General features: G+C 55.1%; 201 protein-coding genes, 2 tRNA genes and 1 other RNA gene (2 of these 204 only partly in view). 124 read left to right on the top strand and 80 right to left on the bottom strand.

The annotated features are described in order from the left end of the window. The 5 genes in view from nudF to parE are tightly spaced (at most 27 nt apart) and all read left to right on the top strand, a layout consistent with a single transcriptional unit that may run on beyond the window. On the top strand, positions 1 to 154 hold the end of the coding sequence (nudF, locus tag F153LOC_RS08435; RefSeq protein ID WP_102104787.1) for an ADP-ribose diphosphatase. Its footprint begins 479 nt before the window's first position; the window shows 154 of its 633 coding nt (coding positions 480–633); the start codon falls outside the window, past its left edge; it ends in the stop codon at positions 152 to 154. Continuing rightward, a complete protein-coding gene (locus F153LOC_RS08430; RefSeq protein ID WP_102104786.1) occupies positions 151 to 573 on the top strand; it encodes a DUF1249 family protein in 423 nt (140 codons plus the stop codon). The genes nudF and F153LOC_RS08430 overlap by 4 nt, the downstream gene beginning before the upstream one ends. A gap of 27 nt (positions 574 to 600) precedes the next feature. Then, entirely contained in the window at positions 601 to 1,428 is an 828-nt protein-coding gene (gene cpdA, locus F153LOC_RS08425; RefSeq protein ID WP_100778895.1) for a 3',5'-cyclic-AMP phosphodiesterase, read from the top strand. Beyond that, entirely contained in the window at positions 1,428 to 2,009 is a 582-nt protein-coding gene (gene yqiA / locus F153LOC_RS08420; RefSeq protein WP_102104785.1) for an esterase YqiA, read from the top strand. Before cpdA ends, yqiA begins: the two co-directional genes overlap by 1 nt. A gap of 27 nt (positions 2,010 to 2,036) precedes the next feature. Further along, complete coding sequence (gene parE, locus F153LOC_RS08415) at positions 2,037 to 3,929, top strand: DNA topoisomerase IV subunit B (RefSeq protein ID WP_102104784.1); 1,893 nt, start codon at positions 2,037 to 2,039, stop codon at positions 3,927 to 3,929. Positions 3,930 to 4,012: 83 nt separating this feature from the next. Here the strand turns inward: parE and F153LOC_RS08410 are convergent, their stop codons facing one another. Continuing rightward, positions 4,013 to 6,154, bottom strand: a complete 2,142-nt coding sequence (locus F153LOC_RS08410) for a TonB-dependent siderophore receptor (protein WP_102104783.1) — start codon at positions 6,152 to 6,154, stop codon at positions 4,013 to 4,015. Positions 6,155 to 6,534: 380 nt separating this feature from the next. Here F153LOC_RS08410 and F153LOC_RS08405 point away from each other — a divergent pair, with 380 nt between their 5' ends. The 5 genes from F153LOC_RS08405 to F153LOC_RS08385 are packed head-to-tail and all read left to right on the top strand — an operon-like array spanning position 6,535 to position 11,220. Further along, positions 6,535 to 7,347, top strand: a complete 813-nt coding sequence (locus F153LOC_RS08405) for an ABC transporter ATP-binding protein (protein ID WP_102104782.1) — start codon at positions 6,535 to 6,537, stop codon at positions 7,345 to 7,347. Beyond that, positions 7,344 to 8,327, top strand: a complete 984-nt coding sequence (locus tag F153LOC_RS08400) for an iron ABC transporter permease (protein ID WP_102104781.1) — start codon at positions 7,344 to 7,346, stop codon at positions 8,325 to 8,327. Before F153LOC_RS08405 ends, F153LOC_RS08400 begins: the two co-directional genes overlap by 4 nt. After that, positions 8,324 to 9,376, top strand: coding sequence for an iron ABC transporter permease (locus F153LOC_RS08395; RefSeq protein ID WP_102104780.1), 1,053 nt, complete (start codon positions 8,324 to 8,326; stop codon positions 9,374 to 9,376). Before F153LOC_RS08400 ends, F153LOC_RS08395 begins: the two co-directional genes overlap by 4 nt. Before the next feature lie 12 nt (positions 9,377 to 9,388). Then, the gene (locus tag F153LOC_RS08390) at positions 9,389 to 10,336 is read left to right on the top strand and encodes an iron-siderophore ABC transporter substrate-binding protein (protein ID WP_102104779.1); all 948 of its coding nucleotides are present in this window, start codon (positions 9,389 to 9,391) and stop codon (positions 10,334 to 10,336) included. Next, positions 10,333 to 11,220, top strand: coding sequence for a MurR/RpiR family transcriptional regulator (locus tag F153LOC_RS08385; RefSeq protein WP_100778903.1), 888 nt, complete (start codon positions 10,333 to 10,335; stop codon positions 11,218 to 11,220). Before F153LOC_RS08390 ends, F153LOC_RS08385 begins: the two co-directional genes overlap by 4 nt. A 21-nt stretch (positions 11,221 to 11,241) precedes the next feature. On the opposite strand, the gene F153LOC_RS08380 is transcribed toward F153LOC_RS08385, so the two are convergent. Further along, entirely contained in the window at positions 11,242 to 12,081 is an 840-nt protein-coding gene (locus F153LOC_RS08380; RefSeq protein WP_102104778.1) for an AraC family transcriptional regulator, read from the bottom strand. Between the two features lie 166 nt (positions 12,082 to 12,247). Here F153LOC_RS08380 and F153LOC_RS08375 point away from each other — a divergent pair, with 166 nt between their 5' ends. Genes F153LOC_RS08375 through F153LOC_RS08365 form a run of 3 tightly spaced genes read left to right on the top strand, consistent with a single transcriptional unit; the run spans position 12,248 to position 16,580 of the window. After that, the gene (locus F153LOC_RS08375) at positions 12,248 to 14,065 is read left to right on the top strand and encodes a DUF2264 domain-containing protein (protein WP_102104777.1); all 1,818 of its coding nucleotides are present in this window, start codon (positions 12,248 to 12,250) and stop codon (positions 14,063 to 14,065) included. A gap of 33 nt (positions 14,066 to 14,098) precedes the next feature. Beyond that, positions 14,099 to 15,364: an oligosaccharide MFS transporter gene (locus tag F153LOC_RS08370; RefSeq protein WP_100778906.1), complete on the top strand. Its 1,266-nt coding sequence runs from the start codon at positions 14,099 to 14,101 to the stop codon at positions 15,362 to 15,364. 28 nt (positions 15,365 to 15,392) lie between these two features. Further along, positions 15,393 to 16,580, top strand: a complete 1,188-nt coding sequence (locus F153LOC_RS08365; RefSeq protein WP_102104776.1) for a glycoside hydrolase family 88 protein — start codon at positions 15,393 to 15,395, stop codon at positions 16,578 to 16,580. 92 nt (positions 16,581 to 16,672) lie between these two features. Here the strand turns inward: F153LOC_RS08365 and F153LOC_RS08360 are convergent, their stop codons facing one another. The 4 genes from F153LOC_RS08360 to qseB form a co-directional block, all read right to left on the bottom strand. Beyond that, complete coding sequence (locus F153LOC_RS08360; protein WP_100778908.1) at positions 16,673 to 16,987, bottom strand: putative quinol monooxygenase; 315 nt, start codon at positions 16,985 to 16,987, stop codon at positions 16,673 to 16,675. A gap of 87 nt (positions 16,988 to 17,074) precedes the next feature. Next, a complete protein-coding gene (locus tag F153LOC_RS08355; protein ID WP_100778909.1) occupies positions 17,075 to 17,656 on the bottom strand; it encodes an NAD(P)H-dependent oxidoreductase in 582 nt (193 codons plus the stop codon). Positions 17,657 to 17,762: 106 nt separating this feature from the next. Continuing rightward, positions 17,763 to 19,112: a quorum sensing histidine kinase QseC gene (qseC, locus tag F153LOC_RS08350; RefSeq protein WP_102104775.1), complete on the bottom strand. Its 1,350-nt coding sequence runs from the start codon at positions 19,110 to 19,112 to the stop codon at positions 17,763 to 17,765. Then, positions 19,109 to 19,768 (bottom strand): quorum sensing response regulator transcription factor QseB, encoded by a 660-nt coding sequence (gene qseB / locus F153LOC_RS08345; protein WP_102104774.1) that lies wholly within the window; start codon positions 19,766 to 19,768, stop codon positions 19,109 to 19,111. The genes qseC and qseB overlap by 4 nt, the downstream gene beginning before the upstream one ends. Positions 19,769 to 19,918: 150 nt before the next feature. Here qseB and F153LOC_RS08340 point away from each other — a divergent pair, with 150 nt between their 5' ends. The 5 genes from F153LOC_RS08340 to F153LOC_RS08320 all read left to right on the top strand — a co-directional run bounded on the left by F153LOC_RS08340 (position 19,919) and on the right by F153LOC_RS08320 (position 27,382). Continuing rightward, positions 19,919 to 20,320 carry a YgiW/YdeI family stress tolerance OB fold protein gene (locus F153LOC_RS08340; RefSeq protein WP_100778912.1) on the top strand — a complete coding sequence of 134 codons (402 nt, stop codon included), beginning with the start codon at positions 19,919 to 19,921 and terminating at the stop codon, positions 20,318 to 20,320. Between the two features lie 119 nt (positions 20,321 to 20,439). Beyond that, the gene (parC, locus tag F153LOC_RS08335) at positions 20,440 to 22,698 is read left to right on the top strand and encodes a DNA topoisomerase IV subunit A (RefSeq protein WP_100778913.1); all 2,259 of its coding nucleotides are present in this window, start codon (positions 20,440 to 20,442) and stop codon (positions 22,696 to 22,698) included. 122 nt (positions 22,699 to 22,820) lie between these two features. Next, on the top strand, positions 22,821 to 23,558 hold the full coding sequence (gene plsC, locus F153LOC_RS08330; protein WP_100778914.1) for a 1-acylglycerol-3-phosphate O-acyltransferase: 738 nt from the start codon (positions 22,821 to 22,823) through the stop codon (positions 23,556 to 23,558). 57 nt (positions 23,559 to 23,615) lie between these two features. Beyond that, entirely contained in the window at positions 23,616 to 25,028 is a 1,413-nt protein-coding gene (gene ftsP, locus F153LOC_RS08325) for a cell division protein FtsP (RefSeq protein ID WP_100778915.1), read from the top strand. Positions 25,029 to 25,210: 182 nt separating this feature from the next. Beyond that, the gene (locus F153LOC_RS08320) at positions 25,211 to 27,382 is read left to right on the top strand and encodes a YgiQ family radical SAM protein (protein ID WP_102104773.1); all 2,172 of its coding nucleotides are present in this window, start codon (positions 25,211 to 25,213) and stop codon (positions 27,380 to 27,382) included. Between the two features lie 56 nt (positions 27,383 to 27,438). On the opposite strand, the gene dkgA is transcribed toward F153LOC_RS08320, so the two are convergent. Then, positions 27,439 to 28,266: a 2,5-didehydrogluconate reductase DkgA gene (dkgA, locus tag F153LOC_RS08315; RefSeq protein WP_100778917.1), complete on the bottom strand. Its 828-nt coding sequence runs from the start codon at positions 28,264 to 28,266 to the stop codon at positions 27,439 to 27,441. Between the two features lie 104 nt (positions 28,267 to 28,370). After that, positions 28,371 to 29,534 carry an alcohol dehydrogenase gene (yqhD, locus tag F153LOC_RS08310; protein WP_100778918.1) on the bottom strand — a complete coding sequence of 388 codons (1,164 nt, stop codon included), beginning with the start codon at positions 29,532 to 29,534 and terminating at the stop codon, positions 28,371 to 28,373. Between yqhD and F153LOC_RS08305 the strand changes: the two genes are divergently transcribed. Both F153LOC_RS08305 and F153LOC_RS08300 read left to right on the top strand, forming a co-directional pair. Continuing rightward, complete coding sequence (locus tag F153LOC_RS08305) at positions 29,514 to 29,732, top strand: hypothetical protein (protein ID WP_102104772.1); 219 nt, start codon at positions 29,514 to 29,516, stop codon at positions 29,730 to 29,732. The two genes, yqhD and F153LOC_RS08305, sit on opposite strands and share 21 nt — an antisense overlap. Continuing rightward, positions 29,729 to 30,628, top strand: coding sequence for an AraC family transcriptional regulator (locus F153LOC_RS08300; protein ID WP_100778920.1), 900 nt, complete (start codon positions 29,729 to 29,731; stop codon positions 30,626 to 30,628). The genes F153LOC_RS08305 and F153LOC_RS08300 overlap by 4 nt, the downstream gene beginning before the upstream one ends. A 36-nt stretch (positions 30,629 to 30,664) precedes the next feature. On the opposite strand, the gene yghB is transcribed toward F153LOC_RS08300, so the two are convergent. Continuing rightward, a complete protein-coding gene (yghB, locus tag F153LOC_RS08295; RefSeq protein WP_100778921.1) occupies positions 30,665 to 31,324 on the bottom strand; it encodes a DedA family general envelope maintenance protein YghB in 660 nt (219 codons plus the stop codon). 142 nt (positions 31,325 to 31,466) lie between these two features. After that, entirely contained in the window at positions 31,467 to 32,654 is a 1,188-nt protein-coding gene (gene metC, locus F153LOC_RS08290; protein WP_102104771.1) for a cystathionine beta-lyase, read from the bottom strand. 251 nt (positions 32,655 to 32,905) lie between these two features. Between metC and exbB the strand changes: the two genes are divergently transcribed. Continuing rightward, positions 32,906 to 33,637 carry a tol-pal system-associated acyl-CoA thioesterase gene (gene exbB, locus F153LOC_RS08280; protein WP_100778923.1) on the top strand — a complete coding sequence of 244 codons (732 nt, stop codon included), beginning with the start codon at positions 32,906 to 32,908 and terminating at the stop codon, positions 33,635 to 33,637. A gap of 6 nt (positions 33,638 to 33,643) precedes the next feature. Continuing rightward, positions 33,644 to 34,069, top strand: a complete 426-nt coding sequence (gene exbD / locus F153LOC_RS08275) for a TonB system transport protein ExbD (protein WP_100778924.1) — start codon at positions 33,644 to 33,646, stop codon at positions 34,067 to 34,069. A gap of 128 nt (positions 34,070 to 34,197) precedes the next feature. On the opposite strand, the gene F153LOC_RS08270 is transcribed toward exbD, so the two are convergent. From F153LOC_RS08270 to F153LOC_RS08260, 3 genes are all read right to left on the bottom strand, one after another. Beyond that, a complete protein-coding gene (locus F153LOC_RS08270; protein WP_100778925.1) occupies positions 34,198 to 35,094 on the bottom strand; it encodes an SDR family oxidoreductase in 897 nt (298 codons plus the stop codon). A 90-nt stretch (positions 35,095 to 35,184) separates the two neighbouring features. Next, positions 35,185 to 35,649: a cytoplasmic protein gene (locus F153LOC_RS08265; RefSeq protein ID WP_100778926.1), complete on the bottom strand. Its 465-nt coding sequence runs from the start codon at positions 35,647 to 35,649 to the stop codon at positions 35,185 to 35,187. Next, entirely contained in the window at positions 35,642 to 36,046 is a 405-nt protein-coding gene (locus F153LOC_RS08260) for a hypothetical protein (RefSeq protein WP_095283367.1), read from the bottom strand. Before F153LOC_RS08260 ends, F153LOC_RS08265 begins: the two co-directional genes overlap by 8 nt. Before the next feature lie 102 nt (positions 36,047 to 36,148). On the opposite strand from F153LOC_RS08260, the gene F153LOC_RS08255 reads away from it, so the two are divergent. Beyond that, positions 36,149 to 36,652 carry an ESA_00282 family adhesion-associated protein gene (locus F153LOC_RS08255; protein ID WP_100778927.1) on the top strand — a complete coding sequence of 168 codons (504 nt, stop codon included), beginning with the start codon at positions 36,149 to 36,151 and terminating at the stop codon, positions 36,650 to 36,652. 69 nt (positions 36,653 to 36,721) lie between these two features. Here the strand turns inward: F153LOC_RS08255 and F153LOC_RS08250 are convergent, their stop codons facing one another. After that, positions 36,722 to 37,762: an aldo/keto reductase gene (locus F153LOC_RS08250; protein WP_102104854.1), complete on the bottom strand. Its 1,041-nt coding sequence runs from the start codon at positions 37,760 to 37,762 to the stop codon at positions 36,722 to 36,724. 82 nt (positions 37,763 to 37,844) lie between these two features. Between F153LOC_RS08250 and yghX the strand changes: the two genes are divergently transcribed. The 3 genes from yghX (at position 37,845) to F153LOC_RS08235 (ending at position 40,967) form a co-directional block, all read left to right on the top strand. After that, positions 37,845 to 38,732 carry a YghX family hydrolase gene (gene yghX / locus F153LOC_RS08245; RefSeq protein WP_102104770.1) on the top strand — a complete coding sequence of 296 codons (888 nt, stop codon included), beginning with the start codon at positions 37,845 to 37,847 and terminating at the stop codon, positions 38,730 to 38,732. A 211-nt stretch (positions 38,733 to 38,943) separates the two neighbouring features. After that, positions 38,944 to 40,581: a methyl-accepting chemotaxis protein gene (locus tag F153LOC_RS08240; RefSeq protein ID WP_102104769.1), complete on the top strand. Its 1,638-nt coding sequence runs from the start codon at positions 38,944 to 38,946 to the stop codon at positions 40,579 to 40,581. Between the two features lie 98 nt (positions 40,582 to 40,679). Further along, positions 40,680 to 40,967 carry a DUF2623 family protein gene (locus F153LOC_RS08235; RefSeq protein ID WP_095283363.1) on the top strand — a complete coding sequence of 96 codons (288 nt, stop codon included), beginning with the start codon at positions 40,680 to 40,682 and terminating at the stop codon, positions 40,965 to 40,967. Here F153LOC_RS08235 and fucR read toward each other — a convergent pair. After that, complete coding sequence (gene fucR, locus F153LOC_RS08230; RefSeq protein ID WP_100778930.1) at positions 40,949 to 41,665, bottom strand: L-fucose operon activator; 717 nt, start codon at positions 41,663 to 41,665, stop codon at positions 40,949 to 40,951. The two genes, F153LOC_RS08235 and fucR, sit on opposite strands and share 19 nt — an antisense overlap. Continuing rightward, a complete protein-coding gene (locus F153LOC_RS08225) occupies positions 41,662 to 42,645 on the bottom strand; it encodes a sensor domain-containing diguanylate cyclase (protein WP_100778931.1) in 984 nt (327 codons plus the stop codon). Before F153LOC_RS08225 ends, fucR begins: the two co-directional genes overlap by 4 nt. A 322-nt stretch (positions 42,646 to 42,967) precedes the next feature. Here F153LOC_RS08225 and F153LOC_RS08220 point away from each other — a divergent pair, with 322 nt between their 5' ends. Together F153LOC_RS08220 and F153LOC_RS08215 are read left to right on the top strand one after the other, a co-directional pair. Further along, entirely contained in the window at positions 42,968 to 44,020 is a 1,053-nt protein-coding gene (locus F153LOC_RS08220) for an ABC transporter substrate-binding protein (RefSeq protein ID WP_102104768.1), read from the top strand. Beyond that, positions 44,020 to 44,703 carry a molybdate ABC transporter substrate-binding protein gene (locus F153LOC_RS08215; protein WP_102104767.1) on the top strand — a complete coding sequence of 228 codons (684 nt, stop codon included), beginning with the start codon at positions 44,020 to 44,022 and terminating at the stop codon, positions 44,701 to 44,703. Before F153LOC_RS08220 ends, F153LOC_RS08215 begins: the two co-directional genes overlap by 1 nt. Positions 44,704 to 44,747: 44 nt before the next feature. On the opposite strand, the gene yghU is transcribed toward F153LOC_RS08215, so the two are convergent. Continuing rightward, positions 44,748 to 45,617: a glutathione-dependent disulfide-bond oxidoreductase gene (gene yghU / locus F153LOC_RS08210; RefSeq protein WP_102104766.1), complete on the bottom strand. Its 870-nt coding sequence runs from the start codon at positions 45,615 to 45,617 to the stop codon at positions 44,748 to 44,750. A 247-nt stretch (positions 45,618 to 45,864) separates the two neighbouring features. Here yghU and F153LOC_RS08205 point away from each other — a divergent pair, with 247 nt between their 5' ends. The 10 genes from F153LOC_RS08205 (at position 45,865) to F153LOC_RS08160 (ending at position 73,421) form a co-directional block, all read left to right on the top strand. Then, positions 45,865 to 47,454, top strand: a complete 1,590-nt coding sequence (locus F153LOC_RS08205) for an ABC transporter substrate-binding protein (protein ID WP_100778935.1) — start codon at positions 45,865 to 45,867, stop codon at positions 47,452 to 47,454. A gap of 47 nt (positions 47,455 to 47,501) precedes the next feature. Beyond that, positions 47,502 to 48,455 carry an ABC transporter permease gene (locus F153LOC_RS08200; protein WP_102104765.1) on the top strand — a complete coding sequence of 318 codons (954 nt, stop codon included), beginning with the start codon at positions 47,502 to 47,504 and terminating at the stop codon, positions 48,453 to 48,455. Positions 48,456 to 48,461: 6 nt separating this feature from the next. Then, a complete protein-coding gene (locus F153LOC_RS08195; RefSeq protein WP_100778937.1) occupies positions 48,462 to 49,307 on the top strand; it encodes an ABC transporter permease in 846 nt (281 codons plus the stop codon). Then, positions 49,300 to 50,277, top strand: a complete 978-nt coding sequence (locus F153LOC_RS08190) for an ABC transporter ATP-binding protein (RefSeq protein ID WP_102104764.1) — start codon at positions 49,300 to 49,302, stop codon at positions 50,275 to 50,277. The genes F153LOC_RS08195 and F153LOC_RS08190 overlap by 8 nt, the downstream gene beginning before the upstream one ends. Then, on the top strand, positions 50,274 to 51,251 hold the full coding sequence (locus F153LOC_RS08185) for an ABC transporter ATP-binding protein (RefSeq protein ID WP_102104763.1): 978 nt from the start codon (positions 50,274 to 50,276) through the stop codon (positions 51,249 to 51,251). Before F153LOC_RS08190 ends, F153LOC_RS08185 begins: the two co-directional genes overlap by 4 nt. 159 nt (positions 51,252 to 51,410) lie before the next feature. Continuing rightward, entirely contained in the window at positions 51,411 to 53,282 is a 1,872-nt protein-coding gene (gene gss, locus F153LOC_RS08180; RefSeq protein ID WP_102104762.1) for a bifunctional glutathionylspermidine amidase/synthase, read from the top strand. A 799-nt stretch (positions 53,283 to 54,081) separates the two neighbouring features. After that, a complete protein-coding gene (locus F153LOC_RS08175) occupies positions 54,082 to 55,341 on the top strand; it encodes a TolC family outer membrane protein (RefSeq protein ID WP_228483243.1) in 1,260 nt (419 codons plus the stop codon). 123 nt (positions 55,342 to 55,464) lie between these two features. Further along, on the top strand, positions 55,465 to 69,879 hold the full coding sequence (locus tag F153LOC_RS08170; protein WP_102104760.1) for an Ig-like domain-containing protein: 14,415 nt from the start codon (positions 55,465 to 55,467) through the stop codon (positions 69,877 to 69,879). Between the two features lie 177 nt (positions 69,880 to 70,056). Beyond that, the gene (locus F153LOC_RS08165; protein ID WP_102104759.1) at positions 70,057 to 72,249 is read left to right on the top strand and encodes a type I secretion system permease/ATPase; all 2,193 of its coding nucleotides are present in this window, start codon (positions 70,057 to 70,059) and stop codon (positions 72,247 to 72,249) included. Beyond that, positions 72,246 to 73,421, top strand: coding sequence for an HlyD family type I secretion periplasmic adaptor subunit (locus tag F153LOC_RS08160; protein ID WP_100778944.1), 1,176 nt, complete (start codon positions 72,246 to 72,248; stop codon positions 73,419 to 73,421). The genes F153LOC_RS08165 and F153LOC_RS08160 overlap by 4 nt, the downstream gene beginning before the upstream one ends. Before the next feature lie 55 nt (positions 73,422 to 73,476). Here F153LOC_RS08160 and F153LOC_RS08155 read toward each other — a convergent pair whose 3' ends face one another. Then, positions 73,477 to 74,343, bottom strand: coding sequence for a MarR family transcriptional regulator (locus tag F153LOC_RS08155; protein WP_102104758.1), 867 nt, complete (start codon positions 74,341 to 74,343; stop codon positions 73,477 to 73,479). Positions 74,344 to 74,839: 496 nt separating this feature from the next. Here F153LOC_RS08155 and F153LOC_RS08150 point away from each other — a divergent pair, with 496 nt between their 5' ends. From F153LOC_RS08150 to F153LOC_RS08130, 5 genes are all read left to right on the top strand, one after another. After that, positions 74,840 to 76,291, top strand: a complete 1,452-nt coding sequence (locus tag F153LOC_RS08150) for an EAL domain-containing protein (RefSeq protein WP_102104853.1) — start codon at positions 74,840 to 74,842, stop codon at positions 76,289 to 76,291. A 93-nt stretch (positions 76,292 to 76,384) separates the two neighbouring features. Continuing rightward, the gene (locus tag F153LOC_RS08145; protein ID WP_100778946.1) at positions 76,385 to 76,936 is read left to right on the top strand and encodes a peroxiredoxin; all 552 of its coding nucleotides are present in this window, start codon (positions 76,385 to 76,387) and stop codon (positions 76,934 to 76,936) included. A gap of 31 nt (positions 76,937 to 76,967) precedes the next feature. Next, positions 76,968 to 78,200 carry a protein-disulfide reductase DsbD gene (locus F153LOC_RS08140; protein WP_102104757.1) on the top strand — a complete coding sequence of 411 codons (1,233 nt, stop codon included), beginning with the start codon at positions 76,968 to 76,970 and terminating at the stop codon, positions 78,198 to 78,200. Positions 78,201 to 78,219: 19 nt separating this feature from the next. Beyond that, positions 78,220 to 78,780 carry an RNA polymerase sigma factor gene (locus F153LOC_RS08135; RefSeq protein ID WP_102104756.1) on the top strand — a complete coding sequence of 187 codons (561 nt, stop codon included), beginning with the start codon at positions 78,220 to 78,222 and terminating at the stop codon, positions 78,778 to 78,780. Continuing rightward, a complete protein-coding gene (locus tag F153LOC_RS08130; protein WP_102104755.1) occupies positions 78,767 to 79,414 on the top strand; it encodes a DUF1109 domain-containing protein in 648 nt (215 codons plus the stop codon). The genes F153LOC_RS08135 and F153LOC_RS08130 overlap by 14 nt, the downstream gene beginning before the upstream one ends. Here F153LOC_RS08130 and F153LOC_RS08125 read toward each other — a convergent pair. Together F153LOC_RS08125 and F153LOC_RS08120 are read right to left on the bottom strand one after the other, a co-directional pair. Continuing rightward, positions 79,390 to 80,004: a DUF2238 domain-containing protein gene (locus F153LOC_RS08125; protein ID WP_102104754.1), complete on the bottom strand. Its 615-nt coding sequence runs from the start codon at positions 80,002 to 80,004 to the stop codon at positions 79,390 to 79,392. The two genes, F153LOC_RS08130 and F153LOC_RS08125, sit on opposite strands and share 25 nt — an antisense overlap. A gap of 115 nt (positions 80,005 to 80,119) precedes the next feature. Then, positions 80,120 to 83,092, bottom strand: a complete 2,973-nt coding sequence (locus tag F153LOC_RS08120) for an autotransporter outer membrane beta-barrel domain-containing protein (RefSeq protein ID WP_102104753.1) — start codon at positions 83,090 to 83,092, stop codon at positions 80,120 to 80,122. 375 nt (positions 83,093 to 83,467) lie between these two features. Here F153LOC_RS08120 and F153LOC_RS08115 point away from each other — a divergent pair, with 375 nt between their 5' ends. Then, positions 83,468 to 84,121, top strand: coding sequence for an alpha/beta hydrolase family protein (locus F153LOC_RS08115; RefSeq protein ID WP_369804798.1), 654 nt, complete (start codon positions 83,468 to 83,470; stop codon positions 84,119 to 84,121). Positions 84,122 to 84,148: 27 nt separating this feature from the next. Here F153LOC_RS08115 and F153LOC_RS21825 read toward each other — a convergent pair whose 3' ends face one another. The 11 genes from F153LOC_RS21825 to F153LOC_RS08055 all read right to left on the bottom strand — a co-directional run bounded on the left by F153LOC_RS21825 (position 84,149) and on the right by F153LOC_RS08055 (position 97,726). Then, complete coding sequence (locus tag F153LOC_RS21825) at positions 84,149 to 84,355, bottom strand: SDR family oxidoreductase (RefSeq protein WP_255409581.1); 207 nt, start codon at positions 84,353 to 84,355, stop codon at positions 84,149 to 84,151. Further along, positions 84,351 to 84,548 carry a hypothetical protein gene (locus F153LOC_RS21515; RefSeq protein ID WP_146003460.1) on the bottom strand — a complete coding sequence of 66 codons (198 nt, stop codon included), beginning with the start codon at positions 84,546 to 84,548 and terminating at the stop codon, positions 84,351 to 84,353. Before F153LOC_RS21515 ends, F153LOC_RS21825 begins: the two co-directional genes overlap by 5 nt. A gap of 901 nt (positions 84,549 to 85,449) precedes the next feature. After that, on the bottom strand, positions 85,450 to 85,839 hold the full coding sequence (locus F153LOC_RS08105) for an Imm50 family immunity protein (RefSeq protein ID WP_102104751.1): 390 nt from the start codon (positions 85,837 to 85,839) through the stop codon (positions 85,450 to 85,452). A 72-nt stretch (positions 85,840 to 85,911) separates the two neighbouring features. Continuing rightward, positions 85,912 to 86,349, bottom strand: coding sequence for an RHS repeat-associated core domain-containing protein (locus tag F153LOC_RS08100; protein WP_102104750.1), 438 nt, complete (start codon positions 86,347 to 86,349; stop codon positions 85,912 to 85,914). Between the two features lie 203 nt (positions 86,350 to 86,552). Further along, positions 86,553 to 87,083, bottom strand: coding sequence for an Imm15 family immunity protein (locus F153LOC_RS08095; protein ID WP_102104749.1), 531 nt, complete (start codon positions 87,081 to 87,083; stop codon positions 86,553 to 86,555). After that, positions 87,080 to 91,387 (bottom strand): PAAR-like domain-containing protein, encoded by a 4,308-nt coding sequence (locus F153LOC_RS08090; protein ID WP_102104748.1) that lies wholly within the window; start codon positions 91,385 to 91,387, stop codon positions 87,080 to 87,082. Before F153LOC_RS08090 ends, F153LOC_RS08095 begins: the two co-directional genes overlap by 4 nt. Before the next feature lie 2 nt (positions 91,388 to 91,389). After that, on the bottom strand, positions 91,390 to 92,568 hold the full coding sequence (locus tag F153LOC_RS08085; protein ID WP_102104747.1) for a DUF2169 domain-containing protein: 1,179 nt from the start codon (positions 92,566 to 92,568) through the stop codon (positions 91,390 to 91,392). A 9-nt stretch (positions 92,569 to 92,577) separates the two neighbouring features. Next, the gene (gene tssI, locus F153LOC_RS08080; protein ID WP_102104746.1) at positions 92,578 to 94,569 is read right to left on the bottom strand and encodes a type VI secretion system tip protein VgrG; all 1,992 of its coding nucleotides are present in this window, start codon (positions 94,567 to 94,569) and stop codon (positions 92,578 to 92,580) included. Positions 94,570 to 95,059: 490 nt separating this feature from the next. Continuing rightward, on the bottom strand, positions 95,060 to 95,821 hold the full coding sequence (locus tag F153LOC_RS08070) for a DUF4225 domain-containing protein (protein WP_102104744.1): 762 nt from the start codon (positions 95,819 to 95,821) through the stop codon (positions 95,060 to 95,062). A 523-nt stretch (positions 95,822 to 96,344) separates the two neighbouring features. Continuing rightward, the gene (locus tag F153LOC_RS08060) at positions 96,345 to 96,809 is read right to left on the bottom strand and encodes an adhesin (RefSeq protein WP_102104742.1); all 465 of its coding nucleotides are present in this window, start codon (positions 96,807 to 96,809) and stop codon (positions 96,345 to 96,347) included. A gap of 398 nt (positions 96,810 to 97,207) precedes the next feature. Beyond that, positions 97,208 to 97,726, bottom strand: a complete 519-nt coding sequence (locus tag F153LOC_RS08055; protein ID WP_100778963.1) for an Hcp family type VI secretion system effector — start codon at positions 97,724 to 97,726, stop codon at positions 97,208 to 97,210. Positions 97,727 to 98,385: 659 nt separating this feature from the next. On the opposite strand from F153LOC_RS08055, the gene tssB reads away from it, so the two are divergent. From tssB to F153LOC_RS07980, 15 genes are all read left to right on the top strand, one after another. After that, positions 98,386 to 98,886 carry a type VI secretion system contractile sheath small subunit gene (gene tssB, locus F153LOC_RS08050; RefSeq protein ID WP_100778964.1) on the top strand — a complete coding sequence of 167 codons (501 nt, stop codon included), beginning with the start codon at positions 98,386 to 98,388 and terminating at the stop codon, positions 98,884 to 98,886. Positions 98,887 to 98,906: 20 nt separating this feature from the next. Beyond that, positions 98,907 to 100,391: a type VI secretion system contractile sheath large subunit gene (gene tssC, locus F153LOC_RS08045; protein ID WP_146003461.1), complete on the top strand. Its 1,485-nt coding sequence runs from the start codon at positions 98,907 to 98,909 to the stop codon at positions 100,389 to 100,391. Between the two features lie 8 nt (positions 100,392 to 100,399). Continuing rightward, positions 100,400 to 100,819 (top strand): type VI secretion system baseplate subunit TssE, encoded by a 420-nt coding sequence (gene tssE / locus F153LOC_RS08040; RefSeq protein WP_194512312.1) that lies wholly within the window; start codon positions 100,400 to 100,402, stop codon positions 100,817 to 100,819. 4 nt (positions 100,820 to 100,823) lie between these two features. Further along, positions 100,824 to 102,644 carry a type VI secretion system baseplate subunit TssF gene (tssF, locus tag F153LOC_RS08035; RefSeq protein WP_102104740.1) on the top strand — a complete coding sequence of 607 codons (1,821 nt, stop codon included), beginning with the start codon at positions 100,824 to 100,826 and terminating at the stop codon, positions 102,642 to 102,644. Then, on the top strand, positions 102,611 to 103,654 hold the full coding sequence (gene tssG / locus F153LOC_RS08030) for a type VI secretion system baseplate subunit TssG (RefSeq protein WP_100780821.1): 1,044 nt from the start codon (positions 102,611 to 102,613) through the stop codon (positions 103,652 to 103,654). The genes tssF and tssG overlap by 34 nt, the downstream gene beginning before the upstream one ends. A 16-nt stretch (positions 103,655 to 103,670) precedes the next feature. After that, on the top strand, positions 103,671 to 104,969 hold the full coding sequence (gene tagH, locus F153LOC_RS08025; protein ID WP_102104851.1) for a type VI secretion system-associated FHA domain protein TagH: 1,299 nt from the start codon (positions 103,671 to 103,673) through the stop codon (positions 104,967 to 104,969). After that, positions 104,966 to 105,490, top strand: coding sequence for a type VI secretion system lipoprotein TssJ (gene tssJ / locus F153LOC_RS08020; protein WP_102104739.1), 525 nt, complete (start codon positions 104,966 to 104,968; stop codon positions 105,488 to 105,490). Before tagH ends, tssJ begins: the two co-directional genes overlap by 4 nt. 2 nt (positions 105,491 to 105,492) lie before the next feature. Beyond that, entirely contained in the window at positions 105,493 to 106,836 is a 1,344-nt protein-coding gene (tssK, locus tag F153LOC_RS08015; protein ID WP_102104738.1) for a type VI secretion system baseplate subunit TssK, read from the top strand. A 61-nt stretch (positions 106,837 to 106,897) separates the two neighbouring features. After that, positions 106,898 to 107,647: a type IVB secretion system protein IcmH/DotU gene (icmH, locus tag F153LOC_RS08010; protein ID WP_102104850.1), complete on the top strand. Its 750-nt coding sequence runs from the start codon at positions 106,898 to 106,900 to the stop codon at positions 107,645 to 107,647. Between the two features lie 8 nt (positions 107,648 to 107,655). Next, positions 107,656 to 110,313, top strand: coding sequence for a type VI secretion system ATPase TssH (gene tssH, locus F153LOC_RS08005; RefSeq protein WP_102104737.1), 2,658 nt, complete (start codon positions 107,656 to 107,658; stop codon positions 110,311 to 110,313). Next, positions 110,310 to 111,008, top strand: a complete 699-nt coding sequence (gene vasI, locus F153LOC_RS08000; RefSeq protein ID WP_102104736.1) for a type VI secretion system-associated protein VasI — start codon at positions 110,310 to 110,312, stop codon at positions 111,006 to 111,008. Before tssH ends, vasI begins: the two co-directional genes overlap by 4 nt. Beyond that, entirely contained in the window at positions 111,008 to 112,405 is a 1,398-nt protein-coding gene (gene tssA, locus F153LOC_RS07995) for a type VI secretion system protein TssA (RefSeq protein ID WP_102104735.1), read from the top strand. Before vasI ends, tssA begins: the two co-directional genes overlap by 1 nt. Positions 112,406 to 112,480: 75 nt before the next feature. Then, positions 112,481 to 115,945 carry a type VI secretion system membrane subunit TssM gene (gene tssM / locus F153LOC_RS07990; protein ID WP_102104734.1) on the top strand — a complete coding sequence of 1,155 codons (3,465 nt, stop codon included), beginning with the start codon at positions 112,481 to 112,483 and terminating at the stop codon, positions 115,943 to 115,945. A gap of 10 nt (positions 115,946 to 115,955) precedes the next feature. Then, positions 115,956 to 117,284, top strand: a complete 1,329-nt coding sequence (locus tag F153LOC_RS07985; protein ID WP_102104733.1) for a type VI secretion system ImpA family N-terminal domain-containing protein — start codon at positions 115,956 to 115,958, stop codon at positions 117,282 to 117,284. A gap of 21 nt (positions 117,285 to 117,305) precedes the next feature. After that, a complete protein-coding gene (locus F153LOC_RS07980; RefSeq protein WP_102104732.1) occupies positions 117,306 to 117,785 on the top strand; it encodes an Hcp family type VI secretion system effector in 480 nt (159 codons plus the stop codon). Between the two features lie 189 nt (positions 117,786 to 117,974). Here the strand turns inward: F153LOC_RS07980 and F153LOC_RS07975 are convergent, their stop codons facing one another. From F153LOC_RS07975 to F153LOC_RS07965, 3 genes are all read right to left on the bottom strand, one after another. Beyond that, positions 117,975 to 118,748 carry a hypothetical protein gene (locus tag F153LOC_RS07975; RefSeq protein ID WP_102104731.1) on the bottom strand — a complete coding sequence of 258 codons (774 nt, stop codon included), beginning with the start codon at positions 118,746 to 118,748 and terminating at the stop codon, positions 117,975 to 117,977. A 400-nt stretch (positions 118,749 to 119,148) separates the two neighbouring features. Further along, positions 119,149 to 119,224: transfer RNA gene (locus F153LOC_RS07970), tRNA-Phe, on the bottom strand. Between the two features lie 95 nt (positions 119,225 to 119,319). Then, positions 119,320 to 120,033: a DUF554 domain-containing protein gene (locus F153LOC_RS07965; protein ID WP_102104730.1), complete on the bottom strand. Its 714-nt coding sequence runs from the start codon at positions 120,031 to 120,033 to the stop codon at positions 119,320 to 119,322. Positions 120,034 to 120,223: 190 nt separating this feature from the next. Here F153LOC_RS07965 and F153LOC_RS07960 point away from each other — a divergent pair, with 190 nt between their 5' ends. Next, positions 120,224 to 122,359, top strand: coding sequence for an ornithine decarboxylase (locus F153LOC_RS07960; RefSeq protein ID WP_102104729.1), 2,136 nt, complete (start codon positions 120,224 to 120,226; stop codon positions 122,357 to 122,359). 72 nt (positions 122,360 to 122,431) lie between these two features. Here F153LOC_RS07960 and F153LOC_RS07955 read toward each other — a convergent pair whose 3' ends face one another. Continuing rightward, positions 122,432 to 123,124: a response regulator gene (locus F153LOC_RS07955; protein ID WP_102104728.1), complete on the bottom strand. Its 693-nt coding sequence runs from the start codon at positions 123,122 to 123,124 to the stop codon at positions 122,432 to 122,434. Then, positions 123,114 to 124,751: a sensor histidine kinase gene (locus F153LOC_RS07950; RefSeq protein ID WP_102104727.1), complete on the bottom strand. Its 1,638-nt coding sequence runs from the start codon at positions 124,749 to 124,751 to the stop codon at positions 123,114 to 123,116. The genes F153LOC_RS07955 and F153LOC_RS07950 overlap by 11 nt, the downstream gene beginning before the upstream one ends. 345 nt (positions 124,752 to 125,096) lie before the next feature. Here F153LOC_RS07950 and F153LOC_RS07945 point away from each other — a divergent pair, with 345 nt between their 5' ends. Genes F153LOC_RS07945 through citG form a run of 8 tightly spaced genes read left to right on the top strand, consistent with a single transcriptional unit; the run spans position 125,097 to position 132,423 of the window. Next, a complete protein-coding gene (locus F153LOC_RS07945; RefSeq protein WP_100778981.1) occupies positions 125,097 to 126,458 on the top strand; it encodes a 2-hydroxycarboxylate transporter family protein in 1,362 nt (453 codons plus the stop codon). 17 nt (positions 126,459 to 126,475) lie between these two features. Then, positions 126,476 to 127,339, top strand: a complete 864-nt coding sequence (locus F153LOC_RS07940) for a fumarylacetoacetate hydrolase family protein (RefSeq protein WP_102104726.1) — start codon at positions 126,476 to 126,478, stop codon at positions 127,337 to 127,339. Positions 127,340 to 127,352: 13 nt separating this feature from the next. Continuing rightward, positions 127,353 to 128,387 (top strand): [citrate (pro-3S)-lyase] ligase, encoded by a 1,035-nt coding sequence (gene citC, locus F153LOC_RS07935; protein ID WP_102104725.1) that lies wholly within the window; start codon positions 127,353 to 127,355, stop codon positions 128,385 to 128,387. A gap of 16 nt (positions 128,388 to 128,403) precedes the next feature. Further along, on the top strand, positions 128,404 to 128,697 hold the full coding sequence (gene citD, locus F153LOC_RS07930; RefSeq protein ID WP_102104724.1) for a citrate lyase acyl carrier protein: 294 nt from the start codon (positions 128,404 to 128,406) through the stop codon (positions 128,695 to 128,697). Then, entirely contained in the window at positions 128,694 to 129,569 is an 876-nt protein-coding gene (gene citE / locus F153LOC_RS07925) for a citrate (pro-3S)-lyase subunit beta (RefSeq protein WP_102104723.1), read from the top strand. The genes citD and citE overlap by 4 nt, the downstream gene beginning before the upstream one ends. Before the next feature lie 10 nt (positions 129,570 to 129,579). Then, the gene (gene citF, locus F153LOC_RS07920; protein ID WP_102104722.1) at positions 129,580 to 131,100 is read left to right on the top strand and encodes a citrate lyase subunit alpha; all 1,521 of its coding nucleotides are present in this window, start codon (positions 129,580 to 129,582) and stop codon (positions 131,098 to 131,100) included. A gap of 2 nt (positions 131,101 to 131,102) precedes the next feature. Then, positions 131,103 to 131,642, top strand: coding sequence for a citrate lyase holo-[acyl-carrier protein] synthase (citX, locus tag F153LOC_RS07915; protein WP_102104721.1), 540 nt, complete (start codon positions 131,103 to 131,105; stop codon positions 131,640 to 131,642). Beyond that, positions 131,620 to 132,423, top strand: a complete 804-nt coding sequence (gene citG, locus F153LOC_RS07910) for a triphosphoribosyl-dephospho-CoA synthase CitG (RefSeq protein WP_102104720.1) — start codon at positions 131,620 to 131,622, stop codon at positions 132,421 to 132,423. Before citX ends, citG begins: the two co-directional genes overlap by 23 nt. Before the next feature lie 36 nt (positions 132,424 to 132,459). Here the strand turns inward: citG and F153LOC_RS07905 are convergent, their stop codons facing one another. The 5 genes from F153LOC_RS07905 to mutY form a co-directional block, all read right to left on the bottom strand. Continuing rightward, positions 132,460 to 133,134 (bottom strand): class I SAM-dependent methyltransferase, encoded by a 675-nt coding sequence (locus F153LOC_RS07905; RefSeq protein WP_102104719.1) that lies wholly within the window; start codon positions 133,132 to 133,134, stop codon positions 132,460 to 132,462. A 161-nt stretch (positions 133,135 to 133,295) separates the two neighbouring features. Further along, positions 133,296 to 134,552 (bottom strand): nucleoside permease, encoded by a 1,257-nt coding sequence (locus F153LOC_RS07900; RefSeq protein WP_100778989.1) that lies wholly within the window; start codon positions 134,550 to 134,552, stop codon positions 133,296 to 133,298. Between the two features lie 225 nt (positions 134,553 to 134,777). Further along, positions 134,778 to 135,854 (bottom strand): membrane-bound lytic murein transglycosylase MltC, encoded by a 1,077-nt coding sequence (mltC, locus tag F153LOC_RS07895; protein WP_100778990.1) that lies wholly within the window; start codon positions 135,852 to 135,854, stop codon positions 134,778 to 134,780. Between the two features lie 55 nt (positions 135,855 to 135,909). Further along, the gene (locus F153LOC_RS07890; RefSeq protein ID WP_100778991.1) at positions 135,910 to 136,182 is read right to left on the bottom strand and encodes an oxidative damage protection protein; all 273 of its coding nucleotides are present in this window, start codon (positions 136,180 to 136,182) and stop codon (positions 135,910 to 135,912) included. Positions 136,183 to 136,208: 26 nt separating this feature from the next. Continuing rightward, positions 136,209 to 137,267 (bottom strand): A/G-specific adenine glycosylase, encoded by a 1,059-nt coding sequence (gene mutY / locus F153LOC_RS07885; protein ID WP_102104718.1) that lies wholly within the window; start codon positions 137,265 to 137,267, stop codon positions 136,209 to 136,211. Positions 137,268 to 137,405: 138 nt separating this feature from the next. On the opposite strand from mutY, the gene trmB reads away from it, so the two are divergent. The 3 genes from trmB to F153LOC_RS07870 are packed head-to-tail and all read left to right on the top strand — an operon-like array spanning position 137,406 to position 139,217. After that, positions 137,406 to 138,125, top strand: a complete 720-nt coding sequence (trmB, locus tag F153LOC_RS07880) for a tRNA (guanosine(46)-N7)-methyltransferase TrmB (RefSeq protein ID WP_100778993.1) — start codon at positions 137,406 to 137,408, stop codon at positions 138,123 to 138,125. Beyond that, complete coding sequence (locus F153LOC_RS07875; RefSeq protein ID WP_102104717.1) at positions 138,122 to 138,448, top strand: YggL family protein; 327 nt, start codon at positions 138,122 to 138,124, stop codon at positions 138,446 to 138,448. The genes trmB and F153LOC_RS07875 overlap by 4 nt, the downstream gene beginning before the upstream one ends. 49 nt (positions 138,449 to 138,497) lie before the next feature. Next, positions 138,498 to 139,217 carry a DUF2884 domain-containing protein gene (locus F153LOC_RS07870; RefSeq protein WP_100778994.1) on the top strand — a complete coding sequence of 240 codons (720 nt, stop codon included), beginning with the start codon at positions 138,498 to 138,500 and terminating at the stop codon, positions 139,215 to 139,217. Between the two features lie 58 nt (positions 139,218 to 139,275). On the opposite strand, the gene hemW is transcribed toward F153LOC_RS07870, so the two are convergent. The 5 genes from hemW to F153LOC_RS07845 are packed head-to-tail and all read right to left on the bottom strand — an operon-like array spanning position 139,276 to position 142,590. Continuing rightward, positions 139,276 to 140,418 carry a radical SAM family heme chaperone HemW gene (gene hemW, locus F153LOC_RS07865; protein ID WP_102104716.1) on the bottom strand — a complete coding sequence of 381 codons (1,143 nt, stop codon included), beginning with the start codon at positions 140,416 to 140,418 and terminating at the stop codon, positions 139,276 to 139,278. Next, complete coding sequence (locus tag F153LOC_RS07860) at positions 140,411 to 141,004, bottom strand: XTP/dITP diphosphatase (RefSeq protein WP_100778996.1); 594 nt, start codon at positions 141,002 to 141,004, stop codon at positions 140,411 to 140,413. Before F153LOC_RS07860 ends, hemW begins: the two co-directional genes overlap by 8 nt. Before the next feature lie 3 nt (positions 141,005 to 141,007). Further along, positions 141,008 to 141,304 carry a DUF167 family protein YggU gene (gene yggU / locus F153LOC_RS07855; protein ID WP_102104715.1) on the bottom strand — a complete coding sequence of 99 codons (297 nt, stop codon included), beginning with the start codon at positions 141,302 to 141,304 and terminating at the stop codon, positions 141,008 to 141,010. After that, positions 141,301 to 141,867: a YggT family protein gene (locus tag F153LOC_RS07850; RefSeq protein WP_100778998.1), complete on the bottom strand. Its 567-nt coding sequence runs from the start codon at positions 141,865 to 141,867 to the stop codon at positions 141,301 to 141,303. Before F153LOC_RS07850 ends, yggU begins: the two co-directional genes overlap by 4 nt. Positions 141,868 to 141,885: 18 nt before the next feature. Continuing rightward, complete coding sequence (locus F153LOC_RS07845; RefSeq protein ID WP_102104714.1) at positions 141,886 to 142,590, bottom strand: YggS family pyridoxal phosphate-dependent enzyme; 705 nt, start codon at positions 142,588 to 142,590, stop codon at positions 141,886 to 141,888. Between the two features lie 18 nt (positions 142,591 to 142,608). Here F153LOC_RS07845 and F153LOC_RS07840 point away from each other — a divergent pair, with 18 nt between their 5' ends. Continuing rightward, a complete protein-coding gene (locus F153LOC_RS07840; RefSeq protein ID WP_102104713.1) occupies positions 142,609 to 143,589 on the top strand; it encodes a type IV pilus twitching motility protein PilT in 981 nt (326 codons plus the stop codon). Between the two features lie 5 nt (positions 143,590 to 143,594). On the opposite strand, the gene ruvX is transcribed toward F153LOC_RS07840, so the two are convergent. The 7 genes from ruvX to F153LOC_RS07805 form a co-directional block, all read right to left on the bottom strand. Next, complete coding sequence (ruvX, locus tag F153LOC_RS07835; protein WP_100779001.1) at positions 143,595 to 144,011, bottom strand: Holliday junction resolvase RuvX; 417 nt, start codon at positions 144,009 to 144,011, stop codon at positions 143,595 to 143,597. After that, positions 144,011 to 144,571 (bottom strand): YqgE/AlgH family protein, encoded by a 561-nt coding sequence (locus F153LOC_RS07830; RefSeq protein ID WP_100779002.1) that lies wholly within the window; start codon positions 144,569 to 144,571, stop codon positions 144,011 to 144,013. The genes ruvX and F153LOC_RS07830 overlap by 1 nt, the downstream gene beginning before the upstream one ends. Positions 144,572 to 144,688: 117 nt before the next feature. Further along, positions 144,689 to 145,636, bottom strand: coding sequence for a glutathione synthase (gshB, locus tag F153LOC_RS07825; protein ID WP_102104712.1), 948 nt, complete (start codon positions 145,634 to 145,636; stop codon positions 144,689 to 144,691). 20 nt (positions 145,637 to 145,656) lie between these two features. Then, the gene (rsmE, locus tag F153LOC_RS07820) at positions 145,657 to 146,388 is read right to left on the bottom strand and encodes a 16S rRNA (uracil(1498)-N(3))-methyltransferase (RefSeq protein ID WP_100779004.1); all 732 of its coding nucleotides are present in this window, start codon (positions 146,386 to 146,388) and stop codon (positions 145,657 to 145,659) included. Positions 146,389 to 146,471: 83 nt separating this feature from the next. Next, positions 146,472 to 147,179: a deoxyribonuclease I gene (endA, locus tag F153LOC_RS07815; protein ID WP_102104711.1), complete on the bottom strand. Its 708-nt coding sequence runs from the start codon at positions 147,177 to 147,179 to the stop codon at positions 146,472 to 146,474. A 94-nt stretch (positions 147,180 to 147,273) separates the two neighbouring features. After that, on the bottom strand, positions 147,274 to 147,771 hold the full coding sequence (locus F153LOC_RS07810; RefSeq protein ID WP_100779006.1) for a SprT family zinc-dependent metalloprotease: 498 nt from the start codon (positions 147,769 to 147,771) through the stop codon (positions 147,274 to 147,276). A 115-nt stretch (positions 147,772 to 147,886) separates the two neighbouring features. Then, complete coding sequence (locus F153LOC_RS07805; protein WP_100779007.1) at positions 147,887 to 149,284, bottom strand: sugar porter family MFS transporter; 1,398 nt, start codon at positions 149,282 to 149,284, stop codon at positions 147,887 to 147,889. A 235-nt stretch (positions 149,285 to 149,519) separates the two neighbouring features. Here F153LOC_RS07805 and F153LOC_RS21615 point away from each other — a divergent pair, with 235 nt between their 5' ends. Then, the gene (locus F153LOC_RS21615) at positions 149,520 to 149,678 is read left to right on the top strand and encodes a hypothetical protein (protein ID WP_158238463.1); all 159 of its coding nucleotides are present in this window, start codon (positions 149,520 to 149,522) and stop codon (positions 149,676 to 149,678) included. Positions 149,679 to 149,722: 44 nt separating this feature from the next. Here the strand turns inward: F153LOC_RS21615 and metK are convergent, their stop codons facing one another. Further along, positions 149,723 to 150,874 carry a methionine adenosyltransferase gene (metK, locus tag F153LOC_RS07800; protein ID WP_102104710.1) on the bottom strand — a complete coding sequence of 384 codons (1,152 nt, stop codon included), beginning with the start codon at positions 150,872 to 150,874 and terminating at the stop codon, positions 149,723 to 149,725. A 663-nt stretch (positions 150,875 to 151,537) separates the two neighbouring features. Here metK and yqgB point away from each other — a divergent pair. The 3 genes from yqgB to speB all read left to right on the top strand — a co-directional run bounded on the left by yqgB (position 151,538) and on the right by speB (position 154,760). Continuing rightward, positions 151,538 to 151,669 (top strand): acid stress response protein YqgB, encoded by a 132-nt coding sequence (yqgB, locus tag F153LOC_RS07790; protein WP_129035190.1) that lies wholly within the window; start codon positions 151,538 to 151,540, stop codon positions 151,667 to 151,669. 8 nt (positions 151,670 to 151,677) lie between these two features. Next, complete coding sequence (speA, locus tag F153LOC_RS07785; RefSeq protein ID WP_100779009.1) at positions 151,678 to 153,654, top strand: biosynthetic arginine decarboxylase; 1,977 nt, start codon at positions 151,678 to 151,680, stop codon at positions 153,652 to 153,654. 185 nt (positions 153,655 to 153,839) lie between these two features. Beyond that, a complete protein-coding gene (gene speB / locus F153LOC_RS07780) occupies positions 153,840 to 154,760 on the top strand; it encodes an agmatinase (protein ID WP_002434404.1) in 921 nt (306 codons plus the stop codon). 107 nt (positions 154,761 to 154,867) lie between these two features. Here speB and F153LOC_RS07775 read toward each other — a convergent pair whose 3' ends face one another. Beyond that, positions 154,868 to 155,626: a M48 family metallopeptidase gene (locus F153LOC_RS07775; protein WP_100779010.1), complete on the bottom strand. Its 759-nt coding sequence runs from the start codon at positions 155,624 to 155,626 to the stop codon at positions 154,868 to 154,870. 271 nt (positions 155,627 to 155,897) lie between these two features. Between F153LOC_RS07775 and tkt the strand changes: the two genes are divergently transcribed. The 5 genes from tkt to mscS all read left to right on the top strand — a co-directional run bounded on the left by tkt (position 155,898) and on the right by mscS (position 162,806). Next, complete coding sequence (tkt, locus tag F153LOC_RS07770; RefSeq protein ID WP_102104709.1) at positions 155,898 to 157,889, top strand: transketolase; 1,992 nt, start codon at positions 155,898 to 155,900, stop codon at positions 157,887 to 157,889. Between the two features lie 464 nt (positions 157,890 to 158,353). Continuing rightward, on the top strand, positions 158,354 to 159,373 hold the full coding sequence (epd, locus tag F153LOC_RS07765) for an erythrose-4-phosphate dehydrogenase (RefSeq protein ID WP_102104708.1): 1,020 nt from the start codon (positions 158,354 to 158,356) through the stop codon (positions 159,371 to 159,373). Positions 159,374 to 159,422: 49 nt separating this feature from the next. Beyond that, the gene (gene pgk, locus F153LOC_RS07760; protein WP_100779013.1) at positions 159,423 to 160,586 is read left to right on the top strand and encodes a phosphoglycerate kinase; all 1,164 of its coding nucleotides are present in this window, start codon (positions 159,423 to 159,425) and stop codon (positions 160,584 to 160,586) included. A gap of 92 nt (positions 160,587 to 160,678) precedes the next feature. Next, positions 160,679 to 161,758 carry a class II fructose-bisphosphate aldolase gene (fbaA, locus tag F153LOC_RS07755; RefSeq protein ID WP_100779014.1) on the top strand — a complete coding sequence of 360 codons (1,080 nt, stop codon included), beginning with the start codon at positions 160,679 to 160,681 and terminating at the stop codon, positions 161,756 to 161,758. A 187-nt stretch (positions 161,759 to 161,945) separates the two neighbouring features. Continuing rightward, on the top strand, positions 161,946 to 162,806 hold the full coding sequence (mscS, locus tag F153LOC_RS07750) for a small-conductance mechanosensitive channel MscS (protein WP_100779015.1): 861 nt from the start codon (positions 161,946 to 161,948) through the stop codon (positions 162,804 to 162,806). 50 nt (positions 162,807 to 162,856) lie between these two features. On the opposite strand, the gene dctP is transcribed toward mscS, so the two are convergent. Then, a complete protein-coding gene (dctP, locus tag F153LOC_RS07745; protein ID WP_102104707.1) occupies positions 162,857 to 163,906 on the bottom strand; it encodes a TRAP transporter substrate-binding protein DctP in 1,050 nt (349 codons plus the stop codon). Positions 163,907 to 164,091: 185 nt separating this feature from the next. Here dctP and argO point away from each other — a divergent pair, with 185 nt between their 5' ends. Continuing rightward, positions 164,092 to 164,727: an arginine exporter ArgO gene (argO, locus tag F153LOC_RS07740; protein WP_100779017.1), complete on the top strand. Its 636-nt coding sequence runs from the start codon at positions 164,092 to 164,094 to the stop codon at positions 164,725 to 164,727. 88 nt (positions 164,728 to 164,815) lie between these two features. Further along, positions 164,816 to 165,556: an oxidative stress defense protein gene (locus F153LOC_RS07735; protein ID WP_100779018.1), complete on the top strand. Its 741-nt coding sequence runs from the start codon at positions 164,816 to 164,818 to the stop codon at positions 165,554 to 165,556. Between the two features lie 36 nt (positions 165,557 to 165,592). On the opposite strand, the gene argP is transcribed toward F153LOC_RS07735, so the two are convergent. Then, positions 165,593 to 166,486, bottom strand: coding sequence for a DNA-binding transcriptional regulator ArgP (gene argP / locus F153LOC_RS07730; RefSeq protein ID WP_100779019.1), 894 nt, complete (start codon positions 166,484 to 166,486; stop codon positions 165,593 to 165,595). Between the two features lie 189 nt (positions 166,487 to 166,675). Here argP and rpiA point away from each other — a divergent pair, with 189 nt between their 5' ends. Both rpiA and serA read left to right on the top strand, forming a co-directional pair. Continuing rightward, on the top strand, positions 166,676 to 167,335 hold the full coding sequence (gene rpiA / locus F153LOC_RS07725) for a ribose-5-phosphate isomerase RpiA (RefSeq protein WP_100779020.1): 660 nt from the start codon (positions 166,676 to 166,678) through the stop codon (positions 167,333 to 167,335). 264 nt (positions 167,336 to 167,599) lie between these two features. Beyond that, positions 167,600 to 168,832 (top strand): phosphoglycerate dehydrogenase, encoded by a 1,233-nt coding sequence (serA, locus tag F153LOC_RS07720; RefSeq protein ID WP_100779021.1) that lies wholly within the window; start codon positions 167,600 to 167,602, stop codon positions 168,830 to 168,832. 106 nt (positions 168,833 to 168,938) lie between these two features. Here the strand turns inward: serA and F153LOC_RS07715 are convergent, their stop codons facing one another. From F153LOC_RS07715 to zapA, 3 genes are all read right to left on the bottom strand, one after another. Beyond that, a complete protein-coding gene (locus tag F153LOC_RS07715; protein ID WP_102104706.1) occupies positions 168,939 to 169,535 on the bottom strand; it encodes a 5-formyltetrahydrofolate cyclo-ligase in 597 nt (198 codons plus the stop codon). 24 nt (positions 169,536 to 169,559) lie between these two features. Then, positions 169,560 to 169,743, bottom strand: a non-coding RNA gene (ssrS, locus tag F153LOC_RS07710) — 6S RNA. A gap of 41 nt (positions 169,744 to 169,784) precedes the next feature. After that, the gene (gene zapA / locus F153LOC_RS07705) at positions 169,785 to 170,114 is read right to left on the bottom strand and encodes a cell division protein ZapA (protein WP_100779023.1); all 330 of its coding nucleotides are present in this window, start codon (positions 170,112 to 170,114) and stop codon (positions 169,785 to 169,787) included. Between the two features lie 166 nt (positions 170,115 to 170,280). Between zapA and F153LOC_RS07695 the strand changes: the two genes are divergently transcribed. From F153LOC_RS07695 to F153LOC_RS07660, 8 genes are all read left to right on the top strand, one after another. Continuing rightward, positions 170,281 to 170,859 carry a YecA family protein gene (locus F153LOC_RS07695; RefSeq protein WP_123428885.1) on the top strand — a complete coding sequence of 193 codons (579 nt, stop codon included), beginning with the start codon at positions 170,281 to 170,283 and terminating at the stop codon, positions 170,857 to 170,859. A gap of 24 nt (positions 170,860 to 170,883) precedes the next feature. Then, on the top strand, positions 170,884 to 172,197 hold the full coding sequence (gene pepP, locus F153LOC_RS07690; RefSeq protein ID WP_102104705.1) for a Xaa-Pro aminopeptidase: 1,314 nt from the start codon (positions 170,884 to 170,886) through the stop codon (positions 172,195 to 172,197). Further along, the gene (gene ubiH / locus F153LOC_RS07685) at positions 172,194 to 173,372 is read left to right on the top strand and encodes a 2-octaprenyl-6-methoxyphenyl hydroxylase (protein ID WP_102104704.1); all 1,179 of its coding nucleotides are present in this window, start codon (positions 172,194 to 172,196) and stop codon (positions 173,370 to 173,372) included. Before pepP ends, ubiH begins: the two co-directional genes overlap by 4 nt. A gap of 11 nt (positions 173,373 to 173,383) precedes the next feature. After that, entirely contained in the window at positions 173,384 to 174,586 is a 1,203-nt protein-coding gene (gene ubiI, locus F153LOC_RS07680) for an FAD-dependent 2-octaprenylphenol hydroxylase (protein WP_102104703.1), read from the top strand. A 445-nt stretch (positions 174,587 to 175,031) separates the two neighbouring features. Continuing rightward, positions 175,032 to 176,126: a glycine cleavage system aminomethyltransferase GcvT gene (gcvT, locus tag F153LOC_RS07675; protein ID WP_102104702.1), complete on the top strand. Its 1,095-nt coding sequence runs from the start codon at positions 175,032 to 175,034 to the stop codon at positions 176,124 to 176,126. A 24-nt stretch (positions 176,127 to 176,150) separates the two neighbouring features. Continuing rightward, positions 176,151 to 176,540 carry a glycine cleavage system protein GcvH gene (gene gcvH / locus F153LOC_RS07670; protein ID WP_100779029.1) on the top strand — a complete coding sequence of 130 codons (390 nt, stop codon included), beginning with the start codon at positions 176,151 to 176,153 and terminating at the stop codon, positions 176,538 to 176,540. 69 nt (positions 176,541 to 176,609) lie between these two features. After that, entirely contained in the window at positions 176,610 to 179,483 is a 2,874-nt protein-coding gene (gcvP, locus tag F153LOC_RS07665; protein WP_100779030.1) for an aminomethyl-transferring glycine dehydrogenase, read from the top strand. A 68-nt stretch (positions 179,484 to 179,551) separates the two neighbouring features. Continuing rightward, positions 179,552 to 180,295, top strand: coding sequence for an SDR family oxidoreductase (locus F153LOC_RS07660; protein ID WP_102104701.1), 744 nt, complete (start codon positions 179,552 to 179,554; stop codon positions 180,293 to 180,295). Positions 180,296 to 180,370: 75 nt separating this feature from the next. Here the strand turns inward: F153LOC_RS07660 and bglA are convergent, their stop codons facing one another. Both bglA and F153LOC_RS07650 read right to left on the bottom strand, forming a co-directional pair. Further along, positions 180,371 to 181,804 (bottom strand): 6-phospho-beta-glucosidase BglA, encoded by a 1,434-nt coding sequence (gene bglA, locus F153LOC_RS07655; protein WP_102104700.1) that lies wholly within the window; start codon positions 181,802 to 181,804, stop codon positions 180,371 to 180,373. A gap of 116 nt (positions 181,805 to 181,920) precedes the next feature. Next, on the bottom strand, positions 181,921 to 182,652 hold the full coding sequence (locus F153LOC_RS07650) for a MurR/RpiR family transcriptional regulator (protein ID WP_102104699.1): 732 nt from the start codon (positions 182,650 to 182,652) through the stop codon (positions 181,921 to 181,923). Between the two features lie 52 nt (positions 182,653 to 182,704). Here F153LOC_RS07650 and yqfB point away from each other — a divergent pair, with 52 nt between their 5' ends. Continuing rightward, entirely contained in the window at positions 182,705 to 183,016 is a 312-nt protein-coding gene (gene yqfB, locus F153LOC_RS07645; RefSeq protein ID WP_102104698.1) for a N(4)-acetylcytidine aminohydrolase, read from the top strand. Positions 183,017 to 183,179: 163 nt separating this feature from the next. Further along, positions 183,180 to 183,839: a hemolysin III family protein gene (locus F153LOC_RS07640; protein ID WP_100779034.1), complete on the top strand. Its 660-nt coding sequence runs from the start codon at positions 183,180 to 183,182 to the stop codon at positions 183,837 to 183,839. Between the two features lie 46 nt (positions 183,840 to 183,885). Here F153LOC_RS07640 and ygfZ read toward each other — a convergent pair whose 3' ends face one another. Continuing rightward, positions 183,886 to 184,866, bottom strand: coding sequence for a tRNA-modifying protein YgfZ (ygfZ, locus tag F153LOC_RS07635; RefSeq protein WP_102104697.1), 981 nt, complete (start codon positions 184,864 to 184,866; stop codon positions 183,886 to 183,888). A 267-nt stretch (positions 184,867 to 185,133) separates the two neighbouring features. Here ygfZ and sdhE point away from each other — a divergent pair, with 267 nt between their 5' ends. Together sdhE and F153LOC_RS07625 are read left to right on the top strand one after the other, a co-directional pair. Next, positions 185,134 to 185,400, top strand: a complete 267-nt coding sequence (gene sdhE, locus F153LOC_RS07630) for an FAD assembly factor SdhE (RefSeq protein ID WP_095283258.1) — start codon at positions 185,134 to 185,136, stop codon at positions 185,398 to 185,400. Next, positions 185,381 to 185,794, top strand: coding sequence for a protein YgfX (locus F153LOC_RS07625; RefSeq protein WP_100779036.1), 414 nt, complete (start codon positions 185,381 to 185,383; stop codon positions 185,792 to 185,794). Before sdhE ends, F153LOC_RS07625 begins: the two co-directional genes overlap by 20 nt. Before the next feature lie 4 nt (positions 185,795 to 185,798). Here the strand turns inward: F153LOC_RS07625 and fldB are convergent, their stop codons facing one another. Further along, positions 185,799 to 186,320: a flavodoxin FldB gene (gene fldB, locus F153LOC_RS07620; protein WP_102104696.1), complete on the bottom strand. Its 522-nt coding sequence runs from the start codon at positions 186,318 to 186,320 to the stop codon at positions 185,799 to 185,801. 100 nt (positions 186,321 to 186,420) lie between these two features. On the opposite strand from fldB, the gene xerD reads away from it, so the two are divergent. The 5 genes from xerD (at position 186,421) to lysS (ending at position 192,514) form a co-directional block, all read left to right on the top strand. Further along, a complete protein-coding gene (gene xerD, locus F153LOC_RS07615) occupies positions 186,421 to 187,317 on the top strand; it encodes a site-specific tyrosine recombinase XerD (protein WP_100779038.1) in 897 nt (298 codons plus the stop codon). Positions 187,318 to 187,345: 28 nt separating this feature from the next. Further along, positions 187,346 to 188,059, top strand: coding sequence for a bifunctional protein-disulfide isomerase/oxidoreductase DsbC (gene dsbC, locus F153LOC_RS07610; protein ID WP_102104695.1), 714 nt, complete (start codon positions 187,346 to 187,348; stop codon positions 188,057 to 188,059). 5 nt (positions 188,060 to 188,064) lie between these two features. After that, the gene (gene recJ, locus F153LOC_RS07605) at positions 188,065 to 189,798 is read left to right on the top strand and encodes a single-stranded-DNA-specific exonuclease RecJ (RefSeq protein ID WP_102104694.1); all 1,734 of its coding nucleotides are present in this window, start codon (positions 188,065 to 188,067) and stop codon (positions 189,796 to 189,798) included. A 90-nt stretch (positions 189,799 to 189,888) separates the two neighbouring features. Beyond that, positions 189,889 to 190,987, top strand: a protein-coding gene (gene prfB / locus F153LOC_RS07600; RefSeq protein WP_100779041.1) for a peptide chain release factor 2 whose coding sequence is annotated in 2 segments (ribosomal slippage) — positions 189,889 to 189,963 and positions 189,965 to 190,987 — 1,098 coding nt in all. Because the reading frame shifts where the segments join, the coding sequence is not laid out codon by codon here. 9 nt (positions 190,988 to 190,996) lie between these two features. Beyond that, complete coding sequence (gene lysS, locus F153LOC_RS07595; protein ID WP_100779042.1) at positions 190,997 to 192,514, top strand: lysine--tRNA ligase; 1,518 nt, start codon at positions 190,997 to 190,999, stop codon at positions 192,512 to 192,514. Between the two features lie 48 nt (positions 192,515 to 192,562). On the opposite strand, the gene idi is transcribed toward lysS, so the two are convergent. Next, on the bottom strand, positions 192,563 to 193,114 hold the full coding sequence (idi, locus tag F153LOC_RS07590; RefSeq protein WP_102104693.1) for an isopentenyl-diphosphate Delta-isomerase: 552 nt from the start codon (positions 193,112 to 193,114) through the stop codon (positions 192,563 to 192,565). A 159-nt stretch (positions 193,115 to 193,273) separates the two neighbouring features. Here idi and actS point away from each other — a divergent pair, with 159 nt between their 5' ends. Both actS and F153LOC_RS07580 read left to right on the top strand, forming a co-directional pair. Then, positions 193,274 to 194,020: an amidase activator ActS gene (gene actS, locus F153LOC_RS07585; protein WP_255409576.1), complete on the top strand. Its 747-nt coding sequence runs from the start codon at positions 193,274 to 193,276 to the stop codon at positions 194,018 to 194,020. Between the two features lie 80 nt (positions 194,021 to 194,100). Next, a tRNA-Gly gene (locus F153LOC_RS07580) sits at positions 194,101 to 194,174 on the top strand. A gap of 37 nt (positions 194,175 to 194,211) precedes the next feature. Here F153LOC_RS07580 and F153LOC_RS07575 read toward each other — a convergent pair. Continuing rightward, entirely contained in the window at positions 194,212 to 194,997 is a 786-nt protein-coding gene (locus tag F153LOC_RS07575; protein WP_102104692.1) for an NAD(P)H-dependent oxidoreductase, read from the bottom strand. An 86-nt stretch (positions 194,998 to 195,083) separates the two neighbouring features. On the opposite strand from F153LOC_RS07575, the gene F153LOC_RS07570 reads away from it, so the two are divergent. The 3 genes from F153LOC_RS07570 to F153LOC_RS07560 all read left to right on the top strand — a co-directional run bounded on the left by F153LOC_RS07570 (position 195,084) and on the right by F153LOC_RS07560 (position 196,562). Then, positions 195,084 to 195,980 carry a LysR family transcriptional regulator gene (locus tag F153LOC_RS07570; protein ID WP_102104691.1) on the top strand — a complete coding sequence of 299 codons (897 nt, stop codon included), beginning with the start codon at positions 195,084 to 195,086 and terminating at the stop codon, positions 195,978 to 195,980. Positions 195,981 to 196,048: 68 nt separating this feature from the next. Further along, positions 196,049 to 196,279, top strand: coding sequence for a 4Fe-4S mono-cluster protein YjdI (gene yjdI / locus F153LOC_RS07565; RefSeq protein ID WP_100779047.1), 231 nt, complete (start codon positions 196,049 to 196,051; stop codon positions 196,277 to 196,279). Between the two features lie 10 nt (positions 196,280 to 196,289). After that, positions 196,290 to 196,562, top strand: a complete 273-nt coding sequence (locus F153LOC_RS07560) for a GNAT family N-acetyltransferase (protein ID WP_100779048.1) — start codon at positions 196,290 to 196,292, stop codon at positions 196,560 to 196,562. 29 nt (positions 196,563 to 196,591) lie between these two features. Here the strand turns inward: F153LOC_RS07560 and F153LOC_RS07555 are convergent, their stop codons facing one another. Then, positions 196,592 to 197,203, bottom strand: coding sequence for a LysE family translocator (locus tag F153LOC_RS07555; RefSeq protein ID WP_100779049.1), 612 nt, complete (start codon positions 197,201 to 197,203; stop codon positions 196,592 to 196,594). A 114-nt stretch (positions 197,204 to 197,317) separates the two neighbouring features. Here F153LOC_RS07555 and F153LOC_RS07550 point away from each other — a divergent pair, with 114 nt between their 5' ends. Together F153LOC_RS07550 and F153LOC_RS07545 are read left to right on the top strand one after the other, a co-directional pair. Further along, positions 197,318 to 197,788: an Lrp/AsnC family transcriptional regulator gene (locus F153LOC_RS07550; protein WP_100779050.1), complete on the top strand. Its 471-nt coding sequence runs from the start codon at positions 197,318 to 197,320 to the stop codon at positions 197,786 to 197,788. Positions 197,789 to 197,792: 4 nt separating this feature from the next. After that, on the top strand, positions 197,793 to 198,320 hold the full coding sequence (locus tag F153LOC_RS07545) for a GNAT family N-acetyltransferase (protein ID WP_102104690.1): 528 nt from the start codon (positions 197,793 to 197,795) through the stop codon (positions 198,318 to 198,320). A gap of 37 nt (positions 198,321 to 198,357) precedes the next feature. Here the strand turns inward: F153LOC_RS07545 and F153LOC_RS07540 are convergent, their stop codons facing one another. Both F153LOC_RS07540 and F153LOC_RS07535 read right to left on the bottom strand, forming a co-directional pair. Then, complete coding sequence (locus F153LOC_RS07540) at positions 198,358 to 199,587, bottom strand: amino acid permease (protein ID WP_102104689.1); 1,230 nt, start codon at positions 199,585 to 199,587, stop codon at positions 198,358 to 198,360. Positions 199,588 to 199,705: 118 nt separating this feature from the next. Continuing rightward, entirely contained in the window at positions 199,706 to 200,164 is a 459-nt protein-coding gene (locus tag F153LOC_RS07535) for a multidrug/biocide efflux PACE transporter (protein WP_102104688.1), read from the bottom strand. A 103-nt stretch (positions 200,165 to 200,267) separates the two neighbouring features. Between F153LOC_RS07535 and F153LOC_RS07530 the strand changes: the two genes are divergently transcribed. The 3 genes from F153LOC_RS07530 to F153LOC_RS07520 all read left to right on the top strand — a co-directional run bounded on the left by F153LOC_RS07530 (position 200,268) and on the right by F153LOC_RS07520 (position 203,416). Continuing rightward, the gene (locus tag F153LOC_RS07530) at positions 200,268 to 201,134 is read left to right on the top strand and encodes a LysR family transcriptional regulator (RefSeq protein ID WP_100779054.1); all 867 of its coding nucleotides are present in this window, start codon (positions 200,268 to 200,270) and stop codon (positions 201,132 to 201,134) included. A 94-nt stretch (positions 201,135 to 201,228) separates the two neighbouring features. Continuing rightward, positions 201,229 to 202,407, top strand: coding sequence for an acetyl-CoA C-acetyltransferase (locus F153LOC_RS07525; RefSeq protein WP_100779055.1), 1,179 nt, complete (start codon positions 201,229 to 201,231; stop codon positions 202,405 to 202,407). A gap of 325 nt (positions 202,408 to 202,732) precedes the next feature. Continuing rightward, complete coding sequence (locus F153LOC_RS07520) at positions 202,733 to 203,416, top strand: oligogalacturonate-specific porin KdgM family protein (RefSeq protein ID WP_100779056.1); 684 nt, start codon at positions 202,733 to 202,735, stop codon at positions 203,414 to 203,416. Between the two features lie 178 nt (positions 203,417 to 203,594). On the opposite strand, the gene F153LOC_RS07515 is transcribed toward F153LOC_RS07520, so the two are convergent. After that, a complete protein-coding gene (locus F153LOC_RS07515; RefSeq protein ID WP_100779057.1) occupies positions 203,595 to 204,770 on the bottom strand; it encodes an oligogalacturonate lyase family protein in 1,176 nt (391 codons plus the stop codon). Between the two features lie 457 nt (positions 204,771 to 205,227). Here F153LOC_RS07515 and kduI point away from each other — a divergent pair, with 457 nt between their 5' ends. The 3 genes from kduI to F153LOC_RS07500 all read left to right on the top strand — a co-directional run bounded on the left by kduI (position 205,228) and on the right by F153LOC_RS07500 (position 208,618). Continuing rightward, positions 205,228 to 206,064, top strand: coding sequence for a 5-dehydro-4-deoxy-D-glucuronate isomerase (gene kduI, locus F153LOC_RS07510; RefSeq protein ID WP_102104687.1), 837 nt, complete (start codon positions 205,228 to 205,230; stop codon positions 206,062 to 206,064). 63 nt (positions 206,065 to 206,127) lie between these two features. Beyond that, the gene (kduD, locus tag F153LOC_RS07505; RefSeq protein ID WP_100779059.1) at positions 206,128 to 206,889 is read left to right on the top strand and encodes a 2-dehydro-3-deoxy-D-gluconate 5-dehydrogenase KduD; all 762 of its coding nucleotides are present in this window, start codon (positions 206,128 to 206,130) and stop codon (positions 206,887 to 206,889) included. A gap of 310 nt (positions 206,890 to 207,199) precedes the next feature. After that, positions 207,200 to 208,618, top strand: coding sequence for a sugar porter family MFS transporter (locus F153LOC_RS07500; RefSeq protein ID WP_255409579.1), 1,419 nt, complete (start codon positions 207,200 to 207,202; stop codon positions 208,616 to 208,618). Positions 208,619 to 208,657: 39 nt separating this feature from the next. Here the strand turns inward: F153LOC_RS07500 and F153LOC_RS07495 are convergent, their stop codons facing one another. The 5 genes from F153LOC_RS07495 to F153LOC_RS07475 all read right to left on the bottom strand — a co-directional run bounded on the left by F153LOC_RS07495 (position 208,658) and on the right by F153LOC_RS07475 (position 214,078). After that, complete coding sequence (locus tag F153LOC_RS07495) at positions 208,658 to 209,785, bottom strand: oligogalacturonate lyase family protein (protein ID WP_102104686.1); 1,128 nt, start codon at positions 209,783 to 209,785, stop codon at positions 208,658 to 208,660. Between the two features lie 66 nt (positions 209,786 to 209,851). After that, on the bottom strand, positions 209,852 to 211,138 hold the full coding sequence (locus tag F153LOC_RS07490) for an ABC transporter substrate-binding protein (RefSeq protein ID WP_102104685.1): 1,287 nt from the start codon (positions 211,136 to 211,138) through the stop codon (positions 209,852 to 209,854). 14 nt (positions 211,139 to 211,152) lie between these two features. Further along, a complete protein-coding gene (locus tag F153LOC_RS07485; RefSeq protein ID WP_102104684.1) occupies positions 211,153 to 212,280 on the bottom strand; it encodes an ABC transporter ATP-binding protein in 1,128 nt (375 codons plus the stop codon). Positions 212,281 to 212,292: 12 nt separating this feature from the next. Continuing rightward, on the bottom strand, positions 212,293 to 213,195 hold the full coding sequence (locus F153LOC_RS07480; protein WP_100779064.1) for a carbohydrate ABC transporter permease: 903 nt from the start codon (positions 213,193 to 213,195) through the stop codon (positions 212,293 to 212,295). Then, positions 213,188 to 214,078: a carbohydrate ABC transporter permease gene (locus F153LOC_RS07475; RefSeq protein ID WP_100779065.1), complete on the bottom strand. Its 891-nt coding sequence runs from the start codon at positions 214,076 to 214,078 to the stop codon at positions 213,188 to 213,190. The genes F153LOC_RS07480 and F153LOC_RS07475 overlap by 8 nt, the downstream gene beginning before the upstream one ends. A gap of 546 nt (positions 214,079 to 214,624) precedes the next feature. On the opposite strand from F153LOC_RS07475, the gene wzz(fepE) reads away from it, so the two are divergent. Next, the gene (gene wzz(fepE) / locus F153LOC_RS07465; RefSeq protein ID WP_102104683.1) at positions 214,625 to 215,755 is read left to right on the top strand and encodes an LPS O-antigen length regulator Wzz(fepE); all 1,131 of its coding nucleotides are present in this window, start codon (positions 214,625 to 214,627) and stop codon (positions 215,753 to 215,755) included. 47 nt (positions 215,756 to 215,802) lie between these two features. On the opposite strand, the gene F153LOC_RS07460 is transcribed toward wzz(fepE), so the two are convergent. Further along, positions 215,803 to 216,126, bottom strand: a complete 324-nt coding sequence (locus tag F153LOC_RS07460; protein WP_102104682.1) for a cupin domain-containing protein — start codon at positions 216,124 to 216,126, stop codon at positions 215,803 to 215,805. A 136-nt stretch (positions 216,127 to 216,262) separates the two neighbouring features. Between F153LOC_RS07460 and F153LOC_RS07455 the strand changes: the two genes are divergently transcribed. Next, positions 216,263 to 216,955, top strand: coding sequence for an aspartate/glutamate racemase (locus tag F153LOC_RS07455; RefSeq protein WP_102104681.1), 693 nt, complete (start codon positions 216,263 to 216,265; stop codon positions 216,953 to 216,955). 4 nt (positions 216,956 to 216,959) lie between these two features. On the opposite strand, the gene F153LOC_RS07450 is transcribed toward F153LOC_RS07455, so the two are convergent. Beyond that, positions 216,960 to 217,880 carry a LysR family transcriptional regulator gene (locus F153LOC_RS07450; RefSeq protein WP_102104680.1) on the bottom strand — a complete coding sequence of 307 codons (921 nt, stop codon included), beginning with the start codon at positions 217,878 to 217,880 and terminating at the stop codon, positions 216,960 to 216,962. Between the two features lie 121 nt (positions 217,881 to 218,001). Between F153LOC_RS07450 and lysA the strand changes: the two genes are divergently transcribed. Continuing rightward, a complete protein-coding gene (gene lysA / locus F153LOC_RS07445) occupies positions 218,002 to 219,264 on the top strand; it encodes a diaminopimelate decarboxylase (protein WP_102104679.1) in 1,263 nt (420 codons plus the stop codon). Here the strand turns inward: lysA and F153LOC_RS07440 are convergent. Next, positions 219,256 to 220,272, bottom strand: coding sequence for a LacI family DNA-binding transcriptional regulator (locus tag F153LOC_RS07440; protein ID WP_100779072.1), 1,017 nt, complete (start codon positions 220,270 to 220,272; stop codon positions 219,256 to 219,258). The two genes, lysA and F153LOC_RS07440, sit on opposite strands and share 9 nt — an antisense overlap. Before the next feature lie 400 nt (positions 220,273 to 220,672). On the opposite strand from F153LOC_RS07440, the gene F153LOC_RS07435 reads away from it, so the two are divergent. From F153LOC_RS07435 to F153LOC_RS07420, 4 genes are all read left to right on the top strand, one after another. After that, positions 220,673 to 222,010, top strand: a complete 1,338-nt coding sequence (locus F153LOC_RS07435; RefSeq protein WP_100779073.1) for a PTS sugar transporter subunit IIC — start codon at positions 220,673 to 220,675, stop codon at positions 222,008 to 222,010. Between the two features lie 7 nt (positions 222,011 to 222,017). Next, positions 222,018 to 223,445, top strand: coding sequence for a glycoside hydrolase family 1 protein (locus F153LOC_RS07430; protein WP_102104678.1), 1,428 nt, complete (start codon positions 222,018 to 222,020; stop codon positions 223,443 to 223,445). A gap of 95 nt (positions 223,446 to 223,540) precedes the next feature. Next, positions 223,541 to 224,314 carry a GntR family transcriptional regulator gene (locus tag F153LOC_RS07425; RefSeq protein WP_100779075.1) on the top strand — a complete coding sequence of 258 codons (774 nt, stop codon included), beginning with the start codon at positions 223,541 to 223,543 and terminating at the stop codon, positions 224,312 to 224,314. Then, entirely contained in the window at positions 224,311 to 224,787 is a 477-nt protein-coding gene (locus F153LOC_RS07420) for a GNAT family N-acetyltransferase (protein ID WP_102104677.1), read from the top strand. The genes F153LOC_RS07425 and F153LOC_RS07420 overlap by 4 nt, the downstream gene beginning before the upstream one ends. On the opposite strand, the gene galR is transcribed toward F153LOC_RS07420, so the two are convergent. Further along, positions 224,748 to 225,764, bottom strand: a complete 1,017-nt coding sequence (gene galR / locus F153LOC_RS07415; RefSeq protein WP_100779077.1) for an HTH-type transcriptional regulator GalR — start codon at positions 225,762 to 225,764, stop codon at positions 224,748 to 224,750. The two genes, F153LOC_RS07420 and galR, sit on opposite strands and share 40 nt — an antisense overlap. A gap of 625 nt (positions 225,765 to 226,389) precedes the next feature. Here galR and aas point away from each other — a divergent pair. Both aas and lplT read left to right on the top strand, forming a co-directional pair. Next, positions 226,390 to 228,549, top strand: coding sequence for a bifunctional acyl-ACP--phospholipid O-acyltransferase/long-chain-fatty-acid--ACP ligase (aas, locus tag F153LOC_RS07410; protein ID WP_102104676.1), 2,160 nt, complete (start codon positions 226,390 to 226,392; stop codon positions 228,547 to 228,549). Further along, positions 228,542 to 229,735: a lysophospholipid transporter LplT gene (lplT, locus tag F153LOC_RS07405; protein ID WP_102104675.1), complete on the top strand. Its 1,194-nt coding sequence runs from the start codon at positions 228,542 to 228,544 to the stop codon at positions 229,733 to 229,735. The genes aas and lplT overlap by 8 nt, the downstream gene beginning before the upstream one ends. 52 nt (positions 229,736 to 229,787) lie before the next feature. On the opposite strand, the gene F153LOC_RS07400 is transcribed toward lplT, so the two are convergent. Next, positions 229,788 to 230,686, bottom strand: the 3' portion of a protein-coding gene (locus tag F153LOC_RS07400) for an NADP(H)-dependent aldo-keto reductase (RefSeq protein WP_102104674.1). The gene runs 142 nt beyond the window's last position; 899 of the gene's 1,041 nt are visible here — the last part of the coding sequence; its start codon lies beyond the right edge, outside the window; the stop codon is at positions 229,788 to 229,790.

Below are 230,686 nucleotides of genomic sequence, written 5' to 3'. Positions count from 1 at the left end.
AGATGAAAACGAAGATATTCGTGTTCATGTGGTGAGTCGGGAGCAGGCTTATCAATGGGTCGATGAGGGGAAAATCGACAACGCAGCGTCTGTCATCGCTTTGCAATGGCTACAGCTGCATTATCAAGACTTACGAAAAGAGTGGAAAAAATGAAGCGTTATACACCTGACTTCCCAGAAATGATGCGTCTGTGCGAGACCAACTTCGCACAATTACGTCGCCTGTTGCCGCGCACCGATGCGGCCGGCGAAACGGTGAGCTATCAGGTGAGCAATGCGCAATATCGATTAACGATTGTGGAATCCACTCGCTACACTACGCTGGTCGAGATTAAACAAACGGCGCCGTCCGTCAGCTACTGGAGCCTGCCGTCGATGACCGTCAGGCTTTATCACGACGCGATGGTGGCTGAAGTGTGTTCGAGTCAGCAGATCTTTCGCTTCAAAGCGCGATATGATTATCCTAATAAAAAGTTGCATCAACGCGACGAAAAGCATCAAATTAACCAGTTTTTAGCTGACTGGCTAAGATATTGTTTAGCACATGGAGCAATGGCGATTCCGGTTTGTTAGCGTCATAAACCTACCTAAGGACACCATTTGGAAAGCCTGTTGAACCTGACTGTTGCTGGTGGGGCGCCAGTCAGGATATTACAAATTACTGATACTCACCTGTTCGCCGAAAAGCATGAAACGCTGCTGGGTGTGAATACCTGGGAGAGTTATCAGGCTGTACTTGATGCCATTCACCTCGAAAATCGCGACTGTGATTTGATCGTTGCGACGGGGGATTTGGCACAGGATCAAAGCGCCGCGGCCTATCAGCATTTTGCTACAGGGATCGCGAGCTTCAGCGTGCCTTGCGTCTGGTTACCGGGTAATCATGACTTTCAGCCCGCTATGTACAGCGCGCTTCAGGACGCGGGTATTTCACCGGCCAAGCGTGTGTTCGTGGGCGATCACTGGCAAATTCTGCTGCTGGATACCCAGGTCTTCGGCGTGCCGCACGGCGAGCTGAGCGATTTCCAGCTGGAGTGGCTCGAAAGCAAACTCATTGACGCACCTGAACGCCATACCCTGCTGTTGCTGCATCACCATCCGCTCCCGGCGGGATGCAGCTGGCTCGATCAGCACAGCTTGCGCAACTCTGCCGCGCTCGACCGCGTGCTGTCGAAATATCCCCATGTGAACAATCTGCTGTGCGGACACATTCATCAGGAACAGGATCTCGACTGGAATGGCCGCCGTCTGCTGGCGACGCCGTCGACCTGCGTGCAGTTTAAACCGCACTGCGCCAACTTCACCTTAGATACCATCGCGCCGGGATGGCGCTGGCTGGAACTCCATGCGGATGGCCGGCTGACCACGGAAGTGTGTCGTCTGGAAGGGGCACAGTTCCGTCCTGACACTGCTTCAGAAGGATACTGATGTCTACGCTCCTTTATCTGCATGGGTTTAACAGCTCGCCGCGTTCCGCGAAGGCGACCCAGTTTCGCCAGTGGCTCAGCGAACATCATCCGCATATCGAGATGATTGTCCCGCAGCTGCCGCCGTATCCAGCGGATGCGGCAGAGATGCTGGAGTCCATCGTGATGGAACACGGCGGCGAATCCTTCGGCGTTGTCGGCTCGTCGCTCGGCGGCTATTACGCCACCTGGTTGTCCCAATGCTTTATGCTGCCAGCGGTCGTCGTCAACCCGGCGGTACGCCCGTTTGAGCTGTTGACGGACTTTCTCGGCCAGAACGAGAACCCCTACACCGGGCAGCAATATGTGCTAGAGTCTCGCCATATTTACGACCTCAAAGTGATGCAAATAGACCCGCTTGACGCGCCGGATCTCCTCTGGCTGCTGCAACAGACGGGTGATGAAGTGCTGGATTACCGCCAGGCGGTGGCGTATTACGCCTCTTGCCGCCAGACTGTAGAAGAAGGCGGAAACCATGCTTTCACGGACTTTGAGAATCATTTCACCCAGATTGTCGATTTTCTTGGGCTGCACAGCCTCTGACAACCAATGCGAATTGCTAGCTAAATCATGACGCAAACCTATAACGCTGATGCCATTGAGGTACTCACCGGGCTTGAGCCGGTTCGCCGCCGCCCTGGGATGTACACCGATACCACTCGCCCAAACCACCTGGGCCAGGAAGTTATTGATAACAGTGTGGACGAAGCGCTGGCAGGCCATGCCAAACGCATCGATGTGATCCTGCATGCCGATCAGTCCCTCGAGGTGATCGACGACGGGCGCGGTATGCCGGTCGATATTCACCCGGAAGAGGGTGTCCCTGCTGTTGAACTGATCCTTTGCCGTCTGCACGCGGGCGGTAAGTTCTCCAATAAAAACTACCAGTTCTCCGGCGGCCTGCACGGCGTGGGGATCTCCGTGGTCAACGCCCTCTCTAAGCGCGTGGAAGTGACCGTGCGCCGCGACGGCCAGGTCTACAACATCGCCTTTGAAAACGGCGACAAAGTTCAGGACCTGCAGGTCATCGGCACCTGCGGCAAACGCAATACCGGGACCAGCGTCCATTTCTGGCCCGACGAAAGCTTCTTCGACAGCCCACGTTTCTCCGTTTCGCGCTTAACGCACATTCTGAAAGCGAAAGCGGTGCTGTGCCCTGGCGTTGAAATTACCTTCAAAGACGAAGTGAACGGCAGCGAGCAGCGCTGGTGCTATCAGGATGGTCTGAACGACTATCTGGGCGAAGCGATTAACGGCCTGCCAACCCTGCCAGAAAAACCGTTCCTCGGTAACTTCTCCGGTGATACGGAAGCGGTCGACTGGGCGCTCTTGTGGCTGCCCGAAGGCGGCGAGCTGCTGACAGAAAGCTACGTCAACCTGATCCCGACAATGCAGGGCGGTACGCACGTCAACGGTCTGCGTCAGGGGCTGCTGGATGCGATGCGTGAGTTCTGCGAATACCGCAATATCCTGCCGCGCGGCGTGAAGCTGTCGGCGGAAGATATCTGGGATCGCTGTGCGTATGTCCTGTCGGTCAAAATGCAGGACCCACAGTTTGCCGGTCAGACCAAAGAGCGTCTCTCTTCGCGCCAATGCGCGGCCTTTGTCTCCGGCGTGGTCAAAGACGCCTTCAGCCTGTGGCTTAACCAGAACATTCAGACGGCAGAAATGCTGGCTGAAATGGCGATTTCCAGCGCCCAGCGCCGTATGCGTGCGGCGAAGAAAGTGGTGCGTAAAAAGCTGACCAGCGGTCCGGCGCTGCCGGGTAAACTGGCCGACTGCACGGCGCAGGATTTGAATCGCACCGAACTGTTCCTCGTCGAAGGTGACTCGGCGGGCGGCTCAGCCAAGCAGGCGCGCGACCGTGAATATCAGGCGATCATGCCGCTGAAGGGTAAGATCCTCAACACCTGGGAAGTCTCCTCCGATGAGGTACTGGCGTCTCAGGAGGTGCATGACATCTCGGTTGCGATTGGCATCGATCCGGACAGCGACGACTTAAGCCAGCTGCGTTACGGCAAGATCTGTATCCTCGCGGATGCGGACTCCGATGGTCTGCACATCGCCACGCTGCTGTGCGCCCTGTTTGTGAAACACTTCCGCGCGCTGGTGAAGAACGGTCACGTTCACGTTGCGCTGCCGCCGCTGTACCGTATCGACCTCGGCAAAGAGGTCTATTACGCCCTGACGGAAGAAGAGAAAGCGGGTGTGCTAGAGCAGCTGAAGCGCAAGAAAGGCAAACCTAACGTGCAGCGCTTCAAAGGGCTGGGCGAAATGAACCCGATGCAGCTGCGTGAAACCACGCTGGACCCCAATACTCGTCGTCTGGTGCAGCTGATTATCAGCGACGAAGACGAGCAGCAGACCAACGCAATGATGGATATGCTGTTAGCCAAGAAGCGTTCCGAAGACCGACGTAACTGGTTGCAGGAAAAAGGCGATATGGCGGATATTGAGGCCTGATGTCCTCATGCTGACTCACCCCCGAAAGGGAGTGGGAATAAATTCTAAGCCCGGTAAGCGTAGCGCTACCGGGCTTTTTTACATCAAAAATCCATCTTCACCGTAAACTGCACTTCACGCGGATCGCCAATTTGGTTCCCCAGGTTATTGGTACCAATCGACGACGTGTAATAAGTCTTATCAAACAGGTTTTTCACGTTCAGCTGGAGCGTCACCGGATACTGCAGCTTCAGTTTGTACGCTGCAAAAGCGTCGGCCACCACGTAGCCCGGCAGATAATAATCTGCGCCGTTGGTGGCGGAGCGACGACTCACGCCATGCCCGCCGCCGCCGAGCGTCAGGGTATTCCCGCCGATCACATTGTTAATGTCGTAAGTCAGGAACAGAGAACCTGTGTGACGCGGCACGTTTGGCAGCGGTTTACCGGCGTAATCCGGATCTTCCAGCACCTTCGCGTCCGTGTAGCCATAGCTGGCGATCACATTCGTGTTCTCGGTTAACCGGCCTGCCAGATCCACTTCCACGCCCTGCGAACGCACGCGCCCGGCGGTTTTCGCCACCGTCTCATCACCGACGCTCTCGGTGTAAAGCACGTTGCGTTTATGGATATCAAACAGCGCGATATTGGCAGTAATCCCGTCGAACAGGTCAAACTTCGCGCCCACTTCGTAGGCATTGGATGTTTCCGGCGGCAGGTTACCAATGTAGCTGGCGATAGACGACTGCGGCATAAACGTCTGCGAGTAGTTGGCGAACAGCGACACCGACGGCGTGAGCTTGTAAACCAGCCCCGCTTTCGGCGTCCACTGGTCATCGCGGCTGTCGGTATTGACGTTAAACGGACGGCCTTTCCCCGCATACTGCGTGTAGGACTGATAGCGCAGGCCGGTGACGGCGATCCATTTATCCGTCAGATAGAGGGCATCCTGCACGTAGGCGGAATAGCTCTCCTGCTTGATGGTCTGATCGCTGTCCGACGCCGACACGGTCGTACATTTGCTCAGATTGCCGTAGGACGGGTTGTAGATATTGAAATCTTTAACGTTCTTACAGCGGATCATATCCGTGCGCAGCAGATCGTAATTCTCATAAGAGACGCCGGTCAGGATCTCATTGTAAAACCCGGCAATATCCACGTTCCCCTGCAGATCCGCACGCGTGGAGTGCATGCGCTGAGTCGAGCCTTGCGTGGCGTCCACGCGGCGGGTCAGATTGCCGGTGGCGGAATCGTAGGCCATCACGCGCGCCTGGTTATCCGTGTATTTATCCTGGCTAAAGCTGTAGTCGAATTTGGCGGTCCACTGACTGTTGAGGCGGTACTCCGCGTTCAGCTGGGCTAGATCGGATTCACCGTCGGTAATGTTGAACGGTTCGTCAAAGCGCGTCTTGCGATCCACATCGACCGGCTGTTTGGTCGTTAAATCGAAGATCGTTCCGCGATCGAATGGCGTCTGATAATCGCGATGCGAATAGAGCACCGTGACGGTAGCATCATCGCCAAACCAGGTCAGAGACGGTGCGATAAAGGTGCTGCGCTCTTTGCCGAAATTACGCCAGTAATCCTCTTTCTGATACTCACCCGTCAGGCGATACGCCAGACGTGTGCCTTCAATTGGGCCGGTCACATCGAGCTGTCCGGTGCCGCCGCCAAAGCTGGTGGAGGTCGCCGAGATCGAACCGCCGAACTCTCTTTCCGGGCGCTTCGTCACCACGTTAATCAGCCCGCCTGGATCGAGGATCCCGTACAGCGTCGACGCCGGGCCTTTCAGCACTTCGACGCGCTCCGTCGAGGCATTAAAGCTGCGCGGCAGCACGGTGCGCAGGCCGTTGGTCATGATCGACCCGTCACGGTTTGCGCCAAAACCACGGCGCACAAACGCATCCTGCGTCCCGCCAAGGGTGTTGGTTTGCACCACGTTGCTGACGTTATACAGCGCTTCGTCGAGCGTAGTGGCGTGCTGATCTTCCAGCACCTGATCGCTCACGGTATTGACCACCTGCGGGATGTCCAGCATCGGCATAGTCGTGAGCGTGGCGGTGGAGGTGTTCAGCGGCTGATAGCCGTTAGTGGCATCGGTTTTCGCGGAAGGATCGGCGGTGACGGTCAGCGTTTCGCCGTCTTTCGCGGTGGTGCTGTCAGCCGCCTGCGCCAGTGGCGCGAGGAACAGCAGTGAAAAGAGCGCGCGCCCTTTAATCCCAGAGAATGAAGGTGTGAACATAGCCATTGGATCTGTTTTCCCGAAATACCCGCGCATGGTCGCGGGTGAAGATGGTGTGTCATTGCCCGTAAAGCGCTACCCGTTTGCCTGTGCGGAGTCGGGTATGTAATTGAGAATCATTCAATCATGCAGGAATGTAGTAGTAAATGGAAAAAAGCAAAATTCGGCTACAGCAAAAAATCGCCTGATCTGAGATGCCTGTAAAAAATGTAATTCACTGAAAATAATCAATTAATGACTTTAGTATCACATGCGTATCGGTCGACTAATCCCTGGTTTTTTCAGGGTGTTTATCCCCTTGACTACTACATGGCGCAGCGGCAAACTCACAAAAGAGAATGAGATTTATTTTTATTTATTTGTTATTTGATTAAGTTGGCGCACACGTGGCTCATAACGCGACAAAGCAGGGGTTGGTTGTCGAAAACCTCTCTGCTGGCTATCAGAAAAAAATCATCGTCGATGATATTTCCCTCACTATCCCTTCTGAAAAAATGACCGTGCTGGTCGGGGCGAACGGCTGCGGGAAATCGACGCTTCTCAGTACGATGGCGCGCCTGTTACAGCCGATGGGCGGCGCGGTGCTGCTCGACGGCAAAGTCCTGCACGATCAGCCAACCAAAGCGGTTTCACGCGAACTGGGTATTCTGCCGCAGTCGCCTTTGCTGCCGGAAGGGCTGACGGTGTTTGAGCTGGTCTCGCGCGGGCGCTTTCCCTGGCAGAATTTTATGCGCCAGTGGAGCGATGCCGACGAACAGGCCGTGGAAGAGGCGCTGCGTCTGACCGGCACGCAAGCCTTCGCTCATCTGCCCGTCGAGAGTCTCTCAGGCGGTCAGCGCCAGCGCTGCTGGATCGCAATGGCGCTGGCTCAGCAAACACCAGTGATTCTACTGGACGAGCCGACGACTTTTCTCGATCTGCGCTATCAGGTGGAGATCCTCGAACTCCTGCACGATCTCACCCGTCACCACGGCCGTACGGTGGTGGTGGTGCTCCACGATCTTAATTTTGCGGTGAACTACGGCGATACGCTGGTCTTCTTACGCGAAGGCAAAGTGCAGGGCGTGCTTCATGAGGGCGACGTCTGCACGCCGGAACTCATCAAAACGGTGTTTGACGTCGATGTGCAAATGTCGATCAACCCGATGACCGGCAAACCGTTCTTTATCCCGTTTCGTCGCGGTAGCGAAAAAGCATGATGCGCACAGGACTGACTTCTGCCCTGTTTTTGGCGCTGCTGCTTATGGGCGCGATTGTCCATCTGGGCCTCGGCGCGCGGTTTATCGCCCCGCAGACCGTGGTGCAGGCGTTTCTGGCGTTTGACCCGCGCAACTTCGATCACAATGTGATCATCAACCTGCGCCTGCTGCGTCTGGCGGCAGCGCTTACTACCGGCGCTGCGCTCGGTGTGGCGGGTGTACTGCTGCAGGCGGTAATCCGCAATCCACTGGGTGAACCGCATATTCTGGGGCTAAACGCCGGAGCCGCACTGGCAGTGGTTTTAACCAGCGCCCTCGGGCTGGCGCTGCCGTTTGGGCGGCCGCTGATTGCGGCGGCGGGCGCGGCACTCCTGTTCCTGCTGGTGCTCGCGCTGTCGTCTGCCGGTCGCACTGGCCTGACGCCGATGAAAGTGACGCTCTGCGGCGTAGCGCTGTCGGCGTTCGCCTCATCCATCACCGCAGCGGTGCTGATCCTTGATGAACAAACCCTGCTGGCGATGCGCACCTGGCTGGCGGGCGATCTGGCAGGCTTAAGCTGGGCGGCCACGCAAAACGCCGCCTGGGTCGCGGCGGGCGGATTGGCCCTTTCCATAGCCATTTCACCTTCCCTGAACATGCTGGCGCTGGGCGATCGCATGGCGCAGGGGCTAGGCGTGTCCCTTATCCGCACGCGGATACTCGCGCTGATCGCCATCGCGTTATTGTGCGGTGCCGCCGTGTCGATCGCCGGGCCAATTGGGTTTATCGGCCTCGTCGTTCCGCAGCTGATTCGCCGTCTGGTGTCAGTGGATTTGCGCGTCATGGTGCCGCTCTCGGCCTGCTGCGGCGCGCTGGTGTTACTGCTGGCAGATATTGCCGCGCGCACCCTGCTTATGCCCCACGAACTGGCGACCGGCGTGATGACCGCGCTGGTGGGCGCGCCCGTGTTTATTCTGATTGCCGCGAGGATGTTCCGATGAGCCGGGCCGTTCTGCGCGCCGAGTTACGCCCGCTGCGTTGGGGCCGATTTTCAACCCTAATCCGCCCCAAAGCGCTGGCGTGGTTAGCCGTTTTAACCGCGTTGATCTCCGCGCTGCTGGTCATGGGCCTGACCCACGGCACGCTTCCGGTTCCCACCTCAGACGTGGCCCGCGCGCTGTTTTCTCCTGACGCTCTTAGCCCCGACGCGCGCTACATCGTGCAGGATATCCGTCTGCCGCGCCTGCTGATGGCTGTGCTTTGCGGGGCGATGCTGGGCATGGCGGGCGCAGCGATGCAGTCCATCACTCGCAACGGTCTGGCCGATCCGGGGCTGATCGGCGTGAAAGAGGGGTGTAGCGTGGCGGTACTGCTGCTGATTTTCCAGTTCCCGGCGATGTCTGTGTTCTGGCGTCCGGTCGTGGGGATGGCGGGCGGGTTGCTGACGGCGCTGCTGGTGGTACTGCTCGCCCGCGATATTTCTCGTCCGCGTTTTATCCTGATTGGCATCGGCGTCTCCTGGACCTTTGCCGCTGGAATGGGCGTCTTTATGACGACGGCAGACGTGCGCGACGTACAGACCGCGCTGCTGTGGCTGGCTGGCAGCCTGCATGCCGCCAGCTGGCCGCTGGTGAGTGTGGCGGCAGGCTGGGCGCTGCCCGGGTTTGCGCTGCTGCTGTTGACGGCCCGCGCGGCAGATGTCGCGCTGCTCGGTAACCAGACGGCCACCGGGCTGGGTGTGCGCACCGCACGTCTGGCCCTGATTCGCGTGCTGGCCCCGGTGCTGCTGACGGCCGCCTGTGTGTCATGCGTCGGAAGCATTGGATTTGTCGGTTTGATTGCGCCGCACATGGCGCGTTTTCTGCTGCGCGGCGGCCAGACCACGTTGCTTGTGGGCAGTGCGGCGCTGGGCGCTCTGCTGGTTCTGCTGGCAGATAATGTCGGGCGGCTGGCGTTTCTGCCGCTGCAACTGCCTGCGGGCATTGTTATCTCGCTGATTGGCGGGCCGTTTTTCCTGGTGCTGCTCTGGGCGCGCCGGGACCGGTTTTAAAAGGGGAGTGTTATGCGCGTAGTGTTAATGTTGCTGCTGCTGGCGGGGTTTTCCGCAAGCGCCGCTGAACCTGTTCAGACCTTTACCGACGATCTGGGGCGCACGGTCACGGTGCCGCTGCACCCGAAACGCATCGTATCGCTGCACGATCTCGACATCACCATTCCGCTGATTGAACTCGGCGTGCCGCCGGTGGCGAGCCACGGACGTACGCGCCCGGACGGCAGCCATTTTATTCGCTCCGGCGGGCTGCTGACGGGTGTGGATTTTGATAACTCTGCGATTCAGTTTATCGGCACTGCGGATATCGATATTGAAGCCATCGCCGCCGCGAGGCCGGATCTGATCATCACCGAGCCAACCCGCAATACGCCTGTCGCGATGCTGGAGAAAATCGCGCCGACGGTGAGCATCGATCACCTCGACGGCGGGGCGCCGGAAATCTACCGCAAGCTGGCGCAGTTAACCGGCACGCAGGCGCGGCTGAAAATTCTTGAACGTCGCTACCAGGAGCAGATCAAGGCGCTTAAAGCGACGATTGATACGCACAAAATCAGCGTCGCGGTGATTCAGGCTAATCAGGGCAAAATCACCGTGATGCACAGCTATCACTCTTTGGGACGCGTACTGCGCGATGCCGGATTCACCTTCCCGAAACTCATCGACGCGATTCCTGAAGGCGGGCGTATCGATGTCAGCGCCGAGCGTCTGCCGGAGCTGGATGCGGATTTCGTCTTCGCCACCTGGCGCGGCGATACGGGCGGTAAACCGCAGGATGAGCTGGCAGCGATGGAGGCGGTGATGCCCGGCTGGTGTCAGTTCCTTAATGCCTGTCGCACCGGGCATTACGTGCTGATCTCACGTGAGGAGGCGATCTCCAACTCCTTTGCCTCGCTGGGATTAATGGCAGCGCAGGTGCAGTCACAAATCGCCGGGCGTCCGCTGCCGGAGGCGAAATGATCAGAAAAGACAAATCGCGGGTCGATCTCTACGGCGAGCGTTTTCGTGCTCGCGGGCATCAGCTGACGCCGCGTCTGCTGCTGGTGGCCAGCTACATCAACGACAATCGCGAAGCGGTGATGGAGCAGACGGCGATGGAGATTGCCGCGCTGCTGAAAACCTCTGACGCCACCGTGGTGCGGGCGATTCAGGCGCTGGGCTTTGCCGGTTTACGCGACCTCAAACAGACGCTTGAGCACTGGTTTGGCCCCACGCTCAGCTCCAGCGAAAAGATCACCACCACGGTGAAAGCGCTGACCAGCGACGTCAATTCGAGCATCGATTTCGTCCTCGAAGGGCATCAGCACACCTGCGAAGTGCTGTCTGAACCGGCCAACCGCTACGCCCTGGCGCAGGCGGTGGCGTTGCTGGGCGAAGCGCGGCAGGTGGCGATTTTTGGCATCGGCGCGTCGGGAATTCTGGCGGAATACACCGCGCGACTGTTCAGCCGCATTGGCCTGCCGGCGACTGCACTGAACCGCACCGGAATTAACCTTGCCGAGCAGCTGATCGAACTCCAGCGCGGGGATGTGCTGGTGATGATGGCGCAAAAATCCGCGCACCGGGAAGGGCAGACGACCCTTCGCGAAGCCCGGCGTCTGGGGATCCCAACCATCCTGCTCACCAACGCCGTCGATTCACGTTTCAGCAAAGAGGCGAGCGTGGTGATCCACGTTCCGCGCGGCAATGAAAAAGGCAAAATCCCGCTGCATGGTACGGTGATGCTGTGTCTGGAGATGATTGTGCTGTCGGTGGCCTCCACCGCGCCGCAGCGCACGATTAAGTCCATGAAGCGTATCAATGAATTTCACCGTGGATTAAAGCCGGGTAAGAAAAGCGCGTGAAGCTGCCGGGCAAAATACCGCTTAACGGCCCGAATGATTTTTCCGGTACTGAAGGGGTGTCTCGCCGATGCCCTTCCTGAAGGCGCTGATAAAGTAGGTCACGTCAGAAAACCCGACCCGCGCACCGATATCCCGCACGCTCTCTTCGCTGTGTAACAGGCATTCACAGGCTTTTCGCAGCCGCAGCGTATTCAGGTAATCATGAATTTTCTCGCCCGTTTCCAGATGGAATTTGCGGGAAACGTAGCTGCGGGATTTACCCAGTTCCGTCGCCAGCGCATCGAGGCTAAATTTAACCTGGTAGTTTTCATCCAGCCAGAACATCACCTGGCTGGCGATCCCGTGGCTGCTGCCGGGCGCGCCGTCGCTGTCGTCCGGCAGCATGGCAAACAGCGCAATCAGCAGGCTGGCGATACTTTCACTGTTCATCGGCGGCTGGTAGCAGCTCAGCAGGTGATGAATGTGGACCTGACTGTGAGCAACATCTGCGACCCAAGCCGGCCCGCCGCGTCGTGACAGTTTTTGCAGCCGCTGCTGCGCCTGCGGAAAATCGCGCAGCACTTTCAGCACCGCGTGATGATCGAGATGGATAATGGTGCGGCGATAAATCGCTTCGGCCTGTTCATCCACCATCACCTTATGCAGGGTGAACGGCGGGAAGAAAAACAGCCGTCCAGGGCGCATGGTGTAGTGGCGGTTATCGACAATCGCCACGCCAAATCCCTCTTCGACATAGAGAATTTCCAGACACTGATGCCAGTGGTGGTAGCGCACCGTATTGGCGAACAGGCGGCTGAACGACACGATGGTGTCATTCAGGGCGATCAGCTCCAGATGGTCGGATTTTGGCGTGTCGCGCATAGTGCAATAAAACTCAACTTTTCCCCGTCTCTTTCTCGTTATAAACCACCTTTTTAAATTTTCTCAACTTCAGGTTTATTCATCTCTCTTCCCTGTGACACGGCTAACATTTCTGAGGGTTATGCATTCACTATTCTTTGCCGCAGATGATTACGAGGACGAGCGTATGTGGGCGGCAAAGAAAGAAACATCAAATCCGTTGTCTTCCCGTCAGGATGTGGTGGCGGAGCTAAATACCCTGTTAGGCGCGCTGGACAAGCAGTTTGCGCCGGGCAGTTCACGCATTTCTCTGGGTGATACCTGCGCGCATTACGCGACGGATATTGCCGAAATGGAAGGGCTGTCGCGTGCCCTGTGGGGGCTGTTTCCACTGCTGGCTTCCGGCGAGCGCACGCCTTACAGCGAGAAATACATCGCTGCGATTAAACAGGGCACGGACCCGCAAAGCGCCGGTTACTGGGGCGACACCGCGCCTTACGATCAGCGTCTGGTGGAGATGGCGGCCTATGGCCTTGGGCTTGCGCTGTTGCAAAACCGGCTCACGGATCTCTTCAGCGAGCGGGAGGTGCAAAACCTGCACGCCTGGCTGAATCAGATCACAGATGCCCAGATGCCGGACAGCAACTGGAACTATTTTGCCATTATGGTCCAGCTTGGTTTTAAACGCGCCGGACTGCCGTTCGACCAGTCTGCCATCGATCGTCGCTTTGCGCTGATGGACGCTTACTACCTCGGCGACGGCTGGTATTCCGATGGTGTGGGCCGCCCGAAAGACTATTACATCTCGATGGCGTTCCACTTCTATGGGCTGATCTACGCCACCCTGAGCGGCGACGAGGCGCGGGCCGCAGTGCTGCGCGAACGCGCCCGCCAGTTTGCCGAGGATTTTATCTTTATGTCTGCCGCCGACGGGGCATCGATCCCTTTTGGCCGCAGCCTGACCTACCGTTTTGCGATGGTCGCGTTCTGGAGCGCAGTGGCATTTTCTGAGCTGGATGTGTTCACGCCGGGCATTGTGAAAGGGATCATTCTGCGTCATCTGCGCTGGTGGCAGCAGCAGCCGATCCTCGATCGCGACGGCATTCTGACGCTCGGTTTTGCCTATTCCAATCTGGCGATGTGCGAGGATTACAATTCGCCGGGATCGCCGTACTGGGCGCTGAAAACCTACCTGATCCTGGCGCTGGGTGAAGATCATCCGTTCTGGCAGGCGCAGGAACAGCCGTTGCCGGAACGCGCTGAAAAACACGTTATCCCCAACGCGCAGCAGATCCTGATCCACGCCGACAATTCACAGCACGCGACCCTGCTCACCGCCGGGCAGCTGGAGCTGAACAATTACGTCAACACCGAGGCGAAGTACACCAAATTTGCCTACTCCAGCCGCTTTGGTTTCACCATTGAGCGCGGACGCTACGGCATCAAACACGCAGCCTGCGACTCGATGCTGCTGCTCAGCGATGGCGATAACTTTTTCCGTGGTCGCCGCGACTGCGACGCGGTGCGCGTTGATGAGAACTTCATTTTCTCGCGCTGGTCGCCGTGGCACGACGTGCAGATCGACACCTGGCTGGTGCCGTTCGGCGAGTGGCATCTGCGTCTGCATCGCATCAATAGCGCGCGCACCTTGCAGACGGTGGAAGGGGGCTTTGCGGTGATCAAAACGGCGCATCGCCTGCAGGCGCGCGGCTGTGTTCTGAATGCGGAAAATGGCAGCAGCGTGATTGTCGATCTGTCGCCCGACCTTTCGCGCCAGCCCGACAGCATAGTTACGCCGCCGAACAGCAGCGTGATGTTTGCGCAATGCGCATCGATTCCTGTGCTTGCCACACAACTCCCGGCCGGGGAAAGCTGGCTCTGCTGCGCTGTTACCGCGTCCGGGGAGCAGAAAAACTACGCGGTCACGCCGCAGTTGAAAATAAACAATAACCAGGTCGTGATTCACGAACCGGGCAGCGAACGTCAGTTGTCGTTCTTTATATAAACACTCTGGACCCTACCTGTTGGCGAGGATTCTATGAAAATCAGCTCAACGAATAAAACCGAATATTACAAAATCAGTACCTTTATTTTTCTCTATTTCTTTACCTGGTCGGCCAGTATTGGCCTGCTGGCCATCTGGCTCGGCCAAAAAGCGAACCTGAGCGGTTCGGTGATTGGTACGGTATTTGCGGTTAATGGTGTCTTCTCTGTTATTCTGAAACCTATTTACGGCTATATTCTCGATAAAATCGGGATGAGCAAATATCTGCTCTATTTTGTAGTGGCCATGTCGGCCCTGATGGCACCGTTCTTTATTTACGTCTATCAGCCGCTGTTGATGTCCAACACACTGCTCGGGATTATTATCGGTGCGCTCTATTTAAGCTTTGCCTGGTATGCGGGCGTGGCGGCGTGCGAATCCTATTCCGATCGCTTTAGCCGGTTGAACGGCATGGAGTTTGGTCAGATTCGTATGTGGGGTTCCCTCGGCTGGGCGGTGGCGTCATCCTTCTCCGGCCTGCTGTTTAACCTCTCTCCGGCGTATAACTTTATTATGGGCAGCGTCGCGTCGGTCATCATGCTGATTGTCCTGCTGAACCTGAAAGTGAACACTAACTCCGTTCATGCCGGGGAAGTGCTGACCAAAGAGAAAATCGCGCCGTCGGACGTCTACGCGCTGCTGCGTAACCGCAAGTTTTGGGCCTTCTGCCTGTATGTGGCGGGCGTGGCGTGGATGATGTTTATTGCTGAGCAGCAGTTCTCACGCTACTTCGTCACCTTCTTCGACGATGTACATCAGGGCAACGCGGTCTTTGGCTATCTGGGCACGGTACAGTCGGGGATGGAATTCCTGATGTATATGGTGATCCCGCTGTTCGTTAACTTTATAGGTGCCAAACGCGGATTATTAATTGTGGGATTAGTGGTGGGCGCACGCCTGATTATTTCCGGCATGTGCGATTCCCACCTGTTAATTTCGATTCTGAAACCGTTATACGGTCTGGAAATCTGTCTGCTGCTGGTGTCGGTATTTAAATATATCGCCGAGCATTTCGACAAACGCGTCAACGCCACCATGTATTTATTAGGCTATCAGGCGATGCTGTATGTCGGAAACGTGGTGGTGTCATCGCCTGCCGGATATATGTATGACCGTATCGGCTTTGAGCAGACTTATATCATCATGGGTGCCACGGCGCTGACATTTACCCTTATTTCTGCCTTTACCTTATCTGCCTGCCAGAGCAAATGGCGCGGCGCGCAGGCCATCAACATCGCAGAACAAAATCCATCACGCTAATTTTTGCTGTCAAAGAAGGAACCGAAATATGTTAAATCGTATCGCAGAGGAACGCCTGTCCGATATTCCTGCACCCGTTGATGCGCGCGTGTTCAGTGATGAATTAAGCTCGGCGCGGGATCATGTCCTCGAACTGATTAGCCGTCATTTAACGGAGTTCGGTGAAAAATTCCCGGCTGAAACCTGTGTAGAGGGCTTTTATCCCCTGACGGAAAACGTGGAGTGGACCACCAGTTTCTGGACCGGGCAGCTTTGGCTGGCGTGGGAGATGAGCGGTGACGAGAAATTCCGTGCGCTGGCCGAGAAAAACGTCCGCTCGTTTGGCCTGCGCATCGCCGGGCGAAATGATACCAATACCCACGATTTAGGCTTCCTCTATACCCTGTCGTGCGTGGCGGCCTGGCGTCTGACGGGCAATCGCGAGGCGCGTGGTTTCTCACTGCTGGCTGCTGAAGCGCTGCTTGAGCGCTTCCACGAGAAGGCGAAGATCATCCAGGCGTGGGGCGATCTGTCTGACCCGGAGCAAGCCGGACGAATGATCATCGACTGCAACATGAACCTGCCGTTGCTCTACTGGGCGACGGAGCAGACCGGCGATCCGCGCTTTGCCGACGCGGCGAAAGCGCACGTCATGCAGGCGGCGACCTACCTGATCCGCGAGGACGCGTCAACGTTCCACACCTACTACATGGACGTCAAATCCGGTGCGCCGCGCTACGGCAATACGCAGCAGGGCTACGCGGATGATTCCTGCTGGTCGCGCGGCCAGGCATGGGGAATTTACGGTTTCCTGCTGAGCTACATCTATACCGGCGACGAGACGATGATTGCCCTGTCGAAACGGCTGGCGAACTATTTCCTGAATCGCCTGCCGGAGGATTACGTTTGTCACTGGGATCTGGCGCTGGTGGGCACCGATGCCCTGCGCGATTCATCGTCGGCGGCGATTGCGGTGTGCGGCCTGCTGGAATTGGTTAAGCACCTGCCGGTGACGGACCCGGATCGCGAGCGCTATCTGGAGTGGGCGAAAGGGATAATGTCATCGTTGACCCGTCACTATCTGATGGGCAAAGACGAGAAGGGTAACGGGCTGCTGAAGCACTCGGTTTACCATCTGGCGAGCAATAAAGGCGTGGATGAGTGCGCGAGCTGGGGGGATTACTTCTACGTGGAGGCGCTGGTGCGTTTTACTCAGAGCTGGAAGTTGTACTGGTAATAAAAAAGCCCGGTGGCACTAAGCTTACCGGGCCTCAGGCTCAGGTTTTGAATGCCGGGTAAACGCGGTGTCGCCCGGCAAAATACAAAAACTTAAACCCCTTGCTCCAGAATACGGATATGCGTTTCCAGAACGTTCCCTTTCACCGCTTCGCTCCACGCTTTCATGTGCGCGGTTTGCAGATGCGCTTCCAGGTGTGCCACGGTTTCCCACAGTTCAACCATGATGATCGAATCGGGCGCGGTGGTCTGGAAGCTTACGCCTGCGGCAGCGTCAACCATCGGCGCGTAGCCGTGGCAGCCTTCTTCTTTCAGAACGGTCGGGATAATTTTCACGAATTCATCCAGCACCGCCTGACGGTGATGTTGACCTGGACGAGTGCGAATTTCAGCAATAACGGTAAGCATGGTTAACTCCTTCTCTACCCGGCATACTTCGAGTTGCAGCTGCGTTGGCTGCAACTCGAATTAATTGGGTCTTAATTGAATAACCAGTTAAGCAAAAATCTCAGCCAGATGCTTGCGATATTCTGCGATATAGCGCGGCACGTCCGGCATTTTAATCACGTCGTTGACGATAAAGGTCGGCAGTGGCTCCAGCGCCAGGAACTGGTTGGCTTTATGGAACGGCAGGTAGGCCCCGTCCACGCCAACGCCGTGGAAGAACTGATCTTCATCGGTGAAGGCATCCAGCGGCGCGTTCCAGGTCAGGGACAGCATGTATTTTTTACCGTGCAGCAGACCGCCGGAACCGTATTTTTTAGAGGCGTCGGAACGGGTGCGGCCATCGCTGGCGTACAGGGAACCGTGACCTTCGGTGAAGACATCGTCCATGTACTTTTTGACGGTCCACGGCGCGCCCATCCACCAGCCTGGCATCTGCCAGACAATCACGTCGGCCCACAGGAAATTCTGCACTTCGGTTTTGACGTCGTAATCGCTGTCGGCGCGAACCACTTTAACATCATGCCCGGCGTCGCGCAGGAAACCATCCGCGACCTCGGTCAGGGTGTCATTCAGTTGGCCGTTAGAGTGGGCGAATTTTTTCGCACCGTTGATAATCAGAATGTTGCTCATAATTTGTCCTCAGACTGGCAAGTTTGGCAGTCATGTTACCCGTAATAACGGTGCGGAAAAATAAGCAGAATGTGCAAAGTCTTTTGCTTATAGCGCAATAATCCAACTACCAGCTTACTGTCACTTCAAACCCGCCTTGGCGCGCGTTGGCGAGCGTTACCCGCATGCCGTGCAGCGTCGCGATGCGTTTGACGATGGATAATCCCAGCCCGCTGCCGGTCTGCTCCTGGCCCGGAGGACGATAAAAACGCTCGCCGATGCGCGCCAGAGCGTCCGGCGAAATCCCCGGCCCGTTGTCGCGTACGGTAAAACTCTGTGCATCCAGCGTGACATCCACCACGCTTCCACGCGGGCTATAGCGCACGGCGTTATCCAGCAGGTTGCGCACCAGCAGGCTCAGCAGCAGCGGCTGGCCAGCGCGCGCCACCTGAGGCGCGTGAATGTTGAGGCGCAATTCGATGCCCGCCTGCTGCGCCGAATGGTAACTGTCCATCACCGCCGATTGCAGCAGATCGGCCATCGCAACCGTCTGAACATCATCGAGGTTTTCCAGTGAGTCGAGGCGCGACAGCGTGAGGAGCTGATCCACCAGCCGCGAGGCACGGTCGATGCCTGCGTGAAGCTGGTTGAGCGCTTTCCCCTGCGCCTCGGGATCGTCCAGCGACAGTTGCGCCACTTCGGTTTGCACTTTCAGAGCGGTGAGCGGGCTGCGCAGTTCGTGGGCGGCATCTGAGGTAAAGCGCCGCTCGCGGGTCATCATCTCCTGCGTGCGGGCAAAAAGATGGTTCAGGGCGTCGAGCAGCGGGCGCACCTCCGTCGGCAGCCCATCGGTTGCCAGCCGGTCGGTGGCATCGGGTGAACGACGGCGCAAGGTCAGGGCGAGGTTTTTCAGAGGGCGCAGTTCGCGAGCGAGTAGAACAATCAGCAAAAGCAGCATCAGCGGCAGCGCCACCAGCCAGGGGGTCAGCTGCGAAGTGACAATATCCAGCGCCATCTCCTGGCGATACTCCCACTCTTGCCCGACGACAATCCGGTATTTCCCGTTCGGCGCGGTCAGCCACAGGAAACGCCACGCGTCGTTATCATCCTTCAGCCGCCCGTCGGTAAAACCGTCGCGACGGTAGTGATAAGGAATATCCCGGCCATTTTCGCCGTCGTTCAGCAGCATTTTCCCGTCGCTGGCGTAGATGGCAAACGCCAGCGCGTCGTCATCAAGATGGCCGTGTTTGGCTTTTTTGGGCACGTCGCTCATCCGCACCGGCGCGTTAAGCTCGTCGAGATCCATGGTCATCAGCCGTTTGGCAAACAGCATCTGCTGGGTATCGAACAGTTTATCGAGCTTGTGAGTGGTCTGCTGCCAGGCCACCACGCTTGCCGCCAGCCATGCGCCTAGAGACAGCACGAGAAAAAGTAGCGTCAGGCGCAGTTTCAGGCTTAAGCGTTGTGTCAGTTTCATGCGTCACCCAGGGTATAGCCGATGCCGTGAACGGTGCGGATAAAATGGCTGCCGAGCTTGCGGCGTAAATGGTGAACGTGGACTTCGACGGCGTTGCTGGAGACGTCGTCGTCCCAGGTATAGAGCTTTTCTTCGATAAGCTTGCGCGGCAGCACGCGCCCGGCGTTACGCATCAGCAGCTCAAGTAGGGCGAACTCTTTCGGTTTGAGGGCCAGCGTTTCGCCGTTAAGCGTAGCAACCAGGCTTGTGGGGTCCAGCGTCACGTTGCCGTGGCGCAGTTCGCTGCGGGATTTGCCGTGGCTGCGGCGCAGCAGTGCTTCGAGCCGCGCCGCCACCTCGACCAGGGCAAAGGGTTTGCACAGATAGTCGTCCGCGCCGAGACGCAGACCTTCGACGCGCTGATCGAGGGCATCGCGCGCGGTGAGGATCAGCACCGGCTCGCTGCGCCCGTTTTCGCGCCAGTCGCGCAGGATGTCGAGGCCGTCCATGCCCGGTAGCGTCAGGTCGAGTACCACCGCATCGAAAGGGGCGGTATAGAGCGCGGCCTTGCCTGTGCTGCCGTCGGTAAACCAGTCAACGCTAAAGCCCATTTTGCTTAAGCCCGCTTTGATGCCGTCGCCAATCAGCCTGTCGTCTTCTACCAGTAAGATGCGCATGTTCCCCTCCTTGATGCTGCGGTTTATGTGCAGTAAACCCCCTGTGACATCATGCTGTACAGCAAAAAAATTTAAATTTCCCCCTTAAGAAGTTGTTAAGGTTTACCCTGTTTAATGGCGTTCTAAACAACATTAAAGGGAGAGATAACGATGAAAAAATTCGCAGCTATTACGGCAATCATGATGATGACCACGGCTCCGGTATTTGCTGCAGAAGGCGGCTTTAACGGTCCATCTGCAACGCCTGCACAAACCCAAACCCAGCAGGGCGGATTTGTGGATAACAACGCTAACCTGACCACCGCGGCCAAAGTCAAAGATCAGAAGGACGACAGCTGGGTCAAACTGCGCGGTAACATTACCGAGCGCCTGTCCGACGACCGCTACCTGTTCCGCGACACCACCGGTACGGTAAATGTGGAAATTGACCACAAACGCTGGAACGGGCAGACCATCACCCCACAGGATCAGGTCGAGATTCAGGGTAAGGTCGATAAAGAGTGGAATGAGTTTGAAATCGACGTCAAACAAGTTATCAAACTGAACAAATAATGACGAAAAGGGCCGATTCTGCGGCCCTTTTTCTTTGTGACTCAACTCGTCAGATAGGGTAGTATCTGCGGCAATATTGCCTGAAACCCACAGGTTTCTGAGTTGAGGAATGACATTTAATGAGCGATATGGCAGAGCGCCTCGCGCTACATGAATTCACTGAAAACGCCTATCTGAACTATTCCATGTACGTCATCATGGACAGGGCACTGCCGTTTATCGGCGATGGCCTGAAACCCGTTCAGCGTCGCATCGTTTACGCGATGTCTGAGCTGGGCCTGAACGCCAGCGCCAAATTCAAAAAATCCGCCCGTACCGTGGGTGACGTGCTGGGTAAATACCATCCGCACGGCGACAGCGCCTGTTACGAAGCGATGGTGTTGATGGCGCAGCCGTTCTCCTACCGTTATCCGCTGGTCGATGGCCAGGGAAACTGGGGGGCACCGGACGATCCGAAATCCTTCGCCGCGATGCGTTACACCGAATCGCGCTTATCAAAATATGCAGAACTGCTGCTCGGTGAACTCGGCCAGGGCACGGTGGACTGGGTGCCAAACTTCGACGGTACGATGCAGGAGCCGAAAATGCTGCCTGCCCGTCTGCCGAATATCCTGCTGAACGGCACCACCGGCATCGCGGTTGGCATGGCGACGGATATTCCGCCGCACAACCTGCGCGAAGTGGCGAAAGCCGCCATTACCCTGATTGAACAGCCGAAAACCACGCTGGATGAACTGCTGGATATCGTGCAAGGGCCGGACTATCCGACCGAAGCGGAGATCATCACCTCCCGCGCTGAAATCCGCAAAATCTACCAGAACGGTCGCGGATCTGTGCGCATGCGCGCGGTGTGGAATAAAGAAGACGGCGCCGTGGTCATTACCGCGCTGCCGCACCAGGTGTCCGGCGCGAAAGTGCTGGAGCAGATCGCCGCCCAGATGCGCAATAAAAAGCTGCCGATGGTCGATGACCTGCGCGACGAATCGGACCACGAAAATCCGACGCGTCTGGTGATTGTCCCACGCTCTAACCGCGTCGATATGGACCAGGTGATGAACCACCTGTTCGCCACTACCGATCTGGAAAAAAGCTACCGCATCAACCTGAACATGATCGGTCTGGATGGTCGTCCGTCGGTGAAAAACCTGCTGGAGATCCTGACTGAGTGGCTGGCGTTCCGTCGCGATACGGTACGCCGTCGTCTGAACTATCGTCTGGAAAAAGTCCTTAAGCGCCTGCATATCCTTGAAGGTTTGCTGGTGGCGTTCCTCAATATCGACGAAGTGATTGAGATCATTCGCACCGAGGACGAGCCGAAGCCCGCGCTGATGTCGCGTTTTGGCATTAGCGAAACCCAGGCTGAAGCGATCCTCGAACTGAAATTGCGCCACCTCGCCAAACTGGAAGAGGTGAAAATTCGCGGCGAACAGAGCGAGCTGGCGAAAGAGCGCGATCAGCTGCAGGCGATTCTGGCGTCCGAACGCAAGATGAGCAATTTGCTGAAGAAAGAGCTGCAGGCGGATGCGGAAGCCTTTGGCGACGACCGTCGTTCACCGCTGCAGGAGCGCGAAGAAGCGAAAGCGATGAACGAGCACGACATGCAGCCGTCTGAGCCGGTGACTATCGTGCTGTCCCAGAGCGGCTGGGTGCGCAGCGCGAAAGGCCACGATATCGACGCGCCGGGCCTGAGCTACAAATCCGGCGATAGCTTCAAATCGGCGGTGAAAGGCAAGAGTAACCAGCCGGTGGTGTTCCTTGATTCCACCGGGCGCAGCTACGCCATCGACCCGATCACGTTGCCGTCGGCGCGCGGGCAGGGCGAGCCGATCACCGGCAAGCTGACGCTGCCACCGGGTGCGACCGTTGATCATATGCTGATGGAAGGCGAAGAGCAGAAACTGCTGATGGCCTCCGATGCCGGTTACGGTTTCATCTGTACCTTCAACGATCTGATTGCCCGTAACCGCGCGGGTAAAGCGATGATCAGCCTGCCGGATAACGCCCACGTTATGCCGCCGCTGGTGATTGAGAACGACAGCGATATGCTGCTGGCGATCACCCAGGCTGGACGGATGCTGATGTTCCCGGTCAGCGACCTGCCGCAGCTGTCGAAAGGCAAGGGCAACAAGATCATCAATATCCCGGCGGCGGAAGCCGCAAAAGGCGAAGACGGTCTGGCGCATCTCTTCATTCTGCCGCCGCAAAGCACGCTGACCATTCATGTCGGCAAGCGTAAGATCAAACTGCGTCCGGAAGAGTTGCAGAAAGTGGTGGGCGAGCGCGGGCGTCGCGGCTCGCTGATGCGCGGGCTGCAGCGTATCGACCGCGTGGAGATTGACTCTCCACTGCGTGCGAAATCGGGCGATAGCGAAGAGTAATGTGCCTCTCCCCCTCCGTTCGGGAGGGGGTTCTCGCTAAAATTATCTGTCTTTACACAAAGTCCTTACCTGGCTGGCATTGGAGTATATAATTGTCAGCTGTTAGGGCTTCTGAGGTCGCTATGCTATTCATTGTTCGTGCAATTCTCACCGTTATCTATTGCATTCTGGTCTGCGTGTTCGGCTGCATTTACTGCCTGTTCAGCCCGCGCAACCCGAAGCATGTCTCCACCTTTGGCCGCATGTTTGGTCGACTGGCGCCGCTGTATGGCCTGAAGGTCGAAACCCGCTTGCCGGAAGGCGCAGAAAATTTCGGCAACGCCATCTATATCGGTAATCATCAGAATAACTACGATATGGTCACCGCCGCGAACATCGTGCTGCCGCCAACGGTCACGGTGGGTAAAAAGAGCCTGCTATGGGTGCCGTTCTTCGGCCTGCTCTACTGGCTAACAGGTAACTTGCTGATCGATCGTAATAACCGCGCCAAAGCGCACAGCACCATTGCCGAAGTGGTCAATCACTTTAAGAAACGCAAAATCTCTATCTGGATGTTCCCGGAAGGGACGCGCAGCCGCGGTCGCGGCCTGCTGCCGTTTAAAACTGGCGCGTTTCACGCCGCAATTGCTGCAGGTGTGCCAATTATTCCTGTGTGTGTTTCCAATACTTCGAATAAAATTAACCTTAACCGCCTGAAAAACGGGCTGGTAATTGTTGAGATGCTGCCACCCGTGGACACCAGCAAATACGGTAAAGACCAGGTGCGTGAACTGGCTGCCCATTGCCGTGAGCTGATGGCGCGTCAAATCGAAGTGCTCGACAAAGAAGTCGCAGAGAGAGAAGCCTCCGGCAAGATTTAACCGGAGTTTCAGGGAAATGAATTCCCGCGTTTTATCGTCGTTTCACATGGAGCAAATATGTCACTCAGTCGGCGTCAGTTTATTCAGGCTTCGGGAATCGCCCTTTGTGCTGGCGCGGTTCCGCTGACAGCCAACGCCGCCGGGCAGCAACAGCCGCTGCCCATTCCGCCGTTACTGGAATCTCGTCGTGGGCAACCGCTTTTCCTTACCATGCAGCGCACACACTGGTCCTTTACCCAGGGCACGCGCGCATCGGTCTGGGGGGTGAATGGCCGTTATCTCGGGCCGACGATCCGCGTCTGGAGCGGGGATGACGTAAAGCTTATTTACAGCAACCGCCTGGCGGAAAACGTCGCCATGACCATCAGCGGATTGCAGGTCCCCGGTCCACTGATGGGCGGCGCGGCGCGCATGATGACGCCGAGCGCTGACTGGGCACCCGTACTGCCGATTCGCCAGAGTGCCGCGACCCTGTGGTATCACGCGAACACGCCAAACCGCACGGCGCAGCAGGTCTACAACGGTCTGGCCGGAATGTGGCTGGTGGAAGACGACGTGAGTAAATCGCTGCCGATCCCGAACCACTACGGTGTCGATGATTTCCCGGTCATCATTCAGGACAAACGCCTCGATAACTTTGGCTCGCCGGAGTACAGCGAGCCGGGCAGCGGCGGTTTTGTCGGCGATACGCTGATGGTGAACGGCGCGCAAAGCCCGTACGTCGAAGTCTCTCGCGGCTGGGTCCGTCTGCGTCTGCTGAATGCGTCCAACTCCAGGCGCTATCAGCTGCAGATGAGCGATGGCCGCGCGCTGCATGTGATCTCCGGCGATCAGGGCTTTTTACCCGCGCCGGTTTCCGTTAAACAGCTGGCGCTGGCGCCGGGTGAGCGGCGTGAAATCCTCGTCGATATGACCAACGGGGATGAAGTGTCGATTACCTGCGGCGAGGCGGCGAGCATCGTGGATCGTATTCGCGGCTTCTTCGAGCCGTCGAGCATTCTGGTGTCTACGCTGGTGTTGACCCTGCGTCCGACGGGCCTTTTACCGCTGGTGACGGACAGCCTGCCGATGCGTTTGCTACCAGAAGAGATCCTGAGCGGGACGCCGGTGCGCAGTCGTGATATCAGCCTCGGCGACGATCCGGGGATCAACGGTGCGCTGTGGGACGTCAATCGTATCGATATTACAGCGCAGCAGGGGACCTGGGAGCGCTGGACGGTGCGTGCAGAGATGCCGCAGGCGTTCCATATCGAAGGGGTGAGTTTCCTGATCCGTAACGTCAACGGCGCGATGCCGTTCCCGGAAGATCGCGGCTGGAAAGACACGGTCTGGGTCGATGGGCAGGTAGAGCTGCTGGTCTACTACGGACAGCCTTCATGGCCGCACTTCCCGTTCCTGTTCCACAGCCAGACGCTGGAGATGTCGGATCGCGGTTCCGTAGGGCAGCTGTTGGTGAATCCGCTGGTCTAGCACGCTTTCACAGGCCGGGCGGTGGCTTCGCCTTACCCGGCTTACAGAATCCGCGAACCCAGGCACGCTAAGCGCAGCGCTACCGGGCGAACGGCGAAAATGCCCGCATAATACCCCTTCATTTCATGTATAAATCCAGCGTATAATCGCCGCCCTTTGTCTATTTTTTCTTCGGAAGCATTATGAGCGCAATATCCCTGATCCAGCCGGATCGAGACCTCTTCTCCTGGCCCCAGTACTGGGCAGCCTGCTTCGGACCGGCGCCATTCCTGCCGATGTCCCGCGAAGAGATGGACCAACTGGGCTGGGACAGCTGCGATATTATTCTGGTGACGGGCGATGCATACGTCGATCACCCGAGCTTCGGCATGGCCATTTGTGGCCGTATGCTGGAGGCGCAAGGCTTCCGCGTAGGGATCATCTCCCAGCCAGACTGGAACAGCAAAGACGCGTTCATGAGCCTCGGCAAACCCAACCTGTTCTTCGGCGTTACCGCCGGGAACATGGACTCGATGATCAACCGCTACACCGCCGATCGCAAACTGCGCCACGACGATGCCTATACCGCCGATAACGTCGCCGGTAAGCGTCCGGATCGCGCCACGCTGGTGTATACCCAGCGCTGCAAAGAAGCATGGAAAGACGTGCCGGTCATCCTGGGGGGGATCGAAGCGAGCCTGCGCCGTACCGCGCACTACGATTACTGGTCTGATACCGTGCGCCGTTCGGTGCTGGTGGATTCCAAAGCCGATATGCTGATCTTCGGCAACGGCGAGCGTCCGCTGGTGGAAGTGGCGCACCGTCTGGCGCAGGGCGAACCTGTCGGTAACATCCGCGACGTGCGTAACACGGCGATCATGGTGAAAGAAGCGCTGCCGGGCTGGAGCGGGGTGGATTCCCGTATCATCGACATGCCGGGCAAAATCGACCCGATCCCACACCCGTACGGTGAAGATCTGCCGTGTGCGGACAACAAACCGGTTGAACCGAAGAAAGCCGAAGCCAAAGCCGTAGTCGTGCAGCCGCCGCGCCCAAAACCGTGGGAAAAAACCTACGTTCTGTTGCCGTCCTTTGAAAAAGTGAAAGGCGACAAGGTGCTGTATGCCCACGCGTCACGCATTTTGCATCATGAAACTAACCCAGGCTGCGCACGTGCGCTGATGCAAAAGCACGGCGAGCGCTATATCTGGGTTAACCCGCCAGCCATTCCGCTCTCAACCGAAGAGATGGACAGCGTGTTTGCACTGCCGTACAAACGCGTGCCGCATCCTTCCTATGGCAATAGCCGAATTCCTGCCTACGAGATGATCCGCTTCTCGATCAACATCATGCGCGGCTGCTTCGGCGGCTGCTCGTTCTGTTCGATCACCGAGCACGAAGGGCGCATTATTCAGAGCCGCTCTGAGGATTCGATCGTTAACGAGATCGAAGCCATTCGCGACACGGTTCCGGGCTTTACCGGCGTGATCTCCGATCTGGGCGGCCCGACCGCCAACATGTATATGCTGCGCTGCAAATCACCGCGCGCGGAGCAGACCTGCCGCCGTCTGTCGTGCGTCTATCCGGATATTTGTCAGCACATGGACACCAACCACCAGCCGACGATCAACCTGTATCGTCGCGCCCGCGATCTGAAAGGCGTCAAGAAGATCCTTATCGCCTCCGGCGTGCGTTACGACATCGCCGTGGAAGATCCGCGCTACATCAAAGAGCTGGCGACCCATCACGTTGGCGGCTATCTGAAGATCGCCCCTGAGCATACGGAAGAAGGCCCGCTGTCGAAAATGATGAAGCCGGGCATGGGCAGCTACGATCGCTTTAAAGAGCTGTTTGACACCTATTCGAAACAGGCGGGTAAAGAGCAGTACCTGATTCCCTATTTCATCTCTGCGCACCCTGGTACGCGCGATGAGGATATGGTGAATCTGGCTCTGTGGCTGAAGCAGCGTCGTTTCCGTCTCGATCAGGTGCAGAACTTCTATCCGTCGCCGCTCGCTAACTCGACGACCATGTATTACACCGGCAAGAACCCGCTGAGTAAAATTGGTTACAAGAGTGAAGATGTGGTGGTGCCGAAAGGTGACAAACAGCGTCGACTGCATAAAGCACTGCTGCGCTATCACGATCCGGCCAACTGGCCGCTGATCCGTCAGGCGCTGGAGGATATGGGTAAAAAGCATCTGATTGGCTCGCGCCGCGAATGCCTGGTGCCCGCGCCGACGCTCGATGAGATGCGCGAAGCGCGTCGCCAGAACCGCAATACCCGTCCGGCACTGACCAAACACACGCCTGTTGCGCATCAGCGCCAGACGCCGGCGGCGAACAAAAAACGCGGTAAAGTGGCAGGGCGCTAAGCCTGTCGCCCGGCAATAAAAAAGCCCGACGTTCTGTCGGGCTTTTAACGAGGGTGTTACCCTCCAAACTGATCCGGATCTGGCCCCAACCGCTTGCCCTGATCCAGCTTCGCTATCTCGCTTAACTCCTCTTTATCCAGGCGGAAATCCCAGACGTCAAAGTTCTCGGCGATACGCGCCGGGGTGACCGATTTCGGGATCACCACCAGACCGCTGTCCAGATGCCAGCGAATGACGATCTGCGCGGCGGTTTTGCCGTACTTCTCGGCCAGGTCGCGAATAATTTTCTGATCGAACACGCCTTCGCCACCCTGAGCCAGCGGGCTCCAGGATTCGGTCTGGATTTTGTGCGTGGCGTTCCAGGAGTGCAGTTGACGCTGCTGCATGAGCGGATGCAGCTCAATCTGGTTGATCACCGGGGCGACGCCCGTTTCATCAATCAGCCGCTGCAGATGATGGATCTGGAAATTACAGACGCCAATGCTCTTCACCAGCCCCTCTTTTTGCAGATCGATCAGACCTTTCCAGGCCTCAACGTAGTGATCGATTGCCGGAACCGGCCAGTGCATCAGATAGAGATCGACGAAATCGAGCTGGAGTTTTTCAAGGCTTTCCAGCAGGGCTTCGCGTGGGCGTTTCTGGTCGTCGTTCCACAGTTTAGTGGTGATGAATAACTCATCGCGCGGGATGCTGGCGCTGGCCAACGCTTTGCCGACGCCGTCTTCATTTTTGTACGCGGCGGCGGTATCGATAGACCGATAGCCGACTTCCAGTGCTTTGTGAATGGCGGACACGACCTCGTCATTACCGGCTTTCCATACGCCCAGTCCCAGCTGGGGCATGACGTTGCCGTCCTGAAGCTTAATTACGGTTTGGTTTGCCATTTTTCCTCCTCCATTTGCTCATCACCGGGGGTGTCCCCGGTGATGTGGTGTGCATTAAGTCTGGACGAAATGTCAAAAAACGAAAGGCGGGATGACAAAAACGCTTAGCGGGCCGCTTCGTAAATGCGACGGCTGACGTCCAGCGTAATGTCGTGATTCTCGCCCAGTTGCGTCATGCCATGCTCTTCGAGTTTGGCCAGCAGGGCAGGGATAGAGCTGCCATCCAGGCCGTAACCGGAGAGGCGAGTCGGCACGCCCAGTTGCTCGAAGAAGTTACGCGTCGCCGCGATTGCCGCGTCGATACGCTCGTCTTCAGAACCGGAAGTGATGTTCCATACGCGCTCTGCATACTGCAGCAGTTTGGCACGTTTGGTGTCGCGTTTTTCATTCCACAGGGCAGGCAGAACCACCGCCAGCGTCTGGGCGTGATCGAGGCCGTGCATCGCGGTCAGTTCGTGGCCCAGCATGTGGGTCGCCCAGTCCTGTGGCACGCCTGCGCCAATCAGGCCGTTCAACGCCTGAGTCGCCGCCCACATCACGTTTGCACGCACATCGTAGTTCTCTGGCTCTTGCAGCGCTTTCGGGCCGTCTTCTACCAGCGTCAGCAGAATGCCTTCCGCGAAGCGATCCTGAATTTTGCCGTTGACCGGATAAGTGACGTACTGCTCAACCGTGTGAACGAAGGCATCCACGACGCCGTTAGCCACCTGGCGCGGCGGCAGGGTGTAGGTGTAAACCGGGTCCAGTACCGCAAACACAGGCTGAACGTGTTCGTTCATGAAGGCCTGTTTGTCACCGGTGGTTTTACGGGAGATGACTGCGCCTTTGTTGGATTCAGAACCGGTCGCAGGCAGAGTCAGTACAGAGCCCATCGGGATGGCGCTGGTGATTTTGCTGCCGCCGGTCTGCAGGATTTCCCACGGGTCCACGCCGTCGGCGTAATGGGCCGCAGCCGCGATAAACTTGGTGCCGTCGAGAACCGACCCGCCGCCGACTGCCAGCAGGAAGGTGATGTTCTCTTCACGGGCGATGTTAACTGCGTTCATCAGCGTTTCGTAGGACGGGTTTGGCTCGATGCCGCCGAATTCACGTACGTCCACGCCTTCCAGTGCGCTGTACACCTGGTCCAGCACGCCGGTTTTTTTGACGCTGCCACCACCGTAAGTGATCAGGACGCGCGCCCCGGCTGGGATCTGGTCGCGCAGATCGGCGATGGCGTCTTTACCAAACAGAATGCGGGTTGGGGTATGCAGATTAAAATTATTCATTGCTCGTTCCCTTATGTGGGTGAAAAACGTGGCGGCGTCGATGGCTGCCTGATGGTGCCCATTGTGGCCATCGAAGGCACGCCTCTCAATGCACATTCCTGCCGTTGTCTTGCCCATTTCTACAGAGGGCTGGAGAAAATGCGAAAAGGTGCGCAAACTGGCAACAATGGAAACCGTATCGGGAGTAAACCTGAATGAACCGCGATGAGATTTGCCTGCAATTGACGGGGCAAATTAACAGACTGAAAGATAAAGAAAATACGCTCACTGAGCTGTTGCCGGATATCCGTCTTTTATACGGCACACAGCCCGGTACGCGCACGCCAGTGATGTACCAGCCCGGCATCGTATTTCTCTTTTCAGGCCATAAAATTGGCTATATCAATGAGCGCGTGTTCCGTTACGACACCAACGAATATTTACTCCTCACAGTACCTTTACCCTTTGAATGTGAAACCTATGCGACTGAGGCTGTTCCGCTGGCGGGCATTCGCGTCAACGTCGATATTCTCCAGCTTCAGGAACTGCTGATGGATATCGGCGAAGACGAACTGTTCCAGCCCGCGATGGCGGCGAGCGGCATTAACTCCGCGACGCTCTCCGATGAGATTCTGTGCGCCATTGAGCGCCTGCTGGACGTTATGGAACGCCCGCTCGACGCGCGTATTCTTGGCAAGCAGATAATCCGCGAGATCCTCTATCACGTTCTGATGGGACCGGGCGGCGGAGCGCTGCTGGCGCTGGTGAGCCGTCAGACCCATTTCAGCCTCATCAGCCGCGTCTTAAAACGTATTGAGAGCCAGTACACGGAAAACCTGAGCGTGGATGAGCTGGCGTCAGAGGCCAATATGAGCGTCTCGGCGTTCCACCATAACTTTAAATCCGTCACCAGCACGTCGCCGTTGCAGTACCTGAAAAGCTATCGCCTGCACAAAGCGCGGATGCTGATGATTCACGACGGGATGAAAGCCAGCGCTGCGGCGATGCGCGTTGGCTATGAAAGTGCGTCGCAGTTCAGCCGTGAGTTTAAACGCTATTTTGGCGTGACGCCGGGGGAAGATGCGGCGCGTATCAGAACGATGCAGGGAATGTAAAGCGTCCTCTCTCGGGGAGGGAGAGGACGGACAAGATTAGACGTTACAGCATTTCTTCTTGATCACCACAAACAGCGTCCCGACGAGGCCTGCAACCAGCAGGAAAATCGGCAGGATCATCAGGAAAGTCATCACCTGATCTTCGTGGTGCTTCACAAACGGGATCATGCTCAGGGCATAACCCAAAGAGGTCACAACGCCGACCCACAGCAGGGCGCTCAGCCAGTTGAAGAACTGGAAGCGGCGGTTCGACAGGCCAGAAATCCCGGCCATCGTTGGCAGCAGGGTGCGAATAAACGCCAGAAAACGTCCGGCGAGCAGAGCCAGCAGGCCGTGGCGGTCAAACATGCAGGTGGCGCGCTCGTGGTATTTCACGGGCAGTTGCGCCAGCCAGCCTTTCACCACGCGCGTATTGCCGAGCCAGCGGCCCTGCACATAGCTCAACCAGCAGCCGAGGCTGGCGGCCGACGTTAAAATCACGATCGTGGGGGCGAAGTCCATAACGCCTTTACCAATTAACGCCCCGGCTAATAACAGCAGGCTGTCGCCTGGAAGAAACGAGGCCGGCAGCAGACCGTTTTCCAGAAAAAGCGTGGCGAACATAACGAAATAAACAACACCTACAACGTGCGGGTCCGCCAGCGCTGCAAAGTCGTGTTGCCAGAGCGCAGCGATAATATCTTGAATGACAGCCATGGACTTTCCTGTGGAACAACTGATATGTGGCTATTGTACTCCTGATTTCGCCCAGTGGGGTTGATCGGGGACCCAACAAATGCAGTCTTTTCTGCTGCACGTGTCTGTAAAACGGTCCGGGAGTACATTTACAGCCCGCACTCTACACGATGCGTTCGAAACCTGCCGATAAATCCGCGATCAGATCATCAACATTTTCTAAACCGATGTGCAGTCGGATCAGCGTGCCGGTAAAGTCGATTTCTCCGCCCGGGCGCAAACCGGCAAGTTGTTCAGGCTGATTCGGCAGAATGAGCGATTCAAAGCCGCCCCAGGAGTAAGCCATGCTAAAGAGCGAGAAGTTATCCAGGTAGGCGGCCAGCTCGTCGTTACTCAGTCGCTTATTGAGAACAAATGAGAACAGACCGCTGCTGCCCGTAAAGTCACGTTTCCAGAATTCGTGACCTTTGCTGCCCGGTAGTGCAGGGTGATTCACGCGAGCGACTTGCGGATGTTGCGCCAGCCATTCGGCCACTTTCAGACTGCTTTCGTGATGCTGACGTAGACGCACGCCCAGCGTACGAAGCCCGCGACTGGTCATATAAGCGGTATCGGCATCCACCATCTGCCCCATCAGGTAGGCGTTTTCGCGCAGCTGATCCCAGCAGCGGGCGTTAGACACCGCCGTGCCAATCATGCCGTCTGAGTGGCCAATCAGGTATTTCGTTGCCGCCTGAATCGAGATATCGATGTCAAACTCAAGGGCTTTAAACAGCACGCCCGCCGCCCAGGTGTTATCGATCATGATGATAGCGTCTGGCGCCACGCGACGCACCGCGCGCACAATCGTCGGAACGTCATGCACTTCCATGGTGATAGAGCCGGGAGATTCCAGAAACACAATGCGCGTATTCGGCTGGATAAGCTCCGCAATGCCTTCGCCGATCAGCGGATCGAACCAGCCGGTGGTGACACCCAGACGGGTCAGAATTTTGGTGCAGAAATCCTGGCTTGGCTCGTAGGCGGTGTTGGTCATCAGGATATGATCGCCCTGTTCAACGAACGCCAGAATCGTATTCGCTACCGCAGCAGCACCGCACGGGAACAGGGCACAGCCGACGCCACCTTCCAGCTCGCACATCGCTTCCTGCAATGAGAAATGGGTCAAGGTGCCGCGACGCCCGTAAAACAGCTCGCCTTTCGCGCGGTTGCGGGTGGCGTGTTTCTTGGCCTCAACAGTATCGAAGACCAGCGAGGAGGCGCGTTGAATCACGCTATTTACCGAACCCTGAGTGTACTTTTTACTGCGTCCTGCCTGCACAAGCGTGGTATCAAGATGCTTCTCTGTCATGTTCGCTAAACCTGTTTTTATCCGTCTGGACGTCCAGACTACCACGATTGCGAAAATCTGCACCCGGATGCTTAGCGAATAAGCACAATATTTTATGAAAAATACGCATAAGAAATTTTTACTGCGTAAGCGCAAGGAAAATGAGCGAAATTTACGGCACTATGCAAATACTAATGAGAACTACTATCAATTCGACGTGGTTTTGATATTATTATGCTCAGAATTTGTGATTTGCGTCCTGGAGATACAGAGTGGGTAATAATTTGATGCAGACGGATCTCTCCGTTTGGGGCATGTATCAACATGCTGACATCGTGGTTAAGATTGTGATGATCGGCCTGATTCTGGCGTCCGTGATCACCTGGGCAATTTTCTTCAGCAAAAGCGTTGAGCTGATTTCTCAAAAGCGCCGCCTCAAGCGCGAGCAACAGCAGCTGGCTGAAGCCCGCTCGCTGAATCAGGCATTTGACATCACCTCCGCGTTCCATGCAAAAAGCCTGACCACCCAATTGGTCAACGAAGCTCAAAACGAACTGGAACTCTCCGCAGGCAGTGAAGATAACGAAGGCATTAAAGAGCGTACGGGCTTCCGCCTGGAACGTCGCGTTGCCGCCGTGGGCCGTCACATGGGCCGCGGAAATGGTTATCTGGCAACTATCGGTGCGATCTCCCCGTTCGTGGGTCTGTTTGGTACCGTGTGGGGCATCATGAACAGCTTCATCGGTATTGCTCAGACGCAAACCACCAACCTCGCCGTAGTGGCACCGGGCATCGCGGAAGCGCTGCTGGCAACGGCGATCGGCCTTATCGCCGCTATTCCGGCGGTGGTTATCTATAACATCTTCGCGCGTATGATTGGCAGCTACAAAGCCACGCTCGGTGATGTTGCCGCACAGGTTCTGCTGCTGCAAAGCCGCGATCTCGACCTCAGCGCCAGCTCCGTTAAGCCGGTACATTCTGCTTCGAAACTGCGTGTAGGTTGATACGTTATGGCAATGCGTCTTAATGAAAATCTGGACGATAACGGCGAAATGCACGAAATCAACGTAACGCCGTTTATCGACGTTATGCTGGTTCTGCTGATTATCTTCATGGTGGCCGCGCCTCTGGCGACGGTAGACGTGAAGGTGAATCTGCCGGCCTCTTCCAGCCAGCCGCAGCCGCGTCCGGAAAAACCGATTTACCTGTCGGTGAAAGCTGATAAATCGATGTTCCTGGGCAACGACCCGGTCACCGATCAATCCGTTATTCCGGCACTGGATGCGCTGACCCAGGGCAAAAAAGAGACCACCGTCTTCTTCCGCGCGGATAAAACCGTCGACTACGAGACCATGATGAGAGTGATGGATACGCTGCACCAGGCGGGCTATCTCAAAATCGGACTGGTCGGCGAAGAGAAAACGGCGGCGAAATAAACGTAAAAACGGCAACGCAAGTTGCCGTTTTGTTTTCTCTCTTTCGTGAGTAACGCGTAAGCGAAAGTCTCAGGCGGGACAAACCCGCAGGCGCCATTTACGTAGCACCTCCGGGCAGACCGACAGCACTATCCTAAATGCTCCCCACCGCACACCCCGTGCACTTCCGCCGTAACGTAGCTCGACTCCTGACTCGCCAGATAGACATACACTCCAGCCAGTTCAGCAGGCTGCCCCGCACGTTTCATCGGCGTCTTCTGACCAAACTGCGGAATTTTCTCCTGCGTCTGGCCGCCAGAAATTTGCAGTGCCGTCCAGATCGGGCCAGGGGCAACCACGTTTACGCGAATGCCTTTCTCTGCCACCTGTTTTGCCAGCCCACGGCTGTAGTTCAGTATCGCCGCTTTCGTCGAGGCGTAATCGAGCAGATGCGGGCTTGGCTGATAGGCCTGAATGGACGAGGTGGTCACGATGCTGGAACCGGCTGGCAGGACGGGAATTGCCTCCTGTGTGATCCAGAAAAGTGCCAGCACGTTCACCGCGTAGGTTTGCGTAAACTGTTCGGTGGTCAAATCGGCAATCTTCTCGACAGCGACCTGTTTACCGGCAACCAGCGCCAGCGTATCCAGCCCGCCCAGCGCTTCGCGGGCTTTATGCACCAGCGAGCGGGCAAAGGACTCATCGCTCAGATCGCCTGGAATCAGCACCGCTTTTCGGCCCGCCTCTTCGATCAGCTGTTTGACCTCCTGGGCGTCCTCTTCTTCCGCAGGCAGATAGTTAATCGCCACGTCAGCGCCTTCACGCGCGTAAGCAATGGCGGCGGCGCGCCCGATACCGGAATCACCCCCAGTCACCAGTGCCTTACGATCCTGGAGCCTGCCGCTACCTTTGTAGCTCTTCTCGCCGCAGTCTGGCACGGGCGTCATCTTCGCTTGCACGCCAGGCGCTGGCTGCTTTTGCTTAGGGTAGTCGCCGGTGTAGTACTGGGTGGTTGGGTCCTGGATATGTGTCTGATGTTTTGACATAAGGCCTCTCCTGTTGGGTGAGTTAGGCCATTAAGTGTAGAAGAGCGAGAGGAGGAGGTTGTCGTATTCGGGGGAATCTGACTGGTGAGGCTATTTCGGCTCAGCAGGCGCGTGGGAAGGGGCGTCCACTTTTGCCGCCAGCGCATCTTCGTCCAGAGCGACGGTCGTGACGTTCGAGGTGTGATAGCCACCGTCAGCCAGTTTGCGCGTCAAACGCAGCGTGGAGGCCTCTCTGGAGAGCAGATGCTGGTAGTTGCTCTCAATGCGGCCCATGATTTTATCTTTCAGTTCGGGCTTGAGGGATATCACTGCGTTAATCATCGCGCCATAAATCTCTTCTTTCACCTGCAACGAGTAGATCTCGCGGCGATTTTCCCACTTCAGGCGAACCAGCGCAGCCGGGATCGATACCATGTCTTGCGCAATGCGGGTCATCTCGTCATTTTTATGTTTTATTAATGCGTCGAGATTTTGCTTTAAGATAAACTCATCGCTTTTATGGTTATCTAAAGTCAAATAAACGTTATTATCTTCAACTTCTTTCACGTTAATCATCCTCTAGTTTATAAAAAATAGGGTTGTTTTTTTCTCGGGTAATTAGATTAAGCCAAATTTCGTTGCCAGCTTCGTTTATTTCTTCGGTTTTTTCAGCCATTATTTGACTTAATGTTTGAGCGTCTATTTCTCCCTCAGCCTGCAGGTCGTTAAGCAGGTGGGCAAAGGCTTCAATCTTCACCACGCGAAATAGCCGATCTTTTATATGGCGGTCATGCTCTTCTAACAGCATATTACGTGATTTACCGGTACGGGTAACACCAATTAATATGTCAGCCTCAAAATCGGATAGTTTTCTTTTTCCCTGAGTGAAATTAGCATTGCTTTCTGCTTCCGCCGATTTAGGGACCACAGAGGCGATGTGGTACCGGACCGGCACAAGATTGTCGGGCAGCATTTTAATATCCTTTAATTTCAACAGGGTAGGTTCAAATAGGGCGTGAGATTCGTTGACAATAACATGAGGCAAATTTAAAATCAAAAAAAATGGAGCCATCCCATGAACAGCATTTTTTATTCTGTCATTACATTGCTATTGCTTACCGCTGGTGTTCTTTTATTGATGCGTGAGTTCAATAAAACGAAAGACTTACAGCAAACTGGCGAGTCATCCCAGCCGATTCCGATGACCAAAGAAGAGGGTGAGGACCATTTCTCACTGCTGATGAATGCGATAACGCCGGTATGGTACTGGCGCGTCAATCATGAATATATCGACTTTCTTCATGCCACAATTAAGCGGATGAAGATGACGGAAATAAACGACAGACCCGGTCTTTTTGAAGCCCAGCGTCGCTGCAGCGATCTGAACTCGGCGGTCTATAAATATTATGACAATATCAAAAAGCGCTGCCTGAATGGTGAGAAGGTCTCGCATTCCGATCTGGACGTGCTGAATTTACGTCAGTGTTTCCGCGAATTCAGTCTGGAAGCCTATCCGGAGCTGGTGGTGCTGGTCTGGCCGGAGTACGAGCGTCCGGTGGTGGATCCTGCTACGGTGTAGGCTAGCAGGCCCGGTGGCGCGACGCTTACCGGGCCATGAGAGGCGACGGAGGGCATCAGGCCGCGTTCTCTATTTATCTGACGATGCCTGCCACAAATTCAACTCTCCATCCGCAACGTGCTGATCAATCCTCTTCAACTCATCGTCGCTAAAGTGCAGATTTTGCAGCGCCTGAATGTTCTCTTCGATCTGCTCAGGGCGGCTGGCACCGATGAGCACAGACGTCACGCGCTCATCTTTTAGCAGCCAGCTCAGGGCCATCTGCGCCATTGACTGCCCGCGCGCCTGCGCCATTTCATTGAGCAGTCGCAGGCTGTTCAGGTTCGCGTCGGTCAGCATCTTCTCCGTCAACCCGCGCACCTTTTTGCCTTCACGCTGCATACGCGAACCATCCGGAATACCGTTCAGGTATTTGCCCGTCAGCAGCCCCTGCGCCAGCGGTGTAAAAGCAATACAGCCGGTGCCGTTTGCCACGAGGGTATCCAGCAGGCCGCTTTTATCCACCCAACGGTTTAACAGGTTGTAGGACGGCTGATGGATCAGTAGTGGAATTTTCCACTCGCGCAGCAGTTCAGTCATTTTCTGCGTGCGTTCCGGCGAGTAAGAGGAAATCCCCACGTAGAGCGCTTTCCCGCTCTGAACAGCCTGTGCCAGCGCGGCGGCGGTCTCTTCCATCGGCGTGTTTTCGTCAACGCGGTGGGAATAGAAAATATCGACATACTCTACGCCCATGCGTTTCAGGCTCTGGTCGAGACTGGCGAGCAGATACTTCCGCGAACCGCCAGACCCGTACGGGCCAGGCCACATGTCGTACCCGGCTTTGGTGGAGATAATCAGTTCATCGCGATACGCGGCAAAATCCTCGCGCAGCAGACGACCAAAATTCTCTTCCGCGCTGCCCGGAGGCGGGCCGTAGTTATTCGCGAGATCAAAATGGGTAATACCTGAATCAAAGGCTTTGCGCAGCAGTGCGCGCTGGCTGTCCAGCGCCTGAACGTGACCAAAGCTGTGCCACAATCCAAGTGATAGCGCTGGCAAACGCAGGCCGCTCTTCCCGCAGTAACGGTACTGCATGGTGTCGTAGCGGCTTGAAGTAGGGGTCCAGGACATGATATCTCCTTTTTTAGTGATGAATTTTCGAAACAGTGTTTTCATTCTATCCTTATAAAATCACAATTCCTGGAGATATGCGATGACCCGGCTGACCGCGAAAGATTTTCCGCAAGAATTGCTCGATTACTATGACTATTACGCCCACGGCAAAATAACCAAACGCGAGTTTCTCAATCTTGCGGCGCGCTACGCGGCAGGCGGTGTCACGGCGCTGGCGTTATTCAATATGCTCAAACCGAATTACGCCCTTGCTGAACAGGTGAAATTTACCGATCCCGATATTTTGCCGGAATACATCCACTACCCTTCACCCAACGGACACGGTGAAGTGCGGGGTTATCTGGTGAAGCCTGCGAAGACGACGGGAAAAGTGCCGGCGGTGGTCGTGGTCCATGAAAACCGCGGTTTAAATCCGTATATCGAAGACGTGGCTCGCCGTGTGGCGAAAGCGGGATATATTGCGCTGGCACCGGATGGATTAAGTTCCGTCGGCGGATATCCAGGGAATGATGAAGAGGGGAAGGTGCTGCAGCAGAAAGTGGACCCCACCAAATTAATGAACGATTTCTTTGCCGCCGTGGAGTTTATGAAAAAACATCCCGATGCGACGGGCAACGTGGGGATTACCGGATTTTGCTACGGCGGCGGCGTCTCGAATGCCGCCGCGGTGGCCTATCCGGAGCTGGAGTGCGCGGTGCCGTTTTATGGCCGCCAGCCCGCCGCGGCGGATGTCCCGAAGATTAAAGCGCCGCTGCTGCTGCACTATGCCGAGCTGGATAAGAACATCAACGAAGGCTGGCCAGCGTACGAAGCCGCCCTGAAAGCGAATAATAAAGTCTATGAAGCCTATATTTACCCCGGCGTAAATCATGGCTTTCATAATGACTCGACCCCACGTTATGACGAGCCCGCAGCGGAACTGGCATGGAAACGGACTCTGGGATGGTTTGAGAAATATTTGAAGTAATATGAATTTAATGTTTCAAAAAAGGGCCGGAAAATTCCGGTCTTTTTCTATTATATTTGCGCGCTAATTATAAGGGTATTAGGCAATACTATTTTTTTAAAAGTTTAGATGTGCAAGTTTTTATAAAAATACTCCTTAAAGTGTAGGCATTGCCGATAACGAAGATAAGACTCGTCTCAAGCGAGTTTTCCCTAACGGCAAGGATACTCTTATGCAAATGCTTCGTAATTTTACTATCCGGTTCGTCATGCTGACGATTCTGGGTATTTTTTGTTTGATGTGGGCAGGGGTTGGGCTTTACAGCACCTGGTCACTTTCCAGGGTCTCAGACGGTAATGACATCGATCGCCAGATCGTGAAACAAATGACTATTTTGAGTCAGGGTAACGATCAATATTTCCGCTTTGTCACGCGCCTCAGCCGCGCAATGGAAGCCAAAGTTGCGGGTGGAAATCCCGATTTAGCCCCCGCGCAGCAGGCGCTGGAGAATATGAGCAAGAAGCTGAACGAGATGAAGGCCATCTCGCCAGGCCCGATGGACGAAAGCGTCTCTGCTGAAGTGATTAGCAGCTGGCAGGCGTTACTGGATCAGGGGATTGCCCTGCAAATGCAGCAGGCGCAACAGGGGACGATCGAGGGATATCGTCAGCAGGCCAACAACGTCACGCCACCGCTGAGCCGCGCTTTCGGTGCCGCGGCGGATAAATTCAACACTTCCGCCGCCAGCACGCTCGACAGTACGCGTGACGTGGTGGACAGCCTGACGAGCATGACGCGCGTTGTGATCATCGTCGCGACGATTATCGGTCTGCTGATCCTCCTCTTTACCGACCGCTACCTGGTGGCGATGCTGGTGAAACCGCTGGATCGCATTCGCGAGCATTTTCGCCAGATTGCGCAGGGCGATCTCAGCCAGCCCATTACGCCATTTGGGCGTAACTGCGTGGGCCGACTGGTGCCTCTGTTAACCGCGATGCAGGACAGCCTGCGCGAAGCGGTCAGCTCGATCCGCTCCGGCAGCGAGAATATCTGGCGCGGAGCCACTGAAATTTCCAGCGGAAACAACGATCTCTCTTCACGCACCGAAGAGCAGGCCGCCGCACTGGAAGAGACCGCCGCGAGCATGGAACAGCTCACCGCCACGGTGAAACTCAACGCCGAAAATGCGCGTCAGGCGAGCCAACTGGCCGATGTTGCCTCCACTACCGCAAGCCGTGGCGGTTCGCTGGTGGATGACGTGGTGACCACCATGAGCGGAATTTCCGCCAGCTCGAAAAAGATTGCCGAGATCACTACCGTCATCAACAGCATCGCGTTCCAGACCAATATTCTGGCACTCAACGCGGCGGTTGAAGCGGCGCGTGCCGGTGAACAGGGCCGGGGATTTGCCGTGGTGGCAGGCGAAGTGCGTAACCTGGCCAGCCGAAGCGCAAATGCGGCGAAGGAGATCGAAGGCCTGATCGCCGATTCCGTTTCACGCGTCGAGCAGGGGTCGAAAATCGTCAGCGATACCGGGACCACCATGGAAGCGATCCTGCGTGCCGTGACCGAAGTGACCACCATCATGAAGCAGATCGCGTCAGCGTCGGAAGAGCAGAGCAAAGGCATTTCCCAGGTCGGTGTGGCGATCACCCAGATGGACGGCGTAACGCAGCAGAACGCCTCGCTGGTGGAGCAGGTTTCCGCCGCCGCCTCGGCGCTGGAACGTCAGACGGAAGAGCTACAACGCTCAGTGCAGAAATTCCGCCTGTCTGCGCAGGAACCGCAAAACGGTGCGCCTGCCGCGTCGCCGAAAGCGCCCGCGCGGGCTAACGCATCGGGTACGCCCGATGAGTGGGTTTCGTTCTGATTCATTCCTAAAGGCCGCCCCGTGCGGCCTTAATTTCCACTAGCCATCGCTCAAAATATCGCTATATAATTTAATATATAGCGATTGAGGGTAAATCAATGGAAAACCATTTTGGCAAAGGGTTGATGGCGGGGATGCGCGCGGCGCAGGCGGATACCGCAAAGAACGTCGCGCATTTCTGCTCTGACTATAAACGGGGATTTGTGCTCGGTTTTTCGCACCGGATGTTTGAGAAAACCGGCGATCGCCAGCTCAGTGCGTGGGAGGCCGGTATCCTGACACGCCGCTACGGGCTGGACCGCGATATGGTGATGGATTTTTTCAAAGAAAATCAGTCGAGTACCACGCTGCGCTACTTTATGGCGGGCTACCGTCTGGAAGGGTGAGCATCGGTAATCATCTGCGTCACCTGCGACAGCGAGCCGATTTTGACTTCGCTCGCACGCTGAAATTTACTCTTATCAATCAATAGCAGCGACTGGCTGGCGCGGCGTAACAGCTGCGTTTTAAAGAGCGCACTGTGCTCGGCCGGGTCCCACATATCACCCTGTTCGTCCACCCCCTCACAGGAAAAGATAAACAGGTCTATCTCCACGCCTTTCAGCAGGGAGATCAGCGCCGGATTGACGTAACAACGATACTTACGGTCCAGCGTGCCGCCGGTGCAGATCAGGGTGATGCGCTCGCGTTTCGCCATTTCGTGGCAGATGGGCAGGCTGTTAGTGAACACCGTCAGGTCGATGTCCGGAAGCTGGCGGGCCAGATGGAAACAGGTCGAGCTGGCGTCGAGGGCAAGAGTCATTCCGCTGCTGACCCAGTCCAGCGCGCGGTGGGCGATATCCACTTTATCGGCGTAATGGCTCTTTAGGCGTGCGCCAAACGGCTCACCGCCGTCGCGGCTGTCCGGGTGAATGGCCCGCGCGCGGCCATGGTGACGCACAATTTTTCCCTGCTGCTGCAGCCCTTTCAAATCGCGGCGAATAGTCTCTTTGCTGACCGCCAGCTGTTCTGCCAGCGCGTCGGTGGTCAGCCCGTCGCAGTCGCTCAGTAGCTGGATAATGCTCTGCTGGCGGCTGGCCTTCACGCGTCTGTTCCGGTACGGGAAATCGAGATAAGCGTGGAGCCGATCGCCACGCCGTTCTTTCCGGTGTGTTTGATCTGGTACATCGACTGATCGGCGCGGCGCAGGGCGTTTACGAAATCATCCTGCGGCTGAACCTCATCTATCCCAATCGACGCCCCCACCTGCGCCTGGCCATTATCCAGCTCGAAAGGGGTCAGCGCCGCGCGCAAACAGCTGTGCGCGGTGCTGTTCACCCACAGACTCGAAAGCGGGAAGGGCAACAGCAGAACAAACTCATCGCCGCCCAGACGCCCGACGACAGAACCCTGCGGGCAGGTTTCGCGCAGGCGCTGGCTCAGTTGAATCAGCAGTTCATCGCCGCTGCGATGGCCAAAGGTGTCGTTAACGGTTTTGAAATCATCCAGATCGATAAAAGCCACGCAGAGCGGACCCTGCTCTTTCAGGGCGCGGAACTGTTTGATCAGCGCATGACGATTGGCAAGGCCGGTCAGCGGATCGTGGTTCGCCAGCAGCGCGAGCTGCTCCTCGTACTGCTTTTCCTTCGTCATATCAATGTGGGTGCCGGTAACCTTGAGCGGATTCCCGTGCTCATCCCATTCGCTGACACGCCCGCGATCGAGCACCCAACTGACGGTGCCATTTTTATGCTGCATGCGGTGCAGCGCTTCGTAGAACGGGGTTTTGCCGTGGAGATGGTCATAAAACGCATCCAGCACCATCTGTTTATCATCGGCATGAAGGTGCTCGCGCCAGACGTCGAACTGCGCATTCAGCTCTTTCGGCTGGTACCCAAGCATCGAGCCCCAGCGGCGATTGTAGATAATTAACTTCCCACTGGGCACGTCGAGCTGCCACAGACACAGGCCCGTGCCATCCAGCGCAGCGCTGAGCTTACTGCGGGCGTCACGCGCCAGCCTGGCAAGCCGGGCGTTATGCTTTTTCAGATTCTGAATCTGCTGTCGTAGCGCCTGTTCTGACATGGGACGTTTCTTAGGGGAAATAAAAATTATTCTTGCCAGTTTAGCGTCGGTTGTAAATATGCTGTTGAAAAAAGAGCGTGATTTGCAATAAGTACATCTGTTTTCTTTTAAGAAAATAGGGGTGAAATAATTTTTCGCAGCGGATTATTTTTTCACTCGCGCCCTTTGCATTTTATTTGCAAAAGACAAAACCGGTCCGGGAATTATTTAATGCCGGGGGTGTTCATTTTTTCATGGCAATAATGCCTACCCACAAAGCAGGCGAAGATCTGCGTCACAAATCGTTATATAATCCTGTGCATAACGAAAGTGCGAGGGCATTATGAACAATCGATTTTGGCAGGCAGTTACCTTTAGTTTACTGATTTTACTCCCGTTATCTTCTGAGGCATCCCGCCAGATAACCGATCAAATTGGCCGCACCGTCACCGTTCCCGATAAGGTCGACCGCGTGGTAGTGCTTCAGCATCAGACGCTGAATTTACTGGTGCAAATGAACGCGACCGACAAAATTGTCGGCGTGATGGCGAACTGGAAACAGCAGCTTGGCGAGGGCTACGCCCGCCTGGCACCTGAGCTGAACCAGAAAGCGACGCTCGGCGATCTCACCCATGTGGACCCGGAAAAACTGATCGCTCTGCATCCGCAGGTGGTGTTTGTCACCAACTACGCGCCGCAGGAGATGATCGACAAAATCAGCAGCCTGGGTATCCCGGTGATCGCCATCTCCCTGCGCCACGACGCGTCTGGCGAAAAAGCGAAGCTGAACCCAACTATCGCCGACGAAGAAAAAGCCTACGATCAGGGGCTGCGGGAGGGGATCACCCTGATCGGTGAGATCGTCAACAAACCGCAGGAAGCCAAAGATCTGATCGCCGCCACCGATAAAGGGCGCAAGATGGTCAGCGACCGTCTGAAGGATATCCCTGCAGAGAAACGTATTCGCGCCTATATGGCCAATCCGGAACTGACCACCTACGGTTCGGGGAAATACACCGGTCTGATGATGGCCCATGCGGGCGCAGTCAACGTGGCGGCGGCGACCATTCAGGGTTTTAAAACCGTGGCGATGGAGCAGGTTATCGCCTGGGATCCGCAGGTCATCTTTGTGCAGGATCGCTATCCATCGGTGGTCGATGAAATCAAGGGTTCGGCCCAGTGGCAGGTGATCGACGCCGTGAAAAAACATCGCGTCTACCTGATGCCGGACTACGCCAAAGCCTGGGGCTACCCGATGCCGGAAGCGATGGGCATTGGCGAACTGTGGATGGCGAAAAAACTCTATCCTGAGAAGTTTAAAGACGTTGATATGCGCAAAATCGCCGACGAATGGTATCAGCGTTTCTACCGCACCCATTACCAGGGTATCGACTGATGCGCGTGCTGGCAGCGGGCAGCCTGCGCGGTATATGGCCGCAACTACTGGCCCATTTCCCGCATCCGGTTGAGACGCAGTTTGGTCCGGCCGGATTGCTGCGGGAACGGATTGAAACTGGAGAGCCGTGTGATCTGTTTGCGTCAGCAAATGTCGCCCATCCTCAGGCGTTGCTCATAAAGGGGCTGGCATCTTCCGTGGCGGTATTTGCCCGCAATCAGCTCTGCCTGACAGCGCGCAGCGAGGTGCTTAGCGACGACGATGACTGGTTCTCGTTGCTTACGCGGCCCGATTTGCGCCTCGGCACCTCAACGGCGGGGTGCGATCCCTCCGGCGACTACACCCAGGAGCTGTTCACACGTATGGGCGAGGCGGGCATCCCTGTGCGGGAGCGGGCGATGGCGCTGGTCGGTGGGCACGCGTCTGCTCCGGTTCCGCAGGGAAAACTGGCAGCAGAGTGGATCATTGAAAGTGATCAGGCGGATCTGTTTATCGGCTACGCCAGCTACGCGCCCGCGCTTCGTCAGATTGTCGGCCTGAGCGTGCTGAACATTCCTGCGCCTTTTAACCCGCAAGCGGAATATGCAAGCGCGGTGATGACGCCCCAGGGGCAGGTGCTGGCGGATTATTTACAGTCGGATCAGGCAAAAGCGATATTGCAGCAGGGCGGTTTCGGCGTGTAATTTTGCCCGGTGAGCGCAGCGCCACCGGGCAATCTGTCAGCGCATTACGCCTGACGTTTGTCTTCGGTCTGGGTGTCGAAGTCGCTGGCAGCATGGCGCTCATGCAGCTGTTCGCTCGGCTCGCCAAAGGTACGGTTGACGATGCGGCCGCGTTTCACCGCTGGGCGCTCGGCAACTTCTTTCGCCCAGCGCTGAACGTTCTTGTAACTGCCTGCATCCAGGAACTCGGCGGCGTTGTACACGTTGCCAAGCACCACGTTGCCGAACCATGGCCAGATGGCGATATCGGCGATGCTGTACTCATCTCCCGCGACAAAACGACCGCGCCCCAGCTGCTTATCCAGAACGTCGAGCAGGCGTTTTGATTCCATGGTGAAACGGTCAATCGCGTACTCAATTTTCACTGGTGCATAGTTAAAGAAATGGCCGAAACCGCCGCCAAGGAACGGAGCAGAGCCTTGCAGCCAGAACAGCCAGTTCAGGGTTTCGGTGCGTCCCGCCGGATCTTTTGGCAGGAAGTGACCGAATTTTTCTGCCAGATAAAGCAGGATATTCCCGGATTCAAATACGCGCAGTGGCGGGTTCACAGAGTGGTCACACAGTGCCGGAATTTTCGAGTTTGGGTTCACGTCCACAAACCCGCTGGAGAACTGATCGCCTTCTCCGATGCGGATCAGCCACGCGTCATACTCCGCGCCTGTCACACCAAGCGCCAGCAACTCTTCCAGCATGATCGTCACTTTCTGGCCGTTTGGCGTGCCGAGGGAGTAGAGCTGCAGCGGATGTGCGCCCACTGGCAGCGTTTTCTCGTGCGTTGCGCCAGAAACCGGGCGGTTGATATTGGCGAACGCGCCGCCGTTACTGTTCTGTTTCCATTCCCACACTTTCGGTGGCTGATAGGTGTTGTCTGACATGTTGATCTGCCTTTTTAGTGATGTGTTGAGGCAGTGTAGCAGGAGATTCGTGAACCCTTTAACGTTGCGAGCGCAATTGATTAGGCCCTATTCCTTCTGGCGCTTATATATATCAAATTGGTTATAAGCTTAATCGAAAATCGCATTTTCATTGTTAATGCGCAATATGACAAAGCTGAATATGATGCTCCTGAATAAAAAGAACTTTTCAGTATTTAATATTATTGAGGCAAGGAGTGAGTGAGATATGCGCAAGCTACTGTTATCTGCTGTTCTGGTGTCCATGGCATTGGCCGCAGCGGGCTGTGACGATGCTAAAAAGAATGAAACGGCGAACGCGCCAGCAGCAAAAAGTGATGCGCCAAAAGAGGGTGGCTCGCTCATTATCGGTATCACGTCCGGCGATCCGCTGGCCGTAAACCCACTCTACGCCAGCGACCGTACCACGCTGACCATCATGCAGGCGCTGTACGCGCCGCTCTACAGTTTTAACGACGGCAAAATCGAATGGGGCCTGGCCGAAAGCCTGACGCCGTCCGCCGATAATCTTAGCTATACCCTGACCTTAAAACCGAATCTGAAATGGCAGGACGGCCAGCCGCTGACCGCCTCCGACGTGGTCTTCACCTTTAATAAGCTCCTCGAAGCCAAACAGCACAGCTTCTTCCGCAGCATGTTCACCTACGGCGGTAAGCCTGTCGAAGTGAGTAAAGTCGACGATCGCACCGTGAAGTTCACGTTGCCGCAGGTCAGCGCCGCCTTTACCGGAACGCTGGTGCAGATCTACCCGATTCCGGAACACGTGTTCGCAAAAGAAGCGGATCTGGAAAAGAGCACCAAAAACGATGCGCCGGTAGGTTCCGGTCCGTTCAAGTTTAAAGAGTATCGTGCGGGGCAATATTACGCCCTGACCCGTTTTGACGATTACTGGAACGGCAAAGCGAAGCTCGACTCCGTGACCTATCGCTTTGCCAAAGACAGCAACTCCGCAAACCTAGCGCTGCAAAACGGCGAAATCAATCTGAAGATGGTCGACCCGCAGGACGTCAGCCGCCTGAAGAATACCGGCAAATTTGATTTTGTGGTCTATCCGGAAGGCCGTCTGGCGTACATGACCTTCAACCAGAACGTGCCGGTGATGAAAAGCAAACCGCTTCGTCAGGCGATTGCTTATGCCATCAACAAAGACGAACTGACCCAAACCGCGTTCACCTCGCTGGATTATGCTAAACCGGCCAGCTCGTTCCTGACGCCGGACACGCTTTATCAGACCAACGACGTTGAGCAGTACACGTTCGATCAGCAAAAAGCCAAAGAACTGCTGAAAGCGTCCGGCGCGCCAGCCGATCTCAAGCTGCGCCTGGCCTATGTGAACACCAACAAAACCCAGGAGAGCATGGCGCTCTACATTCAGCAGCAGCTGAAAGGCATTGGCGTGAATGTGGAACTGATGCCGCTCGACTCCAACGCCATGTCCCAGCGCAGCCTGGATATGAACAACACCGCGTGGGAGCTGAACCTCGGCGGTTACATCATGGGCGCGGAGCCGGATGGCTACAAATCCCTGTTCATGAGCAATGAAGCCTACAACTATGCGCACTATAAAAACCCGCAGTTCGACGCCCTGTGGGACAAAGGCGCAGTGGAAACTGACAGCGGCAAACGTGCTGAAATCTACAAGCAAATTCAGCAGACCGTCGCCAACGACATGACCTACTACCCCATCGCCTACACCAATGCGACAGTTGCCGTGGACAAACGCTTTGGCGGGACGCAGGAAGCCGAACCGAAACCGGTTTATATGTTCCAGGACCTTTCAAAAATCTATCAAAAATAAGTCGTTGCCCCGGCCAACTGGTCGGGGTGTTTTTTTAAGGGCATGTCGTGAACACATTACTGACGCGTCGGCTGCTGCAACTGCTGCCGATGCTTTTCTTTATTTCGCTGGTGGCGTTTTTGCTGGTCAAACTCGCGCCCGGCGATCCGGTGGCGGCGTACATCACGCCGAGAATGGCCCCGGAAGATATCGAACGTATCCGCCAGAGCATGGGGCTGGATAAGCCCCTGGTGACGCAATACATTCTGTGGCTGAAAAACGTTTTGCAGGGCGATCTGGGCTATTCGCTGATTTACCATCGCCCGGTGCTGGAGATGATCGGCGAACGCATTCCGGCCACGCTTGGGCTGATGGGCGCGTCGCTGGTGATGGCGATCCTCCTCGCCATTCCGCTGGGGCTGCTCGCAGGCGCGTTCAAACACCGCTGGCTGGATCACATCCTGAACTTATTCGCCTATATCGGTATTTCTGTACCCATTTTCTGGTTCGGTATTCTGCTGATCACCATTTTTGCCGTGCAGCTGAACTGGTTCCCCAGCATGGGGATGCGCACTATCGGTATGGAGGACAACTGGCTCGACGTGGTGCGTCACGGCGTGCTGCCGTGCATTGCGCTGACCTTCTATAACCTCTCCAGCTACGTGCGCTATATCCGCTCGAACACCATTTCGCAGCTCTCCGCTGACTATGTGCAAACCCAGCTGGCGTATGGCGCCACGCGCACCAGTATCCTGTTCCGCCATGTGCTGAAAAACGTACTGTTGCCGGTGATCACCCTGTTTGGCCTGTCGTTTGGCGAGCTGGTCGTAGGGGCCTACGTAACCGAAAGCGTCTTTTCGTGGCCGGGGATGGGGCTGCTGGGTATTCAGTCGATCACCTCGCTGGACTACCCGCTGATCATGGCGATCATCATGCTGTCGTCGATGATGCTGATCGTCGGCAATCTGATCGCCGATCTGCTCTATCGCTTCGCCGATCCCCGTATTCGTACCCTGAGGTAACCCCGGATGAGCAGACGCTGGCAACAAGTTCGCCACCAGCTGCGCCGCAACCGTCCGGCGCAGTTTTCACTCTTTGTTCTCTTTATTTTTATCGTCGCCGCCCTGTGCGCAGGGCTAAGCCCTTACGATCCGGATCAGATGTCCCTTGGCGCGCGCACCCTGCCGCCTGACGCGGCGCACTGGTTTGGCACCGACGAATACGGGCGCGATTACTTCACCCGCGCCCTGTACGGCGGGCAGATCTCCCTGATGGTCGGTTTTCTGGCGATGCTTTTTTCCACGCTGATCGGCACGCTTGTCGGCACCATCAGCGGCTATTTTGGCGGCTGGCTCGATAACCTGATGATGCGCGTCGTCGATATTCTGATGGCCATTCCGGCGTTTTTCCTGCTGCTGGTGGTGAACGCCTACCTCAAGCCGGGCGTGGATAACATCATCCTGATTATCAGCCTGTTGACCTGGATGAGCATGTCGCGCCTGGTGCGTGCTGAAACGCTCAGCGTCAAAGAGCGCGAATATGTTCTGTATGCCCGCGCGTCCGGCGAGCATCCGCTGCGCATTATTCTGCGCCATATTATTCCCGGCGTGCTGCCGACGATTATTGTGGCGGCGACGCTGAATATCGCATCGGCCATTCTGATGGAATCGACCCTCAGTTTCCTGGGGCTGGGCGTGCAGGCGCCCGCTGCATCGTGGGGGAGTATGCTCAACAACGCCCAGTCGTACATCGGCGAAGCCTCCTGGCTGGCGATGTTTCCCGGCATTTTGATTTTGCTGACGGTATTTAGTTTTAACGTGCTCGGCGACGTATTCCGCACCGCCTTTGAGCCGGGAGCGAACCGCGATGAATAACTTATTAGAACTCGATAATCTGCACACTTCGTTTCGCACCCGCGACGGCAACGTACAGGCGGTGCGCGGCGTGAGTTTTCATGTGCAGGCCGGGGAGCTGGTCGGCATCGTCGGCGAATCCGGGTGCGGGAAAAGCGTCACCTGCAAATCGATCATTCAGCTGCTCGGCAGCAACGGCCACATCTCCGGTGGCAGTATTCGCTTTCAGAATGACGATCTGGCGAAGAAGACCCCCGAGCAAATGCGCAAGATCCGTGGCAACGACATTGCGATGATCTTCCAGGACCCGATGACCGCCCTGAACCCGGTGGTGACCATCGGCAGGCAGATGTCGGAGATCCTCATTCGCAACAAAGGTCTGTCTAAAAAGACGGCAAAAGCGGCGGCCATTGCCATGCTCGATCAGGTGGGGATTGCCGAAGCGGAGCGCCGTTACGATCAGTTTCCCCACGAGTTTAGCGGCGGGATGCGCCAGCGCGTGATGATCGCCATTGCGCTCTCCTGCAACCCGAAACTGCTGATCGCCGACGAACCGACAACCGCGCTGGATGTGACCATTCAGGCGCAGATCCTGCGCCTGCTCAAAAGCCTGCAACAGCAGACTCAGACAGCCATTCTGCTGATCACCCACGATCTCGGCGTGGTGGCGCAGGTGTGCAGCCGTGTCGTGGTGATGTACGGCGGGCAGGTGATGGAAGAGGGGAGTGTGGAGGATATTTTTTATCGTCCGGCGCACCCGTACACCCAGGGGTTATTGGCCTCCCTGCCGCGCGCGGACGAGGCAAATCACCGCCTGTCACCTATTGAAGGAACGCCGCCTGGCCTGCTCAATCCGCCGCCGGGCTGCCCGTTTGCCGAGCGCTGTCCGAAACGGATGCCGCAATGTGAGCGACAACCCGCATTTTATTCCGTTGGCGAGGGCCACCGTGCGGCCTGCTGGTTATGGGCTGATAAGGAGGTTCAGGCATGAGCGAGCAAAATGCCCCTTTAGTGAGCGTTCGTGAACTGCGTAAACACTATCCGGTTCAGGGTGGGCTACTGCGCAAAGGCGTGGCGGTGAAAGCGGTCGACGGCGTGAGTTTTGATATTCAGCGCGGAGAAACCTTTGGTCTGGTGGGCGAATCAGGCTGCGGAAAATCGACCCTTGGGCGCGCAATGCTGCGCCTGTTTGATATCACCTCCGGTGAAATTCACTTTGCCGGACAGGAGATTGCGCAGGCCAGCGAAAAGCAGCTTAAGCCGCTGCGTAAAAGAATGCAGGCCATTTTCCAGGACCCGTACTCGTCGCTCAATCCGGGTATGACGGTGCAGCAGCTGGTGGCCGAACCGATGCAGATCCACGGCTACAGCCGCGAGGAGCAGCGGGAACGTACGGAAACCCTGCTCTATAAAGTGGGGCTTAAACAGGAACATCTGCAGCGCTTCCCCCATGAGTTCAGCGGCGGTCAGCGCCAGCGCATCAGCATTGCGCGTGCCCTGTCGGTGCGCCCGGAGTTTGTGCTGTGCGATGAACCGCTCTCGGCGCTGGATGTGTCGGTGCAGGCGCAGGTAGTGAATATTTTGCAGGACCTGCAGCAGGAGCTGGGGCTGACCTATCTGTTTATCGCCCACGATCTGTCGATGGTGCGCCATATCTCCAGCCGTATCGGGGTGATGTACCTCGGAAAGCTGGTGGAAGTGGCCCCGGCGGACGAGCTGTATTCCCATCCGGCGCACCCCTATACGCGCGCGCTGCTGGCCGCCGTTCCGCTGCCCGATCCGCGCATCCGCCATCTTGAGCAGGCAACCCTGCGCGGGGAGATCCCCGGCCCCACGTCGGTGCTTCCCGGCTGTAAATTTTGTAGCCGTTGCCCGCACGTCATGCCGGTTTGCCGCTCGCAGGAGCCCGCCATGCAGGAGATCTCGCCGGGGCATTTTGCGGCGTGTTGGTTATTTAAGGTCTAAGGTGCCGCGAACAACGCCGGGCGGCGCGAAGGCGTGCCCGGCTCGCACTGTGAATTGTCCCTTTATCAGGTGTATGATAAATCCTCTTCTGTCTGATTCATGTCAACACGCAGACGACAACCCTCATCATCTTGCCGCCTGCCTTTTTAGGTTGGATTCATGCGAAATAATGGAAAGCAAAGCAGTGACGCTCCGTTTGGGACGTTGTTAGGTTATGCGCCGGGTGGCGTGGCAATTTACTCCTCGAACTACAGCAGTCTTGACCCGCGCCAGTACCCCGAAGACGCGGAGTTTCGTAGCTATATCGGCAACGAATACATGGGCCACAAATGGCAGTGCGTGGAGTTCGCGCGCCGCTTCCTGTTCCTCAACTACGGCATGGTATTTACCGACGTCGGCATGGCGTGGGAGATCTTCTCCCTGCGCTTCCTGCGCGCCGTGGTGAACGACACCATCCTGCCGCTGCAGGCGTTTGCCAACGGTTCGAAACGCGCGCCAAAAGCCGGTTCGCTGCTCATCTGGCAAAAGGGCGGGGAGTTTCATGAGACCGGCCATGTGGCCGTTATCACTCAGCTGATGGGCGATAAAGTGCGCATTGCCGAGCAGAACGTCCTCCATTCGCCGCTGCCGGTCGGGCAGCAGTGGACGCGCGAGCTGCGCTTGTCCGTCGAAAAAGGCTGCTACACCCTGCACGACACCTTCACGGATACCACTATTCTGGGCTGGATGATCCAGACCGACGACACAGAGCACAGCCTGCCGCAGCCGGAAATCGGCGGTGAACAGCTGAAAATCAGCGGGGCGCGACTGCCCAACAAACGCCAGTTCGACGGGAAATGGCTCAATGAAAAGGATGCCCTGCAGCAGGCTTACGTTCGGGCCAACGGGCATGTGATCAATAAAGATCCCTGCCAGTATTTCACCATCACCGAAAGTGCCGAGCAGGAGCTGATCAAAGCTACCAACGAGCTGCATCTGATGTATCTCCACGCCACCGATAAAGTGCTGAAAGACGACAACTTACTCGCGCTTTTCGACATCCCGAAAATCCTCTGGCCGCGCCTGCGCCTCTCCTGGCAGTGGCGTCGTCACCATATGATCACCGGTCGTATGGATTTTTGTATGGATGAGCGCGGGCTGAAGGTGTACGAGTACAACGCCGATTCCGCCTCCTGCCATACGGAAGGCGGTTTGATCCTTGAAGAGTGGGTAAAAAATGGCTATCGCGGCACCGGGCATAACCCGGCGGAAGGCTTGCTCGAAGAGCTGACCGGCGCGTGGAAACACAGCCACGCGCGCCCGTTCGTGCATATCATGCAGGACAACGATATCGAAGAGGATTATCACGCGCTCTTTATCCAGCGCTCGCTGATGCAGGCCGGTTTTGACACCAAAATTCTGCACGGTCTGGAAGCGCTAAGCTGGGATGCGGCAGGGCAGCTTATCGATGACGAAGGTCGCGCGGTGAACTGTGTGTGGAAAACCTGGGCGTGGGAAACGGCGATCGAGCAGGTGCGTGAAGTGAGCGAAACCGAATACGCCGCTGTGCCGATTCGCACCGGTCATCCCCAGCAAGAGGTGCGTTTAATTGACGTGCTGCTGCGCCCGGAAGTGCTGGTATTTGAACCGCTGTGGACCGTGATCCCCGGCAACAAAGCGATTCTGCCGGTGCTGTGGCAGCTGTTCCCGAACCACCGTTATCTGCTGGATACGGATTTCGAGGTCAACGAACTGCTCACCAGAACCGGCTATGCGGTGAAACCTATCGCCGGTCGCTGCGGCAGCAATATCGATCTGATCAGCGCCGAAGAGGAGCTGCTGGATAAATCCAGCGGTAAATTTACGGATCGTAAAAATATCTACCAGCAGCTGTGGTGCCTGCCGAAAGTGGACGGGAAATACATCCAGGTCTGCACCTTTACCGTCGGTGGCAACTACGGCGGCACCTGCCTGCGCGGGGATGATTCGCTGGTGATCAAGAAAGAGAGCGATATCGAGCCGTTGATTGTGGAGAAGGATAAGGAGAGCTAATCCGGCACAACGCGCGTCGAAACGGTAAAACCCGCAGATTCCCCTGCGGGTTTTTTATTGCCGTTTTAGGGCTGATGCCATCGATTGATGAATAAACGTAATGAGTTATCCTGAATGTGCTAATAATTCACCTGTTATATTGTTATTGTTCTGTTTATTTTTTCACATTTAGATTGAATGACTGCTTATAAAGAAATTACTGGTGTTAAATGCCAATTATTAACAATTGATGGCGCAGTATCCTGTTTCTTAAGGGATTATTTTTTCTTTGTTGTTTAAATAATAACCACGGCACTAAAACTGACATTTCTTTGAAAATCTTTGTGTCATATTCATTGAGAAATAAACGCAAAAATGTACAGGTAGGTATTTTAAATATTTTCTTAAATAACAATGCGTTTATTCCAGGCCGATTTAGGCCCTATTTTCACGGTTTGTCTGGAAACCGCATTTTTTCTCTTAGCATTAACACCTTGTTAACATTGTGGGTATAGTTCCACTTAAGACATTTTGTTATGCTCGCCGTTAAGAAATGTTGAATAAGTAAATTCTTAAAAACGATTATCTGCTACTGATTTCCGTTAGTGAAGATTGGTGCTTAGGCTTTTTCGCACATTCATTAAACGTTGAAAAATTCTTACGTGTAAGATTTTTACCACTGGCTAAGTGGGGGAGGCGAAGAAAACGATATACACCATCCTCAGGGGTGGAATAGTAAGGGAGATCTATCTTGAGAGCGTTTAAATATACCCAGATACCTGCCGCCCTTGTTTTATTTGCGGCCACGATGTCCTCATCGATGGCAAATAACGGGACGATTGGCAGCGCCCCCGTCGCACGCACGTCATTAAAAGAGAGCATTCTTTTTGCTTTCGATCGCGATCCCTCCGTGAGCCAGCAAGCCGCTCAGATGGGGATTGGTCAGGCCCAGATTGATGAAGCCCGAAGCGGGTGGATGCCGCAAATTTCACTGAACGGCAATACGGGCCATAGCCAGACGACGGACTCCAGCGGTTCGCTGAAAAATTCGGCGGCGTGGGGCTTGAGCCTGACGCAGCTTGTGTACGACTTTGGCAAAACCAATAGCGCGATCAGCCAGTCTTCCGCCCAGCACGACAGCTACCGGTATCAGCTGATGGCGACGTTATCGTCGGTCGCGGAGAAAACCGCGCTGAGCTATGTGGATGTGAAACGCTATACAGACCTGACCCAGGCCGCGCAGGAGAACATCCTCGCCCTGAAAAATGTGCAACAGCTGGCGAAATTACGCTCCAGCGCGGGCCTTAGCTCCACTTCTGATGAGCTGCAAACGCAAACCCGCGTGGCGGGAATGCAGGCGACCCTTGAGCAATACAACGCGGCGCTGAAAAGTGCCCGCGCCAGACTGTCGGTTCTGACGGGAATTGATGCACAACAGCTCTCCCCGTTACCGGCCACGCTTGAGGTGCAGCAGGATTCCCTTGATAGCATCGACTACACGTTGATCCCTTCCGTTCTGGCGGCGAGAACCATGGAGAGTTCTGCCCAGTACGGCATTGAACGGGCGAAATCCCAGCACTGGCCGACCCTGAGCCTGAAAGGGGGAAGAACGCGCTATGAATCGGATAATCGCTCCTATTGGGACGACCAGATCCAGCTGAATATTGATGCCCCGCTCTACCAGGGCGGCGCGGTGTCCGCCAGGGTTCGCCAGGCAGAAGGGGCGCGTGCTATGGCCGCTTCACAGGTGGATCAGGCTCGTTTTGATGTCCTGCAAAAAGCCTCAGTCGCAATGGCAGACTGGAGCGGGGCGCGTGGCCGAATGGAGGCCGGAAATGTCCAGCTGGAAAATGCGTTACGCGCCCGTGAAGTTTATAAAAATGAATATACCCTCGGTAAGCGAAGTATTAACGATCTCCTGAGCGTCGAACAAGATGTCTGGCAGGCAACCTCCTCCAAAATATCAGCAGAATATGATAGCTGGGCGAGTGCAGTTAATTATGCGTCAGCCGTTGATAATCTCATGCAACGTATTGGAATTGAAAAAAACGCTGCGGCCAAATTACCTGATTTAAGTTAGAGAAACGCGGCTGACGCTGCGGATATAAGTTCAAGAAGAATGGGAGATTTTCATTCCCGGGGATAGTCACATCCTCAGGATAGAAATACTCACAGGCACCCGTGTACCTGCAAGGAGAGAAATATGAGTAACGCTAAGATTGTCGATGTCATTATTCGCAAAACCGCTGAGAAAACAGTATTGACCGGAGAGGGAAATCTCTCGGTATCTGTTTCTGCACCCAGTGTCATTGAAATCCACGGATCGGCCCAGGATGTCGCACGTTATATGCGCCAGGGTAAGGATCTGCTGATTTACATGAAAGATGGCAGCGTGATTCGATGCAATAACTATTTTCTCGACGATCCAGAGGGTAAAAACCATTCCGAACTGGTGTTTAACGACCAGCAGGAACTGACTCATATCACCTTTGCAGAGACGGAAGAGGCCGCGGGGATGGCGGCGGTGGAGTTAAGCGCGCAGGCCACGCCGATTTCCACCATCGAGCCGTTCCTGGAGCAGGCCAGTAGCTTAAGCGATGCCCCATGGGGCTGGATCGCAGGGGCCGCGTTAGGCGGCGGGGCGATTGGCGCGCTGCTGGCGCACGGCGGGGATGGTGACACCAAAACCAAAGTCATCGACAACACCAAAGAGGTCGAAAGCGCGACGCCGACCTTCCTCGTGACGGATAAACAGGGTGACAAGCAGGGGGTGCTGAGTGCAAAAGAGGTCACGGACGATAACACCCCGACCTTTAGCGGCACCGGACAGCCGGGCGCGACCATTCAGATCAAGGACAGCAGCGGCAACACCATCGCCAGCGCGATGGTCGGCACCAATGGTACCTGGACGGTAAAACTGCCGACGCAAACCGACGGTGAACACACCTGGTCGGTAGTGCAAATCGACGGCAGCAAAACGACTTCTGCGGGCAGCATCACCGTGAATGTGGTCACCGCCGATGCCAGCGTAACGCTGAGCACCACTGCCGGAGATAACGTCATCAATGCCAGCGAGCAGTCCGCAGGATTTGCCCTGTCCGGCACCAGCAAACATCTCGCGCAGGGCACCGACCTGACCGTCACGCTGAACGGTAAGACCTACACCACTGAAGTCGGCGCGAACGGCGCATGGAGCGTTAACGTTCCGGCTGCTGATGCGAAGGCATTGGCGGACGGCACCTGGACGGTCACCGTGACCGGCAAAGACGCGGCGGGCAATACCGTCACCGGAAATCAGACGCTGAACGTAGATGCCCACGCGCCGACGCTCTCCGTGGATGCCATTTCGCAGGACAACATTCTCAACGCCGCCGAGCACGGCCAGCCATTAACGCTGAGCGGTAAAACCAACGCCGAGGCCGGGCAAATTGTCACGGTCTCCCTCAACGGTAAAAACTACACCACCACCGTCGGCAGTGACGGCACATGGTCCCTGACCCTGAATAACAGCGACGTCAACGCACTCGCTGAGGGTTCCCATACGGTCACGGTAAACGTCAACGACAAAGCCGGAAATCCCACCTCCACCACCGCTGATTTCAGCGTCGATACCGTAGCCCCTGTCGTGACGGTGAACGCCGTCGCGGGTGATGACGTAATCAATGCCGATGAGCAGGGTCAGGCGCAGATTATTTCCGGTCGCGCGAGCGGCGCAGCCGAAGGTGACGTGGTTACCGTGACGCTGGGCGGTAAGCACTATACGGGCGTCGTGCAAGCCGATGGCAGCTGGAGCGTAGGCGTTCCGGCGAACGACATCCGTGCGCTCGGCGAAGGCCACTTTACGCTCTCCGTTGCGGTGACGGATGCGGCCGGTAACACCGGGAATGCCACTCACGATTTTACCCTGAGCGGTGCAGCACCTGAGTTGACGATCGACCCTATCAGCCAGGACAACGTGCTGAACGCTCAGGAAGCGATGTTGCCACTCGATCTCAGCGGCACCAGTAATCTGCCGAACGGCAGCGCGGTAACCGTAACCCTGAATAACATTAGCTACCAGGCCACCGTGGAGAACGGCGTCTGGTCGGTGCAGGTGCCGGTGACTGACGTGCTGAATCTGGCGAACACCCTCTACACCGTTAGCGTGAGCGGAACGGACAGCGTGGGCAACGTCGGCAGCGCGGACGCCATGCTGCTGGTGGATACGGCGCTGCCGCAGGTGATCATCAATACCTTTGCGGGCGATAATCTGGTCAACAATGCGGAAGTTGCCGTTGACCAGACGCTCAGTGGCCGCGTCGTTGGTGCGGCTGCGGGCGACACAGTCTCCATTACCGTCGGCGGCAAAAGCTACACCGCCATCGTCGGCAACGACCTGAGCTGGAATGTATCGATTCCGTCCGCCGATCTGAACGCGTTTGGCGACGGCGATCTGACCTTCACGGCATCGGTGACCAACGCCCACGGCAATACGGGCACCGGCGAGCGCGATATTAATATTAACGCCGCCTTGCCGGGCCTGCGCGTCAACACCATCTCTGGCGACGACGTTATTAACGCCATCGAGCAGCACCAGGATCTGACTGTCACCGGCTCGAGCAGCCACCTGGCGCCAGGCTCACAGATGACCGTCACCATCAACAATATCGATTATCCGGCGGTCATTGCCGCCAACGGCAGCTGGCAGATCGGTGTCCCGGCGGCAGACCTGCAAAACTGGAGCGCGGGCGATATTCTGGTAGTGGCCAGCGCGCAGGATCAGTGGGGCAATACCGTTTCTGCTGAACATCCCATTGAACTGAATCTCTCTCCTGTCGCCGTGTCCATCGATACGGTGACCCTTGATGACATGTTGAATGCCGCCGAAAAAGTGGCGGATCTCACCCTTTCCGGCCAGACGCAGGGCGTTGAAGCGGGCCAGACGGTGGTAGTGAAATTTGCCGATCAGACCTTCACGGCCCAGGTTCAGCAGGACGGCTCCTGGAGCCTGACGGTCCCTTCCAGCGCGATGGACGGGCTGAGCGACGGGCGCGCGCAGGTTAGCGTGAGCGTAGCCAACACCAGCGGCAACAGCGCCGATGCGTCACGCGTGATCACGGTGGACACCCAGCCGCCGACGATTGCTATCGATAACCTGACCGACGACAACATCATCAACGCTGCAGAAGCGCAGCAGGATCTGATTTTAAGCGGCAGCACCAGCGCGCAAGCGGGCCAGACCGTGACCCTCACCCTGAACGGCAAAACCTATCAGGCGATTGTGCAGAATGACGGCAGCTGGCAACTGAGCGTTCCTGCCGCCGATGTGGGTGCCCTCGCCGACGGCAACGTGACGATCAACGCGAGCGTCAGCGACGTGGCTGGAAACAGCGCCAGCACCGATCGAATTGGCCTGGTCGACGCTACGGTTCCGCAGGTGACGATTAATGATTTTGTCACCGACACCAACACCGTGAACTACACCGCCCACTCGCAGGCGCAGATTTTAAGTGGCTCGGTGACGGGCGCGGCCGCAGGCAATCTGGTGACCGTCACCATTGACGGCGTGAATTACACCACCGCAGTGGATGCGGCGGGCAACTGGAGCCTGGGCCTGCCCGCCTCCGTGATTCAGGGGCTGGCAGACGGAACCTGGACAATCGACGTCTCCGTGACTGACAGTGCCGGCAATACGGGCAGTAACTCGGTGGACGTGGTGGTGAACACCGCAAAACCGGTGATTGCGATTAACACGCTTGCCGATGACGACGTGATCAATGCGGCTGAAAAAGGCGCAGATCTGGCACTTTCTGGCACCAGCGACCAGCCGCAGGGTACGGTGATCACCGTCACGCTCAACGGCATCCAATACACCGCCATCGCGGATGACAGCGGGAACTGGACGGTAACCGTTCCGGCCTCGGCGGTCAGCGCGCTGGGTGAGGCGAATTACACCGTGACGGCCAGCGTCACGGACAGTGCGGGCAATAACAGCAGCACCACGCACGACGTGCTGGTCGACAGCGCCCTGCCGGTGATCACCCTCAATGCCATCGCCAGCGACGATATTATCAACGCCTCGGAAGTGGCGACCGGTCAGACCCTCAGCGGTAAAGTCAGCGGCGCGGCGAACGGCGATACCGTTACGGTGACTATCGGCGGCAACACCTACACCACAACCGTTAAAGGCGATCTCAGCTGGTCGGTGGATGTCCCGGCAGATGTGCTGAGCGCAATCGGCAACGGCGATCTGACCGTAGAAGCGTCGGTCACGAATGGTCACGGCAATACCGGTACGGGTGAGCGCGATATCACTATCGACGCCAATCTGCCGGGGCTGCGCGTGGACACGGTGGCGGGCGACGATGTGATTAACATCGTTGAACACGGCCAGCACCTGATGGTAACGGGCACCAGCACCGGCCTGTCGGCTGGCTCCGCGCTGACCGTAACGGTCAATGGCAAAACCTATCCGGCAACGGTCTTGGCGGACGGCTCATGGAGCGCCGCCGTTCCTGCGGCTGACGTCGGTGCGCTGGCGGCAGGCAACGTCACCATCACGGTGGCCGGCCAGAGCAGCGCCGGAAATCCGGTCTCTATCAGCCATGACGTGAAGGTCGATCTGGCGGATGTGGCAATCAGCATTGACGCGATTGCCAGCAACGATGTGATCAACGCGACGGAGAAAGGGACCGATCTGGTGCTCTCCGGCACCACGGCGAACGTCGAAGCGAACCAGACTGTCACCCTGACCTTTGGGGGCAAAACCTATACCACGACCGTTGATGCCAGCGGCAACTGGACGTACACCGTGCCATCGGCGGATCTGGCGGGTCTCAAAGACGGCGATGCCAGCGTGCAGGTGAGCGTCACCAACGTCAACGGCAACAGCGCCTCGGCGGGCCGCGAGTACAGTGTCGATGCTACCGCGCCGTCACTTTCTATCGAGATCATCAGCGATAACAACATCGTCAATGCGGCGGAAGCGCAGCAGGATCTGGTGGTGAACGGGACGACCAACGCCGAAGCGGGTCAACCCGTAACCGTCACGCTGAACGGAAAAGAGTACACCACCACGGTTCTGGCGGGGGGCAACTGGAGCGTCACCGTTCCGGCGGCCGATATGGCCGGAATCAGCGACGGTCAGTACACCGTGACCGCATCTGTGGCCGACAAAGCGGGCAACCCGGCGAGCGCCGATCGTGACGTGCTGGTGGACGCCACGGTGCCGCAGTTAATCATCGATACCCTTTCCGGCGATGACATCATCAACAGCACCGAGCACGGCCAGGCGCTGATCGTCACGGGCCACGTGACGGGCGCTGAAGCGGGCGATGTCGTGACCGTCACCCTCAACAACAAATCCTACACCGCCACGCTGGATGCCTCTGGCAACTGGATCGTGGGCGTTCCGGCGGCAGACGTGGGAGCCTTGATCGCGGGCGATCATACCCTCACGGCAACGCTGACGGACAAAGCGGGTAACAGCGACACCACCACCCATGACGTGGCGGTCAACCTCACTGCGCCGGTCTTGACCATTGATACGGTCTCCGGTGACGACGTCATCAACAACGCCGAAAAAGCCCAGGAGCTGACGATCAGCGGTACCGCGACGGGCCTGGCGGCTGGCGCGATGGTGACGGTGATGCTCAATGGCAAAGCCTACAGCGCCATCGTTAATGGCGAGGGCAAATGGACCACCACCGTTCCGGCGGATCAGGTCGGGGCGCTGGGCGAAGCGCTGTATGACATTAGCGCGTCGGCAACCGACAGCGCAGGCAATAGCGGGAGCGCGGTGCATACGGTTAACGTGGAATCCGTGCTGCCAGGCGTCACCATCAACGCGATTGCTACGGATAACGTGATCAACGCCGACGAAGTGGCGGCGGGCCAGACCATCAGCGGTACGGTAGTGAACGCCCAGCAGGGCAACACCGTGACCGTCACCATTGGCGGTAACACCTACACCACCACGGTGCAGAACGATCTGAGCTGGTCGGTGAACGTCCCGGCGGACGTGCTGACGGCGCTGGGCAACGGCGATCTGACCGTTACCGCCTCCGTCACTAACGGCGTGGGCAACAGCGGTTCCGGCGAGCGCGACATCACCATCGACGCCAGCCTGCCGGGCCTGCGCGTGGATACCGTGGCGGGCGATGACGTGATCAACCGCATCGAACACGGGCAGAACCTGATTATCACCGGCGACAGCGATGGCCTCCCGACGGGCAGCGCCCTGACCGTGACCGTCAACGGCAAAACCTATCCGGCGACGGTGCTGGCGGACGGCACCTGGAGCGCCGCCGTTCCTGCGGCAGACGTCGGCGCGCTGGCGGCAGGCAACATCACTATTACGGTGGCCGGCCAGAGCAGCGCCGGAAATCCGGTCTCCATCAACCACGACGTGAAAGTCGATCTGGCGGACGTGGCGATCAGCATCGATGCCATTTCGACCGACGATGTGATCAACGCCGCGGAAAAAGGGGCGGACCTGGTGCTCTCCGGCAGCACCACGAACGTCGAAGCGAACCAGACGGTCGATATTACCTTTGGCGGGAAATCCTATACCGCGCAGGTGGATGCGGACGGGAAATGGACCGTCACGGTGCCTTCGGCGGATCTGAATGGTCTGAAAGAGGGCGACGCCAGCGTGCAGGTGAGCGTCACCAACGTCAACGGCAACAGCGCCTCGGCGGGACGCGAGTACAGCGTCGACAGCACCGCGCCGGGCGTGACGATCAACACTGTTGCGGCGGACGACATTCTCAACGCGGCAGAAGCGCAAGCTGATCTGACGATCGGCGGCACCAGCACGGCGGAAGCGGGCCAGCCAGTCGTCGTGACGCTGAACAATAAAACTTACACCACCACGGTAGGCGCAGACGGCAGCTGGACGCTGGACGTTCCGGCGGCGGATGTGGCGAACCTGGCGGACGGCGTTACCACGATCCACGCCTCGGTGGCTGACAAAGCCGGTAACCCGGCGTCGGTCGATCGCAACCTGACGGTGGATGTTACCGTTCCGGTGATCACCATCAATACCATCGCGGGCGATGACGTCATTAACGTGGCCGAGCACGCTCAGGCGCAAATCATCAGTGGTTCAGCAACCGGCGCGGCGGCAGGCGATAGCGTCACTGTGACCATCGGCGGCCAGACGTACACCACGGTGCTGGATGCCAGCGGCAACTGGAGCGTTGGCGTGCCAGCCAGCGTGATTTCGGCGCTCAGCGATGGCCCGGTGACGGTCTCCGTGAACGTCACCGATGCAGCAGGCAATACCGGCAGCGGCAGCCATAACGTAACTGTCGATACCGGTTTGCCGTCTCTGGGCTTCAATGCCATTTCCGGCGATAACGTGCTGAATGCCGTAGAAAAGGGTCAAGACCTGAGCGTCGACGGGATCAGCGCAAACCTGGCCGAAGGCACACGGGTGACGGTCACGCTGAACGGTAAGCAGTACACCGCCACAACGGCCGCAGATGGCCGCTGGAGCCTGACAATACCGGCAGCCGACCTCGCGGGTCTCGGCGAAGCAAACTACACCCTTAACGCCAGCGCCACCAACGGCGTGGGCAACAGTATCAGCGGCAGTGCAAACCTGCAGGTGGATACGGCGCTGCCAGGCGTCACCATCAACGCCATTGCTACGGACAACGTGATCAACGCCGACGAAGTGGCAGCGGGCCAGACCATCAGCGGCACGGTGGTGAACGCCCAGCAGGGCAACACCGTGACCGTCACCATTGGCGGCAACACTTACACCACCACGGTGCAGAACGATCTGAGCTGGTCGGTGAACGTCCCGGCGGACGTGCTGACGGCGCTGGGCAACGGCGATCTGACCGTCACCGCCTCCGTCACCAATGGCGTGGGTAACAGCGGTTCCGGCGAGCGTGACATCACCATCGACGCCAGCCTGCCGGGCCTGCGCGTGGATACTGTGGCGGGCGATGACGTGATCAACCGTATCGAACACGGGCAGAATCTGATTATCACCGGCGACAGCGACGGCCTCCCGGCGGGCAGTGCCCTGACCGTCACCGTCAACGGCAAAACCTATCCGGCGACGGTCCTCGCGGACGGCACCTGGAGCGCCGCAGTCCCTGCGGCAGACGTCGGTGCGCTGGCGGCAGGCAACATCACTATTACAGTGGCCGGCCAGAGCAGCGCCGGAAACCCGGTCTCTATCAACCACGACGTGAAAGTCGATCTGGCGGATGTGGCGATCAGCATTGATGCCATTACGAGCGACGATGTGATCAATGCGGCGGAAAAAGGGGCGGACCTGGTCCTCTCTGGCAGCACCACGAACGTCGAAGCGAATCAGACGGTCAACATCAACTTTGGCGGGAAATCCTATACCGCGCAGGTGGATGCAGACGGGAAATGGACCGTCACGGTGCCATCGGCAGATCTTAACGGTCTGAAAGAGGGTGATGCCAGCGTGCAAGTGAGCGTCACCAACGTCAACGGCAACAGCGCCTCGGCGGGGCGCGAGTACAGCGTCGACAGCACTGCGCCGACCGTCACGATTGATACGGTCGCCGGGGATAACGTCATCAACGGTAGCGAAGCCGCCGCAGGGATTGTGATTTCCGGTACCACTACCGCAGAAGTGGGCCAGACGGTGACCGTGATGCTGGGTGGTAAAACGTACACCGCCCAGGTAGAGGCCGGCGGTAGCTGGAGTCTCTCTGTTCCGGCGGGCGATCTGGCAGCGATGGCGGATAACGGCTATTCGGTGCAGGTCAGTGTGAGCGATAACGCCGGAAACCCAGGCAGCGCCAGCAAGGCGATCACTCTCGATACCACGCCGCCCGTTATCAGCTTCAATACGGTGGCGGGCGATAACGTCATCAACAGCGTTGAGCACGGACAGGCGCAGATTGTCAGCGGTACGGCGACGGGCGCGGCGGTGGGCGATAAGCTCATTATCACGATCGGCGGCCAGCAGTACACCACCACGGTGGATGCCAGCGGCAAGTGGAGCGTCGGTGTGCCAGCCAGCGTGATTTCAGCGTTGCAGGACGGTACGGTGACCATCAGCGCCACCGTGACGGACAGCGCGGGTAACAGCAGCACCCAGACGCACGACGTGGTGGTGAACACCGCTTCCGTCTCGCTGACGGTGGCAACCATCAGCGGCGATGATGTGATTAACGCGGCGGAAGCGGGCAGCGCGCTGACCATCAGCGGCTCAAGCACCCAGTTCGCCAGCGGGACGCAGGTGACCGTTACGCTGAATGGTAAAAACTATACGGCGAACATCCAGAGCGATGGCTCCTGGACGACCACTGTTCCTGCGGCAGACGTCGCGGGGCTGGCGGATGGCGCACACTATCAGGTGTCCGTCTCCGCCCAGGATAGTGCGGGTAACAGTGCGTCAGCCACCCACACGGTGAGCGTCGATACCACGCCGCCGGTGGTCAGTATCGCCACGCTCGCGGGCGACGATGTTCTGAACGCCGTCGAGCAGCAGCAGCCGCTGACGATCCACGGTTCGTCCAGTGCGGAAGCGGGACAAATGGTCACCGTCACGCTGGGCAGCAAGACCTATACCGCCCAGATCGCCAGCGACGGAACCTGGACGCTGAATGTTCCGGCAACGGATCTCGCGGCGCTGAACGAAGGGGCGTTAACCGTCACTGCGTCGGTAAGCGATAAAGCCGGTAACAGCGGGCAGACCACCCATACCCTGACGGTGGATACCGTTGCGCCGGTCATTACCATTGATACCGTGGCGGGCGACGATATCGTGAACAACAGCGAACAGCTGGCGGGGCAAACCCTCAGCGGCACAACGACCGCCGAACAGGGCCAGAGGGTGACGGTGACCTTCAACGGCCACAGCTATCAGGCGATAGTTGACGCCGACGGTAAATGGTCGGTATTTGTCTCCGGGCGCGATTTCCTCGGCCTGAGCGACGGTGATTACACCATTACCGCCTCCGTCAGCGATAAAGCCGGAAACCCTGGCAGCACCACGCATGACGTGACCCTGAACGGTGACGTGCCGACCATCAGCATCAACACCTTTGCCGACGATGACATTGTCAACGCCGCAGAGCACGGCACCCCGCTGGTGATCAGCGGCACCACCGACGCGCCTGCGGGCCGGACGGTCACCCTCACGCTGAACGGCAAAACTTACACCACAACCGTTCAAAACGACGGCAGCTGGGAATACACCCTGGGCAGCGCGGATGTGACCGCTCTGGCTGACGGTGGCGCATATGTCATTCATGCCGAGGTCAGCAACACCATCGGCAACAGCGCCAGCGATAGCCATAACGTGACGGTGGATCTGACTGCGCCGTCGATGGGGATCAGCATTGATTCTCTGCACAACGACACCGGCCTGAGCAGCAGCGATTTCATCACTAACGATAATCAGGTTATCGTCAACGGCTCCCTGACCGCACAGCTCGGCAATAACGAGAAGGCGCAGATCAGCCTTGATGGCGGCGTGACCTGGAGCTATCTAACGGTCACCGGCACGCAATGGCGCTATACCGATGGCCGCACGCTGACGGACGGGACTTACACGTATCAGGTCCGGGTGGTGGATAACGCGGGTAACGTGGGCGCGACCGACAGCCAGAACGTGGTGGTCGATCTCACCGCACCGGCCTCTACCACCATTACCGTGGATTCCGTGACCCAGGATACGGGGCTGTCCGGCAGCGATTTTATTACCAGCGATAACCAGATCACCCTGAAAGGGACGCTGGGCGCGGCGTTGGGCAACGGCGAACATGCGCAAATCAGCATCGATGGCGGCGTGACCTGGACCAACGTGAGCGTGAGCGGCCTGGGCTGGACCTGGGTCGATGGTCGCACGCTGGCCGACGGCGATTACAACTATCAGCTGCGCGTGATTGACGACGCAGGCAACATCAGCGCCACCACCAGCCAGGTGGTGACCATTGATACGGTGGTGCCGGACGCGAGTAAAACCGTCACCATCGACAGCATCAGCGACGACACCGGGCTGAGCAACAGTGACTTTGTCACCCAGGATACCTCCCTGACCCTGCACGGCTCGCTGGGCGCGACGCTGTCGGACGGCGAGTACGTGCAGATTAGCCTGGATGGCGGCAATACCTGGCAGAACGTCACCGTGGTAGGCAATAGCTGGTACTACGCGGACGGTCGCACGCTGCAAAACCAGACTTACGACTACTGGGTACGCGTCATTGATACGGCGGGTAACGTGGGGGATTCCGCTCATCAGCAGGTGACCGTCGATACGATTGCGCCTGATGCGGCGATTACCGTTACGGTGGATAACATCACCGTCGATACCGGCTTTGATAACAATGACTTCCTGACCAGCGAAACCTCTTACACGCTGCATGGCACGCTGGGGGCAACGCTCGGGGCGAATGAGTTTGTCCAGGTGAGTCTCGACGGTGGGCAGACCTGGGTCTATGCCACGGTCAACGGCACCCAATGGCAGTATGCCGACACGCGTACGCTGGGCGATGGCGACCATAGCTATCAGGTTCGCGTGGTGGATCAAGCGGGCAACGTGGGCGCGACCACCTCGCAGGTGGTGACTGTCGATACCCAGGCACCGCAATACGGCATTACGGTTGATGCCATCAGCGATGACACCGGGCAATCCGCGAGTGATTTTATCACCAACGACACCACCCTGACGGTCAGCGGATCGCTTGGCAGAGCGCTTGCCAGCGACGAGCGCGTGCAGATTAGTATGGATGGCGGTGCCACCTGGACCGATGCCACGGTGACGCAGACGCAGTGGAGCTACACCGATCCTCGCGTGCTCCCGGAAGGTGACCACACCTACCAGGTGCGTATTATCGATGAGGCGGGCAACGTCGGCTCGACCGCGCAGCAGGTGGTGACGGTCGATACCACACCGCCTGTCACGCAGGGTACCGTGGTGAGCTACACGGACAACGAAGGCGAGCGCCAGAGCGATTTCGGATCGTCTGTCGCCACCGATGACACCACGCCACAGATCAACGGGACGCTGAATCAGGCCCTGGCAGCGGGTGAAATTGCCGAACTGTACCGCGACGGCGTGAAGCTGGGTCAGGTCACGATGAACGGGGCGACCAGCTGGTACTTCCAGGACAGCGGTCTGATTGACGGAAACCACACCTACGTGCTGCGTGTCACCGACACGGCGGGGAACACCACGGATTCCGATGATTTCGTGCTGCGCGTCGATACCAGCATTCCGACCACTACGGCGGCGATTACCGGGCAGACCACGTCGGACACCACGCCGATCCTGAGCGGGACCTTGTCCGCTGAGCTGACCAACGGCGAGTATCTGGTGGTCACGGTTAACGGCAAAACCTACACCTCCGAAACCGGCGGTGCAGTGGTGGTCGACCCGAATCACAACACCTGGTATGTGCAGATACCGGACGGCGATGCGCTGGCTGCCAGCAGCTACAGCGTGACGGCGCAGGTGAAGAGCAGCGCGGGTAACGGCAACACGACAGGCACCACCACCGGCAGCCTGACCATCGGAACCGACTCGGTGAATACCGACTGGGCCAGCACCACCGGCAGCAGCGACAACTCCACCATGACGCTCGGCATGAACAGCAGCGGGCTGTGGAATATCATCGCTAACGGACGCTCGTATTCCAGCAGCGATATGTCGACCTACAGCAATACCGCCCTGACCAACACCCGTGGCTATAACGTGGTGAGCCAGACGGCGGCAGATTTTGACCGAAATGGTACCGCGGATATTTTCGCCACCGAGACCACCTACGCCGGTTCAACGCAGGTGATGTGGACCTACAACGGCACCAGCTACACCGCCAGCCAGCTGGCGATGGGCACCACTATCTGGTACGGCGGCGTGATTGCCTACGACAAGACCGGTGATGGTTATCTGGACATGGCCTACGGCGATGCCGGGATGGACTCCCTGACCTACCTGATCAACAACAACGGCACGCTGACACCGGATGGAACCGGCGGGGAAGGTGGTTTCTACGGCCAGTTTGACTCAGGACGTGAAATCTCCGGGGTGGACATTAACAACGACGGCACCGTGGATATCGTCCAGCACACCAACCGCAGCGGTGCGTACTCGATGACGGTCATCAATAACGGCGGGAATGGCACGCTCACTGTCGGGCAAAACATCACCAACGTGTTTGTGGTGAACGCGGCAAACACCACCACGGCGGCGTCGATGACCTGGGCTGATTTCAACGGCGACGGGTATATGGATCTCTATCTCGGCAGCAGCTACGGCAATACCGGTGGTGTGATCTATTACAACGACGGTAACGGCCAGCTGTCGGCCTCGAAGAGTGCGGTGGAAGCCTCAAACGCCACGGCGGGTTATCTGTCAGCGGCGGTGGACTGGAACGGTGACGGCCAAATGGACGTGATCAAGTTCAGCACCTACGGCGGATCGCAAACCGCGACGTTGTTCACCAACAACAATAACGGAACGACGTGGACGTCAAGCCAGCTGGCAACTGGCCTGGTGAATGTCACCGGGATTGCGGCGGTGGATTACAACTGGGATGGCGCGAAGGATCTGCTGGTGTCTCAGCAAAACGGCAAAGTGGTCTATGTGCAGAACAAACAGACCATTGCAGACGGCACGGCCATGCACATGCGTATTGTCGATAGCGAAGGCATCAACAGCTATTACGGCAACACCGTGAATCTGTACAACGCGCGCGGTGAGCTGGTGGCGTCGCAAATCATCAACGCCCAGTCCGGTTTCGGGGTGAATGACAGCTCGGCGCTGGTCAGTTTCTACGGCCTAAATCCGGATGAAACCTACTCCGCAGAGATTGTGAAGTTCACTAACGGTGCTTCCGCCAACGTGACCTGGGACGGACTGGAAGCAGGCAACGGCAAAGAAGGCTATGTGCTGACAGCCGATGCCGCGACGGGGGGGCACAGCGGAACGCTGACCGGGACCGGCTATAACGACACCTTTATCGCTGAAGAAGGAAGTTATACCTACAACGGTTCCGGCGGCTGGAGCACCACGTCGGATCACGATACCTGGAGCAACACCGGCGGGATGGATGTGGTCGATTACCGCAATGCGAGCGCGGGCATCACGGTGGACCTGAGCGTCACGACGGCCCAGAACACCGGGTTTAACACCACCACCCTGAAGAATATTGAAGGGATTGCTGGCTCAGACTTCGACGACGTGATCACCGGCAACAGCGGGGATAACCAGTTCGAAGGCCGTGGCGGGAACGACACCTTCAATATTGGTAGCGGCGGGCACGATACACTGTTGTACAAGCTCATCAACGCCGCTGACGCCACGGGCGGTAACGGCAGCGATCAGGTTAACGGCTTTACCGTCGGGACCTGGGAAGGGACGGCGGATACCGACCGTATCGATCTGCGCGAGCTGTTATCCGACAGCGGGTATACCGGCACTGGCTCGGCGAGCTATGTCAACGGTGTCGCCACTCTGGACAGCAGCGCGGGGAATATTACGGATTACCTGCGCGTGGTGCAGAACGGCAGTAACACCGAAATTCAGATCGACCGCGACGGAACGGGCAGCCAGTTCGATCCGACCACGGTGGTCACTCTGAACGGGGTACAGACGGATCTGGCCACCTTGCTGGCAAACCATCAGCTGTTAGTTGCGTAAACCTCAGGCCGCGAGAAGCGATTCTCGCGGCATTTTTCGTATCTTTACAGTAATACGACTAACCACATAAATATTAAGGTATTTTTGTCGACACGTTCAGAAAGGGTTTACATTCTGGCCGTTCCACAGGGATATCATTTCAGAGCGACATCGCCGCCCTGAACAGGACGTTGCAAAATGAAGACTCACCCGCAGTACGAACCCTGGCTTGAAGCCATGGTGCTCGTTGCAAAACATTACCGGCTGGACTATTCGCAAGAACACGTCCGGGTCACGATTCATCACGAGAGCCACTCTCCGCGAGAGCAGGTGCTCAACGATATGGCACGCCAGCTCGGGCTTAGGCTGCGCGTTGTGCCAGCGGATGCGGCACTGATTGATCCGTGGCGTCTGCCGCTGTTAGCGGAGTTTGATGGCGGGCAAGTTGCGGTCATCAACCGGATGGACAAAGAGGGCAACGTCAGCCTGCAGTTCAGCGGTGACGGTGGACTGGAAACGAGCCTGACGCGCGACGCGCTGGGTACCCGTTTGACGGGGTTAATCGTGCTGCGCCCGCTGGAGTCCACGCCCGACGCGAGGGTCGATGACTACATCAAACCTTATGAAAAGAACTGGTTCTGGCAGCTGGCGCTGAAAGACTGGCGTCGCTACAGCGACATCATGCTGGTGGCGCTGGTGGCGAACGTACTGGCCCTTTCTGGGATGGTGTTTTCCATGCAGGTTTACGATCGCGTGGTGCCGTCCCAGTCTGAGGCCACCCTGTGGGTGCTATTTGGCGGCGTGATGCTCGCCATCACCTTCGAGTTTGTGATGCGTATGCTGCGGGTGCATATCTCAGACGTGATCGGGAAGCGTGCCGATCTGCGTATTTCGGAGCGGGTATTCGCCCACGCCCTGCGCATTAAAAACGGCGCCCGCTCAAAATCAACCGGCTCCTTTATCGCTCAGATCCGCGAGCTGGAGTCCGTTCGCGAGCTGATCACCTCCACGACAATTGCGGCGATTTCCGATCTGCCGTTTTTCCTGCTGTTCGTTTTCATCCTGTGGATGATCGGCGGCCCGCTGGTGCTGGTGGTGTTGCTTGCGGTGCCGCTGCTGCTGATTCCGGGTCTGTTGATCCAGCGTCCGCTTGGAAAGCTCTCCACGGAAGGGATGCGCGAATCGGCCATTCGTAACGCCACGCTGGTCGAGGCGGTGCAGGGCATCGAAGACATTAAACTGATGCGCGCGGAGCAGCGTTTTCAGAACCAGTGGAACAACTCGAACGACGTGGCCGCGAGCGTCGGGATGAAACAGCGCTGGCTCACCGGCCTGCTTCTGACGTGGACGCAGGAAGTTCAGTCGATTGTCTATGCCGTGGTCCTGCTGATTGGCTGTTATCTGGTGATCAGCGGTGACATGACCACCGGTGCGCTGGTGGGGACATCGATTCTCGCCTCGCGCACTATCGCGCCGCTGTCGCAAATTTCCGGCGTGTTGTCGCGCTGGCAGTCGGCAAAAGTGGCCCGCAAGGGGCTGGACGACCTGATGCAGCGTCCGATTGACGATCCCCTGCAAGGTAAAAAGGTGCATAAAGCCCATCTGCGCGGCCACTACGTGCTGGAGGAGGTCGGCTTTTATTATGACGAAGAAGAGAAGCAAAACGTTCTGAACATCCCCCGTTTGACCATCAATGCGGGCGAGCGGATTGCGATTCTGGGGCGCAATGGTTCCGGCAAAAGCACGCTGTTACAGCTTCTGGCGGGGATGCAGGAACCGCAGCAGGGCACCATTTTGCTCGATGATGTGGCGCTGAATCACCTCGACACGGCCGATCTGCGCCGCGATATGCAGTTCCTCAGCCAGCAGGCGCGTCTGTTCTTTGGCTCCGTGCGCGACAACATTGTGATGGGGAATCCGCTGGCGACTGACGAGGAGATTCATCAGGCATTAACCGTCAGCGGCGCGCTGGAGTTTGTTCGTAAGCAAAAAATGGGGCTGAACTATGTGATCAGCGAAGGCGGGGCCGGGTTGTCCGGCGGCCAGCGCCAGGCCCTGTTGCTGACGCGCGCGTTACTCACCGCGCCGAATATCCTGCTGCTCGATGAGCCGACCGCCTGGCTTGATGAAGTGAGCGAAAAGCAATTTATCCATCATCTCAAAAACTGGCTCGGCGACGGGCGAACGCTGGTGGTGGCGACACATCGTTTGCCGATTCTGGAACTGGTCGATCGCATCATCGTGCTGGAAAACGGCAAAATTATTATGGATGGCCCGCGCGATAAGATCCTGAATAACCATGGTATGGCCCCGCAGAAGGCGGCGCAGCGCACCGTGAAAATGAAGCCGTCCGCTCCCGCGAAGGCCGCAACCGAGGAGGGGATGGCATGAGTGATTTTTCTCGTTTCAACAGCCGTCTGCAGGAGCCTAAACTCCCGCGCTCAACGCTGGTTGCCTGGTCTCTGTTTGCGCTCTTTGCCCTCTTCACGATCTGGGCAAGTATGTTCCAGCTTGATGAAGTGACCACCGGGAGCGGTAAAGTGATCCCCTCTTCGCATGAACAGGTTATTCAGTCGCTGGAAGGGGGGATTATTCATAAGCTGCTGGTGCGCGAGGGGGATATCGTCGAGCGTGGGCAACAGCTGGCGCAGCTGGATCGCACCAAAACCGAGTCCAGCGTGCTGGAGAGTGAATCCCGGCTGAATGCCGCGATGGCAACCGCCGCGCGCCTGAACGCGGAGGCCAATCAAAGTGCGCTGGTCTTCCCGCAAGAGCTGGATGATGACGTTGAGCTGGTCAAACAGGAGACCGCGCTGTATCACTCTCGTCGCGACAGCCTGGAAAAAGGGCTTACCGGTTTGCGTCAGGGGGTAACACTTATCCAGCGCGAGCTATCATTGACCCGACCGCTGGTCACCCAGGGGGCGGCAAGCAAGGTGGAAGTTCTGCGTCTTGAGCGTCAAAAAAATGAGCTTGAGAATAAAATCACGGAAATGCAAAACCAGTATTACGTTCGCGCCCGTGAAGAGTTAGCCAAAGCGAATGCGGAAATCGAAGCCCAGCGTTCGGTGATGAAAGGGCGTGAAGATTCCCTCACCCGTCTGACATTCAACGCGCCGGTTCGCGGAATTGTTAAAGATATTGATGTCACCACCGTCGGGGGCGTAATCCCGCCAAATGGAAAATTGTTGAGCCTGGTGCCGCTCGACGATCAGATGGTGATTGAAGCCAAAATTTCCCCGCGCGATGTGGCCTTTATCCATCCGGGGCAAAAAGCGCTGGTCAAAGTGACGGCCTATGACTACTCCATCTATGGCGGGCTGGAAGGCGAAGTGACCATGATTTCTCCTGATACGATTCAGGATGATGTTAAAAGAGACGTTTACTATTACCGGGTCTATATCAGGACCACAAGTAATCACCTGACGAATAAGCAGGGGAAAGAATTTCCTGTTTTTCCGGGGATGATTGCGACCGTGGATATTAAAACGGGCAGTAAAACCATCATTGACTACCTGCTGAAACCGTTGAATAAAACCAAAGAGGCCCTGCGCGAAAGATAATGAATACTGGCGATCGGAAAACCGCTCGCCAGTTCAATTTTCCGGTGGAATTTAATCAGACAGAAGACAGTCGCTCTTTAGGATGTATGTTCAGATAATGCGTGACGTAGGCAAAATAAAGTCCGGCATAGTTTTCGACCAGCTGTAAGAAGTTTGGATAAATACTGATGCGTCCATCTTCTCGCTCTTTCAGGTATCCAGCCTCCTGAGCAGATTTCATGATCCGGTTTACATGAATTCTGGAGACGAAAAACTCTTTTGCCAGCACGCTGGCTGAATAATCAATAGTGGCACCGTGAGCATTTTTATTCTTCATTGCCTGCAGATAAAGATACAGCATGATCATGCGCCCGCCATCTTTCTCAATAAATAATCCTACCTCTGGCAAAATCTTTTTAAAGGTGACACCACGAAAAAGATATTCTGCGGCTCGCCGGAAAAAACTGTGTCTGAGCGTATCATTATCCAGCAGGTTAATATTGACGTTGTAATCAGGATATAAAGTGCTTACGGGTAAAAAGGCCCCGGACATATAATTTTTAAGTTCGTCTAATCCTTTTTTTGTTGGTTCGATGATGGTCTTTCGCCGATCCTCGGTGCACCGCCAGGTTTTAATTCTGTTGGTGGTTCTGAGTAAAGTGATAATGGCTATAACACTGTTTGGACTGGCAATTTTATATCGGGTACATAACTCTTTTATTTCTGATACTGAAGAGGCCTGATCGCCAAAAACAAAACAGCACATCGATAACACAATATTGAACCGTGACTCCTGGAGCATCGTTTTGTAGAACAACGGTTGTTTTTTGTAGATGGCATCATTAATGGTGAAGTGTTGTTTTATTGCTTCGCTGAATCTTGGATTATTTTTAATCACATCCCTTCGAAGCAGTAAAGCCCTTGATGATATATGGATATCCATACGGTTGTCCTATGTTGAGACGAGCCAATGGGGGTATTCATTTCTCTATTGAATGTTTAGCGTCACTATTATACATGTGATAAGTGGAATTTACTTTTGGTATTTATGAATAATATTCAGGAAGTGTGTATTTGCGTGGTGGGCAGATGATGACGAAATGAAGTTGAATGAATGTGTGGATGTTTACTGAATGAACATATTTACGTTAAATACGTTGGGTAATTAACGTAAATATGTCCACCTGTCGCGATGAGTAATGTTTTTGTTTTAAACAAAAAACACAGGAGATACCTGTTTTATACAAAAATACGATATTAAATCTATGGTGATAACATTCCCGGTTTGTTATGATCTCGCTATTCAGAGACGCAGTGGCGAAGGTGTCAAAGGCGTTCGCAAACATCATTCTTTTTTATTTCTGGTCATTGATTTTGACAGCTATCGTCTTTTCGCAATAAACATTTTTACCCTCATTTATATTTCGCTGGAGATTATCATGGCCTGGGATGCACGTGCCAACTACCTGAAACGTTTTCAGAATCGATACGTCATTTCTTCCTGCAGCTATGCCTGGCAAGGGTATGAAATGCTCCTGAATAACAGCGGGATCTGCGCTTACCGTATTATGGTCGATGGTGATGAGCCATCCCAGGAAGAACTGAATGCGGTGTACGCCAGTGCAGGTGCAACGATTTCTGTATTCCTTAAAGGAGATATTTGCGAAATTTTAGGTTCATTGAAAAAAATGATCGTCTTGCTCAACGCCAAACCGGCGAAAGTCACCGTCCTTATTTACAGTCAATTACCGGCAAACTGGCTTTACCGCACATTGTACAGTTTGATCAGGGATAAAAATAAACTCAGAAATATACGCGTCGCGAATATATCGCACCCCTGTCAGGATATTGTGACGGCAGTGTTCCCGCCGCTGGAAGAGGCCGCGTTCCTTGAGAGAAAGGTAAAAGATTGTTTTGACAAGGGTTTGACGAGCCGGGAGTTAGATTCTGTGCTCTCTTTCTATCGTGGCGTGTCGGTCAAAGCCCAGGCAAAAGCCTGTGGTCTGGCGATCAAAACGATATACGTTTATCGCAAAGAGGGCCTGCGAAAATTACAGCTGATCAATACCTTTTTAAGCCGTGGCGCGCTGTTTCGGGCGACATTCGCTGTTTCAGGCGAGCCTGTGAGTCATGATAATGCATATTTAGATGGGCGTTTCACCACCGCGCTGATAAATAAAGAGATATTCCCGGTGTATCAGATTATTACCGACAGTGATAAAAGAGGCGTTGGCTTTGAAATATTACTGCGCTGGAACCGTAAAGGCGTCATCCTTAAACCGGCAGATTTTCTGGCGAACTTGCATGATAAAAATATCTGGTTGCAGCTGATGGCTCTGGTTATTGATGCCGCCGTTCGCGGGATTAACAAATATAATGGAAAATATTATTTCTCCGTTAATATCCCACCCGAACTGGCATCCGGAAATGCCTTACCAGGGATGGCAAAAAAAGCCGTTGAAATGTTAAGTGATGAACACTGGGCAGAAAAACTGGTGTTTGAGTTCGCCGAAACGATTGATGTAACGCTGGATAAAGGGATTGCGGACACCATGCAGCGCTTGCGCCAAACGGGGTGCAGACTGTTTTTAGATGACTGTTTTTCAAGCGATCACGTTATGTTCCCGGTGAGACAAATTCCTTTTGATGGCCTGAAACTGGATAAAGATATCGTTGATAAATTTGCCGCAAACGACAGTGATTTCAGTCTGATTAAAGCGATGCAGTATTACAGTGATATTACTGGCGTTGCCTGTGTCGCCGAAGGGGTGGACAGCGAGGAAAAATTTAATACCTTATCCGCCGCTGGCATCAAAAGTTTTCAAGGGTATTACCTTGCCAGAGCGGTAAAAGAAGAGGATCTCGATTTTCTGGTGCGTAAATTTAGCTAACAGCGATACATTTTTTATGGTCGGGCGAAACTTTTGCTCGCGGGCTAACGAACTATTATTCAGATAGCCCCCTTTTCCCTGATGGAGTTGACCATGAAACGTTTGAAAATCGCGTCCGCCGCCGCCGTACTGACCCTTTCACTGTTTTCCATGAACACCCAGGCCGCGCTCGAAGCCGGAGCGAAAGCGCCCGATTTTACCCTTCAGGGCGCGCTCGGCGGTAAACCGCTGACGTTCACCTTACAGCAGGCGCTGCAAAAAGGGCCAGTGGTGCTCTATTTCTTCCCGGCGGCGTTTACCAAGGGCTGCACGCTGGAAGCCCACGCCTTTGCCGAAGCGACGGATGATTTCAAAAAACTGGGCGCCACGGTGGTGGGGGTAACCGCCGGGAACGTCGACCAGGTGGATGAATTCTCGAAACTGGAGTGCCGCGATAAGTTTGCGGTGGCAGCCGATCCCGGCGCGAAAGTGGCGGCCGAGTATGAGACTCTGATGCAGATGAACGGTAAAACCCTCTCCGATCGTACCTCTTTCGTCATCGCCCCGGATGGCAAAATTCTGCTGAGCTACACCGACCGCAACCCGGATGCGCACATTCAGAAAACGATGGACGCCGTGAAGCAATATGCGAAATCGCACTCCTGATTAACGCCGACGTTCGCATTCGAGGTTTGCTATGTTAACCGCCATTTTTGCCGCCTTTCTGGGCGGCGTGATCCTGAATTTCATGCCCTGTGTTTTCCCGGTGATCTCCCTGAAAGCGCTGGGGATCATGCGCCATCAGGGCGACACGAAAAGCGCGCGAACCGAAGGGCTGGGTTTTCTGCTCGGGGTGATTTTCACCATGATGGCGCTGGCGGCGCTGCTGCTGGCGCTGCGCGCCGGGGGCACCGCCGTGGGATGGGGATTTCAGCTGCAGTCGCCGCTGGTGATTGCGGTTCTGGCGCTGATTATTCTCGGGGCTGCGCTCAACCTGCTCGGTGTATTTGAGGTTGGACTGTCGCTGCAGCGGGCAGGGGAGATCTCTGTCGGTCGCGGGGCGTTTGTTCGTTCTGCCTTGACCGGCGCGCTGGCGATTGTGGTGGCCACGCCGTGCTCCGCGCCGTTTATGGCGGGTGCCGTGGGCTATGCTCTGGTGCAGCCGCCTGCGGTTTCACTGGCCATTTTCTTCGCGCTGGCGCTCGGTTTTGCCGCCCCCTTTACCCTCGTCTCCCTGTTCCCGGCAATTGCCCGTCGCCTGCCGCGCCCTGGTGCGTGGATGGATGTGCTCAAGCGTGGGCTAGCGTTTCCGATGCTGGGCGCCTTTGCCTGGCTGGTGTGGGTGCTGGCGCAGCAGGCCGGCACCACGGCGCTGGCGGTGATGCTGGCGAGCGCCGTGGTGGTGAGCTTTGCCGCGTGGCTGTACGGTATCGCGCAGCGCAGACGCTATCTCGGCCACTCTTACAAAGTGCTGCTGGCTATCACGGTGGCGTTTTTTGTTGTCGCCATCGTGCCGTTACCGAGGGCGATCAACGCAGGATCAACGGCGCCTGTGACCGCAGTGGCGGATAACGCGGCGCCCGTGAAGTGGTCTCCGCAGAACGTGGAGGCCCTGCGCGGTCACGGCAAAGCGATCTTCGTAAACTTTACCGCGTCGTGGTGCATCACCTGTCAGGTGAACGATCGCACTTCGCTCTCAACGCAGGCGGTGAAAGAGGCGATGGCCCGCACTGGCGCAGTGTATATGGTGGCAGACTCCACCAAATTTAACGCGGACATCGATGATGCGATGAACACGTTCGGCCAGGGCGGTCTGCCGCTGTACGTGGTCTATCCGGCAGACGGAAGCGCGCCGCACGTGCTCCCGCAGGTGCTGACGCCCTCAATCGTGGTGAATGCCCTGAATCAGGCGGCTGGCAAAAAAGCATGAGGTAACGTCATGGCGGAACATGGATAACGGACTTGCCCCGCGCGAGGCCTGGCCTGAGCTGATGACAAAAGCGCAGGCTGGCGATCGTCACGCCTATACGCAGTTATTGCGGGCGATCGTTCCGGCTATCCGCGCGATAGTGCGCCGACAGGTGTTCGATCCGGCGCTGGTGGAAGATGTCATCCAGGATGTGCTGCTGACGGTGCATCGGGTTCGCCATACCTACGATCCAGACTGCCCCTTTTTACCCTGGCTGATGGCGATTACTCAGGCTCGGGCGGTCGATGCGCTGCGCCATCAGGGGCGGAAGTTACGCAGGGAAACGGATACGGAAGAGGCGCTGGCCAACGTCGCGGCTGTCGAGAGCGTGGAACATCAGGACGAGCAGGAGGAGCTGGCGCTGATCCTCAACAGGCTGCCCGCCCGCCAGCGGCAAATCGTGGAACATATTCATCTGCAGGAGATGACGCTTGCGCAGGCGGCAAGCCGTCACAATCTGACGATCTCTGCGGTGAAATCCCTGCTGCACAGGGCTATTACCAATCTTCGCCGGATGGGAGCGAATCATGACCGATCATGAGCTGTTAATCGAAAAACTGACTCGGCAGGCGCAGCCCGTCACCCGCCCGTGGCGCGATGGCTGGCGCGTGCTGGCGTGGACGTTAATGGCGTTGCCGAGCGGATGGCTTTGCAGTTTGCTGTTGCAGCGTGTGGCGACGGACTGGTCCCAGGAGGGCGCACTGCTGGCCCTGCTGCAACTGGGGCTGACGTTTGTGATGGGGGTGCTGGCGATCCGCAATGCGTTTTTACTCAGCATCGCCGGGCGTCGTCCCCTGAGCTGGAAGGGGTTTATGCCGCTGCTGATCGTGTGGCTGGGCTGCGTGCTGGCGAACCTGGGCCAGTCGTCCCAGATTCACCACCGTGACGCGGTGAATTGCTACGTCTTTATGATGACCGTCAGCGCGCCGATGATGCTGCTGGTTATTGGCTATCTGCGCCGTACCCGCAGCCTCCATCCCCTGCAAAGTCTCGCCTCGGCAGGTGTAGGCGTCGCCTGCATGGCGCTGACGCTATTGTCGTTTTGCCACTCCGTTGAAGTGCATCCCCTGGATTTTGCCCTGCACATGGCAGCGACCCTGACAATTGTGGTCGCCACGGTCGGCTTGGGGTGGAGATGGGTGGCGATTCCTCAGATGCGTTCCAGCTGCCGCTGATGAATACGCCCCAGCAGCAGGACAGTGGTGAGCGCGCCGAGCAGGGCGCAGAACATATCTGACTGGGTATCCCAGGGATCGCCCTGCGTGCCGAGAAAATCATCCGCGCCTTGTCCCATCGCCAACGCCGCCCACCATTCGATCAGCTCGTAGGTTGCGCTGATGGCCAGCGCGATACAGCACACCAGAAAGCCCGTCATTTTGCGACCATTGACGTAACCGCCGCGCACCAGGATCTCACGCGCCGCCAGGGCAGGCACTAGCCCCTGGAAAAAGTGTCCGAGTTTATCGTACGGGTTACGGCTCAGATTCAGCCACTCCTGAACCTCAAAACCGATGGGCACTTTGGCGTAAGTGTACATTCCGCCGACCATCAGAATAATCGCGTGGAAGAAGATCAGCGTGTAGAGCAGGGGAGTGAGGGGGTAGCGTTTCTGGGTGGCGAGCAGCAGTGGCACCACGATGACCACGGGGGTGACTTCCATCAGCCAGGTGACGCGGTCCCCGGTAAACAGGCCGGTATAAATCAAGATCAGCAGCAGGAGCAGCGCGCCGCCCTTTAATGCAGAGGAGAGTGCAGTTTGGCTCATGGCATTTTCTTATCGGGAAAAGAACTACTATTAACGCGCCCGATGAAAAACTCAATGTTTTGCCGCGCATGATAAAAAAACGGGGCCATGTGCGGCCCCATTTTATTCACAGCAATTAGAACATCTTACGCAACCGCAGGCTGAAGGTGTGCGCCTGATAGCGCTCGCCTGCTTGCAGATCGTAGCGCGCGTCCAGGCTCAGATCGTTGGCGTCGTACAGCGTGCTGCCGATCGCCACACCCGCCATATCTTCCACCGGCGATGCGCCTTTGGTGATAAAGCTTGTTTCACCGACGGCATCGGCGGCGTAGGTCGCATGGCTGCTCACCTGGCGGTTATCGTACTGATGAATCCACGAGAGCTGCGCGAACGGCGTTAGGCTGCCGAGACCGGTCGCGAAGGTTTTCTCGATGCGGGCACCGATATCGCTCACCACAGACTGGGAATGGGTACTGCCCACATCCAGCGCCATGCCGTTACCGCCTGTCTCTTTATAGTCATCCACATGCTGATATCCGTACGTCAGGCTGGCAAGCGGCGTGACGACAACGTCGGCAGGCAGCGTGACCGGATAGCCGAACTCCGTTTGCAGGGTGACGGACTGACCGTTGAATTTACCCTGAGCAGCGCCGGAGAACCCGGTGAAATCTGCGCGGCGAACCGAGCTGTAGTTCTGGCGGTTTACACCGGCAGAGAGGTTCAGATACCACGGATCGCCCGTGTAACCGGCGTAACCGATGATGCCGTAGTTGTCGGCGGTGGAGGTGTTACCGCTCAGATTGCCTTTACCGTGCACGGAGGTGTTGCTATAGTTCACGGCCGCGCCCAGACGCCAGTCGTCACCCAGCGAGCGGTCGGCGCCCAGAATCAGGCCGCCAAATTTCGCCGTGTAGCCGCTGATTTCAGCGCTGCTGTCCTGACGCGCATAGCCGCCAAACGGCTGACCCCAGACGATCCAGTTGCTTGTGTAGTCATCACCGGTCGCGACGCCGCTGGTGCCGGAGGTGTGCGGATTACGCACTGCATCAATGTGCGCGCCCACAACCGCCTGAGCGGTAGAGGTCGCCACGGCGGCGGCAGAGCTGGTATTGATGTTCTGGCCTGGGGAGAGTTTCTCGCCCGCGCGGTTGGCTTCGTCTTTGCCCTGGATGGCTAACGAGGCGTTATACAGATCCAACAGCTGCGGAGAGGAGATCCCGGTGTAGTTCGCCAGACCGCCCAATGCCGCGGTGGCGCTTGGGATCGTCGCCAGCGCAGGTTTTGGCGTTGGCTGAGTCGGCGGCGTCACCACTGGTGGCGTCACAACCGGTGGTGTGACAACAGGCGGTGTTACAACTGGAGGCGTCACGACGGGTGGGGTTACAACCGGTGGTGTCACCACTGGCGGTGTGACAACAGGTGGCGTCACCACTGGCGGTGTGACAACAGGCGGTGTCACAACCGGAGGCTCCGCGCCCACGGTCAAGACCAGCGCTTTGTCCGTCCCTGTCTCATAAACGGAGCCACTCACGGCGCCGCGATAGCCAATCGCGCTGTAGTTCAGCTTATCGGCGTTGTAATCGGTGCCCGATCCCGCGGCATTGATCACCACATAGCGCTGGCCTTCCGCGAACTGATACGTGCCACCCGTGCGGACCAGGTTGATGCTGGAACCTTCTTCGATTGTCGCATTGCCGGTGACATTCAAACGGCCATAGCCGGTGTCGGCCATCAGCGTGCCGTTCTGAGTTGCCAGATCGGAGATACCTGAAATCAGCGCTGCCGCGGCTTTCTGGTGGTAATCCCCTGCAATTGTAATGTCTGTGTTGACCTGCAAGGACGCGCCACGGTTCTGGACCGTGGCCGCATTCACGTTATCGTTCAGCAGCAGTGAACCGGTGCCAAAGATGACGTCTGAGTGCTGGCTGGTGAGAGTGCCTGTCCCGTTCTGGCCGGTTAAGGTTCCCGTGGTCGTGCTACCGCCATTGATAAGTAACGGTGCTGCGCTTTGGGAGTAAATATCGCCTTTCACCACACCGTTGTTGGTCAGCGTAATATCCGCGCTGGCGTTGGTATCCGTGTAGATATACAGGGCAGAGTTGCCGCCGCTCAGGGTGCCGTTGTTGATGATTAGAGTGACTGGATTCTGGTTGCTGTAACTGGCAAGGTAAATACCGTAATAGCCGCCCGAGATTTCGCCGTTGTTCACGATCTCGGCAATTGCGTTGCCGTCGGAGCTGCTGGCGAAAATACCATTGTTAATCGCAGCAATGCGGCCATTGTTTTCAAGGGTACCTACGGTGCCATAGTTGGTAATACCGTCTGCGCTACCGCTAATCAGATTGTCATTGATAAGGGTGTTGATCGTTCCCCAGTTAATCACCCCGGCGCTGCCGAAATAATTGAGGGTGCCGGTCTGGAGTGTGCCCGTATTATGCAGAGTACCAATGATCCCGCGATTATAAATGGCGCCGTTTTGCCCGGGCATCGGCATAAAATTGTTATTCGCAGCGGTAATTACGCCGGCATTGGTCAGACTATCAATAGTGCCGAGGTTATTAATACCGCGATAGCCGGTAATGGTTCCGGTTTCGGTATTTGTGAGATTAAGAATATGGCCGTTATTTTCGACGGAGCCGGTATTATCCATCCCCATATTAAAATTATTCAGCGAATTTTGAATCGTGCCACGGTTAATAAAATTATCCACGACGCCCGACGCACTCAGTTCGACGATGCTGCCATAATGGTATTGATTAACGCTTTGGATGATGCCGTTATTTTCAAACGTACCGGCCGCACCGTCAATTTGAACCACATTCATACTGAAGGGCAGATTATTATCGTTAATATCAGTGATCAGGCCCTCGTTGGTGAATGTAGTGACCGTCGCCCCCTGTTGAAGCGTTAACGCGGTTGTGGGCGCGCCGCTAAGGGAACCGGTATTGGTCACGCGAATAACATCGTTTGAGCCGAGCACCTGAAGGCCTGACATTGGTGCGTCGATGATAACGTCTGATGCTGCGATAGAATGGGTCGTCAGCAGCCCCTGTGCCGCTGTTGAAGCCACCAGCAAAGAAATCAGCTGGCTAAGGTATTTTTTTCTCATGGTGAGCCGTCACAAAGTTGCGATTGTTGTAAAAATGCAGATGGAGAAACTTCGGATTAATCCGATATTGTTCGGGCGCAGAATATACAATTTGTTGCAAAAAACAATAAGCTTTGCTTAATTATTTCATCGAGAAATAACTCCATGAATTTTGTGTTGTTTTAATTTAACTTAGGGTGAGATATGGCTTTGCGGGTTAAACAGAATATATTCTTTGCAGCCTTATTGATTAATTTATCTTTTTTATTCGCGGGCTGCGTTTCTGTCGAACCCCGGGAGACGGCAAACCAGATTGCGCAGGATGCAGGTCTTACCAGAGAAAATGTTCAGACAGATTCCTTTTTGATTGCCAGCTGGAGTCGAATTACACCCACCGTGACGTCACTGCATGTCTACATCGAAGGGGATGGATTTGCCTGGCAAAGCCGCACGCGCCCCTCGGACGATCCGACTCCGCATAATCCCGTTGGCCTGAAGCTGGCTGCAGCTGATACTCACGCCAGCGTGCTCTATCTGGGCCGGCCATGTCAGTTCATTGGGCCGCCGTTGCCTGCTTATTGCAGTGTTCGCTGGTGGACCGCCGATCGTTTCTCTCCGAAGATACTGGAGGCGATGGACGAGGCGCTAAGCCAGTTTACGGCGCGTTATCCGGGCGTGACGCTTGAATTAACGGGATATTCTGGCGGGGGTAATATCGCGGCGCTGCTGGCCGAACGGCGTGGCGATGTCCGGGTGCTGCGCACCGTGGCGGGTAATCTCGATGTCAATTATGTCAACGAGTTGCATCATGTGAGCGCGATGCCTGACGCACTGAGCGCTATCGACCATGCCAGCAAGCTGGAGCACATTCCACAGCTGCATCTCAGCGGCGACACGGATGAAACAGTTCCCCCCGAGGTCGCCCGTCGTTTTGTGCAGGCGACAGGCGGAACCTGCGCCCACACAGCAGTGGTAAGCGGCATGGCGCATGGCTCCGACTGGGCAGCCGTCTGGCCGCAATGGCTGGCGAAAGGTGTGCCAGCCTGTTAATGGAGCGACTCAGAAATCGTCTTCGTCCTACATGATCGCGCTACGACCGCCGTCCATAACGATGGTGGTCCCGGCGATAAATCCTGCTTTTTCGCTCGCCAGGAACAGGCATAATTCGCCGACTTCCTCCGGGCGACCAATGCGGCCTACGGGGTGTTTTTTGATGGTCCGTTCACGGGCCGCTTTCGCATCAGGGTGAGAATCAAACCACGCCTGATTGCCGAGCGTATCAATATGATTCTGCGGCTGAAGGCATCATATTGGTATTGCCTGTGGCGGGATGAGTTCCTGCAGTTGCCCGAAACATCCTGGCGGTGGCGCCACGTTTCAGGCCTGAAGCCGTGGTAAAGAAAATGATTTTTATCAGCTTGCCGGAGTCGTCGCGATGGTATTTTTCATTGGCGCGGGTTAGGGCTTGGTCAGCCATTTTAAACCGGTGATTAAGAAGATCGAGTAGGCGGTGACAACAAAAACTCTCTCATGTCACGACACTTAATTGTGCCATCTAAGAACCTCACAATATCATCCTTAGCCGCCATAAATAAACATCCTCTAAAGGTTGAAACCTTCCCTTTCCGAGTGATCAAATTATGAGCTATATAATATGCACTATCCAATAAATATTTTCGCAGTTCGTCAAAAGAATCTATCAATGTGAAAAAACCTCATCAGCAACACTCAATATATTTAAAAGCAATATTTCAATATTCCCACCATAAGGAATATTTTTGTTCATTAAACATTCAAATTCATTTTCAATTTAGTGTGTCATAACAAATAAGGTCGACAGTCTCATTGTTATACAGTTCAATATTTTGAGTGTCACCGAATCCGCCTTCAAGCCCCATATGCTGTTCACATTTTCCGGATATTTCCCAGTATTCCACTTAGGCCTTTGTATGACCAGGCGAGTGAACTTTAATCAAGATATCTTCTTTACTTGAGCGAGAAGCATATATTCACGATTATTTCTGCGGATTACAGTTACCCAATAATATTGGGACTATCCCGATCTGTAGTATTGACCATTTCAAGTTTTGATGATTGTTGGTTCATAGGCGTCCCTGCGTATCTTCTGGCTGCCCTAACTGCTTCATTTCTAGGTTGTATTTGCAACAAGCTAACCCCAGCGGATAAGGAACATACCCGTAAGTGCTAATTCTCTTCGCAGCCTTATCGGGTCAAAATGTGCAGTATATCCTATAGTTAATTTGAACATAATATATCAAGAATACGACATTATAGTATTATAATCTATGGTTTCACTTGTGTAAGATCATGATTAAAATAGGGTTTTATTACCTAACATAGTTTTTATAAATTAATTATTAATCCCATCTTTCATCTAAGTAGGGAACAATTTCACCTATAGTTAAAAAATCCGAACTGCAATATAGTTTAAAACTATTATGCTCTGCTTTAATTTCAGCCAAATTAGGTGAGGATTTAATTATTGGTGAGCAGAAAAAACCAATTCTTGAGCCTGTGATATCTAATTGAGTTATGTTTTCAAACGTAATGTCAAAATTAAGTGCATTAAAAATATCTTTGTTCCATTTTTCAGGGTATTTCTTTGGTATTTTCTTGCAAATGAAATTAAACTTCAAATCAGAAAAGTTTTCCATTGAAAAACCATGTATTTCGACCACTTGTATGTCAAGTTCATTGTTAAACATGAATTGAATTTTCTCTTTACCTAAAGCATTTTGAAACCACATTTTCAAATCTCACTTAAAATTATAATGACCATGAATTCCATGCACACTGCCTGCATTCAGATTTTCAGATGGTCAAACACTAAAATGAGGCTCTGCACCATGCCCCGGTTTAGCTTTAGAGTGTCCTAAGCTATTTTCTTGTATTAATAAGGGTTTATCTTTGCCAGTATTGAATTTAAATTGTCTCGTTTTTATTGGTTGTCTATTATTGTTAAATATTGTATTGCCACTACCATCTGGTAAATTTGGTCTTGTAATTGATGTAGGTTTTTGGAACATTGGGATCCCTGCATCACGCTTAGCTTGTCTAAATGTATCTCTTCTAATTGTACCTTCATAGGTTGTCTTTTTATTCGGACTACAACATGTAAGACCAAGTGGATCGATCCAACTTAATGAATTCGACATATATCTATAAAAATTCAGCCCGCCTGCCAGACCTATGGGATCTGCTGAGATATACTGCCCAGCTTCACAATCATAGTAACGAAATCGGATGTAATACAACATGGATTCTTAGTCTTCATATTGTTCTGGAAAACGTAACAGGCAGGTCGATATTTCTTTCTTGTTCCAGCTTAATTCCTGGCCTCACAGTTGCTATTTTTGCCGCCAGACGATCGAACAGTCTTCAGTCAACAGTTCCTGGATGCGCCTGAGCGTATCCGTACCGCATAGTGCAGTACATTACAGTGCGTAATCTATGATCTTTCTCAGACGACATCGTCATTAGGACTTATAATTTGGCTATATATGTCATTTATTATGTATACTCTTCTAATGTCATCGCTTTCTCCGGAGATATAAACATCATAGTTATACAATCCTAGTTCATGGATATACTTTAATGCTAATGTTTCTTCTTTAGAAAATGTTTTCTTGAGGTTTATATATGAAAAAAGCCATTTTCTCCTTCTTGTTATATAAATGTTTGGTGTAATGCAATTTATTTCATCTACATTATCCCATTTTGTTAATGTAACACAACAAAAGAAATCCTCATGAGCTTCTTTTCCTGCATTGATTAGTGAAACTTTCAAAGCATGCTCTACTAACTTCACCGCATGTGATATTAGTAATTTATTATTTTCATCGAATGATTTCTTTTTCAAAAAAGAAACACTTTTCCATCTGGAAAATAAAGGTATCTCCTCGAATGAATCGTAATCGGCCAAATATAGCGCATCATTATAAAAACCTTCGTTTTGTAAGATTTTTTTTATTTTTGAATCTAATTCACTCATAGCCAATCATCCACATTCCATCCATGATCTTTCAACCATTTAAGTGTTTTTTTGTGAAAAGATGGTGGACCATCATGAGTCGAACCATCTTTATTTAATGCTGGGTTTTTGCCTTTAACCGATTTTGTTTGGTGAGCATGCCACTGACTACCTGGCACACTATCTGGCTCTGGCTCATCAATGCGTTTAATATCTTTCGGCCCTTGTCCTTTATCAATTTTTTTCTGCGCATCTTTTGGTGAGCCGCCACCACAAACTTTAGCTAATCCAAATGGATCGCTCCAAGTCAGCGGATTAGGCACATATGCATATAGGTTCAGACCACCTTTTAACCCTATCGGATCCGTCGAAATATACTGCCCAGTCTCACAATCATAGTACCGGAATCGGTTGTAATACAACCCGGATTCTTCATCCTCGTACTGACCCGGAAAACGCAGTCTGCATGAGACGTTGGCGTCATTTGCACTCTCTTCCCGGCCCCACAGTTGTTGTTTTCCCTGCCAGATAATGGTGCCGTCTTCGGTCAGCAGTTCCTGGATGCGCCCGACTGTATCCGTTACCGCATAGTGCAGCTGGCCCTTTTCGTAGCGCGCCAGCGGTGTAAAGCTGCCTGGTTCGTATATCCAGCGAATGGCGTTTCCGTCATCCGGTTTGCCGTCAGAACCGACCGGAATTTCGTCGGTGAGCTGGTCGCCATTCCAGTGAAAATCCATCCCCGGTTTGTTGTGGCTGGTGCAGCGTTTACTGATGCGTCGGCCGAACGGGTCGTATTTGTATTCCCAGCGTTCGCCATTCGGCGTTTCGATACCCGCCAGCTGACTCCTGGCGTCCCAGCGGTAGCGCCAGAGAAGAGGGCGGTAGCCGCCTTTATCGACCAGTTTCTCCACCAGACGACCGTTCACATCGTACTTCCAGGTGGTGTTATGCGCGTTAACCACCCGGACAAATTTTCCTTCCTCCGGTTTTCCGGTATCCGGGTTGATGCGTGAAGTGGTATGTCGCCAGGCATTGTGTTCCCGGAATGTTACCCGTCCATGCCGTTGCTGCTGGTGTGCTTCGCTTTCCATCACCTCGTTTATCCAGGTCTGGCGGCGGGTGATGTTGAGATTTTTGTCGTAGGTGAAGCGCTCTTCACGCATCGGCACACTCTGGCTGCCTGTCCAGGTGGCATGACTTATCTGGTCGTTTGCCGTCAGGCTGTGCACTGCAGTGCCGCGCAGGGAGTCGGCAATCATGGTCAGGTTGTAGGCTTTGTCGTACAGCCATTCCCGCGCCAGACTGCTGTTAAGCTCATCCGACCCGGTGTTCTGATTCCCGGCTTCCTGCTTTGTCAGCATGCCGGTCTGCGTGTAGCTGAGCTGCTGGTAAAACCCGGCGTCGCTCTGTCGGGACGTTTCCTGGCCGCGCAGATCATGGGTGAATGTCAGGGGAGCATGGCCATTAAGTTGCCACTGTTTCAGCTCGCCCGTTACGCCGCGGATGAAGTGTTCAGTCAGTCCGCCAGTGATGCGCTGAGATACCGTGTCACGATCAGTATCATACTGATACTCCGTGCGTCTGCCGTTGAGGGTTTCGGCGATGAGACGGCTTGCGTCGTCATAGTCATACGTGACCGTCGCCGCGTCATTTTTTGCCTCTACCAGACGGCACAGAGTGTCATAACGAAAAGTGGTGGTGCTGAGAGTGTGGTTGCTATCGCCCCGCGTCACTTGCTCATCTGTGACCTGGTCGTTGACATTGTAGCGGCGGTTCAGGCAGGTGCCGTCCGGGAAGCGGGTGCGGATACAGCGGCCTGCATTATCGTATTCGTACGTCAGCGTGCGCCCAGTGAAGTCGGTTTCAGCTATCAGCTGTCCGGCTTTGTCATAGGTGAGTCGGTAACGTTCGCCTTCGGCGTTAATGATTTCAGTCAGGCGAGTGAGTTTATCGTACCGGCATGCCAGGCGTTCGCCGTCGGGGCGGGTCATCGCCATGAGCAGGTCAAAGGCACCGTATTCGTAAGAAGTGGTTTTGCCTTCACCGTCTGTGAAGTGCTCCGGGAGCTTTTCGCTGTTATGGCGAATCAGCTCCCGGACGCCGTCCGGGCGGCTGATTTCTTCCACGCTGCCCTGTGGCCCGGCGTGATGTTTACTATGGCGAAACTGGGTGGTGAAGCCGAGCGGGTCCTGCACACTTAACAGCCGCCCGAGAAAATCCTGTTCGGTGTGCGTGATACCGCCGTTCGGGGCGATGGTTTCTCGCACTTGATGCAGGGCGTCATGGCTCCAGCGCCAGGTTGCACCGCCGGGCAAAATCCTCTGCAGCAAATCACCCTGGTCGCTGTAACTGAACTGCTGGACGCGTCCCTGTGGGTCAGTCAGACAGACCATGCTACCGTGGTCGTCGTAAGCCCACTGCCAGATCTGTTCGCCCGGAGCGGTCAGACGAGTTAGCTGCCCGGTGGCGTTATATTCATACCAGAGGCTGTAGCCACCGGGGAGGGCAATATGGCTGATATCGCCTTCATCGTTATAGTCGTATTCGGTCGTGCGACCCAGAGCATCGGTGCGGGACTGAAGTTGCGTATTCTGCCAGACCGTAATTTCTTCCCGGCCCAGCGGGTCGACAGCTCGGGTAACCAGGCCATCTTCGTTATACCAGTAACGGGTTTCGCCGCCTTCCGCATCCACGTAGGTGGTGCAAGACTCTTCATCCTGATAGATAAATCGGTCTTCGTAATAGCCTTCGGTGGACAGCGTACTGATGGCACGGCCCTGTGCGTCATAACAGATATCCACGCAGGTTTTATCCGTATCCCGCCAGCGGGTCATGTATCCTTCGGTAGAGTATTCATGCCATAAATGGGTGAACTGGAAGGTGTCACACTCGGCCAGGAAGCCATGGCGATCATACTGACAGGTAACGAGACGCTGGTGTTGAGGGGTTACCAGGTCAATGCTCATCAGTTGGTTGAGCTGCCAGTTAAGGGTCAGGGTGTAGCCATCGCTGTGGTGAATGTCCGTTAACAGAGCATCATTACGGATGAACTCAATCCGGTTACCATAGTTATCATGAAGGGCTGACAGCAGCCAGATGCCAACTCCGGCAGGAGCAAAAACCTGCGTCTGCTGCGAGCGGCGGTCAAAAAGTGTCAGTTCCCCGTGCATATCACCCGCCAGCCTATAATGTGGCTGACGGGAGTTAATGGTGCTGTTAAAAATCCCGTCTTGTGGGATCGGGTAATAGAGCACCACACCTTCATTGTCGGTGAAGTGCAATTCATCGCCATGGATTATTAGAGAGGCAGACCATTCGTCAGTCCATTTGGGACCAAATGTACCGCCAGCGTGGGACTGGGAGCGATAAAACCGAGACAACATCAGCGGTAGAGAACCGGGGAGATGGAGCACGCTGAACTCCTGAAGAAAATCACCGGTTCCTGCATCTACGGGTTCTCCGGGTTTGGTACACTTTTTCCCCTCAGCCCCTTTTCCGGAACCTCTCCTGAGCTTCTTCCATCCCTTAACGATGCCACCCTTTAATTTTGCGGCCGCCTCGCGGGCCGCTTTCGCCGCGGCTTTGGCTGCTTTTGCTGCTGCTTTTGCGGCAAGTTTTGCCGCTTTCTCTGCCTCTGCTGCTTTGGATGCCATCTTTGCAGTGGCTTTTGCTCCTTTAGCCAGCATTTTCCCTGCAGCCGCTGCATCACCTACTCCGGGCACTGCCGCCATCAATGACATGGCTGCTTCGGCGTAATTCCCTCTTGCGGCGCTGACGCCCACGTTTGCCAGGTCCGCCAGCGCACCAAATACGGGTATAAAACCCGCAATATCAAGCCCTAACTGCAATGCGTCCAGCCAACTGCCGTCGTCGTCTTCCTCTTCTTTGGTTTCGGGTTCATCTTCCGGGTCGGCGTTTTCAGCAGATACCCCTCCAGGAGGCGGTTGACCGACGATAATGCCGAGAGTATTGCGGCTGTTCATCCAGAATTCATCGTTGTGCCGCAGGATTGGTTTACCACCAAAGAATACCGTCTCGCTGTGACCTAGTGGCTCGCATACATCTCCCACCGTTCCACTGCTGACACCTTTGGCAGCCCCAGGTGAATCACCCTGGGTCTGCGGGATGGAACTCTGATTGAGGACGACTGCCGGACAGCTGTTCAGTTTCACCGATGGCACCACCATCACTGCTGCGCCCATATTAGCCGTCACCGGGTAGGGCACTGGCGGTGTAGAATCGCCTCGCGGGGTTTTGCAAACATCGGGGCTGGTGCTGACAACTGTCCACTGTCCGTCCTGACGTGCCGTATAATTATCTGCCATTTTTATACCTTCCTGGTTCTGTATCGCGCTTCCATAACGCGCACTGGCACGTCACCTGGCAGTAAAAAACGCCACGTCAGTGCTATGTTCAGCGAGTCTGTATCAATTGCCAGCGTGTCCAGCCACATGGGGACAGGTACTCGCTGTCCGGTTGGGGTGCGAAGCAGAATACGTCCCTGGTGTTCGGGCAGAGAAAAGTGAATGTCCCCGTCCGGGCGAAAACCCGAGAGGACGAACTCTGCCCCTGGATCCGGGAACAGGATTTGTTGGTCATGTGGTGCGCCATTCCAGTAACCAAAATCAAAATCTTCCGGCAGCCCCGGATGCACAGTCTCCAGCCATGTCTGGTCATAAGTCCCTGCCAACGGCAGGCGTGGTAACCAGCTCCGTCCGATGTAGCCAAAGCCTGCAGGCTGGTATTCTGGCGCGAACCAGTCGGCGTTTCCGTTCAGGCAGGCGAGAAAGTGCCTGAGGGTAAAGGGGCTGTCCGTGGCGATAATGCGAGGGGCTTCAACCTGATGAATATCGCAGGCATTCAAATACCAGGGGGGCATGTAACCGAGCCCCAGAGGATTGACCGGGCAGGCTCTGTGCGCGAGAGGTGGATTTACCTGGTTGGGGTGCTCCCGACGCTGGTCTTCGGTGAGACAGTATTCTTCAGGAATGCGGTTAGCATATTCACTATCGACCTCCACCCGGCATTCACCGCCAAATGCAAAACGGTAATCCAGGGGTAGGGAGCTAAAAAGTTCCGGCTCCGTTTCAAACCATTGTCCAGTTAATGTCTGACGTTGATAAAAGCGTTTGCCAGTTATTTGCAAAGCTTTATTCAGAAGTACTTCGCCTGAAAGCGAACGCATCAGGACTCTCGCGATCATCTCTTGAGCGGCGACACCATCCGGCGTGTGTGCTGTGCCATTGACGATAATGTCACAGGCAGGTTTTAACGGGGCGAGGTCACTTTCGCGCAGGACAGGGGAGCAGTTCATTTCACCGGTAAACTCATCTTCGATGCATAATGGCATCGGTGGGTTTTCCATTAATTGCGTCTGCCACTGACCATTATCATCCTGGACAAGCCGGAAGCCGGTTTTCATGGCGACGACGCGATGACGTTCGTTATGCTTGTCGTCCATCGCATATTCCATCACTGAAAACGGCGTCAGATTACGAAATTCCATTTTCGTGCCTCAGTTGAGATTGACGTCTTTACCTTTGATTTGAACAATGCCGCCGGCAGTGAAATCAAATTCCGTGCCGGAGATCGTCACTTTTCCACCTTGTTCAAGGGTGATGGAACTGGCTCCACAGATCAGTTCGATTTTCTCGCCTGATTTGATGGTGGTGATTTTCGCGACATCGAGGGTGTAGTTTTGCTGAACAGTCACGGACTGATCTTTTTTGACGGTCGCGGTGTCGTTGCCGGTGATTGTGGCTGTTTGGTCGCCACCGACGCTTTTTTCACGATCCTGTGTGACATTTAGCGTCTGCTTGTTCTGCACGGTGATCGTCTGATCATGGGCGACGGTGACCTTTTGGTCGTGTCCACCTTCATTTTTGCCACCCACATTTATCGTCTGTCCGACGCCTACGGTGACAGTCTGGTTATTGGATACGGTTTCAGTGTGATCGTGATTAACCGTCGTCGTTCGGTCATGCAGCACCTCTGTTTGCATGTCCTTTTGCGCGTGCATATAGAGCTGCTCTTTCCCTGTCGCATCCTCAAAACGCAGTTCGTTGAAACCTTCACCTTTGTAGGTTTTTGAGCGGATGGTCATCTGCGTTTTCGTACCTGGCAGGCCGCCAGGAGAGCGGTTATCCTGGTGATAGGTTCGACCCATAATGATAGGTTGGTCAGGATCACCATTCAGGAAATCAACAATGACTTCCTGGTTGATGCGCGGAATGGCAAGGTTGCCAAATCCGGTACCGGCCCATGCCTGCGACACGCGTACCCAGCATGAACTGCTCTCATTCTTAGGGTTATATCTGTCCCAGTGAAACTTCACGCGGACACGGCCATGTTCATCGCAGAAGATTTCCTCGCCAGCAGGGCCAGTAACGATCGCACTTTGTGGGCCATCGACTTTGGGTTTAGGCAGGGGACGGGGCCGCCAGGTTCGGTCAGCAGGGATGACCGAAAATTGATTCGTCAATGTGGTGCCTGTGCCTGAACTCCCATGCAATGCCTGTGGCTGTTGGCCCACCAGCGTGCTTCTAATCACCTGCCATTCTCGGTTGAGGGTTTCCTGAGGATGGTTTTTGAGAATAAAGCGAGTTCCTGGCCACAAATTGGGTGAGTTACTGATCCCTCCGGCAGTCTCAGAGCTATTACGAAAACCATCCAATTGATAGCGACTAAAATCCTGCCCGTGCTGCTCATCCTTAAAACGACCAGGGTAATCATAAACTTCATATTGCGTGAGCTGATTATTCAGGTTTTCGCCTTGTTGATTAAACGTTCCCTCCCAGTCGGGTACTTTGAATGTATAATCTTTACTTACGACTGATGAGGCACGTACTCCTGCATCGTATTGAAATGCACTGATACACTCACTATTCACTTCTGTAGTTATATTCGGATTGAAGATAATCGTGTCGTTGAGTGGGGACAGGCCAGCAATATCATCGCATAACATCAATTTTTGATTAGGTCCAACTGGTGCGTGTTTATCATAAAAGAAGATCCCTTCTTCCGCCCAAAGGCGTGATAAAAATGCCAGATCGTTTTCACCGTATTGAACACAGAATTCACGAGAAGAGTGGCCAGCATTAAAAGAGGGTGCCCAGTCGATAACACCGTTCTCACTGAGAAGTGTTGATGAAATAGCTTCAATATCTTGTTGCTGAAATATGCGGAAATTCTGCCGTAGTCCACAGCGCCAGAGTGGCGGCTGAATACAAAAATGATAGAGCATCTGCCAGCGATTATTTTCTTTCATCCCAAAGCTGGAAACTACTCCAGTGACATAACGCAGCGCCTCTGGCCCCTGCCAAATAGTGAGGGTGACTTTTTTTTCTAGTAGGTTGTTTGCTTCCTGATTGAAGGATTTACTGGCAACATCTACATCTAACATAAATGGAAATGAAAGACGTTGTTTCAACCAGAAACTCACGACTGCAAATGTTTCAGAAGGTTGTCCATCCACGTCAAACGTGAAACGTAGTCCTTTTAATGACATATTTGTCTCCCTTTCAAATGATTTTCTATAATAACGGTAAATATAGCGGGGTTAATTTGTCGGGTTTTGAAATGCTTTGATGAAGTGTAAGGTTTGTAAGTGTGTTATTTAGCATTAATCTTTGTTTGATGCTGGGTCAATAATTTTATATTTATTGTGTTATAGTGGTTTTATGATAGGCTTTAATTGTACAGCCTTCTTGCGATGATGTAAGGAAGTGAACTAATCCATGCTAATCCAAAAGAAATGTAATAGAGTGGGATGTTATTACCAAGGTCTATATCCCAAAAAGGTATTCTTCCAAAGTTAAAAACGTAGAAGTGAAAAAAAGGTAATATTGTCGATGTTGTTATGGAATAAAAATGATGTGTCGTCTTTTGGGACTTTAATAAAATTTTTACGACAGTGAAATTAATATGTAACCCTAGGCATGATAGAGCAATATATAAAATGTTTAACTTGTATCCTGCAGCCTCAATGATAACTTCCATTAATATGCCCTCCATTGACCCACTACGGTATTTATATCACCCGTGATCTCTATAAATAAATCGCCAGGGCCCATAAGAGTAATTCCCATCTTTTTTATACCCCATAGCAAATCTGCGTTAATGTAACGGTAAAGTCTCTGTGCTTCTTCTGGTAATTTATACTCAAGTAAACCATTCATCGATAATGCCACGTCAACAAAAGTATAAATAACATCGGAATCTTTAATATCTATTCCAAAAAAATCTCCCGCTTCTTCGTACATAAAGCGTACTGGACCGGTACAGCTCTCTCGATAAAGCAAGTAATAACCATTTTCAATAAGGTTGTTAACCCCGTGAGCTGTTAGTAATGTTCCTGGGATCGCTCCGGCACCAGTGCTAATCATTCCAACACCAGTGACAATCTGTAAGCCCCCTGCAATAAATCCCGCCCCTGCAATAAATAGATCGACATTAATAGTTTCTCTTCCACCGCTTCCTCTGACTTTCTCTTGGCTTATAGGGCGAAGGATAATGGCTTGCCTAACCTGATTTTTCTCTAGTTCATCGTTTTGTTTTCTTAGTGATGTTATTTCATTCTCCAGAGCTTCTCTTGCCTCGGATTGTGATAGTTTCCCAGAAAATAAATCACTATCAATTTGTGAGGAAAAATTAATGGTATCACTGATAAAATGATCTTTTGCAAGACTCCATTTCATGTACTTATTTGCAACATTATTCATCACTTGAATAAGTTCATTTTGTTTTTCCATAATGATCATTGTGACTTGCCCCCTGTTTTATATGGATAAAAAGAATTTGTGCATAATGTAGTTAATGCAATATCGCATGCTACATGTGTAAGAATATTTTTAATAAACAGATATCTACTGAAGATGACCATATTTATAGCTAGGGGTATCAAGTGGTATTACAAATTTTCGCTTGTCGCAAGGAACGTGGAAATACATTTCCTGCCCACCACCGGTTTTGACATATTTATTGTCAAGCTTAAAATTATTTATCGTTTGAGAGAATACCTACTGCTTTATGCATTAGCACTAATAAGAATTCTGTTGAATTTTTTATTATTTAGTTATCCTAATTCACTCTAGCACCCAGTTGTGAGTTTGAGATATTTTCATGCGTAAGCTGTATTTTTGCATTTTTTAAGTTCACTGAATTTAAAAAATTGAAAATGCATATTTTTGAGCATTGAAAAACGATAATGCGACTACGCGCCCCGTTAAAAAATCGAGGGATCGTTATTGTCCATTATGTTTTTATTCAGTGTTTTGACTGTATTTAAATCCCGCAATATCCAGTCATATTAAATTTTTTAACTCTATTTTTGATGTTAATAGAAATGATGGATTCAATGTTGGTTCCTTCAGGGTTCATTTCTGACTCTTTAACTTCAGTATGTTTTGAGATTATATAAAATTGTGAGTTTTGAAATGTTATACCTTTTTTATCTGACGGTACTTCTTTAAGTATGTTTATTTTGTTATTGATTTTCATAATGGCTGAGTATTTACAGATTTTTCCACCGACAGGACAAATACTTCCTTCCACATAGTTGTAATAATCATCTTTCTTAATGTCGTAGAGGCTGAGAGTGCAAACTGGATGCCCTAGATCAGGAATTTCATCCACTTTAAAACTATTCACGATAAGGTCATCTAAAGAATTTACTTCGGGTTCATTTGCAATGCAGTAAATAGGAGCCAGCACGAACATGGTGACAAAAAACACTATATTTTTGAACATAGATACCAGTCTGTAGATTTAAAGGCTAAATGTGTTTTTAAAAATAGTATGGTAAGACGCTGGGCTTTTTATATCGAAACGTCTTTGAAAGCCTGAAGTATGGCAGTTAGTCGTTGATGCTCCATTTGTACAAGACTCAAGAAACAACATAGACGAGCTACTTTGTAACAGCTCTTGTGGCAATTAACTGCTCTTTTATAAACTATCCGCTCCAGTATGAACTATTCGAAATTTCTCCATGTTGAAAGTGCTGTTTCAACTTGTCTTCAAGCACGCTACCGCCAAAGTTTCCGGCATCCGCCATCTCCCAAAAAGCGTTTCTTATTACTGACAACCATTTTTGAGGTGCAATACAAAAACAGCATCCGGTCCCTAAGAACCGGATGCTGGGTATCAACTTATGCTTCCAGCGGTGCACGCCAGTCATCAGCACCAGAAGTGCCAGACTTAACGTGCTCCCACTCGATTTTACGGTAGGCGAGGGAAACCTTAATCAGCTGAGTAAACTCGCGCTTCTCCGCGTCCTGGCAGTGAGGCATAGTGCAGTCGATATCCACAATGGTGGAATCGGTCAGGCGAGTGGTGAAGAAGTGTTCCTGCTTGCCTTCCACTGAGGTACGCCACCAGTGCAACTCGGTGGTTGGAAGCATTTCGCCGGAAGCCAGCGCGTTATACAGTAAAGGTACAGCTTTGTTCAGTGCCACGGTAAAGATGAACGGCTTGTGGGCACGTTGACCAGATGGCTGGCCGGACTGAGGGTCGGTAGGTACTGTCACGTTATGATGAAATTCTTGTACCAGCATCTCATCTTCGTGGCCCTGCACGTAAATGTTACCAACCGAAGGGGCAGTAAATGCACCTGCGGTAATATTTCCCTGGGTCTGACCCGTGATTGAGATGTAACACGGTGTAGGCATTTTTAAACTCCTTGTTAATGTATAAATGACTGCTGACAATCACCTGCCGTTAGTCCTCGACAGGCAAATTTTGAAACGGCTCTTTCCCAAAATCGGTCATGTTCGTACATTCCTGCTACAGGCGATGCGGATAAGTAGTAGCCATCAAATAATGTTTAGCTATGTTTAATTCATGATTTTGTTTATATGGTTTATCGCTATGTATAATTCTTTATTATATTTCGTTGCGATGAAATTAATGAGCAGATTGAATCATGGATAATGGTAAGTCAATCTCTTGGTTTATTTTGTTGCTGGGCTTTTATAAGGCAATCCTTAAGTTTCGCAAACATCTTAATTAATCCATGAATGCATCTAATATCAATCATTTAGCGAAATTATAAATATGGGTTTCACAGTGAAAATCTATTACCTATTAGGTTGTGCTCTTACGTTTCGCATTATATCTTGAACCTTTGTAGCACGCATTTCATATCTGGCATATAGAGCAGTATTATCCGGAATCGAAGTATTTTGGGAATGTTGTTTTCGCGTAGGATATAGGTTGATAAGGCGTTTCAATCTATTTAACCGCCACTTCGGCGGCATTTCCGGTGTTTTTAGTGGTGCGGAATATGCTGCATTGATGGCCTGGTCGATAACCTGAAGGACTATTTTTTATGAGCAGCCAAAAAAATGACGGCAGCATCGCTCCACGGGAGCGCATTAATATTAAATTCACCCCCAAAACAGGCTCCCAGACAGCTGAAGTTGAGCTGCCGCTTAACCTGCTGGTCACCGGTAATCTGACAGGCGGTTCGGATGAGACGCCGCTTGATGAGCGGCAGCCTGTTGCCATCAATCGTAACAATTTCAATGCGGTGTTAGAACAAGCAGGTATTGGCCGTGAGTTCGCCGTTCCCTCCACGCTCAGTGAAAATCACGATGAGCGCATGGGCGTCAGGCTGAAAGTGAAATCACTGTCCGATCTCGCACCAGACAACATTGCTGCCCAGATACCCGAAATGCGAAAAATGCTTGAGCTACGCGAGGCCCTGGTGGCGTTACGCGGCCCAATGGGAAATATCCCGGCTTTCCGCGCGCAGCTAAAAGCTCTGCTGGATAACGAACAAAGCCGTGAACAACTGATTGCGGAACTGGGCATCGCAGGTCGGAAATAACTTTGTACAAGGATTTCACTATGTCAGATATCACCTTACCGGAAGCCTCTGCTTCCTCTGTACAGGTCGCCGCGCCCACATTGTTGGATGACATTATGGCGCAGACCCGTTTCAAGCCGGAGTCAGAAAGTTACGATATTGCGCGCCAGGGCGTAACAGCCTTTATTACGGCTCTTCTACAGAATGATGAAGAGGCCGAATCCGTCGATATCCTGGCCGTCAACGGCATGATTGCTGATATTGATGAGCGCATGGGGCGTCAGATGGATATGATCCTTCATGCGCCAGAATTCCAGGAGCTGGAGTCGTTTCTGCGCTCACTGAAACTCCTGGTGGATCATGCCGATCCACGGGAAAACATCAAAATTCATCTACTGCACGTCACAAAAGAAGAACTGCTGGACGATTTTTCGTTTGCGCCGGAAATTACCCAGTCTGGTTTCTACCGCCACGTTTACTCCAGTGGTTTCGGGCAGTTTGGCGGCGAGCCTGTCGCGGCGGTTATCGGCAACTACAGCTTCGATAACACGACGGCCGATATGAAGCTGCTGCAATATATCAGCGCCGTCAGTGCAATGGCGCACAGCCCATTCCTCTCATCCGTTTCTCCGACATTTTTCGGACTTGATTCGTTTACCGAACTGCCTGGGATCAAGGATGTTGCGGCCATTTTTGAAGGGCCGGCATACACCAAATGGCGATCCCTGCGTGAATCAGAAGATGCCCGAAATCTTGGTCTGACGGCACCGCGCTTTTTGCTGCGACATCCTTATGTCCCGAATGAAAATCCCATCAAAAGCTTTAACTATCACGAAGATGTCAGCAAAAGCCATGAGCACTATCTTTGGGGTAACACGGCGTTTCTTCTGGCCGCCAACATGGCGGAGAGTTTTGCATCGACCCGCTGGTGTCCGAATATCGTTGGCCCACAAAGCGGCGGCGCGGTGAAAGATTTACCGGTGCATCTCTATGAAGCCATGGGGCAACTTCAGGCAAAAGTGCCGACCGAAATTCTCATTACCGACCGTCGTGAATACGAACTGGCAGAGCAGGGGTTCATTACGCTAACGATGCGTAAAGGTTCTGATAACGCTGCCTTTTTCTCGGCTAATTCAGTTCAGAAACCAAAGGTATTCCCTAATACAGTGGAAGGAAAGGAAGCGGAAACTAACTATAAGTTAGGAACACAGCTGCCTTACCTGTTTGTTATCAACAGACTAGCTCATTACATCAAAGTGCTTCAGCGCGAACAGCTCGGCTCATGGAAAGAACGTGGCGACCTCGAGCGTGAACTTAATACCTGGATTCGCCAGTACGTGGCCGATCAGGAAAATCCGCCATCTGAAGTTCGCAGTCGCAAACCGCTGCGTCAGGCGAAAATTGAAGTATCGGATGTGGAAGGGGAGCCGGGCTGGTACCAGGTGGCGCTTAGCGTGCGTCCGCATTTCAAATATATGGGAGCATCGTTTGAGCTGTCCTTAGTCGGCCGCTTAGACAGGGATTAAGCACCATGATAATGGAACGGGAATCTGGGGGCAGTTTGTTTGAGCGTATCCGCGAGGCGGCGAATCCACCTCAACGCCTGCGACCTAAGGCGTCGCTGCTAAATTCGGTGCGCGATACCCTTCGTAACGTCCTCAATACCCGTTCCGGCAGTTGTTACGGTTCGCCGGATCTGGGGATTGATGATTTTAATAGTCAATCCCCCGATTCGTTGAACATTCGCGACTGGATGGTTAAGGCCATCAGGGAGTCTATTTTGGGCTATGAACCGCGGATTTCGGATGTGGTAGTGGCGGCTATCGCAGAGGATGCCTGCCTGCCGCTGGAACTGCGGTTTCATATTGTGGCAACGATAGATTTCAGCAACAGCCAGGATGTCCTGGAGTTTGACATCCTACTGGATAACCACCGGCACTGGAAAGTGGAGTAACCCGATGGCCTTTGAAGAGCGTTACTACCGCGAAGAGCTGGATTATCTGCGTCAGCTCGGCAAATTGCTGGCACAGGAGAAACCCTACCTGGCTCGTTTTTTGGCCGAGAAAGAGGGCGATCCGGATGTGGAACGCCTGCTGGAAGCGTTCGCCTTCCTCTCAGGTGGCCTGCGGCAAAAGCTGGAAGATGAATTCCCCGAGTTCACGCATGGACTCATCAACATGCTGTGGCCAAATTATCTGCGTCCGGTGCCGGCGATGACGGTCATTGAATATCAGCCCCGTAAAGAGCTGCAAACATTCGTTCAGGTTTGCCGCGATGAGTTGATTAAAACCGGAAAGAGTGACCGCTCGCAGACTGGTGCTCAGGGGGCACTGACCAGCGGAGAGCGCGCCTCGTTGCCGGTTTGTCATTTCACTCTGGCACGTGATACCTGGCTTCAGCCTCTTTTAGTTCAGGATGTGAGAAACACCAGCAGCCTAAAAGCAGGTGCTATTGAGATTGATTTTTTCACTGAGGGCAATATTTCTCCCCGCGCAATTGATCTGAATAAACTGACTTTTTGGTTGGGTAATGAAGACGACTACACCCGTCATCAGCTCTATTTATGGTTCAGTGAACATCTGGTTTATGCCGAACTGGTTGCCGGTGAGCGGCGTTTAGCGTTATCGGATCTGTGGCTTGAGGCCGCCGGATTTGAATCAGAAGATGCGCTGTTGCCATGGCCGAAAAACGTTCATGTCGGTTATCGGGTACTGCAGGAGTATTTCTGCTATCCGGAGAGCTTTTTCTTCTTCCACGTGAAGGATGCCGCGCCACTGCCAGACGATTTTCCGGTCGGTGCGTTTATGCTACGCCTGCATTTTAATCTTCCACTACCGGCAGATATCAAGCTGCGCAAGGCTTCTTTACGTCCCTATTGTACGCCTGCGGTCAATCTTTTCGCGCACCACTCTGAACCTGTCAGACCGGATGACAGTGCGCCGCAGTACCCGTTGCGCGCCAGTCAACAGAACCCGGAATCCTATGATATTTTCCAGATAACCTCGGTTTCGAGCAAAGAGAGCGGTTCCGGACAGAGCAGAAAGTTTCGCCTCTGGCCTGAGTTTGAAGGATTTCAGCACCAGATAGAGTACAACCGTCAGCGTGAAGTCGTTTACTGGCATCACCGAACAAAAACGTCATTATTTCACCAAGGCCTGGAGCATTCGATTGCATTTGTTCACGCAAACGGAGACATACCAGAACACACCCGACTGGAAGGCGAAGTTTTCACGGCCTCGCTTGTCTGCACCAATCGCATGTTACCTGCGTCGTTGCATATCGGTGATATCTGCGAGGCCGTTAATAAAAATCCAGCCGTTGCGTCCTTCAGTAATGTGATGCGGCCAACCCGTCCGCTTTATCCGATGACGGACGGCAATATGCACTGGTCGCTGATCTCCTGCATGAATCTAAACTATCTCTCGCTGCTGGACAGGGAAGCGTTGATTCAGGTTCTGCGCACGTTTGATTTACCTGGTATTCACCACCCGCAGCAGGCCCGACTCTCTTCGCAGAAACTGGATGCTATTGAAAAAATGGCGTCTCGTCCGGTCGACCGCCTGTTTAAGGGGGTGCCGGTTCGAGGGCTGTCCACCACGCTGTGGATAAATCCGGCCCCCTTTGTCTGTGAAGGTGAGATCTATTTGCTGGGGACGGTGCTGTCCTATTTCTTTGCGCTGTATGCCAGCATCAACTCGTTTCACTGCCTCAAAATTATCAACACCGAAAGTCAGGAGTCCTGGGAATGGCAACATACCGGCCAGCACGCCCTGATGTAAGGGAAACAGCAAATCTCCCGGATGTGCGCGGGACAAACTTTTTTGTGCTGATGGAATCGCTGTATCGGCGGTATGGCGGTACGGACCAGGAGCCATCCTTGCGTACGGAACCGGAACAGGAAGTGGCGCTGTTCAAATCCGATGCCAGTATTGCTTTCCCTGGAAGTGACCTGAGCACGCTCAGTCGTAACGAGACCGGGCAGTTCAACCTGACGACCAAATTCCTGGGTTTCTCCGGTAGCCAGTCGCCACTGCCCGGGTACTACCTGGACAGAATGGCGCAGGAGTCGGCACAAAATGAAGAGGGGCTGAAAGAGTTTCTCGATCTGTTCAGCCATCGATGGACGCAGTTTGCCTATCACGCCTGGCGTAAGTACCGCTATTACATCTGTTTTCGTAACGGTGGCACGGATACTTTTTCGCAGCGTATGTATGCCCTTGTAGGGCTGGGCAATCCCAGTGTGCGCGCCAGGCTTGCCATCAACCATAGCAAGATGCTGGCCTACGCCGGGATACTTGCTACACCAGGGCGCTCGCCGGACGTGGTGTGTAATCTGGTCTCTCACTGTTTTGATCTGCCGGAGGTTCGTATCGAGAGCTGGCAGCTGCGCAAAGTGCCTGTCGATCCTGCCCAGCAGAATCGGCTGGGTGTGCGAAATCCAAAAAACAGAACCGCCGGATATGTGCCGGGGCGCTCAGTCATCGGTGTCAATTTTACCCTCGGAGCCAGAGTGCCCGATCGCAGCGGAAAATTTCTTCTGCGGATCAGCAATCTCTCGATGGAGCGTTATCTCTCATTTTTGCCGGACGGTGGAAATCACCAGGCATTGACAATGTTTGTCTCTTTTTTACTGCGCGATCAGTTCGCCTGGGATTTGCGTCTGGATCTGGCTCCCGAGCAGGCGAAAGGCATGTTATTAGGCGACAGCGCCCGTTCCTGTATCGGGCGCACGGCGTTTATCGGACAGCCGAAAGTGCCGCCCTCTATCACCCTTCATATCAGGGATTAATTTTATGGAATCGCATATGGCTGAGGAGAAAAAGCACTCTTCCGTGCTGTCACTCACGTTGCAGGTCATGAACGGCAATGAGCTGGAGAGCGGAAGGGCTGCAAAATGCCTGTTTTCTGCCGAGGGCGGAGATATCGGTCACGCCACGGCGTGCCGCTGGCCGGTACAGGATCGAGCAGGATCTATCGCTGGCCGTGCCTGCGAAGTGGTTCTCCATGATGGCACCTTCTGTCTTCGTAACCTGATGCCAGGGTTGATGATCAATCTGGCCCCGGTGTCCGTGGACTCTGGATTAGTGCGGTTGCGTCAGGGCGATGAGATTGGACTTGGGGCGCTGGCATTAAAAGTGTTCCTCCATGAAGGAAAACTCGTCAGCTATAGCGAGCAGATGGCCGCCCCGGAAACCATCGTGACTAACCGCGATCGTCTGGCTGATGCGCTGCTCACCACTGACGGGCAACCGACGTATCCGGGAATGCCTCACCGGCATCAGCTCGCAGACACTGTGGTGAACGGCTTTTCTACCGATCCTCTTCAGGCGTTGCAAACAGAAAGTCTGACCACTGCGGGTGATCTGCTGTCGGGAGCGGCTCCCCTCCGAACCACCGCCACGCTTTCCGCTCCGCCCAGTAATAGCGGGCTGGAAAATCAGTTTATGGATCTGCCACCGATGTATGCCGATTCTCACGAGAGTCATGATGAAGCGGGCGCGCAGGGGGAAATGACACATCGCCATCTCGCCGTCACGCCGCTTATGCGTGGGTTAGGCTGCTCGCTTTCTGTGCGTAATTCACAGGAGGCGGATGATTTTTTGGAAGAGGCTGGGAGGACATTGCAGGCCGCAATACAAGGGCTGCTTGAGCTTCAACATCAACGTAACAGCCTGTCTGACAAGCATCTGCGTCCGCTGGAAGATAACCCGTTGCGTCTGAATATGGACTACACCACGGCGCTGGATGTGATGTTTGCCGAGGGTAAAAGCCCGGTTCACCTTGCTGCTCCTGCCGCAGTACGCGAGAGCCTGCGCAACATTCGCCACCATGAAGAAGCCAATCGCGGGGCGATTATCGAATCTCTGCGTGTCCTGCTTGACGCCTTTTCTCCCCAGAGCCTGATGCGCCGTTTTGTTCAGTATCGTCGCAGCCATGAACTGCGCCAGCCGCTGGACGATGCCGGCGCATGGCAGATGTATAGCCATTACTACGACGAACTGGCGTCCAGCCGTCAGCAGGGTTTCGAGATGCTGTTTAACGAAGTGTATGCCCAGGTCTATGACCGGGTATTGAGAGAGAAGCAACGGGAGTCGGAAGCATGATCAGGAGGGCGTTTCTGGCCTGCGTTCTGATGAGCGTGGTTTTAACTGGCTGCGAAACGGCGAAAAAACTCGGCCAGGTGATCAGTAATCCGGATATTCAGGTCGGAAAGCAGGCGGTACAACCGTCGGAGGTGACCGTCACGCTTCTCACTGAACCGGATACCAATACCAACGCAGAGGGGGAAGCCGCCCCTGTGGATGTGCAACTGGTCTATCTCAGCGACGATTCAAAGCTACAGGCCGCTGACTATGACCAGATAGCCAGCACACCGTTACCGGATGTGTTAGGGAAAAACTATCTCGATCACCAGGATTTCAGCCTGCTGCCGGACACGCTCAAAACCCTGCCGCCGGTGAAACTGGACGAAAAAACGCAGTTTATTGGCATTGTTGCCTACTTCTCGGATGACCAGTCCTCCGAATGGAAGCAGATCGAGCCAGTGGAAGGTACGGGCCACCAATACCGTGTGCTGGTGCATGTACGGCAGAGCAGTATCGAAATGAAAAAAGAGGAAGACTGACGATGGCGACGATGAAAAATAAAGTGATCTGGCAAGAGGGATTATTCGCCCTGCCGCAGCACTTCCAGCAACAGCAGCGTAATCAGGAATATCTGCTGAACCAGCGCATCAATGCACAGGCAGACTTTAGCTGGGGATTTACAGCGCTGTCAGTGAATTCAGAGTTGCTGGCTCAGGGGAAGCTGATGCTCGACTTTGCGAGCGGCTGCATGCCTGATGGCACGGTGTTCAGTATCCCGGAGCAGGACCAGCTTCCTTTACCCTACCATCCTGTCGATCTGTCAAAACCCGGAAGCCATGACATCTACCTCGCGCTGCCGGTCATCAGTGATATCACCTGCGAAATTGAGAGCCGCCAGAGTGCTGGACAAAGCACGGAGCGTTACCGGCTGGCCCGCAGCGATATTCGTGATTTGCACTCTGATGATGGTGATGTCCAGCAGCTTGTTCTGGGGCAGCTGGCGCCAAAAATTGTGAGCGGCGCGGACGATCTCAGCGCGATGGTCACCTTACCGTTATGCCGCATTCGCAGTCAGCAGCCCAATGGCGCGCTGGTACTGGATGAGGGTTTTATCCCCACTTGTCAGGCGATTCGGGTGAGCCCTGTGCTGAACGGGTTTGCCGGGGACGTTCAGGGGCTAATCAGTAACCGCGCCAGCGAACTGGCAAAGCGCATTGGCTCGCCGGAGCAGAGCGGTATCGCCGATGTGGCAGAATTTATGATGTTGCAGATGCTGAACCGCAGCCAGATGCACTTCACCCATCGCACCCATCTGCATACGCTGCATCCGGAAACTTTTTATCTGGATCTGGTGCGTCTGCTGGGTGAGCTGATGACCTTTACCGAGAACAGCCGTCTGCCGTGTCCGGTCGATGTCTACAACCACCGGAATCTCACGCAGTCTTTTAAAACGGTGATTCTGGAGCTGCGTCGGGCGCTCAACACCGTGCTGATGCCACGGGCTCAGAACCTGCCGCTGATCTTTTCCGATGGGGTGTATATCGCCACGGTTAACGATCCGACGCTGCTGCAGTCGGGCTCCTTCGTACTGGCCGTCCGCGCGCGGATGCCACAGAACCAGATCATTCTCCAGTTCACTCAGCAGTCGAAAATCGCTGCGACCGACAAAATTCGCAATGTGGTCAGTGTCCAGGTGCCTGGCGTACCGCTGTCGCCTCGCACTGCCGCGCCTCGCCAGCTTCCTTATCACGATGGTTACGTCTATTTCGACCTGGATAAAGGGGCCGCGGCCTGGCAGGACGTGGCGAAAGCCGGGGCGATGGCGCTGCATATTTCCGGCACCTTCCCGGACCTGGATATGCAGCTGTGGGCGATAAGAGGTTGAGACGATGAGCGAACAGCCTGACTTTTATTCCGGCAGCAATAACTCGGTCTACTCCGAGGAAATGGGCAGTGACTTTTCGCATGAGGCTGGCGGGGAAACGTCCCATCGCCAGTACCGGCTCGCCCTGCGTGGTAACAGCCTCAACCCGATGATCGATGCGGCCACCCCGTTGCTGGGAATGGTGATGCGCGTGGCGGGGATGAACAGTCAGTCGATGCCTGAACACCTCTTTTCCAGGGTTGTGACCGACGTTCAGGCGGTGGAGCAATTGCTGCAAGAGCAGGGCTACGAGCCAGGCGTGATCGTCTCGTTTCGCTATGTGCTCTGCACATTTATTGACGAGGCGGCGCTTGGCAATGGCTGGTCGAACAAGAACGAGTGGATAAAGCAGTCCCTGCTGGTGCATTTCCATAATGAAGCCTGGGGCGGCGAGAAGGTGTTTATCCTGCTCGAACGCCTGATTCGCGAACCCAAACGCTACCAGGATTTACTCGAATTTTTGTACCTCTGTTTCTCGCTGGGTTTTCGCGGGCGCTACAAAGTTGCCGTACAGAATCAGGGCGAATTTGAACAGATATACCGCCGTCTGTATTACGTCCTTCATAAACTTCGCGGCGACGCGGCTTTCCCACTGCTGCATCAGGACAAAAAAACGCGGGGAGGGCGCTATCAGCTCATGAAGCGTTTGACCATTAAACAGGTGTTGTTCGGCGGGATTGCCGTGCTGGCACTGTTTTATCTCTTCTATTTACTGCGCCTCGACAGTCAGACGCAGGACATTTTGCATCAGTTAAATAAATTACTGCGATAAGGACGTCTATGATCCAGATTGATCTTCCCGTGCTGGTAAAGCGGCTGAATCTGTTTTCCCGACAGGCGCTGGAGGCCGCTGCGGCAGAGTGTATGACCCAGCAGGCGGCGGAAATCACCGTGGCACATGTGCTCCTGCAAATGCTGTCGTCTGTTCGCAGCGATCTGCGGATGATTGCGGAACAAGCCGATCTTGATGTGGTGACACTGCGTCAGGCGTTAACGGTCGAAAATTATGCCACCGTGCGCTCTGCAGACAGCTATCCGGCCTTCTCCCCCATGCTTGTGGAGTGGTTAAAAGAGGCCTGGCTGCTGGCTTCAACGGAAATGCAGATGAGCGAATTACGGGGCGGCGTGCTGCTGCTGGCGCTTCTGCACTCGCCGCTACGTTACGTCCCTCCCGCGGCTGCCCGGCAACTGACCGGTATTAACCGCGATCGCTTGCAGCAGGATTTTTCGCAGTGGACGCGTGAGTCTGCTGAAACCGTGATACAGGATGACGACGGAAAAAACGTCAGCGTGGCGACGGATGCCAGCGATAGCCTGCTTGCGCGTTATGCCAGGAACATGACCGAGGACGCCCGTCAGGGGCGGCTTGATCCGGTGCTGTGTCGCGATCACGAAATCGATCTGATGATCGATATTCTTAGCCGTCGCCGCAAGAACAACCCTGTCGTGGTGGGTGAGGCCGGTGTGGGTAAAAGCGCGTTAATCGAAGGGCTGGCTCTGCGCATTGTTGCAGGCCAGGTGCCGGATAAACTCAAAAACACCCGCATCATGAACCTGGATCTTGGGGCATTGCAGGCTGGAGCATCCGTCAAAGGTGAGTTTGAAAAACGCTTCAAAGGGTTGATGGCTGAAGTCATTTCATCCCCCGTTCCAGTCATTCTGTTTATTGATGAAGCGCATACGCTGATAGGTGCCGGCAACCAGCAGGGCGGGCTGGATATTTCTAACCTTCTCAAACCAGCGCTGGCGCGTGGTGAGCTGAAAACTATCGCCGCAACGACCTGGGGCGAATACAAAAAATATTTTGAGAAGGACGCTGCACTGTCGCGTCGTTTCCAGTTGGTGAAGGTCACTGAGCCGAATGCGGCCGAAGCCACGATCATTCTCCGCGGTCTGTCGGCGGTATATGAACAATCGCATGGTGTACTGATCGACGATGAGGCACTTCAGGCGGCCGCGACGTTAAGCGAGCGCTATCTTTCCGGGCGACAGTTACCTGACAAAGCTATCGATGTGCTGGATACCGCCTGTGCAAGAGTGGCGATTAATCTCTCTTCACCGCCGAAAAAAATTTCTGCCCTGACGACGTTATGCCACCAGTGTGAGGCGGAAATCCGCCAGCTTGAACGCGAAATCCGTATTGGGCTACGCACCGAGACGGCTCGCCGAGATGAGGTGCAAGCGCAGTATGAGAATGCGCAGCAGGCGTTGCGAACGCTGGAGGACGCCTGGCACCGGCAGCAGACGCTGGTACAGGAGATTATTGCCCTGCGTCAGCAATTACTCACTACCGAGGAGCAAACGCCGTCTCACGCCGAGCGCCTGAAACGGCTGACGGCAGAGCTGGACGCCTTGCATAACGATCAGCTACTGGTTTCGCCCCACGTCGATAAAAAGCAGATTGCAGCGGTGATAGCCGAATGGACCGGCGTGCCGCTTAACCGCCTGTCGCAGAGCGAGATGTCGGTGATTACCGATCTTCCTCTCTGGCTGGGCGAAACCATAAAAGGCCAGCAGCTGGCGATTGCCAGTTTGCATAAACATCTGCTGACCGCCCGTGCTGACCTGCGCCGTCCCGGACGGCCGCAAGGGGCGTTCCTGTTAGCCGGTCCGAGCGGTGTAGGCAAAACCGAAACCGTGCTGCAACTGACGGAGCTACTCTACGGCGGACGTCAGTATCTCACGACCATCAATATGTCTGAGTTCCAGGAAAAGCACACGGTTTCAAGGCTGATCGGCTCGCCTCCTGGCTATGTGGGCTACGGAGAAGGGGGCGTGCTGACCGAAGCCATTCGTCAGAAACCCTACTCGGTCGTGCTCCTGGACGAAGTAGAAAAAGCTCACCCGGACGTGCTGAATTTGTTCTATCAGGCGTTCGATAAGGGCGAAATGGCGGACGGTGAAGGCCGTCTGATTGACTGCAAGAACATTGTATTTTTCCTCACCTCCAACCTCGGTTATCAGGTGATTGTCGAACATGCTGATAACCCGGCGTTGATGCAGGACGCGTTATATCCGGTGCTGGCAGATTTCTTCAAACCCGCGCTGCTTGCACGCATGGAAGTGGTGCCCTATCTGCCGCTGACCGACGAGACGCTTATCACGATTATCGCCGGAAAGCTTGCGCGACTGGACCGCGTGCTGCGTAGCCGCTTTGGTGCTGAGGTGATTATTGAACCGGAGGTGACGGATGAAATTATGCAGCGCGTCACCCGCGCCGAGAATGGCGCCAGAATGCTGGAATCCGTGATCGACGGCGAGTTGCTGCCGCCGCTGTCGCTGCTGCTGCTACAGAAAATGGCGGCCAACACTGCGATTTCCCTGATCCGACTGTCGGCCGAGAATGGCGTGTTTACCACTTGTGTGGAAGATGCGTCGTGTGACAACGAGGACAGCGATCCCGTATCTCCCCAGCCTGAGGATGGTGTCGTTATATGAGCCAGCCACGCCTTCCCTGGCTGATTGCGGCTCTGCTGGCGGGAAGCTGTGCGGGATTTGCACATGCGGAAACGGTGCCCATGTCTGATGCTCAGGTAACGCTGCAGGCGATGCACTCCTGCCGTCAACAAACGGCAGCTTTGGAGCGTCTTGACTGCTACGACAATCTGCTCGCGCCCGTCTTGCCGGGAGGCTTCGAGGGGGCATTGGTTAAAGCGCGCTATCAGGGAGAAGCCTGGACGCTCGCCACGGAGCAGGAAAAACACCGCGACGGTAACACCACTTCATTGCTGGTCGTGCAAACGCCGGGCGAGCATCCAACCGTTGTTATCACGACCCCGGCTATCGGCAGCGTCCCGCCGCGTCCGGTACTGATGTTCAGTTGCATGGATAACATCACCCGGATGCAGGTGGCTTTGATGCATTCGCTGGATGTTCATGACATCGCGGTCACCCTGAATGCTGATGGCAGGACGTTCAACAGCCACTGGTTTGTCCGTGAGAACGGCGTGTTGCTGGAAGCCAGTCGGGGGCTGTCCGGGATTGGTGAAATCAAACAGCTGTTTAGCGCCAAAACACTGACCCTGGATACGGGGGCGGGGAGCCCCGCCGGCACGCTGACCTTTGATATTAACGGGCTGGCACAGGCCATCGCACCACTGCGTGATGCGTGCCATTGGGCGGGAGATTATTAATGCCTTTAGACCTGAATAATCCACAGACCTGGATGTCGCATCTGCTGGAAAATCTGCCGGGAGACAAGCTGAGTGAGAGCCTGAAAGACGATAACCCGGAGTGGGAGTTTATCGAGGGTGAGATCGTCAAGCTCGGCTCGCTGGCTCATAGCCAGCTGGATATCCCGGATATTCAGCGTCGGGGGCTGGTGTTGCTGGCATGCGAAAGCAAAGATTTCCGGCTGCTGGCGCACCTGCTCAGAACCCTTCAGCATGCGGGCGATCCGCTGCTGGCGCTGCGCCTGTTGGCTCTCTATGTCGAGTACTTTTGGGCCGTTGCGGCACCGCAAAATATGGCACATAAAAAGCGCTTTGCCGGGCAGGTCATAAAGCGTTTTGACGCGGGCGTCGCAGGCTTTGCCGGGCGTGCAACCGCCGAACAGCGTGACGAACTTCTGGGCGAGCTGGCAAAACTGGCGCAGTGCTGGCAGACACAGCATGCGCCTGAGCTGGCGCAGGCAACGGATGAACTCTTTGCCCTCTACCAGCGCGAGTGTCGCGACGCTTCTGCGGATACATCCGCACGCGCTGCATCGAACGCGCTACACGCCGCTTCGCCCGATACCGCTCCGGTCAGCACTCCGGCACCGCGGGTGACCATCAAAACCCATGACGATGATGCCTGGCGCAGCACGCTGCTGGAGGTGGCCGATATTCTCTGTGAACGTCAGCCGGACTCACCGCACGGCTATCGTCTGCGACGTCACGCGATCTGGCAAACCATTACGGCTACGCCGCAGGCCGAAAGTGACGGTCGAACGCCGCTTGCGGCCATTCCGGCGGACAGGGTTGCCGATTATCAGACCCGATTTGGCAACGCAGATTTAGCGCTCTGGTTGCAGGTCGAGAAAAGCATATTACTCGCGCCGTACTGGCTGGATGGCCATTACCTCTCCGCGCAGATTGCACTGCGCCTCGGATATCTCGCAGTGGCAGAAGCCATCCTCGACGAAGTTACCCGTTTTGTTGAGCGTCTTCCTTCGCTTTCGGCGCTGCTGTTTAACGACCGCACGCCCTTTATGAGCGAACAGACGAAGCAGTGGCTGGTTCCTGCTTCTGCCAGCCAGAGCGCGTATGTCTCAGAAAACGGTGAGGAGCTACAGGCCGCCCGGATCTTATTTGCCGATCAGGGGCTGGAAACGGCGCTGCAGTATCTGGATTCGCTGCCCGAAGGGTCACCTCGCGAACAGTTCTACCGCCAGTACTCTGGAGCACAGTTAATGGAAGAGGCCGGGATGGGCAAACTGGCGCAGCAACAGTATCGGATGCTGTTCAGCGCGGGCTCACAAATGCGGCTTACAGACTGGGAACCCTCCCTGCTGGAGCAGCTAGAACATAAATTCATGGCAGAAAAGTAAGAATAAACAGGAGCTTTTGTGAGATTACCAACACCCCGACTCTTCAGCGGGCTGAAATCTGCCCTCAGACCGGCCATGCCTCGCTTTAAGGTTTCCGCCTTCTGGTTACTGGTGCTGGCGTGGATTTTTCTACTGGTATGGATCTGGTGGAAAGGCCCGACATGGACACTCTACGAAGAGCACTGGCTGCAGCCGCTGACGCGCCGTTGGCTGGCGACAGCCGTATGGGGATTTATCGCGCTGGCATGGCTCACCGTCAGGGTGATGAAACGTCTGCAACAGCTTGAGCGACAGCAGAAACAGCAGCGTGAGGAAACTCAGGATCCGATAAGCATGGAGCTGAATGCTCAGCAGCGCTACCTCGATCGCTGGCTACTGCGCCTGCAACGCCATCTCGACAGTCGTCGTTATCTCTGGCAACTGCCGTGGTATATGGTTATCGGTCCTGCAGGAAGTGGCAAAACCGCGCTGCTTCGCGAAGGCTTTGCCTCAGATATTATTTATACTCCGGAAATCGCACGCGGCGCCGAACAGCGGCTGTATCTCACGCCTCACGTCGGAAAACAGGCGGTCATTTTTGACGTCAGCGGTTCACTCTGTGAGCAGCCTGAGGCAGATGTGCTGCACCGCCGTTTATGGGAGCATATGCTTGACTGGCTGGTTCAGAAACGCGCCCGCCAGCCCCTCAATGGCCTCATTCTGACTCTCGATTTTCTCGATCTCCTGACGGCTGATAAGCGCCGCCGTGAATACCTCTTACAGATGTTGCGTAGCCGTTTACAGGATGTGCGCCAGCATCTTCATTGCCAGCTACCAGTGTATGTCGTCCTTACCCGGCTCGATTTGTTACATGGATTTGCAGCGCTATTTCAGTCGCTGGATAAACAGAGGCGCGACAGCATCCTTGGGGTGACGTTTACGCGTGGCGCCCATGAGAGTGACGACTGGCGTGCCGAGCTGGACAACTTCTGGAAGGTATGGGGCGATCTGATAAATCATGCTCTGCCAGATCTGATGCTGGCGCAGAGCCATGACCGCAGCTCGCTGTTCAGTTTTGCTCGTCAGATGCAAGGGAGCCTAGCTCCTCTTGTTGCACTGCTTGACGGCTTGCTGGACGGCGAAAACATGGACGTTATGCTGCGCGGTGTCTATCTCACGTCGTCGCTGCAACGTGGCCAGATGGATGACATCTTTATGCAGTCCGCAGCCCGTCAATACGGTCTTGGGAGTAGTCCACTCAGCGCCTGGCCGCTGGTGGATACAGCCCCCTATTTTACCCGTAATTTGTTCCCGCAGGTGCTGCTGGCGGAGCCAAACCTGGCGGGCGAAAGCCATGCCTGGCTTATCAACGCTCGCCGTCGCCTGACGATTTTCTCTGTCGCAGGCGGCGCGGGAGTGATACTGCTGATAACCGGCTGGCATCACTATTACAATGCCAACTACGCCTCAGGCATTCAGGTGCTGAAGCAGGCGAAAGCCTTTATGGCCGTGCAACCTCCGCAGGGGATGGATGAGTTTGGCAATCTGCAATTGCCTCTGCTTAATCCTGTACGCGATGCCACTTTGGCCTACGGCGACTGGGGCGACCGAAGCCGTCTGGCGGATCTGGGTCTGTATCAGGGCAGACGTATTGGTCCCTATGTGGAGCAGACCTATCTGCAATTGCTTGAGCAGCGCTATCTGCCTTCTTTGTTGAACGGTCTGGTCAAAGAGATGAATTCGGCACCAGCCGAAAGCGAGGAGAAACTCGCCATTCTGCGTGTGATCCGCATGCTGGAAGACAAAAGCGGGCGCAGCAATGAAATGGTGAAGCAATATATGGCGAAGCGCTGGAGTGATAAATTCCACGGTCAGCGTGATATCCAGGTGCAGCTTATGTCTCATCTCGACTATGCGCTGGCACATACCGACTGGCATGCAGAGCGGGAGAAGGGCGATAGCGATGCCATCAGTCGATGGGCGCCCTATGGCAGTCCTGTTGCTGGTGCGCAAAAAGAACTCAGCAAACTTCCGGTATACCAGCGCGTTTATCAAAGCCTGAAAACGCGTGCGCTGGGCGTATTGCCTGCAGATTTAAATCTGCGCGATCAGGTAGGGCCAAGCTTTGAGCGGGTGTTTACCTCGGCTGACGATAACAAGCTGATTGTTCCGCAGTTCCTCACCCGCTACGGCTTGCAGAGTTACTTTGTGAAACAGCGCGACGAACTGGTAGAACTCACAGCGATGGATAGCTGGGTTCTGAACCTCACCCGCAGCGTTAAGTACAGCCAGGCTGACAGGACGGAAATCCAGCGTCAGCTTACAGAACAATACCTTAGCGATTACACCGCTACCTGGCGGGTCGGAATGGATAACCTTAATGTCCGCGACTATGAATCTATCGCGCAGCTGACGGGTGCGCTGGAGCAGGTGATCAGTGGCGATCAGCCCCTCCAGCGGGCGTTGACGGCTCTGCGCGACAACACCCAACCCGCAGTCCTCTCAGAAAAGCTCTCCGATAAAGAGCGGGAAGAGGCGCTGGCTGAGCCGGATTACCGTCTGCTGACCCGTCTCGGGCATGAATTCGCGCCGGAAAACAGCGCACTGGCGGTGCAGAAAGAGAAAGAAAGCACGATGCAGGCGGTCTATCAGCAATTAACGGAACTGCATCGTTATCTGCTGGCAATACAGAATGCACCGGTCCCCGGAAAATCGGCGCTCAAAGCGGTACAGCTTCGGCTGGATCAGAACAGCAGCGACCCGATTTTTGCCACCCGTCAGATGGCTAAAACGCTGCCCGCGCCGCTTAACCGCTGGGTGGGTAAACTCGCTGACCAGGCCTGGCATGTGGTGATGGTGGAAGCCGTTCACTACATGGAAGTGGACTGGCGCGACACCGTAGTGAAACCCTTCAACGAACAGCTGGCGAACAACTATCCGTTCAATCCGGGTGCGCAGCAGGACGCCTCACTGGATGCCTTTGAACGTTTCTTTAAACCGGATGGCGTGCTGGACGCGTTTTATCAGCAGAATCTACGCCTGTTTATGGAAAACGACCTCAGCCTGGAGGACGGTGACAGTGCGGTGATCATCCGTGAGGATATCCGCCAGCAACTTGAAGCCGCACAAAAAATTCGCGATATTTTCTTCAGCAAACAGAACGGCTTAGGTGCGCAATTTGCGGTAGAGACCGTGTCTTTATCCGGCAACAAACGCCGCAGCGTGCTGAATCTCGACGGCCAGTTAGTGGATTACAGCCAGGGGCGCAACTACACCGCGCATCTGGTGTGGCCGAACAATATGCGTGAAGGCAATGAAAGCAAACTGACGCTTATCGGCACCAGCGGCAATTCCCCTCGCAGCATCAGCTTCAGCGGTCCGTGGGCTCAGTTCCGCCTGTTCGGGGCGGGGCAGCTAACGGGTGTGCAGGACGGTACGTTCAGCGTGCGCTTTACCGTGGATGGCGGGGCGATGGTTTATCGCGTACACACGGATGCGGAAGACAATCCATTCGCAGGCGGGTTGTTCAGTCAGTTCGAGTTACCGGACACGCTCTACTAAGGAGGCAGGGATGAAGAATGACGTACTCACACAGACCATCGTTACTGGCAGCGATCCTCGTGACCTGCCCGAGTTCAGCGCAATCCGGGAGGAGATCAATAAAGCTAATCATCCGTCACAGCCGGAGCTGAACTGGCGGCTGGTGGCGTCACTGGCATTGTCGATTTTCAAAACCAACGGTGTGGATCTGCATACGGCGACCTACTTCACCCTGGCGCGAACCCGCACTCAGGGCCTGGCAGGCTTTTGTGAGGGCGTGGAACTGCTGGCGGCGATGATTTGCCACGAGTGGGACAAATTCTGGCCGCAGGGCGGTGCAGCACGTACAGAAATGCTCGACTGGCTGAATATTCGCACCGGCAATATTCTGCGACAGCAACTGTCCTTCGCGCCAGCCGATCTGCCACTGCTGTATCGCGCGGAACGTGCGTTGCAGCTCATCTGCGACAAACTCCAGCAGGTGGAGCTTAAGCGTCAGCCACGCGTTGAGAATCTGCTCTATTTTGTGCAGAACACGCGTAAACGGCTGGAGCCGCAGCCTAAGAGCATTGCCGAAACCCAGACGCAGAACACGGTCAGAACTTTGGTTTACGCGCCGGAGAGCATCTCGTCAGCTTCGACAGACGCGATGCCTCCGCTGCCCGAACTGCCGGAAATCACGGTGGCGGTGCGCAGTCCGGCAAAAAAAACGGGCAGCGCGATTAAAGGGTTTATTGCAGGTATCGCCTGTAGCGCAGCGATCGTCGCTGCGCTCTGGTGGTGGCAGTTTTATCCGTCGCAGCAGCTCCTTTCGCAGGTCAAGGACAGCGGTCCAGGAGCCGCATCACTTTGGCTGGTTTCGCCCATGCTGGATAGCTATCAGCATCGCCTGCAACAACAGTCAGAGACCTCCTCACTGCAACCGCTGGAAACAGGAATGCTGATGGCTCACACTGCGAGTAGCCGCTGGCCGGAGAGTCAGCAGCAGCAAAAGGCTACCGCGTGGTGGACTGAGACGGTGAAAACACGCGCCAGTAAAAGTCCGCAGCTGCGGGGCTGGCTGCAGACGCGACAGGATTTACGCGCCTTTGCTGACCTGGTGATGAAACGCGAAAAGGAGGGGCTGACACTCTCCTACATTAAAAATGTGGTCTGGCAGGCAGAGCGAGGGCTAGGTGAGGAAACCCCTCTGGAATCCCTGCTCACGCAATATCAGGATGCCCAGACGCAGGGGCAGAATACACAAGCGCTGGAAACAGAAATTAATGAGCGGCTGGAGGGCGTAGCAAGCCGCTGGCTATTGCTAAAAAATCATTCTCTGCCAGAAACGGCAGCTAACGAAACCAGTGCCGGGAAATAATCCGGACCCGAGGAACTTATTATGGCAAATCTTGTTTATCTAACTCTTAACGGTGAACTTCAGGGGCTGATCTCGGCTGGCTGTTCTTCGCTGGACTCCATTGGAAATAAGGCGCAATTAGCGCACACGGATCAGATTATGGTGCTGGCGCTTAAACATGGCCTGACCAGGGCGCAGAATGTTAATCATCTCGCATTAAGCATTCAAAAGCCGGTAGATAAATCATCCCCTTTGCTGAGTAAGTCCATTACTGAAAATGAGTGTCTGACATGCGATTTTGAATATTATCGCACTAACCGCTTTGGTATTAATGAGTTGTATTACAAAGTGAAACTGATTAAGGCCCGCATCTCAAGCATACATAGTGAGTTGCCGCATACTATTAATAATGGTCAGGGGCAGCCAGAAGAGTCTGTATCCTTCACTTATGAAAGTATTACCCAGGAACACTGCATAGCGGGAACCAGTGCATATAGCTTGTGGGAGGAAAGGATTTTTTAACAAAATTGAAATGAGGTATATTGTTCGCATGGTTTAGTGAAACTCAAAGCTGTTGTCATGTTATAAAATATCTATTCTTCTATCTTGTTATTATGGCAGGGTTATTTTTATCAGTCTTTAATTAGAGGGTTGGAGGATATTTAAAGTTTTACCTGCCGCCGAAAATTTCTGGCGGCAGATATAGCCTGTCTACTGATAACGACTCACCAGATCTTTAACCATTAACGCGTACGTTCTTTGCTTAAGTTGATATACCTGCTGGTCGGCGGTAGCAATAATTTCTTTCTTGTTAGTCTGAGGGATCGTAACGTTGTACTCATAATTGACCGGTGACCAGGTCGCCCATTCGCCCGTCGCCACATCCACTAGCGTGAAACGCACCAGGTAACGCAGTGAGGTCGCCTCTGTTAGTTTTTCGTTTTTGTAATCTGACCAGATTGTGTTTTTTGTTGTCGGATCATATTTTCCTGACTGCAGGAGATCCTGATAAACGATGATGGCTTTCTGATGGCCTTTTGCAGCAATATATCGAAGTGCCTGCATCCAGTTCATGTTTTCTGCAACCGTTGCTTCACTGTTCTCATCTTTTTCTTTGTTACAGGAAACCACTTTTTGTCTGTCAGGAATGCCGGAAAACGTTGCCACGGAATAATATTGACTCATCTCCTGCTGCATAACCGTCTCTGGTGCACGACTGCCGGATTGTACGAGAATAACTTTTGAATTAAGTGGCACCTGGAATTCATCTTCCTCAAGCGCAGCCTGAATATCCTCTTCAGAAACCGCAAGCGTCGTTTCATTGCCAAAAATATCTTTGTCCGTCAACTGTACGGAAGAACTTTTACTGGTGGCGCTCTCTTTCCCCGTGGTCCCCGTTTTCTTTGCATCAATAGGGGAATGTGGCGCGCAACCCGATAGAAAATAGGCTGACGCGCAGAGGAATGCTATTGTCCTGGAATTCATGTCTTCGTTCCCTGATTTACAATGAAGTTATATGGTGGTGATATTTCACTGATTATATACCTGTGACATGGCAGGATAAAACATAATATATATTCATGTGCTCAATGTATTTATTGTGCGGCGTGTTTTTATTATGGTCTTAAATATTATTGATTCTTACCAGGGTAAAAATAACTCATAGCAACACAAGCGGCGGCAAATGACGCCTGTTCTTCGCCAGTGGGGTGACTTCGCGCCCGCGGGATGCATCCGTTTCCATACCCGGCATCGATCAGCCGATGATCGGCATTGATAGATAGCGCCAACATGGCTGCGTGAACTTGAAAGGATCGGCCAGTATGGGGGGGGGCTGAACGCCAGAAAGCAAAAAACCAGCCCTAAGGCTGGTTTTTCTAAATAGTGGTGCCCGGACTCGGAATCGAACCAAGGACACGGGGATTTTCAATCCCCTGCTCTACCGACTGAGCTATCCGGGCAACGGGGCGCATTAAACCCGATTGGGGCCCTTCCGTCAACGAAATTTATCGATTTCGCAACGGACTGCACACTCTCTCACCAGTTTGCTGGCAACTTAGGCAAAAAAGCGGGTCCACAGCGCGGAGAGCGGCATGGCGAGCACCAGCGCGGGGAGCATATTCACAACCGCAAACATCTTAATGCCGCAGATGCGAAGCCCCGTTGCCAGCAGCAGCAGGCCACCCACGGCGGTGAAGTCGGCCATCATCGCTGGTGTCGTTAACGGGAGAATCAGCGCGGCACAGGTGGCGAGCGCCAGCTGAATCATCAGCATCGGCACACAGATCGCGGCGACGGCAATCCCGAGCGTAGTAGCGAAGATGGTGGCGGTAAAGAAGTCGAGAAAAGCCTTGGCGATCAGAATGCTGGGATCACCGGTCATCCCTTCCTGCATCGAGCCGAAAATCCCCGTGCCGCTGGCGCAGAACAGAATAATGATCGCCACATAGTTCTGAATAAACGTCTCATGGGAACCGCTCGCCGTTTTCCCCGGGCGGGAGATGAGGTTTTTGGCTTTACTCACGGCACCATTAATCCCTTTCTCCAGATAGCAAAACTCACCTATCAGCGCGCCGAGCAGCGTCGCCAGCACCATCACAGGTAAATTGGCGCATTTGATAACCAGCAAAATACCGATTCCGAGGGATGCCAGTCCAAAGATGGAGGGCATCGAAGTGCGAATACGTTCAGGTAATCTCTGGCTTAATACCGCGCCCAGCACGCCACCCAGCAGTACGGCACCGGCATTGATAAAGGGTCCAATAACCAAAATACACTCCCGCTATTTAATCATTGATCTTGCATTATTATTACATGATGGAGGCCATAAGCTGCCTGCTTTCCCACAGAGATGTGCATAAAGTTTGTTTCTTGCACCTCAAAATGAAAGGTGACATTATTGCGCGAATTTTCCCCTCCTGTCTGGATTTCTTCTCCCCTTGAAACGGGTATTTACGCCTATGAAATCACTAAAAATTGCCGTCAGCCATGAGCTGGTGTCCGCGCTGTCCACTCACCGTGAAAAGGTGACGCTGGATAACACCGATTTTACGGACGTGGCGGCAGTCGTCATGACGTTAGCCGAAAGCCGCAGCGGTATTCTCGCGTTACTGAAACGTACGGGATTCCAGATTCCGGTATTCATCTTCTCGCAAGAGCCAGATGTCGCGCCAGACGGTGTTACCGGTGTGATTAGCGGTAAAGCGCAGGAGTTTCTGGAACTGGAAGCAGCAGCCTGTGGCTATGAAGAGAACTTACTGCCCCCCTTTTTTGACACCCTGAGTCAGTATGTGGCGATGAACAACAGCACCTTCGCCTGCCCGGGTCATCAGCATGGTGCCTTTTTCAGGAAGCACCCGGCAGGACGTCAGTTCTTCGACTTTTTTGGTGAGAACGTTTTTCGTGCGGATATGTGCAATGCAGATGTCAAACTCGGGGATCTGCTTATTCATGAAGGTTCTGCCAAAGATGCGCAAAAGTTCGCGGCAAAAGTCTTTAACGCGGATAAAACCTACTTTGTGCTTAACGGAACGTCTGCCGCCAACAAAGTGGTCACCAATGCGCTACTGACGCGCGGCGATCTGGTGCTGTTCGACCGCAACAACCACAAATCTAACCACCATGGGGCGCTGATTCAGGCGGGGGCCACGCCGGTGTATCTGGAAGCCGCGCGTAATCCGTTTGGCTTTATCGGCGGCATCGACGAGCACTGTTTTGACGATGCTTACCTGCGTGAAATGATCCGCGACGTGGCGCCCGATAAGGCCCAGGATGCGCGTCCGTTCCGCCTGGCGGTCATTCAGCTCGGCACCTACGATGGCACGATCTACAACGCCCGTCAGGTGATCGACAAGATCGGCCATCTGTGCGACTACATCCTGTTTGACTCCGCCTGGGTCGGTTACGAGCAGTTTATCCCGATGATGGCCGACAGCTCACCGCTGTTACTGGAACTGAACGAGAACGATCCTGGAATATTTGTGACCCAATCGGTGCACAAGCAGCAGGCCGGGTTCTCGCAAACGTCGCAGATCCATAAAAAGGATAATCATATCCGTGGTCAGGCGCGATTCTGTCCGCACAAGCGCCTGAACAATGCGTTTATGCTGCACTCCTCGACCAGCCCGTTTTATCCGCTGTTTGCTGCGCTGGATATCAACGCCAAAATCCATGAAGGGGAGAGCGGACGCAGGCTGTGGGCGGAGTGCGTTGAGCTTGGCATCGACGCGCGCAAGGCGATTATTGCCAATTGCAAGATGATCAAACCCTTTATTCCACCGGTGGTGGCGGGGCGTCCGTGGCAGGATCATCCGACGCACGCCATTGCCAGCGAGCGTCGATTCTTCAGCTTTGAACCGGGCGCGAAATGGCACGGCTTTGAAGGCTATGCTGAGGAGCAGTATTTTGTCGATCCTTGCAAACTGCTGCTGACCACGCCGGGCATCGACCCACAAACCGGTGATTACACGGATTTCGGCATCCCAGCCACGATCCTCGCTCACTACCTGCGTGAAAACGGCATCGTGCCGGAGAAGTGCGATCTGAACTCGATTCTGTTCCTGCTGACCCCCGCAGAGAGTGTGGAGAAGATGGCGCAACTGGTGGCGATGCTGGGGCAGTTTGAGCAGCATATCGAAGACGACACGCCGCTTGCCGAAGTCCTGCCGACCATCTTCAACAAGTATCCGGTCCGCTATCGTGACTATTCGATTCGCGATCTCTGTCAGGAGATGCACGATCTGTACGTCAGCTTCAACGTTAAAGATCTGCAAAAAGCGATGTTCCGCAAAGCGAGCCTGCCTGCGGTAGTGATGAATCCGCAGGATGCCAACCAGGCCTACATTCGTGGCGACGTGGAGCTGGTGCGCATCAGCGAAGCCGAAGGGCGCATTGCGGCCGAAGGTGCGCTGCCGTATCCGCCAGGTGTGCTGTGCGTGGTTCCGGGGGAAGTGTGGGGCGGAGCGGTGCAGCGCTATTTCCTGGCGCTGGAAGAGGGTGTGAATCTGCTGCCGGGCTTCTCGCCAGAACTCCAGGGCGTGTACAGCGAGAAGGATGCCGACGGGATCAAGCGCTTGTACGGGTATGTGTTGAAGTAGATTTTTCCTCTCCCTTTCGGGGGCGGGAGCATGATACCAGGCCGGGTAGGCGCAAGCGCCGCCCGGCTTCTTTCACTCCACACTCCGCCGGTACATCCGCCGCGGATGGCCAATCTTCCCGTAGAGCATCTCCACGCTCAAAAAACCCGCTTCCACACAGTGTTCCAGATAGCGCCGGGTGGTGGTTTTGCTTAATCCCGTCTCGTTAACGACTTCGTCGACGGAAAAACAGTGTGTCGCTTTGTCGTTGAATAGCGTTTGTACCCGTGCCAGAGTGTTCTCTTCGATCCCTTTGCTGCCGTTATCCTGGCGGTAGTTTTTGGCCTGCAGCTGATACAGCGAATCGACGTTTTGCTGATCGACAATCTTCCAAACCCGCTGCTGCTCTGCAAACTGCACGAAGCGTTCCAGGGACTGGCTCAGCCGCTTCCACGACACCGGTTTCAAAATGTAGTCGAATGCACCGTTGCGGATCGCGAGGCTACAGGTGTCCATATCGCTGGCCGCGGTAATGAAAATCACCGAGCAGTTGGCGTGCACCAGTAGAGGATTGCTGATCAAGGTGATGCCTTTGCCGTCGGGCAAATAGTTATCCAGTAAAATCAGCTGTGGTTGCAGGCTGGAAAGCAGGGACTGTGCCTCGGCAAGTGATGACGCGATGCCCACCAGTCTGAGGCGCGGATGTTTGCTAATCAGCTCTGCGTGAAGTTGTGCCAGCTCGTTCTCATCTTCAACGATCAGTACGTCGATATGTTCATGTTGCATAGTCAGTCTCTTCCAGTTCCTGAACAGGGCGCGGGGGAGTGCCCGTGGCGGGAATAAACAGCGAGAAAATAGCGCCCCGGGGCGTGTTATCGGCAACCTCAATGGAGCCGCCAGCCTGGGTGACATAACTGTCGATCAGGTACAGGCCGATACCGTGATCGCCACGCGTTTTGGTGGTGATACCGCGCTCAAAGATCCGCTCGCGGATCTCAGGCCGGATGCCGACGCCGCGATCCGCCACTTCAATTATCAGCTCCCGATCGTTGAGTTTAATCAGCACTTCCACCGGATCGTGGGGGAGCGGGGCGCGCTGGGTCGCTTCGATGGCGTTATCGAGCAGATTACCGATGATAGAAATCAGCTCTGCTTCCAGCAGCGGAGCGAAAGGCTTGTCCATCCGGCAGGCGGGATCGAAGTTTAGCTCGACGCCTTTCTCACGCGCCCGCGCCGCTTTCCCCAGCAACAGGCCGCACAGGGTCGGCGAGCTGAAGCGAGAGGAGATAAAGTCCAGCAGCTCCTGGGCATGTTCTGATTGCGCCTGAATGTAGCCAATCGCCTCTTCGTAGCGCCCCATATGCAACAGCCCGGAGAGCGTCGTCATGCGGTTCAACTGCTCGTGGCGCATGATCCGCAGGTTATCGACGTAGCGTTTTACCTGGCTCAGCTGGGCGCTCAGGGAGTCGATCTCGTTGCGATCGCGGAAGGTGATCACCCAGCCCTGAAGGGAATCCTCCAGCATAATCCGCACGCGACTGGCGATCACCGTCAGATCGTTAAAGCGGCAGATCTCATCGTGAGTATCTTTCGCCAGCATGGTCTGGGGGGTAAAAAACGCCACCGGGGCGATCACCTGGCTAATCAGCTGCCCGCGCAGTTCCCGCGCCGGTTGCGGCAAACCGAGAAGCGTGCGCGCCGCCTGGTTGATCACTTCGATCCGATAGTTATCGTCGATGGCGATCACCCCTTCGTAGATCGACTCCATCATTGCCTTTTGCTGGCGCACCAGCAGGCCGATCTCACGCGGCTCAAGAGAGAAAATCTGTTTCTTAATACTGCGGGTGAAAAACCACGAGAAGACAAACAGGGCGATCAGCAGCAGCACCGCGGCAATCAGGATGTTCACCACTTTGCTCACGGTAATGGTGTCGAGGTAGCTGGTGAGATACCCCACGGAGACAATCCCCACCACCTGCCCGGCATCGTTGAAAATTGGCGCTTTACTGCGCAGGGAAATCCCTAAACCCCCTTTGCGGATGGTGGTGGTGCTTTTCCCGTGGAGCACGGCGTCGTTATCCCCGCCGACCAGTGTTTTGCCAATGCGGTCTTCAAACACCGAATGAAACAGATGCAGCCCTTTATTATCACCAATGACAATAAAACTGGCATCGCTGTGGGAGGCTATTTGGTGCATAAAATCATGGATGGCTTTGATATCCTTTTCTTCCACCTCTTTACGCAAATTAGGAATAAGCGCAATCTCCTCCGCCTGTATTTTGGCGCGCGTGCTCATTTCCTGATATAGCTGTCTACCGACGTCGACATAATAATATCCGCCCAGTAATGCAAACAGCACTGAGAAAAAGACGACCAGCGAAATAAATAGCTTTATCTGAAACGACACTTTCATGACTATCACGCAGGGTATCAATGGGTTTTGCCAATATATCATCTTTTCCCGGCCTGATGCGGGCTTTGCCCGAAACTTGTGATCCCTTGCACAGCGCGACCAGCAAAAGAAAATGTCAAAATCAGGCTTATCTTAAGGCTAATTTAATCAATGTTATTTGTTTGTACAGTCCGGAAAAGAAACCATAAAAACCACGGCAATAAATAAGGTGTTAATCACATTAAATAAAAGAAACCATTAAAACCATAGAGGCCATAAAAACTTCGGTTTTAATATGCCTTTCCTCACATAAAGTAAGCCTTTGTGACTCTAAGCTGAACGTACAAATAACCAAGAGGCTTAATTATGAGCACTACTGACGATTCTTTCTCTGTTACCCACGACCCGATTGAAATTCAGCGGCCGTCGCTTAAAGAGCGCTGGTGGCACATTATGGATACCTGGAAAGTCGGGATCATTCCCCTGCCGCTGTTTGTGTTAGCCGGTGCGTTGATCGCCGTGGATTGTCTGGGCGGTAAACTGCCGAGCGATATCGTGGTGATGGTCGCCACGCTGGCGTTCTTCGGTTTTGCCTGCGGTGAGTTCGGCAAGCGTCTGCCGATTGTCGGCAAACTCGGCGCGGCGGCAATTTGCGCCACCTTTATTCCGTCAGCGATGGTGTACTACGGTCTGCTGCCGGATGTGGTGGTCGAGTCCACGACCAAGTTCTACAAATCCACCAACATTCTCTATCTCTACATCTGCTGCATCATTGTCGGCAGCATCATGAGCATGAACCGCACGGTGCTGATTCAGGGCTTCCTGCGCATTTTCTTCCCGATGCTGTGCGGTGAAATTGTCGGCATGATCGTCGGGATGGGCGTCGGCATGGCGCTTGGGCTTGAGCCGTTCCAGATCTTCTTCTTTATCATTCTGCCGATCATGGCGGGCGGCGTCGGTGAAGGGGCGATCCCGCTCTCCATCGGTTACGCCACGCTGCTGCACATGGATCAGGGCGTCGCCCTTGGCCGTGTGCTGCCGATGGTCATGCTTGGCGGCTTAACCGCCATCATCATCTCCGGCTGCCTGAACCAGCTCGGCAAACGCTATCCGCACCTCACGGGTGAAGGCCAGCTGATGCCAAACCGCGCCAATGCAGACGCCAGTGTGTCGCAGCCGGCGTTCTCCGGCAAAGCGGATGTGACCACCATTGCCTCCGGTGCGCTGCTGGCGGTGCTGCTCTATATGCTGGGTATGCTCGGTCACAAGCTGATTGGCCTGCCTGCTCCGGTTGGCATGCTGTTTGTGGCGGTGCTGGTTAAGCTCTGCAACGGCGCCTCTCCACGCCTGCTAGAAGGTTCGCAGGTGGTGTACAAATTCTTCCAGACCTCCGTGACCTACCCGATTCTGTTTGCCGTTGGCGTGGCGATCACCCCATGGCAAGAGCTGGTGAACGCTTTCACTGTGAGCAACCTGCTGGTGATTGTCAGCACCGTCTCGGCGCTGGTGGCCACCGGGTTCTTCGTCGGTAAAAAGATTGGTATGCACCCTATTGATGTCGCCATCGTCTCCTGCTGTCAGAGCGGGCAGGGCGGTACGGGTGACGTGGCGATTCTGACCGCAGGCAACCGTATGAGCCTGATGCCGTTCGCCCAAATTGCTACCCGAATTGGTGGCGCGATTAACGTCTCTATCTCGCTGCTGGTTCTGGGCAACTTCCTCGTCTAAGTCTTCAGGAAAGAACAATGAAACTCGCAAGTTTTCTGTATCAGGGTAAACGCAGCTACGGCATCGTACAGGCCGAAGGTGTGGTGGATTTAGGTCGCCGTCTGGGCGATCGCTACAGCGACCTCAAGGCGCTGTTGCAGGGCAACGGCCTGGCGGATGCCACGCGCTATCTCAACGATGTTGCAGATATCCCGATGAGCGCCATCACCTTTTTACCGGTGATTGAGCAGCCGGAAAAAATCCTCTGCGTAGGGATGAATTACGCCGACAAACGCAAAGAGTTTGACCAGCACAACCCGGCGCCAACGCTGTTCGTTCGCTTTGCCGATTCCCAGACCGGGCATAACTCACCGGTATTAAAACCGCGCCACTCGTGCGAATTCGACTACGAAGGTGAGCTTGCGGTGATCATCGGCAAAGGCGGCGAGAACATCCGTCGTGAAGACGCTCTTAGTCACGTCGGCGGTTACAGCTGCTACATGGACGGTTCCGCCCGCGACTGGCAGCACACCTGGTTCACCGCTGGGAAAAACTGGCGGCAGACCGGGGCGTTTGGCCCGTGGATGGCGACAGCCGATGAGATCCCGGACCCGCACCAGCTGGCAATCCGCACCTGGCTCAATGGCCGCATGGTGCAGGAAGACAACACCAGCAGCATGATCCACAAAGTCGCGGAGCTTATCGAGTATATCAGTACCTTTACCCGTCTCAGCCCTGGCGACGTGATCATCACCGGCTCGCCGGGGGGCGTCGGCAAAAAACGTACTCCGCCGCTGTTTATGCAGGAGGGCGATCGCATTGAAGTTGAGATCGAAAACATCGGTCATCTGAGCAATGTGATTATGGAAGCACCCGCGCAAACCCTGGCGGCAGCGCACTGATCAAGGCGGCAGCATGCACTCGCAACTCCCTATCGACTTTCGTCAGACGATCGTCGCGCAACACCCGGAACGCTTAAGTCAGATCCGTTATTTGCTGGCGGACAGCGGCCTGGGGCTGGACAACGACATTACGCTGTTTATAGAGGCCTGGTCCGGTTCACAGCTGGTGGGATGTGCGGGGCTGGCTGCCAACGTCATCAAGTGCGTGGCGGTGGATGAAAAGCTGAGGGGCGCGAATCTCAGCGCCCGCCTGCTGGCGGAAGTGGAAAATGCCGCGCTGGCGCGTGGTCATTTTCATCTCTTTCTCTGCACCCGCCCGTGCAATAAAGAGCGCTTCGCCCGCAGCGGTTTCTGGCCGATTGCCCAGAGCGGCAATAACGCCGTGCTGCTGGAGAACACCCCACAGGGGATCGAGCGCTACTGCCGCTCGCTGCAGCGCAGCCGCAGATGCGGGGAGACGATTGGCGCGATTGTGATGAACGCCAATCCCTTCACCCTCGGCCATCGTCATCTGGTGGAGCAGGCGGCGAAGCAGTGTGACTGGCTGCACCTCTTTGTGGTGCGCGAGGACGCATCGTTCTTCCCGTTCTGCGCCCGTCTGGAGATGGTGCGCGCCGGCGTGGCGCATCTGCCGAATGTCTCGGTGCATGAGGGGTCGCAGTACATCATCTCCCGCGCCACGTTTCCGGCCTATTTCCTTAAAGAGAGCGGCAAAGTGCAGCAGGCGTGGAGTGAAATCGACGTGCTGATCTTCCGCGACTTTATCGCCCCTGCGCTTGGGATCACCCATCGCTTTATCGGCTCGGAGCCGTTTTGCGACATCACCCGCCAGTACAACCAGACGCTGCATCAGCTGCTTGCCCCCGCGATAGAAGTAGTGGAGATGCCGCGCATCAAGGTAACAGGCAACGCCATTTCGGCGTCGGAAGTGCGCCGCTTGCTCAAAACACAGCAGTTTTCTCGTATCCGGGAGATTGTCCCGGAATCCACTTTCGCGCATCTCAAAGCGCACTACGTGAAAGATCACGCGCGCGCGGAAGTCGCATAACTATCAGGAATTTATCATGAATATTATAAGGGAGGCGCTGGCCGGAACGCAGGAGTCCAGCGACCTGATGGTGAAAATCGCCCCCGCCGACGGCGAGCTGGAGATTGTCATCCACAGTGAAGTGATTAAGCAGTTTGGCGAGCAAATTCGCCAGGTGGTCGACGAAACGCTGCGCGCCATGGATGTGCGCCAGGGGTTAATAATCGTTGAGGATAAAGGTGCGCTGGACTGTGTGATCCGCGCCCGCCTGCAGAGTGCGGTGATCCGCGCTTCAGACTCGCAGCAGATCGACTGGAGCAAAATGTCATGAACAAACTCCGTCGCAGTATGCTGTTTTTACCCGGCGCCAACGCCGCCATGCTCTCTACCGCGTTTATCTACCGTCCGGACTCTATCATGTTTGACCTCGAAGACGCCGTGGCCCTGCGCGAAAAAGACACTGCGCGGCTGCTGGTCTTCCATGCGCTGCAGCACCCGATGTATCAGGATATCGAAACCGTGGTGCGTATTAATCCGCTGAGCACGCCGTTTGGCCTGCTGGATCTGGAAGCGGCGGTTCGTGCGGGCGTGGACGTGATCCGCCTGCCAAAAACTGACACCCCGGAAGATATCTTTGAGCTGGAAGGCCATCTGGAGCGCATTGAGCGCGAGTGCGGTCGCGAAGTCGGTTCGACCCGCGTGATGGCGGCGATTGAATCGGCGATTGGCGTGATTAACGCCGTGGCCATAGCCCGCAGTTCACCGCGCCTGATCGGCATTGCGCTGGCGGCGTTTGACTATGTGATGGATATGCAAACCGAACGCGGCGACGGCACCGAGCTGTTCTATGCCCGCTGCGCCGTGCTGCACGCCGCACGCGCCGCCGGGATCGACGCCTTCGACGTGGTGTGGTCGGACGTAAACGACGAAGCCGGGTTCCTGCGCGAGGTCGATTTGATCCGCAAAATGGGCTTTAACGGCAAATCCCTGATTAACCCGCGCCAGATCGACCTGCTGCATAACGCCTACGCGCCGACGCAGCAGGAAGTGGATCACGCGAAATTAGTGATTGAAGCGGCAGAAGAGGGCGAACGCAACGGCCTGGGCGTGGTGTCGCTCAACGGCAAAATGGTGGATGCGCCGATTATTAACCATGCGCAAATGGTGCTGGAACGCGCGGCTGCCTCCGGCGTGCGTCGCTAAGGATGACACAATGAATCAGACAGAACTGCTCCACCTGAACTTCCCTCATCTGCGGGAACTTAAACCTTTTGATACCGCCCACAGTGCCACGCCGTGGCTGGCGGATGTCGACGCCAAACACCGCCGCAAACTGTGCGAAACCCTGGAAGAGGCGGTGAAGCGCAGCGGTTTGCAGGACGGGATGACCATTTCGTTCCACCATGCGTTCCGCGAAGGCGACCGCGTCATCAACAACGTGGTCGCGCTGCTCGCGCACATGGGCTTTAAAAACCTGACCCTGGCGTCCAGCTCCCTGATGACCTGCAACGATGCGCTGATCGAACATATCAAAAACGGTGTAATTACCCGTATTTATACCTCCGGGATGCGCGGCAAACTGGCGGATGCCATCTCTCACGGGTTGATGGAAGAACCGGTACAAATTCACTCCCACGGCGGACGCGTGAAGCTCCTGCAGGACGGCGAGCTGAATATCGACGTCGCGTTTCTCGGTGTGCCGTGCAGCGACGAGTTTGGCAATGCCAATGGGACTCACGGCAAATCCAGCTGCGGTTCGCTGGGCTATGCGATGGTCGACGCCCATTTTGCCCGCAAGGTGGTGCTGCTCACAGAAGATCTGGTGCCGTTCCCGAACATGCCTGCAAGCCTGGTGCAGGATCGTGTGGATTATGTGGTGCAGGTCGAGAGTGTCGGCGATCCGGAGAAGATCAGCGTCGGCGCGGCGCGCGTGACCAGCAATCCGCGCGAGCTGATGATTGCCCGCTATGCGGCGGATGTAATCGAGCACTCCGGCTATTTCAAAAACGGCTTCTCGATGCAGACCGGCTCCGGCGCGGCGGCCACCGCCTGCACCCGCTTTATGGGCGAAAAGATGGCGCGAAGCCACGTGAAAGCGCGTTTCGCGCTGGGGGGGATCACCGGTAGCCTGGTCGATCTGCATGAAAAAGGGCTGATCGAAAAACTGCTCGATACCCAGTGCTTTGACGGACAGGCCGCGGCTTCACTGGCTCGCAATCCGAATCACGTGGAGATCTCCACTAACGTTTACGCCAATCCGGGCAGCAAGGCGGCGAGCTGCGATCAGCTTGATGTGGTGATCTTAAGCGCGCTGGAGATCGACGTGGATTTCAACGTCAACGTCATTACCGGCTCTGATGGGGTGATGCGCGGGGCATCGGGCGGACACTGTGATGTGGCCGCCGCCGCGAACCTGACCATTGTCGTCGCACCGCTGTTGCGCAGCCGTATTCCGACGGTGGTGAAACGGGTGACCACGCGCTTAACGCCGGGGGAGAGTATCGACGTGCTGGTGACCGATCACGGTATCGCCGTCAATCCTGCGCGTGCGGAAATTCGCGAACGGCTGGAAGCGGCGGGGCTGAAAATTGTCGATATTGAGGCCCTGTACGCGCGGGCGATTTCGCTGACCGGCGAACCCAAACCCATCGAATTTACCGACAAAATCGTCGGGGTGATCCGCTACCGTGACGGCAGCGTGATCGACACCGTCCGACAGGTTAAGGAGTCATAATCATGACCATCGCGACACCCGTTCATTCGGGTGTCAGCCTTACGCAGATGCTGGCGGCGAAAGAGAAACGCGCCGCGCGTCAGGCTGACTGGCTTTCACATTATCAACAACCGGTGATTTCGCTGACGCTGGTGACGCCCGGTGATATCAAAGACTCTCTGCGCTATCGCAATACCATGGGCGTGGCGCTGCAGGTGTGCGATCAACTGCTGTGGGAGCACCGCTGGCAGGTGCTGGACCGCCTGGTGCTGTGGCTGCCCACGGGACCAGAAGCCATGTGGTGCGTGGCGCATCAGGCGCCAGAAATTAAAGCTCACTGTGCCGAGCTGGAACAGACGCATCCTCTCGGACGACTGTGGGATCTGGATGTGATCTGCCCAGACGCCGGGCATGTCGGACGGCGCTCGCTCGGAGAAAACATGCGCCGCTGCCTGATCTGCGATGAACCGGCGCACGCCTGTTCCCGCTCACGTCAGCATCCGGTGGAGCAGGTGGTGGCCCGCGTGGAGAAGATGATCGATGACTGGTTTGCTCGCGACTAAACCGCGCCGCACAGATGTGCCGCAGCTCGCCGAGGAGGCTCTGTGGATGGAACTGGAGCTCACGCCAAAACCGGGGCTGGTGGATAAGCTCAATAACGGCTCCCATCGCGATATGGATCACGCACTTTTTACCCGCAGTATCGCCGCCATAGCGCCGTGGTTCTCGCGCTTTGCTGAACTGGGCGCGGAACATGCCGGAAAACCCGCGGCGGAACAGTTGAGCCTGATTCGCCCAATGGGAATCGCCTGTGAGCAGGCGATGTACGCGGCGACGGGCGGAGTTAACACCCACAAAGGCGGGATTTTCGCGCTGGGACTGCTCTGTTTTGCAGCCGGGCGCGTTAACCCTGTCACTTCAGACAGTCTCTGCTGTGAGATAAGTAACATTTGCCAGGGGCTGGTGGAACGTGAACTGGCCGGGCGCAGCGGGAGGACAACCGCCGGTGAGCGCCAGTACCAGGAGCTGGGCTTAACGGGTGCGCGCGGCGAGGCTCAAAGCGGATTCGCGACGGTCAGGAAGGTTCTGCCTCAGTGGAATCGTCATCAACTCCACGATCTGCTGCTGCGGTTAATGGCGGTGAATCAGGACAGTAATCTGGTGTCGCGCGGTGGCCTGGACGGGCTGCGCTATGTCCAGGGGTACGCGAAAGATGTGCTGGCGAACGGCTGGGATCGAAAGATTCTGAATGAAATGGATAACGCGCTGATCGCCCGCCGTCTAAGCCCTGGAGGCAGCGCAGATTTACTGTCGGTGGGAATTGTTCTGGATGGGTGCGGATGAAAAGACTCATCTCCCGACGGGAGATGAGTCAAGGGATTAGCGCTTCTGGAGCAGATAGCTGTTTTCAAATCCAGGCAGGCTGCCAATCACGTCGAAGCCGTTGAAGTAACCACCCGCACGCAGTAAGTCGACCGCCGGGCCGACCTGTGGCGAGTACTGGTGATCGCGATAATCGTCAAAGACAATAAAGCCGCCAGGCACTACGGTTGGGGAGTAGAGCAGGAAGTCGATCAGGACGTGACGCCCTTCGTGGCCGCCGTCGATGTGCAAAAGTACAGTCTGAGGATTGAGTGCCAGAACGCGTTCGATGCTCAGCTCCGAATATCCGCGTATCAGGTTTACTTCCGGGAAAAGACGCTCGTGATAGAAGCGCAGCTCACTTTCCTGACAGGTTAATTCCATCGGGTCAATGCCGATCATGCGGCGTTTATGCTGACAAATTTCATTCATAAACGACGTGGATTTGCCCTTCCAGACGCCAATCTCAATGATATCGCCCGCAACATTATTATGCTCAAGCAGCCAGCAAAGATAACCGAGGCATTTCACGTGGTCGTGAAATGAAAGCTCCCGACGCGCCATGGCCAGCTCTTCCGGTAGCTCGGCTTGTGCCCGCGCCAGCGTTTCGCCAACACTATCCCAGGTCGTATCGATAATTTTTTTTATCTCAGGGTCCTGGAAGAAAACTTTCAAGTCAGCGATATCTAGCATCTTTTAACCTTATTTGTGCATCAGGAATGACGGAATGTCGATAGCAACAAATTTGCCACAATAGGTTAAGAATGAGGCGCTAAATAGGTCCCTTTTTTATAGGTATTTATCAGGATAGAAGGGGGGAACCCTCTCCCGAAAAAGGGAGAGGGAAGGGAGGATTAATGCGCGATTGGCTGTGCGCCATTCGGAACGCGGACGTGTTTGTATTTGAACAGGGCGATGAAGGCGAAGAACAGCACCAGAGAGTAACCGGCGAAGATCAGCCACACTGGCTGCCAGTCGGTAATTCCATTGGTGGTATACATCTCAACGACTTTACCGCTCACGATGCCGCCGAGAATACAGCCGAAACCGTTGGTCATCATCAGGAACATACCCTGAGCACTGGCGCGGATTTCAGGCTTAACTTCTTTTTCGACAAACACCGAACCGGAGATGTTGAAGAAGTCGAAGGCGCAGCCGTAAACAATCATCGATAGAACCAGCAGCACGGTGCCGAACGGCGTTGGGTCGCCGTAGGCGAACAGACCGAAGCGCAGCATCCATGCAAAGATACTGATAAGCATCACGTTTTTGATACCGTAGCGGCTCAGGAAGAACGGGATGGTCAGGATGAACAGGGTTTCAGAGATCTGTGAAATCGACATCATTACCGACGCGTGCTCAACGATAAAGCTACCGGAGAACAGCGGGTTGTTGTCGAAACTGTGCAGGAAGGTGTTCCCGAACATGTTAGTGATTTGCAGCTCTGCGCCCAGCAGCATGGAGAAGATAAAGAAGATCGCCATGCGTTTGTTTTTAAACAGCGCGAACGCATCCAGGCCGAGCATGGAGCTCCAGCTCTGTTTTTGCTGCTGGTTAGAAACCGGAATGTGCGGGAGCGTCAGGGTGAACAGGGCCAGCAGTACAGAGAGGCCAGCACCGATGTAGAGCTGCATATGGCTCAGTTCAAAGCCTGCGAAGCTCACGCCCCACATCGCCATGATAAAGCCGATAGTGCCCCAGATACGGATTGGCGGGAAGTCGGTCACGATATCCAGGCCCGCAGACTTAATGCGGTAGTAGGAGATGGTATTGATCAGGCCAAGCGTTGGCATATAGGCCAGCGAGTTCAGCAGGATCACCATAAACATCGCCCCTGGCGTGGTCACTCCGGCCGCCATAAATAGCGTACCCGCCCCCACCAGATGACAGAGCGCGTAAAGCCATTTCGCGCTTATCCATTTATCCGCCACGATCCCCAGAAGCGTTGGCATAAAGACCGCTGCAATACCCAGCGAGCTGTATACGGCACCGATAGACGCACCGTCGAACTTGAGCGTCACAAACATGTAGGAGCCGAGCGTGGTTAGCCAGCTACCCCACAGACAGAACTGCAGAAACGACAATATTTTAAGCTGCAGCTTAAGGTTCATGTTACTTTCCTCACAATTGAGCGGGAGATATGTTGTTATGGGAACATTCAGGGTTGTTATTTGATGCAATTCTATCAGCAGGCGAGGTTATGTTTTGTTACCTCCCGCAAAAAAATGCAATCCTCATTAATTTGCAGTTTAGATTGTGATGCAAATAACATTTTCGTATGGATGGGGCAGTGTGGGGATTATTGCCCTCTCCCGTCGGGAGAGGGCAGGGGAAAACTAGCGGCGACGATAATTCTTCTGCGCCGTATTCACCTTATACAGATAACGACGGGATTCCGCGGACGGGTGGCGAGTGGTCAGGGTTGAGTAAACATCCCCTGGCGACATGCTGTTGATGATGTTCGCGGCCTGAATTTTATCATTCGAGAACACGCGCAGTACGCTGCCTGCGCCGCCGTTATACGCGGTGATCACCGCATAGCGACGCGACGTCGGGTTATCAATCCCGCCCAGATAGACATTGCTCAGCATCGCCAGATAGGCGGTGCCGGTATCAATATTACTGGCCGGATCAAACAGGAAGCTGCGGCTAGGCATGCCGGATCTGCCCTGCGAACGGAACACATCTTTCCCGGCGCTGTGCTGGACAACCTGCATCAGTCCTAACGCATCGGACCGGCTCACTGCGTACGGGTTAAAGGAGGATTCGGTCTGCATAATCGCCAGAATCAGCGACTCATCCACGCCATATTTGCGCGACGCCTGACGCACCATGCCCACATACTTATGCGCACGCTTGTCGAGGTGGTTCGGCACCAGATTGATGGTCACGCTGTAGATAATTTTCAGGCCGTTGCTGCGGCTTTTCAGACGCGTTTTCAGCAGGTAATCGGCGAAAGAGGTGGCGCGGCCTTCCCAGCGAATCGACTGGCCGGTCTGGTCAACGACCTGCCCGTACAGGAACGGCTCTTTGGAGATGGTGATATCGTCGGCGTCGGAATAGAGATCGATAGTGCCAGGATCGTCACCCATCAGCAGGGTTTTGACAATGGCCTGACGTAAGTGCGCCGCAGGTTCGGTTCCCGCGATGGTTTCGATCGTGATCGTACCGTCATCAAAGTTGATGTGGCTACGGGTCTGGTAGGCGTCGGTGTATTTAACGTAGTCCTTCGGTCCCGCGATAAGAACTTCGTTAAATCCCCAAATATTCTCGATGTTGTGGGCAAACTGCCCCATCAGAATGTCAAAACCGTTCGTGTCCTTAACCCAGGCTTCGTTATAGCTATCGCCTTTTTTACTGGAACAAGAGACAAGCAACGGCGCAACAAGGGCTAGCGCTAGTAATTTTTTCATCATTCCGGGATTGCGTGTTGTGTTTGCTAAACTGCGGGGTTACCCCCGCACGCTGTTATTTTTCCGGCGGCGTGTAGCCTTCAATGTGCACATCTTTGCCTTCAAACAGGAAGTTCACCATCTCCTGTTCCAGCAGCTTGCGGTGTTCCGGGTTCATCATGGTGAGTTTTTTCTCGTTGATGAGCATGGTCTGCTTCTGCTGCCACTGTGCCCACGCCTCTTTGGAGATCTCGTTATAGATGCGCTTACCCAGTTCACCCGGATAGAGCTGGAAATCCTGCCCTTCGGCGTCGCGCTGCAGATAGGTACAAAAAATTGTTCTGGCCATTCTGATTCCTCGTTGTCTTGTCGAAGCTAAACGACTGCTCCGGCACGTAATTGCTGTAACAGGCGCTCCACGGGAGCTGCCAGCCCGACGGATGGCGGTTGCGCTAAGTTATACCAGAGAGCCACGCCTTCATCCATGCAAGAGGCGAAGGAGGACACGGGAAGCCACATTGGCACAATATCCAGATGGAAATGGCTGAACGTGTGGCGAAACGCCGTCAGTTGCTGGAGTTTATCGGCGCTTATCTGTCGCTGCGCCAGCCACTCACGCAGCCCCTCTTCGCTGTCAAACTGCGGGAAGCAGTACAATCCGCCCCATAAACCACTCGGCGGACGCTGCGCAAGAAACACCTCGTCGCCGTGCTGCATCAGCAGTAAAAAACCGGTACGTTCTGGCAGGGTCTGCTTGGGTTTTTTGCCGGGATATTGCGCCCATGAATGATTGGCATAGGCCACGCAAAGATTATTGACCGGGCACAGCTCGCATTTCGGTTTGGAACGCGTGCAGACGATTGCCCCTAAATCCATCATCGCCTGGTTAAAACGCTCGACGCCTTTCGCGGGCGTCACCGCTTCACTGATCTCCCATAAGCGCTTCTCGACCTCTTTCTTACCCGGCCAGCCGCCGACCGCATAGCAGCGGGCCAGCACGCGTTTGACATTGCCATCGAGAATCGGGAAATGTTTGCCTAAGGAGAGAGAAAGCACCGCGCCCGCCGTGGAACGCCCGACGCCGGGCAGGGCAGCCACTTCGTCGAAGGTTTCCGGGAATTTACCGTTATGCAGAGTCGCGACCTGCTGCGCTGCCTTATGCAGATTGCGCGCACGGGCGTAATAGCCAAGGCCGGTCCACAGGTGCAGCACCTCGTCGAGCGGCGCGTTGGCGAGATCGGTTACCGTCGGAAATCGCGCCATAAAACGCTCAAAGTAGGGAATCACGGTCGCGACCTGCGTTTGTTGCAACATCACCTCGGAGAGCCATACTTTGTAGGGCGTTTTTTCAATTTGCCAGGGCAGGGTTTTACGCCCGTATTTGTCGTACCAGTCCAGCACCTGGGCTGAAAATTGAGAGGCTTGCATGGTCATCGATTCGCTTAATCAGGGACGCAGATTGCAGCACAGCGCCATGCGACTGTAAACCGGATCTTTCCCATGCTTGCATACAGGGCTTAACTTTGGATAATGCCCGTTTCCCGAACATTCTCACAAGCAGACTACTCTTTTATGAAAAATGACGTCATTTCACCGGAATTTGATGAAAACGGTCGCCCACTGCGCCGTATTCGTAGCTTTGTCCGCCGTCAGGGGCGCCTGACAAAAGGGCAGCAACATGCGCTGGATAACTACTGGCCGGTGATGGGCGTTGAGTTCAGCGAACAGCCAGTCGACTTCGCCGCCCTGTTTGGCCGCGATGCGCCGATCACGCTGGAGATCGGTTTTGGCATGGGCTCATCGCTTGTGACCATGGCGAAAGCGCGTCCGGAGCAAAATTTTCTTGGCATTGAAGTGCACTCACCGGGCGTGGGCGCATGCCTTGCGACCGCGCACGAAGAGGGCGTAGAGAACCTGCGTGTCATGTGCCACGATGCGGTCGAAGTGCTGCACAAAATGATTCCTGACAATTCTTTGAACATGGTTCAGCTCTTTTTCCCTGACCCATGGCACAAAGCACGTCATAATAAGCGCCGTATCGTTCAGGCAGAATTTGCTGAGCTTGTGAAAAGTAAGCTAAAACTGGGCGGTGTCTTCCATATGGCCACCGACTGGGAACCTTACGCGGAACACATGCTGGAAGTGATGTCGTCGCTCGACGGGTATAAAAACCAGTCTGAGAGCAACGACTACGTACCGCGACCGGATTCACGTCCGGTAACGAAATTTGAACAGCGTGGCCATCGTCTTGGTCACGGTGTATGGGACTTAATGTTCGAGAGGGTTAAATAATGGCAAACCGTAGCCGTCGTCTGCGTAAAAAAATGCACATCGAGGAATTCCAGGAAGTTGGTTTTTCCGTCGCATGGCGTTTCCCGGAAGGTACTAGCGTAGAAACCATCGATAAGGACGTTGACGCCTTTATCGATGAAGTGATCGAGCCAAACAAACTGGCGTTTGATGGCAGCGGCTATCTCTCCTGGGAAGGGCTGATCTGCAAGCAAGAGATCGGTAAGTGCACCGAAGAGCAGCAGGCCCTTGTGCGCAAATGGCTGGAAGACCGCAAATTCGAAGAGGTCCGCGTTAGCGAACTTTTCGACATTTGGTGGGACTAACTAGCAAAGGGCCGGCAAATGCCGGCCCGTTTTGTCTTGAGGGATAATTATGATGCGCAAAACGCTGCTGGCTGTGGCATTGATGACCACCGCGTTAACTGCCCATGCGGACTACAAATGTGAAGTCACACCGCGCGACGATGTGATTCTCAGCCCGCAAACCGTTCAGGTAAAAGGTGAGAACGGCAATCTGGTGATCACGCCGGATGGCAACGTGATGTACAACGGCAAGCAATACACCCTGAGCGCGGCCCAACGCGAGCAGGCGAAAGATTATCAGGCGGATCTGCGCTCAGCGCTGCCCTGGATCGACGAAGGCGCCCTGACCCGCGTTGAGAAAGGCCGCGTGGCGCTGGATAAGATCATCGCCAAAGAGGTGGGTGAGAGCAGCAATATGCGCACCCGTCTGACCAAGCTGGACGCCCAGCTGAAAGAGCAGATGAACCGTATCATCGAGCACCGCACGGATGGTCTGACGTTCCACTATAAAGCCATCGATCAGGTGCGCGCAGATGGACAGAACCTGGTGAATCAGGCGATGGGCGGCATTCTGCAGGACAGCATCAATGAGATGGGGGCGAAAGCCGTGCTGAAAGGCGGCGGTAATCCACTGCAGGGCGTATTAGGCAGCCTGGGCGGATTGCAGACCTCGATCCAGAACGAATGGAAGAATCAGGAAGCTGATTTCCAGAAATTCGGCAAAGACGTGTGTCAACGCGTGGTAACCCTGGAAGACAGCCGGAAGGCGCTGGTGAGTACGCTGAAGTAATTATTCGTATCCACTCCCTCCCCGGGAGTGGATCTCTTCACGCTTTTGATTTTGTGCGTCAGGACTCTTCGGCAAGGAACAGCTCGAGCAGGGAGTTTAAGAACAGTTTCCCGTGTTCAGTAATCTGCCAGTACGCGTCGCATTCCGTCAGATACCCTTTCGCCAGCGCGGCATCAATCTGTGGTCGAATCACGCTTTCCGGCAAGCCGGTATAAAGCGTAAACTCCGCGCGTGGGGCCGCTTCCAGCAGACGGAAACGGTTCATGAAGAACTCAAAGGGTTTATCGTCTACCGCCACGTCGTGCTGACGTTCCAGATAGCGCCCCTCCATATACCCGCGTGGATGACGGGTTTTCGCGGTACGCAAAATACGCCCGTCAGGGAAAGTCACTTTGCCGTGTGCACCGCAGCCGATACCCAGGTAATCGCCAAAGCGCCAGTAGTTGAGGTTGTGCTGACACTGGTAGCCGGGCTTCGCGTAGGCGGACGTTTCGTACTGCTGATAACCCGCAGCCGTCAGAAGCTGATGGCCTTGTTCAAAAATATCCCACAGGGCGTCGTCGTCGGGCAGGACCGGCGGGCGCGAACCAAACAGGGTATTTGGCTCAATGGTCAGCTGATACCAGGAGAGATGCGGCGGGTTCAGCTCGATAGCCTGGCGCAAATCGTCCAGTGCCTCTTCCAGAGACTGATCGGGCAAGCCGTGCATCAAATCGAGGTTAAAGCTGCGAAGCCCCAGACCGGTTGCCAGGTGTGCCGCGCGTTTCGCCTCTTCCGGGCCGTGAATACGCCCCAGGCGCTTGAGCTTAGGTTCGCTAAAGCTCTGTACGCCAATCGAGATACGGTTCACTCCGGCGCGCTGATACTCGACAAAACGATCGGCTTCCACGGTACCCGGGTTGGCTTCCATTGTGATTTCCGCATCGGCTGCCAGATTCAGGCGCGCACGCACGCCGTCCAGCAGCGTCTGCATCGCCGGGCCAGAAAGCAGGCTCGGTGTACCGCCACCAATAAAAATGGTCTTAACTTCACGTCCCTGTGCGTAAGGTACGTCGGCATCCAGATCGGTCAAAAGATGCTGAACGTAGTCGTCATGCGGCACTTCGCCTTTCAGCGCGTGCGAATTGAAATCGCAGTACGGGCATTTCTGCACGCACCATGGGATGTGAATATAAAGACTCAGAGGTGGCAAATTAGCCATTACGTAATGCTTCCAGTAACAGTTTCAACGCGCGTCCACGATGGGAAATCGCGCTTTTTTCTTCGCGGGTCAGTTCCGCTGCGGTTTTGCCCTCAGAGGGGACAAAGAAAATCGGATCGTAGCCAAAGCCGCCATTTCCTGATGATTCGCGGGCAATCACGCCAGGCCAGCTGCCGTGGCAAACAATCGGCGTGGGATCTTCCGCATGACGCATATAGACCAGCACACAGTGGAACTGCGCCTGGCGCTGCTCGTCCGGCACCGCTTTCAGCGTCTCCAGCAGCTTTTCCAGATTTTGCTGATCGGTGGCGTCTACGCCAGAATAGCGCGCAGAGTAAATGCCCGGCGCGCCGCCCAGCGCATCGACCGCCAGCCCGGAATCATCCGCGATAGCCGGAAGGCCAGTGACCTGTGCCGCATGGCGCGCTTTCAGAATCGCGTTTTCGATAAACGTCAGGCCGGTCTCTTCCGCGGACTCGACGCCCAGCTCGGTCTGCGCGACCACATCCAGACCAAAATCATTTAATAGCGAGGCCAGCTCGCGCACTTTACCGGCGTTACCGGTCGCGAGAACAACTTTCTGCATACGTTAATCCTGTTGTGACAGTGCCGCGACTTCCGTCGGGATGTGTTGCGGGTTGAGGATTTTTACCTGTTTATGACGCCCCAGCTCACCCTTTTCAATGATGACCTGGCTTTTGGCGACGCGAAACTGTTTTGCCAGATATTTGGTCAAATGCGCGTTCGCCTGGCCGTCCACGGGAGGGGCGGTAATGGCGACTTTTAGCTCGTCGCCATGTAATCCCACTATGCTGTCGCGGCTGGCTTTCGGCTGAATATACAGCCGCAAAACCAGCCCGTCGGCGATGTGGCTGACGGCACTCATAGCGCCATCCACAGCCCCGGCAGCAGCATGTTGCCCGTTGACTGTAACAGTTCAGCGATGCCCATGTTCAGGACATACAGCAGCAGCACCAGAATCATCGGCGAAAAATCGATCCCGCCCATGGCTGGCAGCAGATTGCGGATCGGGCGCAGGAGCGGCTCCGTCAGCTGAATCATGGCGTATTCAACCGGGCTACGGCCGCGACTCACCCAGCTCATGACCGCCATCACCAGTAGCACCCAGAAGATCAGCAGGCCAATGGTTTTCAGCAGGATCAGCACCGCTGCGATCCAGATGATCGGCTGGAAGGTGACCACCATAAACAGCACGATAGCTTTGATGATACTGAGCACAAACGCCACCAGCAGAGAGGCGCTGTCGATCGGCCCCATCGGTGGGATAATGCGGCGCAGCGGCCCAATAACAGGTTGTGTGATTTTCACGACAAACTGCGAGAACGGGTTATAAAAATCACAACGAGCCCACTGCATCCAGACGCGTAACAGCAGCGCCATCGTATACAGCTCAATGACCGTTGAGAGCAGGAAAGTCAACGTCTTCATGGCGTTCCTCAGGTTTCCTTATTTTGGGGGGTAATCGCGCGCACCGAAAATGGCTGTACCGATGCGCACCATAGTGCTGCCTGCCGCGATGGCGGCTTCCATATCGTCCGACATGCCCAGTGAAAGCGTGTCTACGGTCGTGTAGCGCGCTTTAAGCGCCTCAAATGCTACAGCCATTTGCTGTGCTACGGCAAACTGCCTGTCGTAACTCGTTTCCGGTGCCGGAATCGCCATCAGCCCGCGCAGGGTCAAACCGGGCAGTTCAGACACCTGTTCGGCCAGTGCATCCAGTTCAGCCAGAGTGATACCAGACTTACTGTTCTCATCGCTAATATTGATTTGAATCAGGATGTTAAGCGGTGCCATGTCGGCAGGGCGTTGATCGCTCAACCGTGTGGCAATGCGCAGGCGATCGATCGTATGACACCAGTCAAAATGCTCAGCAACCAGCCGACTTTTGTTCGACTGCAACGGGCCGATAAAGTGCCACTCAAGATTCGTTTTCCCGGTTTGCTGGAAATAGCGAATTTTGTCCACACCTTCCTGAACGTAGTTTTCGCCAAAAGCGCGCTGCCCGGCGTCGATGGCTTCTGCGATGGCGCTCGCAGGCTTCGTTTTACTCACTGCAAGCAACGAAACTTCTTCTGAAGCACGGCCGCAACGCGTTGCAGCGGCTGAGATTTTGTCCCTGACCTGTGCCAGGTTATGCGCAATGTCGTTCATGAGTCCGAGGATGGTTGTATGGATATGGAAGAAATTGTGGCCCTTAGTGTAAAGCATTATGTCTCGGATCTACACCTGTGCAGCGACTCGTCACCGCGCTGGCGTAGATTAGGCAAACTTGAGCCGGCACCCTTTCCTCCGCCTGATGTCGCGCAGCTGTTAAAAACATGGCTGAATGACGAACAGCAGGGCGTCTGGTGGGCAAATGGACACGTGGATTTCGCGGTGACCTTGCTCAGTGGCAAGCGTCTGCGTGCCAGCGCGTTTGTGCATATCCATGGCGTCTCGCTGACGCTGAGACTTCTGCCGGAGGAGTGCCCTCAGCTCTCAACGCTTGGCGCGCCGCGCGTTATTCCCGACCTGCTCTCCAGTGACAATGGCTTGATTCTGGTGACGGGGGCCACCGGCAGCGGCAAATCCACAACGCTTGCGGCGATGGTGGATTATCTCAACCACCATTCCGACGGCCATATTCTGACGCTGGAAGATCCGGTGGAGTACGTCTATCAAAGCCAGCGGTGCCTGATTCAGCAGCGGGAAATTGGCCTGCACTGCCCGTCATTTGCTCAGGCGCTGCGGGCGGCGCTGCGTGAAGATCCGGATGTCATTTTGTTGGGTGAACTGCGCGATAGCGAAACGATCCGCCTTGCGCTCACGGCCGCGGAGACCGGGCATCTGGTGCTGGCGACGCTGCACACGCGCGGGGCGGCTCAGGCCATTGAACGGCTGGTGGACACCTTTCCGGCAGAAGAGAAAGATCCGGTGCGAAACCAACTGGCAGGAAGCCTGCGTGCGGTGCTGGCACAAAAACTGGTACGGGACCTTCAGGGCGGGCGCGTAGCGCTGTTTGAGATGCTGGTGAACACACCGGCGTCGGCCAATCTTATCCGCGAAGGGAAAACCTGGCAGTTGCCCGGTGTGATCCAGACCGGGCAGCAGGCGGGTATGCAGAATTTCGACCAAAGCCTTGCAGAGCGCAAAGCGCAGGGAAGGCTTTAGCGAAATTAAAACCCTTGCTCGAAGTAGCTTTCGAGAATAATCACCGCCGAAGCAGAATCGACGCTACCTTTGTTTAGCGCGCGGAATCCGCCATGCTCAAACAGACCTGCGCGGGCTTCAACGGTGCTCAGACGTTCATCGTGCAGCTTAACGACGACGCCAAAGCGGCCATGGATCTTATTTGCAAACTTGCGCGCACGGGCGGTGAGCGGCTGCTCGGTGCCGTCCATGTTGAGCGGTAGCCCAACGATCACGGCTTCGGGCTGCCACTCTTTCAGCAGGCGCTCGATAATGGCCCAGTCGGGGGTACCGTCCTGGGCTTTGATCGCCGTTAACGGGCGTGCCGTGCCGGTAATGCGCTGACCAATCGCCACGCCAATACTTCGGGTGCCGAAATCAAAGGAGAGAAGCGTTCCGCTCATTATGCATGCCCCGCCACACCAGGCATGGTCTGGATGTCGATACCAATGAGTTTTGCCGCTTCACGCCAGCGATCGGCGATCGGGGTTTTAAACAGAATATTCAGATCCGCCGGGGCCGTGAGCCACGCGTTATCGAGAATTTCCTGCTCCAGCTGGCCTTTCTCCCAGGAGGAGTAGCCCAGCGCGACCAGCACTTCGGAAGGCTGATTGTGCGTGCCGAGGGTTTCCAGAACGTCGCGCGAAGTGGTGATCACCGTATTATCGGAAACGCGAATGCTGGAGGAGAAACCCGGAGGCGTATGCAAAATAAAGCCGCGATCTTCTGCCAGCGGGCCACCGAGCATCACCGGCTTATCCAGGCGGATTTCCGGGGCGCGCTCTTCAGGCGTGATCTTGAGCTTCTCAAGAATGCCCTCGATTTGCAGGTTTTCCAGCGGTTTGTTGATGATAATCCCCATTGCGCCGTCTTCGCTGTATTCACAGATATACACGACAGCTCGACGGAAAATCGGGTCCTGGAGAGCAGGCATGGCAATAAGAAAGTGATGCTGTAAATTCATTGTCAGAGGTTCTGATTCCTGGTTTAAAAAGCGACAAGGCCCAGTATGCGGAGAAAGCTGGGCCTTGTCACTATTGACTTCGCCGCAGGTGGATGACCGGCGGCATGTGCGAGAGCGTTACTGCTTCAGACGTTTTTCAATCGCGTCCATCAGCATACCGGTGATCGAGACCGGGAACTCGGCTTCGATTTCGCGGATACAGGTCGGGCTGGTGACGTTCACTTCCGTCAGGCGGTCACCGATGATATCCAGACCGACGAAAATCAGCCCTTTGGCTTTCAGCATCGGGCCGACGCGGCGCGCGATTTCCCAGTCGCTTTCCGTCAGCGGGCGCGGCTCACCACGGCCACCGGCCGCCAGATTGCCACGCGTTTCGCCGCCCTGCGGAATACGCGCCAGGCAGTAAGGTACCGGCTCGCCATCGACGACCAGCACGCGTTTATCGCCGTCCACAATAGCCGGAATATAGTTCTGCGCCATGCAGTAGCGGGTGCCGTGCTCGGTCAGGGTTTCAGCAATAACACCAAGGTTTGGATCGCCTTCTTTCACGCGGAAGATCGACGCACCGCCCATCCCGTCCAGCGGCTTCAGAATGATGTCGCCGTGTTTCTGCCAGAAAGCTTTCAGCTGTGCTTTGTTACGGGTGACGAGCGTTTCTGGCGTCAGGTCGGAGAACCAGGCGGTATAAAGCTTCTCGTTACAGTCGCGCAGGCTCTGCGGTTTGTTAACAATCAGCGTGCCTTTCTCTTCTGCGCGCTCAAGAATATAGGTGCAGTAGATGAATTCGGTGTCGAACGGGGGATCTTTACGCATCAGGATCACATCGAGTTCGGCGAGGGGAATATCCTGCTCAGATCCGAATTCGTACCATTTATTGTAATTTTGCTCGACGTTCACGATGCGCGTCCGCGCGCGGGCTTCACCATTATTCAGGTACAGATCGGCCATCTCCATGTAATGAAGCTGGTAGCCGCGACGCTGTGCTTCCAGCAGCATAGCGAAGCTGGAATCTTTCTTGATGTTAATGCTTGCGATGGGGTCCATCACGATGCCGAGCTTGATCATTGTTCTTCTCCGTTAATGCTTCAACCCAGATCGCCAAAACGCACCTGGAGTGCAGTGATGGCTGTGAGTGCAGTCGTCTCAGTACGTAGAACGCGAGGTCCCAACAGAATATCAGTAAATTCATAACGTGCGGTCATGGCAATTTCGTCTGCCGACAGCCCACCTTCCGGGCCGATCAGCAGCCGCACGCTTTCCACCGGCAGCGGCAGCGTATTGATGCTGGCGCTGGCGCGCGGGTGAAGATTAAGCTTTAAGCCGCTCTCTTGTTCGGCACACCACGCCTCTAAATCCATGGGCGGGCGGATCGTCGGAATGCGGTTGCGGCCGCACTGTTCGCAAGCGGCGATGGCGATTTTCTGCCATTGCTGAATCTTTTTGTTCAGACGTTCAGCATCCAGTTTAACGCCACAGCGCTCAGAAAAAAGTGGCGTAATGAGGCTTACACCCAGTTCGATCGATTTCTGAATGGTGAATTCCATTTTTTCACCGCGCGACATCACCTGGCCCAGATGAATGTGCAGCGGAGATTCGCGGTCATCCACTTCGCCTCGCAATACATTCACCTGCACACTCTTTTTATCGGCGCGAGTGATTTCGGCGTCGAACACCTGGTTGCTGCCGTCGAAAAGCTGTACGGCCTGGCCTGCGCCCATGCGCAATACGCGGCCTACGTGGTTCGCGGCTTCGTCGGAGAGGGCGATTTCGTGGCCTGCGGTGATCGGTTCAGGGTGATAGATGCGAGGGATGCGCATAGTCAGTATTCCATCTAAAACTTCCCACTCCCGACGGGAGTGGGCGAAGTGAGGGGTAAAATAACAATTGCCGCTAGTGTAGGTTAGCTCTTTTGCGCCTGGCAAGCCCGCTGCACGTACGGGTTGTGATTCCCCTGGACTTTGGCGATGCGGTTATCGCGCTCACACTCCCAGTCGGTGACCGGATACAGCTTATCCCAGGCGCTAAAAAGCTGGGTCTGCTGGCGGGAGAGGTTCAGGTCGTAGCGATCGCGCATATAGAAGTAGGTGCGGGCGATACTGCCGCGCGCGCGGGCTGGCGGCTCGGCCACTTTCTCTTTGAAATCGACTTTCATTGTGCACTGGCCGTACTGACCTTCGCCGCCGTTCCACTGGCTGTACATGAAGTTGGCGCGGTCGCCGTTGACCTCACCCACGGCGGGCTGCAGGTTGTGCATATCACTTTCAATCTGGCGATAGACGGGATCTTTGGCGCAGTTTTTACGGCCGCCATCCTGCCAGCACTGGCGCTGATGGCCGAACTGCCATGCCGGCACCACGTGTTCCCATTCGATACGGTTAGCGCGGTTTTCATTTTTGCGCACTTTGTAACCGCAGGATTCGAGGTCAACGACCCCTTTTTTGCCCTGCCAGTTAATTTTACATCCGCAGTAGAAATCACCCGGCGCGTCGGCGTTCACTTTGACGCCTGCGGCTTTGGCCTGGGAAAAACTGTTAATACCTTCGGCCAGCGCGGGGCCTGCAAGCACCGTCGCCAGAAAGGCAACAGCGAAAGAATAGTGACGGGACATCTCAAACTCCGTGTCAAAATAAGCCCGCAACGTAGCGAAAGATGTTCCAGTATGCAATCAGTCAGATCAGGAAAGTTCCTGATTGTTCAATTGATTATTCTGCGACCAGCGGCTCGCCGCATTTAACGCAGCGGTAGATGGCCTCGCCGCGTACCACACGATTATGTCTGCGAACGGTCAGCTGGTGCTGCTGGCACTGGCAGCGGTAGGGGAAGGTATTTCGCCGCACCGATTCCAGCTCAAACTGGTGCGTACGGCGGGCGGGAACACCCAGCACGGCTTCCATCATCCATTTCCACTCTTTGCCGTGCGGTGCCACGCGGCCAAAGTGTTTCCACACCAGCAGATGCGCCAGCTCATGAGGGACAACTTCGTCGATAAACGCCTGCTGGTTTTCCATCATCAGCACCGGATTGAGACGGATCTCGTAGGATTCCAGCCACGCGGTGCCCGCCGACGTCCCGCGCTGCTGATAGACCAGTTTAGGTTCAGGGTAATTTCGCCCGAGCTTCAGGTTGGCCTGCGCGAGTTTATCCCGCAATGCGCGCATAACGGCTTGCTGGAGGGCGATGGGAAGACGTGGGGTTTTCATAGGGCCAGAGGATAATGCGGTGGATATAAACAGTAAAGCCTTCTCCGGTGGAGAAGGCTTTTCGTGTATCACCCGCTCCCCGTGTGATGGGGGAGGGCATCAGGCCAAAATAATCTTAGTTCTGCGCCCCAATCTCACGCAGTGGACGGCCTTTCATCAGGTTGCGTTCGATATGTTCCAGAGAGACGTGTTTGGTTTCCGGAACCAGCCACAGTGTCAGAACAATAAAGAACAGGTTCAGCCCGCCGTATACCCAGAAGGTATTGGCATTGCCGAGGGTATTCAGCATGGTCAGGAACGTTGCGCCGACGATCATGTTGGCAATCCAGTTCGTTGCCGTTGAGCAGGTGATACCAAAATCACGCCCTTTCAGCGGCTGGATTTCGGAACACAGCACCCAAATCAGCGGACCGGCACTCATCGCAAAACCGACGATAAACATCAGCAGCATCGCGACGGCAAAGTACTGCGCGGTCGCGGAGTGAATGCCCATATGCATCATGGTCCCCAGCACGCCCATCCCGATAGCCATCACCAGGAAACCTAAGGTCAGCGTTGGCTTACGGCCCCAGCGGTCAACCAGACCGATTGCGATAAAGGTCGCCAGCACGTTGGTCAGACCGACGATCACGGTGCCCCACATCTGCTCGGTGGTGTTGGTATACCCGGCCAGCTCAAAGATTTTTGGCGCGTAGTACATGATGACGTTCATCCCGGTGAACTGCTGCATCACCTGTAACAGCACACCGAGGAACACCGCGCGACGGAAGTTGCTGTTCTCTTTAAACAGCGCCCAGCCGGTCTGTTTGACCTTCAGGCTTTCGCGGATTTCATCAAGCTCGTTTTTAGCTTCAGCACTGGTATCACGCAGGCGCATCAGCACGCGTTCCGCATCATGGAAGCGACGTTTCGCGGCGTACCAGCGCGGGCTGTCCGGCAGGAAGAAGACACCGATCAGCAGCAAAATGGCCGGGATGATAATCACGCCCAGCATCCAGCGCCATGCGCCGCTGTAGCTGAAGGCCGTATCGGAAAGGTACGCGCCAAGAATACCGATGGTGATCATCAGCTGATACATGGAGATCATGCTGCCGCGAATTTTCTCTGGCGCGATTTCAGACAGATACAGCGGGGCAGTGTACGACGCCACGCCAACCGCCAGACCGAGCAGTACGCGGGAGATGATCAGCACTTCGACGTTAGGTGCGGCGGCGGAGCAGAGTGAACCGGCGACAAACAGAATCGCGCCAATCATCAGGCTCTTTTTACGTCCGAGACGGTAGGAGAGCCAGCCGCTGCCAACGGCACCGACGGCAGCGCCGAACATCATGGAGCTCACCACCCATTCCTGGGTATGTGGGCTGATCTGGAATTCATCGGTGATGAAGGGTAAAGCACCGGCAATGACGCCGATATCCAGGCCGAAAAGAAGTCCTGCCAGGGCTGCGAGGAAGCAGACAAAGAATGTCATCGCCTTGTTGGACGTACGCCCCTGTTTATTATTGTCAGGCATTATGCCCTCCAGTTGGGTTATCAGTTTTATCGATGTAAAGGGTAGGTTAGTACGGCGTAAAAATATGTGACGCTACTCACATTGGTGTAATCGGTTACACTCACTTATAACTGTCAGTTTTATTAAAGCTCTGAAAATATAGTGTTAATTCTGTTGATGTGCATCCCGTTTAACGCAGTTTCAGACTTAACTGAAATGAAATGTAACAGCAGATGAAGGCAGAACATGCAAAGAGATGATTCTGAAAGAAGAGCTTTTATCGCGTGGTGTAAGCGGTTTCAGTAGGAGTGGTTTGCCGGGTGGCGGCGATATCTCACGCGTGCAGGGCGTTAAAGAAATGGAGCTTACAAAAGCGAAGCGCGGGCGGGCAAAATTCCGGGAGCAGAAATGCTAAAGGCCAGCACGAGGCTGGCCTTTAAGAACGCTATCAGTTGTTAATTACAGACCGGCAGCGTCACGCAGCAGGGCGGCTTTGTCGGTTTTTTCCCATGGGAAATGTTCGCGACCAAAGTGACCGTATGCAGCGGTTTCTTTGTAGATTGGGTGCAGCAGATCCAGCATCTGGATCAAGCCGTATGGACGCAGGTCGAAGAACTCGCGCACCAGCAGGGTCAGCTGTTCGGTAGAGATTTTCTCGGTACCGAACGTTTCAACCATGATGGAGGTAGGTTCTGCCACGCCGATTGCGTAGGAAACCTGAATTTCACAACGATCTGCCAGGCCCGCAGCCACGATGTTTTTCGCCACATAACGTGCAGCGTACGCAGCAGAACGGTCAACTTTAGACGGATCTTTACCGGAGAACGCGCCGCCACCGTGACGAGCCATGCCGCCGTAGGTATCAACGATAATCTTACGACCGGTCAGACCGCAGTCGCCCATTGGGCCACCGATAACAAAACGGCCCGTTGGGTTGATGTGGTACTTGGTGGAGGCATTCAGCCATTCTGCAGGCAGAACCGGCTTAATGATCTCTTCCATGACCGCTTCCTGCAGCGTTTTCAGCGAAACGTCTTCGGAGTGCTGAGTCGACAGTACGACCGCGTCGATACCGACGATTTTACCGTCGTCATACTGGAAAGTGATCTGGCTTTTTGCATCCGGGCGCAGCCACGGCAGCGCGCCGTTTTTACGCACTTCAGCCTGACGCTGCACCAGACGGTGCGCGTAAGTGATGGGTGCAGGCATCAGCACGTCGGTTTCGTTGGTCGCGTAGCCAAACATCAGGCCCTGGTCGCCAGCACCTTGCTCAAGCGGATCGGTACGATCGACGCCCTGATTGATGTCCGGGGACTGTTTGCCAATTGCGCTTAAAACGGCGCAAGAGTTGGCATCAAAGCCCATATCAGAATGCACGTAGCCGATTTCACGCACGGTGTTACGGGTGATCTCTTCGATATCGACCCATGCACTGGTGGTGATCTCACCACCTACCAGAACCATGCCCGTTTTGACATAGGTTTCGCACGCCACGCGCGCTTTAGGATCCTGCTCAAGGATCGCATCCAGCACTGCATCGGAGATTTGGTCAGCGATTTTATCAGGATGCCCTTCTGATACAGACTCGGACGTAAACAGGTGTTTTGCCATGTTTTATTTCACCTAAGGATAATTTGGTAAGCTCAAACTGCTGTGCGGAATGGCCGTAGAAGACGATTCTACCAAGACCGGCAGGTAAATGACACCGGCAGTCTGAGTGTTAATCAGTATAGATGGATTAACATCTGGACGGCTATTTTAGGTCACTTCTTCGCCCGATTTCCAGTTTTTTTTGACTAAGGTCTCACTGTGCTGAAAACGCAGGTGGAAATTTTTCCTGACGGGGCTGGCAAGGCGCGCATTTATACTTTGCATTTTGGGAGTGATGTGGGTATAAAACGCGGCGCGCGGCTCATACAAAAAAGCGCTCGATGATTTCATCGTGTCGCCACTTCCAGCCGGGTTGAGCAGTGAACACTTAGCTTTGGCTTGAGGTTCGTCTTCTGAAGGCGGCCGTGGAGGTGATACCCGATAATGAACTCTCGTTTTCCGCTAACTCAGTTACGCTGTTCTGGCGTGCGTCTGTTTCCCGCAACTCGCATTTCTAATCTGCAAACCTGCCGATGTTATACCCATTTCGGTGCTTCTCAGGATTCCAGGGCCGGTCATCCGCTTTGTGAAAACTGAACAAGGGTGCTCTTGTTAATTCAGGAGTTATCTCGTGGTTTCGCCGAACCTTGTCATACAGAGTTCGGTTACGTGTTTTACAATGATATGAATAAGAAACCGGTCGCACGGTCTGAATTTCAGCACACTCTGCTGGAATGCGGGGCCGTTTATGGGTTGTTATCGCGGTGTGACACTGCGATAGTAGTCAACTGTTTTACACTTAATACAAAGAGTTGAGGTTCGCTATGTCTGACGACATGTCTTCGGTTTCGCCTTCGTCAGCGGGCGGACAGGGTGTACTACGTTCTATGCAGGAGGTTGCGATGAGCTCCGAAGAGGCCAGCAAGATGCTGCGCACATACAATATTGCCTGGTGGGGTAATAACTACTACGACGTCAACGAACTGGGCCATATCAGCGTTTGCCCGGATCCTGACGTACCGGAAGCTCGCGTGGATCTCGCCAAACTGGTGAAAGCGCGCGAAGCGCAAGGGCAACGTCTGCCTGCACTGTTCTGCTTCCCGCAGATCCTGCAACACCGTTTGCGCTCCATTAATGCGGCGTTCAAGCGCGCGCGTGAGTCTTATGGATACAAGGGCGACTACTTCCTGGTCTATCCAATCAAGGTAAACCAGCACCGTCGTGTCATTGAATCGCTAATCCATTCCGGTGAACCACTGGGTCTGGAAGCCGGTTCTAAAGCGGAACTGATGGCGGTACTGGCGCACGCCGGTATGACGCGCTCGGTGATCGTCTGTAACGGCTATAAAGACCGTGAATACATTCGTCTGGCGCTGATTGGCGAGAAGATGGGCCACAAGGTCTATCTGGTTATCGAGAAGATGACGGAAATCGCCATTGTGCTGGAAGAGGCCGAGCGTCTGAACGTGGTGCCGCGCCTGGGCGTGCGTGCGCGTCTGGCGTCGCAAGGTTCCGGTAAATGGCAGTCCTCCGGCGGCGAAAAATCCAAATTCGGTCTGGCTGCGGGTCAGGTTCTGCAACTGGTGGAAATGCTGCGCGAACGCGGTCGTCTGGACAGTATCCAGCTTCTGCACTTCCACCTCGGTTCGCAGATGGCCAATATTCGCGATATCGCCACGGGCGTACGTGAATCGGCTCGCTTCTATGTCGAGCTGCATAAGCTTGGCGTTAACATCGAGTGCTTCGATGTCGGCGGCGGTCTGGGTGTGGACTACGAAGGAACGCGCTCGCAGTCTGACTGCTCCGTGAACTACGGCCTGAACGAGTACGCGAACAACATTATCTGGGCGATTGGTGATGCCTGTGAAGAGAACGGTTTGCCGCATCCAACGGTGATCACCGAGTCTGGCCGTGCGGTTACCGCGCACCATACGGTGCTGGTTTCCAATATCATCGGTGTTGAACGCAGCGAGAATACGGAAGCGACACCACCGCAGGACGATGCGCCGCGTGCTCTGCAAAACATGTGGGAAACCTGGCAGGAGATGCATGAGCCGGGCACCCGTCGCTCCCTGCGTGAATGGCTGCACGACAGCCAGATGGATCTGCATGACATTCACGTCGGCTATTCATCAGGCACCTTTAGTCTGCAGGAACGCGCATGGGCAGAGCAGCTGTATCTGAATATGTGCCACGAAGTGCAGAAACAGCTCGACCCGAGCAACCGTGCGCACCGTCCGATTATCGACGAACTGCAGGAACGTATGGCGGATAAGATTTACGTCAACTTCTCGCTGTTCCAGTCGATGCCAGATGCCTGGGGTATCGATCAGCTGTTCCCGGTACTGCCGCTGGAAGGGCTGAATCATGCGCCGGAACGTCGCGCAGTGCTGCTGGACATCACCTGTGATTCCGACGGCGCTATCGATCACTACGTGGACGGCGACGGGATTGCCACCACCATGCCAATGCCGGAGTACGATCCTGAGAACCCGCCAATGCTGGGCTTCTTTATGGTCGGTGCGTATCAGGAAATTTTAGGCAACATGCACAACCTGTTCGGTGATACCGAAGCGGTTGACGTCTTTGTCTTCCCTGACGGCAACGTCGAAGTGGAGCTTTCCGACGAGGGCGACACCGTGGCGGACATGCTGGAGTACGTGCAGCTGGATCCGAAAAAACTGCTGACTCAGTTCCGCGATCAGGTGAAAAACACCGATCTGGACGCTGCGCTGCAGCAGCAGTTCCTGGAAGAGTTTGAAGCGGGTCTGTACGGGTACACCTATCTGGAAGACGAGTAACCGTTAATGCCCGGTGGCGCTGCGCTTACCGGGCCTAAGGGATACTTGAACCTGTACGAATTAACGGCGATAATTCGCAACAACATGCAGTTTCCGAATCAGTCCCTTCCTCGTCGGGTTTAACGACGCGGAGGGGATTTTTTTTCATCTATTTTTAATGCATCGACTCTACATGAGGTCAGGACATGAGCACTTTAGGTCATCAGTACGACAACTCTCTGGTATCTAACGCGTTTGGTTTTTTACGTCTTCCGATGAACTTCCAGCCGTACGACAGCGACGCTGACTGGGTAATCACCGGCGTTCCGTTTGATATGGCAACCTCCGGTCGTGCCGGTGGCCGTCACGGTCCGGCGGCCATTCGTCAGGTCTCTACCAACCTGGCCTGGGAGCACAACCGTTTCCCGTGGAACTTCGATATGCGTGAGCGCCTGAACGTCGTCGACTGCGGCGATCTGGTGTATGCCTTCGGCGACGCACGTGAAATGAGCGAAAAACTCCAGGCGCACGCAGAAAAACTGCTGGCTGCCGGTAAGCGCATGCTCTCCTTCGGCGGTGACCACTTTGTGACGCTGCCGCTGCTGCGCGCGCACGCGAAACATTTCGGTAAAATGGCGCTAGTGCATTTCGATGCCCACACGGACACCTACGCGAACGGCTGCGAGTTTGACCATGGCACCATGTTCTACACCGCGCCGAACGAAGGCCTGATCGATCCAAATCACTCTGTGCAGATCGGTATCCGTACTGAATTCGACAAAGACAACGGCTTCACCGTGCTGGACGCCTGCCAGGTGAACGATCGCGGCGTGGACGACATCATCGCGCAGGTGAAGCAAATTGTCGGCGACATGCCTGTCTACCTGACCTTTGATATCGACTGCCTGGACCCCGCGTTTGCACCGGGCACCGGTACGCCGGTCATTGGCGGCCTGACGTCTGACCGTGCGATCAAACTGGTTCGCGGTCTGAAAGACCTGAACATCGTGGGGATGGATGTGGTAGAAGTGGCGCCAGCGTACGATCAGTCTGAAATCACGGCTCTGGCCGCTGCGACGCTGGCGCTGGAAATGCTGTACATTCAGGCAGCCAAAAAAGGCGAGTAATCGGGCTGTTTGACTCGCCTTTTTGAAACCGGGCAGTGCCCGTCACCCTCATGTACTCCCAGGTGACGCTGCGCTGCCCGTGTCGTTACTGGCTTTTCTGGAGGGGATTATTTGATCCCGTCTGCCGCCATGCGATCGCGGATATGTTGCGCACGCTCTGCGGACGCCGGGTGATCGTCAAACATTGAGCTTTGACGGCCTTCTTCCAGTTTTGCCAGTTTCTCAAAGCTGGTGGCTAAGCCTGACGGATTGATCCCGCGCTTGCGCAACAGATCGTAGGAGTAGTCGTCCGCTTCTGACTCCTGACGTTGGGAGAACTGGGAGTTAACCAGTTTTTCGCCCACATCGCCCAGTTGGGATTGGGACAGACTGCCAACGATACCGCCTGCAGAGGCTGCCGCCGCACGCACGGCATTGGTGCCGAGCGCCACCTGCATACCTTTCTTCACGTGGCCGAGTGCGACGTGGCCCATTTCATGGCCGATCACCGCTTCGACTTCGTTGTCCGTCATCATGTCCATCAGCCCGCTGTAAACGCGGATACAGCCGTTCGCCATCGCAAACGCGTTCACGTCTTTTGCCATATAGACTTTGTAATTCACTGCCTGGCCGTTGATGTTATCGCCCAGCGCGGCGGCAATCTTGTTCAGACGCTGCGCGTAAGTGCTACTGGCCGGTGCGATGGTCGCTTTTCCGTCCATCTCTTTACACGCCTGGTCGCTCAGCGCGACGACCTGCGCATCGCTCAGGGAATAAGCCTGGAAGGCTTCTGCGCCAGAGCTCATCAGACCGTTTGAATCCATATTCTGACAACCGCTCAGCAGGAGCGTCGTACCCAGGGCCAGCACTATTGCACGCATTTTCATGATGTTGCTTCCGTACTCGTTAACTGAAAAAAGTCTGAAAAATGCTCCGGCAGCGAAGCCGCAGTCGCGCTAAGTATAAGGAATATCTGGAGCCCCGGGCGAGTAGATTGCGCAACATGCGAGCGTGATCCAGAGATTTCTTAAAGGGCAAAAGAATGCTCCATGTACATGCTTTGTCGCTTGGGTTACATTGTTGGCACTTTTTTCTGGCATAGCCCAAAACGCGCTGTCGTCAAGGGCGCGGCCTTTAACAGTCCGATCTGGAGTTAAAATGTCCTCACGTAAAGAGCTTGCTAATGCTATTCGTGCGCTGAGCATGGACGCAGTACAGAAAGCCAAATCCGGTCACCCGGGTGCCCCTATGGGTATGGCTGACATTGCCGAAGTCCTGTGGCGTGATTTCCTGAACCATAACCCGCAGAACCCATCTTGGGCTGACCGCGACCGCTTCGTGCTGTCCAACGGCCACGGCTCTATGCTGATCTACAGCCTGCTGCACCTCACGGGTTATGCGCTGCCAATCGAAGAGCTGAAGAACTTCCGTCAGCTGCACTCCAAAACCCCAGGTCACCCGGAAGTGGGTTATACCGCGGGCGTTGAGACCACAACCGGTCCACTGGGTCAGGGTATCGCGAATGCGGTCGGTATGGCGATTGCAGAGAAAACGCTGGCGGCGCAGTTCAACCGTCCAGGTCACGATATCGTTGATCACTTCACCTACGCTTTCATGGGCGACGGCTGCATGATGGAAGGCATTTCTCACGAAGTGTGCTCCCTGGCCGGTACTCTGAAGCTGGGTAAACTGGTTGCGTTCTACGATGACAACGGCATCTCCATTGATGGTCACGTTGAAGGCTGGTTCACTGACGACACCGCAAAACGTTTCGAAGCCTACGGCTGGCACGTTGTGCGTGGCGTTGACGGCCACGATGCAGACGCGATTAAACGTGCAGTAGAAGAAGCGCGTGCCGTGACTGACAAACCATCCCTGCTGATGTGCAAAACCATCATCGGTTTCGGTTCTCCAAACAAAGCGGGTACTCACGATTCTCACGGCGCACCGCTGGGCGACGCAGAAATTGCACTGACCCGCGAACAGCTGGGCTGGAAATACGCGCCATTTGAAATTCCGTCTGAGATTTACGCTCAGTGGGATGCCAAAGAAGCAGGCCAGGCGAAAGAGTCCGTCTGGAATGAGAAATTCGCAGCTTACGCAAAAGCCTTCCCGCAGGAAGCGGCAGAATTCACCCGTCGTATGAAAGGTGACATGCCGGAAGATTTCGACGCGAAAGCGAAAGAGATCATCGCTAAGCTGCAAGCTAACCCGGCTAAAATTGCCAGCCGTAAAGCGTCTCAGAATGCGATCGAAGCCTTCGGTCCACTGCTGCCAGAATTCCTCGGCGGCTCTGCTGACCTGGCGCCGTCTAATCTGACGATCTGGTCTGGTTCTAAAGCGATCAACGAAGATACCGCCGGTAACTACATCCATTACGGTGTGCGTGAATTCGGTATGACCGCCATTGCGAACGGTATCTCTCTGCACGGTGGTTTCCTGCCGTACACCTCTACCTTCCTGATGTTCGTAGAATATGCGCGTAATGCCGTGCGTATGGCTGCGCTGATGAAACAGCGTCAGGTAATGGTCTATACCCATGACTCTATCGGTCTGGGCGAAGATGGCCCGACTCACCAGCCGGTTGAGCAGGTGGCTTCTCTGCGCGTGACCCCGAACATGTCCACATGGCGTCCATGTGACCAGGTTGAGTCTGCGGTAGCGTGGAAATATGGCGTTGAGCGTCAGGACGGTCCAACCGCGCTGATTCTCTCTCGTCAGAACCTGGCACAGCAGGATCGTACCGAAGAGCAGCTGGCTAACATCGCTCGCGGTGGTTACGTGCTGAAAGACTGCGCAGGTCAGCCACAGCTGATTATCATCGCAACCGGTTCTGAAGTTGAGCTGGCGGTTGCTGCGTGGGATCAACTGTCTGCTGAAGGCGTGAAAGCGCGCGTGGTCTCCATGCCGTCTACCGACGCGTTCGACAAACAGGATGCGGCTTACCGTGAATCCGTACTGCCGAAAGCCGTTTCTGCGCGCGTGGCTGTGGAAGCCGGTATCGCTGACTACTGGTTCAAATACGTGGGCCTGAACGGCGCCATCGTCGGTATGACCACCTTCGGCGAATCTGCACCTGCAGAACTGCTGTTCGAAGAGTTTGGCTTCACCGTTGAGAACGTAGTCGCGAAAGCGAAAGAACTGCTGTAATCGCGTAAACGCCTGGCGGCGAGAGTCTTGCCGGGCGCTATAAAAAACCAGGTGGGTAGCAATACCGCCTGGTTTTTTTATGGGGAAAAACTGCCGGAGGAGGAGAGTAGCCTTAAATTTGCGCACTGAGGGTCCAAACGTGGCGCCTGTACTTTGCGATAGTCGCACAGTGGACCTGACGCCACGGATGACGGCCAGGACGAATATGTTTTCGCCGGAGTGGAATAATTCCGCGGAAAATGGCCGAAGAAATGTGACGCAAGTCAGATAAATGGCGAATCCCTCCGGGCGAACGTTCCTTTTATTCCCCGTTTCGCTTATTCTTGCTGAAGCGTTTCAGTCGATTAAATGTTCGACAATTGACCAATCAGTCGCAGTTTGTGACAGGCAAGGATTCCCCTCTGAGCGTAGCTGGATTACTCTTTCAGCCACCTCAATCTCAGGGATAGCCTTGCAGGAGACCTATGACCGTACGCGTAGCGATTAATGGCTTTGGTCGCATCGGACGTAACGTGGTTCGTGCATTATATGAATCAGGACGTCGGGCGGAAATCACCGTAGTGGCTGTCAATGAACTGGCAGACGCGGCGGGTATGGCGCATTTGTTGAAATACGATACCAGCCATGGGCGCTTTGCCTGGGATGTACGCCAGGAAAGAGAGCAACTGTTCGTCGGCGATGATGTGATTCGCGTCCTGCATGAGCGCAGCATTGACGCGCTGCCGTGGCGTGAATTGGGTGTGGATGTGGTGCTGGATTGTACCGGCGTGTACGGCAATCGCGAACACGGCGAGGCGCATCTGGCAGCAGGCGCGAAGAAAGTCCTGTTTTCCCATCCCGGTGGTCACGATCTCGACGCAACTGTCGTCTACGGCGTGAACCATCTCGAGCTGCAAGCCGAACACCGTATTGTCTCTAATGCCTCCTGCACCACAAACTGCATTATTCCGGTCATCAAACTGCTAGACGATGCGTATGGCATCGAATCGGGCACAGTAACCACGATTCACTCCGCCATGCACGATCAGCAGGTTATCGACGCGTATCACCCGGACTTGCGTCGCACACGTGCGGCGAGTCAGTCAATCATTCCGGTGGATACGAAACTGGCGGCCGGAATTACCCGAATTTTTCCGCAGTTTAACGACCGTTTTGAAGCCATTGCGGTTCGCGTGCCGACCATAAATGTCACCGCGATTGACCTCAGTGTCACGGTTAAAAAACCGGTAAAAGCCAGTGAAGTCAACCTGTTGCTGCAAAAAGCGGCACAGGGTGCATTTCATGGTATAGTTGACTATACGGAATTACCGTTGGTCTCAGTAGATTTTAACCACGATCCGCACAGTGCCATTGTCGATGGTACACAGACGCGGGTCAGCGGTGCTCACCTCATCAAAACGCTGGTGTGGTGCGATAATGAATGGGGCTTTGCTAACAGGATGCTCGACACCACGTTAGCCATGGCCGCACAAGGTTTCAGGTAGGGCGCAAAGTGCGCATGCAAAACTTTAAGAATCAACGAGAGGATTCACCATGTCTGTAATTAAGATGACCGATCTGGATCTGGCAGGTAAACGCGTTTTCATCCGTGCCGATCTGAACGTACCTGTTAAAGATGGCAAAGTGACCAGCGATGCGCGTATTCGTGCTTCTCTGCCAACCATCGAACTGGCACTGAAACAGGGTGCGAAAGTGATGGTAACCTCTCACCTGGGTCGTCCGACCGAAGGCGAGTACAACGAAGAATTCTCTCTGCTGCCGGTTGTTAATTACCTGAAAGACAAACTGTCCAGCCCGGTACGTCTGGTTAAAGACTACCTGGACGGCGTTGAAGTGGCTGCAGGTGAACTGGTTGTTCTGGAAAACGTTCGCTTTAACAAAGGCGAGAAGAAAGACGACGAAGCACTGTCCAAAAAATACGCTGCACTGTGCGACGTCTTCGTGATGGATGCATTCGGTACGGCTCACCGTGCTCAGGCTTCTACCCACGGTATCGGTAAATTCGCAGACGTAGCTTGCGCAGGTCCACTGCTGGCTGACGAACTGGAAGCACTGGGTAAAGCACTGAAAGAACCCGCACGTCCAATGGTTGCTATCGTTGGTGGTTCTAAAGTGTCTACCAAACTGACCGTTCTGGATTCCCTGTCTAAAATCGCTGACCAGCTGATCGTTGGCGGTGGTATCGCGAACACCTTCGTTGCCGCTCAAGGCCACAACGTGGGTAAATCCCTGTATGAAGCAGACCTGGTTGACGAAGCTAAACGCCTTCTGACCACTTGCGATATCCCAGTCCCAACTGACGTGCGCGTAGCAACCGAGTTCTCTGAAACAGCGACCGCGACGCTGAAGTCTGTTAACGACATCAAAGATGAAGAGCAGATTCTGGACCTGGGCGACGTGTCTGCACAGAAACTGGCTGACATCCTGAAAAACGCGAAAACCATTCTGTGGAATGGCCCGGTTGGCGTGTTCGAATTCCCTAACTTCCGTAAAGGGACTGAAATCGTGGCTAACGCAATCGCAGACAGCGAAGCGTTCTCCATCGCAGGCGGCGGCGACACCCTGGCGGCAATCGACCTGTTCGGTATTTCCGACAAAATTTCCTACATCTCCACTGGTGGCGGCGCATTCCTCGAATTCGTGGAAGGCAAAGTTCTGCCAGCAGTAGCAATGCTCGAAGAGCGCGCTAAGAAGTAAGCCATTCATGGGCAGGGAAACCTGCCCAAATTTCAGCGTGCTTTTTAGAGCTCGCACCTTTTCTAACGGCCGAAGATACAGGACTACGTAACATGTCTAAAATTTTTGATTTCGTAAAACCTGGCGTGATCACTGGTGATGACGTTCAGAAAGTGTTCCAGGTAGCAAAAGAAAACAACTTTGCTCTGCCGGCAGTTAACTGCGTGGGTACCGACTCCATTAACGCCGTACTGGAAACCGCTGCAAAAGTTAAAGCTCCGGTTATCGTACAGTTCTCTAACGGCGGCGCTGCGTTCATCGCGGGTAAAGGCGTTAAAACTGATGTTCCTCAGGGCGCAGCAATCCTGGGCGCTATCTCTGGTGCGCACCACGTACACCAGATGGCTGAGCACTACGGTGTTCCAGTTATCCTGCACACCGACCACTGCGCGAAGAAACTGCTGCCATGGATCGACGGTCTGCTGGACGCGGGTGAAAAACACTTCGCAGCGACCGGTAAGCCACTGTTTTCTTCTCACATGATCGACCTGTCTGAAGAGTCACTGCACGAAAACATCGAAATCTGCTCCAAATACCTGGCGCGTATGTCCAAAATGGGCATGACCCTGGAAATCGAACTGGGTTGCACCGGTGGTGAAGAAGACGGCGTGGACAACAGCCACATGGACGCTTCTGCACTGTACACCCAGCCAGAAGATGTTGATTACGCGTACACCGAGCTGAGCAAAATCAGCCCACGTTTCACCATCGCGGCATCTTTCGGTAACGTACACGGCGTTTACAAGCCAGGTAACGTTGTTCTGACTCCAACTATCCTGCGCGATTCTCAGGAATATGTTTCTAAGAAACACAACCTGCCGCACAACAGCTTGAACTTCGTCTTCCACGGCGGTTCCGGTTCTTCTGCTCAGGAAATCAAAGACTCCGTAAGCTACGGTGTAGTGAAAATGAACATCGATACCGATACCCAATGGGCAACCTGGGACGGCATCCTGCAGTACTACAAAACCAACGAAGCTTACCTGCAAGGCCAGCTGGGCAACCCGAAAGGCGAAGACCAGCCGAACAAGAAATACTACGATCCACGCGTATGGCTGCGTGCTGCCCAGACTTCTATGATTACCCGTCTGGAGCAGGCATTCAAAGAACTGAACGCGGTTGACGTTCTGTAATTTGAGTTGCTGAAAAGCGTTAAAAAGGTCCGCATTTGCGGGCCTTTTTTTATGCCTTTTCAACGGGCTGCCACGGCCGATTGTGTGATCTGTTTGGCATAATCAGCACTTTTTGTTTACCCTTTACTGACCTGCCTGTCTCCCAGTGAGATGGATTTTTTGTCTGGATTAGCAAAAGGAAGAATGAATGGATGATCTTGGTGTAGTAGATGGCATCAACAACGCGGGCACCTGGCTGGTGCGCAACCAGGCGCTACTGCTGAGTTATGCGGTGAATATCGTGGCGGCGATTGCGATTATTATCGTCGGTATGATCGTGGCACGCGTAGTGTCCAATGCGATCAACCGCGTGATGCGCGCTCGTCAGATTGATGCCACGGTGGCAGATTTCCTCTCCGCGCTGGTGCGCTACGGCCTGATTGCCTTTACGCTGATTGCAGCGCTTGGGCGCGTCGGTGTACAGACGGCCTCCGTCATCGCGGTACTCGGTGCTGCGGGTCTGGCTATCGGTCTGGCCCTGCAGGGTTCACTGTCGAACCTCGCCGCAGGCGTGCTGCTGGTGACTTTCCGCCCGTTCCGCTCCGGTGAATACGTCGATTTGGGCGGCATTGCCGGGACCGTGCTGCAGGTGCAGATTTTCTCCACCACTCTGCGCACCGTCGATGGCCGTATCGTTGTGGTGCCGAACGGTAAAATCATCGCCGGAAACATCATTAACTTTTCCCGCGAGCCGGTACGTCGTAACGAACTGTTAATCAGCGTGGCGTATGATTCCGATATCGATAAGGTAAAAGCGCTGCTGACGAATATTATTGAGTCGGATGTTCGTATCATCCAGGACCGCGAGAGAACTGTTCGTCTGAACGAACTGGGTGCTTCGTCGATCAATTTCGTGGTACGCATCTGGAGCAAAAGCAGCGATTTGCAGGAAGTTTACTGGGACGTGCTGGAGCGCATTAAGCGTGAATTTGACGCTAACGGTATCAGCTTCCCGTATCCGCAGATGGACGTGAACTTCAAGCGCGTGAAAGAACACGCGAGCGAATAAATCCGTTCTGACAAACAACGCCCGCGCGTGAATACCGGCGGGCGTTTTTTTTATCTCAGTGTCTGGTTAACAATGCTACTGACACCCTGCATCAACAGTCCCGCATCACTGATTCCTTTGTTTTCCTGCTGAGTGACCCATTCGGCCTGAACCTGCTGATACCCGGTGGCGGTTTGCCAGGCTTTCAGCTCGTCGTTTGTCAGGTAATGAATGGTCGCGCCTTCCCGTTTCATCGCGTTGGTCATCTCGGCCAGATTAGCCTCTTGCGCTGCGCCAAGACGTTTTTGCGTAGCGGCGGCCGCACGTCTGATGGCACCGCGATCCTTGACGTCGAGGCTGTCCCACACCGCTTTATTCATCACCAGCAGATATACGTGTCCGAGCCACAGGGAAGGAGAAAGCTGAATATAAGGTGCGGCCCGCTCGGCGTGAATATCGTGCCCGCTGTCGAGGTTAACCATCAGGCCGTCAAGCTGCCCGTCCTTCAGCGCTTCGGTTATGTGCTCATTCCACGGCATATCCACCGGTATGCCACCTGCGTTACGTAAAAATGACTGATGCCAGAAACTGGCCGTTCGCCATTTACTTGCGTTCAACTGATCGAGTTTTACATTGGGTTGGGTGGTGAAAAAACCTACTGGATACCCAAGGAAAAACTGCAGGTTTATCACGTTATTTTTTTCAAGCTCGTTCCCGAACTGGCGATAATCCTTGAAGATGCGCTCAAAGGCGGCAGCCTGGGCATTACCGCTGGCAGGCCCAAGAGGGAAGCTCTTAAATATCTGGTGCCGTGGAAGGAGGTCGGGCGTGTATTCGGGGACGACAGTGCCCATATCCGCAACACCGCCCTGGCTGACAGTTGTTAAGGCGTTATAGCTGGTGGACAGCTCGCCATTCCAGTGGGCGTCGATTTTCAGACGACCGAGGGATTCCGTCTCAATCGCTCTAAAAAAAGTCTCTTTTATGAGCCGGGTACGCATGTTTCCGTACGGTTCGTGATCGGTATAGCGTAACGTTGTGGTCGCGCTGGCGGTGGCAGCCCACAAGCAGGTAAACACCCATGCGGCGCAGTAAAGTAAAGCCTTCGCGTTATGCTTCATATCCATTCCTTTGGTACGGTTGCTGATACCTTCAGCATACGCTAAATCCGGAGTTAAAACGTTTGTCAGAATCTCAATACGGCATCATTAGGGTAGCTAATTAGGGATTAATATTATCAATTTCCTCTAATGAAGATCTCGCAGTATAGTCTGCCGTAACGACAATCGTGTAAGAGTATTTCCCCATGTTATCTTATTACTTTCAAGGCCTTGCGCTAGGCGCAGCCATGATTTTACCGCTCGGTCCCCAAAATGCGTTTGTTATGAACCAGGGGATTCGTCGACAGTATCACCTGATGATCGCCATGCTCTGCGCCGTCAGCGATTTGCTGCTCATTTGCGCCGGAATTTTTGGCGGCAGCGCGCTACTGATGCAGTCGCCGTGGCTGCTGGCGCTGGTGACCTGGGGCGGCGTGGCGTTCCTGCTGTGGTACGGTTTTGGGGCATTGAAAACCGCCATGAGCAGTAACCTGGAACTTGCCAGCGCCGAAGTGATGAAGCAGGGACGCTGGAAGATCATCGCCACCATGCTGGCGGTGACCTGGCTTAATCCACACGTTTATCTGGATACCTTCGTGGTGCTCGGCAGCCTGGGCGGTCAGCTGGATGTTGAACCTAAACGCTGGTTCGCACTGGGAACCGTGAGCGCTTCCTTCCTGTGGTTTTTTGGTCTGGCGATACTTGCCGCCTGGCTTGCCCCGCGCTTACGCACCGCCAAAGCGCAGCGCATCATTAATATTCTCGTCGGCGTGGTGATGTGGTTTATCGCGTTCCAGCTGGCGAAAGAGGGCATTAGTCACGTACAGGTATTGTTCAACTAAGCGTTGTCTTATGGACAACTGAAGCAGACGCGCTAAGCTTGCTGGCATGAGCCCTTAGGTGGGCACTTCGCAACATGGAGGAATAACAGTGAAGTTTAAAGTGATGGCCCTGGCGGCATTAGTCAGTTTTGGTGCAGTATCGGTACAGGCAAACGAATTGCCAAATGGACCGCACATTGTCACTTCCGGTACGGCAAGCGTGGACGCTGCTCCCGATGTTGCAACCCTTGCGATTGAAGTGAACGTGGCGGCAAAAGATGCTGCGTCAGCCAAGAAACAGGCCGACGATCGCGTTGCGCAATATCTCTCTTTCCTTGAGCAGAACGGCGTTGCTAAGAAAGACATTAACTCCGCGAATCTTCGCACTCAGCCAGATTACGACTATCAGAATGGTAAAAGCATTCTAAAAGGCTATCGCGCCGTGCGTACGGTGGAAGTGACTGTACGTCAGCTCGATAAGCTGAACTCGCTGCTGGATGGCGCGCTGAAAGCGGGTCTGAACGAAATCCGTTCCGTGTCGCTGGGCGTTGCGCAACCGGAGAAATACAAAGACGAAGCGCGCAAAGCGGCGATTGATGACGCAGTACGTCAGGCAGAGCAGCTGGCTTCTGGCTTCAAATCGAAGCTCGGCCCGGTGTATAGCGTGCGTTACCACGTCTCTAACTACCAGCCAAGCCCGATGGTTCGCATGATGAAGGCCGATGCCGCACCGGTTTCCGCACAGGAAACTTACGAGCAGCCGACCATTCAGTTCGACGATCAGGTGGATGTGGTCTTCCAGCTGGAACCCGCACAGGGCCAGCAGCAACAGCAGGCGCCTGCGCAGTAATCAATGACAAAAAAGCCGGGTAACCCGGCTTTTTTATTAATCCTGTCTCAACACCTTATGCCCGTAGGCCAGCAGTGCATCGGTGACGTTGCGCATCATGCGGCTCTCCGGCGCAAAACGGTGCCAGTACAACATCCGACGCTGATACAGCCCCGGCGTTAAGTCGATAAGTTCACCGCTCTTCAACTCTTTCTCAATCTGCAAATGCGGGATCATACAGCAGGTCGTCCCCTGACGGGCCAGCTGCACGAAGGCTTCAGACGAATTCACGATATGACAGGGCACGCTGCCCGGCGGTAGGTCGAAGTTCTGCTGCAAAAACGCCTGATGCATATCGTCGAGATGATCGAAGGCCACGGCAGGGGCTTTCAGCAGCGCGGCACGGGTGACGCCATTCGGGAAATAACGCTCAGCAAACTCTTTTGAGCCGACAAAAAGATAGTCCAGCGCACCGAGCTGATCGACCAGGCAGCTTGGCAACGCCTGCGGCTGGATACTGACCGCACCCACTACTTCGCCACGACGCAGCCGCTCCTGAGTACGGGTTTCATCTTCCACCTGCAGATTGAGGCGGATAGGGGAATCGGCCAGCACTGAGGAGAGGGCGGGCAGCAGCCAGGTGGCCAGACTGTCGGCATTCACCGCCAGCGAGAGCAGCAGCGGTGTGGAACCGGTCTGTTCATCGCCCAGCCACTCCTCTTCCAGCAGCTCAACCTGACGCAGCAGGGCCAGCAGCTTCTGCCCTTGTTCCGTCGGACGTGGCGGAACGGTACGCACCAGCAGCGGTTGTCCGAACATATTCTCAAGCTGTTTGATTCGCTGTGATACGGCGGATTGAGTGATGCACAGCTTCTGCGCTGCGCGCTCAAAACCTCGTTCACGTATGACGGCATCAAGCGCCTGTAGTGTTCTGTAGTCCGGACGTTTCATTGCGGGGCAGTACTCCTGAATTTTGCTGATTCTGCACTATGACACAAATTTCCCTTTGTGACAGACCAATTCCGACCACATCGGATCTGTAAGGGCTTTGCTCGGTAATGTGACACCGGTCACAGGGACATTCCCTGCCTGCCTGTTCTATAATACGCCCTGAGTTTTCACACCACAGGCAAAAAGATCATGACGCAGGATGAACTGAAAAAAGCAGTAGGATGGGCCGCTCTCCAGTACGTACAACCCGGTACCATTGTCGGTGTCGGTACTGGCTCGACCGCCGCACATTTTATTGATGCGCTCGGCACGATGAAAGGGCAGATCGAGGGCGCGGTATCCAGCTCCGATGCTTCCACGGAAAAGCTGAAAAGTCTCGGCATTACGGTCTTCGATCTTAACGAAGTCGATCGTCTGGGGATTTACGTTGATGGCGCTGATGAGATCAACGGCCATATGCAGATGATCAAAGGCGGCGGTGCTGCCCTGACGCGTGAAAAGATCATCGCTTCCGTCGCGGATAAATTTATCTGTATCGCGGATGCGTCTAAGCAGGTGGATATTCTCGGTAACTTCCCGCTGCCGGTTGAAGTCATTCCGATGGCGCGCAGCGCGGTGGCGCGTCAGCTGGTGAAACTGGGCGGTCGTCCGGAATATCGCCAGGGCGTGGTGACTGACAACGGTAACGTCATCCTCGACGTTCACGGTATGGAGATCATGGACGCGGTGGCGATGGAAAATGCCATTAACGCCATCCCAGGCGTCGTGACGGTAGGGCTATTCGCCAACCGTGGCGCGGATGTGGCGCTGATTGGCACCGCTGACGGCGTGAAAACCATCGTAAAATGATCTGACGGGGGGAGCCTTCCCCCCGCTAAATATTTTTCAAAAGCGAAATTCGGTGACTTGTGTCACGTTTTTTGACCTGTTCTGACGATCCTGCCGCTTTCCTGATTATCCACAGCATTTTCCTCTGACATTTCGCCCTGGATGACTTTTCTTCAGAGTGACGACGCAAACGTTCATATTGCTGCAATAGTTTTTTTTGATATGTTGGCGGGAGCGGATTTAAATCCAGCACAACATCAGTTCAGACAAAACAGGGTCGGGTAAATGGCAAAGGTATCACTGGAAAAAGACAAGATTAAGTTTCTGCTCGTCGAAGGGGTGCATCAGAAAGCACTCGATAACCTTCGTGCTGCAGGGTACACCAACATCGAATTCCACAAAGGCGCGCTGGATACTGAGCAGCTGAAAGAATCCATCCGTGATGCCCATTTCATTGGCCTGCGATCCCGTACTCACCTGACTGAAGAGGTTATTGCCTGCGCTGAGAAGCTGGTGGCTATCGGCTGCTTCTGTATCGGTACCAATCAGGTCGATCTGAATGCAGCGGCCAAACGCGGCGTGCCGGTCTTTAACGCACCTTTCTCCAACACCCGTTCCGTGGCGGAGTTAGTGATTGGCGAGCTGCTGCTTCTGCTGCGCGGTATTCCGGAGGCGAACGCCAAAGCCCACCGCGGTGTGTGGAACAAGCTGGCGTCCGGCTCGTTCGAAGCGCGCGGTAAAAAGCTGGGGATTATCGGCTACGGCCATATCGGTACGCAGCTGGGGATTCTGGCCGAATCTCTCGGCATGAATGTCTTTTTCTACGATATCGAAAACAAACTGCCGCTGGGTAACGCGACTCAGGTGCAGCATCTTTCCGATCTGCTGAACATGAGCGATGTGGTGAGCCTGCATGTGCCGGAAAACGCCTCCACCAAAAATATGATGGGTGCGGAAGAGCTGGCGCTGATGAAACCTGGCGCACTGCTGATCAATGCCGCTCGCGGTACGGTAGTGGATATTCCTGCCCTGTGCGATGCCCTGAAGCGTAAGCATCTGGCGGGCGCGGCTATCGACGTCTTCCCGACAGAACCGGCCACCAACAGCGATCCGTTTACCTCTCCGCTGTGTGAATTCGACAACGTGATCCTGACGCCGCACATTGGCGGTTCGACTCAGGAAGCGCAGGAGAATATCGGTCTGGAAGTGGCGGGTAAACTGAGCAAGTATTCCGATAACGGTTCTACGCTGTCTGCGGTGAACTTCCCGGAAGTGTCTCTGCCGCTGCACGGCGGTCGCCGTCTGCTGCATATCCACGAAAACCGTCCAGGCGTGCTGACCGCGATTAACCAGATTTTTGCCGAGCAGAGCGTCAACATCGCCGCGCAGTATCTGCAAACTAACTCGCAGATGGGCTATGTGGTTATTGATATCGAAGCAGATGAAGATGTGGCGGAGAAAGCGCTGCTGAGCATGAAGGCGATTCCGGGTACGATTCGCGCGCGTCTGTTGTACTAATCTGCGGTTTGCTGTGTCGGGGGGCGCTGACGCCTTACCCGACCTCTGGTGAATCCAAATCGTAAGCCGGGTTAGGCGTAGCCGACACCCGGCTTTATTGTTTACCTCACCACTCCCACACTTTCGACGGCGTCACCACTGCGGGCAGCGGAATATCCCATTTCTCCACCGGCAGTGCTTTTACGCCCTGACAATCATGGGCATAGCCCACCGGCTGCAAACCATACTGCTGCCAGTTTTGCAGCGTGCGATCGTAAAATCCTCCGCCCATTCCGAGACGCTGACCGCTTTCATCAAAAGCCACCAGCGGCGTGATCAGAACGTTCAGCTCGCTTAAGGGGAGGACATCGCGCACATCGAGTTTGGGTTCGCTAATTTTTAGACGGTTCACCACCAGTTCGCTGTGAGGATGGTAGTGCAAGAACAGCAGATTGCCCGGACTGAACGGGTGCAGCACCGGCAGATAGACCTTTTTCCCGGCGCGCCAGAGTTGTTCGATCAGCGGTTGGGTATCCAGCTCGCCGTCAAACGACAGAAACAGGGCGACGGTATGGGCCATAACCACAGGGGGATACGCCATCATACGGGCGGCAGCGAGCTGGGCGAAATGCGTTTGTTGTTCGGGCGAAAGCGCTCGACGATGTTTGCGGATTAACTGACGGATGTCTTGTCGGGAAGCAGGGACTTCAGGAAATTGAGTCATGATGCTTGAAGGTAGTAAAGAAGGGGAATCTCCGAGATGCCGCCGCAGGCTGTAACCCTTGAACCCTTGGTTCAAGGTGAATGTGTCGTCATAGTCTTAAGGCTTCTCGGACGAACCGAGCATGCTCACCGACCATGGAGCGCCACATTCTTGTGGTATGAAATATCGGCTCAGGGGACTGGCCCGCTTGCGAACATCTCAGAGAAATTTTGTCTTCACAGTCACTCTACCATAGTCAACTGCAAAGTGTTATTCAAACTTTTGCACCGGCCTTTCGGGGGTGCGACCCTGATCAAGCAGCGCTTGTTCAATGGTCTGTTGGAGCATTTTAATGCGTTGCTCCATGCTCGCCGCGTAGTCGCGGGTCTTCGCTTTTTCCTGAGTTAATTCATAGCTGATGTTCAACGCGGCGATGAAAACCAGCTGCTCAGTATTTGTGACTCTAGTGCGTTCTTTTAGATCTTGCAACCGCTGATTCAAATCATCCGCAGCCTGATTCAAAGCATCCCTTTGTTCAGGCGGACAATTCACTCGCAGCGAACGGCCAAAAATTTGGAGATCGACGGGTTGTGCAGACATGCCACCTTCCTGCTGATTGACTGCGCGACCTTCGCACATGGCCCGGGGGCTGCGAAGGGGCGACACTATAGCTACCCTGATATGAAGATACAAGCCCTTTTCTGGTATCTCCAGGGTCCAAAGTGGTAGCATATCATGAATATTCCTCCAACGATGACGAATGCGCATGTCTATACAGAACGAAATGCCTGGTTACAACGAAGTAAGCCAGTTACTTAACCAGCAGGGCGTGGGTTTGACCCCTGCTGAAATGCACGGTCTGATCAGTGGCATGCTGTGCGGCGGAAACAGCGACAGCTCATGGCAGCCGCTGCTTCATGACCTGACGAACGAAGGTCTGGCCTTTGGTCACGAGCTTGCTGAAGCCCTGCGCAAAATGCACTCGGCGACCAGTGATTCTCTGGAGGACGATGGCTTCCTTTTTCAGCTTTATCTGCCTGATGGCGACGACGTCAGCGTCTTCGATCGCGCCGATGCGCTGGCAGGCTGGGTAAACCACTATCTGCTGGGTCTGGGCGTTACGCAGCCTAAGCTCGATAAAGTCACCGGCGAAGCGGGTGAGGCGATCGACGATCTGCGCAACATCGCGCAGCTGGGCTACGACGAAGACGAAGATCAGGAAGAGCTGGAAATGTCCGTCGAAGAGATTATCGAGTACGTACGCGTCGCGGCGCTGCTGTGCCACGACACCTTTACGCGCTCACAGCCGACCGCACCGGAAGTCCGCAAACCGACCTTACATTAAAAAAAGAACGCACAGGAGGGTGTCATGACTCAACAGGAGTTTCTTCGCCGCCGCCAGGCGCTTTTAGCCCATATGCAGCCGGGCAGCGCGGCACTGATTTTTGCCGCACCGGAAGCCACACGCAGCAATGACAGCGAATATCCCTATCGCCAGAGCAGCGATTTCTGGTACTTCACCGGCTTTAACGAGCCTGAAGCGGTACTGGTGCTGATTAAGAGCGATGACACCCACAACCACAGCGTTCTCTTTAACCGCGTTCGCGATCTGACTGCCGAAATCTGGTTTGGCCGCCGCTTAGGGCAAGACGCCGCGCCAGAGAAACTCGGCGTGGAACGCGCGCTGGCCTTCAGCGAAATCAACGAGCAGCTCTATCAACTCATGAACGGTCTGGACGTGGTGTATCACGCTCAGGGCGAATACGCTTACGCCGATGAACTGGTGTTTGCGGCGCTGGAAAAACTGCGTAAAGGTTCTCGTCAGAATTTATCGGCACCCGCGTCCCTGACGGACTGGCGCCCAATCGTTCATGAAATGCGGCTGTTTAAATCGCCGGAAGAGCTGGATGTGATGCGCCGCGCGGGTGAAATCAGCGCGCTGGCCCATACCCGCGCCATGGAAAAATGCCGTCCGGGGATGTTCGAGTATCAGCTCGAAGGCGAAATTCTTCATGAATTCAACCGCCATGGGGCGCGCTTCCCGTCCTACAACACGATTGTGGGCGGCGGGGAAAATGGCTGCATCCTGCACTACACCGAAAACGAAAGCGAACTGCGTGACGGCGATCTGGTGCTGATCGACGCCGGGTGTGAATATCGCGCTTACGCCGGTGACATCACTCGTACCTTCCCGGTGAACGGCAAATTTAGCCCTGCGCAGCGCGCTGTTTACGACATCGTGCTGGAATCTCTGGAAACCGCGTTAACGCTGTTCCGTCCGGGAACCTCCATTCAGGACGTGACTGGCTCGGTGATCCGCATCATGGTGAACGGGCTGGTGAAACTGGGCATCCTCAAGGGCGACGTTGAAGAGCTGATTGCCGACAACGCCCACCGCGCGTTCTTTATGCACGGCCTGAGCCACTGGCTGGGGCTGGATGTCCACGATGTCGGCGGCTACGGTCCGGATCGTTCGCGCACCCTTGAGCCGGGCATGGTGTTAACCGTCGAACCGGGCCTGTATATCGCGCCCGACGCGGATGTCCCTGCCGAGTATCGCGGGATTGGTATTCGTATTGAAGACGACATCGTAATCACCGAAAACGGCAACGAAAACCTCACGGCTTCCGTAGTCAAAAAGGCCGATGAGATCGAAGCTCTGATGGCGGCGGCGCGCGTATGAGCGTGATCATTGTGGGCGGTGGCATGACGGGGGCGACGCTCGCGCTGGCCATCTCACAGCTGACGCACGGCCAGCTCCCCGTTCACCTGGTTGAAGCCGTTGCGCCGCAGACGGCGCAGCATCCAGGCTTTGATGCCCGCGCCATTGCGCTGGCGCAGGGGACCTGCCAGCACTTGTCGCGCCTGGGTATCTGGCAGGTGATTGCCGAGTGTGCGACGTCGATCAACACCGTTCACGTCAGCGATCGCGGCCACGCCGGTTTTGTTACGCTCGATGCCCAGGATTACCACATTAATGCCCTCGGGCAGGTGGTCGAACTGCACGACGTGGGGCAGCGTCTGTTCCGCTTATTGCAGGATGCGCCTGGCGTGACGCTGCACTGCCCGGCGCGTGTCGCAAGCTTCACCCGCAGTGACGCAGGGGTGAGCGTGACGCTGGATAACGGCAGCGTACTGGATGGTAAACTGCTGGTGGCCGCAGACGGCTCCCGTTCTGCGCTTGCCACCCAATGCGGTATCGAATGGCAGCAGCAGCCTTACGGTCAGGCGGCGGTGATCGCCAACGTTTCCACCGCTGTGCCTCATCAGGGCCGCGCCTTTGAACGTTTTACCGAGCACGGCCCACTGGCGATGCTGCCCATGTCGGCTGGCCGCAGTTCGCTGGTCTGGTGCCACGCATTGGATGTTATGGATGACGTGATGGCCTGGTCAGATGCGCATTTTTGCGATGAGCTGCAAAAAGCCTTTGGCTGGCGTTTAGGGCGAATCACCCACGCCGGGAAACGCGCCGCCTATCCGCTGGCATTGACCACCGCATCGCGCTCCGTGTCTCATCGTGTGGCGTTAGTCGGGAATGCGGCGCAAACCCTGCATCCGATTGCCGGGCAGGGGTTTAACTTAGGATTACGCGATGTCATGAGCCTGGCGGAGACGCTGGCGCAGGCATGGCAGGATCGCGACGATTGCGGTGCTTACTCCGTGCTTTGTCAGTATCAGAAACGCCGTCAGGCAGATAAAGAGGCGACCATCGGTGTGACCGATGGCCTGGTGCATCTGTTCGCGAATCGCTGGGCGCCGCTGGTAGCCGGGCGCAACGCGGGCCTGATGGCGATGGAACTATTCATTCCGGCACGCGACGTGCTGGCGCAGCGAACTCTCGGTTGGGTCGCTCGTTAAGGAGTTACTAAGTGCAGAATGTTGATGTTGCCATTGTCGGCGGCGGAATGGTGGGGTTGGCGCTGGCCTGTGGTTTACAGGGCAGCGGCCTGCGTGTGGCGGTGCTTGAACATAAGCCGCCGCAGCCTGTTGCGCAGGACGCACCGCCAGAGTTACGCGTGTCGGCCATTAACGCCGCCAGTGAAAAGCTGTTAACGCATCTCGGCGTCTGGTCAGAGATCACCGCGTTTCGCGCCAGCTGCTACCACGGGATGGAAGTGTGGGACAAAGACAGCTTCGGCCATATCGCGTTTGACGATGAAAACATGGGCTACAGTCATCTGGGCCATATCGTTGAAAACGCGGTGATTCACCACGCTCTGTGGCGCAAAGCCCAGAGCTGTTCCGACGTCACCCTGATGGCGCCCGCGCAGGTGCAACAGATCGCCTGGGGCGAAAACGAGGCGTTTCTGACACTGCAAAGCGGCGATATGCTGACCGCGCGGCTGGTTGTGGGTGCCGATGGCGCAAACTCCTGGCTGCGTAACAAAGCGGATATTCCGCTCACCTTCTGGGATTACCGTCATCATGCGCTGGTTGCGACGATCCGCACGACCGAACCGCACGGCGGTGTCGCGCGTCAGATTTTCCACAACGACGGCATCCTGGCGTTTCTGCCGTTAAGCGATCCGCATCTGTGCTCCATCGTCTGGTCACTGGTGCCGGAAAAAGCACAGCAGATGGAGGCGGCGACGCCTGACGCGTTCAATCAGGCGCTGTGCATGGCCTTTGATAACCGTCTTGGGCTGTGTACGCTGGAAAGTGAACGCCAGCTCTTCCCGCTGACCGGACGCTACGCGCGGCAGTTTGCCTCGCACCGCCTGGCGCTGGTGGGCGATGCCGCACACACTATTCATCCGCTGGCCGGGCAGGGCGTGAATCTGGGCTTTATGGATGCCGCAGAGCTTATCGATGAGCTGCGTCGTCTGCATCGTGAAGGCAAAGATATTGGTCAGCATATGTACCTGCGCCGCTACGAGCGCAGCCGCAAACACAGTGCAGCGATGATGCTGGCGGGGATGCAGGGCTTTCGCGAGCTGTTTGCCGGTAACCATCCGGCGAAAAAACTGCTGCGCGATGTTGGACTGAAACTGGCGGATACGCTTCCCGGCGTCAAACCGCAGCTCCTTCGCCAGGCGATGGGGTTAAACGATCTCCCTGAGTGGCTGCGTTAAGCACTAAACGTTAAATTAGACCCCCATCACACTTTCCTCTCCCGGCCTTTGTGCCGGGATGTTTCCCTCGTTTGAAATATTCTAATTCCACGCCTCTTTTCGCATTAGATTATCTAATGTCGTGTTTTTCTCATGACGGAAATTAGCCGCGTTTTTCCACAGAAAATATCAGCCTGTGCTAAATATTGTGAAATTAAAGTTAATTTAATGCGGGGTAAATCGCATTTTGCCAGTGAATAACTCTGTAGGCTTTTCAGCGTTTTTTGGTCATAAGCTAATGTGATGACCCGCTTTAGCTTATGGTTAATCGCCGATTTCGGTGGTAAGTTCAGGGGAAAGAGAACGTTTGCGTCGGCGTCCAGGAGTGATACCGACGCCGGGTTTCGTGGTGAAATTTCTCGCGAAACACAAGATTGCCCCGCTCTGCTAAATCAACGAGGACAAGATGGCTCAACAGACTCCTTTGTACGAACAACACACGTTATGCGGCGCGCGCATGGTGGATTTCCATGGCTGGATGATGCCGCTGCATTACGGCTCGCAGATCGATGAGCACCACGCCGTGCGCACCGATGCCGGGATGTTCGACGTCTCCCACATGACCATTGTCGATCTCCGCGGCAGTCGCACCCGGGAGTTTCTGCGTTATCTGTTGGCGAACGATGTCGCCAAACTCAAAACGCCGGGCAAAGCGCTCTACACCGGGATGCTGAATGCCTCCGGCGGCGTGATTGATGACCTGATCGTTTATTACTTCACTGAAGATTTCTTCCGCCTCGTTGTTAACTCCGCCACCCGCGAAAAAGACCTCTCCTGGATTTCTGAACACGCTGCCAAATACGCTGTTGATATCACCGTACGTGACGATCTTTCCCTGATCGCCGTTCAGGGTCCTAACGCGCAGGCTAAAGCCGCTTCTCTGTTCAGCGAAGAGCAACGTAAAGCGACCGAAGGCATGAAGCCGTTCTTCGGCGTTCAGGCAGGCGATCTGTTCATCGCAACGACCGGCTACACCGGTGAAGCGGGCTATGAAATTGCGATGCCGAACGAGAAAGCCGCCGATTTCTGGCGTGCGCTGGTTGAAGCCGGTGTCAAACCTGCGGGCCTGGGCGCGCGCGATACGCTGCGTCTGGAAGCCGGGATGAACCTCTACGGTCAGGAGATGGATGAAGGTATCTCTCCGCTGGCTGCCAATATGGGCTGGACCATCGCATGGGAACCGGCTGACCGCGATTTTATTGGCCGTGAAGCGCTGGAACTGCAGCGTGAGAAAGGCACCGATCAGCTGGTCGGCCTGGTGATGAAAGAGAAGGGTGTGCTGCGTAACGAGCTGCCTGTGCGTTTCACCGATGCCAGCGGCAATCTTCATGAAGGCATTATCACCAGCGGCACATTCTCACCGACGCTGGGCTACAGCATTGCGCTGGCGCGCGTACCGGCCGGGATTGGCGAGACTGCCGTGGTGCAGATCCGCAACCGTGAAATGCCGGTCAGCGTGACTAAACCGATTTTTGTTCGCGCCGGTAAACCGGTCGCCTAATCATTTTTTATCAGGAGAATTCCAATGAGCAATGTGCCAGCAGAACTGAAATACAGCAAAGAACACGAATGGCTGCGCAAAGAAGCCGACGGGACTTACACCGTTGGGATCACCGAGCACGCACAAGAGTTGCTGGGTGACATGGTGTTTGTGGACCTGCCGGACGTCGGCGCGACCGTGAGCGCGGGCGACGATTGCGCTGTTGCAGAGTCGGTGAAAGCCGCGTCTGACATCTACGCGCCAGTGGGCGGCGAAATCGTGGCCGTCAACGACGCCCTGAGCGACTCCCCGGAGCTGGTTAACAGCGAGCCGTACACCGGCGGCTGGATTTTCAAAATTAAAGCGAACGACGAAGCAGAAGTTGAAGCTCTGCTGGATGCAACCGCGTACGCAGCACTGTTAGAAGACGAGTAATTGCTTTTCACCCTCTCCCGAAAGGGGGAGGGGATCCTAATATCACCGCACGTTTAGGAACCATCGCTCATGACACAGACTTTAAGCCAGCTTGAAAACCGTGGCGCCTTCATTGAACGTCACATTGGGCCGGATGCTCAGCAACAGCAGGAGATGCTGAAGACAGTTGGCGCGGATTCGTTAAACGCACTGATCGGCCAGATCGTGCCCAAAGACATTCAGCTCGCCACGCCGCCGCAGGTAGGTGACGCGACCACTGAATACGCCGCGCTGGCAGAGCTGAAGGCAATCGCCGGTCTCAACAAGCGCTTTAAGTCTTACATTGGCATGGGCTACACCCCGGTGCAGTTACCGCCGGTGATCCTGCGCAACATGCTGGAAAACCCAGGCTGGTACACCGCCTATACGCCTTATCAGCCGGAAGTCTCCCAGGGCCGTCTGGAAGCGCTGCTGAACTTCCAGCAGGTGACGCTGGATCTGACCGGGCTGGATATTGCCTCCGCATCTCTGCTTGACGAAGCGACCGCCGCCGCTGAAGCGATGGCGATGGCTAAGCGCGTCAGCAAGCTGAAAAACGCTAACCGCTTCTTCGTGGCGGCAGACATTCATCCGCAGACGCTGGACGTGGTCCGCACCCGTGCGGAAACCTTCGGGTTTGATGTGATTGTTGACGATGCGGAAAAGGTTCTGGATCACCAGGATGTGTTTGGCGTGCTGTTGCAGCAGGTTGGCACCACCGGTGAAGTTCACGACTACAGCAGCCTGATTACTGAGCTGAAATCCCGCAAAATTGTGGTCAGCGTGGCCGCTGATTTTATGGCGCTGGTGCTGCTCACCGCCCCTGGCAAACAGGGCGCAGATATTGTCTTCGGCTCTGCACAGCGCTTCGGCGTGCCGATGGGCTACGGTGGCCCGCACGCGGCCTTCTTCGCCGCGAAAGACGAATTCAAACGCTCCATGCCAGGCCGTATTATCGGTGTGTCGAAAGACGCTGCCGGTAACACCGCGCTGCGCATGGCGATGCAGACGCGCGAGCAGCATATCCGCCGCGAGAAAGCGAACTCCAACATTTGTACCTCTCAGGTGCTGCTGGCCAATATCGCCAGCCTGTACGCCGTGTTCCACGGCCCGGTCGGCCTGAAACGCATCGCTACCCGCATTCACCGTTTTGCCGATATTCTGGCGGCGGGCTTGCAGCAGAAAGGCCTCAAGCTGCGCCATGCGCACTTCTTCGACACCCTGTGTGTGGAAGTGGCTGACAAAGCGGGTGTGCTGGCACGTGCCGAAGCTGCCGAAATCAATCTGCGTAGCGATATTTTGAACGCAGTGGGTATCACCCTGAACGAAACCACTACCCGTGAAGATATCCAGGCGCTGTTCAGCGTACTGCTGGGTGATGACCACGGTCTGGACGTCGCTAACCTGGATAAAGAGGTGGCGCACGACAGCCGCTCCATTCAGGAAAGCATGCTGCGTGATGACGCGATCCTGGCCCATCCGGTGTTTAACCGCTATCACAGCGAAACCGAGATGATGCGTTACATGCACTCTCTGGAGCGCAAAGATCTGGCACTGAACCAGGCGATGATCCCGCTGGGCTCTTGTACCATGAAGCTCAACGCCGCTGCGGAAATGATTCCGATTACCTGGCCTGAGTTCTCTGAACTGCACCCGTTCTGCCCGGCCGATCAGGCGGAAGGCTACCATCAGATGATCGGTCAGCTCTCCGACTGGCTGGTGAAACTGACCGGCTACGACGCACTCTGCATGCAGCCAAACTCCGGCGCGCAGGGTGAATACGCAGGCCTGCTGGCGATTCGTCACTATCACGAAAGCCGCAACGAAGGGCATCGTGATATCTGCCTGATCCCAAGCTCTGCCCACGGCACCAACCCGGCGTCTGCACAGATGGCGGGAATGGAAGTGGTCGTCGTTGCCTGTGATAAAAACGGCAACATCGACCTGGCCGATTTGCGTGCGAAAGCAGAGCAAGCGGGTGATAAGCTCTCCTGCATCATGGTGACTTACCCGTCCACTCACGGCGTGTACGAAGAGACCATCCGCGAAGTGTGCGAAGTGGTACATCAGTTCGGCGGTCAGGTTTACCTCGATGGCGCAAACATGAACGCGCAGGTGGGCATTACTTCTCCAGGTTTCATCGGCGCGGACGTTTCGCACCTGAACCTGCATAAAACTTTCTGTATTCCGCACGGCGGTGGCGGCCCGGGTATGGGACCAATCGGTGTGAAAGCGCACCTGGCACCGTTCGTTCCGGGCCACAGCGTGGTGCAGATTGAAGGCATGCTGACCCGTCAGGGCGCGGTCTCTGCGGCACCGTTTGGCAGCGCATCCATTCTGCCAATCAGCTGGATGTATATCCGCATGATGGGCGCGGAAGGGCTGAAGCAGGCAAGTCAGGTGGCGATTCTGAATGCAAACTACATCGCAACTCGCCTGAAAGACGCTTATCCGGTGCTTTACACCGGTCGCGATGGCCGCGTGGCGCACGAATGTATTCTCGATATTCGTCCGCTGAAAGAAGAGACAGGGATTAGCGAGCTGGATATTGCTAAACGCCTGATCGACTACGGCTTCCACGCGCCAACCATGTCCTTCCCGGTGGCGGGTACGCTGATGGTTGAACCGACCGAATCGGAAAGCAAAGTCGAACTGGACCGCTTTATCGACGCGATGCTGGCGATCCGCGCGGAAATCGACCGTGTGAAACAGGGCCAATGGCCGCTGGAAGATAACCCGCTGGTGAACGCCCCCCACACTCAAAACGAGCTGGTGGCAGAGTGGAACCACGGTTATACCCGTGAGCAGGCTGTCTTCCCGGCAGGTGTGGCGAACAAATACTGGCCGACCGTGAAACGTCTCGACGATGTCTACGGCGATCGTAATCTGTTCTGTTCTTGCGTGCCAATGAGCGAATATCAGTAATACTTAAGCTTTGACAGGAGGCCGGGTAAGGCGTAGCCGCCACCCGGCTTTTTTATTGGGAGAAATATATGGCAATTGCACTGGTTACCGGCGCGAGCCGGGGAATTGGCCGAGCGACAGCCCTGCAGCTGGCAGGCGAAGGCTACAACGTGGCGGTGAATTATCACCACAATATTAAGGCCGCGACGGATGTGATCGCTCAGATTACCGATGCAGGTGGCAAAGCCTTTGCCGTGCGCGCGGATATCAGCGACGAGACGCAGGTGCTGGCGATGTTTGACAGCATTGACCGCGAGGGAGAGCCGCTGGCGGCACTCGTCAACAACGCCGGGATTTTGTGTGAGCAGAGCACCATCGAAAATCTCTCCGCCGAGCGCATCAACCGCGTGCTGGCGACCAACGTTACGGGCTATTTCCTCTGCTGTCGCGAAGCGGTAAAACGCATGTCCTTCAAACATCACGGTAAAGGCGGGGCGATTGTGAATGTCTCCTCGGCAGCATCGCGTCTGGGGGCTCCGGGCGAGTACGTTGATTATGCGGCGTCGAAAGGGGCGGTGGATTCACTCACGACCGGGCTGGCGCTGGAGGTAGCGGCGTACGGTATTCGGGTCAACGGCGTGCGTCCCGGCCTGATTTACACCGATATCCATGCGTCCGGCGGTGAGCCAGGTCGTGTGGATCGGGTGAAATCCGCTTTACCGATGCAGCGCGGCGGCCAGCCGGAAGAGGTAGCACAGGCGATTGTCTGGCTGCTCAGCGAGAAAGCGTCGTATGTGACGGGCAGTTTTATCGAGTTAGCGGGCGGGAAGTAGTGATAATGCCCGGCGGCGTTGCGCTGACCGGGCTGGAGAGTGCTGGTCGGCGCAAGCTAAGCGCCGACCGGGTATTTAGATGTTCTCGCCGTTGCTGGCAATCACCTCTTTGTACCACGCAAAGCTCTTCTTACGGGAGCGGGACATATCGCCCGTGCCGTCATCGTGCTTGTTCACATAGATAAAGCCGTAGCGCTTGCTGTACTGGCCGGTGGTGAAGGAGACGCAGTCGATGCAACCCCACGGGGTGTATCCCATCAGGTCCACGCCATCATAGGTCACGGCTTTCATCATCTCTTCCACGTGCGCGCGCAGATAGTCAATACGGTAGTCATCGTTGATACTGCCGTCTTCTTCGACCTTATCGTATGCGCCAAAGCCGTTCTCAACGATAAACAGCGGTTTCTGATAGCGCTCATACAGCTCGCAAAGGGCATAGCGCAGGCCGACCGGGTCAATCTGCCAGCCCCAGTCGGAGGCTTTCACGTGCGGGTTCGGCACGCTGCCTTCGAAGCCGGAAATCGCGTCACCGGTTCCGCCTTCGGCTTTGACGGCGTTAGTCATGTAGTAGCTGAAACCTAAGTAATCGCAGGTGCCTTCACGCAGGATCTGCTCGTCACCCGCTTCCATGTTGATGGTAAAGCCACGACGCTCCCACTCGTTCAGCACGTAGCTTGGATAGTAGCCGCGCAGCTGTACGTCGGTGAAGACATAGCGCTCACGCATGGATTCCTGAGCGAACATCACATCTTCTGGTTTGCAGGAGAACGGATAGAGCGCCACCATCGCCAGCATGCAGCCGACTTTCATTTCTGGATTGATGCGACGCGCGGCCTTCACGGCCAGCGCGCTGGCAACGAACTGGTGGTGTAGCACCTGATACATGGTCTCTTCCGGGTTTTCATGCTCGGTATAGACCACGCCGGAGCAGCAGTAGCCGAACAGCGGCGCGCGCCAGTTACGCTGGTTGTTGATTTCGTTGAAGGTCATCCAGTATTTGACCTTGCTCTTGTAGCGCTCGAAGACCACTTCGGCAAAGCGTACAAAGAAATCCACCACTTTGCGGTTGGTCCACCCGCCGTACTCCTGCACCAGATGCAGCGGCATTTCGAAGTGGGAGAGGGTGATGACCGGTTCGATGTTGTACTTCAGCAGCTCATCGAACATGTCATCGTAGAACTTCAGGCCTTCTTCATTCGGCTGAGTTTCGTCGCCTTTCGGGAAGATTCGCGTCCAGGCGATAGAGGTACGGAAACATTTGAAGCCCATTTCGGCAAACAGCTTGATGTCTTCTTTGTAATGACCGTGGAAGTCGATGGCTTCGTGGTTGGGGTAATATTTGCCCGGTACCACTTCCTGAGTGATTTCACGCGGGACGCCGTGGGCGCCGCCGGTCAGCACGTCGCAAATGCTTGGCCCTTTGCCGCCTTTATTCCAGCCGCCTTCAACCTGGTGCGCCGCTACCGCGCCGCCCCATAAAAAATCTTTTGGTAAGGTGAGTTTTTTCATGTTTGCTATGCTCGTCTTAGGATCTATTGATTCCGAGTCTAGCAAAGCAGAATTAAATGTCACGATATAACAATTAGCCTGGAATGTAATATGTTACATCAAAAAAACAGGGCGTTTTATTCCGCCAGTTTCTTCGCCAGTTTACGGCCAATAGATTCAAGAATATAAATCACCGGAATTTGAGTCGTAATATCGTAGACGCCTGCAATACGGGTTTGCGGCACGTGCCAGGAGAGATTAAAGTCCGCCAGTTTTGCCAGGCGCGAGTGCTCGTGGCTGGTGATAGAGAGCACTTTACAGTGATGCAGGCTGAACTGGCTGGCGAAGCGCAGGATTTCCTCTGTCTCGCCCGAGACGGACAAGACAATCGCCAGCGCATTTTTCGCCATATCGTTCGTTACCGGAAAATAAGGATCGTCGATATGGTTACTGAATTTACCGATGTTTGAGAAGAATCTCGCGCCATATTTTGCAAGCGATCCGGACGTGCCCGCGCCGACAAAAATAATACGCTCTGACGATAATATAATATCGACCGCCTGCTCTAATAACGCATCAAATTCTTCGTTGTTAACGCTTTTAAAAAAGCTGATAATTTCACTGGTGCCGAAATTCGCCTGCTGCGGTTCGTTTTGTTCTAAATATAATTTAAACCGCACGCGGAATTCGGAATAACCGTCACAGTTGAGCTTGCGACAAAAACGCAGCACGGTGGTGGTGGACACGCCAGCCGCATCCGCCAGCTCGCGGATGGTCATGTAGGTCACCTTGTCGCGGTTTTTGATGACATAGTTGTAGACCATCATCTCCAGATTGTTGAGACTGGCAATGGCGGAATGGGAGAACATGCTCACAGTGGCTAAACTCACTCATCAGACTTCATCTTCAGGGAATAATAACATGCAGCCTAACGACATCACTTTTTTTCAGCGCTTCCAGGATGACATTCTGGCCGGACGTAAAACCATCACCATTCGTGACGAGTCTGAATCACATTTTAAAACGGGCGATGTTTTGCGCGTCGGACGCTTTGAAGACGACGCCTATTTTTGCACCATCGAAGTGGTGGGAACATCGACCGTCACGCTGGATACGCTAACGGAAAAACATGCGCAGCAGGAGAATATGTCCCTCGAGGCGCTTAAGAAGGTGATTGCAGAGATCTATCCGAATCAAAGTCAGTTTTATGTGATTGATTTTAAATGCCTTTGATTAAAACTCACATCTGTTAGGTGAAAATCGTTTTTAATTTAATGATTTTTAAGGACTAATCTGGGATTTGGATTTATTTTAGCTAACAGGTGTTCACTGAAATCATTCTCAGTTAGCATAGTTAAGCGATACATCATGATCTTATGTTTTCCCGGAGTCCTCTATGGTTAGCAAACCATTAACTGCGCAGGGATATTCACTGGCTGAGGAAATAGCCAACAGTATCAGCCATGGCATCGGCCTGGTGTTTGGCATTGTGGGCCTGGTGTTGTTGTTGGTTCAGGCCTTCGACACCAACGCGAACGCGATGGCGATCACCAGCTACAGCTTGTACGGCGGGAGTATGATCCTGCTTTTCCTCGCCTCGACCCTGTATCACGCCATTCCGCATCAGCGGGCAAAACGATGGCTGAAGAAATTCGACCACTGCGCGATCTATCTGTTGATTGCCGGGACGTACACCCCGTTTTTACTGGTAGGGTTAAACTCGCCTCTGTCGCGCGGCCTGATGATTGTCATCTGGAGCCTGGCGCTGCTGGGGATCTTGTTTAAGCTCACCATTGCGCACCGTTTTAAAGTGCTTTCACTGGTGACCTATCTGACGATGGGCTGGCTGTCGCTGATTGTGGTCTATCAGCTGGCGGTGAAGTTAGCGGCGGGCGGCGTAACGCTGCTGGCGGTGGGCGGTGTGGTCTATTCCCTGGGCGTGATTTTCTACGTCTGCAAACGTATTCCTTACAACCACGCAATCTGGCACGGCTTTGTGTTAGGCGGCAGCGTGTGTCACTTCCTGGCGATTTATCTGTACGTCGGACAGGTTTGATTTTTGCCCGGCGGCGTTACGCTTGCCGGGCAAAAAAACTAAACACTCACTCTTCTAACGAATACGGCAGCGGCTCAATGCTCAGGGTGTTGGCATCGTCACGCACGCGGAACACGCTGTCCGGCTCCATGTCGTTATTCATCACCACCTGCACCAGCAGACGACCATCATCCAGCTGAACGGCGGCCAACACAGTGCCCGTGCGACGCCAGTTGTCGCCCATCTTCAGCTCCAGATCTTCTCCGGCTTCCGGTACGCGGCTGGCGTGGCCTGCCAGATACCACAGGGCGCGTTTGTTGGCCCCGCGGAATTTCGCACGCGCCACCATCTCCTGACCGGTGTAGCAGCCTTTCTTAAAGCTGATGCCGCCCAGCGCCTGCAGGTTCGTTGCCTGCGGGATAAACTGCCCGCTGTTAACGGCATCGATCACCGCCAACCCGGCTTCGATGTTCAGGGCCAGCCACTGCTGGCTGTTGTTGAGCTGCGCTTCACCGCGCAGCGCTTCCGTGACGCGCTCGGCGGTGGCCACATCGGTGACCAACAGGAAGCGTTCGGCAGGATGTTCAAACCACAGAATCGAGGTAGCGGCTTCGCTCACCAGCTGTTTTTCCGCATCCGGCAGTTCATTGAACAGATTTTTCAGCGCCGCGCGCGCCTGGAAACCGGCAACGCCCAGCAGAACGTGTTCGTCATCTGCGGCGATAGTGACCTTGGAAAACACCGCATATTTCTTCAGCTCAGTGAGCTGGGCATCGCGCAGGCTGCGGCGTTCGATCAGGGCGAAACCGTCCTGACGACGGAACAGGCGCAGATTGCTCCACATCTTACCTTTGGGATCGCAATGCGCCGCCAGCAGATGCTGGTGCTCAGTCATCTGGCCCACGTCGGCGGTCACCTGGCCTTGCAGATACTTTTCGGCATCCGCGCCGGTGAGGGTTGCCAGCGCCCAGTCATCAAGAGAAATCAGCGTCAGCGGCAGACGCGCAGAGGCGACAGGCTGGCGAGGAGAAAATGGAGTAAAAGCCATAGTGATGTCCTGAATTGCATAACGCTTCGATAATGCCTAATGGTAAAAGAGACTGTAGTCATTGCAAGCGCTTTCAGCAGCCCAATTGTGCCTTATCGTTGTTCTTGCGTAGCGCTACGCAAAACAGAGTAATCCGCTTAGATTGCAGGGTTTATTCTGGAAGCGTGCTTCCAGTTGTTCATATTCCAGTAATGAAACAGCAAAAAACACGTTACACTAGAAATCGTCCCTCTTAGAGGTAGAAGAAACGTTAAGCAGGAAATCGACATGGACATTAACAACAAGGCCCGTATCCACTGGGCGTGCCGTCGCGGCATGCGTGAACTTGATATTTCCGTCATGCCCTTCTTCGAATATGAGTACGACAGCTTAAGCGATGATGATAAACGTCTGTTTATCCGCCTGCTGGAGAGTGACGATCCTGATTTATTCAACTGGCTGATGAATCATGGCAAACCCGCCGACACCGAGTTGCAGCGGATGGTGCAATTAATTCAAACACGGAATCGGGAACGTGGTCCTGTGGCAATCTGATCTGCGCGTCTCGTGGCGCTCACAGTGGATGTCTCTTTTACTCCACGGCATTGTGGCGGCTTTTATTTTGCTGATGCCGTGGCCGCTTAGCTATACACCGCTCTGGATGTTGCTTCTTTCGCTGGTGGTGTTCGACAGTGTGCGCAGTCAGCGGCGTATCAACGCCCGTCAGGGTGAGATCAAACTGCTGATGGACTCGCGGTTGCGCTGGCAGGGCAAAGAGTGGGAGATCGTCGGCACCCCCTGGATGCTGAATTCCGGGATGATGTTCCGCCTGCGTAAAGAGGAAGGGGCGCGTTGCCAGCATCTTTGGCTGTCAGCAGACAGTATGGATGCCAGCGAGTGGCGAGATTTGCGCCGGATGGTGATGCAGCAGCCGACGCCAGGACGCTAAGAAATCAGCTAAACTTCTCTGCCATTTCGCCCAGAATTTGCTCGCACCAGTTTTGCAGGCGATCTTCACTGAGATCGTACTGGTTGGTTTCATCCAGCGCCAGTCCGACAAAGAGTTCGCCATCAGCGATGATCGGTTTGACGCTTGTGAACTCGTAGCCTTCTGTCGGCCAATAGCCGATAAACGTGACGCCCTTCGGCGCGAGTTTATCGTGCAGCATCCCGAGCGCATCCAGGAACCATTCGCCATAACCCAGCTGATCGCCCATGCCGTACAGCGCAATGATTTTGCCTTCAAGATTGAGCGAGTCGAGCTGATCCCAGATGGCTTCCCAGTCTTCCTGTAATTCACCAAAATCCCAGGTCGGAATGCCAAGGATCAGAACGTCGTACTGCTCCATCTCTGTGGGCGCGTCGTCTTTAAGATTGTGCAGAGTCACCAGTTCCGGGCCAATGGTGTCGCGAATTTTCTCCGCGGCCATCTCGGTGTAGCAGGTGCTGGAACCATAAAACAGACCAATATTCATCGCGTAAACTTCTCAATACTTGCTTTGACTTTGCGCGTAGTGTACCAGAAACCTGTACCATTACGTCATAATGGCCGATAGCAGAATCACAGGAGCAGACGTGGAAAAGGATCTCGCCCTCATCGAACAATTTCTCGATGCGCTGTGGCTGGAAAAAAATCTGGCGGAAAATACGCTCAGCGCTTATCGCCGCGATTTAACCCTGCTGGTGGAGTGGCTGGCGCACCGTGACCTGTCTCTTGAACAGGCGCAGCACGACGATCTCCAGGCCTTATTGGCCGAACGCATGGAGGGCGGCTATAAAGCTACCAGCTCTGCCCGCTTGCTGAGTGCGATGCGCCGCCTGTTCCAGCATATGTATCGCGAGAAGCTGCGTGCCGACGATCCCAGCGCACTGCTGGCGTCGCCCAAGCTTCCGCAGCGTCTCCCGAAAGATCTCAGCGAGGCCCAGGTCGATCGGCTTTTACAATCCCCGGCGGTTGACCTGCCGCTGGAGTTACGCGATAAAGCCATGCTTGAGGTGTTGTATGCCACCGGGCTGCGCGTCTCGGAACTTGTCGGTTTAACCATGAGCGACATCAGCCTGCGTCAGGGCGTGGTGCGGGTAATCGGTAAGGGCAATAAGGAACGGCTGGTGCCGCTCGGCGAAGAGGCGGTCTACTGGGTGGAAAACTATCTGGAGCACGGACGCCCGTGGCTTCTGAACGGTGTGTCGATTGATGTTCTGTTCCCCAGCCAGCGCGCGCAGCAGATGACGCGACAAACCTTCTGGCATCGCATTAAACATTACGCCACACTGGCAGGCATCGACAGTGAAAAACTTTCGCCGCACGTTCTGCGTCATGCCTTCGCGACGCATTTGCTCAACCATGGCGCCGATTTGCGCGTGGTGCAGATGCTGCTGGGGCACAGCGATCTTTCTACGACGCAAATCTACACCCATGTAGCGACAGAACGCCTGCGGCAGCTACACCAACAGCACCACCCACGAGCGTGAGTGCCGAACCATAGTGATAGGATTGAAAATGAAAAAATCTTTAGTGCTGTTCTCCCTGCTGGCAGCCTCTTTTACCGGTTTTGCCCATACTGATGACGCAGCGATCAAACAGTCGCTGGCAAAACTCGGCGTGACCAGCAGTGATATCCAGCCTGCGCCCGTTGCCGGAATGAAAACCGTGCTGACCAACAGCGGTGTGCTGTATGTGACCGAAGACGGCAAGCACTTCATTCAGGGCCCAATGTATGACGTGAGCGGCGCGCAGCCGGTGAACGTGACCAACCAGCTGCTGATGAAAAACCTGAACGCGCTGGAAAAAGAGATGATCGTTTACAAAGCGGCGCAGGAAAAACACGTGATCACCGTGTTCACTGATATCACCTGTGGCTACTGCCACAAGCTGCATGAAGAGATGAAAGACTACAACGCGCTGGGGATCACCGTGCGTTATCTGGCGTTCCCGCGCGCGGGCGTGCAGAGCCAGCCAGAGCAGGATATGAAAGCCATCTGGTGTGCGAAAGATCGTAATAAAGCCTTTGACGACGCCATGAACGGCAAAGGTGTGAAACCGGCCTCCTGCGATATCGATATCGCCAACCATTACGCGCTGGGCGTGCAGTTTGGCGTCACCGGCACGCCAGCCATTGTGCTGAGTAACGGTTACGTTGTGCCGGGCTATCAGGGACCAAAAGAGATGAAAGAGTTCCTCGACGCCCACCAAAAACAGTTTGGCGGTAAATAATCCGCGTGAAAACTAAGACAAAATTGCGCCGCCGCGAGGTGGATGAAAGCGTTGATTTACCTGCCGACCTGTCGCCGCTTCTGCGCCGTCTGTACGCGGGGCGCGGCGTTCGCGCGGCCAGCGAACTGGAGCGCAGCGTCAAAGGGATGCTGCCGTGGCATCAGCTCAGTGGCGTCGAAAAAGCGACAGAATTGCTCTATGACGCGCTGCGTGAAGGGACCCGTATTGTCGTGGTCGGCGATTTTGACGCCGACGGCGCGACCAGTACCGCCCTGAGCGTCCTCAGCCTGCGCGCGCTGGGCTGCGATAACGTCACCTATCTGGTGCCAAACCGTTTTGAAGACGGTTATGGTCTCAGCCCGGAAGTGGTCGATCAGGCGCACGCGCGCGGCGCGCAGATGATCCTGACCGTTGATAACGGGATCTCATCCCATGCCGGCGTCGATCGGGCACACGATCTCGGGATCCCGGTTATTGTTACCGATCACCACCTGCCGGGTGAAACGCTGCCGGCAGCTGAAGCCATCATTAACCCCAATCTGCGCGACTGTGATTTCCCATCGAAATCGCTGGCAGGCGTAGGTGTGGCTTTTTACCTGATGCTGGCCCTGCGCGCGCTGCTGCGTGATAAGGGCTGGTTTGAGGCGCGCGGAATTGCGATCCCAAATCTGGCCGAATACCTCGATTTGGTGGCGCTCGGCACGGTGGCGGACGTGGTGCCGCTGGATACCAATAACCGTATTTTGACCTGGCAAGGGCTGGGGCGTATCCGGGCGGGGAAATGCCGTCCGGGGATTAAAGCGCTGCTCGAAATTTCCAATCGCGATCCCCTCAAGCTGGCGGCAAGCGATCTCGGTTTTGCGCTCGGCCCGCGTCTTAATGCGGCAGGGCGGCTCGATGATATGTCCGTTGGCGTGGCGCTTCTGCTCTGTGACAACATCGGCGAGGCACGCGTGCTGGCCAATGAGCTTGATGCGCTGAACCAGACGCGCAAAGAGATCGAACAGGGGATGCAGGCCGAAGCCCTGACCCTGTGTGAAAAACTTGAGCGCAGCACAGACACGCTACCCGGCGGCCTGGCGATGTATCACCCGGAGTGGCATCAGGGCGTGGTCGGGATTTTGGCCTCGCGCATTAAAGAGCGTTTTCACCGTCCGGTGATCGCGTTTGCACCTGCAGGAGACGGCACGCTGAAAGGCTCTGGACGTTCCATCCAGGGGCTGCACATGCGCGATGCGCTGGAGCGCCTCGACACGCTCCATCCCAATTTGATGATCAAGTTTGGCGGCCATGCGATGGCGGCCGGTTTATCGCTGGAAGAGGCGAAATTCGACGAATTTCAGCGCCTGTTCAGCGCGCTGGTGACCGACTGGCTGGATCCGTCACTGCTGCAGGGTGAAGTGGTCTCTGATGGCGCGCTGTCTGCGGCGGAGATGACCATGGACGTGGCGCAGATGCTGCGCGACGCCGGGCCGTGGGGGCAGATGTTCCCGGAGCCGCTGTTCGACGGGCGTTTTCGCCTGCTGCAACAGCGTCTGGTGGGCGAGCGCCATCTGAAAGTGATGGTTGAGCCGGTGAACGGCGGTCCGCTGCTGGATGGTATTGCCTTTAACGTCGATACCACCGTCTGGCCCGACAGCGGCGTGCGCGAGGTCGAACTGGCCTACAAACTGGATATTAACGAGTTTCGCGGCAATCGCAGTTTGCAGATTATCATCGATCATATCTGGCCAATTTAGCGTCACTATTCTCTATAAAAAAGGGCGTGGATTCGGTACAATCCCGCTCTTATCACCGCATTTTGACTAGTCCAATAAAGAAAAAAGACCATGTTTGAAATTAATCCGGTAAAAAACCGCATTCAAGACCTCACGGAGCGCTCCAGCGTTCTTCGGGGGTATCTTTGACTACGATGCCAAGAAAGAGCGTCTTGAAGAAGTAAACGCCGAGCTGGAACAGCCCGACGTCTGGAACGAACCTGAACGCGCACAGGCGCTGGGTAAAGAGCGTTCCTCCCTTGAAGCCATCGTTGAAACCCTGGATCAAATGTCTCAGGGGCTGGAAGATGTGTCCGGCCTGCTGGAATTAGCCGTCGAAGCCGACGACGAAGAGACCTTTAACGAAACCATCGCCGAACTCGACGTGCTGGAAGATAAACTGGCGCAGCTCGAATTCCGCCGCATGTTCTCTGGCGAGTACGACAACGCCGACTGCTATCTCGATATCCAGGCCGGTTCTGGCGGGACAGAAGCCCAGGACTGGGCGAGCATGCTGATGCGTATGTATCTGCGTTGGGCGGAAGCGCGCGGTTTCAAAACCGAAATCATTGAAGAGTCAGAAGGTGAAGTCGCGGGTATTAAATCTGTGACCATCAAAATCATCGGTGATTACGCTTACGGCTGGCTGCGTACCGAAACGGGCGTTCATCGCCTGGTGCGTAAAAGCCCGTTCGATTCCGGCGGCCGTCGTCATACCTCTTTCAGCTCCGCGTTTGTCTATCCGGAAGTGGAAGATGATATCGACATCGAAATCAATCCGGCCGATCTGCGTATCGACGTTTACCGCGCATCCGGTGCGGGTGGTCAGCACGTTAACCGTACGGAATCTGCGGTGCGTATCACCCACATTCCAACCGGACTGGTGACACAGTGCCAGAACGACCGTTCGCAGCATAAGAACAAAGACCAGGCCATGAAGCAGATGAAAGCGAAGCTTTATGAGCTGGAAATGCAGAAGAAGAATGCTGAGAAACAGGTGATGGAAGATAACAAATCTGACATCGGCTGGGGCAGCCAGATTCGTTCTTACGTCCTCGATGACTCCCGTATCAAAGATCTGCGTACCGGGGTTGAAACCCGCAACACGCAGGCGGTGCTGGACGGCAGCCTGGACCAATTTATCGAAGCAAGTTTGAAAGCAGGGTTATGAGGAACCAACATGTCTGAACAACAAGCACAGGGCACTGACGCGGTAGTCGATCTTAATAACGAACTGAAAACCCGTCGCGAGAAGCTGGCTGCACTGCGTGAGCAGGGTATCCCATTCCCGAACGATTTTCGTCGCGATCATACCTCAGACCAGCTGCACGCTGACTTCGACGCGAAAGAAAACGAAGAGCTGGAAGCGCTGAACGTAGAAGTGTCCGTTGCAGGCCGCATGATGACTCGTCGTGTGATGGGTAAGGCGTCCTTCGTGACTTTACAGGACGTCGGCGGCCGTATTCAGCTGTACGTTTCCCGTGACGATCTGCCAGAAGGCATCTACAACGAGCAGTTCAAGAAGTGGGACCTGGGCGATATCCTGGGTGCGAAAGGCAAGTTGTTCAAGACCAAGACGGGCGAGCTGTCTATCCACTGTACCGAACTGCGTTTGCTGACCAAAGCATTGCGTCCGCTGCCGGATAAATTCCACGGTCTGCAGGATCAGGAAGCGCGTTACCGTCAGCGTTACCTGGATCTCATCTCTAACGATGAATCCCGTAAAACCTTCAAAATCCGTTCCCAGATTATGGCGGGTATCCGTCAGTTCATGGTTGGCCGTGATTTTATGGAAGTTGAAACGCCAATGATGCAGGTGATCCCTGGCGGCGCGTCTGCGCGTCCGTTTATCACCCATCACAACGCGCTGGATCTGGACATGTACCTGCGTATCGCGCCGGAACTGTACCTGAAGCGTCTGGTGGTTGGCGGCTTCGAACGCGTGTTCGAAATCAACCGTAACTTCCGTAACGAAGGCATCTCCGTTCGCCATAACCCAGAGTTCACCATGATGGAACTCTATATGGCTTACGCAGATTACAAAGATCTGATCGAGCTGACCGAGTCACTGTTCCGTACCCTGGCGCAGGATATTCTCGGCACCACTGAAGTGCCTTACGGCGACGAAGTGTTCGACTTTGGTAAGCCGTTCGTCAAACTGACCATGCGCGAAGCCATCAAGAAGTACCGTCCAGAGACCAACATGGCCGATCTGGATAACTTCGATTCCGCTAAAGCTATCGCTGACAGCATCGGTATTAAGGTTGAGAAGAGCTGGGGTCTGGGCCGTATCGTGACCGAGATCTTCGAAGAAGTGGCCGAAGCGCACCTGATTCAGCCAACCTTCATCACTGAGTATCCGGCAGAAGTCTCTCCGCTGGCACGTCGTAACGACGAAAACCCGGAGATCACCGATCGCTTTGAGTTCTTCATCGGTGGCCGCGAAATCGGTAACGGCTTTAGCGAGCTGAACGATGCGCAGGACCAGGCGCAGCGCTTCCAGGATCAGGTTGATGCGAAAGCTGCAGGCGACGACGAAGCGATGTTCTTCGACGAAGACTACGTGACCGCGCTGGAGCACGGTTTGCCGCCAACGGCAGGTCTGGGCATCGGTATCGACCGTATGGTCATGCTGTTCACCAACAGCCACACCATCCGCGACGTGATTCTGTTCCCGGCAATGCGCCCGGTAAAATAAGTCACTGAGATGCAAAAAGCCCCGGCGTTCATCGCGTCGGGGCTTTTTTTATGACCTTAGATCGGCGGCAAACTGCCTGAGTGCTTTATGGGCGATGGCGACCTGCGACACCATCCATGGGCTAAAGGCCCATGGCGTCGCGGCGACAGCGTGGAACAGCGACTCCAGATCAACCCACTGAACCGCCATCACTTCATCGGGATTGAGATTCAGCGGGCTGACCAGCTTTGCGGCATATACCGGGCAAATTTCGTTTTCGACGATCCCTGAGGGGTCCGTTTCACAGTAGCGAAAATCCAGCGCGATGGGCGTCAGATCTGTGATTTCGGCGCCAATTTCATACCGACAGCGGCGAATAAGCGCGTGTTCGGTACGTTCGCCGGTTTGCGGGTGGCCGCAGACGGAGTTGGTCCAGACGCCGGGCCAGGCTTTTTTGCTCAGGGCGCGACGTGTGACAAGGCACTCCCCCTGGGTGTTAAACAACCACGAAGAGAAAGCCAGATGCAGAGGGGTATGCGATGTGTGGGCGGCATACTTTTCCTGAGTGCCGATGACCTCTCCCTGGGCGTTAACCAAAATGACGTGTTCTTGTGTGCTCATTCCGACTCCAGTACCCGAACGACGGGATGGCAACATTATATCTCACTCTTTGGCCGGCGGCTTGAATGCTGAATGCGGAAAGAGTCTTTACAGCAAAGATTGGCAACAGAATTCAGGCTGCTATCATAGGACGCCATTTACGCTGACCGAGGAGCCGCTTTGTTTGCAGGAAGCCTGACAAGAAATCCCCTGATTGCCCTTTTTTGCCTGATGCTGACGCTCATGCTGGCAGGCTGTTCGGGCAGTAAATCAGCGGATTCGGGAAGCTACTCCGGCGCGGTCTACACCGTTAAGCGCGGCGACACACTCTATAAAATCTCGCGTTCAACCGGAACGAGCGTGAAAGACCTGGCTCGCCTGAACAATATTTCTGCACCTTATACCATCGAGATAGGGCAAAAGCTCAGGCTCAATAGCGGTAGCTCGACGGCGAAAAAATCCTCTTCCTCGAAAGGTAAAACCGCCAAAGTGACGCCGTCTTACGCGGTGCCGCAATCGTCCTGGCCGCCGGTCGGGCAACGCTGCTGGGTGTGGCCTGCCAGTGGGAAAGTGATTATGCCGTACTCCACCGCAGAAGGTGGTAACAAAGGCATTGATATTGCGAATGCGCGCGGAACGCCGGTCTATGCGTCGGGTGCCGGGAAGGTGGTTTACGTGGGTGACCAGCTGCGCGGTTACGGCAACCTGATCATGATTAAGCACGGTGAGGACTACATTACCGCTTACGCGCACAACGATACGCTGCTGGTGAATAACGGACAAAACGTAAAAGCCGGACAGAAAATCGCGACCATGGGCAGCACGGGAGCCAGTTCCGTTGCGCTGCATTTCCAGATTCGCTATCGCGCAACGGCGATTGATCCCCAGCGCTACCTTCCGGCGCAGGGCAGCAAACCGAAATGCTAAGCGGTTAATTATTCACCGGTTAGCAGTCGGGAGGCTTGTGTGAACATGCGTAAGGTCTATAATGCCTTACGCACCTCAAAGCGGGCGTAGTTCAATGGTAGAACGAGAGCTTCCCAAGCTCTATACGAGGGTTCGATTCCCTTCGCCCGCTCCAGCTCTACCCCACCCAGTTCAAAACACTCACACCAGCATCAATCACTGTCTTGCAAATGTATTCCCAGTCCCGTTTTTCCTTTCGCAAGGTCCGGACGTAGGGTTAACGCAGGAATCTCATAATCTCCGGCGTTCTGACGACGATAATTCAGCGGCTCTGTGTGCCATAAGGTGTCCAGCCTGTCAGTCAGCTGCTGGCGGTAACCGGCATACTTAGCGTCGTCGGTTTTCCCGGTGCGGTAAATCAGCATTGGCGGCAGCACCGTAAAGCCTGGGTAGAAAAGCATCCCGTGCTGGATTGGAAACAGAATATCGTCGATAGCACCGTTTATGCCGCGCGGAGCGTAGTGCGATTCCCAGCCGCCGGTGGTGACCAACAGCATCGCGCGTTTACCGTACAGATTCCCCTCGCCGTACCGATCGCCCCAGTGGTGGTCGCTGTGCTCGCCCACGCCGTAGGCAAAACCGTTGGCGTACACCCGGTCAAACCAGCCTTTCATGATGGCAGGCATTGAGAACCACCACAGCGGAAACTGGAAAATCACGGCATCAGCCCAGCGTAATTTTTCCTGCTCAGCAGCGATATCCGCTGCTTGTAGGGCGTTGTCGTAGGCAAAGCGGGAGTCTACGGAAGGGTCAAAACGTTCACCGCGCAACGGGGCGAGTGAATCATCGGTATCCAGGACGGTCTTCCACTTCATGCCATAGAGATCAGAAACGTGCACCTGATGACCGGTCTGCTGCAGATGTCTGACAGCCTCATCTTTCAGCTGTCCGTTAAGCGAGCGGGGTTCGGGATGGGCAAAGACAATTAATACATTCATGAGCGATTCCTGATAGAGAAAGTCCCGTCAGAATAGGGAAATCTCCGTTATAGTAAAAATTGATTACTGCAATGACAGGTATTGCCATGATTAATTTCTCGCAACTGGATCTCAATCTCCTCCTCACGCTGCAGGTGCTCCTCGACGAGCTGAATGTGACCCGGGCAGCGAGGCGCTTGAACCTCTCCCAGCCCTCCGTCAGCGTCCAACTGGCCCGGCTGCGGGATGTTTTTAACGATCCGCTGCTTCTGCCGGGGCCGCGCGGGATGAGGCCAACGGCCCGAGCCGACGCCCTGCGGGAACCGCTGCGTCAGGCGCTGGCGGCTCTGGAGTCGGTGGTCGCCCCGGCGGCATCATTCGAACCAGAGAAAACGGAGAATACCTGGCGCGTGGCGGCCACGGACTACATGGCGACGGCAATCCTGCTGCCCGCGCTGGAAGCGCTCCGTCAGGCAGCGCCGCTCTCGCGCCTCGCCGTGTATGAGCTTAATCCGCAGCGGATTTTGCGGCAGGCTGAGCAAGGCGATATCGATCTGATTTTTCATACCCGGGAGGGGGCGCCCGCGTCACTGCATCAGCGGGTGATCTTCACCGAGCGCTATGTTCTGGCAGGCCGTCGCGACCATCCGGCGCTCCGAACGGGCGTCACGGCAAAGCAGTTTTCACAGATGGAACACGCGATAGTCTCCCCGGATGGCGGCGGCTTCTGGGCTGCTACTGACGTGGCGCTGGCCCGCAGCGGGCTGGCGCGAAAAGTCGTGCTGTCGGTGCCGCATTTCCTGTTCCTGGTCGAAGCGCTGTTGAAGACCGATCTGGTGGCGGTGGTGCCGGAAAGGCTCACGCGTAATGTGGCGGGATTAACTGTCTCAGCGCCGCCTGTCGACGTGGAAGGCTTTGATATGCTGATGCTTTGGCATGAACGGTTGCATCGCGATGCGGGCCACGTCTGGCTGCGTCAGATGCTGATGACACCGCTCGGCTGAGCCATAGTCACCTCGTGATATCAGCGCTATGCTTATCCCGAACGCATAACAATAACAGAGGCAATGTCATGGATAAGGATTTACTGGACGCGGGGTACCGGGCCTATACCGGGGAAAAGATCGATGTCTACTTCAATACGGGGATATGCCAGCACTCAGGAAACTGCGTGCGCGGCAGCAGCAAGCTGTTTAATCTGAAGCGTAAGCCGTGGATCATCCCCGATGAAGTGGATGTCGAGACGGTCAAGCGAGTGATTGATACCTGCCCGAGCGGTGCCCTGAAGTACCGCCAGAAATAAGCGAGGAACCATGGATATTCTGGAAGGCCATAACAAGTTTTACGTCAACGATGCACAAGGGAATCAGGTTGCTGAAATTGTGTTTGTTCCGACCGGGGAGCATCTGAGCATTATCGAGCACACGGACGTCGATGCCAGCCTGAAAGGGCAGGGCGTAGGAAAACAGCTGGTGGCGAAAGTGGTCGAGAAAATGCGCGCGGAGAACCGCAAAGTTATCCCGCTGTGCCCGTTCGCCAAACACGAGTTTGATAAAACGCGCGAATACGACGATATCCGCGCCTGACTTCAGCACCGGCTCCCGCCGGTGTTTTTTTATCTGAACTGTCCGTAAATCAGAATGACGGATATGACCACCATTACCCCACCTGAAATCATGCCCACCACCCGCGCCGCCTGCGGGCGTGTGGCTAATAGCGCCCGTGAACCGTAGCCCACCAGCAGGTAGATCAGCGTGCAGGTGAGCAGGTGCATCATCGCCAGCGCGGACATCTGCACAGGCACCGACCAGCTGCCTTTGGGGTCGGTAAATTGCGGAAGCAGCGCCAGAAACAGCAGGAACACTTTCGGGTTCAGTCCGCTGATACAAAGCCCTTTTAGCGCCCACTGGTTCCAGCTTCCGTCCTGCTGCTCAGCGGCGCTGACCGTGGCCGGATGGCGCAAAATCGTCACGCCCAGCCACAGCAAATAGACGGCACCCAGGACGGTCAGCAGTGACAGCGCCAGAGGATGCCCGGCGATCAACACCCCGACACCCGCCACCACAATAACCGTCGCCAGCAAATGCCCGGACATCAGCCCCATCACAGCCGGGACCACGCGGCGCCCGTTGATCCCCGCGCTGATGGCATAAGCCCAGTCGGCACCTGGCGTCATTATCAGCAGAAAAGAGACCAGCCAGAACCCGACGACGATACTCATTTCCATTCTTTGATCACCCTTCAAAAATGACATTAGCGGAAAGAAAGAATATCGACATCCAGGCGAAATGAGCTTCCAATGTTATGCTGAAAACAGGGCTAAAATGAGAAACTCTTCTAAATGGATAGCATCGATCGAAAAATACTTGCTGAGCTACAGGTGGATGGCCGTCTGTCGCTTACGGAACTGGCCGAACGGGTAAACTTAAGCCTCTCGCCCTGTCATCGACGCGTGCGCGCCCTGGAGCAGAGCGGGGCGATTACGGGCTATCGCGCAAATCTCGATCCCGCGAAAATGGGCTTCAATTTTGTGGCGATTGTTTTTGCGACGTTAAAAGAGGGCGACAAGCGGGCCGTCAGCGCCTTTGAGGCGGCGGTGGAAGAGATCCCGCAGATCGTGCTGGCGCAGCGTCTGTTCGGCGATCCTGACTATTTAATGCATGTGGTCACGCGCGATCTCCCCGCGTTCCAGAAACTGTACGATGAGAAATTATCGGCAATGCCTGGCGTGCAGCATTTGCGCTCGACGCTGGTGATGAAAACCGTCGTGCAGGATCGGCCATTCCCTCTCGACACCTTAAAACAAGGATAACCCGATGATAGAGACACCACGACTGCTGCTCCGGCAGTGGAGGCCAGAAGATCTCGCCCCTTTTGCGGCACTCAATGGCGACAGCGACGTCATGCGATTTTTCCCGGCGACCTTGACGCGGGAAGAGAGCGACAATCTTGCCGCGCGATTTCAGGAAGGCATCGCCGAACGCGGCTGGGGATTCTGGGCCGTTGAGTTAACCGCGACGGGGGAGTTTGTCGGTAGTCTGGGGCTGCACCCTCAGCCTGACCGTTTTGCCTTTTCACCCTGCACGGAGATTGGCTGGCGTCTGGCAAAACCGTTCTGGCATCAGGGGCTGGCGTACGAGGCGGCCACGGCGGCGCTGGAGTATGGCTTTAAAACGTTGGGGCTGAGCGAAGTAGTTTCATTTACCTCGGTGCTGAATGCGCCGTCAGAGAACCTGATGAAACGCCTGGGGATGATAAAAGAGGGCGAGTTTTTGCATCCTGCGCTCGCCCCCGATCATCGTCTGGCGGAGCATGTGCTTTATCTTAAAGCGCGGCAAGTGTAGCCCGGAAAGCGAAGCGCTCACCGGGCCTGCATGAGGGCTAACCGACAAACATGACCGACACGCACAGCACGCCGACGATCAGCGTCAGCAGATTGCCGAAAGAGCGATAAGGTTTCAGCGTCGGGATGAGATAGGTGGAGAGCGTCGGCATGATGAAAAGAATCATGGCGATCAAAGGCCCGCTGATGGCGTAAATCATCGAAATCGCGTTCGGGTTGATGAAACAGACCACGAAGGTAATAAACGACACCACCATGATCGATACCGCGCGATTAAAGGCGCGGCTCTTCTTAATGCCCACCTGATGCAGCGACGATTTAACGATCTCCGTCGCCCCTTCAATGACCCCAAAATAGGTGCCGAGGAAAGATTTCGACATCGCCACAATCGCCACCACAATGCCCGATATACCCAGCCATGCCGGGGAAGATGGCATCATCGAGAGGGCCGAGAGAATTGTTACGCCCTCTTCTTTGGCCGCCACGATGTACGACGGCGGAATCGACAGCAGGCAGCTGAAGACAAAGAACAGCACGCTCAGGCAAATAATCAGGTACGCGACCTTCATGATTTTTTTGCATTTACCCATGGCCGCATCACCGTACTTTTCACGTCTGTCGACGGCGAAAGTGGAGATGATTGGCGTATGGCTAAAAGCGAAAACCATCACTGGAATAGAAATCCATACCTGGTGCAGCGTGTGCTGATCGAACGCCATCTGGCTGGTCAACAGCGACGGCTGCCAGCTGCCGGTGAGATACAGGGACACAAACAGGAAGTAGGCGATCAGCGGGAAGACCAGAAAACCCATCACCTTGAGGGTGATATGACGGCCCGTTAAGAAGATCAGATTCAGCACCATCACCACGCCAAGACTCACCAGCACGCGCACGGTGGTGTCGACGGTCAGATGCTTCGCCAGCTGTTCTGTTATCGAGTTGGTGATCGCCACGGCGTAAATCAGCACCACCACGAAGAAGGCGACAAAATAGAGCATGGTGATCAGGTTGCCGATCTTTTTGCCGTAGTAGTGCGCCACCGCGCTGGTGATCCCTTCACTGCCTTTGGCGTTCGACGACAGGATAAACTGGGCCAGCGCTTTGTGCGGCCAGTAGGTTAAAGGATAAGCCACGAGGGCCGTAATGAGCAGGACAATCGCGCCTGCGGAGCCGAGCTGAATGGGCAAGAACAGGGTTCCTGCGCCCACGGCAGTGCCGTAGAGGGCGAAACTCCAGAGAGTCTCTTCTTTTGACCAAATTTTCGACATTAGAGCAACGTATCAACTATAAAACGAACAAAAAGGAGGGTAATTTACCATAATTATGCGTTGAAGGCGCAGTTGACGTCGCGGGTATGGCCGGAAGAGGGTTCCGGCCTTAGAGGGATCAGTTCGCCAGGGCACGTCGTTGCTGGCGGCGCTTGATGACTTTTTCGCGCAGCGTGTCGTACGCCCAGTTATAGAACATGGTGTACGGCAGGAAGAACAGGAAGAAACCGATCTCCAGGGTAAATGCCTGCAGCAGCGTCACGCCGAGCACCGCCGAGACGATCGACACCCCGATTACGATAAAGCCGCACTCAAAGCCCAGAGCATGGAACGCACGCACTTTTGCCGTGCGGGTTACGCGGTGAACGGGCCACAAACGGTCAAATCCATAGTTATAGATAATATTCCAGACCATCGCTGTGGTCGCTAGGATGATGGTGAGTCCACCCATTTCCATCATCGAACGCTGCATTAACCAGGCGGCGGTAGGCGCCAGAATTGCCGTGGCAATCCCTTCGAAGCACACCGCGTGGAAGATACGCTCCGGCAGTTTTCGTTTTTGTACATTGTGTTGCATAACCTGACCTCATGAATTCGCCGGAATGGGCGTTGATGTGGCCTATTTTTATCGTAATTTGTGATATATAAAAGATACTATCCATCGATAAAATAGATACCTTATGCGCTACTCTCCCGAAGCCCTTACCGCTTTTGTCGAAACCGTGGCTACCGGTTCGTTCTCCGCTGCGGCGCGACGCCTGCGTAAAAGCCAGTCCACTGTCAGCACCGCGATTGCCAATCTGGAGGCAGATCTGGGGTTTGCCCTGTTTGACCGTTCCGCCCGTCAACCGGTGTTAACCGAACAGGGCGAGCAGGTGCTGGGTTACGTGCAGTCGATTCTGGCCGCCAGTGCGCGTCTGGACGAACTGGCCGTCTCCCTGACTGCCCAGACGGAAGCGCGGCTGACCTTTGTGCTCTCGGACACGCTCAACCCGGACGTGCTGGAGGATCTGATGATCCAGTTCGACAAGCGCTTTCCGCACACGGAATTTGAGTGTTTGATTGGCGAGGAAGAGGACGTCATCGATCTGCTGCAAAAAGAGCGTGCGCAGGTAGGTCTTACGGAAGCGCGTGATATTTACCCCACCGGGATCGGCGTGATCCGCCTGCCGATGCAAACCCAGATGGCGATCTATGTTGCCACCACCCACCCGCTAGCGGCGCAGGGGAGAGTGGAGGTGGATGAGCTGCACGGCTGGCGCGAACTGCAGCTGAGCACATATCTGGAACGGGAAACCACCCAGGTGCGCGGCCCCATCTGGTCTGCGCCTAACTATCTGCTGCTCCTCAGCATGGCGGTGCAGGGCTTCGGCTGGTGCGCGCTGCCCTGTGCGCTGGTGGAAGAGTTCGCCGCGGCGAAAAGCCTGGTACAAATCAACGTTCCCGGCTGGCCGCGCACCATCGCCATCGATCTTCTGTGGAACAAACGAAGCCCGCCAGGCGTCGCCGGAAGCTGGCTGCGCCAGTATCTGCAGGACGCGCGCTAATCCTGTGACAAAACTCACTTTTTTTAAACAATTACGTTAATTGTTGATAACAATGCATCTACTATCAGCGGTGTCATTTTGCGCAGAGGTAGAGATGAAAGAGGTCGTGATCGTGGGGGCGTTGCGTACGGCAATCGGCTGTTTCCAGGGCGCGCTGGCTCGCCATTCTGCAGTGGAGCTGGGGAGCGTGGTCGTCAGGGCGCTGGTCGAACGCAGTGGAATTCCCGCCCATGAAATAGATGAAGTGATCCTGGGCCAGGTGCTGACGGCGGGCGCCGGGCAGAACCCTGCGCGTCAGGCGGCACTGAAAGGCGGGCTGCCGAATACCGTGTCGGCGATCACCATCAACGACGTCTGCGGTTCGGGTCTGAAAGCGCTGCATCTGGCGACGCAGGCGATCCAGTGCGGCGAGGCCGATGTGATCATCGCCGGCGGCCAGGAGAACATGAGCCGCGCGCCGCACGTCCTGACGGACAGCCGCACCGGCGCACAGCTCGGCAACAGCCAGCTGCTCGATAGCCTGGTGCATGACGGCCTGTGGGATGCGTTCAACGATTACCATATGGGCGTGACCGCAGAAAACCTGGCGCGGGAATACGGCATCAGCCGAGAGCTTCAGGATGCCTACGCGCTCAGTTCACAGCAAAAAGCGCGTGCCGCCATCGACTCAGGGCGTTTTCGCGATGAAATCGTGCCGGTGGACACTCTGCGCCACAACGGCGAGCTGCTGATTATCGATACGGATGAACAGCCGCGCACGGATGCCAGCGCGGAAGGGCTGGCTAAACTCAATCCTGCCTTTGAAACGCTCGGCTCGGTGACGGCGGGCAACGCCTCGTCGATCAACGACGGCGCAGCGGCGGTGATGATGATGAGCGAAAGCAAAGCCGAAGAGCTGAATCTGCCGGTGCTGGCGCGCATCAAAGCGTTCGCCAGCGTGGGCGTCGATCCTGCCCTGATGGGCATCGCTCCCGTATATGCCACGCGCCGCTGTCTTGAGCGCGCGGGCTGGCAGCTCAGCGACGTGGATCTGATTGAAGTGAATGAAGCGTTTGCCGCACAGGCGATATCGGTGGGGAAAATGCTGGAGTGGGATCCGAGCCGGGTGAACGTCAACGGTGGGGCGATTGCACTTGGGCACCCGATTGGCGCCTCCGGCTGCCGTATTTTAGTTTCGCTGGTGCATGAGATGACCAAGCGCAATGCGCGCAAAGGGCTGGCGACCTTGTGCATTGGTGGCGGACAGGGCGTGGCGCTCGCCATCGAAAGATAATCGCACTGAAATAGTTCTCTCTTAAGAAGCCTCCTTATTGGAGGCTTTTTTGTGTGCGCCTGAAATCTATTTTTACGCTTATGAGATGATTCTAAAGCCTCCGGTTAAATCCAGAAACTTCATATTCTGATCAAATATCCTCTTTTTGTGATCTTAAACCTGAAATTCCCTTTTAATACCCGATGTTTGTTGATGGGTGTCACGTCGATCTTTGCCAAAAAAATTGAAACAAATAATTACGATCTCGATCACTAAAATATCGTTATTTAAAAAATAAAATGCAATTTCATAAAAACGAAACATAATTTTATTTGAGGGTTTTGTCATGTTTAAAAAATCTCTGGTCCTTGCTTCTCTCGTTGGTGCGTCTTTCGCAGCTCAGGCTGTTACCGTTGATTTACGTCACGAATACATCGACAGCGGCTCGAACGCCGACCGTGTTTCCGTGTCACACCGCTTCGCCAATGGCTTAGGTTTTTCCGTTGAAGCAAAATGGAAATCAGGCGGCGACAAAGCCGATCAGCCTTTTGCGGATGTCGTCGGTAACGGCCACGAAGACCAGATTAGCTGGCGCTGGAAAGCCACCGACAATATTGCGCTGACACCGGCATTTACCATCGAAAGTAATGACAGCCGTACCATCTATAAACCGAATCTGCATTTGCAATACAGTTTCGACAGTGGCTTCTATGTGGCTGCACGTTATCGTTACGAATATACGCGCTATCCTTCAAGCTCAAATAAAGACGACGATAAAGTTAACCGTGGCGATGCGTGGGTAGGCTGGGTAATGGGTGATTTCCGTACCGAGCTGAACTATGTCTACGCGAAGAGTTCAGAAGGGATGATTCGTAATAATAATAAAGATTATTCCAACGAATATAACGCCAAGCTGGCATACAAATGGGATAAAAACTGGGCGCCGTATGTGGAAGTGGGCAACGTGGGCGTGAAAGAGACCGACGAACGTCAGACGCGTTTCCGTTTAGGTGTGGCATATTCCTTCTAAAAAATAATAAACAGTACCTCCGGGAAAAAGCCGGCTCGCAAGAGCCGGTTTTTTTATGCCTGGCGGCAGGGGGTATTCGCCTGGTCGAGTTGGAATCACGAGCAAACAGATGTTCTTCAAACCAAAAAAAAGCCCTCCAGGAGGAGGGCAAGGCCAGTTACAGAAACACTAACTTAAATCATGCATGCAACATTTCAGGTTGCTCGGGGAGTTTCGCGATATAGAGAGCGGGTTTGCCGTCTTTATCGGAACTGAACAGCACCGCTTTATCATCCGGAGTAAAGGATGGATGCGGATGGGTCACCTGCCGGCTGTTTGCCACGGTGGCCCAGGAGGTATCGTGACGGGCGATGCGGAAGTGCGCTTTTTTCGCCACGTCAAAGGCGTACAGATAAGGATCGTTATCGATGGTGTAACCGCTGGTGTCTTTCACATCCACCGGCGTACCAGAACCGTCGCCGACCAGCAGCGTGCCGTCAAAGTTGCTCATCAAATGAGAACAGGCTGGCATCTGCATGACCGCGTCGTTGACGCCGGTGTCCGGGTTAAAGCTGTAAATGGTGCGACCCTGCTGACCTTTCAGATACGAGACATACACCAGCGCAGAGCCGTTTGGCACCCAGAATTCGTGCGTGCAGCTTTCGCCTTCGGCGTGCTCTTTCACTTTGCGCACATTGCTGCCGTCTTCGTTCACCATCCACATCCGCGCATCCACCAGGTCGTGCGGGCCTTCGTGGCAGAAGGCGACGGTATTGTCGTCGAACGGGCGATAGATAGGGTGGCCGAGCCAGTTTTTCTCTTCGTGAATGGTCGCGCTTTCACCGGTTTTCAGATCCACGCGCAGCAGGCGGCAGTGTGGCCCTTTGTGGAAGAAGTCGTGGAAAATTTTCCAGTCGTTCAGTGGCGTCCAGTCGCTTTTGGCGATCTCGATCCCGACCAGTTTGGTGCAATCGCTGTTGGCGACCCAGGTGCCGTAGCCGACCCACTCGTCGGAGACGCGATACACTTCGCGCTCGACCAGCGTGTCCAGATTCACTTCCAGCAGAGTGCGGTCGTTTTTGACGTAATAAAGGGACTTATCGTCCGGCGAGAGAAAACCGCCAAACGTATTGTCACCCGCGCCTTCCGTCAGCTGCACCGCTTCGGCTTTTTTCAGATCCAGCAGATAGTAGTTCCAGTGGCCGTCGAACTCTCCGGCGAACAGCAGATGGCTGCCATCATTAAAGAAGCACTTCTGATAAAAGTAGTTTCGATGACAGGTTACTTCCGGTGGGGTCAGGCGGGTGATTTCCACGCCTGTATCCGGATCGCGGCTGACGTCATAGTTCAGCTTGACCCGCATACCTTTAGCCATGATGCGCTCCTTTAATATGACCGCAGGATACTTTCTGCCAGTCAGATCTGAATGTGAGATAAGTTAAAAACTGAGTGTTAAATTATCAAAACATCGTTTCAATGTGTGTGACTGATGGCGCACTTTGTAAGAATAATTGTTTGTCGTGAGGGCTATCTTTGATTTTGAACGTGGAATGTTTTCTCTGCGGTCAAATCTTAAAGGTTTTATAATTGATTGTTTACTATGATAAATATTCTGCACTTGTTTTCCGTGTGCTGCCTCTGCATCCCTGTCAACGCTTAACAATCGTGATCCAAACTACACTTCTGTTATTAAGATGCAGAAAAAGTGAAACATCGTTTTAAATGTAATTGAAAACCCATTTCGCAGCGGATACTATGTGCTCATAGAGAAAACGGAACGTTGTTTCGTTAATCATCCTTGCCCTCGGGCACGATCAATTCTGGAGGTAAATGTGGACGTCAGACAAAGCATCCACAGCGCGCACGCTAAAACACTGGATACTCAGGGTCTGCGCGATGAGTTTTTAGTTGAGAAGGTGTTTGTGGCCGACGAATACACCATGGTGTACAGCCACATCGACCGCATCATCGTCGGCGGGATCATGCCAACCACTAAAACCGTTTCCGTGGGTGGCGAAGTGGGTAAACAGCTGGGCGTCAGCTACTTCCTGGAGCGTCGCGAGCTGGGTGTGATTAACATCGGCGGGCCGGGCACTATCACGGTAGACGGCACCTGCTATGAAATCGGTCACCGCGATGCCCTGTATGTCGGCAAAGGCGCGCAGGAAGTGGTGTTCGCAAGCATCGATAACAGCAAACCGGCGAAGTTCTACTACAACTGCGCACCGGCGCATACGGCATACCCACCCAAAAAAGTCACTCCAGCGGATGTTGCGCCAGTCACCCTCGGTGACAACCTCACCAGCAACCGCCGCACCATCAACAAATACTTCGTTCCTGATGTGCTGGAAACCTGCCAGCTCAGCATGGGCCTGACCGAACTGGATCCAGGCAACCTGTGGAACACCATGCCGTGCCATACCCATGAGCGCCGCATGGAAGTGTATTTCTATTTCAACATGGACGAAGACGCCTGCGTGTTCCACATGATGGGGCAGCCACAAGAGACGCGCCATATCGTGATGCAAAACGAGCAGGCCGTGATTTCGCCGAGCTGGTCCATTCACTCCGGTGTTGGCACCAAAGCCTATACCTTCATCTGGGGTATGGTTGGTGAAAATCAGGTCTTCGATGACATGGACCACGTCGCTGTTAAGGATCTGCGCTAGTCGCGGGCAGTGAAGCATAAACCTGCCTGTTCGTGACAGGCTCTGAAAGATTAAGGAACAAATATGATTCTGGATGCATTTTCTCTGCAGGGTAAAGTAGCGGTCGTAACCGGGTGTGACACCGGTCTGGGCCAGGGTATGGCGCTGGGTCTGGCGGAAGCGGGCTGTGATATCGTGGGGATCAACATTGTTGAACCGACTGAAACCATCGAGCGCGTGACTGCGCTGGGTCGTCGCTTCCTGAGCCTGACTGCGGACCTGCGCAAAATCGACGTGATCCCTGAACTGCTGGATCGCGCCGTGGCTGAATTTGGTCATATCGATGTGCTGGTCAACAACGCCGGTCTGATTCGTCGTGAAGACGCGATCAACTTCAGCGAGCGCGACTGGGATGACGTGATGAACCTGAACATTAAGAGCGTGTTCTTCATGTCTCAGGCGGCGGCGAAACACTTTATCGCCCAGGGTAACGGCGGCAAAATCATCAATATCGCCTCCATGCTCTCTTTCCAGGGTGGCATCCGTGTGCCGTCTTACACCGCGTCAAAAAGCGCCGTGATGGGCGTGACCCGTCTGCTGGCAAACGAGTGGGCGAAGCACAACATCAACGTCAACGCGATTGCACCAGGCTATATGGCGACCAACAACACCCAGCAGCTGCGTGCGGATGAACAGCGTAGCGCGGAAATTCTCGACCGCATCCCGGCGGGCCGTTGGGGTCTGCCAAGCGATCTGATGGGGCCGATTGTCTTCCTGGCCTCCCCGGCATCTGACTACATCAACGGCTACACCGTTGCGGTGGACGGTGGCTGGCTGGCGCGTTAATTCTCGCCTTATAAAGAAAACCTCTGCCTGGTGCGGAGGTTTTTTTTGCCAAAAAATCAGCTTGTCCATATTCGCAAAGTCATAAAATCCATAGTGAAAATCCATGATGGATGCATATCACAACTTTATTGCTTATAAATTAATGCATTAACAATAAATGGTGATTAATTACCCAGAGTTGAAATTGTAATGTCCATCACAGATCGCTACTGCCCAGCCAAATAATCCATAACTTCGCGTCTAACAGCCTGACACTTTTGCTGGCTTTCTCGTAATTTCAGTTAACGTCTTAACGCTGTTCAGGCAGGAAATTATGACATCTATCAATGACTCTACCTTTATGCCCCGCGCCCTGCGCGATACCCGCAGAATGAATCTGTTCGTGTCCGTTTCAGCGGCAGTGGCCGGTTTACTGTTTGGGCTGGATATCGGCGTGATCGCCGGTGCGCTGCCGTTTATCACCGACCACTTTACGCTTAGCAGCCGTCTGCAGGAGTGGGTGGTGAGCAGCATGATGCTCGGCGCGGCGCTGGGTGCCCTGTTCAACGGCTGGCTCTCTTTCCGGCTGGGGCGTAAATACAGCCTGATGGTGGGGGCAGTGCTGTTTGTCGCCGGTTCGCTCGGTTCCGCGTTTGCCACAGGCGTTGAAGCGTTACTGCTTTCCCGGGTGCTGCTGGGTGTAGCGGTGGGGATTGCATCCTACACGGCCCCGCTCTACCTCTCTGAAATGGCGAGTGAAAACGTGCGCGGAAAAATGATCAGCATGTACCAGCTGATGGTGACGTTGGGTATCGTGCTGGCATTTCTTTCGGATACCTATTTCAGCTATAGCGGCAACTGGCGCGCAATGCTGGGCGTGCTGGCGTTGCCCGCCGTACTGCTGATGGTGCTGGTGATTTTCTTGCCAAACAGCCCGCGCTGGCTGGCACAAAAAGGGCGCCACGTGGAGGCGGAAGAAGTGCTGCGGATGCTGCGCGATACCTCGGAAAAAGCGCGCGAAGAGCTGAATGAAATCCGCGAAAGCCTGAAGCTGAAGCAGGGCGGCTGGTCGCTGTTTAAGGCCAACCGCAACGTGCGCCGCGCGGTGTTTCTTGGGATGCTGCTGCAGGCGATGCAACAGTTTACCGGGATGAACATCATCATGTATTACGCGCCGCGCATTTTCAAAATGGCCGGTTTTACCACCACCGAACAGCAGATGATCGCCACGCTGGTAGTGGGCCTGACCTTTATGTTCGCCACCTTTATCGCCGTATTTACCGTCGATAAAGCGGGGCGCAAACCGGCGCTGAAAATTGGTTTCAGCGTGATGGCGCTTGGAACGCTGATCCTCGGCTACTGTCTGATGCAGTTCGATAACGGCACGGCTTCCAGCAGTCTCTCCTGGCTCTCCGTCGGCATGACCATGATGTGCATCGCGGGCTATGCGATGAGCGCTGCGCCGGTGGTGTGGATCCTGTGCTCGGAAATTCAGCCGCTGAAGTGCCGCGACTTTGGTATCACCTGTTCCACTACCACCAACTGGGTGTCGAACATGATTATCGGCGCGACCTTCCTGACGCTGCTCGACTCCATCGGTGCAGCGGGAACCTTCTGGCTCTATACGGTGCTGAATGTGGCGTTTATCGGCATCACGTTCTGGCTGATTCCTGAAACCAAAAACGTCACGCTGGAACATATCGAACGCAAGCTGATGGCCGGGGAGAAGTTACGCAATATCGGCGTCTGATTTTTGCTGCCCGGCGGCGCTACGCCTGCCGGGCTTTTTTTACACTCGCGCTAAATACAACGCCGGCATCCCTTCCTCATCCGACGTATACAACACCCACTGATTATCCGGCGAAAACGACGGGTGCGGATGCGTCACCTGGCGGTCCCCATCAAGCACTTTCCAGCTGGTGTTATGCTGGCAAACGGCGTGTTGCGTTCCGGTAGCAATATTAAATACCCAGATAAAAGGATCGTTCAGGCTGATATCGCCCGTGTTGTGCGGCGCGCCGTCGCCCACAATCAGCGAGCCGTCGTGGTTACTCATCAGATGCGAACAGGGCGGGATTGCCATCAGCTGACGATTTTCCAGCGTCAGCGGATCGGCGCTGCAAAGATAGCGCTGAGGATCGTTCTCCTTGTGCGCGACGTAATAGAGCGCGGAACCATCCGGCACCCAGAATTCATGGGTAAAACTTTCCCCCGGCGCATGCTGGCGCACCTTGCGAAGCTGGCTGCCATCGGGTTTGATGAGCCACATGCGGGCGTCGATGGCATCGCGCGGTCCTTCATGGCAAAACGCCACTGTGCTGTCGTCAAACGGACGATAGATCGGATGCCCGAGCCAGCGTTTTTCCTGCAAAATCACCTGCTGTTCGCCGGTGCGTAGATCAATATTGATCAGGCGGCATTCGGGCTGGGTAAAGTAAAACGCGCGGAACTTGCTCCAGTCGGTCAACGGCTGCCAGTCACGCTTTTTGATTTCGACCCCGACCAGTTTTGTGCAGTCTGAATTCGCGACCCAGGTGCCGTACGCCACCCACTCGTCGTCGACCGCATACACAATCTGCTCTTCGAAACTGTCTAGATAGACGCGCCGCAGTTCGCGGTTGTTTTTCACATACCACAGCGCGTTATCATCATGAGATAAGAACCCGCCGAAGGTGTTATCACCCGCACCGTCGGTGAGCTGGGTGGCCTGCTCTCTGGCGATATCGAGCAAGTAGTAGTTCCAGTGGCCCTCAAACGCGCCGCCAAAAATCAGCTTGCTGCCGTCCTGAGTAAAACACTTTTGATAGAAGTAGTTGCGATGACAAATGATGTGCGGGGGCGTCATCCGTATCACCTCGTGCCCTGTTACACTGTCCTGGCGCGTGCGAAAATTCAGCGGGATGATTTTGCCTTTCATAGCGTGTTCTCCGGATAAAAAAATACCCTGCCACCGGAGGTAGCAGGGCAGGGAAGGTCACAGGTATTAGCGCATCGCGCGTTTCAGGATACGTTCAGCCTGACGCTGGAAGTCGGTTGCCGTCTCTTCCACGGATTTCTGACCGTAGTCGAGATACTGAAGGGAGGTGCCGAACTGCGCCACGATCTGCGGGTCGTCAAAGTATGGCGAGACAGAGAGTTTAGCTGGCAGAGACTGCGCCAGGCGCAGGCCCGCGACGGCCGGATCGTTCTCTTTGATGGTGCCGTCTTCTGTCAGGTATTTCACCGCCACTTTACTCAGCGGCACGCCGCGCTCCAGACCCAGCGTATCCACCCCTTCTTTGCTGTTCAGCAGGAAGTTAATGACTTTTGCGGCGGCTTCCGGGTTTTTGCTCGATTTACCGATGGAGAGCATCTGCGCCGGTTTGAAGAACAGGCCCGCATCCGTTGCGCCTGGCAGCATTGGGTAGCTGCCCAGCTCCAGTTTCGCCGGTGGCTTCAGGTTGTCGGAATACTTGTTAATGGTGGAGTTCCACATGTAGGTACCGCCCCATTCACCCTGAATCCACGGCTTCATTTCATACATGTTGCTCTTGCCGAATGACGCGTAGTATTTGGTGTCTGGCATCACGTGGCTATCCACCAGATCTTTGTAAGTCTGGAAGAATTCCACCCACTGCTCTTTGCTGTAGGAGAATTTTTTCGCTTTTTCGTCAACGGCTGGAATGTTGTATTTCTGAATCATATAGGAGTTCAGCAGCGCCAGCGTGTCCTGATGTTCCAGAACTACCGGGTAATACTGTTTACCCAGTTTGCTCTCAAAGGCTTTACCCGCGGCTTTCAGCTCGTCCCAGGTTTTCGGGTATTCGACGCCCGCTTTTTTCCAGGTCTCATCGTTAAAATAGAACACGCGCGCGGTCACGGAGATCGGGATACCGTTCAGCTTGCCGTCGACAGTGGTGGACTGCAGCTCTTTGGCATCGAACTGACTTAAGTCGATCACGTCTTTCATTTTGTTGAGATCGTAGAAGCCGTCGCCGGTTTTCGAGAAGATCGGCAGCCAGTTCCAGTTAGTCTGCATGACGTCCGGCTCGGTGCCGCCTGCAATCTGGGTGGTCAGACGCGACAGGTGGCCGTCCCAGCCGGTGTACTCGGCTTTGACGTTAATGTCCGGGTGCTGTTTGTGGAACTCTTCTAACGCTTTCAGGGTAACCTGATGGCGGCCATTACCCCCCCACCAGGACATACGTAAATCAACATCTTGCGCCATCGATGGCAAAGCAGTAAGGCCCAGGGTAGCGGAGATTGCTGCGCTTAAAAGCACTTTTTTCATTTTTATAACTCCAGTTAGATTGAGATGTTCAGTTCAGTTTTTGCATCAAAAATGTGGCACTTATTCATATCAAACTTGAAATACACCTTACGATGAAGTCCTTTATCAATCATGGGTTTAGCTTCATCGGAAGGAATTCGGGCAGTCAGTTCGTAATCAGAGACTTTCAGGTAGACGAAGAACTCGTGACCCATGTTCTCTACGCGTACCAGCTCGCCGCTGCAGCTACCTTCTGCGAACGGCTCGTCAGAGACAGAGACGAATTCCGGGCGGATGCCGTAGAAGGTGTCTTGCGCCTGATGGCCGACCACTTTGTCGTGCAGGGTTTCGCTTAATGGCATCGTTTCATTGCCGATGCTCAGCGCCAGACGGCCCTGCTGATCGACCAGTCGAGTGGCGCGAATATTCATCTCAGGCGCGCCGATAAACCCGGCCACGAACATGTTTTTCGGTTTGTGGTAGAGGTTGTCCGGGGTATCCACCTGCATGATGTGACCGAGTTTCATCACGCAGATGCGGTCGCCCATGGTCATCGCTTCCGTCTGATCGTGGGTGACGTAAACGGTGGTCGCCGGTTTACCGGATTTCTTCAGCTGTTTGTGCAGGTCAGAAATACGGATACGCATTGAGGCGCGCAGCTTGGCGTCGAGGTTGGAGAGCGGTTCATCGAACAGGAACACGTCAGGTTTTTTGACGATGGCGCGGCCCACGGCCACACGCTGCGCCTGACCGCCGGAGAGCTGGCGCGGTAAACGGTCCAGCAGCTCTTCCAGTTCGAGGATTTTCGCGGCTTCGTTGACCTGTGCTTCAATCTGATCTTTCGGCATTTTGCTGAGCTTCAGACCGAAGGCCAGATTTTCACGCACGGTCATGTGCGGATAGAGCGCGTAGTTCTGGAACACCATCGCAATTCCGCGCTCTTTTGGCGCGAGGTTGTTGACGATCTTCTCGCCGATGCGGACTTCGCCACCGCTGATGGTCTCAAGACCCGCCAGCATACGCAGAGTGGTCGATTTGGCGCAGCCGGATGGCCCGACGATCACCATAAATTCCCCTTCAGCGATTTTCAGGTCGATAGCATGTACCGCTTTGAAGCCGTTGGAGTAAACCTTTTCCAGTTTGTTGAAAATAACTTCAGCCATGATATTTCCCTCTTAACCTTTAATTCCGCTGCTGGTTACGCCCTGTACGAAGTAGCGCTGTGCCAGGAAGAAGACAATGATGGATGGCAGAATGGAGATGCTCGCCATTGCCAGAATTTCGTTCCACGGCGCACCTTCGGTGACGTCGATGGACATTTTCAGAGCCAGTGCAATCGGGTATTTATCCACGCTGTAGACATAAATCAGCGGCCCGATGAAGTCGTTCATTGACCACATGAACTGGAACAATGCGACGGAGATAATGGCCGGTTTCAGAATCGGCACCACCACATACCACAGCACCTGCAGGGAGTTGCAGCCGTCGATCTGTGCGGCCTCTTCCATGTCACGCGGAACACCGCGCAGGAACTGAATCAGCATGAAGACGAAGAACCCTTGGGTGGCGAACGCCAGCGGCAGGTACAGCGGCATATAGCTGTTCAGCATGCCCATTTCGCGGAACATCAGGTACTGCGGGATCAGCAGTACGGTGCTCGGCAGGAGCATGGTGGTGATGAGCGTGGCGAACCAGAATTTCTTCCATGGGATCTCGAAGCGGGCAAAGCCGTACGCCACGATGGTGGAGGAGATAATGGTCAGAATCACTTTCGGAATCACATACTTAAAGGTGTTCAGCATGTAATGGCCAAAGTTGTACTCGGTACCGGTTTTCCAGCCGTTGATAAAGCCGTCCCAGGTGGCGTGTGCGGGCCACAGGCTCAGGGTGGTGAAGATCTCGTGGTTCGGTTTGAACGACGCCGAGAACATCCACACCAGCGGATAGAGCATCAGCAGGCCAACAAACAGCAGGATCACGTAGCGGATACTGGCGTTGATTTTCTCTTTGCGCAGCGTGCGGGCCACTTCGCGTTCCGCGATGCTTCTCGCCGTGGAGAGTTCCTGAATATCAGCCATTTTTGCCTCCCTTATCGGCAGAGTAGAACACCCAGTATTTCGAAGATTTAAAGGCGATAGCGGCAAAGACCGCGACGACCAGGAACAGGATCCAGGCCAGCGCTGCGCCGTAACCCATATCAAAGTACTTGAAGGCGGTGTCGTAGATGTAAAGCGAGAACAGATAGGTCGAATAGGTTGGTCCACCGCCCGTTATCACATACGGACCGGTAAATTCCTGGAACGCCTGGGTGGTCTGCATAATGAAGTTGAAGAAGATCACTGGCGTAATCAGCGGCACGGTCACTTTCATGAACATCTGCCATTTGGAAGCGCCGTCGATCATCGCCGCTTCATACTGAGACTGCGGAACGTTTTGCAGAGCGGCCAGGAAGATGACCATCGCGGAACCAAACTGCCAGACGCGCAGTAAGGTGACGGACATCAGCGCCAGAGACGGTTCACCGAGCCAGTTCACCGGGTCCAGACCAAATACGCCGATAAAGCTGTTCAGCAGGCCATCAATCGCAAACAGCGCGCGCCACAGAACGGCAATAGCGACGGAGCTGCCGAGGATTGATGGAATATAATAGGCTGTTCGGAAGAATCCAATGCCGCGTAATTTAAAGTTCAGGACAAACGCAATTCCCAGCGCAAAGGCCAGCTTCAGTGGGATGGTCAAAAATACATAGGCAAAGGTGACGCCCATGGATTTCCAGAAGAGGGTATCTTCTGTAAACATGTAGCGGTAGTTTTCAATGCCGTTAAATACCGGCGGGCTCATCAGATCGTAATCAGTGAAACTGAGAAAGAAAGATGAAACAAAGGGAAACGCGGTAAAGATTATCAACCCGATTATGTAGGGTGATATCCACGCTAGCCCCAGCATTTTGTTTTCATTCATACATACCTACCTGGCAATCAATGGTTTAAAACGGAATCTGCTGGTGGTGCTGCTGCCCGCATCGGTTTTACGAGACGGGGAAGCGAGTGTTCGGTGTGCGTCGCACGAGGTCTACTCCATTTACCTGCTGATAAATAAGATGTTTTATCATTCCATTTGGACACGCCTTGTCTGGGTTTCAAAAACAAACGAACCGTTGTTCTTGATTTGTAAAACATCGTTTTAATTTATTTTATTGCGATTTGTTTCTGCGTCATTCTATTAATGATGGAAATGTGATCGCTGTCGAAACGCTGTTTCAATAAGGTGAGGTGGCTGGCAATTTTGACTTTTAGACAGAAGAAAAGCCGAAGGAGGAGATCGGTGACGGGTGAAACATGTGTCTTTGTAACATTCAATAACTCATTGCGACTAACTACTAAATTTCGTAGCGCATTCCTCATTTTTTGCAAACGCACATTCAGATGATTCTTAGTTTCGGGTATCATCCATTTCACCTAACTGTGATTGGCAGGATTTCACTGCAACTCAACCAGAAGAATTAGAATGTCTGCTATGGATATCAAAAAAAGCACGGAGCTGCATTTTGCCAGTTATCCACCCCCGGTCGTTGCCCAGAAAGAAATTGACCTCCTGGGGCTCTTCGAAATCTTATTTGCTGCCAGAAAGCGGATTATTGTTGTGGTTTTCGCTTTTGCTGTAGTGGGGCTTATCGCCGCCTTCCTGATGCCACAAAAGTGGACCAGTAAAGCGGTAGTGACTCCCGCGGAGCAAACCCAGTGGAGTGACGTGCAGAAAATGCTGATCGCGCTGCAGGTGCTGGATGTCGATGTCAGCGTTAAGCGTTCGGACGTCTTTAACCTGTTTATCAAAAAGTTTCAGTCTCAGTCGCTGCTGGAAGAGTATCTGAAGACCTCCCCCTTCGTGATGGCGCAGTTAAAAGATGCTGAGATCGATCCGCAGGACTTGCATCGCGCGGCGGTGAATATTGCCGAACGTATGACCGCGACCGATAACGCAGCAGCCAAAAATTCCGATAAAGCGCCCTACGCGTCATGGACGTTGAGTTTTAGCGCACCGACGGCGCAAGACGCGCAGATCGTGCTGAAAGGGTACATCGATTACATCTCTGCCATCGTTGAGAAAGAGACGATGCTCAACGTGCGTAACGCGCTGGAACTGAAAACGCAGATGGAAAAAGAGCGGCTGGAGCTGGACCGTGTCCGTCTGACGACGATCCATAACACCAATCTTCAGCGCCTTAACTACTCTCTTGAAGTGGCGAACGCCGCCGGAATCAAAAAGCCGGTCTACAGCAATGGTCAGGCGGTAAAAGATGATCCTGATTACTCCATCGCGCTGGGCGCGGACGGCATTGCGCAGAAACTGCGAATTGAGAAATCGTTGAAAGATGTGGCCGAGCTGAACGCCGATTTCCAGAACCGCGAATACCATCTGGCTCAGCTGGAGAAGCTCTCCATCAATGATGTGAATTTTGAACCGTTCAAGTATCAGCTTTCGCCGTCGATGCCGGTGAAAAAAGACGGACCGGGCAAGGCACTGATCATTATCCTGGCCGCTCTGATCGGCGGAATCGTGGCTTGTGGCAGCGTGCTGATTCGTGAGGCAATGCATGCACGTTCACCGCTACCAGAGCATGAACTGGCGACGAACTAAATCGCATTGATGACGAGAAGGGCGGGGTAACAACCGCCCTTTTTTATTTATTTGAGGAAATCTTCGCGCACGGGGGTGAAGGTATCCAGGAGCGTGCCAGGTTTCAGGCACACGCAGCCGTGCATCACGTGCGGCTCTTTATAGAGAGTATCGCCCGCCGTCACCACGTGCTTCTCTTCACCAATGGTGAACTCGAATTCGCCGGACAGCACATAGGTTAACTGTTCGTGCGGATGGTTGTGCATTGGCCCAATCGCCCCCTGCTCAAAATTGACTTCCACCGCCATCATCTTGCCGTCGTGCGCCAGAATGCGACGCGTCACGCCATTGCCCAGATCCTCAAGCTGTGTCTCTTTGTGGAAAATAAACATCGTGGTGTCCTGTTAATTAGTGAAACATTGTTTTAATTAATTTATATCAGCGCGAGTGAAAAGGAAACGGCAAGCCAAATAACTGGAAACAGGATCACAAGTTTGCTTCACTGGAGAAATCTGAACAGGAGAACATATGAAAACGATCGGTCTGCTGGGAGGAATGAGCTGGGAGTCCACCATTCCTTATTATCGCCTGATTAATGAAGGCATCAAACAACGTCTCGGCGGCCTGCATTCGGCGAGTCTGCTGCTGCACAGCGTCGATTTCCATGAGATTGAGGCCTGCCAGGCCAGCGGCGAGTGGGATAAAGCAGGCGAAATCCTCGCACAAGCGGCCCTCGGGCTGGAGCGTGCGGGCGCGGAAGGCATTCTGCTCTGTACCAATACCATGCACAAAGTGGCGTCACATATTGAGGAAAGCTGCTCGCTGCCGTTCCTGCATATTGCCGATGCCACCGGGCGGGCCATAACCGCCAGCGGGATGACGCGCGTGGCGCTCTTGGGGACACGTTACACCATGGAGCAGGATTTCTATCGTGGGCGACTGGAGTCACAGTTCGGCATTGAAAGTTTGATCCCCACCGAGGCCGACAGGGCGCGCATCAACCAGATCATCTTTGAAGAGTTGTGCCTCGGTACCTTCAGCGACGCCTCGCGCCACTATTATCTCGGCGTGATCGATAAACTCGCGGAGCAGGGCGCCGAAGGGGTGATCTTTGGCTGCACCGAGATTGGCCTGCTGGTTCCGGCTGACGAGAGCGTGCTCCCGGTCTTTGACACCACGGCAATTCATGCCGCCGATGCCGTCGAGTTTATGCTGTCGTAAGAGGCTAGTTTTGCAGGTCCGGTAACTGCTGCGCCACCCGGTGGGAGTGCTCTACCAGATGCGCCGTAAACGCATCGACCAGCGCAGACGCCGGGCGATGCAGCGGACGAATCAGGCTCACGGTAAAGGGAACGGAAATGCTAAAGCGGCGGATCACAATCCCGCTTGCGGCATAGTCCAGCGCCGTGAGCGGATTCACCACCGCAATTCCCACGCCCGCCCGCACCATCGCGCAAATGGACGCCGCGCTGTGGGTCTCCACCACCATCCGTCGTTTCACCTGATGTTCCTGGAACAGCGTATCCAGCAGCTGTCGGTAGCTGTCGGTCTGTGACAGGCTGATATAGTTTTCGCCGTGGAAATCCGCCGGCGTCAGCACGCTTTTGCTGGCAAGGCGGTGGCCCTCAGGCAGCACGCAGACTTCATCCAGAGACAGCAGTTCAGTGCGCTCCGTTCCCGCAGGTGTGACCAGGGTTTCGGTCAGGCCTAAATCGTGGCGCTGCGCCGAGAGCCACTCTTCAAGCAGCGGCGACTCCTGCGGCACAATAGTGAGGTTCACGTCGGGATAGCGGGCGAGAAACGGCTGAATCAGCGGCGGCAGGAACGACTGGGAAAAGACCGGCAGGCAGACAATTGACAGCTCGCCCTGGCGGAATTCCCGCAGACTCTCCGCTGCACTGACGATGCGGTCCAGGCCGTACCACGAGCGCTGAACTTCTTCGAACAAGCGCAAACCCTGCACCGTCGGATGCAGCCTGCCGCGCGTACGCTCAAACAGCGTCAGCCCTAGCACTTTTTCAAACCGCGCCAGCTCGCGGCTCACCGTGGGCTGCGAGGTGTGCAGCATCTGCGCGGCTTCGGTCAGATTACCAGTGGTCATCACCGCGTGAAAAATTTCGATATGGCGTAGGTTAACGGCGGGCATAGGGCACCTGTTTTGATCGGGAATCCATATCATTTTTGCATAGACTCGCTATAAAACGATATTTTTTATTATCTTCGCGCTGTGGCGTAATGTTAAAAAATGACGTTACGCGGAGAACACCATGCCACGCCCCCTGAATAGTACCGATACCGATCTGAATGCCGAGAACCTGCTGCGCTTACCCGCTGAGTTTGGCTGCCCGGTCTGGGTTTATGACGCGCAGATCGTTCGCGAAAAGATTGCGGCGCTGCATCAGTTTGACGTGGTGCGTTTCGCGCAAAAAGCCTGTTCGAACATCCATATTCTGCGTCTGATGCGCGAGCAGGGCGTGAAAGTGGATTCCGTTTCGCTGGGTGAAATCGAACGTGCGCTGGCGGCAGGGTACGATCCGAAGCACGACAGCGAGGCGATTGTCTTCACCGCTGACGTGATTGACAGCGCGACGCTCGCCCGCGTGCATGAGCTGCAGATCCCGGTCAACGCCGGTTCGGTGGATATGCTGGAACAGCTGGGGCAAGTTTCGCCGGGCCACCGCGTGTGGCTGCGAGTCAATCCGGGTTTTGGTCACGGGCACAGCCAGAAAACCAACACTGGCGGTGAAAACAGCAAGCACGGCATCTGGTATACCGACCTCCCTGCGGCACTGGAAGTGCTGCAGCGCTACAACCTGACGCTGGTGGGCATTCACATGCACATCGGTTCCGGCGTTGATTACGGTCATCTTGAGCAGGTGTGCGGCGCGATGGTGCGCCAGGTGATCGAATTCGGTCAGGATCTGGAGGCGATTTCCGCCGGTGGCGGCCTGTCGATCCCATATCGCGAAGGGGAAGAGGCGATCGATACAGATCACTACTACGGCCTCTGGAGCGCGGCGCGCGACAAAATTGCCGCCCATCTGGGCCATGCGGTCAAACTGGAAATCGAGCCGGGACGTTTCCTGGTGGCAGAGTCCGGCGTGCTGGTTACTCAGGTCCGCAGCGTGAAGGCGATGGGGAGCCGACACTTCGTGCTGGTGGATGCAGGCTTTAACGATCTGATGCGCCCGGCGATGTACGGCAGCTATCACCACATTACTGCGCTGGCAGCGGATGGTCGTGACTTAACGCAGGCGCCGCGGGTTGATACCGTGGTCGCCGGTCCGCTGTGCGAATCGGGCGATGTCTTTACCCAGCAGGAAGGGGGCAAAGTGGAAACCCGTGCGCTGCCTGTCGTTGCGCCGGGAGATTACCTGGTGCTGCACGATACGGGGGCGTATGGCGCGTCGATGTCGTCCAACTACAACAGCCGTCCGTTGCTGCCAGAAGTGCTGTTCGATAACGGCGTGGCGCGGCTGATTCGCCGTCGCCAGACCATTGAAGAGCTGCTCGCGCTCGAACTATTTTGAGGTGTAAAACGGCCCTGTCGTAACCGAATCGCGCAACATGAGCGTACCGGTAAACGGCGGGATCGTCTCGATCGGCTGGTGGTTAGCCAGCCGAACCGCCTGATCGATAGCCGTGACGATCATATTATCGATTGGCAGATAGACGGTGGAGAGGGCGGGTTCCAGCCATTTGGCGCTCGGCGCATCGTCAAAACCAAACAGCGAAATGTCCTGCGGAATATGCAGCCCGGCCTGATGCAGCGCTTTAGACGATCCGAGTGCCATATCATCGTTACAGGCAAACAGGGCGGTAAACGGGACTTTCTCGTTGAGCAGCTCGTTGCACAGCTCGTATCCCCGCGTCATGCCCGCATCCCCATACTTCACCCGACGATCGTCCCAGGCAATGCCGTGTTTTTCCAGCGCCTGACGATAACCCATCAGACGTGCTTTACCCGTTGGCGTATGAATCGGCACCGTAATGCAGGCGATCTCCCGATGGCCCTGGCTAATCAGATAATCGACCGCTTTAAACGCCGCTTCCTGCTGCTCGAAAAAGACGCATCGATCGCGCGCCAGACTGACGTCGCGGTTAATCACCACCAGCGGCATTTTCACGCTGTTGATAAGCTTCATGATCGCTTTTTCGCTCATATAGCGCGTGTACAGCACAATGGCGTCGCACTGGCGGTCTGCCAGCATTTGCACCGCCTGCTCTTCACGCTCAGGCGCGTCATGGCCGTCGGTGACGATCAGCTGCTTGCCGTGCGTTTCCGTCTGGCGCGATGCCTGCTGCAGCAGACGACCAAAGTAAAAACCGTCAAAGGTTGAGACCACCAGACCAATGCTGTTACTGGTCTGGTTCGCCAGCGACTGCGCGAGGAAATTTGGGCGATAGCCCAGCTCTTCCATCGCGTTAAATACCTGCTGACGCGTACTCTCTTTGACCTGACCTGTGCCATTCAGCACGCGCGATACCGTGGCTTTCGACACACCCGCGCGTAGTGAGACATCCAGCATTGTTGCCATTAGACATTCCTGCATTCACGTAATCGTCCGCAGTTTATCACAGACCCTCAGGCGCATAAGCGAGACGGCGAGGGGAAATCCCTATCGCGATCACGGTTCAGCATAAAACGGGGTAACTGGCATACCAAAGTGGTGAAAAATCATGATTTGGAATACCTCTGGCCGCATTGAGAGTTGAATCACAGAACCCTAAGCGACCTGAAGCTATTTTTGGTATGCCAATAGTATCCGGCTGTACACCTTATTCTCTATCCAGGCGGCTTCATGTGGCAGGACGGCGGCACCCGTACCCATCCCGATGCACTTACGTTAGGCAGCGTTTCGGGTGAGTGGGTGCAGCCAAAACCCTGCAACGTGAAAGGCGACGGGTATAAAAGCCCTTTTACTGAGGTATTACCTTATGGCAGTGCAGGAAAAACTGATCGACGCTCTGGGCAGTTTCGCCACTAAATTCAACAGCTATCGCTATATCATGGCGATAAAATCTTCGTTCATTACCTTAATGCCGGTCATCATTGTGGGCGCCTTCTCGGTGCTGATTTCCAACATGGTGCTGGACCCTAAAAACGGCCTCGCGAGCTTCCAGTCCCTCTCGTTTCTGGCGGCGCTTAAGCCGATCACCAGCGCGATAAACTACGCCACGCTGAATTTTCTCAACATTGGCGCGGTATTTTTAATTGGTATTGAGCTTGGGCGTATCAACGGTATCAAATCACTATTTCCGGGCCTGCTGGCAGTGATCTGCTTTATCTGTGTCACGCCGACCACCGTCGAAATGCTGGTCGACGGGCAGATGCACGTGGTGAAAGACGTGCTGCTGCGCCAGTTCTCAGATACCCGCAGCCTGTTTCTCGGCATGTTTATTGCCATTCTCTCCGTCGAGGTTTACTGCTGGCTGGAAAACCGTCCAGGGCTGAAAATCAAAATGCCTGATACGGTCCCGCCAAACGTTTCAGCGTCGTTCTCGGCGCTGATCCCGGCGATTATCACCACCACCGCCATTGCGACCTTCGGTTTTATCTTCCATCAACTGACCGGCATGTACCTGTATGACGCGGTCTATCAGGTGGTGCAGCAACCGCTTGAGCGCGTGGTGCAGAGCCTGCCGGGTATTCTGTTGCTGATGTTCGTCGCGCAGCTTTTCTGGGTAATCGGCATCCACGGTAATCAGATGATCAAACCGATCCGCGAGCCGTTGCTGCTGGGGGCGATCACCGTCAACATGAGCGCCTTCGAGCAGGGCAAAGAGATCCCCAACATCATCACTATGCCGTTCTGGGATGTGTACATGAGCATCGGCGGATCGGGTTTGACCATCGGCCTGCTGATCGCGGTGATGATTGGCACGAAGCGCAAAGAGATGCGTGAGATCGCCAAGCTCTCTATCGGGCCGGGGATTTTTAACATCAACGAACCGGTGATCTTCGGTATGCCAATCATGCTCAACCCCATCCTTGCGATCCCGTTCATCATCACTCCGCTGGTGACCGGCTCGATTGGCTATTTCGCGACGGTCACCGGTTTCGCCGGAAAAGCCGTGGTGATGGTGCCGTGGACTACGCCTCCGCTGATCAACGCCTGGCTGTCGACGGCGGGATCGATGGGAGCGGTGATCACCCAGCTGATCTGTATCGTCACCGCCGTGCTGATCTATCTGCCGTTCGTGAAAATGGCCTCACGCCGCGCGGAGCAGGCGGCCCTGCAGGCGCAAAGCCAGCAAGCGACAAATAACGTATGAGGATCTCATGAGCACAAAACACATCTCGATCCCGCAGGATTTTATTCTGGGTGCCGCCGCGTCGGCCTGGCAAACGGAAGGCTGGAGCGGCAAAAAAGAGGGGCAGGATTCGTGGATCGATCTCTGGTACAAAAACGATCGTCACGTCTGGTATAACGGCTACGGCCCGGCGGTGGCGACCGATTTTATCAACCGCTTCCGCGAAGACGTGGCGCTGATGAAACAGGCCGGGCTGACGCACTATCGTACCTCTATTAACTGGTCGCGGTTTTTGACCGATTACGAAAACGTGACCGTCGATGAAGAGTACGCGGCGTATTACGATGCTCTGTTCGACGAAATGCACCTTCAGGGCATTGAGCCGATGATCTGCCTGGAGCACTACGAGCTACCGGGCGCGCTGCTGGAAACCTACGGGGGCTGGGCCTCAAAGCAGGTGGTGGAACTCTTTGTGCGTTACGCCGAAAAAGTGTTTGAACGTTATCACGGGAAAGTGACGCGCTGGTTCACCTTCAACGAGCCGATTGTGGTGCAGACGCGCGTTTATCTCGACGCGCTGCGCTGGCCCTACGAGCAGAACACAGGCACCTGGATGCAGTGGAACCATCACAAAGTGCTGGCGACGGCGAAAGTGGTGAAGCTGTTCCGTGAGAAAGGCTACCGGGGAACCGTGGGCTGTATCCTGAACCCGGAAGTGACCTATCCGCGCTCGAAAGCGCCCCATGACGTGCGCGCGGCAGAGATCTACGATCTGTTCTATAACCGCGTCTTTCTCGACCCGCTGGTACATGGGCGCTATCCACAGGCGCTGTTTACCTTACTTAAGCAGCACCATGTTCAGTGGGAGTACAGCGCGGATGAGCTGGCAATCATTGCCGAAAATACCGTCGACGAGCTGGGGATCAACCTCTATTACCCGCACCGGGTCAAAGCCCCGTCGCGGGCCTGGCATCCGGAAACGCCCTTCCATCCGGCCTACTACTACGAGCCGTTCGAGCTGCCGGGGCGCAAAATGAACGCCTCGCGCGGCTGGGAAATTTATCCACGAATCATCTACGACATGGCGATGCGTATCAAAAACGACTATCGCAACATCCCGTGGTTTGTGGCGGAAAGCGGAATGGGCGTGGAAAACGAAGGGCAGTTCCGGGGCAGCGACGGGGTTATTGCCGACGATTATCGTATCGCGTTTATCAGCGAGCACCTCTATTACACGCTGCTGGCGCGCGAAGAGGGGGCAAACTGCCACGGCTATATGCTGTGGGCGTTCACCGATAACGTCTCGCCGATGAACGCGTTCAAAAACCGCTATGGCCTGATTGAAATCGATCTGGCCGATAACCGCGCCCGCCGGGCGAAAAAGTCGGCGGCGTGGTTCCGAAAGCTGCGCGATGAACGCACGCTGACGCTGACTGTCGATGATGAATGGAAATAGGCTAATCACGACGCAGGTTCTGGTAAAATAGCCGCCAACTGGCCGGGAGGATGCCCGGCCCGAGCGTCAACTCAACTGTCAGTACAGGTGAAATCGTGGAGAAGGCCGTCGTTCCGCCAGAAAAAAAACAGTACCAGGAGATTGGCGATGATCTGCGCACGCAAATCATCGACGGTCACTATCCTGTGGGGTCCCGTCTGCCGCCTGAGCGCAATATCGCCGAGACGTACGGCGTCAGCCGCACCATCGTGCGCGAAGCCTTACTCATGCTGGAGTTGCAGGGTACCGTCGATATCCGTCAGGGTTCCGGCGTTTACGTGATGCGCATCCCCGAAGAGCACGAAAACGAGGAAGAGCGCTTTTTAAATAGCGACGTCGGCCCGTTTGAGATTTTGCAGGCGCGCCAGCTGCTTGAAAGCAATATTGCCGCCTTTGCCGCGAAAATGGCGACCCGCGCGGATATTGATAATCTGCGTCGCATCATCGAGCAGGAGCAGCGCGCGATTGCCGCCGACGATCACAGCCAGGATAACAACAAGATGTTCCACCTGGTGCTGGCGGGCGCAACGCAAAACCAGATGCTGCTGGCGACTGTCGAGAGCGTCTGGCACCACATGGACAGCAGCCCGCTGTGGCAGCAGTTCAACGTTCACATCGCCAGCCGCGCGTATCGCCTGAAGTGGCTAGGCGATCGCCAGACCATTCTCGCGGCCCTGCGTCGTCGCGACGTGATGGGGGCGTGGCAGGCCATGTTCCAGCACCTGGAAAACGTCAAAAAAAGCCTGCTGGAGCTGTCGGATGAAGACGCGCCGGATTTTGACGGCTATCTTTTTGAATCTGTCCCGCTTTTCCAGGGAAAACTGGTGTGAAGATCATTCCCCTTTATGCCGCTGCGCACCATGCCCAGCGCGTAACCGACTGGCTATGGCAGGCGTTTGGTGACGGTTTACCGCGTGAATTCTTTGCCAGCATCATCGAATACAGCCAGACGCCGGGCGCACTGCCGCTCACGTTTGTGGCGGTCGAGGGCGAAACACTGCTGGGCACCGTCGGATTATGGCGCTGTGATTTGATGACGCGCCAGGATCTCTTTCCATGGCTGGCGGCGCTGTACGTTGATGACGCCGCGCGCGGGAAAGGGCTGGCGGGGCAATTGCAGGAGCATGTGATGGGTTATGCCGCAAACGCCGGGTATTCCGAGCTGCATCTCTGGTCAGCCTGCCGGGACTTTTATGAGCGCTACGGCTGGCAGTACATCGGCGATGCATTGGAATACCCGAATAAAACCGTCCATCTCTATCGCTATTCGCTGACCGGATCTGCGGGGGCAACCACGGAGTGACGGCGAACCAGCGTCGGGCTGAACAGGTGAGTGATATCTGGCGGCGGGCGTTTTTCGGCCAGCGCCAGCGCCAGTTCAGCGGCCTGCGTTGCCATGGTGACAATCGGATAGCGCACGGTGGTTAAGCGCGGGCGCACGTAGCGCGCGACCAGCACATCATCGAAACCAATCAGCGAAATTTCTGCCGGTACGTCGATACCGTTATCGTTCAGCACACCCATCGCACCCGCGGCCATCGAGTCGTTATAGCAGGCCACGGCGGTGAAATTCCGCCCACGACCTAACAGCTCCGTCATCGCCTGCTCACCGCCGCTCTCGTCGGGTTCGCCATAGGTGACCAGACGATCGTTGCACGGCAGGCCGCTTTCGCGCAGGGCATCGTAATAGCCGCGCAGACGATCTTCGGCATCGGAAATCTGGTGGTTTGAACAGAGATAACCAATGCGCGTATGACCCTGCTGGATCAGGTGGCGTGTGGCAAGCCAGGCGCCGTAGCGATCGTCCAGCGCCACGCAGCGTTTCTCATAGCCGGGGATAATGCGGTTAATCAGAACCATGCCGGGGATCTGCTTCATCAGATGTAGCAGTTCGGCGTCGGGGAGGACTTTGGCGTGAACCACCAGGGCGGCGCAGCGATGGCGTATCAGCTGCTCAATGGCCTGGCGCTCTTTTTGTTCGTTGTGGTAGCCGTTGCCGATCAGCAGGAAATTGCCGGTCTGGTACGCCACCTGTTCAACCGCTTTGACCATCGCGCCGAAAAAGGGATCCGACACGTCGCCGACCACCAGACCCACGGTTTCCGTCGACTGCTGCGCCAGGGCGCGCGCGTTGGCGTTGGGATGATAGTTCAGGGTTTCCATGGCGCTTTGCACGGCCTGACGGGACGCATCGCTGGCTTTCGGTGAATTGTTGATGACGCGAGAGACGGTCGCCACAGAAACACCCGACAGACGAGCCACATCCTTAATTGTCGCCATTAAATACCTTCTTTAGGGGGTAAGCGTTTACACACTCAATAGTGTTGCGGAAAACCGAGGTGCATTCAAGGGCTGGCCCGCAATGCACCTCGCAAACGTGACGCAGAACATGGGAAAACAGTGTAATCGTTACACGGGGAAGCATGTCAGAATAATGTCAAAGCGAACCTTTGCTTACACTTTGCGGCAGGCTGTTGCGATTGTCTGCTGGTGGAGAATGTGAACAGATTGCTAAAGTCGAGATCCCAGAGGTATTGATAGGTGAAATCGACTCCGGTTGATTAACACGAATTACACCAACCTGCGTCCATACGCAGGTTTTTTTTGTCTGTAACTTCAACATGTAACAGCAATCGATATTTTTCACACCTGGTTGCACTTAGGCTCATTCCCTTGCGTTTTCGCGCTGGCGAAGCGCATTGCCAGCAGCCACAATCAAGATCCCAGAGGTATTGATTGGTGAGAATTCTTGGTACGGTTTCGTACTCATCTCTTGCACCAGCCTGCGCGGATGCGCAGGTTTTTTTTCGCCTGAAATACGCTACCTCTCCTCCCGCCTGCACTTCTCGTGTAATCTGCCACAATTTAGCGTAACTCTAAAATTTAACAGGCAAAGGGAGTTGAAATGCTATTTGGGTTCTTCCGTACCTTGTTTCGTATCCTCTTTCGCGTCCGCCTGACGGGGGACACTCAGTCATTGCGCGGCGAGCGCGTGCTCATCACTCCAAACCACGTCTCCTTTATCGACGGCGTTTTGCTGGCACTTTTCCTGCCTGGCCGCCCGGTCTTCGCGGTCTACAGCTCCATCAGCCAGAAGTGGTTTATGCGCTGGCTGGCGCCGCTGATTGATTTTGTTCCCCTCGATCCGACCAAACCGATGATGATTAAACATCTGGTGCGCCTGATCGAACAGGGCCGTCCGGTGGTGATTTTCCCGGAAGGGCGTCTTACCGTGACCGGCTCGCTGATGAAAATCTACGACGGCGCGGGGTTTGTCGCGGCGAAATCGAAAGCCACCGTGGTGCCGCTGCGCATCGAAGGGGCAGAGCTGACCTATTTCAGCCGGCTGAAAGGGCTGGTGAAGCAGCGCCTGTTCCCGCAAATCACCCTCCACATTTTGCCTCCGACCACGCTGCCGATGCCTGAAGCACCGCGTGCACGGGATCGCCGCAAGATCGCAGGCGAAATGCTCCATCAAATTATGATGGAAGCGCGCATGGCCGTGCGCCCGCGCGAAACCTTATATGAATCGCTTCTCTCCGCGCAGGACCGTTTTGGCGCGAAGAAAAACTGCGTTGAAGATATCAATTTCACGCCCGATACCTATCGCAAGCTGCTGACCAAGACCCTGTTTGCGGGCCGTATTCTGGAAAAATACAGCCAGCACGGGGAAAAAATTGGTCTTATGCTGCCTAACGCCGGGATCAGCGCGGCGGTGATTTTCGGTGCGGTCTCGCGCGGACGCATTCCGGCGATGATGAACTACACGGCGGGTGTGAAAGGGCTGACCAGCGCGATAACGGCTGCGGAGATCAAAACCGTTTTCACTTCGCGCCAGTTCCTCGACAAAGGCAAACTCTGGCATCTGCCGGAGCAGCTCAAGCAGGTGCGCTGGGTGTTCCTCGAAGATCTAAAAGCTGACGTTACCCTTGCCGATAAGCTGTGGATCTTTGCTCATCTGCTGGCGCCACGTCTGGCGCAGGTTAAACAGCAGCCGGAAGATGCGGCCATTATTCTTTTTACCTCCGGTTCTGAAGGCAATCCGAAGGGGGTTGTTCACTCGCATAAAAGTATTCTGGCGAACGTCGAGCAGATCAAAACCATTGCCGACTTCACCGCGAACGATCGTTTTATGTCGGCGCTGCCGCTTTTCCACTCCTTTGGCCTGACGGTCGGGCTGTTTACGCCGCTGTTCACGGGCGCCGAAGTGTTCCTTTATCCTAGCCCGCTGCATTACCGAGTTGTACCGGAACTGGTGTATGACCGTAACTGTACGGTGCTGTTTGGCACCTCAACGTTTCTTGGCAACTATGCGCGTTTCGCCAATCCGTATGATTTCTTCCGCGTGCGCTATGTGGTGGCGGGAGCAGAGAAACTGCAGGACAGCACCCGTCAAATCTGGCAGGACAAGTTTGGTCTGCGCATTCTTGAGGGTTACGGCGTGACAGAGTGTGCCCCGGTGGTGTCGATCAACGTGCCGATGGCGGCGAAGCCTGGCACGGTCGGGCGCATTCTGCCGGGCATGGACGCACGTCTGTTAGCGGTGCCGGGCATTGAAGATGGCGGTCGCCTGCAACTGAAAGGGCCAAATGTGATGAATGGCTATCTGCGCGTGGAAAACCCAGGCGTGCTTGAAGCGCCGACGGCGGAAAACGCGCAGGGCGAGGTCGAAACCGGCTGGTATGACACGGGCGATATTGTGCGCTTTGATGAGCAGGGCTTCGTGCAAATCAAAGGCCGCGCCAAACGCTTTGCCAAAATTGCCGGGGAGATGGTTTCGCTTGAGATGGTAGAACAGCTGGCGACAGCGGTTTCTGCCGACAAAATGCATGCCACGGCGATTAAGAGCGACGCGAGCAAAGGCGAAGCGCTGGTGCTCTTTACCACCGACAGCGAGCTGAAACGCGAGCAGCTTCTGCACTACGCCCGCGAGCATGGCGTGCCTGAGCTGGCCGTGCCGCGCGATATTCGTTATCTGAAACAGTTACCGGTGCTCGGCAGCGGTAAACCCGATTTTGTCGCGCTGAAAGGCATGGTTGATGAGGCGGAACAGCATAATGCGTGAGTCAGTACACACTAACACCTCCCTGTGGTCGAAGGGCATGATGGCGGTGACCAGCGCTCAGTTCCTTTCGGCCTTTGGCGACAATGCGCTGCTATTTGCAACGCTGGCGCTGCTGAAAGCCGAGTTTTATCCGGACTGGAGCCAGCCCATCCTGCAGATGGTGTTTGTGGGTGCTTACATCATTTTTGCGCCGTTTGTCGGGCAGGTGGCTGACAGTTTCCCTAAAGGGCGCGTGATGATGTTCGCCAACAGTCTCAAACTGCTGGGCGCGGCGAGTATCTGCTTCGGCTTTAATCCCTTCATCGGCTACACGCTGGTGGGGATTGGCGCGGCGGCGTATTCACCGGCGAAATACGGGATTCTGGGTGAGTTGACCACCGGCGACAAACTGGTTAAAGCCAACGGCCTGATGGAGTCCTCGACGATTGCCGCCATTCTGCTCGGCTCCGTCGCCGGTGGTGTGCTGGCGGACTGGCATGTGCTGGCCGCGCTGGGGGTGTGTGTGCTGGTGTATGCGGGCGCAGTCGTGGCGAACCTGTTTATCCCGACGCTGCCTGTGGCGCGTCCGGGGCAATCCTGGCGCTTTACGCCGATGACGGCCAGTTTTTTCAATGCCTGCCGCGTGCTGTGGCGTAACGGCGAAACGCGCTTCTCCCTGCTGGGCACCAGCATGTTCTGGGGCGCGGGCGTGACGCTGCGCTTCCTGCTGGTATTGTGGGTGCCGACGGCTCTCGGGATCACCGATAACGCCACGCCTACCTATCTCAACGCGATGGTCGCTGTGGGGATTGTGGTCGGGGCCGGGGTGGCAGCGAAGCTGGTCACCCTGGAAACCGTATCGCGCTGTATGCCTGCGGGGATTTTGATTGGTGTTGGCGTGCTGTTTTTCTCCCTGCAACATGCGCTGCTGCCGGCTTACGTGCTGCTGATCCTGATTGGGATGCTCGGTGGTTTCTTTGTAGTACCGCTGAACGCACTCCTGCAGGAGCGTGGTAAACAGACCGTCGGGGCGGGTAACGCGATTGCGGTGCAAAATCTCGGTGAAAACACCGCGATGCTGCTGATGCTGGGGCTGTATTCCCTGGCGGTTAAAGTGGGATTACCGGTCGTGGGCATCGGTGTCGGGTTCGGCGGGTTGTTTGCGCTGGCAATTGCGGGGCTGTGGCTCTGGCAGCGTCGTCGGTAACGGATTGCCGGGTGGCGACTTCGCCTTACCCGGCATACCAGATCAAAACGCGTTACGGTGCCGGATAGGTGTAAACCTGATGCACCGCCTCAATCTCCGCCAGCACCTCTTCGCTCAACTCCAGATGGAAACTGTCGATGTTCGTTTTCAACTGTTCCATTGTGGTGGCACCCAGCAGGGTGCTGGCCACGAACGGCTGACGACGCACAAAGGCTAATGCCATTTGTGCAGGGTCCAGACCGTGACGTTTCGCGATATCAACATACGCCGCAACGGCTTTCTGCGTTTGCTCACCGCTGTAGCGGGTAAAACGGCTGAACAGGGTATTACGTGCCCCGGCAGGTTTTGCGCCGTTGAGGTATTTACCGGTCAACGTCCCGAAGCCGAGGCAGGAATAAGCCAGCAGCTCAACGCCTTCATACTGCGTCACTTCCGCCAGACCCACTTCATAACTGCGGTTAACCAGGCTGTAAGGGTTCTGAATGGTCACAATGCGCGGCAAATCGTGCTTATCGGCCAGATGCAGATAGCGCATCACGCCGAACGCCGTTTCGTTCGAGACGCCAATGTAGCGGATCTTACCGGCGCGCTGACACTCGGTCAGAGCTTCCAGGGTTTCGAGCAGGGTCACCACCGGCGCGCTGTCGCTCCAGGTATAGCCCAGTTTACCGAAGCAGTTGGTCGGGCGCTGAGGCCAGTGAACCTGGTATAAATCGAGATAGTCGGTCTGCAGGCGCTTCAGGCTGGCATCCAGCGCGGCGCGGATATTTTTGCGATCCAGAATCTGATTCGGACGAATACCCGCGTCGTTATTGCGCGACGGGCCGCTGACTTTCGACGCCAGCACCAGCTTTTCGCGATTGCCGTTTTTCGCCAGCCAGTTGCCAACGTAGGTTTCGGTCAATCCCTGGGTTTCCGGGCGCGGAGGCACCGGATACATTTCGGCCACAT

It is taken from the genome of Lelliottia sp. F153 (genome assembly GCF_002870005.1).
Lineage (GTDB): Bacteria > Pseudomonadota > Gammaproteobacteria > Enterobacterales > Enterobacteriaceae > Enterobacter > Enterobacter nimipressuralis.
The sequence above is the reverse complement of the archived record's forward strand: the minus strand, read 5'-3'. Positions and strand labels throughout refer to the sequence as shown.

Coding starts and splice junctions, on each gene's coding strand:
- F153LOC_RS08430 (WP_102104786.1), top strand. CDS start 151: ATGAAGCGTTATACACCTGACTTCCCAGAAATGATGCGTCTGTGCGAG.
- yqiA (WP_102104785.1), top strand. CDS start 1,428: ATGTCTACGCTCCTTTATCTGCATGGGTTTAACAGCTCGCCGCGTTCC.
- parE (WP_102104784.1), top strand. CDS start 2,037: ATGACGCAAACCTATAACGCTGATGCCATTGAGGTACTCACCGGGCTT.
- F153LOC_RS08410 (WP_102104783.1), bottom strand. CDS start 6,154: ATGGCTATGTTCACACCTTCATTCTCTGGGATTAAAGGGCGCGCGCTC.
- F153LOC_RS08400 (WP_102104781.1), top strand. CDS start 7,344: ATGATGCGCACAGGACTGACTTCTGCCCTGTTTTTGGCGCTGCTGCTT.
- F153LOC_RS08395 (WP_102104780.1), top strand. CDS start 8,324: ATGAGCCGGGCCGTTCTGCGCGCCGAGTTACGCCCGCTGCGTTGGGGC.
- F153LOC_RS08390 (WP_102104779.1), top strand. CDS start 9,389: ATGCGCGTAGTGTTAATGTTGCTGCTGCTGGCGGGGTTTTCCGCAAGC.
- F153LOC_RS08385 (WP_100778903.1), top strand. CDS start 10,333: ATGATCAGAAAAGACAAATCGCGGGTCGATCTCTACGGCGAGCGTTTT.
- F153LOC_RS08380 (WP_102104778.1), bottom strand. CDS start 12,081: ATGCGCGACACGCCAAAATCCGACCATCTGGAGCTGATCGCCCTGAAT.
- F153LOC_RS08375 (WP_102104777.1), top strand. CDS start 12,248: ATGTGGGCGGCAAAGAAAGAAACATCAAATCCGTTGTCTTCCCGTCAG.
- F153LOC_RS08370 (WP_100778906.1), top strand. CDS start 14,099: ATGAAAATCAGCTCAACGAATAAAACCGAATATTACAAAATCAGTACC.
- F153LOC_RS08365 (WP_102104776.1), top strand. CDS start 15,393: ATGTTAAATCGTATCGCAGAGGAACGCCTGTCCGATATTCCTGCACCC.
- F153LOC_RS08360 (WP_100778908.1), bottom strand. CDS start 16,987: ATGCTTACCGTTATTGCTGAAATTCGCACTCGTCCAGGTCAACATCAC.
- F153LOC_RS08355 (WP_100778909.1), bottom strand. CDS start 17,656: ATGAGCAACATTCTGATTATCAACGGTGCGAAAAAATTCGCCCACTCT.
- qseC (WP_102104775.1), bottom strand. CDS start 19,112: ATGAAACTGACACAACGCTTAAGCCTGAAACTGCGCCTGACGCTACTT.
- qseB (WP_102104774.1), bottom strand. CDS start 19,768: ATGCGCATCTTACTGGTAGAAGACGACAGGCTGATTGGCGACGGCATC.
- F153LOC_RS08340 (WP_100778912.1), top strand. CDS start 19,919: ATGAAAAAATTCGCAGCTATTACGGCAATCATGATGATGACCACGGCT.
- parC (WP_100778913.1), top strand. CDS start 20,440: ATGAGCGATATGGCAGAGCGCCTCGCGCTACATGAATTCACTGAAAAC.
- plsC (WP_100778914.1), top strand. CDS start 22,821: ATGCTATTCATTGTTCGTGCAATTCTCACCGTTATCTATTGCATTCTG.
- ftsP (WP_100778915.1), top strand. CDS start 23,616: ATGTCACTCAGTCGGCGTCAGTTTATTCAGGCTTCGGGAATCGCCCTT.
- F153LOC_RS08320 (WP_102104773.1), top strand. CDS start 25,211: ATGAGCGCAATATCCCTGATCCAGCCGGATCGAGACCTCTTCTCCTGG.
- dkgA (WP_100778917.1), bottom strand. CDS start 28,266: ATGGCAAACCAAACCGTAATTAAGCTTCAGGACGGCAACGTCATGCCC.
- F153LOC_RS08305 (WP_102104772.1), top strand. CDS start 29,514: ATGCAGATTAAAATTATTCATTGCTCGTTCCCTTATGTGGGTGAAAAA.
- yqhD (WP_100778918.1), bottom strand. CDS start 29,534: ATGAATAATTTTAATCTGCATACCCCAACCCGCATTCTGTTTGGTAAA.
- F153LOC_RS08300 (WP_100778920.1), top strand. CDS start 29,729: ATGAACCGCGATGAGATTTGCCTGCAATTGACGGGGCAAATTAACAGA.
- yghB (WP_100778921.1), bottom strand. CDS start 31,324: ATGGCTGTCATTCAAGATATTATCGCTGCGCTCTGGCAACACGACTTT.
- metC (WP_102104771.1), bottom strand. CDS start 32,654: ATGACAGAGAAGCATCTTGATACCACGCTTGTGCAGGCAGGACGCAGT.
- exbD (WP_100778924.1), top strand. CDS start 33,644: ATGGCAATGCGTCTTAATGAAAATCTGGACGATAACGGCGAAATGCAC.
- F153LOC_RS08270 (WP_100778925.1), bottom strand. CDS start 35,094: ATGTCAAAACATCAGACACATATCCAGGACCCAACCACCCAGTACTAC.
- F153LOC_RS08265 (WP_100778926.1), bottom strand. CDS start 35,649: ATGATTAACGTGAAAGAAGTTGAAGATAATAACGTTTATTTGACTTTA.
- F153LOC_RS08260 (WP_095283367.1), bottom strand. CDS start 36,046: ATGCTGCCCGACAATCTTGTGCCGGTCCGGTACCACATCGCCTCTGTG.
- F153LOC_RS08255 (WP_100778927.1), top strand. CDS start 36,149: ATGAACAGCATTTTTTATTCTGTCATTACATTGCTATTGCTTACCGCT.
- F153LOC_RS08250 (WP_102104854.1), bottom strand. CDS start 37,762: ATGTCCTGGACCCCTACTTCAAGCCGCTACGACACCATGCAGTACCGT.
- yghX (WP_102104770.1), top strand. CDS start 37,845: ATGACCCGGCTGACCGCGAAAGATTTTCCGCAAGAATTGCTCGATTAC.
- F153LOC_RS08240 (WP_102104769.1), top strand. CDS start 38,944: ATGCAAATGCTTCGTAATTTTACTATCCGGTTCGTCATGCTGACGATT.
- F153LOC_RS08235 (WP_095283363.1), top strand. CDS start 40,680: ATGGAAAACCATTTTGGCAAAGGGTTGATGGCGGGGATGCGCGCGGCG.
- F153LOC_RS08225 (WP_100778931.1), bottom strand. CDS start 42,645: ATGTCAGAACAGGCGCTACGACAGCAGATTCAGAATCTGAAAAAGCAT.
- F153LOC_RS08220 (WP_102104768.1), top strand. CDS start 42,968: ATGAACAATCGATTTTGGCAGGCAGTTACCTTTAGTTTACTGATTTTA.
- F153LOC_RS08215 (WP_102104767.1), top strand. CDS start 44,020: ATGCGCGTGCTGGCAGCGGGCAGCCTGCGCGGTATATGGCCGCAACTA.
- yghU (WP_102104766.1), bottom strand. CDS start 45,617: ATGTCAGACAACACCTATCAGCCACCGAAAGTGTGGGAATGGAAACAG.
- F153LOC_RS08205 (WP_100778935.1), top strand. CDS start 45,865: ATGCGCAAGCTACTGTTATCTGCTGTTCTGGTGTCCATGGCATTGGCC.
- F153LOC_RS08195 (WP_100778937.1), top strand. CDS start 48,462: ATGAGCAGACGCTGGCAACAAGTTCGCCACCAGCTGCGCCGCAACCGT.
- F153LOC_RS08190 (WP_102104764.1), top strand. CDS start 49,300: ATGAATAACTTATTAGAACTCGATAATCTGCACACTTCGTTTCGCACC.
- F153LOC_RS08185 (WP_102104763.1), top strand. CDS start 50,274: ATGAGCGAGCAAAATGCCCCTTTAGTGAGCGTTCGTGAACTGCGTAAA.
- gss (WP_102104762.1), top strand. CDS start 51,411: ATGCGAAATAATGGAAAGCAAAGCAGTGACGCTCCGTTTGGGACGTTG.
- F153LOC_RS08175 (WP_228483243.1), top strand. CDS start 54,082: ATGGCAAATAACGGGACGATTGGCAGCGCCCCCGTCGCACGCACGTCA.
- F153LOC_RS08170 (WP_102104760.1), top strand. CDS start 55,465: ATGAGTAACGCTAAGATTGTCGATGTCATTATTCGCAAAACCGCTGAG.
- F153LOC_RS08165 (WP_102104759.1), top strand. CDS start 70,057: ATGAAGACTCACCCGCAGTACGAACCCTGGCTTGAAGCCATGGTGCTC.
- F153LOC_RS08160 (WP_100778944.1), top strand. CDS start 72,246: ATGAGTGATTTTTCTCGTTTCAACAGCCGTCTGCAGGAGCCTAAACTC.
- F153LOC_RS08155 (WP_102104758.1), bottom strand. CDS start 74,343: ATGGATATCCATATATCATCAAGGGCTTTACTGCTTCGAAGGGATGTG.
- F153LOC_RS08150 (WP_102104853.1), top strand. CDS start 74,840: ATGGCCTGGGATGCACGTGCCAACTACCTGAAACGTTTTCAGAATCGA.
- F153LOC_RS08145 (WP_100778946.1), top strand. CDS start 76,385: ATGAAACGTTTGAAAATCGCGTCCGCCGCCGCCGTACTGACCCTTTCA.
- F153LOC_RS08140 (WP_102104757.1), top strand. CDS start 76,968: ATGTTAACCGCCATTTTTGCCGCCTTTCTGGGCGGCGTGATCCTGAAT.
- F153LOC_RS08135 (WP_102104756.1), top strand. CDS start 78,220: ATGGATAACGGACTTGCCCCGCGCGAGGCCTGGCCTGAGCTGATGACA.
- F153LOC_RS08130 (WP_102104755.1), top strand. CDS start 78,767: ATGACCGATCATGAGCTGTTAATCGAAAAACTGACTCGGCAGGCGCAG.
- F153LOC_RS08125 (WP_102104754.1), bottom strand. CDS start 80,004: ATGAGCCAAACTGCACTCTCCTCTGCATTAAAGGGCGGCGCGCTGCTC.
- F153LOC_RS08120 (WP_102104753.1), bottom strand. CDS start 83,092: ATGAGAAAAAAATACCTTAGCCAGCTGATTTCTTTGCTGGTGGCTTCA.
- F153LOC_RS21515 (WP_146003460.1), bottom strand. CDS start 84,548: ATGGCTGACCAAGCCCTAACCCGCGCCAATGAAAAATACCATCGCGAC.
- F153LOC_RS08105 (WP_102104751.1), bottom strand. CDS start 85,839: ATGTGGTTTCAAAATGCTTTAGGTAAAGAGAAAATTCAATTCATGTTT.
- F153LOC_RS08100 (WP_102104750.1), bottom strand. CDS start 86,349: ATGTTGTATTACATCCGATTTCGTTACTATGATTGTGAAGCTGGGCAG.
- F153LOC_RS08095 (WP_102104749.1), bottom strand. CDS start 87,083: ATGAGTGAATTAGATTCAAAAATAAAAAAAATCTTACAAAACGAAGGT.
- F153LOC_RS08090 (WP_102104748.1), bottom strand. CDS start 91,387: ATGGCAGATAATTATACGGCACGTCAGGACGGACAGTGGACAGTTGTC.
- F153LOC_RS08085 (WP_102104747.1), bottom strand. CDS start 92,568: ATGGAATTTCGTAATCTGACGCCGTTTTCAGTGATGGAATATGCGATG.
- tssI (WP_102104746.1), bottom strand. CDS start 94,569: ATGTCATTAAAAGGACTACGTTTCACGTTTGACGTGGATGGACAACCT.
- F153LOC_RS08070 (WP_102104744.1), bottom strand. CDS start 95,821: ATGATCATTATGGAAAAACAAAATGAACTTATTCAAGTGATGAATAAT.
- F153LOC_RS08060 (WP_102104742.1), bottom strand. CDS start 96,809: ATGTTCAAAAATATAGTGTTTTTTGTCACCATGTTCGTGCTGGCTCCT.
- F153LOC_RS08055 (WP_100778963.1), bottom strand. CDS start 97,726: ATGCCTACACCGTGTTACATCTCAATCACGGGTCAGACCCAGGGAAAT.
- tssB (WP_100778964.1), top strand. CDS start 98,386: ATGAGCAGCCAAAAAAATGACGGCAGCATCGCTCCACGGGAGCGCATT.
- tssC (WP_146003461.1), top strand. CDS start 98,907: ATGTCAGATATCACCTTACCGGAAGCCTCTGCTTCCTCTGTACAGGTC.
- tssF (WP_102104740.1), top strand. CDS start 100,824: ATGGCCTTTGAAGAGCGTTACTACCGCGAAGAGCTGGATTATCTGCGT.
- tssG (WP_100780821.1), top strand. CDS start 102,611: ATGGCAACATACCGGCCAGCACGCCCTGATGTAAGGGAAACAGCAAAT.
- tagH (WP_102104851.1), top strand. CDS start 103,671: ATGGCTGAGGAGAAAAAGCACTCTTCCGTGCTGTCACTCACGTTGCAG.
- tssJ (WP_102104739.1), top strand. CDS start 104,966: ATGATCAGGAGGGCGTTTCTGGCCTGCGTTCTGATGAGCGTGGTTTTA.
- tssK (WP_102104738.1), top strand. CDS start 105,493: ATGGCGACGATGAAAAATAAAGTGATCTGGCAAGAGGGATTATTCGCC.
- icmH (WP_102104850.1), top strand. CDS start 106,898: ATGGGCAGTGACTTTTCGCATGAGGCTGGCGGGGAAACGTCCCATCGC.
- tssH (WP_102104737.1), top strand. CDS start 107,656: ATGATCCAGATTGATCTTCCCGTGCTGGTAAAGCGGCTGAATCTGTTT.
- vasI (WP_102104736.1), top strand. CDS start 110,310: ATGAGCCAGCCACGCCTTCCCTGGCTGATTGCGGCTCTGCTGGCGGGA.
- tssA (WP_102104735.1), top strand. CDS start 111,008: ATGCCTTTAGACCTGAATAATCCACAGACCTGGATGTCGCATCTGCTG.
- tssM (WP_102104734.1), top strand. CDS start 112,481: ATGCCTCGCTTTAAGGTTTCCGCCTTCTGGTTACTGGTGCTGGCGTGG.
- F153LOC_RS07985 (WP_102104733.1), top strand. CDS start 115,956: ATGAAGAATGACGTACTCACACAGACCATCGTTACTGGCAGCGATCCT.
- F153LOC_RS07980 (WP_102104732.1), top strand. CDS start 117,306: ATGGCAAATCTTGTTTATCTAACTCTTAACGGTGAACTTCAGGGGCTG.
- F153LOC_RS07975 (WP_102104731.1), bottom strand. CDS start 118,748: ATGAATTCCAGGACAATAGCATTCCTCTGCGCGTCAGCCTATTTTCTA.
- F153LOC_RS07960 (WP_102104729.1), top strand. CDS start 120,224: ATGAAATCACTAAAAATTGCCGTCAGCCATGAGCTGGTGTCCGCGCTG.
- F153LOC_RS07955 (WP_102104728.1), bottom strand. CDS start 123,124: ATGCAACATGAACATATCGACGTACTGATCGTTGAAGATGAGAACGAG.
- F153LOC_RS07950 (WP_102104727.1), bottom strand. CDS start 124,751: ATGAAAGTGTCGTTTCAGATAAAGCTATTTATTTCGCTGGTCGTCTTT.
- F153LOC_RS07945 (WP_100778981.1), top strand. CDS start 125,097: ATGAGCACTACTGACGATTCTTTCTCTGTTACCCACGACCCGATTGAA.
- F153LOC_RS07940 (WP_102104726.1), top strand. CDS start 126,476: ATGAAACTCGCAAGTTTTCTGTATCAGGGTAAACGCAGCTACGGCATC.
- citC (WP_102104725.1), top strand. CDS start 127,353: ATGCACTCGCAACTCCCTATCGACTTTCGTCAGACGATCGTCGCGCAA.
- citD (WP_102104724.1), top strand. CDS start 128,404: ATGAATATTATAAGGGAGGCGCTGGCCGGAACGCAGGAGTCCAGCGAC.
- citE (WP_102104723.1), top strand. CDS start 128,694: ATGAACAAACTCCGTCGCAGTATGCTGTTTTTACCCGGCGCCAACGCC.
- citF (WP_102104722.1), top strand. CDS start 129,580: ATGAATCAGACAGAACTGCTCCACCTGAACTTCCCTCATCTGCGGGAA.
- citX (WP_102104721.1), top strand. CDS start 131,103: ATGACCATCGCGACACCCGTTCATTCGGGTGTCAGCCTTACGCAGATG.
- citG (WP_102104720.1), top strand. CDS start 131,620: ATGACTGGTTTGCTCGCGACTAAACCGCGCCGCACAGATGTGCCGCAG.
- F153LOC_RS07905 (WP_102104719.1), bottom strand. CDS start 133,134: ATGCTAGATATCGCTGACTTGAAAGTTTTCTTCCAGGACCCTGAGATA.
- F153LOC_RS07900 (WP_100778989.1), bottom strand. CDS start 134,552: ATGAACCTTAAGCTGCAGCTTAAAATATTGTCGTTTCTGCAGTTCTGT.
- mltC (WP_100778990.1), bottom strand. CDS start 135,854: ATGAAAAAATTACTAGCGCTAGCCCTTGTTGCGCCGTTGCTTGTCTCT.
- F153LOC_RS07890 (WP_100778991.1), bottom strand. CDS start 136,182: ATGGCCAGAACAATTTTTTGTACCTATCTGCAGCGCGACGCCGAAGGG.
- mutY (WP_102104718.1), bottom strand. CDS start 137,267: ATGACCATGCAAGCCTCTCAATTTTCAGCCCAGGTGCTGGACTGGTAC.
- trmB (WP_100778993.1), top strand. CDS start 137,406: ATGAAAAATGACGTCATTTCACCGGAATTTGATGAAAACGGTCGCCCA.
- F153LOC_RS07870 (WP_100778994.1), top strand. CDS start 138,498: ATGATGCGCAAAACGCTGCTGGCTGTGGCATTGATGACCACCGCGTTA.
- hemW (WP_102104716.1), bottom strand. CDS start 140,418: ATGGCTAATTTGCCACCTCTGAGTCTTTATATTCACATCCCATGGTGC.
- F153LOC_RS07860 (WP_100778996.1), bottom strand. CDS start 141,004: ATGCAGAAAGTTGTTCTCGCGACCGGTAACGCCGGTAAAGTGCGCGAG.
- yggU (WP_102104715.1), bottom strand. CDS start 141,304: ATGAGTGCCGTCAGCCACATCGCCGACGGGCTGGTTTTGCGGCTGTAT.
- F153LOC_RS07850 (WP_100778998.1), bottom strand. CDS start 141,867: ATGAAGACGTTGACTTTCCTGCTCTCAACGGTCATTGAGCTGTATACG.
- F153LOC_RS07845 (WP_102104714.1), bottom strand. CDS start 142,590: ATGAACGACATTGCGCATAACCTGGCACAGGTCAGGGACAAAATCTCA.
- F153LOC_RS07840 (WP_102104713.1), top strand. CDS start 142,609: ATGGATATGGAAGAAATTGTGGCCCTTAGTGTAAAGCATTATGTCTCG.
- ruvX (WP_100779001.1), bottom strand. CDS start 144,011: ATGAGCGGAACGCTTCTCTCCTTTGATTTCGGCACCCGAAGTATTGGC.
- F153LOC_RS07830 (WP_100779002.1), bottom strand. CDS start 144,571: ATGAATTTACAGCATCACTTTCTTATTGCCATGCCTGCTCTCCAGGAC.
- gshB (WP_102104712.1), bottom strand. CDS start 145,636: ATGATCAAGCTCGGCATCGTGATGGACCCCATCGCAAGCATTAACATC.
- rsmE (WP_100779004.1), bottom strand. CDS start 146,388: ATGCGCATCCCTCGCATCTATCACCCTGAACCGATCACCGCAGGCCAC.
- endA (WP_102104711.1), bottom strand. CDS start 147,179: ATGTCCCGTCACTATTCTTTCGCTGTTGCCTTTCTGGCGACGGTGCTT.
- F153LOC_RS07810 (WP_100779006.1), bottom strand. CDS start 147,771: ATGAAAACCCCACGTCTTCCCATCGCCCTCCAGCAAGCCGTTATGCGC.
- F153LOC_RS07805 (WP_100779007.1), bottom strand. CDS start 149,284: ATGCCTGACAATAATAAACAGGGGCGTACGTCCAACAAGGCGATGACA.
- F153LOC_RS21615 (WP_158238463.1), top strand. CDS start 149,520: ATGATTCTGAAAGAAGAGCTTTTATCGCGTGGTGTAAGCGGTTTCAGT.
- metK (WP_102104710.1), bottom strand. CDS start 150,874: ATGGCAAAACACCTGTTTACGTCCGAGTCTGTATCAGAAGGGCATCCT.
- yqgB (WP_129035190.1), top strand. CDS start 151,538: ATGAATAAGAAACCGGTCGCACGGTCTGAATTTCAGCACACTCTGCTG.
- speA (WP_100779009.1), top strand. CDS start 151,678: ATGTCTGACGACATGTCTTCGGTTTCGCCTTCGTCAGCGGGCGGACAG.
- speB (WP_002434404.1), top strand. CDS start 153,840: ATGAGCACTTTAGGTCATCAGTACGACAACTCTCTGGTATCTAACGCG.
- F153LOC_RS07775 (WP_100779010.1), bottom strand. CDS start 155,626: ATGAAAATGCGTGCAATAGTGCTGGCCCTGGGTACGACGCTCCTGCTG.
- tkt (WP_102104709.1), top strand. CDS start 155,898: ATGTCCTCACGTAAAGAGCTTGCTAATGCTATTCGTGCGCTGAGCATG.
- epd (WP_102104708.1), top strand. CDS start 158,354: ATGACCGTACGCGTAGCGATTAATGGCTTTGGTCGCATCGGACGTAAC.
- pgk (WP_100779013.1), top strand. CDS start 159,423: ATGTCTGTAATTAAGATGACCGATCTGGATCTGGCAGGTAAACGCGTT.
- fbaA (WP_100779014.1), top strand. CDS start 160,679: ATGTCTAAAATTTTTGATTTCGTAAAACCTGGCGTGATCACTGGTGAT.
- mscS (WP_100779015.1), top strand. CDS start 161,946: ATGGATGATCTTGGTGTAGTAGATGGCATCAACAACGCGGGCACCTGG.
- dctP (WP_102104707.1), bottom strand. CDS start 163,906: ATGAAGCATAACGCGAAGGCTTTACTTTACTGCGCCGCATGGGTGTTT.
- argO (WP_100779017.1), top strand. CDS start 164,092: ATGTTATCTTATTACTTTCAAGGCCTTGCGCTAGGCGCAGCCATGATT.
- argP (WP_100779019.1), bottom strand. CDS start 166,486: ATGAAACGTCCGGACTACAGAACACTACAGGCGCTTGATGCCGTCATA.
- rpiA (WP_100779020.1), top strand. CDS start 166,676: ATGACGCAGGATGAACTGAAAAAAGCAGTAGGATGGGCCGCTCTCCAG.
- serA (WP_100779021.1), top strand. CDS start 167,600: ATGGCAAAGGTATCACTGGAAAAAGACAAGATTAAGTTTCTGCTCGTC.
- F153LOC_RS07715 (WP_102104706.1), bottom strand. CDS start 169,535: ATGACTCAATTTCCTGAAGTCCCTGCTTCCCGACAAGACATCCGTCAG.
- zapA (WP_100779023.1), bottom strand. CDS start 170,114: ATGTCTGCACAACCCGTCGATCTCCAAATTTTTGGCCGTTCGCTGCGA.
- F153LOC_RS07695 (WP_123428885.1), top strand. CDS start 170,281: ATGTCTATACAGAACGAAATGCCTGGTTACAACGAAGTAAGCCAGTTA.
- pepP (WP_102104705.1), top strand. CDS start 170,884: ATGACTCAACAGGAGTTTCTTCGCCGCCGCCAGGCGCTTTTAGCCCAT.
- ubiH (WP_102104704.1), top strand. CDS start 172,194: ATGAGCGTGATCATTGTGGGCGGTGGCATGACGGGGGCGACGCTCGCG.
- gcvT (WP_102104702.1), top strand. CDS start 175,032: ATGGCTCAACAGACTCCTTTGTACGAACAACACACGTTATGCGGCGCG.
- gcvH (WP_100779029.1), top strand. CDS start 176,151: ATGAGCAATGTGCCAGCAGAACTGAAATACAGCAAAGAACACGAATGG.
- gcvP (WP_100779030.1), top strand. CDS start 176,610: ATGACACAGACTTTAAGCCAGCTTGAAAACCGTGGCGCCTTCATTGAA.
- F153LOC_RS07660 (WP_102104701.1), top strand. CDS start 179,552: ATGGCAATTGCACTGGTTACCGGCGCGAGCCGGGGAATTGGCCGAGCG.
- bglA (WP_102104700.1), bottom strand. CDS start 181,804: ATGAAAAAACTCACCTTACCAAAAGATTTTTTATGGGGCGGCGCGGTA.
- F153LOC_RS07650 (WP_102104699.1), bottom strand. CDS start 182,652: ATGTTCTCCCATTCCGCCATTGCCAGTCTCAACAATCTGGAGATGATG.
- yqfB (WP_102104698.1), top strand. CDS start 182,705: ATGCAGCCTAACGACATCACTTTTTTTCAGCGCTTCCAGGATGACATT.
- F153LOC_RS07640 (WP_100779034.1), top strand. CDS start 183,180: ATGGTTAGCAAACCATTAACTGCGCAGGGATATTCACTGGCTGAGGAA.
- ygfZ (WP_102104697.1), bottom strand. CDS start 184,866: ATGGCTTTTACTCCATTTTCTCCTCGCCAGCCTGTCGCCTCTGCGCGT.
- sdhE (WP_095283258.1), top strand. CDS start 185,134: ATGGACATTAACAACAAGGCCCGTATCCACTGGGCGTGCCGTCGCGGC.
- fldB (WP_102104696.1), bottom strand. CDS start 186,320: ATGAATATTGGTCTGTTTTATGGTTCCAGCACCTGCTACACCGAGATG.
- dsbC (WP_102104695.1), top strand. CDS start 187,346: ATGAAAAAATCTTTAGTGCTGTTCTCCCTGCTGGCAGCCTCTTTTACC.
- lysS (WP_100779042.1), top strand. CDS start 190,997: ATGTCTGAACAACAAGCACAGGGCACTGACGCGGTAGTCGATCTTAAT.
- idi (WP_102104693.1), bottom strand. CDS start 193,114: ATGAGCACACAAGAACACGTCATTTTGGTTAACGCCCAGGGAGAGGTC.
- F153LOC_RS07575 (WP_102104692.1), bottom strand. CDS start 194,997: ATGAATGTATTAATTGTCTTTGCCCATCCCGAACCCCGCTCGCTTAAC.
- F153LOC_RS07570 (WP_102104691.1), top strand. CDS start 195,084: ATGATTAATTTCTCGCAACTGGATCTCAATCTCCTCCTCACGCTGCAG.
- yjdI (WP_100779047.1), top strand. CDS start 196,049: ATGGATAAGGATTTACTGGACGCGGGGTACCGGGCCTATACCGGGGAA.
- F153LOC_RS07560 (WP_100779048.1), top strand. CDS start 196,290: ATGGATATTCTGGAAGGCCATAACAAGTTTTACGTCAACGATGCACAA.
- F153LOC_RS07555 (WP_100779049.1), bottom strand. CDS start 197,203: ATGGAAATGAGTATCGTCGTCGGGTTCTGGCTGGTCTCTTTTCTGCTG.
- F153LOC_RS07550 (WP_100779050.1), top strand. CDS start 197,318: ATGGATAGCATCGATCGAAAAATACTTGCTGAGCTACAGGTGGATGGC.
- F153LOC_RS07545 (WP_102104690.1), top strand. CDS start 197,793: ATGATAGAGACACCACGACTGCTGCTCCGGCAGTGGAGGCCAGAAGAT.
- F153LOC_RS07540 (WP_102104689.1), bottom strand. CDS start 199,587: ATGTCGAAAATTTGGTCAAAAGAAGAGACTCTCTGGAGTTTCGCCCTC.
- F153LOC_RS07535 (WP_102104688.1), bottom strand. CDS start 200,164: ATGCAACACAATGTACAAAAACGAAAACTGCCGGAGCGTATCTTCCAC.
- F153LOC_RS07530 (WP_100779054.1), top strand. CDS start 200,268: ATGCGCTACTCTCCCGAAGCCCTTACCGCTTTTGTCGAAACCGTGGCT.
- F153LOC_RS07525 (WP_100779055.1), top strand. CDS start 201,229: ATGAAAGAGGTCGTGATCGTGGGGGCGTTGCGTACGGCAATCGGCTGT.
- F153LOC_RS07520 (WP_100779056.1), top strand. CDS start 202,733: ATGTTTAAAAAATCTCTGGTCCTTGCTTCTCTCGTTGGTGCGTCTTTC.
- F153LOC_RS07515 (WP_100779057.1), bottom strand. CDS start 204,770: ATGGCTAAAGGTATGCGGGTCAAGCTGAACTATGACGTCAGCCGCGAT.
- kduD (WP_100779059.1), top strand. CDS start 206,128: ATGATTCTGGATGCATTTTCTCTGCAGGGTAAAGTAGCGGTCGTAACC.
- F153LOC_RS07495 (WP_102104686.1), bottom strand. CDS start 209,785: ATGAAAGGCAAAATCATCCCGCTGAATTTTCGCACGCGCCAGGACAGT.
- F153LOC_RS07490 (WP_102104685.1), bottom strand. CDS start 211,138: ATGAAAAAAGTGCTTTTAAGCGCAGCAATCTCCGCTACCCTGGGCCTT.
- F153LOC_RS07485 (WP_102104684.1), bottom strand. CDS start 212,280: ATGGCTGAAGTTATTTTCAACAAACTGGAAAAGGTTTACTCCAACGGC.
- F153LOC_RS07480 (WP_100779064.1), bottom strand. CDS start 213,195: ATGGCTGATATTCAGGAACTCTCCACGGCGAGAAGCATCGCGGAACGC.
- F153LOC_RS07475 (WP_100779065.1), bottom strand. CDS start 214,078: ATGAATGAAAACAAAATGCTGGGGCTAGCGTGGATATCACCCTACATA.
- F153LOC_RS07460 (WP_102104682.1), bottom strand. CDS start 216,126: ATGTTTATTTTCCACAAAGAGACACAGCTTGAGGATCTGGGCAATGGC.
- F153LOC_RS07455 (WP_102104681.1), top strand. CDS start 216,263: ATGAAAACGATCGGTCTGCTGGGAGGAATGAGCTGGGAGTCCACCATT.
- F153LOC_RS07450 (WP_102104680.1), bottom strand. CDS start 217,880: ATGCCCGCCGTTAACCTACGCCATATCGAAATTTTTCACGCGGTGATG.
- lysA (WP_102104679.1), top strand. CDS start 218,002: ATGCCACGCCCCCTGAATAGTACCGATACCGATCTGAATGCCGAGAAC.
- F153LOC_RS07440 (WP_100779072.1), bottom strand. CDS start 220,272: ATGGCAACAATGCTGGATGTCTCACTACGCGCGGGTGTGTCGAAAGCC.
- F153LOC_RS07435 (WP_100779073.1), top strand. CDS start 220,673: ATGGCAGTGCAGGAAAAACTGATCGACGCTCTGGGCAGTTTCGCCACT.
- F153LOC_RS07430 (WP_102104678.1), top strand. CDS start 222,018: ATGAGCACAAAACACATCTCGATCCCGCAGGATTTTATTCTGGGTGCC.
- galR (WP_100779077.1), bottom strand. CDS start 225,764: ATGGCGACAATTAAGGATGTGGCTCGTCTGTCGGGTGTTTCTGTGGCG.
- aas (WP_102104676.1), top strand. CDS start 226,390: ATGCTATTTGGGTTCTTCCGTACCTTGTTTCGTATCCTCTTTCGCGTC.
- lplT (WP_102104675.1), top strand. CDS start 228,542: ATGCGTGAGTCAGTACACACTAACACCTCCCTGTGGTCGAAGGGCATG.